The sequence below is a fragment of the Antribacter gilvus genome, assembly GCF_003946865.1.
Classification (GTDB): Bacteria; Actinomycetota; Actinomycetes; order Actinomycetales; family Cellulomonadaceae; genus Antribacter; species Antribacter gilvus.
The window spans coordinates 57,672-281,987 of sequence record NZ_QXTH01000007.1 but is presented as its reverse complement, the minus strand read 5'-3'; the positions used below and the strand labels follow the sequence as shown (position 1 = coordinate 281,987).

Sequence of the window (224,316 nt, the reverse complement as noted above, 5' to 3'; positions counted from 1 at the left end):
CGCCGGTACCGTGACGCTCGACGGCGCGGACCTCCTCGCGATGACCGTCGACGAGCGCGCCCGTGCGGGCCTCTTCCTCGCCATGCAGTACCCGGTCGAGGTGCCCGGCGTGTCCGTGGCCAACTTCCTCCGCACCGCCAAGACCGCGATCTCCGGCGAGGCCCCCGCCCTGCGCACGTGGGGCAAGGAGGTCAAGGGAGCGATGGAGAACCTGCGCATGGACACGGCGTTCGCCGAGCGCTCCGTGAACGAGGGCTTCTCCGGCGGCGAGAAGAAGCGCCACGAGATCCTCCAGATGGAGCTCTTCAAGCCCCACTTCGCGATCCTCGACGAGACCGACTCCGGCCTCGACGTCGACGCGCTGCGCGTCGTCTCCGAGGGCGTCAACCGTGCCAAGGAGACCACCGACGTGGGCGTGCTGCTGATCACGCACTACACGCGCATCCTCCGCTACATCAAGCCGGACTTCGTGCACGTGTTCGTCGACGGCCGGATCGCCGAGGAGGGTGGCTCCGAGCTGGCCGACCGCCTCGAGAACGAGGGCTACGACCGGTTCCTCGCCGCCAAGACGGCCTGAGACCACTGACGAGGGGACGACCATGACCATCGCGACCGCGCTCAGCGCGACCGAGCTCGCCGCCGTGCGGGCGGACTTCCCGCTGCTCGCGCGCACGGTCCGCGGCGGTCGTCCCCTCGTCTACCTCGACTCCGCGGCGACCTCGCAGAAGCCGCAGGTCGTGCTGGACGCCGAGGTGGACTTCTACGAGCAGCGCAACGCCGCGGTCCACCGCGGCGCGCACCAGCTCGCCGAGGAGGCCACCGAGGCGTTCGAGGACGCCCGCGCGGCCGTGGCCGGGTTCGTCGGGGCCGACGTCGGCGAGATCGTCTGGACCTCCGGTGCCACGGCGGCGATCAACCTCGTCAGCGCCGCGATGCTCGGCTCGACGCTCGACGCCGCCCTGGGCCGCGGGTCCGACGCCTCGCGCCGGTTCGTGCTCGGCCCCGGCGACGAGATCGTCGTCACCGAGGCGGAGCACCACGCCAACCTCGTCCCGTGGCAGGAGCTCAGCGCCCGGACGGGCGCCACGCTGCGCTGGCTGCGGGTGTCCGACGACGGCCGCCTGGACCTCTCGGACCTCGACGAGGTCGTGAACGAGCGCACCAAGGTGCTGGCGTTCGCGCACGTCTCGAACGTGACGGGGGCCGTGGCTCCGGTGGCGACGCTCGTGGCCGCCGCCCGTCGCGTGGGTGCGCTGACCGTGCTCGACGCGTGCCAGTCCGTGCCGCACCTGCCGGTGGACCTGCACGCGCTGGACGTCGACTTCGCCGTGTTCTCCGGGCACAAGATGCTCGGACCCACCGGCGTGGGCGCGCTGTACGGGCGGCGCGAGCTGCTCGAGGCCATGCCGCCCGCCACCACCGGCGGTTCGATGGTCGAGATCGTCACGATGGAGCGCACCACGTTCTCCCCGCCGCCGCAGCGGTTCGAGGCCGGCACGCAGATGGTGGCGCAGGCCGTCGGCATGGGCGTGGCCGCGCAGTGGCTCGGCGAGCTCGGCATGCAGGCCGTCGCGGCCCACGAGGCCGAGCTGGCCGCCGAGATGCTGAAGATCGCGGACATCCCGGGCGTCCGGGTGATCGGGCCTTCTACTGTGGGTGTGGGGCCGGACGGGCTGCCCGACCGGGTCGCCGCCGTGTCGTTCGTGGTGGACGGCGTCCACGCGCACGACGTGGGCCAGGTGCTGGACGACGCCGGGATCGCCGTGCGCGTGGGCCACCACTGCGCGCAGCCGCTGCACCGCCGGTTCGGCGTGGCCGCGACGGCTCGCGCGTCGGCCTCCGTGTACACGACGGTCGAGGAGATCGTCGCCTTCCGGGAAGCGCTGACGGGGGTCCGCGCGTTCTTCTCTGTGGACTGACCCTTTGTGAAAGGCACGACGTGAGCTCGCTCGAGCAGATGTACCAGCAGGTGATCCTGGACCACGCGAAGCACCCCGTGGGCCGGGGCCTCGTCGACGCGCCTGCCGGGCACCTGGCGGGGGAGTCGCACCAGATCAACCCCACCTGCGGCGACGAGGTCACCCTCCGCGTCGCGGTGCGCCCCGACGGCCACGTCGACACCGTCACCTGGGAAGGCCAGGGCTGCTCCATCTCGCAGGCGTCCGTCTCGGTGATGACGTCGCTCGTCACCGACGCCTCGATGGCCGAGGTGGCGCGGCTCGACGCCCTGTTCCACGACCTCATGGGCTCGCGGGGCAAGGGCCTCGGGTCCGACGACGCCGAGGACGCCCTGGGCGACGCGACCGCCTTCACCGGCGTGTCGCAGTACCCCGCCCGTATCAAGTGCGCGCTGCTCGGCTGGGCAGCGCTCAAGGACTCGCTCGCGCGCAGCGGCGCCCTCGCGGCCGCGCAGGGCAGCCCGCCCCAGACCAAGGAGGAAGCATGACCGAGGCGACCACCGGCACCACGCCCACGACCGCCGCCGACGTCGAGGAAGCCATGCGCGACGTCATCGACCCCGAGCTGGGGATCAACGTCGTCGACCTGGGCCTCGTCTACGGCCTCACCGTGGACCAGAACAACCACGCGACCATCGACATGACGCTCACGTCCGCCGCCTGCCCGCTGACGGACGTCATCGAGGACCAGACCGCCGGCGCCCTCGAGGGCATCGTGGACGGCTTCCGGATCAACTGGGTCTGGATGCCGCCGTGGGGTCCGGAGAAGATCACGGACGACGGCAAGGAGCAGCTGCGGATGTTGGGGTTCAACGTCTGAGGATTGGCTGATCGAGGTCGGACGGCATCTCCCCTGAACAGGGGAGATGCCGTCCGATCTGCCGGTTCTCTGTTGGGTCCGTAGGACAGGTGTGGACTCGCATGAGGGCCGCTGAACTGGGCCGGAAGGTGGAAGTGTGACGTTCGAGGTCGTCAACGCGGCTGTTTCCGAGGGTGGCGCGTCCTGGTCCGAGTGGATCGCCGTCGTGATCGCCCTCGTCGCCGTGGCGACGTCCGTGTGGTCGGCGTGGTTCACGGTGAAGAAGACACGCGAGACGTCGCACGAGGCGATCGTCGCCGCAGAGGAGTCGGCACGTTCCGCGAACTACACGCGCATCCACGAGATCCTCGTAGAGCCTGTAGCCGCGTCGGGCCGGCGACAGCTCTTCCTGGCTGCCGCATCGGGGACGTTCCCGGGTCGCGGGGACGACACGTGGGACCAGATCAACTACTCGCTCGCGCTCTACGACACCCTCGGTGCCTACGTGATCGAGGGACTCGTCGACCCGGACCTCGTCCTGCGCGCCTGGCACCACCCGCTGACGAACATCGCCGGCCCCGTGCGGGCGTTCATGCAGCACCGCGCGAGCGAGGGGATCAGCCAGCCCTGGAGCTTCCTGATCGACCTGCTCGACCGGGCGGAGCAGTATCCATGCACGTGCCCGCGCACAAACCTTGCCGGAACGCCCGCCCCGACGGATCGCGCGGCTGCGACACCCGAGCCGCCCATGTCCGCCACCCCGGCGGATGCCGTCTCGGCGAGGTAGCCAGGGTCTGACCTGTTGCGGCATTCCAAGACCACTTCGGCGCGATTCGCCCGGCTCAGGTCGCGGTCCTGAAGCTCGTACCCTGACAGCTTGAGCCGGTCGAAGGAAGCCGAAACCCTGGCTGAGTGCCACCCTGTCCCCATGCCTAAACACATCGAGAAGGAAGACTTCAAGGAAGCCACCATCACCCGCTCTACCTTCGCCGGCGCGACGATCCGGTTCTCGGACCTCACCGGAGCGAAGCTGCGAGGGGTGGACGTCGGCGGGCTCGACATCGACAGCCACGACCTGTTCTTCGGGAGCCTGATCGTCAACGGCGTGGACGTGGTGCCCTACGTCGAGGCTGAGCTCAACCGGCTCTTCCCGGGTCGTGAGCTGCAGAAGGCGGAGACCCCTGAGGGCCTGCGCGAGGGGTGGTCAGCGGTGCAGGCCGCCTGGGCGGAGACGGTCACGCAGACGCCGCCCGAGCTCGTCGACGCCCACGTCACCGACGAGTGGTCGCTGTCCCAGACGCTGCGCCACCTTGTCCTCGCCACCGACACCTGGCTGCGTGGCGCGATCCAAGGGATCGAGCAGCCGTTCCACCCGTTCGGGCAGATCTTCACCGGCGCGGAGCGGATGGGCTTCGACATGTCGATCTTCGTCGCCGAGCCGCCGTCGTACGACCAGATCCTGGCCGTCCGCGCCGAGCGTCAGCAGCTCGTCACCGACTTCCTCGCCACGGCCACGCCCGAGCTGCTCGCCGAAGAACGCAACGACCCGTGGGGCGGCCCTGCCAGCGACTGGCACCCGACCGTCGGTGACTGCGTTCGCGTGATCCTCGAGGAAGAGTGGGCCCACCTGCGCTACATCCGCCGCGACCTGGCCCTGCTCACGGCCCCGTAGGCCGCCAGAGCGGCCGGTAGGACGCTATCGCGCCTGGTAGGAGAGTGGGAGGATGCGCCCGTGAACTCTCCCCACCAGCACAGCATCGACGCCGCGTGGGCGGTACGAGACCTCTTCCTGCGGGCGGTGCGCGGCATCGCGGAGCCGGAGCCTGCCGACGGTGAGGTGACGCAGGCGCACCTCGAGGAGATGGCAGGCCGCCCGCTCGAGGAGACGACGGCGGCCGAGATCGTCGAGCGGCTCCAGGGCGACCCGCCGGGCGCCGCGCTGGTGGTCGGGTTCGACCGTCCGCAGGGGCCGAGGCACTGGGTCATCGGCTACAACGACGGCGGAACCGCCGTGACGATCGACCCGCTGGTGAACGGGAAGCAGCCGTTCCCTCCGCCGGGGTCGGAGGACGCGGTGCGCTGGTTCGCCGACGGTCCGCCGGTCCGTCCGTTCGGCGTCGCACCGGGGTCGGACCAGGTGACCGTCGGCGCCGCGGTCCTCGGCATCGACGCAGACACAGCACGCACCTGCTCCCGACCGGCCGAGGACGGGCTGCTGCACGTGTGGACTCCGGGACGGGGCGGCGCGCACGCCGTCGTCGCGCCGGACGGGCAGGCCCTGGCGGGCGAGTCGGCCATCACGCTCGCCGAACTGCTCGCCGCGTTCCGTGCCGGACGCCGTCGGGCGTCGACGCACGCGGTCAACCACGCGGCGTCGGCCGTGTCCGCCACGATCGACTGGCTGCGCGGCGGCGAGCTGCGCACCGCCGGGCGCACGGGACCGGACCAGGCCGCGCTGGAGGCGCAGGTCGGCGGGAGGCTGCAGGAGACCACGGCTGACGAGATCGCCGAGCGCCTCGCGGCCCGGCCCAGCGGGTCGTTCCTCCTCGTCGGTGTCGACCGGGCCCAGGGGCCAGGGCACTGGTACGTCGCGATGCAGACCGGGGAGGAGATCGCCGCGCTCGACCCGATCGCGAACGGGCGGCACGACTGGCCGCCGCCGAACGCGGACGCCGTCCGCTGGTGGGCCGACGGCGAGCCCCTGCGCCCGGTGCCGGCGCCCGTCCCGGCAACAACGTCGGAACCGGTCGAGGTCGAGGCACGCAGCAGCGCGGGGCTGCGCGTGTGGGCCCGTGTCGCGCCCGCCTACCAGGAGCTCGGCGCGGTCCTCCTGCGCGACGCCGCAGCGCTCGACGCGCAGTGGCACAAGCACGGCCAGCCGTTCTTCTCCGGCTTCTGGCAGTATTCCTTCCACGACGACGGGAACGGCGGCCTGCGCCTGGCCGCCTGGAACCTGGTGGCCGACCGCTCCGAGTGGGACCTCGAGCCCGCGCTCGACGTGCTCTTCCAGGAGCGCAAGGTCCTCGGCTTCACGAGGGCCGCGCGCTCCAGCGTGCGGTTCACCCGCACGTTCACCGTCGAGCGAGGGGCGCTCGAGGCCGACGTCGTCCACCTGGTCCGGGGCGAGCAGACCGGCGAGGAGGACTCCGGCTGGTACGTCGGCACCACCCCGGAGCGGGCGGTCGACGTCGAGACGCTGACCGGCAAGGACCTCCACCGGCGCAACCCCGACCTCGCCCGGTTCCTCGCCCTGCCGTCCGGGTGGCACGCGTCGTGGGATGTCGGCAAGGGCCGCATCGGCCTGCTGGTGGATCCGGACGGGAAGACCGTCTGGGACGCGGCGGGCTGAGCGCACGGAGGGACGTCGTCGTCCGGGATGATTCTGGGGATCGGCTTCCGTCTTGATGCCTGGCATCGTTCGCCGCCCGTATCCTGGACCTGTGTGGGGAAGTCTCCCCGCGCAACGGCGACGACTCCTGCCCGGAGCTGATGCCGAGTCCGCCGGCTTCAGCCGGTGGCCACGACTCAATGAGCTCGCAGGTGAACCATGGCCGCCGAGGCGTCGCTCAACGACGAGCGGACCCTTGTCGATCGTGGTGAGAAGGGGCAGCACCGAATTCTTGGTGCGCAGGTAGCGAAGGAGGAGATGTGGCCCGACCAGGCCAACAGCGGTCCGGTCGCGGGCGGGCGGGGGCCGTCGCCCAGCGGCGCCGCGCTCCGCGGCCCGCGGAGCAAGGGATCATCCCTGTGCTCGCACAGGTTGCCCGGGAGGTCGACGGCGCCGTGCAGCGACCGCCGACGCGCCAGGCGTTGCGCACGAAGTTCCAGGTCGTCGCGCTGCTCATGCGGGAGGAGCGGGCCCGGCTGAGGGCCGACGGCGCCCTGACCGAGTCGCAGCGGACCCAGCAGCTCAAGCGGCTCGACGCCGTGGCGACCCTGCTGGCGAGGATCGCGGCCCGGGACACGTCGCTGCTCGAGCTGCTCGCCGAGGACGCCCGGGTGTCCGACGCTGCGCGCGCCTACAAGGCGACCATGATGCGCGCCGGTGGTCTGGAGCCGCCCGACGAGCCCCCGCCCGCCGCGCCCGCCCCGCCGGTGCCCGGTGCCGAGAAGCAGGTGGTGCCCCGCTCGGTGATCTCGCGCCAGCTGGCGAACCCGTTCCTCGCCCCCAACTTCGAGGCCGCGGCCGAGCGGCAGGCCCCGCGGGCCCGCCGGCTGGCCGGCTGGGAGCTGCTCGAGCCGCTCTTCCGGTCCTTCGAGCACGCCGGCCCCGGCGCACCCGCCTGCATGCCGCTGCCCGAACCACGCTCGGTGTCTGCCCCGAACGGCCGGAAGCTGATGTCGCACCAGGCCCAGGTCGTCGAGGCCACGGCCCGCGGGCACCGCACCTTCCTGCTCGCCGACGAGCCCGGTCTCGGCAAGACCGCCCAGGCACTGCTCGCCGCCCAGGCGGCCGACGCCTACCCGCTGCTCGTCGTGGCGCCCAACGTGGTGAAGACGAACTGGGCGCACGAGGTCGGGATGTGGACGCCGCAACGCCGGTCGACAGTGGTCCATGGCGACGGCGACCGGATCGACGGGTTCGCTGACGTCGTGATCGTGAACTACGAGCTCCTGGACCGGCACATCGGCTGGCTCGGCGACCTCGGCTTCCGCGGCATGATCGTCGACGAGGCGCACTTCATCAAGAACAAGGGCTCCCAGCGGTCCCAGCACGTGCTCGCCATCTCGGAGCGGATCCGCGCCCGCACCGCCCGGCCGCTCCTGATGGCGCTCACCGGCACCCCGCTGATCAACGACATCGAGGACTTCCGGGCAATCTGGCAGTTCCTCGGCTGGATCGACGACACCAAGCCGCGCGCCGCCCTGCTGTCCGCCCTTGAGGACACCGGCCTCACCCCGGCGGACCTGGGGTTCTACTCCGCCGCCAGGACCAGCGTGATCGACATGGGCATCGTGCGCCGCCGCAAGGCCGACGTGGTCGCCGACATCCCCGCCCGCCGGGTGGCGGACCTGCCGGTCGAGCTCGAGGGCGCAGTGGGCCGCTCGATCCGTGCCGCCGAGGCCGCGCTCGCCCAGCGCCTGGTCGGTCGCTACCGGTCCGCCGTGGAGGCCCGCGGTGGCGACGGAGCCGTCGACGGGGTCGACCTCGACCTCGCGCGCCGGGTGGCGGCGTCGGAGCTGAAGGACTCGAGCTCGCGGGCCCGAGGCGAGAACGTGTTCACCATGGTCCGCCGGATCGGCCAGGCCAAGGCCGGACTGGCCGCCGACTACGCCGCGCAGCTGGCCCGCAACGTCGGCAAGGTGGTGTTCTTCGCCAAGCACGTCGACGTGATGGACCAGGCCGAGCAGACCTTCGCCGATCGCGGCATCGGCTACGCCTCGATCCGCGGCGACCAGACGCCCAAGGCGCGCGAGAAGAACCTCGCGGCGTTCGTCAACGATCCCGACGTGTCGATCGTGGTCTGCTCCCTGACAGCCGCTGGAGTGGGGCTGAACCTCCAGGTGGCCTCCAACCTGGTGCTGGCCGAGCTCTCCTGGACCTACGCCGAGCAGACCCAGGCCATCGACCGGATCCACCGGATCGGCCAGGCTGAGCCCGTCACCGCCTGGCGGATCATCGCCGCCCAGACCATCGACTCCAAGATCGCCGCCTTGATCGACAGCAAGTCCGGGCTGGCCGCGAGGGCGCTCGACGGCGCGGGCGACGAGGACGTCGCGTCGTCCACGGACGTTCAGCTCGAAGCCCTCGTCGCGCTGCTCACGGACGCGCTCGACGCTGAAGACATCGCCTGACGCGCAGGACACGGAGCACTGCTGGGCAGAACCCCTCAGCGGAACGCGTCGGCGTTCGCTGAGGCCCACCGCTCGAACGTCGTGGCGGGCACGCCCGTCACGTCCGCGATGGTGGTCGTGGCGACCTGCGGGCTGTCGACCATCCAGGCGAACCCCTCCAGGTACCAGCGCGCGTACTCGCCCATCGCCGGTTCCAGGACGGTCGCGGCCTCGTCCAGCGAGACCTCGACGAACGCCAGGTCGCGGCCGAGCACCGTGCCGAGCCGGAGCAGCCGCTCGCACCGCGTCATCGTCTCCGGCCCCGTCAGGGTGTGCACGGCGCCCTCGTGACCCTCGCCCAGCAGCACCGCGGCGGCGACCCGGGCGATGTCGTCCATGGCGACCGGCGCGTTGGCAGCGTCCGGGTAGGGCTCCCGCACCTCGCCGGTGGTGCGGACCTGGTCGGCCCAGACGGTCGTGTTCTCGACGAACTCCCCGGCGTACAGGTGCGCCCAGGCCACGCCTGACGCCTCGACCGCCTTCGCGATCGGCTGCCAGTCGGTCGTCTCGTCGCCCGACAGGTCGACGATGTGCCGGACGCCCGCCTCCTGGGCGAGCCGGACGACGTCGGTCACGGTGTCGAGGACCGGGGCGAGGTAGAGCCGGTCGACTCCCTCCAGGGCGGCAGGCAGGGTCTCGAGGGTGCGCAGGTAGCCGACGGCGACCTCGACGCCGTCGGGCAGGTGTGCCTTGGCGGGGTTGGTGGTGAGGGCTCGGACGTCGTCAGCGCCGCCCGCGAGCAGGTGGTCCACGACCATCCGGCCGATGTTTCCTGTGGCGCCGGTGACGAGGATCTTCATCCCACCACCGTACGGGCTGCTCCTCCCATGTGGCGGGCGTCGCGGATCAGCCTTCCGGTCCCAGCCAGTGCTGCCGCTGCAGGATCCACCCGGGATGGTTGGTCGCAGCCCGGACGGCGGCGTCCGCGTCCCGGCCGAGGTCGACCGGGAGGTGCGGCGACCGGGAGCTGAGCCGGTAGTCCAGCGCTCGGTAGACGGTCACCACCGTGTCCACGAGATCGGCGAGCATCGCCTCGGCGGGGCGCCGGTCGGGGGTGGTCCAGTCGAAGAACTCCTTGTCCGGCCAGACGAAGTCCCCGGCGCCGTGTCGTGCTGTCAGGAGTGCGCCGATCAGGTAGTCGTCGTCACCGGTTCCCGCGCACATCACCGGGAACAGCTCGTCGCCGAACGACACCCACCACGTCGAGGACAAGAACCTCCGCTCGACGCCGAACGACAGGTGCTCGGCCAGGACCTCGCGCGGGGTGTCCCAGTCGTAGAGCCCGTCCAGGGCCGGGAACACTTCCGGAGCACGATCGAGCGCCGCGCTCACCAGGGGGTGCCGCCAGAGTGCCTCGGCCGCTGCCTTCTTCATGCCCGACAGAGAACCAGCCGCCACTGACGCTCCGTGACCTGCCCTCAGCGCGGGTCCTCGCCGGCGAGGTACGGCTCCACGCTCCACTCGGGGTGCAGGCCCTTCTTGTCACGGTAGAACGCACGGATCACCGCCATGTCGGCGTGGAGGTCGTCGGTGACCTCGATGGTGGGTCCCAGGCCCACGGTCCGCGTGACGCTGTCCAGGAAGCCCAGCACCACGGGGATGCCGGTCTCGCGTGCGATCCGGTGGAAGCCCGACTTCCACGGGACCGGGCGCCGGGTGCCTTCGGGGGCGATGACCAGGTAGAACCGCTCGCCGGCGCGGATGCGTCCGACGAGCTCGGCAACCAGGCCGTTCCGGTTGGCGCGGTCGACGGGGATGCCGCCCAGGGCGCGCATGACCGGCCCGAGCGGACCGCGGAAGAACCGGTCCGCCCCGAGGAAGCGCACCCGCAGCCGCAGGGTCCAGAGGGCGGCGAGGAAGAACGCGAAGTCCCAGTACGACGTGTGCGGGCCACCGACGACGACGGCCGGCGGGTCGGGGAACGGCTCCGCCACGACGCGGTAGCGGGTCACCCGCAGGAAGAGGGCGGCGAGGGCGCGGCGGATCATGGCGACCCCGCGGTGCAGGTCAGGTACAGGGGGGAGGACACCGTTGTCATGGAGCCATTGTCGCCCGACGCGCGCTCCACAGCGTGGCTCCCTCCGAGTCGTCGTCCGGCACCTCAACCGATCACGAATCGAGAAGCGGTCCCAGGACCGTCGCCTCTAGCGTGGAGGTCACACGACCACCACGACGACAGAGGGGCGCGACGATGGCCAAGAACACGGAAACCACAGGAGGGTTCTCCGCGCAGGAGCGCGCCGCGATGAAGGAACGCGCAGCGGAGCTCAGGGCGGAGGCCAAGCGGTCGAAGAGCGCCGACAAGGCCGCCGCAGAGGAGGCGAAGGTGCTCGAGAAGATCGCGCACATGCCCGACGGCGATCGTCAGCTGGCGGAGCATGTTCACGCGATCGTCACGTCCGAAGCGCCGGGCCTCGCTCCGAAGCTGTACTACGGCCAGCCCGGCTACGCGAAGGGCGGCAACGTCGTGGTGTTCTTCCGCAGCGGGCAGATGGACAAGGAGCGCTACTCGACGTTCGGGGTGAGCACGCACGCCACCCTCGACGAGAAGAGCGGGTTCTGGCCCACCTCGTACGCGCTCGTCGAACCGTCCGAGCAGGCGTGGGAGCAGCTCGGCGACGTCGTCCGACGCGCGACGGGTGGGGAGGAGTCGAGAGCCGGCTGAGACGCCGGAGCCGGCGTAGCAGGCGAGTCGGGCGTCGCCCGAGCAGGGCATCGCATTGCGGGCATACGGCTGCCTACTTACCATCGCTCGGTGAGCAGCCGCCTCCGGACCAGAGGGGACGACACATGCCTGGCAACCGGTACGTCGAAGCCTTCCATCAGCTGACGACCGAGGCGAACGACGCCGGCCTGATGCGCCGTCGCTACGGGTTCTACTGGACGATGATGCTGCTCTGGACGCTGGTCGCGGCGGCGATCCTGGTCGGCGTGGTCGCGCTCGGCGACACCTGGTGGCAGCTCGTCCTGGCGGCTCTGCTGGGCGTGGCGATGGCACAGCTGGCCTTCATCGGGCACGAGGCGGCGCACCAGCAGATCTTCGCGTCCAGGGCGTGGAACGAATGGACGGCCCGAGTCATCTCGGGCCTCTTCACCGGTCTTAGCTACGGCTGGTGGGTGGACAAGCACGGCCGCCATCACGCGAACCCCAACAAGGAGCGGGAAGACCCCGACGTCCAGTCCCGCGTGCTGTCCTTCACGCCGGACGCCACCGACCGGCGCACGGGGCTGGCTGCGAGGCTCGCACGGCGTCAGGGCTACTACTTCCTGCCGCTGCTGTTCTTCGAGGGGTTCTCCCTGCACGTCAGCTCGGTCAGGAACATCTTCACCGGCAGGGAGGTCGCGCACCGCTGGACCGAGATCCTCTTCGTCGGGCTCCGGGTGCTCGGCTATCTCGCGTTCCTGCTGGTCGTGCTCCCGTTCGGGATGGTGGTCGCCTTCGTCGTCGTGCAGGTCGCGGTGTTCGGGTTCCTGCTGGGCGGCGCGTTCTCCCCGAACCACATCGGGATGCCGACCGTCCCGCACGACGCCGACATCGACTTCCTCCGCCGGCAGATCTACATGTCGCGCAACGTCCGCGGCGGAGCGCTGGTGCACTTCCTCATGGGCGGCCTGGAGTACCAGGTGGAGCACCACCTGTTCCCGATGGCGCCCCGCCCGAACCTCCCTGAGCTGCAGAAGGTCGTGCGCGCGTACTGCGCGCAGAACGACATCCCGTACACGGAGACGTCGCTCGTCGGAGCGTTCCGGACGATCATCGCCTACCTGAACCAGGTCGGGCTGAAGCACCGCGACCCGTACACCTGCCCGCTGGTCCGCCGGTACCGCGGCTGAGCCTGGAGGACGCACCCCGATGAAGGTCACCGTCAACCCGACCACCTGTATCGCGTCCGGCAACTGCAGCCGTACGGCACCGCGGGTGTTCGCGAACCTCGAGGAGGACGGCGGATTCGTCAGCGTCCTCGACGAGGCCCCGCCCGCGTCGGAGTGGGCGGCCGTCCGCGAGGCGGAGGACCTGTGCCCGTCGGCGACGATCCAGGTCGAGGACGATCCGGGGACGACCTAGGGCCTCGCCCGACGCCGGTGGCGCACCTCTGCGGGGAGGCGAGCCACCGGCGTCGGGCCAGACTGGTCAGCCGGGGTCAGCAGACGGTGACCCTCGCGTTGCCTGTGATGTTCCAGGTGGTGTTGACGCCGCAGGGCGACTCGCGCACCGTGGTGTTGTCGACCCGCAGGGTGATGTTGGTGTCGCGGGTGTTCGCGAACTCGGTCCGGGCGGAGATCCGGACCTCGCCGCCGCCGTTGACCGTGCCGCTGTCGATCCGGACGCCGTAGCAGTTCTCGATGAGGATCGCGTTGCTGCCGTTGCTCGCCAGGTCGATGTTCTTGATCTGCACGCCGCCGGACTCCGAGACGCAGAAGATGCCGCGGCCGCCGCCGCGGGAGACCACACGGTCGACGATGACGTTCGTCGGGTAGGAGCCGTCGGCGAGGCGGCCGTTCCGGTTGGCCATGCGGAGGGTCGCGTAGCCGGTGCCCCCGCCGACGTTGTTGCCGTCGACGGTGCCGATCCGGGCGTTGGTGGTTCCCTGCAGCAGCAGGCCGGACTCGCCGACGTTCCGGGCCGTCACGGTCCCGACCGTCAGCCCGTTGATGTGCCACGTCTCGACCGCGTGGCTGCTCGCCCCGGACACGTAGATGGAGTCCATGACGACGTTGCGGCTGCCGGGGAAGTCGCGCTCGAACCGGATGCCCATGCCGCTGCTGAGGTTGAGGTTGATCCGGCCGAGGTGGAGCCCGTTCATGCCGTAGAAGCGCAGCCCGAAGTACGGGTTGCCGGTCATGTTGAGGTCCCAGATGGTCACGTTGCTGGCGTTGAGCGCCTCGATCGCGCCGCGGCCGGAGCGGTACGCCACGTTCATGGTGCCGCAGATCGAGATCGACGTGTGGCTCGGCAGCGAGATGGTGCTCGCGCCGATCGACCCGCTGGCCGGGACGGCGACGTGCTGCTGCGACGTGCGGCCGGCGGTGAGCGAGTTGACGCCCGCCTGGATCGCCGCGCGGTAGTCGGAGCCCGTGTAGACGGTCCGAGTCCCGTTGCGGGTGGTGTAGCCGCCGGGCGCGCCGGTCACCATCGCGTTCCCGGTGCTGCAGTCGGCGGCAGCGGCGGGGGCGGCCACGGACACCAGCCCGCCGACGGCGACGAGCGCTGCCGCCGCCACCACCCCGATCGCGTGCCGAACATGCTTGAGATACATCGGTCCTCCTGGAGATCGTCGTTGATCCTGCCGGGCGGGGGAGTCCCCGTGCTGGCGGTCGCCGCTCAGCGCGGCGGAGGTGCTGTCCTTCGTAGGGGACAGTAAAGGTTGTATACGGCGATCGGAAGCGCTTTCCGGCAACTTGAAACGTTTCAGATTTCCCTCGTCAGCCGTCCTGAGCGGCCGTGACCAGCGCCATGAGGCGAGGCAGGCGGGCGGCGACGGCCTCGGTGTCGTCGAAGTCGTCGTCGAAGACCAGTTCCACGGCAGGCTCGCCGTCGTCTTCCGGCTCGGGCGGGCAGTCCTCTCCGGTGACCTGCTCCCACGCCTCCCACGCCGCGTAGACCATCGACTCGCCTGACAGGTCCTCACCGTTTTCCACGGCGGAGCGCACCACGGGCAGGTCCGCCAGGGCGTCCGGATCGGCCGCCACGCGCTCGAACGCAGCGCGTCCCTGCGCGACGAGCCATCCACGGAAGTCCACGAAGCCGTCGTCCGAGCAGCCGCCGTTGATCGCGTAGGCAGCCGCCCAGAGGTCGACCGTGTTCACCCGGTCCACCAGCGCATCAAGGATCCGCTCCGCGTGCCTGATCTCCTCCTGCGGCAGCGCCACGAGCAGGCTCACGAGCTCTTCGGCCACGGACTCCGCGTCGCCGTCGTCAGCCTGCGATCGGGCGCGGTCGACCAGTGCCCAGAACTCTTCTGTCGTCATGGCGGTCAGAGTAGGGGCGGTGTCTGACATGAACGGGGCGAGGCGGGGGTCCCTGCTGTCTATAGCATCCGCTCATGAGCACGACCGACCAGACCGCCGCGGCGGCTGCTTATGCAACGCGGTGGACGCAGTGGGTCGCCAGGACCAGCCTCCTCAACAACCCGTTGCTGGACGAGACCGGCGACGACGCCGGGCGCAAGCAGCCCGGCGATGTGTGGTTTCTCGGCGGCACCATGGGCGGGAGTGCCCGCCGCGACTTCAGGGTGCCGGCGGGTATCCCCCTGTTCGGTCCCGCGTTCTGCATGTGGTGCCCCGGTCCGGTGACGGTGGGCCACATCGAGGGGGCGCACGGCTCCGTCCGCCTCGACGGGCAGGAGGTCCCCCTGGTTCGGGCGGCGACAGACGCTGTCATGATCCGTGGCGCCCTGCTCAACCCCGTGACCCGGACGTTCTGGCCGGTGCGACGGTGGCTGGTCGGCATCTGGGCGACGATCGAACCGCTCGACCCCGGAACCCACACCATCGAGATCCATGGCGGCGACGGGTTCGGGTTCGAGGTCAACGTCGAGGCGACTGTCCACGCGACCTGACGAGCGCCTCACGCCCCCTGGTACTCGAACGAGCCGACGGACACGGCGCCCCGCTCTGCCGAGAGGCCGACCATGCGGCCGGTGAAGCCGCCCGCGACCTCCGTGGACAGGTAGCGGCCGTCGAGTCGGCCAACCTCCACGAGGCCGTCGGGGGTGGCGATGGACGCGACGAGCTCGTCCGGACCGCGACGGTGGCTGTACTGCGGGTGGGGCGGGTCGACGGACTCCAGGACGAGGTCGCCGCCCGACGCGGCCTCGCCGAGCACTTTGACGATCCCGCCGATGCGCGCCAGGGCCCGCACCACCGGTCCGTCGACCTCCAGCGTGAGGGCGTGCAGGGGGTCGATGCGGACCTCCAGCCCACCGACGCCGTCGGCCGCCTCGACGCGGGCGCGGGCCGTGAACCGTGTGTGCTCCTGCCGACGCCCTACGAACGTGCGGGGATCGGGCGCGGCAAGTGTCCAGCCCGCCGCCGCGGGCCGGAGCACCTCGTCCGGGAAGCGCCCGGCGCCGACCCAGTCGTGCCCGAGCGGCGCCTCGAGGACGGTACGGGCAGGCGGCACGACGTCGGGCTGGATCGGCTCCCCGAGGACCGGCCAGCCGTCCTCCCAGCGGAGCTCCGCGGCGAACGTCTCGCGGCCGAGCACGTGCCACGACGGGAAGTAGCCCGCCGGGCGGACGCCGAGGAAGACCATGGCCCAGGTGCCGTCGGGTCGCTGGACGAGGTCCGCGTGCCCGGTGTTCTGCACTGCCGACGCGGTGCCCCGGGCGGTGACGACCGGGTTGCTCGGGTTCGCCTCCCAGGGACCCTGCGGCGACGGGCCGCGCGCGACGGAGACGGCGTGCCCGGCCGCGGTGCCGCCCTCGGCGACCAGCAGGTACCACGTGCCGCTCACCTGGTACAGGTGCGGGGCCTCGACGTCCTTGCCACCCGTGCCGCTCCACAGGGTGACGGGCTCACTGAGCAGGGCTCCGGTGCCCGGGTCGAGGACGGCCTGCCGGATCGCGCCGTCGGACCAGGTGAGGTAGCAGGTCCCGGCGTCGTCCCAGGCGATGTCCGGGTCGATGCCCCCCACGAGCGCGATGCGGACCGGGTCCGACCATGGCCCCGCCGGGTCGGACGCCGTCACCAGGAGGTGGCCGCCGTCGGAGACGTTGGTCGTGACCAGCCAGAACCGGCCGTCGTGGTGGCGCAGGGTGGGCGCGTAGACCCCGCCCGACGGCGCTGCGTCGCGCAACCGCAGCTGCTCCGCGCGGTGCAGCGCGTGCCCGACGGCGGTCCAGGTCACCAGGTCCTCCGACCGGAAGACCGGGACCCCGGGTGCGTACTCGAACGACGAGCACGCGAGGTAGTAGGTGTCGCCGACGCGGCAGATCGACGGGTCTGGGTGGAAGCCGGCGACGACAGGGAGCTCAGGCAACGACATGGGGGGAGTTTGCCAGATGGGACAAATCGATTTAGGTGCCTTGGTCGCCCACGTCGAACACGCGGTGGTAGAGCTCCTCCGCCTCGGTGACCACCGTCCGGTCCAGGAGGGCCACGGCGGTGACGTCCACGAGCAACGGCTCGCAGTCGGGTCCGCGGCCCGCCATCGTGCCGGTGAGCAGCCACGGGAAGCGGTCCTCGGTCATCAGGTGCGCGTACTGGCACAGCTGGCGCGCGACCCAGTGGTCGACCGGCCGGTCCCACCACGGCTCGGCCGTCAGCGGGTTCACGCTGAGGCCCGGGAGGAGGCACCCGCTCTCGTGGTCGCGGCTGACGACCTCACGGTCGGCGTCGGGCCCGCCGCTGAACCGCACATACAGGGGTACGACGGCGGTCGCGAGCTCGGCCACCTCGGACAGCGACCGCAACGTGGGGGCGTCGTCGGACACTGGACCTCCTCGGGGACTCGCGGTGGCGCGGGCGGGGCTCCTCCCGCGCACTCGCCGGACGTTGTGCCAGCCTCCGGCGGCGCGACGGCGCTCGCATCCGGGCGCGTGCCCGGGCGTCGGGCGACGATCGGGATGTCAGTGACGGGCAGTACCGTCCGGCCCATGAACGTCGAGCAGCTCGCGGACCATCTCGGGTCGTCACCGTACGAGGTCATGGAGCGCGCCGGAGCCGCCGCAGACTCAGGTCACGACCCCGTGCCCGCCCTGTTGGCGATTCTGGCTGACGCCTCGACCGAGGTCGATCCCGCAACGATCAGCATGGTGATCGGGAGCTTCTGCGGGGATGGGGGATTCGAGCTGCTGCTGGAGGCGGCGCGGACGGCGCCGCAGCCGGTGATGCCCCGGCACCGCAACGCTCTCCGTTGGTATCGGGGCGCTGACTCGCGACTGTACGTCGGCGCCCTGAACCACCCCGTTCCAGGCGTTCGTGCTGACGCAGCCCGGAGATTGGCGTTCTCCATCGAACATGCGAGGGGCGCAGACGACGACCTCGACGTGCTGCTCCCAGCTCTCGGAGCCTTGCTGGAGGATCTCGAGCCCGAGGTGCTCTGGACCGCGGTCGACGCTCTCGTCCGCATCGGCCGCACCGCCGACCATGTCGTGGACGACGTTGTCCTCCGTGGTCAGCAGGGAAGAGCTGCGGCCCTGGCGGTCCGGGCGGAAGTGCACGGTCCTGACGCGATGCCCCTCTCCGAGCGGAGGGAACTCCAGGCGTGGCTCACCGAACAGGCCCGTGACGACGAGCTGGGGCCCTACGAGGAACCGGACGGGATCTGGTACGCGCTGCGCACCGAGGACCAGGCCGCGGTACTCGGCGCCTTCGGCGCGTCCGTACCCGTACCGGCCACGATGCTCCGCGGGCTGGACGTCTGGTACGCCGAGCAGCGTCAGGTGAGAGACACGGACGCACGTCTGACGCTCCCGGACCCCGCCGCTGCGGGCAGGGTCTTCCTGACCCCCGTGCTGGACGGGTGGATCCTCGTGTTCGGCGCCGGACGCGAGTTCACCACCGCTGATCTGGCGGGGCTGAGCGCCAGGTTCGGAGAGGCGCACCGCTATGGCTTCGACAGCTACCACGGCAACGGTTCCTGGGAGTTCGCGCTCGACGGTCGGGTCGTGCGGTCGTACGACTCGTACTCCGAGGTCCGCCAGCACGGGCAGCCGCATCCGGCCGAGGACGGGATGCCTCACCTGGACCCGCCGGACGAGTACGGAGCACCTGGGTTCACGGAGACCACCCGGATCGCGGGGCGCGCGTCTGTCGACCCCAGCTCCCTCGGACCGCACAACCGCAAGGAGGGCATCGGCGTCGTCGCGCAGGTCTTTCATAGTGGTGGTCGGCCTCGGCGTCCCGGGGGCCGGTAGGCTCCCGAGCGTGATCGTCACCGCCGTCGACGGGCTGCCGGTCCGGCTCCGCGCACTGCACGACCTGTCGTTCACGGCCCGGTGGGGGACGGTGTTCGCCGTCCTGGACGACCAGGACTCGGGCAACCTCTGCTTCGGTGTCGGGGGCCCGGCCGGCAGGGTGTTCCTCAAGTACGCGGGCGCGCCGACGGCCCGGTTCGACGGCGCCGTCGCGGACGCGGTCACCAGGGCGCGGGCCGCTGCCGAGGTCTACCGGGCGCTCGCACACCCGTCGCTGGTAAACCTGCGGGAGGCGCTCGACGTCGGCGAGGGCTATGCCCTCGTGTTCGACTGGACCGACGCGACGCCGATCGGCAAGCAGTACGACCGCGGGCACGTCCTGAAGTCCCTCACCGTCCCGGCGCGGGTCGACGCGGTGCAGCAGGTCTACGACTTCCACGTGCACTCGGCAGCGCTCGGGTGGGTCGCCGTGGACCTCTACGACGGCTCGCTCCTGATCGACCCGGCCACCGGGCGGGTCACCCTCTGCGACCTCGACTTCTACCAGGTCGCACCGCTCGTCAACCGCATGGGGCGCATGTGGGGCTCCACGAGGTTCATGTCGCCGGAGGAGTACCGGCTCGGCGCGCCGATCGACGAGATCACCACGGTCCACACGCTCGGCGCCCTCGCCCACACCTTCCTGGGCGACGACGCCACGCGGTCGCCCGCGGCGTGGGTCGGCTCGGAAGAGCAGCTCGCCGTCGCGACGCGAGCGACCCAGGAGGACCGCGGCGTGCGCTGGTCCTCGGTCGCGGCGCTTGCCGAGGCGTGGAGGTCGGCGCCACTCCCGCGGACGCACCGGCTCGCGTGACGCTCTACCTGGTCCGGCACGGCCAGCCGGTCATGGACCCCGCGGCTCCCGCCTCGACCTGGCACCTGGATTCCGCGCACGAGGCTGACGTTCTCGAGCTCGCCACGCGGGCGCCCTGGGCTGACGACGCGGTGTGGTTCACCTCGCCCGAGCCGAAGGTGGCCCGCACGGCGTTCCTCCTGGCAGGCCGGGGGGTGGAGGTCGTGGACGACCTGCGCGAGCACGACCGCGGCACCACGACGTGGCTTCCCGACTTTCCCGAGGTGATGGCGGCGTCGTTCGCCCGGCCGGGCGCCCCGGCCCGGCCCGGATGGGAGTCGCTGGACGAGACCCGCGCGCGGGTCGCTCGGGCAGCCCGCGGCATCCTCGCCGCGCACCCCGGCCGCGACGTCGTCCTGGCGGGCCACGGCACGGCGTGGACGCTCCTGGCGGCGGAGCTCACTGGCACTGCCCCGGACGTGGAGCGGTGGCGCACCCTGCCGATGCCGGCAGTGATTCGCCTGGACCTGGCGGGCGACGTCTGATCGGGCAGGCCGTCACTCGGGCCGGCGGGCGATGGCCTCGAACACGTGCCAGTGCTTCGGCCCGGAGGCGGACATGCCGTCGTCGTCCTCCTCGGTGAGGTCGACGACGTCGAGCCCGGCCAGCAGCTGCTCGACCTCCCCGCGGCTGTGGAAGGTGAGTCGTCCCGGGGCGATCGACGGGTCGGTGGCCCACGTGTCGTGCGGGCCGAACAGGGTCACGGCGAGGAAGCCACCCGGGAGCAGCGCGTCCCGGATCGCCGCCCAGACGTGGTCGAAGTCCGTGACCGGGACGTACGGCAGCGTGTAGGAGGCGTGCACCAGGTGCGCGTGGGGGAGCGGGAGGGCGTCCTGCGCGAAGGCGGGACGATGGACCAGGGCGGGGCGGACGTCGTCGGGCACCGCGGTCAGGGCCGAGCCGGAAGCCGGCTCGATCGCTGTGACGTGCCAGCCCGCGGCGAGCATCGCCGCGGTCTCGATACCCGCCCCGGCGCCGAGGTCGACGGCGGCGCGTCCCTCGCCGTCCCCGGCGAGGGCCAGGACGCGGCGGCACAGGTCGCGCACGGGCCGGGCGCCCTGGTTCGCGTTGTACTCCTCCCAGTGGCGGAGCTCGAAGCGGGGCATGGAGGCGGTCATCGGACGGCACCGCCCGTGGCCGGCGGCTCGGCGTAGAGCAGGCGTTCCTCGTGCGCGAAGCCGTTGCGGGCGTACATCGCGACGGAGTCGGGCGAGGTGTGCACGGTGACGTGCTCGACCCCTCGGTCGGCAGCGGTGTCGAGCACGGCGCGGACCAGCACGCCGCCGATGCCGCTCCGGCGGTGCTCGGGAAGCACGTAGCACGACTGCAGGTCACCGGACAGGCGGAGGATCGCCCCGACCTTCGGTACGCGGACCGAGAGCGCGAGCCACGCCATCCCGACGACCGCACCGTCGAGGACAGCCACGTGTGCGAGGTGGGAGTCCTGGTGCGCCCGCGCCCACTCGGCGGCGGCGGGCACGTAGTCCTCCGCGGCGCCTGCGGCGTCGGGGCCCTCGCGTTCCCCGGTCCACAGCCACCGCAGCCGCACGACGTCGGCCAGCTCCTCCTCGCGCGCCAGGCGTACCACGAGCCGTTCGTCCGTGCCGGTCGTCATGGGCGCGAGCCTAATGGCGTGACGTCATCGTGAACTCTGTCGGCAGGCCCAGGTAGCCGCGAAGACGCTGGGCGTAGGGGACTCGGTCCTCCGGCGGCACGAAGGCGCCGTCGGGGTAACGGAGGTAGAGGTCGTCGCCCTCGTGGCGCGGGAAGACGTGGACGTGCAGGTGCCAGACGTCCTGGTACCCGGCGGGCTCGTTGTGCTGACGGGTGGAGACGCCGGCGCAGTCGTAGGTCTCCCGGACCGCGACGGCGACCCGCTGCGTCAGGTCCCATACGGCATGGCCGACGTCCTGCGGCAGGTCGTAGAGATTCTCGTGGTGGTCCCGGGGGATCACCAGGAGCCCGCCCGGGTTGCCCGGCCACCACACCGGCGCGACCCGGGCGAACGCCAGGTCGGTGACGGCGACGACGTCGTCCTGTGTGTTGAGGTCGTCGTAGTCGCCACGCTGGATGCGGCAGAACGGGCAGTCGTAACCGGGAGGCTCATGGCGGGGAGGCACGCGAGGAAGGGTACTGGGCAGGCACCGCGTGGTTACGCCAGCGTCGCGAGCGCCTGGGCCATCGCCTCGTTGAACTGCTCCGGCGGGAGCGCGAGCCGTGACTTGATGTCACGGCTCCACTGGTCGGCCAGCACCTCGGCCTTGCCCTGCTCCACGCCGTCGAGCACGGCGTCCGCGAGCACGGAGGGCGCGAGCTTCTCCACGTCCCAGCCGGCCGACATGTCGGTGTCCGCGAGGCCCAGGTGCACCGCGGTCACGAGGGTGCCCTGCTCCGCGAGCTCGAGGCGGACGCCGTTGGTCATGGCCCAGGCGGCCGCCTTGGTCACGTGGTACGAGTTCGCCCCGTCAACCCCGAACCACGACATGGCCGAGAGCACGTTGACGATCGCACCCCCGCCGTTGGCTGCGAGCGCCGGCGCGAACGCCCTGGTCATCGACAGGTGGCCGAACAGGTTGGTCTCCAGCTCGTGGCGCAGCGCGTCGAGCGAGCCGGAGACCAGGTTGGTACCGGTCTGGATGCCCGCGTTGTTGATGAGCAGGGAGACGTCGGGTGCGGCCTCTGCGACGGCCTTGACGGCCTGGGGGTCGGTGATGTCGAGGGCGAGCACCTCCACGCCGGGGAGGTCCACGGAGTCTGGTCGCCGGGCGGTGGCGTAGACCTTCCGTGCACCTCGTTCCAGGAGGCTCTGGGCGAAGGCGCGGCCGAGGCCGCGGTTGGCTCCGGTGACGAGGGCGACTGAGTCGGTGAGGTTCACGCTCGGTACGCTAAGACCTGACGTTGACGTCAGAGGCAAGTCGTGGTCCGGACGAAGGGGGTTCGAGTGGTCGAGGTCGGGCAGGTACCGCTGGTCCGCATCGGCGATCTCGCACGGAGTGCGGGCGTGTCCGTGCGCGCGGTTCGCTACTACGAGCAGCAAGGGCTGCTCTCCGCGCAGCGCAGCGCCAGCGGGCAGCGCCTCTACCCGCCGGAGGCCGCCGAGCGGGTGCGGTTCTTCCAGGACATGTTCGCCGCCGGGCTCAGCAGCCGCCGGATCGCCGAGCTGCTGCCGTGTATCGACCTGGGGCACACGGACGCCGAGCAGCGTCACATGCTCCAGGCCGAGCGTGAGCGGATCCGCGAGAGGGTGACCGAGCTGCAGAGCGCGCTCCGGCGCCTGGACCAGATCATCGAGGTCACGGCGACGCACCCCTAGACCGGCGGCGCTCCACGGACGCACGAGGACAGACGTACGGGGCAGACGCACGGGAGGGGTGGCAGCGATCGCTGCCACCCCTCCCGCGTGCTCCCGCTCAGACCGCCGTCGTCACCTCCGCCAGCCGCGGCGGGTTCGCCCCCGAGCGCCCGACGGTGATGGCGGCGACCCGGGCGGCGAAGCCCAGGATCGTCGTGACTGCCGGGTCGGTGATCGCGTGGAGGTCCGCGCGACGACCTGCCCCTGTGTAGCCGTGCTCGTACAGCGCCGCGAGCAGCCCGCTCATGTAGGCGTCGCCGGCCCCGACGGTGTCGACGACCGGGACCCGCTGCGGCGGGACGTCGACGCGCCGCCCGCCGGACAGCACCGCCGTCGACCCGTCCGCGCCACGGGTCACGACCGCGAGGGCGCACCCGAGGTCGGTGACCCACCGGGACGCGACGCCGAGGGGGTCCGCGCCGGGCTGCAGCCAGGCGAGGTCCTCCTCGCTCACCTTCACGACGTCCGCGGCGGCGACCAGGGCCTCCACCCGGGGCCGCACGGCCCCGACGTCTCGCATGATCGAGGGACGCAGGTTCGGGTCGTAGGTGATCGTCGCCGTACGCCGGGCCTCGTGGACCAGGTCCAGGAGGGCGCCGGGCGGCTCGGTCTCCGCGACGGCGGCGATCGAACCCGTGTGGAGCACCGACACGTCCTGCGTGGGCGTGCAGCCCGCGAGGCTCCATTCGAGGTCGAACTCGTAGGTCGCGCCCCCGTCGCGATCGAGGCGAGCCAGGGCCGTGGACGTCCGCGCTGCCTCCATCGACCCGGGCAGCACAGTCACCCCGGACGCCGTGAGGTGGTCGACGACGGCGCTGCCGCGCGGGTCCTGCCCGAGCCACGTGAGGAGCTCGGCGGAGCGACCCAGGCGTGCGAGCCCGAGGGCGACGTTCGCCGGGCTGCCCCCGGGGACCTCGGACCTCGCGCCGCCGAGGTCCTCCACGATGTCGACGAGCGCCTCGCCGACCACCAGGAACTCGCTCATCCGGCGTCACCTGCCGGTGGCCCGTCGAGGGCGACCGGGACGTTGACGTCATCGACGCTCAGGTGCCCGAACCCGCCCGTCGCCAGGTCCACGATCTCGAGGTACAGCTCGTCGCCCACATGCGCGGACCCGTCGATCGTGCGCCGCTTGTACTGGGCGCGCAGGGCCTCGTGCTCGTTGCCGGTGACCTTGGCCAGGACCTCGCCGTCCGAGGCCCGGACGAGGGCGACGTACAGCTTTTCCGGGTCGTGCCCGCCGGCGGTGAGGAGGTCGATCTGCCCGTCCCCGCCGAGCGTGAACGTCTCGGACTGCAGCCGGCCGGTGGCGCCGTCGCCCACGGCTCCGTTGAACCCCCACAGGTGGCAGCGGTCCTCGCTGTCCCAGGCGTTCGCCTGGCGGAACGCGCCGCCCCAGCCCCAGTCGTTCACGTCGGTGACGTTGGCGTCGCTGTAGGCAGTGCCGTCGACGACGGTCCAGCCCGTGAGGTCGCACGTGGCGAAGTCGCCGTTGGCGAGCTCGCCCGGGGCCTGGGCCCTGGGCTCCTCGTGGTGGGCAGGGACGACCGGCCCGTACGCGCCGTCCAGGTTCCACACGTCGAGCGACTTGACCTTGACGTTGGAGCCTCCCACCACGTGCAGCCCGACGGCGTCCGCGAGGGTCGGGTAGACCCGCGTGGTCATCGACTTCTCGCCGTCCACGAACGCCTCCACGACCGACCGGTCCACATAGACGTGCATGGAGACCTTGCCGTTCTCGTCGATCTCGAAGGCCCCCTGGTGGACGCCCTTGCGGGTGTCGGGGTCGAGGCTGGAGCGGTTCCGGTCGAGCCGCAGCAGGTCGGTGTCCTGGTCGACGGTGAGGACGGTCCGCTCGGTGCCGTCACCGCTGCGCCGCAGCTCGAGCCCGGCGCTGGTGCCGGCCCCTGGCTCCGTGCTCGGCGTGATCTGCAGCTCCACCTGGACCTCGAGGAGGTCGGTGAACCTGTCGTGGGCCCGGTCGAGCCGGGCGTTGGTGCGCTCGACCGACTCGTTCTTGAGCGACAGCACCTTCTCGGAGCGCAGGCTCTGCAGCTCCTCGACCGGCTCGAGCCCGGCGTCGCCGTCCTCGGTCAGGGTCAGCTCCACGGGCAGCCCCATCGAGTGGGCCCAGCCCGCGTCGTAGTGGTCCTGCTCGCTGCGCCCGTCCTGCGTGATGGTGAACAGCAGCGACCTGCCCGAGGGGTCGACCATGCCCGAGGGGCCGGTGAAGTGCTCGGCGTAGTCGAAGAGGCGAGGCTCCTCGTGGTCGGGCACGAACGAGTGCGTCTCCCGGTCCCAGGTGCCCACCCAGTAGTAGGTGTTCTTCGCGGTGTTCTCGTTGTAGCCGTCGAACCACGGGTTCACGACGAGCACGTGCTTCTCGGCGCCGTCCTGCTCGCCGAGCGGGAGCATCACCGGCAGCTCCCAGACCTGGCCGGTCTTCGGGTAGGTCGCCGCGTCGCCGATGAACAAGGGGTTCTGGTACTCCCAGCTCACCAGGTCCCGCGAGGTGTAGACGAGGGCCGTACCGCCGACCTTGCGGTCGCCGTCGACGATGCCGGAGCCGACAAGCTGGTACCAGATCGGCTTGCCGTCCTCCGCAGTCTCCTTCCAGACGAACGGGTCGCGGAACTGGCCGAACCAGGGCGTGCCGACCGGCGAGTCCAGGTCGGGCTCCTGCACCGTGACGGGCTCCGGCTCCAGCCTCCACTCGGCGAGCGGGCTCTCCGGCGCTCCGGGCACCGGCCACGCCAGGCCGGTCGCCTGGTTGGGCACCGCGGCGTCGTTCCCCGCGGTGTAGAACAGGACGGGGTTGCCGTCGGCGTCGTAGGTGGCGCTGCCGGACCACACCCCGTCCGGGGTGACCGGCTCGGACGGCGCGATCGCGACCGGCAGGTCCTCCCAGTGCACCAGGTCGGTGCTCACCGCGTGACCCCAGTGGATCTGGTGCCAGTACGGACCCTGCGGGTTGTGCTGGTAGAAGATGTGGTACTTGCCGTCGAACCAGATCGGCGCGTGCGGCTCGTTCATCCAGTGCTCCGGCGGCAGGAAGTGGTACTGCGGCCGGTAGCGGTCGCCGTCGAAGCGGGCCCGGTCGGGCCGCAGACCGGCGGTCGACGCCTCCCCGCCCTGCGCGGCTGCCTCGGCGATCCGCTCCGCGCCGAAGAGCTCGTCGGTCACCGTGAGCTCGTCGATGGCGCCGTTCCACGAGTTCGCGTGGAACGTGCCGTTGATGACCGCCGCCTGGTTGTGGCGGCCGACCATGAGCGGCTGGTTCGCCGCGGCGAGGATGCGGGTGCCGGCGCCGACGTCCTTGGTCGCCACCTCCTCGCCGTTGAGGTACAGGCGCATCATGCCCGTGGCGCCGTCGTACGTGGCGGCGACATGGCTCCACTCGTACGTGGGCAGGACGGCGTCCTGGGGCGCTCGCAGCGTGTGCCACGCGATCCCGTCGCCGAGCTCCAGCCCCCACGCCCCGTGGCGGTACATGCCCAGCAGGTAGCCGGTGCGGGCTCCGGCGTCGTGCTGGTTGACGATCGCCGAGGCCTGGCCGAGGTCACCCCACTCGTACGAGCGCGGCGCCACCCAGGCCTCGATGCTCAGGGTGCTGCTGGGTGTGAGGGCGGAGGACCCGTCCCGCTGAAGGTAGGTGGAGTACCCGTCGAACAGCAGCGACCCGGCCTGGACGCCCTCGCTCCACAGCGGGTCCGAGTCGGGCTTGTCCGCGGCGTCGTTGAAGACGTAGGCGACGTCGTCGGCGACGCCCGAGCCGCTGTCCTGGGCCGTGCGGCCCGTCGTCTCGTCGAACGACCAGTACATCGGGTCGTTGACCAGGGTCCGCACGTGGTCCACGTTGAGGTGCCCGGTCGGCGACTCGTCCACGAGGCGCAGGTAGACCACCTCCCCGCGGTGGGCGTCCAGGCCGAGCACGGCCTCCTGGTACGCCTCGCGCGTCGCGTCGACCCCGACGCGGGCGAGCTCCCGGTTGTCTGCGGCCGAGTGCGCCGCGACGTAGACGCCGGGGTCGTTCGTCCCGCCCAGCAGGAACCGCACCTCGCCGCGCCCGCCGACGACGAACCGGGGCGAGGTCGCGCTGCCGGTCAGGCTCTCGTCGCCCTGCGCCGCGCCCCAGAGGTGGTACGTGCCCTGCGCGCCGAAGGGCTCGCCGCCAGGCGTGGTCGTCGCGGAGCTGACGTTCGCCTGCGTGAACGCCTCGCCCTGCACGGTCCAACCGCTCAGGTTCCCGGCCTCGAAGCCGGCGTTGTCGAACTCGTGGCCGAGCACGTCGACGGTGGTGTCGAAGGCGTCCACGTTGAGGTGTCCCCAGCCGCCGGTCGCGTTGTCGACGATCCGGAAGTAGAGCTCCTCGCCCAGGTGGTTCGTCGCGTCCCACCGCACCCGGCTGTACTTCTCCGAGTCGGCGAAGGCCGTGTTCGTGGCCCGGAGGAGCTCGGCGTCGTCCGAGGCCCGGTGCAGCGCCACGTACAGGTTGTCGCGGTCGTTGCCGCCGCCGATCAGGAACTCGATCGCGCCCGTGCCGGCGAGGGTGAACGTGGACGACGTGAGGGTTCCCGTCGCCGCGTCGGGGACGTCCTTGGCGCCCCAGAGGTGGAACTGACCGTCCTGCCCGAACGGGCCGCCCCACCCCCAGTCCGTGGCGTCGGTGACCTGGGCCGCGGAGAACGCGTCCCCGGTGGCGGTCCAGCCGGTCAGGTCGCCGGTCTCGAACCCGCCGTTGACCACCTCGGTGATCGACTGCTCGGTGTAGGTGCGCACGTCGTCGAGGTTGAGGTGGCCCCAGCCGCCCGAGGCCTTGTCGACCGCCTCGAGGTAGAGCTCCTCACCGAGGTACGCCGCCGCGTCCCACACGACCCGGTCGAGCTTCTCGGAGTCGGCGAAGGACGTGTTGGTGGCGCGCAGCAGCTCGGCGCCGTCGGAGGCCCGGTGCAGCGCGACGTACACGTTCTCGAGGTCGTTGCCCCCGCCGAGGAGAAAGCTGATCTCGCCGATGCCACCGAGGGTGAAGGTCGAGGACCGCAGGCGTCCGGTCGGGGCGTCCCCACCGGCGGCGGCTCCCCAGAGGTGGTAGGTGCCGTCCGGGTTGAAGCAGCAGCCCCAGCCCCAGTCCTGGGCGTCGGAGACAGCGGCGTCGGTGAACGCCTGGCCCTCGACGGCGGTCCACCCGGTCAGGTCCCCGGTCTCGAAGCTCGGGTTCTCGACGGTGGGCGGAGCGGTGGTCTCCGCGGCCTGAGCCGCGGCCAGAGCCCCGGTCAGGGCGAGCACCGCCGCCATGAGCGCCGCGGGGATCAGTCGCCCCCGGCGTGGCGGTGCGGACGTTAACATTCTCATTGCATCTCCTTCAGTGTCTGTCATGAGGTGTGCAGGGCCGGCGGCCGGCCCGGCATGGCCGGCCGCCGGTATATCTCGCGAGGTCAGGACGGCGTGGACGGGCCGGCGGCCTGGAGCTGCCAGACGTCCACCTGGGTGAAGCGGGTCGTGCCGCCCTCGGAGTACAGGCGCAGGCCCGTGCTCGCGGACCGGCCGTCGGCGCCCCGGGTCGTGGGGTAGATCCGGTTCGAGAACGCCGCCGCGTCGTTGATGAACACGTCGATCACCGAGTGGTCCACGAAGACGTGGAACTTCCGCGGCTTCCCGAACGCGGCCTCGTCGTAGGCGCCGCGCAGCAGCACGGCCTCCTCGTTGTCGAAGTTGCGGCTGGAGCGGGACTTGTCGATGACGATGTGGCCGCCCTCGTAGTAGAGGCGGGTGATCTCGCCGCCGTCGGGCGAGACGCCGAGGCACAGGCCGTACCGCGTGCCGGTGGCGGCCGGGTCCACCTGGGCGACGATCTCCACCTGGTTGCCGGCCGCCGCGAGCCGGTGCTCGCCGGTCACGGCGACCCCGGACTCGGTCTGCGGCGTTCCGGCTCGCAGCGTCGTGAGCTGCGCCAGGGGCCGCTGCCCCAGCGTCCGGCCGTCGGCGAGCAGGAACCACTCGCGCGGCGCGCTGAACGTGTGCGCCCAGCCCAGGTCGAGCTGCATCTGGGAGCTGGACCGCTCGTCGACGATGCCGATGGCCACGGGGGTGCCGTCCGGGCCGCGGGCGACCGTGGGGGAGAGGTGCCCGTGGATCAGGTCGAGCATCTTCGGCTGCGCGTAGTCCGGGGCGAACTGGCTGCCGTTCCACGTGCCCGTCCAGTAGACGGAGCGCGTGTACGGCGGGGCCAGCTTGGACACCGACCGGCCGATCGGGCTCACGACCAGGACGTACTTGTCCTGGCCCTGGTGGACGCCGATCTTCTCGAAGACCGGCATCTCCCAGATGGCCGAGCCGATGTCCATCGACGTGAACGGGATGGTGCAGAACGGGCTGCTCGCCCGCGTCCACTGCCCCTGGATGTCCTGCGTGGTGTAGTGCTCGAGCGCGCCGCCCCCGCCCGTGGCCGCGCCGATGATCATGTGCCAGGTGCTGCCCTCCTGCCAGAGGTACGGGTCGCGGAAGTCGGCGACGTGCGCGGGCGCGTTCTTGTCGATGACCCCGGTACGTGCCTTGGTCCAGGTCACCAGGTCCGCGTCCGAGCTGGACGCGCGCGTGATGCCCGGGTCGTAGGGGCCGCCGAAGTTCACCGTCGTGAAGAACGCGTGCGCGGTGCCGTCCACCGACACCACGTCGCCCGACCAGATCCCCTTGGAGCCCTGCCCCGTCAGGCCGCCCCCGGCGACCGCCCCCATCCGCGCCTCCCGGTCGTTCGGCTCCGGGTAGAGCGCGTCGGGGAGGTTCGTCCAGTGCACCAGGTCCGTGCTGGTCAGGTGGCCCCAGTGCATCTGCCACTTGAAGGGGCCGTTCGGCGTGCGCTGGTAGAACATGTGGTACTTGCAGTCGTGCAGCACCAGACCGTGCGGCTCGTTGGTCCAGTTGGCCGGCGGCATCGCGTGGTACCGCGGCCGGAGGATGTCGTCCGCGAACCGCAGGTCCGTCACCTGGAGGGCGACGTCGTGCGCCGGGCTGGCCCCGGCGATCCCGGCGGCATACTCGGACGTGAGGAGGTTCGCGCCGCGCGCCACGTCGTAGATCCGCGTGTCGTCGTACGCCGCGTTCAGCGCGTTGACGAGGAAGACGCCCGTCGTGAGGTCCTGGCGCCCCTTGCCGATCACCAGCGGTGCGCCGGCTGCCTGCCGGAACCGTGCCCCGGCCGGGACCGCGACCCGGGCGACCTTCGGCCCCCGGGCGTCGTCCAGGTGCAGCCGCAGCTCGCCGGCCGCGCCGTCGACCACCGCGGACACCTGGACCCACTCGTACAGCGGGAACAGCCACGGCGCCTTGACCGTGTGCCACTGCCCGCCCACGTGCGCGGTGAACCACCACTCGCCGAACGTGTTGATCGCGAGGTCGAACCCGGAGTCGTCGGTGCGCTGGTGCATGATCGACGACGGCGTCAGGCTCGTGTACGGCTGCTCGGCGTCTGACGGGTAGCTCTCCAGCGCGACCCAGGTCTGGACCGTCATCTGTGACGTGAGCGGCGTGGTGAACTGCCCCGTCGCCCACGTCGAGAAGCCGTCCGTGCGGAACGCGCTGCCGCGCACGCCGGGCACTCGCTCGGCCGGGTTGTTCACGGTGCGGACGGTGAAATTGGTCCTGCTGACCTCTTCGAGGATGGCGGCCGAGCCGTTCGGCTGGTCGTACGACAGGCGCAGCACCGGGTCGCCGGTGGCGCTCGCCGCGGGGCGGAAGAGCGCGCCCGTGGTGATGACCGCCGCGGAGACCGCGGCGCCCTGGAGGAAGACGCGCCGGTCGAGCCGGGGCAGGCGGGGGATCGTCGGGGTGTCTCGGTGTTCCGTCATTGGAACGACCTTTCGTGTCGATGAGGTGCGAGGTGGCGGCGGGGGCCGCCGTCAGACCGTCAGCAGGAGCCGCTCGCCGCGTCGGCGGACGTCGCCGCCGGGAACCACGCCGCGTTCTCGATGACGAGGGCGGGGGCTGCGGCGGCGGTGCCCGGCGCGGTCGCGCCGTCGGCCAGGGTCCGGACGTGGTCCACGTTGAGGTGCCCGGTCGGCGAGCTGTCGACGAGCCGGAGGCGGACCGTCTGCCCGGCGTGGCCCGCGAGGTTCAGGACGGCCTCCTGGTACGTCTCGCGCGTGGCGCCGACGCCGACCCGGGCGAGCTCCTGGTTGTCCGCGGCAGAGAGCACCGCGACGTAGACGCGGGGGTCCGCGGTGCCGCCGAGCAGCAGCCGCACCTCGCCGTGGTCGCCGACGACGAACTGGGGCGAGGTCAGCGTTCCGGTCAGGCACTCGCCCAGGGCACCGCCCCAGAGGTGGTACGTCCCGTGCGCGCCGAACGGCTCGCCGACGGGCGTGTTCGTCGCCGAGCTGACCGTCGCCTCGGAGAGCGCCTCACCGTCGGCGGCCCAGCCCTGGAGCGTGCCGGTCTCGAAGCCGGCGTTGTCGAACTCGGGCTGGGGCTCCGGGGTCGGCGTGGGGCTCGGGCTCGGGGTGGGAGTGGGGCTCGTGCCCGGGCTGGGGCTGGTGCTCGGGCTCGGGCTGGGGCTCGGCTCGACGGCCCCGCTCGGCACCTGGAACGCGTCGACGTTGATGTGCCCCCAGCCGCCCGTGGCGTCGTCCACGACGCGGAGGTAGAGCTCCTCGCCCAGGTGGTCCGCGGCGTTCCACCGCACCCGGCTGTACTTCTCCGAGTCGGCGAAGGCGGTGTTCGTGGCGCGCATCAGCTCCGTGCCGTCGGACGCGCGGTGCAGTGCGACGTACAGGTCCTCGAGGTTGTTGCCGCCACCGATCAGGAACTCGATGACCCCGGTCCCACCGAGGGTGAAGGTCGACGACCGGAGGGTGCCGGTCTCGTTGTCGGTGCCGTTGTTGGCGCCCCAGAGGTGGTAGACGCCGTCGTGCCCGAACGGGCCGCCCCATCCCCACTCGGTCCGGTTCGTGACGTGCGCGGGGGTGAAGGCCCGCCCGGTGGCCGTCCAGCCGGTCAGGTCACCGGTCTCGAAGCCGGGGTTGACGATCTGCGCGATCGGGCGCTCGGTGAACGTGCGCACGTCGTCGAGGTTGACGTGGCCCCAGCCGCCCGTGGCGCGGTCGACCACCTCGAGGTAGAGCTCCTGCCCCAGGAAGGCCGAGGCGTTCCACACCACGCGGGTGAGCTTCTCCGAGTCGGCGAAGGCGGTGTTCGTGGCCCGCATCAGCTCGGTGTGGTCGGACGCGCGGCGCAGCGCGACGTACAGGTTCTGGCGGTCGTTGCCCCCGCCCAGGAGGAAGCTGATCTCGCCGGTCCCCTCCAGGGTGAAGGTGGAGGAGCGCATCCGGCCGGTCGGGGTGTCACCGCCCGGGGCGGCCGCTCCCCAAAGGTGGTAGGACCCCTCGGGGTTGAAGCAGCAGCCCCAGCCCCACCCGGTGGCGTTGCTGACCGTGGCGTTCGTGAACGCCTGCCCCTCGAGCACGGTCCACCCGTTCAGGTTGCCCGTCTCGAAGCTGGGGTTCTCGATCGCTAAGGGGGCGGCGGCCTCCACCGGCTGCGCCGCGACGAATGCTCCGGTCAGGGCGAGGGTTACCGCCAGCAGCGCTGCGGGCAGCAGGCGCCCGCGATGCGGGCGCGCGAAAGTCGATCTCATCGAGCATCTCCTTCGATGTCTGTCATGAGAGGTGCAGGTAGACCGGCGGGCGGCCCGGCATGGCCGCCCGCCGGCGTGTCAGACGAGGTGGTCGAAGCGCCCGTCGGTCACGTGAAGGCGTCTGTCCGGTGCCCACCCGACGGGCAGGGGGTCGGACAGGGCGCCCACGAACGCTCCGGTCTCGTCGATGTTGTGGAACGCGAAGAGCCACCAGGAGCCTTCGCGGTCCTGGACCAGCCGACCCGCGTACAGGCTCTCGTCCGTGAGGCGGGTGGCCTTCTCCACGTCGAACGGCCCGGTCGGCGAGGCCACGGGCACTGCCCAGACCCCCCCGCGTTCCCCGGCCGCCCGGCGCTCCTCGCTCAGCTCGCCGTGGAGGCAGCTGAAGATCAGGACGTCGCGCCCGTCGACCGAGGCGACCTGGGGCACCTCGAGCTGCCCGAACCCGGCGCCGGGCTCGGACAGGGCTGGGCCCACGGTCCAGTCCCGCAGGTCGGGCGAGGTCGCGTGCCCGACGACGCCCCGCCCGTCCGGGCTCCCGTGGTTGGCACGCGCGGTGACGAGCATGTGCCAGCCGGCGCCGTCCGGGTCGGCGAAGACCCAAGGGTCGCGCCACGCCTCGTCGAACCATGCGACGCCGTCGTACTTCTCGTACCAGGTCGCGTCCGCCTCGCAGAGCGCCTGGGGGGAGACCTTCTCCCAGGTGTAGAGGTCGTCGGACGTCGCGACGCCCACGCGCTGCACCAGGCCGCTCTCGGCCCGGCTCGTCCCGGTGTAGAAGAGGTGCCACCTACCGTCCGGGCCACGTACGACCGAGCCTGTCCAGGTGGTGTAGTCGTCGAAGGCAGGGGCGTCGGACGCGATCAGCGCGTCCTGCACCTCCCGCCAGTCCCGCAGGTCGGGGGACACGGCATGGCCGACGGTGACGTTGAAGTGGCGGCGGTCCGGGTTGCCCAGAGCGCGCGACGCCTTGAGGTAGAAGACGTGGTACTCGTGGCCGTCGTCGACGAACCACATGTCCCAGGTCCAGGTGTCAGGAAGAACGTGAGGCATCAGCCCTTGACCCCCGAGGATGCGATCGAGTTGATGAAGGAGCGCTGGAACGCCAGGAAGAGCGCCACGACGGGGATCGTGATCAGGGACGAGTAGGCCATCACCTGACCCCACGAGGTGTTCAGCTGGAAGAAGTACTGCAGGCCGATCATCACCGGCCGCAGCTCCTCGCTCTGGACCACCATGAGTGGCCACAGGTAGGAGTTCCACGCGGGAAGGAAGGTCAGGATCGCGACGGTCGCGATCGCCGGCCCGGAGAGCGGCATGATCACCGTGCGGTAGATCGCGAACCAGCCCGCGCCGTCCATCCGGGCCGCCTCGTCCAGCTCCCGCGGGATCGAGGCGAAGTACTGGTAGAAGAGGTACATCGAGAAGGCGTTCGCGATGAACGGGATGATCTGCACCTGGTAGGTGTCCAGCCATCCCTGCTTGAAGGCGAGGGAGAACCCGTCCGCCTCGAACGAGGGCAGCTTGTTGACCCACCACAGCAGCGGCAGGGCCAGCGTCTCGAACGGGACGATGAGGGTGGCGAGGACGAGCCCGAGGACGAGCCCTCGCCCGCGCCAGCGCAGCCTGGCCAGCGCGAACGCCGCCATGCTGTTGACGAGGATCCCCAGGGCGATCGTCACCCCGGAGATCAGCACCGAGTTCAGGATGAACCGCGCGAACGGCACCCGGTCGAACACCCCGGTGTAGTTCGCGAACGAGACGTCGCCGACGGGCAGGAAGGCCCGCCACGAGCCGAGGTCGGCGAAGATCTGCAGGTCGGGCTTGAGCGACGACACCAGCATGAAGACGATCGGGAAGGCGAAGAACACCACCAGCACCGATCGCAGGACGGTGACGACGACGGACCGCTTGGTCGGGGTCGCGATGGACGTGACGGACATGTCAGCCCCGCTCTCGGGTCAGGTGGCGCTGGACCAGCGAGACGGTCAGCACCAGCACGAAGAAGACCAGCGAGATCGCCGAGCCGTAGCCGGTCTGCAGCTGCTGGTAGCCGCTGCGCACGGCCTGATAGACGACGGTCGTGGTGCTGTCCAGGGGGCCGCCCTGCGTCATCACGTTGATCTGGGTGAAGAGCGAGAACGCGGCGATGGTGATCGTCACGAGGATGAAGGTCCGCGTCTGCAGCAGCCCCGGCCAGGTGATGTACCGGAACTGGTGCCAGGTCCCCGCGCCGTCGAGCTCCGCTGCCTCGTAGAGCTCCCCGGGGATGGTCTGCAGGCCGGCGAGCCAGATGATCATCGTGAAGCCGACGCCCTGCCACACCGACATGAGCATGATCGCGGGCATTGCCCACGCCGGGTCGTTGAGCCAGTCGACGGGGGTGAACCGGTCGAACGTGACGGACTGGAGCGCCTTGTTGATCAGGCCGTCCTGCTGGTACATGAACCGCCAGAGCAGGGAGACCACGACCATCGAGGTGACCACCGGCAGGAAGTACACGGTGCGGAAGAACCGGGTGCCCCGGACCTTGGCGTTCACCAGGACCGCCAGCAGGAGTGCGAGCCCGGCCTGGACCGGGACCACGACCACCGCGAAGTAGAAGGTGTTGCGGACGGAGGCCCAGAAGACCGGGTCCGTGAAGAGCAGGGCGAAGTTGTCGAGCCCGATGAACTCGGGCGGGCGAGGGGAGATCAGCCGGGCGTTGGTGAACGCCAGCGCGAACGCCAGGACGATCGGCACGATCAGGAACAGGACGAACAGGGCGAGCGCCGGCGTGATCATCAGCGCGGCGGCCCCGGCCTCCCCGCGGCGCGCACGGGCGCTCCGCGGGGAGGCCGTCGGGGGCGACAGCGAGGGGGACGGCGTCGGGCTCTGCTGGGTGATGGCCATGAGCTGGGCCTCCTTCATGGAGGGTGGCGGCTGCGGGCGCGACGGAGCGATCCGCAGCCACCACCGGGGGACGACGGTCCTGACCGTCAGGTCAGGACGTGTACCCGCCGTTCTGCTGGATGTCGCGGTCGATGTCGGCGGCAGCCCTGTCGAGGATCGACTTGGCGTCGCCGCCCGCGAGGATGTCCTTCGTCGCCTTCTGGAAGACGGAGGAGATGAACGGGTAGGCCGGCGTCTCGGGTCGCACCACGGCGAACTGGTCGGCCATCTCGAGGTAGATCCGGTTCTCGCCGCCCTCGGCGTACGCGGGGATCTCGGCGGCGGCGTCGAGCGTGGCCGGGATCAGGCCCACGGCGTTGCCGTACTCCACGAAGTACTTCGTGTCGTGCGCGAAGTCGAGGTACGCGCGAGCAGCCTCGACGTCCTCGCAGCCCTCCGCCATGGCCCACTGCCACGACCCGGCGCCGATCTTGGGCCCGGCGCCGAGGTCCGGCGGCGGCAGGACGACGGCGTCGTCGAACGCCTCCTTGACGGTCGTGTCCGCCCAGTTGCCGGTGTAGAGCAGGCCGCTCTTGCCGTTGACGAAGTCGGCGGTCGCGTCCTCGCCGGAGGTCTGCGCCATGTGCCCGGACTCGACCAGGCCGCGGAACCACGCCGCCCACTCGAGGGCCTCGGGGCCGTTGATCGCGCCCTCGGCGCTCTGGAAGTCCGACCGGTCGATCAGGTCGCCACCGAAGCTCTGCAGGAACGGGGAGTAGGCGTACGGGATCCACTCGCCCCCGCCGCCGGTGCCCAGGTCGAGGGGGTGCTCGAACTGGCCCAGGCCGTCGATCTTGGCCAGGGCGTCCATGAACTCGTCCTTGGTCCAGGGCTCGGCGACGGTCGGGACGCGCACGCCCGCCTCGTCGAGGACGGACTGCCGGCTGAACATGGCGAGCGCGACGTCGAAGTACCCGTAGGCGTAGACCTCGCCGTCGATCTTGCCCAGGGTGCCGGCGAGCTGGCCCTCGAAGGTCTCGTCCGGCAGGCCGAGCGGCTGGATGTAGCCCGCCCACGCCCAGTTGGCGACGTTCGGGCCGTCGACGTCGACGATGCACGGCAGGTTGTCCGAGGAGGCCGCGGCCACGACGGCGTCGTTGTACGCGTCCTGGGGAAAGTCCTGGACGTTGACCGTGTACTGGTCCTGGCTGGCGTTGAAGTCCTCGACGATGGTGTTGATCACCCCGAGCTCGGCCTCGTTGCCCCCGGCGTGGGTCCACAGGTCGATCGTCGCCGGCCCGTCGGAGCTCGCGCTGGAGCCTGTGCTGCAGGCGGCTGTCCCCGCGACTGCCAGGGCGGTTAGGCTGGCCGCGACGATGCGGCGGTTTCTGCGAGACAAGGTGCCCTCCTAGGTCACTTGTTCGTGCGGATGGTTGGTGCTGCGCCGTCAGACCCGGCGTTGCCGCGCCGGTCCGAAGGTTCGCGTCGCTCTCCTGGGTCCTGGACCCAGGGGGGCGACGCAACCGAGTCCCGGTGGATCACCGGGCCGCGGAGTCTGGTGGTCGGAGCGGGTCCCGCCTTGCGCGGTCCGCCCTCGATGCGGTCGAAGAGCTGTTCGGTCGCCCACACGCCCATGTCGTAGTGCGGCAGCTCGATCGTCGTCAGGCCGGGGAAGACGCCGTCGGCGACGAACTCCTGGTTGTCGAAGCCCACGATCGACAGGTCGTGCGGGATCCGCAGTCCGAGCTCGGTCGCGGCGCGGTAGACGCCCATCGCCAGGCGATCGTTGAAGCAGAAGATCGCCGTGGGGCGGTTGTCGCTCTCCAGCAGCTGGCGGGCGGCGGCGTAGCCGCCTGCGGGATCGGTCTCGGCCGTGACGACCTGGAGGTCGTCGTCGCGCAGCCCGGCCTGCGCGGCCCGACGCCGGAAACCCTCCTCGCGACCGAACGCCGCGGGGATCTCGTCGACGTCGTTGATGAAGGCCAGCCGGCGATGGCCTGCTCCGAGCAGGACGTCGGCGGCGTCCTCGCCGCCGGCGACCTCGTCCGGCACCACCCACGGGATCCCGTCGGTGGTGCACGAGGCGTTGATGAGGACCGTCGGCACGGAGGCGAGCTGAGGGGGCAGCTCGACGGCCCGGTGGTACATCGAGGCGTACAGGATCCCGTCGACCTGACGACGCAGCAGCTCCTCGATCTCCCGGTTCTCGACCTCGCGCTGGTAGCCGGTCGACACCACGAACACGACGGCGTCCCGCGAGAGGGCGACGTCCTGGGCGCCGAGGATCATCTTTCCCGCGAAGGGAGTGGTGGCGACCTCGTCGCCGATGAACCCGATGGTGTTCGAGCGTTGCGTGCGCAGGCTCTGCGCCAGCGAGTTGGGCAGGTAGCCCAGGCGCGCCGCTGCCTCCCGCACCCGGTCCTTCGTGTCCGGGTGCACGCGCTTGCCCGGCACGTCGTTGAGGACGTGGGACACGGTGGTGATCGAGACGCCGGCTTCGGCGGCGACCTGCTTGATCGTGACTCTTCGTTGCGTCATCTTCTCTGCCCAATCGTTTTGGCAGCCCAAGAGTGACCCGAGTCCTGCGGTCCCGTCAAGCCGTCCGGGCAACGGCGGTCAGGATCGTCACCGGTCTGTGACCCGGGGGAGACGGTCAGGGGCTGAGCCCTGGTCGACAGCCCCGCCCTGCCAGGCTCGATCAAACATCAGATGTCTCTGCTACCGTGGGCGCCGCCAGCGCGGCCCAGGCCGCAGTGACGACCCAGGGAGTGACATGAGATTCGCCAGGTTCGGGGCGCCGGGTGCGGAGATCCCCGCGGTCCTCGTCGGGGACGCCGTGTTCGACCTGCGTCCCGTGACATCGGATGTCCACGGCGCATTTCTGGCGGACGATCCCGTCGGCCGCACGCAGGCAGCGCTCGACGCCGGGACGCTCGCCCCGCTCGACGGGGCCCACGAGCTACGGCGCGGAGCCCCGATCACCCGTCCGGGCGCGGTGATCTGCATCGGGCTGAACTACGCGGCGCACGCCGCCGAGTCCGGGGCCGCCCCGCCCGCCGAGCCGGTGATGTTCCTGAAGACCCCCAACACGGTCGTGGGTCCCGACGACGACGTCGAGATCCCGCGCGGCAGTGTGAAGACCGACTGGGAGGTGGAGCTCGGGGTCGTGATCGGCCGCGCGGCGTCGTACCTCGACGCGCCCGAGGACGCGCGCGCCCACATCGCCGGCTACGTGGTGGCCAACGACGTGTCCGAGCGGACCTTCCAGCTGGAGCAGTCCGGCGGCCAGTGGTCCAAGGGCAAGTGCGCGCCCGGGTTCAATCCCACGGGCCCGTGGCTGGTCACCCCCGACGAGGTCGATCCCGGCGACCTGCGCCTCCGCAGCCGGGTCAACGGCGAGCCGCGGCAGGACTCGTCCACCCGCGACCTCATCTTCGACGTCGAGACGATCGTGTGGCACCTGAGCCAGTACCTCACGCTCGAGCCGGGCGACCTGGTGCTCACCGGCACCCCCGAGGGCGTCGCGCTCTCGGGCCGGTTCCCCTACCTGAGCCCCGGCGACGTCGTCGAGGTCGAGATCGACGGCCTGGGCACGCAGCGTCAGACCTTCACGGCGTGGGGAGGTCCCCGTGGCTGACACCAGCCTCGACGGGCTCGCGGCGCTCGTGACCGGCGGCGCGTCCGGCCTCGGTGCGGCGGTCGCGCAGCGCCTGCGCGAGGCGGGCGCGCACGTCGGCGTGCTCGACCTGGACCCCGACGCCGCGGACCCGGCGTTCGAGCGTCGTGCGGCGGACGTGTCGGACCGGGCGAGCGTTGTCGCCGCCGTGGAGGGCATCGCCGAGACGTTCGGCCGCCTCGACATCGTCGTGAACAACGCGGGCATCGGCGCGGTGGGCGACGTCGCCGCGAACGACGACGACGAGTGGGCCCGCGTGCTGTCGGTCAACGTCACCGGCATCGCCCGGGTGGCCGCCGCCGCGCTGCCGTGGCTCCGTCGTTCGCCCGCCGCAGCGGTGTGCAACACGTCGTCGATCGCGGCGACCGTCGGCCTCCCGCAGCGCGCCCTCTACAGCGCCTCGAAGGGTGCGGTGCTCTCGCTGACGCGCGCGATGGCCGCCGACCATCTGCGCGAGGGCATCCGCGTCAACGCGGTCAACCCCGGCACCGCCGACACCCCGTGGGTGCAGCGTCTGCTGGCGCAGGCCGACGACCCGGGGGCCGAGCGCGCCGCGCTCGAGGCGCGGCAGCCGCACGGCCGGCTGGTGTCGGCCCGCGAGGTCGCCGAGGCGGTGCTGTACCTCGTCGGGCCGCAGTCGGGCTCGACCACCGGCACGTACATCGAGGTCGACGGCGGCATGGCGGCCCTGCGCCTGCGGCCGGCCTGACCCGAGCGACGGAGGAACGGGACTTGAGAACCACGTTGCCCTTCGGGCGACTGGGGTACGGCGCGGCCAACGTCGGCAACCTCTACCGCGAGCTGACCGATGAGCAGAGCCACGCGATCCTGGACGCCGCGTGGGAGGCGGGCATCCGCTACTTCGACACCGCGCCGCACTACGGCCTCGGCCTGTCCGAGCGGCGGCTGGGCGCGTTCCTGCGCACCAAGCCGCGCGACGAGTACCTGCTCTCCACCAAGGTGGGCCGCCTGCTGCGGCCCCACCCGGAGGGCGCGGGCACGCTCGACACGGACAACGACTTCCACGTGCCCGCCACGACCCGGCGCGTCTGGGACGCCTCCGCCGACGGCGTGCGGCGCAGCGTCGACGAGTCGCTGGAGCGCCTCGGGCTCGACCGGATCGACGTGCTCTACCTGCACGACCCCGAGCGGTACGGCCTCGACGGCGCGCTCGCCACGGCCGTCCCCGCGCTTGCCGGGCTCCGCGAGGAGGGGGTGGTGTGCGCCGTCGGCGTCGGGTCGATGTCCACGGACGCGCTCCTCGCCTCGGCCGAGACCGGCGCGATCGACCTGCTGATGGTGGCCGGGCGCTACACGCTCGTCGAGCAGCAGGTGCGCCCGCACGTGCTCGACGCCTGCGCGCGGCACGGGGTGCGGATCGTCAACGCCTCGATCTTCGCCTCGGGCCTGCTCGCGCGGGCCGAGGTGGCCGCCGACGCCCGGTACGAGTACGGCCCCGTGCCCCCCGACGTGCTGGAGCGGGCGCGGGCGATCGCCGCCGAGTGCGTGCGGTTCGGCACCACGCTCCCGGCCGCGGCGCTGCAGTACACGCTCCGGGACCCGCTCGTGTGCACGGTCGTGGTGGGCGCGAGCCGCCCCGAGCAGGTACGCCAGAGCGTCGACCGCGCCGCTGAGCCCATCCCCGACGACCTGTGGGCCGCCCTCCACGAGCGCGGTCTGGTCCCGGCGCCGTGAGCGGCTCCGACGGCGCCGTCGACGCGCACCTCCACCTGTGGCGGCTGGCCGACGGCGGCTACGGCTGGCTCACACCCGACCTCACCGGCCTCTACCGCGACTTCACGGCGGCCGACGCCGGGGCCGAGCTGTCCCGCGCAGGCGTCTCCGCGGCGATCCTCGTGCAGGCCGACGACACGATCGCGGACACCTGGGCGATGCTCGACGTCGCCGCCCGGCACCCGTGGGTCGCCGGAGTGGTCGGCTGGGTGCGGCTCGACGACCCTCCGACCGCGAGACGGCAGCTCGAGGAGCACGCGGCCACGGGGCTCGTCGTCGGCCTCCGGCATCTCGCGCACGTCGACCCGCGGCCCGACCTGCTGCGGCTGCCGGCCGTGCGGGCGTCGCTCGCCGAGGTGGCGCGGGCCGGGCTCGCGTTCGACGTGCCCGACGCCTGGCCGCGGCTGTTCCCGCACGTCATCGAGCTCGCCGATGCGCTCCCGGACCTCACGATCGTGCTCGACCACCTCGGCAAGCCGCCGCGCGGGGGAGGAGACCTCCCCGCCTGGCGGGCGGCGTTCACCGACCTCGCCCGGCGCCCGAACGTCGTCGCCAAGGTCTCCGGCCTGCGCAGGCCCGGGGCGCCGTACGACCGCGAGGCGCTCGCCGAGGTGTGGTACGACGCGCTCGCAGCCTTCGGCCCCGAGCGCCTGATGTGGGGCAGCGACTGGCCCATGAACGTCCCCGAGGGCGGGTACGCCCCCACCGTGACCGTGCTGCGCGAGCTGATCGCCGGGCTGTCGCCCGACGAGCGCGTCGCGGTCGAGGGCGGCACGGCGTGCCGCGTCTACCGCCTGCCCCAGTGACCCGCCTGCCCCGCCCGGGCGACAGGGTCCTCCCCGAAGGAGATCGATGAGCACCATCACCGAGGTCGACGTCCGAGACGTCCGGTTCCCCACGTCGCTGGAGCTCGACGGGTCCGACGCCATGAACCCCGACCCCGACTACTCCGCCGCCTACCTCACGATCCGCACCGACGCCGGTGACGAGGGCGACGGCTTCGTCTTCACCATCGGCCGGGGCAACGACGTCGAGGCCGCCGCCGTCGCCCTCGTCGCGGGCACCCTTGTCGGGTCCGACGTCGAGCCGCTGCTCGACGACCTGGGAGCCACCTGGCGCGGCTTCGTGCACGACTCCCAGCTGCGCTGGCTCGGCCCGGAGAAGGGCGTGATGCACATGGCGATCGGCGCGGTGGTGAACGCGCTGTGGGACCTCAAGGCGAAGCGCGCGGGTCTCCCGCTGTGGAAGCTGCTCGCGAGCCTCACGCCCGAGCAGATCGTGGACCTGATCGACTTCCGCTACCTGACCGACGCCCTCACCCGCGACGAGGCGCTCGAGATCCTGCGGCGTGCCGAGGACGGCCGGGCCGACCGCGTCGCCGAGCTCGAGCGCTCCGGCTACCCCGCGTACACGACGTCGCCGGGCTGGCTCGGCTACGACGACGCCAAGCTCGCCAGGCTGTGCCGCGAGGCGGTGGCGGACGGCTTCACCCAGATCAAGCTCAAGGTCGGCGCCGACCTCGCCGACGACCGCCGTCGTCTCGGGCTGGCGCGGGAAGCCGTGGGCCCCGACGTCCGCATCGCCGTCGACGCGAACCAGCGCTGGGACGTCGACGACGCGGTGACCTGGATCGAGGCGCTCGCGCCCTACGACCTGGCCTGGGTCGAGGAGCCCACCAGCCCCGACGACATCCTCGGCCACGCGGAGATCGCCCGCCGCGTGCGCCCCGTGCCGATCGCGACCGGCGAGCACGTCGCCAACCGCGTCGTCTTCAAGCAGCTGCTGCAGGCGCGCGCCCTCGACGTGCTCCAGCTCGACGCCACGCGCGTCGCAGGCGTCAACGAGAACGTCGCGATCCTGCTGCTCGCCGCCAAGTTCGGCGTGCGCGTGTGCCCCCACGCGGGCGGGGTGGGCCTGTGCGAGGCCGTGCAGCACATCTCGATGTTCGACTTCGTCGCGGTCTCCGGCACGATGGAGGACCGCATGGTGGAGTACGTCGACCACCTGCACGAGCACTTCGTCACGCGGGTGGAGCTCCGCGACGGCCGGTACGTCGCGCCGCTCGCCCCCGGCGCCGGGGCGACCATGCTCGAGTCGTCGCTGACCGAGTTCGCCTACCCCGGCGGGGACGCCTGGCGGGCCGTCAGCTGACGCGGCGCAACCACCGCTCGACGCCATGGACGTGCACGGTGACGAGGGCGCGGACGAGGTCCGGGTCCCGCTGCTCCAGGGCGTCGACGATGGCATGGTGCTCGTCGAGGGTGCGCTGAACGGAGCCGCTCTCGGTGAGGCCGCGCCAGATCCGGGCCCGCACGGTGCGGCTGCTCAGGGCGTCGATCATTCCTCGCAGGTAGGAGTTGCCGCAGGCCGCGGTGATGCGTGCGTGGAACGCGAGGTCGTGGGCTACCAGCGCGTCGATCGCGGTGTCCTCGCCGACGTCGTCGACGATCCCGCGGAGCGCCCGGAGGTCCTCCTCGCTCATCCGCACAGCGGCGAGCCCCGCCGCCTGCGGCTCCAGGAGGCGCCGGGCCTCGAAGAGCTCCAGCAGGGACGCGTCCTGGTGCAGGTCGACGACGAACGACACGGCTTCCAGGAGCAGGTCCGGTTCCAGCGTGGTGACGTACGTGCCGTCGCCGCGGCGTACGTCGAGCACGCGGATGAGCTCGAGGGCCTTGACCGCCTCGCGCAGCGAGCTGCGGGAGAGGCCCAGCGCGTCGCTGAGCTCCTTCTCCGGCGGCAGGCGCTGCCCGGGCTTGAGCTCACCGGACACGATCATGTCCCGGATCTTCGCGATCGCGTCGTCCGTGAGCGCCACGCGCGCCCCTTCTGCTGGGAGGTGTTGGGCTCAGACATCATCCTCTACCACCTGGCGCGTCAAGACCTCCCCGACGAGAAGACGTGTAGTCGTCGTACGCGGCGGAGGGATGTCAGCACGAGGTTGCCTAAGCCGCAGTCGCAGAGATGATCCCGTCGGCAGCTGAGAACAACCCTGTGCAGGCAACTGGCCCTGGTTGCCTGCACAGTGTTGTTCTCGGCGGGGCCGGGCCCGCGATGGCGGCCTCGGTGTCCTCGGTGATCCCGGTCATGATGGTGTTCCTGGTCTTCCAGAGGCAGTTCATCGCGGCCCTGGCCAACAGCGGGCTCAAGTAGCGGGCGCCCCGGCGCGCCGACCTTGCCACCAGGGAGTACATCGGGCAGAGTCGGGTGTGACCTGCCTCACGCCGGTGTGAGGTGCGTCGCCGAGGAGGTGCTGAGTGACCACCACCGAGTTCGAGACGCTCCGCCGCTCGATCGACCAGCTGCGGCACAGCGTCGCCGAGGTGCGCAACGCCTTCGGCGAGACGCCCGAGGTCCGTCGGCTCGCGAACGATCTGGCGCGGCTGGAGATCGACGCGAGCGAGCTGGCGAACGCCCGGCTCGCCCGGCAGGGGAGCGCCGCCGGGGTGCCCGAGCACGTCGTCGTGCCCGACACCCCGCTGGACGAGGCGATGTTCAGCGACGCCGACGACGAGGGTGTCGGCGGCTACCACGGCGACCGGTCGTGACGGCGGGTCCCTCGCGGGTCGACCACGGGGTCGACGCCCCGGGGCGTGCCCGGGTCGGGGCACGGACGCTGCGGACGGACCGGTGGTGGCTGCCCCCCGCGGCCACCACCGTCGGCATCCTGATCTTCCTCGTCTACGGCGGGGTGCGGGCGTTCCAGCAGCAGTACTTCTTCGCCGACGAGCGGTACCTGACGCCGTTCTACTCGCCCTGCGTGTCGCTCGGCTGCGCGTCCGAGCCCGGCGCGGCGCACTTCGGGATGTTCCTCCCGGACCACCCGCTGATCCCGTACGCGGCGCTCAGCCTGCCCTTCCTGCTGCTGTTCCGGCTGACCTGCTACTACTACCGCAAGGCGTACTACCGGTCGTTCGCGTTCGCGCCCGTGGCGTGCGCGGTCCCGGAGCCGCACGGGCAGCAGCTGGGCGAGACGCGCTTCCCGCTGATCCTGCAGAACTCCCACCGGTACTTCTTCTACCTCGCGATCATCATCTCGATCATCAACACCTATGACGCGATTGTCGCGTTCCACCATCCGGGGGACGGGTTCGTCGTCGGCGTGGGCAACCTGGTGCTGCTCGCGAACGTGACGCTGCTGTGGTGCTACACGGCGTCGTGCCACTCGTGCCGGCACGTGATGGGCGGCCGCCTCACGCACTTCTCGAAGCACCCGGTGCGGTACTGGCTCTGGACCAAGGTCTCCGCACTGAACACCCGGCACCAGATGTTCGCCTGGATCACGCTCGGCACCCTCATCCTCACCGACCTGTACGTCGCGCTCGTCGCGAGCGGGACCATCACCGACCTGCGCCTCATCGGCTAGCTCAGCGAAACTCATCGAGAAGGAGCCCGGCCTTGGCCGAGACCGAACTGCACGAGTACGACGTCCTCGTCATCGGTGCGGGGGGCGCCGGGCTGCGCGCCGCGATCGAGGCGCGCGAACGCGGGCTGCGGACGGCGATCGTCTGCAAGTCCCTGTTCGGCAAGGCGCACACCGTGATGGCCGAGGGCGGCTGCGCCGCGTCCATGGGCAACGTCAACGAGAACGACTCCTGGCAGGTGCACTTCCGGGACACGATGCGCGGCGGCAAGTTCGTCAACAACTGGCGCATGGCGGAGCTGCACGCGAAGGAGGCACCCGACCGCGTCTGGGAGCTCGAGACGTACGGCGCCCTGTTCGACCGCACGCCGGACGGCCGGATCAGCCAGCGGAACTTCGGCGGGCACACCTACCCGCGGCTCGCGCACGTGGGCGACCGGACGGGCCTCGAGCTCATCCGCACCATGCAGCAGCGCATCGTGGCGCTGCAGCAGGCCGACCACGCCGAGCTCGGCGACTACGAGGCCCGGCTGCGCGTGTTCGCCGAGTGCACCGTCACGGAGCTCCTGACCGACGACGACGGCGCGGTCGCCGGGGCGTTCGGGTACTGGCGGGAGTCGGGCCGGCTGGTGCGGTTCGATGCGCCCGCCGTCGTGCTGGCCACGGGCGGGATCGGCAAGTCGTACCAGGTCACCTCGAACTCGTGGGAGTACACGGGCGACGGCCACGCCCTCGCCCTGCGGGCGGGCGCGACCCTCATCGACATGGAGTTCGTCCAGTTCCACCCGACGGGCATGGTGTGGCCGCCCAGCGTCAAGGGCATCCTCGTGACCGAGGGCGTGCGGGGCGACGGCGGCGTCCTCAAGAACGCGGACGGCGACCGGTTCATGTTCGGCTACGTGCCGGACGTGTTCAAGGGCCAGTACGCCGACACCGAGGACGAGGCCGACCGCTGGTACCTCGACCAGGAGAACAACCGCCGCACCCCTGACCTGCTGCCTCGGGACGAGGTGGCCCGGGCCATCAACACCGAGGTCAAGGAGGGCCGCGGCTCGCCGCACGGCGGCGTCTACCTCGACATCGCGAGCCGCATGCCCGCCGAGGAGATCAAGCGGCGCCTGCCGTCGATGTACCACCAGTTCAAGGAGCTGGCCGACGTCGACATCACCGCCGAGGCCATGGAGGTCGGCCCCACGTGCCACTACGTGATGGGCGGCATCGAGGTGGACCCGGACACCGGGCAGTCCCGCGTGCCGGGGCTGTTCGCGGCCGGGGAGTGCGCCGGCGGGATGCACGGCTCGAACCGGCTCGGGGGCAACTCGCTGTCCGACCTCCTGGTGTTCGGCCGCCGGGCGGGGCTCGGGGCGGCGTCGTACGTCGAGGGCCTGGAGCGCCGTCCCGTCGTCCGCGACCAGGACGTCGAGGCGGCGGCCCGGATGACGCTCGCGCCGTTCGACCCGCACCCGGGCGGGACGGGCGAGAACCCGTACACGCTGCACGCCGAGCTCCAGAAGGCGATGAACGACCTGGTCGGCATCATCCGCACCGAGGCCGAGATGACCGAGGCGCTGGAGCGCCTGGACGCGCTGCGGACGCGGGTGCGCGACGTCGTCGTCGAGGGAAACCGGCAGTACAACCCCGGCTGGCACCTGGCCCTGGACCTGCGGAACATGCTCATGGTGGGCGAGGCCGTGGCGTCGTCGGCCCTCCTGCGCACCGAGAGCCGCGGCGGCCACACCCGGGAGGACCACCCGGGGCTGGACCCGGAGTGGCGCCGCAGGATGCTGGTCACCCGCTGCGCCGGCGGGCCTGACGACGATCCCGTGGTGCCCCGGGTCGTCGTCGAACCGGCCGGGCGCGAGCCGATGCGCCAGGACCTGCTCGCGCTGTTCGACCTCGCGGAGCTCGAGAAGTACCACACGGCGGCCGAGCTGACCGCGTACCCCGAAGGAGCGAGCGCATGAGCTACGCGGGCCGGTTCCGGGTGTGGCGCGGGGACGACGCCGGTGGCGAGCTGGTCGACTTCGAGGTGGAGGTCAACGAGGGCGAGGTGGTGCTCGACGTCCTGCACCGGCTGCAGGCCACGCAGACGCCCGACCTCGCGATCCGGTGGAACTGCAAGGCGGGCAAGTGCGGGTCGTGCTCGGCCGAGATCAACGGGCGCCCCCGGCTGCTGTGCATGACCCGGATGTCGGTGTTCGAGCCCGGCGAGGTGGTGACCGTGACGCCCATGCGGACGTTCCCGGTGATCCGGGACCTCGTGACGGACGTGTCCTACAACTACGCGAAGGCGCGCGAGGTCACGCCGTTCACGCCTCCGCCCGGCCTGGCGCCGGGGGAGTACCGGATGTCGCAGGCCGACGTGGGGCGCTCGCAGGAGTTCCGCAAGTGCATCGAGTGCTTCCTGTGCCAGGACACGTGCCACGTGGTGCGCGACCACGAGGAGAACAAGGACGCGTTCGCCGGCCCGCGGTTCCTGATGCGGGTCGCGGAGCTCGAGATGCACCCGCTCGACGTCGCGGACCGGGTGACCGCCGCCCAGGAGCAGCACGGGCTGGGCCGGTGCAACATCACGAAGTGCTGCACCGACGTCTGCCCGGAGGGCATCAAGATCACCGACAACGCCCTCATCCCGATGAAGGAGCGCGTCGCCGACCGGCGCTACGACCCGCTCGTCTGGCTGGGCAGGACCATCACCCGGCGCCGCGGCTGAGGGCACAGCCGCGAGCGGGACGCCTCGGCGCGCAGGGGCGCGCCTGAGGATGCGCTGCTGCGCGCCGCTGCGCGCCGCGCCCGCGCCCGCGCGTGAGCGCCTGCATCGTCACCGTTTCGTGACCGAACGTCTCTTGCGCCAATTTCATCGATGGTTAGATTTAAGCCCGTTGCAACCTGTGGCGCCGGCGACGAGGCCGGTGCCCGACCGCAGAGAGGCGGAGGACATGTACACGAAGGCGCAGAAGCGGACCCGGCTGGGACTCGCGGCGACGGCGATCCTGGGCATGGCGGCACTGACGGCGTGCGGGGCCGACGGTGGGGGCGGTGGCGAGGAGGCCGACGGAGTCGCGAACCTGACGATGACCGTGTGGGGCGGCGACAACGACAAGAAGACGTACCAGGACCGCATCGACCTCCTGGAGGCCGCGCACCCCGAGATCAAGGTCGACCTCCAGCTGATCCCGGGCGACCAGTACGACCAGAAGGTCCAGACGATGATCGCGGGCGGCGACGGACCGGACATCATGCAGGTGGCCGAGGGCGTGAACGTCTACTCGTCGAAGAACCAGCTCCTGCCGCTCGACGAGCTCGTCGCCGAGGCGGACCTGGACCTCGAGGGCCGCTTCGGCCCCGTCGGGACGCTGTACTCGTACGAGGACAAGGTCTACGCGATCCCGGACCGCTCCGGCGCCATGATCGTGTACTACAACAAGGACCTCTTCGACGCCGCGGGCCTCGAGTACCCGAACGCCGACTGGACCTGGGAGGACGCCCAGGCCGCGATGGAGAAGATCACCAACCCCGCCGACGGCGTGTGGGGCTACGGCGGTGCCGGCTGGTGGGCGCAGTGGTGGAGCTTCGCGTACCAGAACGGCGGCCAGATCATCGACGACGCCGGGAAGCCGGCCGCGAACTCGCCCGAGGTCGTCGAGGCGCTGCAGTGGGCGAACGACCTCACGCACAAGCACCACGTCGTCCCCACGGCGGAGGAGTACGCCGACATGGGTCCCGACATGGGCGGCGACCCCGCCTTCGCGGCGGGCAGGCTCGGCATGAACACGACGGGCTTCTGGGCCATCGGCGGACTGCTCGAGGCGGACTTCAACTGGGACATCGCCCCGATGTGGGGCGGCGAGGAGCAGGCCGTGTCGGCCTTCGGCTCCGGCCTGGCGATCTCGCGCGACTCCGAGAACCCGGACGCGGCGTTCACGGCGATCGACTTCCTCACCGACGTCGAGGCGCAGGGGCTCATCATCGAGAACGCGCAGGACGTGCCCGCCAACATCGAGGTGCAGAAGTCCGACGCGTTCCTGAAGCCGACGTGGGCGGGCACCACGGAGATCAACATGGCGGCGTTCGGCGAGTCCTCGGACTTCGTCTTCACCTCGCCGCTGATCCCCGAGTGGACCGAGATGCAGGCGGCGTTCAGCGACAACCTCGGGACGTTCTGGAACGAGGGCGGCGACGCGAAGACGCAGCTCGACGTGATCCAGGCCAAGCTCGAGTCCGTCGTCGAGTAAGGCCGATGACCGCCGACACCGGCGAGGTCCTCGGCGCGGTGCGGGCGACGAGCCCGCACCGCGCCGAGGACGCACCGACTCGCCGCACGCCCCTGCGCCCGAGGCTGACCCGGCGCGGCAGGATCGAGGCCGGATACTTCTGGCTCTTCATCTCGCCGTGGCTCATCGGCTTCGTCGGGTTCCTCCTGGGACCCATGATCTCCTCGGTCTACATCTCGCTCACCGAGTGGGACTCCTTCACCGACCCCGTGTTCGTCGGCCTCGACAACTACACCGAGGCCCTGACCGGCGACCCGGTGTTCTGGAAGGCGCTGTGGAACACCTTCTTCTACGCCGCCGTCTCGGTCCCGGTCGGCCTGGCCATCGGCGTCTGGCTGGCGAACCTGCTCAACAAGAAGGTGCGCGGCCGCAAGTTCTTCCGCACCCTCATCTACCTGCCGACCCTTGTGCCGCTCGTCGCGACGGCGATGGTCTTCAAGATGGTGCTCGCCCCGTCCGGCCCGCTCAACGACCTGCTCGGCCTGTTCGGCGTGGACGGCCCCAACTGGCTGCTGGACCCCACCTGGGTCAAGCCGGGGCTCATCGTCCTGTCCACGTGGGGCGCGGGCGCCGCGACGGTGCTGCTGCTCAGCGCCATGAACGGCATCCCGCGGGAGTTCTACGAGGCGGCCGAGATCGACGGCGCCGGCCCGATCCGGCAGTTCTGGTCCATCACCTTCCCGATGATCACCCCGATCATCTTCTTCAACCTGATCATGGGGCTCATCGGCGCGTTCCAGATCTTCTCGCAGGTCTACATCCTGACCGACGGCGGTCCGGACAACGCCAGCCTCACCGTGGTGCCGCTGCTCTTCCGTGAGGCGTTCGGCTTCTACCACCTGGGATACGCGTCAGCGGTGGCCTGGCTGCTGTTCGTCGTGATCATCGGCTTCACGATCCTCGCCTTCCGCACCGCGCGGGGCTGGGTCTTCTACGAGACGGAGGTGCGGTGATGGTCGTCGCGACCCAGGCCCCCGCTCTCGGGGCGGTCGGCCGCCCCGAGGGCCACGGCGGAGCCAGCGCACGGACGCTCAAGGCGTTCCAGGCCTCGCCGGCCACCTACGCGGTGCTGCTGATCGTCTCGGCGATCTTCTTCGTGCCGTTCCTCCTGATGATCTCGATCGCGCTCGCGAGCGACCGGACCAGCGCGCAGAACGCCTTCACGATCATCCCGGGCGAGCTCGTGTGGTCGAACTTCTCCCACGTCTTCACGGCCACCGGCCTGCCCGTGGGCACCTTCGTCATCAACTCGGTGATCATCGCGACGCTGTCCGCCGTCGGCCAGGTGATCTCGTCCTCGCTCGTGGGCTACGCCTTCGCCCGCCTGCGGGCGCCCGGCAAGGGCGTGATGTTCATGGTCGTGCTCGCCACCATGATGATCCCGGCGCAGATCACGATGATCCCGCAGTTCCTGCTGTTCAAGGAGCTCGGCTGGGTCAACACCTACCTGCCGCTGATCGTGCCGAACTTCTTCTCGAACGCGTTCAACGTGTTCCTCGTGCGGCAGTTCGTGTCCCGTCTGCCCAGCGAGCTCGACGAGGCGGCACAGGTGGACGGGCTCGGCTACTTCGGTATCTACCGCCGCATCATCCTGCCGATGATGTGGCCGATCCTGACGGCCATCGCGATCTTCACGCTCACGGCCACCTGGGGCGACTTCATGGGCCCGCTCATCTACCTCAACAAGGAGGAGATGATGCCCCTCGCGCTCGGCCTGCAGTACATGACGTCGACGAGCAACGCGATGCAGCTCCCGCCCTGGAACCTCGTCATGGTGGGCTCGATCCTGCTCACCCTCCCGATGATCGCCATCTACTACCTCGGGCAGAAGTACCTGTACGAGATGAACGTCTCCGTGGGAAGCGCAGGTGTCAAGTGACGGCAACGACCGGTCGCGCCGTGGGGCTCGGACCCTCCGGCCTCGTGCTCGACGGCGGTGAGCAGGTCCGGCTGTGCGCCTCCCTGTTCTACTTCCGCATCCCGCGCGAGTCGTGGGCGTCGCGCCTCGCCGCGGTGCGCGCCTCGGGGTACGACCTCGTGGACGTGTACCTCCCGTGGAACTTCCACGAGGTGGCGCCCGGCCGGTGGGACTTCACCGGCCGGCGCGACGTCGGGGCGTTCCTCGACCTCGCCCGCGACGCGGGCCTCGGCGTGATCGCGAGGCCCGGGCCGTACATCTGCTCCGAGTGGGACGGCGGAGGCCTGCCCGCGTGGCTCGGGCTCGACGACGGCCTGCGCGTGCGCCAGGCCGAGCCGCGCTACCTAGCGCAGGTGGAGGCCTGGTTCGACCGGGCGCTGCCGGTCCTCGCCGAACGGCAGCACGACCGCGGCGGCGCCGTGGTGGCCGTCCAGCTCGAGAACGAGCTGGACTTCTTCGACACCGCTGACCGGGCCGGGTACGTGGGGCGGCTCCGGGACGCGGCGCTGCGCCACGGCGTCGCCGTGCCGCTGATCGCGTGCGCGGGCCAGGGCGACGGGCAGGGCGCGACAGGCGGCGTCGACGGCGTGGCGCCCGCCTTCAACTTCTACCCGGACGACCGGTCGCCGTTCGTGGAGCCGGAGGTCCGCCGGTACGCGGACCTGGTCGCCGGGCAGGACCTGCCCCTGCTCGTCACGGAGACCAACCGTCGCCACGCCACGCTGCGGCGGCTGCTCGTCAGCGGGGCGAAGGTGATCGCGCCCTACCTGCAGGCGTCGGGCTTCGACTTCGGGTACACGCCGTCGGTGGGCAACTGGGGAGACCCGGGCGGCTTCATGTCGCACGACTACGACTTCGGCGGGTACCTCGACCCGGTCGGCGGGGCACGGCCCGAGCACGCCGAGGCGCGGGTCCTCGCGGCGCTGGTGCGCACGCTCGGCCCGGCGCTCGCGCGGGCCACCACCGAGGACGCGACCGGTGCGTACCGGACGGACGTCGCCACGAGCGCCGCCCCGTCCCGGCTCCTGCTCGACGGCGGTGGTGAGCTCCTCGGCGTCCCGAACCTCACCGACGAGCCGGGGACGGTCACCCTCCCGGCGTCCGGCGGCCTGGACGAGGTCACCGTCCCGCTGCCGCCGGCGTCCTGCCTCCTCGTCCTGCGCGACCTGCCCCTCGCGGCCCACGGGCTGCCCGGCACGGCGCGGCTGGCGACGGCCGACCTCGTGGGCGCCGGGCCGGACGGCCTGGAGCTGTCGGCACGCGGCGCGAGCGTGCTCGTCCTCGAGCCCGCGAAGGGCGTGCCCGTCCGGACCGATCTCCCGGCACCCGCTCCCGGCGCGCCGGTCCGGGTCCGGGTCGGGACCGCGGGGGCCGGGTGGGACGTCGTCGTACGCCACCCCGACGACGTCGGCTCGGTGCCGGCGGTCCCGGCCGCCGAGGGCGGGACCGCGGTGATCGACGCCGTGGCCCGGCTGGACCTCCGCACGCGAGACGGGGCCACCGTCCGCCACGACCTGCCGCCGTGGTCCGAGGAGGTGGGCGTCTTCCGCGGCCGGACGCACTACTCCACCCGGGTCGACGGCGCCGCCGAGCTCCTCGTCCAGGGCGCGTCCGACATCGTCGACCTCACGCTCGACGGCGAGGCCCTGCCGACCGTCGCCGGGTTCGGGGCGTCGTTCCTCGTGCCGGTGGCGGGCGCCCAGCGGCTCTCGGCCACGGTGGAGACCTGGGGCCACGCCAACTTCGACGACGTCCGGCTACCGGCCCTGCGTCTTGGCTCCCTGCGCGGGCTGGGACGGGTGTGGTCGGTCGTCGGGCGGGAGGACGTCTCCGCCCTCTGGGAGGCGAGCGGCGACGGCACGTGGTCCGGTGACCCGGCGCCGGTGCGCTCCCTCGCGGGCTGGAGCAGCACCCGGGTGGGGGAGGCGGTCACCTACCGCCGCCGCCTCCCCGTCGACGGGCGGTCGCACCACGTGCTGCACCTGGACGGCGTCGCGGGCTCGGTGCGGCTGACGGTCGACGGCGTCGCGCGCGTCGTGACGCAGGAGGACCCCTGGGCCTACCTCGGCCCCGGAGAGGGGCGCGAGGCCGCGGTCACCGTGCCGCACCTGCCCGGGTCCGGGCTGCGTGCCGAGCTGCTCCGGCTCGACGTCGTGCACGGCTGGGACGTGGAGGCGCAGCCCGACGACGCCCTGCTCGCGCTCTCCGCGGCGAGCGCGCCCGGGACCGCCGTCGGGCTGCCGCTGGAGCCGGCGCCCGGGGAGGAGGCCTGGTTCGAGGCGGAGGTGCCTCCCGGCGGGCTGTCCCTGCGGTTCGAGGGACGTCAGGTGCGGGTGAGTGTCTTCGCGGCGGGCGAGCTCCTGGGGCGCGTGTGGCTCGACGACCCGCGGCGGCCCCGCTTCACCGGAGGCGATCCTGGTCGGCTCTGGCTGCCCGCACCGTGGAATACTGGGTCGATCCGATTCATGGTCCGCGCGACCCGGGGGGAGGAGTCCCCGCTGCTCGGGCGCGTGCACGTCACCGCGGTCCAGGAGTGAACATGGCTGTCCCGAGACGGACGTCCCGCGACATCCGCAGCGAGTCCCGGCTCGACGTGCTCCACGCGGTGCTGTCGGCCGGCGAGACCACCCGCAACGAGATCACGCGGTCGACGGGCCTGAGCCCGGCGACCGTGGCGACGGTGGTGGGCGAGCTGATCAGCGAAGGCATCGTCGCGGAGACGAAGCTGACCGCGGGCCGGGTCGGGCGCCCCACCGCCACCCTGGTCATGAACGCCGCCCGGGGCCGGGTCGTCGGGATCGACGTCGCGGAGACGTACGTGCGGGCCGTCATGTTCGACGCCGCGCTCAACCAGGTGGCCTCCGCCGAGGAGCCGCGCGACGAGCACGACCTCGACCCCGCCTCGGTCGTGGAGAGCATCGGGCGCGTGCTGGACAACGTGCTGGCCGAGGGCGGCGTCACCCGCGACGCCGTCCTCGGCGTGGGTGTGGCCCTCCCCGGGCTCGTGCAGGGAGCGTCCGGCGTCTCCGTGGTCGTGCCGCACTGGACCTGGCACAAGGTGGACCTCGAGCGGCTGCGCGAGCGGGTAGGCCTGCCCCTGAGCATCGACAACCCGCTCAAGGTGATCGCCACGGCCGAGCTGTGGCTGGGCCGTGGCCGCTACTTCTCGAGCATGGTCACCATCAACCTGGGCACCGGCGTGGGCGCCGGGATCGTCCTGGAGGGCCGCATCCTGCGCGGCGCGACCAACTCCGCGGGGGAGTGGGGGCACTCGCTGCTCGTCCTGGACGGCCGGGAGTGCCGCTGCGGGCGGCACGGCTGCGTCGAGGCGTACGTGGGCGCACCCGGCATCCAGCAGACTCTGCGCGAGATCGAGCCCGACCACCCGCTCGCCGACCTGGCCCTGCAGCGTGACTTCATCCTCTCCATGGCGGAGGCGGCCGACGGGCCGGAGCCGGACCCGGCGGTCCAGGAGACGATCGCCCGGACCGCGCGCTACCTCGGCTCCGCGCTGGCCGACCTCGTCGCCGTCATCAACCCGGAGCTGGTGACGCTCACCGGCTGGACCACCTGGGCGCTCGGGGAGCACCTTCTCGCCGCCGCGCGCGAGCGGCTGGTGGAGCAGGCTCCCGGTCGCTCGGCCCACGACCTGCGGCTCGAGGTCTCGACGGTCCGCGGCAACTCCGTGGCCACGGGGGTCGCGATCATCGCGCTCGAGCGGTTCCTCAGCGACGCCGGCCTCCTGACCAGCAGGGTGCCGATCGCGCTCTGAGGCCCCGCTACCCGTCCATCGACGCGCCGACCAGCCAGCCGGTGATCAGGACGATCGCGACCATCAGGACGGTCTCCGGCGTGGCGCTGCGGCGCAGGGCGTCGCCGGAGGACCGGCCGTGCCGGCGACCGGTGGTCGCCCCGGTCAGGAGCGGCACCGTGTGGAAGTGGTTGTAGGCGCCGAGGAGCGCGACGACGGCCACGACGGCGACCTTGGCGAGCAGGGCCAGCCCCCACTCGGTCTCCCAGAGCTGGGCCGGGCGGTCGAGCATCGCGACGGCGAGCAGCGTGCCCGCGAGGCCGACGACCGCCAGCGAGCCCGCGGCGATCACGGAGAACCGCGTCCCCATCAGGGCGGCGTCGAGGTCGCGCCCGTCCCGGCGTCGGCGGCGGAGGACGAATGCCAGCGTCACCACCCCGCCGAGCCAGGTGGCGGCGGCGGCCAGGTGGGCGACGTCCGCCGCCAGCACCACCCAGCGGGGCTCCATCGTGTTGCTGTGCCCGTCGAGGACGAACCCTGCCCCGGCGAGCGCCACGCCGGCCATCGCGGCCACGGACCCGCGCACGCTGCGTCCGGTACCGAGCAGCACGGCGAGCGCCCCGGCGGCCTGCAGCCCGACCACCAGGCCCGTCGTCCCGGCGAGGGCGTCGACCAGGTCCGGCGGCGAGACCGCCGCCGCGAGATCTCCGTGCGCCAGGGTGACCGATCGTGCGACGAGCCGGAGCAGCAGACCGCCGAGGATCAGCGCTCCGGTCCAGCGGAGGGCGGCGAGAGCCGCCGGGACGTCGTGGCGGTCGCGTCCCCGTAGCGCCAGCGCCGTGAAGACGAGACCTCCGGCGGCCACGAGCCATCCCCACAGCGTCGTGGCGTTGCCGAGCCGTCCGACCGCGACGACGACCGGCGACGGCTCGTGCCGCATCGATCCCATCGAGTGCCCCGAGTGGGAGGTGGGCGGTGCGGCGGCCTCCGCGCCGACGCTGAACTGGAGGGCTCCGGTGAGCGGGTGCCCGTCCTGCGCCGCGACGGTCCAGGTCACCTCGTAGTGGCCCTCCGGCAGGGGAGCGGCGGGCGTGGCGACGACGACGGCGCCGTCGTCCGCCTGGGTGATCACGGTGCCGACCGGTCCCTCGGGGCCGTCGATCACGACCGTGTCGCCGACGGGGGTCACCGGGAGGGTGAAGGTCAGGGTGACGGCGGTGACGGCGTCGTCGGACGTCGACCCGTCCGCGGGGTCGGACGAGGCGAGCTTGGTGTGGGCCGAGGCGGGCGCCGCGCAGCAGATCGTCAGGACGATCGCCGCGAGCAGGGCGCACGCCGTCCTGGGCGCGAGAGTGCTTCGCATGGTCGGGGTCTTCCGTCTCGTAGTGGTGTGCACACGGCTGTCCGCCTGCGGAGAGGTCCCGCAGGGGGTGACGGTGTGCGTTGCTACGTCCGGGAGATGCCGAGGGCGTGCAGGGACGGCTGGTCCGTGGTGCGACGGTCTGCGGCGACCAGGGGCCCCCACTGGACCGGCGACGTCGTCGGCCCGTTGAGGGTCGCCGGGGGTGCGGCCAGGATCGGCAGGCCGGCCAGCACCATGAGGCACATGGCGGCGGTGCCGGGGCACTCGCAGCCGTCCTCGTGATGGTGCTCGTGGTGCCCGCTCGCCGCGCCGTGCGCCCCTGCGGCCTTGCCGCCGGACTCGTCCGAGGTCTCGTCCGCGGTCTCGCCCGCGTGGTGGGCTGCGTGGGCGGCGGTCGCCGACGTGGCCGGGGCGGTGGCGCCCGGGGAGCCGCAGAGGCTGTGCATCGACACGACGCCCGCGATCACGACGGCGATCAGGAGCGCGGAGAGCGTCCCTCGCCGCAGCGCGGGGAGGAACGAACGAAGCGGGGTGATCACCAGCATGACCGGTGCAGCGTAACCGCTGCGGTGACTGTGGCAAGGGTCCGGCGTCACGGCTTGGTGCCTCGCGGTGACCTGGTTACCATCACGTGGCGACGACAGGCCGGATGAAAGTGGGACGGGTGAGGATCGAACGAGCGCGTGCCCAGGGGCTGCTGCCCCTGGTCGCTGGGTGGTGGGTCCGCCGTGCCGGTCTCGTCGCGCTCGTCGCGAGCCTGGTGCTCGGCGTCGTCGTCATGCACGCGATGAACGGTCCCTCGCACCACGCCGCCGGGGGCCGGTCCGCGCTCGTCGTGGTCGCCACCGCGAGTCACAGCTCGGGCTCCCCGTCCGGGTCCGGCGAGGTCCAGGCCCAGCCCGCTCCCGACCACGGGTCGTGCCACGACGGCTGCGGCTCGGAGACGGCGCTCTCCGCGATGTGCCTGATGATCCTGGTGTCGGTCGTCGGCGCGGCCCGCCCCCGCCGCCGGGCGCTCCCCTGGGGTCTGCCCACGCTCGCCGTGGGCGCGCTCGCGCCTCCGCTCGCTCCCCGGCTCGCGCCCGTCGCCGCGCCGTCGCTCATCGCTCTCGGGATCAGCAGGACGTAGGAGCACGCCGTTCGCCGGTGACCCTCAGGAGCACCGGCGTCAGCAGCGTGCCCACCGCATGATCGGTGACCTACGACGTACTACCGAGAGGCAATTCCATGAAGCGCACCCTTGCGACCCTGGCCGCACTCACCACCGTGCTCGGGCTGACCGCCTGCGGCGCGTCGGGTGAGACCGGCGAGTTCAACGATGCGGACGTGATGTTCGCGCAGATGATGATCCCGCACCACGAGCAGGCCGTGGAGATGTCCGACCTGGTGGCTGACAAGCCGGGGCTCGACCCGGAGATCGCAGCCCTCGCGGGCCAGATCAAGGCCGCTCAGGCGCCCGAGATCGACCAGCTGAACACGTGGCTCGAGGAGTGGGGCGCCGACGCCGGGGACATGGCTGACATGGGCCACGGCATGGACGGCATGATGAGCGAGGACGACCTGAAGGCCCTCGCCGACGCCGACGGCGCCACGGCAGGCGACCTGTTCCTCGAGCAGATGATCGCCCACCACGAGGGCGCGGTGGCCATGGCCGAGACGGAGGTCGCCGACGGCGCCGACGCCGAGGCGATCGCCATGGCGGAGTCGATCATCGAGAGCCAGACGGCCGAGATCGAGACCATGGAGAACCTCCTGGCCGAGTGACCGGGTCCCGAGCGTGACGACCAGGTAGCCGTTCCCCCTCCGAGTGTCAGACGGGGAGCAGCTACCTGGTCGCCGCCAGCCCCGTCGGCGGGTGTTGCGCCAGGATTCGAACAACAGTTCCACAACGTTCGCGGCCCACGATGTCGTATCCGGCTGCGGCGCTCTAGGCTGGCACCATGATGCCGCAGACCCACGAGCACGCTGCATTGTTCGCGCTGTTGCGTCGCGGAGGCGAACCGTGGGCACGGATCGCCGCAGGGGTTGCCTTTGAAGGTAGTGCAATGGCGATCTGGAACGCCTCGCAGGCCGACGAGGCGCTTTTCGACCTTCCGGGGAGCGACTCCGGGCTGGAGGCTGCCTCGGCCGAGATTTCGGCGTGGGAGGCTCGGCGTCTTTCGTTTACCACAGTTCTTGACTCGACATACCCTCGTCGACTGCTGGACGTGCACGAGACCCCACCGTTCCTGTTCTACGAGGGGGACCTTCGTAGTGTTGACGACGGGATGTCGGTCGTCGGATCGAGGAGTGCATCAGTCGAGGGGCAGCGCCTCGCGGCCGACGTCGCACGCTTTCTGGTTGAGGAGGGGCTGACTGTCATCAGTGGTCTGGCTGCTGGGATCGACGCAGCAGCTCATCGTGCGGCGCTTGAAGCGGGCGGGCGAACCGTCGCGTTCATCGGCACAGGGATTGCCCGGTCGTACCCGGCTGCCAATGCGGGGTTGCAGAGAGAGATTGCCGAGCGCGGTCTGGTGCTTTCGCAGTTCCTCCCGGATGCGCCACCGTCGAAGCAGTCCTTTCCCATGCGGAATGCGTCGATGTCGGGGTACGGCCTGGCGACCATCGTGATCGAGGCTGGTGAGCACAGCGGAACGCGCAATCAGGTGCGACGGGCGGGTGACCATGGCCGGCCGGTCATCCTGACCGAGCGAGTTGCCTCGTCAACCTCATGGGGCTCAGCCCTTCGTGGCTCGCCCGGCGTGCACGTTGTGGGATCCATGTCCGACCTGGGGCATGCTGTGTCGGAGATTCGCGAGCGACCGCGTCTCGCCGAGGAAGCGCTCGCCGCGCTGGCGGGCGCGTGACGAGTCAGCTTCCGGCGAACGTGCAGGCGGTCGCGGACTATCTCACCGCGTTTCACAGCGGGTACCTGCACAACGTCGCGTTTTCGCCTGGTATCACGTGTGCCGTCTGCGGGACTCCCGTCAACCATGCGCTCGACAGCAGGTGTCCACCGTGCCGGGGACACCTGGCAGAGTCGACGTCGATCGCTGACCGGGTGGGACTGATGGTCTACGCCGAGCAGTATGACGCGCAGGCGTACCGACTCGTGCAGCAGTACAAGGGCGACTTTCCTGGGCCTGAGCACATTCTCGTGATGCGTTCGCTTCTCGCCCTGGGGCTGCGGTCTCACGTGGCGTGCGACCTGAAACTGGCTGGTATCGACTATTCGAACATGGGCTGGGCTGTCGTACCGTCATCGAAGGGTCGCGACGTGCTGACGAAGCTTGTCAAGGGATTGGCGCGTCGTCCGGAGGCACAGGTACCTCTGGTCGCCGTCGGCGACGGGTTCGTCAAGCACTCGTTCCGGCCGGAGAACTTCCTTGTTCCGCACGGTGTCGAGGTGCCGGAGCACGTCCTTCTGATCGACGACTCGTGGGTCAGCGGATCCAATGCGCAGTCCTCCGCAGCGGCCCTGAAGCGAGCCGGCGCGCGCGACGTCTCGGTCTTCGCGGTGGCCAGGGTGCTGAAGCCGACCTACGAGCCCACAAAGCGCTTCCTCGCCGACAGGGGACACCCGGACTTCGATCCGGCCAGGTGTCCGTGGACCGGCAAAGACTGCCCCTGATCTACGAGCTGTCCTACCGGCTCGGGCCGGCTCCGTGGCGCAGGCCGTCGACCAGCAGGTCGACCATGCGTCTGCCGTGGCCGGCCTCCTCGTCGCCCAGGGGCAGGGAGAGCTTGGAGACGGCGTAGAGGAGGTCCTGCGGGCTCACGAGGGCGCGGATCTCCCGGGCCTCGACGGCGGCCTCCAGGAGCGAGTCGAGAGCAGGCCCGAGGCGCTCCATGAAGTAGCAGGGCAGGGCGTCGAACGCCGGGTCGCCCGAGTGAAGGGCCGAGGCGAGCCCACGCTTGGTGGCGAGGAACTCGGTGTAGCGGTGCAGCCACTTCTCGAGCGCGACGCCCGGCTCGTTCTCGTCGGCGAGAGCGGGGGCAGCGGCCGCGCAGGCGTCGACCTCGTGCTGGAAGACGGCCGTGACCAGGTCCGAGCGCTTGGGGAAGTGCCGGTACAGCGTCCCGACGCCGACCCCCGCGAGGTCGGCGATCTCCTTGGCGGGCGCATCGACGCCTGACGTCCGGAAGACCGTCTTGGCGGCCTCCAGCAGCGCGTCGATGTTGCGCTGCGCGTCGGCGCGCAGTGGTCGCGACGCTGTGTCCTGGGTCACTTCCCTCCGATCCCTTGCTAACCGGAACGCCTTTCCATATAGTTCTGGAAGAGCGTTCCGCTTAGTTGAGAGTACGGCATCGCGGCACCGCTCACCAGACCTGAGGAGGAGCCATGCAGTACCGCAACCTCGGCCGGACCGGCATCAAGGTCAGCCCCTACGCGCTCGGCGCGATGATGTTCGGCGCGGTCGGCAACCCGGACCACGACGACTCGATCAAGATCATCCACAAGGCCCTCGACGCCGGCATCAACTTCATCGACACCGCCGACGCGTACTCCGACGGCGAGTCCGAGGAGATCGTGGGCAAGGCGCTCAAGGGGCGCCGTGACGACGTCGTCCTCGCCACCAAGGTGCACCTGCCGATGGGAGACGACCCGAACCGCCGCGGCAACTCCCGCCGCTGGGTCATCGCGGAGGTCGAGAACTCGCTGCGCCGCCTGCAGACGGACTACCTGGACCTGTACCAGATCCACCGGCCGGACCCGGACACCGACATCGAGGACACCCTCGCGGCCATGACGTACCTGGTCCGTTCGGGCAAGGTACGGGCCATCGGATCGTCCACCATGCCCGCGGCCGAGATGGTCGAGGCCCAGTGGGTCGCGGAGCGTCGCGGTCTGGAGCGCTTCCGGGTGGAGCAGCCGCCCTACTCGATCCTTGATCGCGGCATCGAGCGGGACGTCCTGCCTGTGGCGCAGCAGTACGGGATGGGCACCCTCGTGTGGAGCCCGCTGGCCGGCGGGCTCCTCACCGGCCGCTACCGCAAGGGCCAGGACAACGACACGCACCGGACGCGGTTCGGGTTCCGGCACATGCGCGACGAGCGCCGTCTGGACGCCGTGGAGCAGCTCCTCCCGATCGCTCAGGACGCGGGGATCCCGCTGAACCACCTCGCGCTGGCGTTCGCCGTCTCCCACCCGGGCGTCACGTCGGCGATCATCGGCCCGCGCACGATGGAGCACCTCGACAGCGCCCTCGCCGGCGCCGACGTTGTCCTCAGCGACGAGGTCCTCGACAGGATCGACGCTGTCGTGCCGCCCGGCGTTGACGTCAGCCGCCTCGATGTGGCCTACGACCCGCCCGCCATCCAGCAGGCGGCCCTGCGTCGTCGGCCGGAAGTGCAGCGCGCAGCCGCCTGAGCCTGGTCTCGGCATGCCACGAGGGGCCCCCGCCGGACGGCGGGGGCCCCTCGTGCGTGCTGTGCTGGGATCAGCCGACGCGGATGAACGTCGGGCTGTCCTGCCAGACCGAGCTGTAGCGCACGGTCTCGCCGGGCACGGGGGCTTCGATCTGCATGCCGTCGCCCGCGTAGATCGCGATGTGGCCGGGGCTCCAGATGAGGTCGCCCGGCTGGGCCTCGGCACGCGACACGACGGTGCCGGCGTAGCGCTGCTCCGACGACGTGCGCGGCAGGTTGATGCCGACCTGGGCGTACACGTACGAGGTGAAGCCCGAGCAGTCGAACCCGGCGGGGGTCGAGCCGCCCCAGAGGTACGGAACGCCGAGGTACTGCATCCCGATGGAGACCACGCTGGAGTTGGCGGCTGACGCGGGGGCGACGACCTCCTCCTCGGGCTCCTCGACGGTGGCGACGGCGGCGCGCACCTCGGTACGGGAGACGGGCTCGGGCTCCGGCTCCGGCTCGGGCTCCGGCTCGGGTGCCGGGGTCACGGCGATCGTGCCGGTCTCCACGGTGAACTCGGTGTCGGCGGCGACGGTCACCGCGGGTGACGCGGCCAGCGCCTGGTTGGCCTGGGCGGTCAGGGCCTCGAGGTCGACCGACGAGACGGCGTGGTCGGACTTCGGTGCCGCGTTGGCGGGGGCGCTGAACATCCCCACGATGAGGCCGGAGCCGGCGGCGACGACCGCTCCCCGGCGGGCGGCGGCGCCCAGGCCGCGGGCAGCGGCTCGAGAGAGAGGGGTCAGCGGGGTGATGGGGCTACGGGCAGCGCGATGGCGCCCGGGCGTGCATGAGGTCACGTCGGTTCTCCTGCCGCCTGCGAGGTGAGCTGTCGGGTTCGGATCGGAGACTGACCCGGCCGCACACGTGCGGCTTCACCCCAAGGACACCGGTGGTGCCCACTTGCATGGGTCCCCCGTCCCTGTCATCTGGTCGTACGAACCTCGGGACGGTGACAGGGCTCGGCGTCCGCCTCGGGTGCTCACGGAGGTGCCGCGAGCGGATTGACGGTAACCCAAGATCACGGAGAAGTCACAATCGAGTCACGACCGGCGCGTGGCGCTATGTCGTCCTTGACCGAAGTGTTCGATCTGCGATAAAGGGCTTCACCGGCATGACCAGGGACTTCAGTCCTGCGACTCGGCCGAACGATTGATGACGAGAGGGCGCAGCTCGGCGGGTAGCTCCGCGACACCGGGCCCGCCGGTCGCCAGCCACTCCCGGAGGCGGGTCGTCGGCTCGTCACCCGCCAGGCGTTCGAACCAGACCGGCCGGCCGGCGACCTCCCGGCCTGCGGAGCTCGGGCGAGCGACGACGACGTCGCCCCGCTCGCACTCGTCGAGGCACTCGGCGAGGGCGAGCCGCGCTACGCCGTCGGACTCCAGGGCGCGAAGGCGCGCCAGCTGACCGCCGGGGAGCGGGTCGCAGGAGCCGAGGGTCTCCCCGGCGCAGAGGCTGCAGGCGGTGAGCCCAGGGGTCGTTGCGCGGGGCTGCGCGGCACGGTCGGTTGTCTCGGGCACCGCACGAGGATACCCCGGTCGGGTATCGGCCGACCGGTGGCGTGATGGTGACGGCCATCACTGCGAACCCGCTTCGCAGGTATACCCCTCCGGGGTATCTGGTGGTAGGTTCGCGCTGGTCAGATACCCCAGATGGGTATCCGACTGTCCACGTGGTACGGGCACGACAGAGAAGGAGATGAGGCAGATGTCTCAGCAGGAACCGCCGGTAGCCTCGCGGCGCCGGCTCGGTCTGGCGGTCATCGCGGCCGCCCAGTTCATGGTCATCATGGACACGTCGATCATCGGGGTGGCACTCCCCGAGATGCAGGCCGACCTCGGGTTCTCGCCCGAGGACCTCTCGTGGGTCTTCAACGCCTACGTCGTCGCGTTCGGCGGGCTCCTCCTCCTGGGCGGCAAGCTCTCCGACGTCCTCGGCGCCCGCCGGGTGTTCAGCGCCGGATGGGTCGTCCTGGCAGCGGGCTCGCTGCTCGCGGGCCTGGCCTCGGGGCCGGGCGCCGAGCTGGCCGGACGGGCGCTGCAGGGGGCGGGGTCCGCACTGATCGCGCCGTCGGCCCTGGCTCTCCTGTTCATGCTCTTCGGCGCCGACCCGAAGCAGCTCACCAAGGCGCTCGCCCTCTACGGCGCGGCAGCACCCGCAGGCGGCACCGCCGGAGTCTTCCTCGGCGGGATCATCACCGAGTACGTCAGCTGGCCCTGGGTGTTCTTCATCAACGTCCCGATCGCGCTGGTGATCCTGACGCTCGTGCCCCGGGTCATGCCCTCCGGCGGGCCGGCCCGGCGGGCGCGCATCGACCTCGTCGGTGCGGTGACGGTCACCGGCGGGCTCGCGGCAGCCGTCTACGCCGTGGTCAAGGCACCCGAGGTGGGCTGGGGGGCGGGGAGCACGTGGCTGGTCCTGGGCATCGCCGTCGTCCTGCTGGCGACCTTCGTCGCGACGCAGGCCAAGGGGCGCTACCCGCTCGTCCGGCTGGGGATCTTCCGGGCCCCCGACCTGGCGGCGGCGAACCTCGCCCAGATCCTCCTCGGCGCGGCGTGGATCCCCATGTGGTTCTTCCTCAACCTCTACCTGCAGCAGGTGCTCGGCTACTCCGCCTTCCCGTCCGGTGCGGCGCTCCTGCCGATGACCGCGCTGATCATGCTCGGCATGGTCGTCGTGGCCCCGCGCGTGATCGGGACCTTCGGGCCCAAGAAGGTCACCGTCGCCGGTCTTCTCCTGCTGGCGGCAGGCATGTTCTGGCTCTCGTTCGTCGACCCGGCCGGCTCGTTCGTCGTCGACGTCCTGCCGGCCTCCCTGGTGGCCTCCCTCGGGATGTCGCTGGCCTTCATCCCCACGCTCGGCACCGCCATCGCGGCTGCTCGGCCGGAGGAGGGCGGCCTGGCCTCGGGCATCGTCAACACCAGCTACCAGGTCGGCTCCGCGCTCGGGCTGGCCGTGATGACGGCGGTCGCGGCCGCCAACGGCGCAGACCGGATCGGTGACCCCGCCGCCCTGACCGACGGCTACTCCGCGGCGTTCCTGGGCTCGGCCGTGGTGGCGCTGCTGGGCGCGGCTGCCGCCGCGGCCTTCCTCGGGCGCTCCGCCCAGGCGGCTCCTGAGGACGCCGCTCCCGTCGACCAGCTGGCCTGACCGGCACGCGGTCGCCGTCGGCGGGCTCAGGGCCGCCGACGGCGACCGCGGGTAGCGGCGGGTGCGCCACGGCTCCAGACTCGTCCCATGGGCCCGCGCGCCTCCCGATGGGTGCTGCACGTCGACCTCGACCAGTTCCTCGTGGCGGTCGAGATCCTGCGGCGCCCGGAGCTCGCCGGCAAGCCGGTGATCGTGGGCGGGCGCGGCGACCCGACCGAGCGGGCCGTGGTCTCCACCGCGTCCTACGAGGCGCGGGCGTTCGGCGTCGGCTCGGGCATGCCGCTGCGGATCGCCGCACGCAAGGTCCCGGACGCGATCATCCTGCCCGTCGACCGCGAGGAGTACCTCGCGGCGTCCGCGCACGTGATGGACACGCTCCGTGGCCTCGGACTGGTGGTCGAGGTGCTCGGCTGGGACGAGGCGTTCGTGGGGGTCGACGCCGAGGAGCCCGAGCCTGTTGCCCATCGGGTGCAGCAGGCGGTCCTCGGCGCCACCGCGCTGCACTGCTCGGTCGGCATCGGCGACAACAAGATCCGCGCGAAGATCGCCACCGGGTTCGGCAAGCCCGCCGGCGTCTACCGCCTCACCGCCGAGAGCTGGTTCGAGGTGATGGGGGAGCGGCCGACGATCGACCTGTGGGGCGTCGGCGCCAAGGTGTCCAAGCGGCTTGCCGCGCACGGCATCCGCACGGTCGCCGAGCTCGCGGCGGCCGACCTCGACGTGCTGGTCGCCGAGTTCGGCCCGCGCATGGGCGCCTGGTACGGCGACCTGGGGCACGGCCGGGGCTCCGCCGTGGTCGACGACACGCCCTGGGTGGCGCGCGGGCACAGCCGGGAGACCACCTACCAGCGGAACCTCACGACCCCGCAGGAGGTGGAGGCCGCGTTGCGGGACCTGGTGGCGCAGGTGCTCGCCGACGTCGAGGCGGAGGACCGGCCGGTCTTCCGGGTGGGGCTCAAGGTGCGCTACGCCCCGTTCTTCACGCAGAACCGGTCCAAGAAGCTGGCCGCCCCGACGCGGTCGCTCGACGACCTGACCTCGGCGGTCCTCACCCTCGCGGCAACCATGGAGCCCGGCCGGGAGGTGCGCCTGCTCGGGGTCCGTGCCGAGATGGTGATGCCCGACGGCGGCGACCCTCTCGAGCGCACGCCGGCCCGCGGGCGGATCTGACGTCTCGGTCGGCGTCCCCGCGTACGGTTGCCTCGTGCAGACGACGAACCCGTACCCCGCCGACCCGCCCGCGACCCCGGAGTACCTGTCCCTCGGGCCGGCACCCCGTCCGGCCTCGGGTGCAGAACTCACCGAGCGGCTGCTCGGCGTGCTCCGTGCCCAGGTGGGCCCCGAGGTGATCGGCCTCGACCGCGTGCGGATCGACGCGACCATGGTCGGCACCGGGCCGGACGTGGCGACGCTGGACGTCGACCTCTCCGGGGTGACGGTCCCGCTCACGGGCGTGCCCGAGGGCGGCGGCCCCCCGGACGACGACGACTGGACGCCCCAGGTCGTGTCCCGGGAGACCGGCCGGGTCGGGCGGCTGCGGCTCGACGCGCACCCGGTGACCGTCGTCGACCTGCCCGTCGACCTCGGCGTGGAGCTGGACGGCCTGCCGTTCGCCTGGGTCGAGGGAGCCGACGGGAACGTCGGGGTCGAGGCGGTCGAGCCGACGTCGGACACCCCGGTCACCGGGCACGCGCGGCTCGCCGTGCCGAAGGACGGCCTGGTCGCCACGGCGCGCGGCGTGCTGACGGTGGTGCTCGCACAGCAGGGCATCACGTTGACCGACCTGGACCTCGACGTCGTGTCGGAGGGTCCCCGGGCCGTCCGCCTCCGCGCCAAGGCTGCCGTGAAGAAGGGGATGTTCCTCGCGGCCGGCGTCACCGCCACGGCGTCGGCAGCGGTGGACGAGGATCTCGTGCTCGTGATCGGCGACGTGTCGCTCAGCAGCGGCAACCCGCTCGTCGCCGCCCTCCTGACGGTGGTCCGCAGCCGGGTGGAAGCGGTGTCGAACCAGCGGATCGACCTCGCCGAGCACCTCCCTGCCGGGGTGCGCGTGGCGGACGTCCGGCTCGACGTCGGGCGCGACCTGGTGCTGACCGCGCGGCTGGCATAGGGCCCCCGAGGTGGGGGCCGGTCGTCACCGGCCGGCGGGGTCGGCCTGGAGCGTCGCCGCGACGTCGGGGGAGTGGACGCCCGCCGGGCGGAAGCCGACGAGGTCGGACAGGCCCGCCAGGTCGGCCAGCAGCCACACGATCGCGAGCCACATCTCCGTGCCCTGCAGGCCCGGCTCCGCGTCCGCCACGGTGGCCGACGACGGGTGCGGGGCCCGGAAGCCGAGACCTCGGCCGTCGACCCAGCGGCCGAGGACGTCGGACAGGAGGCGGCGCGCGAGCCGCACCACCTCCTCGCGGCGGTGACCGGTCTGCCGCCCGCTCAGCCACAGCGGGTGCGCGACGTCGAGGACGTTGCACGCGTTCTGCCGGTCCGGCGCGAAGTACCGGGCGTCGGCGGCGTGCGCCAGCACCGTGTCGATCGTGCGCTCCGGGTACGGCAGCGGCAGGCCGAGCTGGGCGTACGTGCCGCGGGTGAGGCGGTAGAAGCCGTTCACCGGCTGCAGCCATCCGTCGGACGGGCTCGGCCGGCCCCACAGTCCCGTCGCCGGGTCGTGGTGCGCACCGAGCCAGCCGAGCAGGGCCTCGGTGGCGCCGGGCCGGCCCCGGCGCCCCTGCCGCAGGTTCCAGGTGATCGCGGTGCCCAGCAGATCGACGTAGTGGCCGGCAGTCCACGCCTCGGTGTCCCACGGCAGCGACTCGAGCAGCCCGACGACGGTCGCGGCGTCCGCCTCCTCGACCACCCGCACAGGCACGGGGAAGGAGCTGCCCAGCAGGTCGAGCGCGTACCCCACGCACAGCACGTGATAGGCGGACTCCGGCCACAGCACGCGGTCGACGGCGGAGGGTGGCCCCGCGACGTCGTCGTACAGGCGGCGCTGGCTCCCGCCGGCGTCGATCGGCGCGACGAGGCCCGTCTCCCGGTCCTGCCAGGACCGCAGCCGCCCGACCTGCTCGGCCGCCGGAAGCTGGACGGGCGCGGCGCCCGTGAGGTAGCGGGCGACCTCGACGGCGTCGCATTGCGCGCGGACGGTGACCGGACGGCCCGGGCGGTCGGTGAACAGACCCAGGTCGCGGTCGAAGCTCCGCTCGAGGACGTCGCCTGCTTGTTCGCGGGCGCGGTGGAGGAAGGTGAGGAGGCGCTCGCCGAGATCGTCGGGTGGGGGCGCGGGCGCCGGTGTGGCGGGGGCGGGCGCCGTTGCGGCGGGCGTGGCCGCCGTCGGGCCCGCTGCCCGCGCGAGCGAGGGGACCCGCCACTTGAGCACCTTCGCGGGGTTCCCCGCGACGATCGCACCGGCTGGGACGTCCTTCGTGACGACCGCCCCGGCGGCGAGGACCGCCTTGTCGCCCACGGTGACGCCGTCGAGCACCACCACGTGCGAGCCGATCCACACGTCGTCGCCGACGGCGATGCCGCGGCTCGTCAGGGGCTGACGGAAGACCTCGACGTCGGGCTCCATGCTGTGGTTGAAGCCGAGGATCGACGTGTGGGCGCCCACGCGCACGGCGTCCCCGAGCGTGACCCGGCCCCGCACCACGGCGAACGCGTTGACCGAGCAGTCCCGGCCGGCGCGGAGCTCACCCGAGGTGTAGACGTGGGCCGCGAGATAGGTCCGGTCACCGAGCTCCAGCACGTCGTTCTGCACGGCGGCGAGGCCGGAGACGAAGCAGCTCTCGCCGAACCGGACTTGGGCGCCGGAGGTCTGGACGGAGCGCTGCAGCGCCCGCTGCCGTTCCTGCTCGGCGGCGTCCGCGCGCTGCCAGAAGTCCCAGGGCGAGTAGTCGAAGTGGTGGCGGTCGGCGGGGGCTGCCGGTGACGACATGCGGGCACTCTCCTCGGTCGGGCCCTCGCAGGGTAGCCCTGGCCGGGGGCGCGCGGAAAGCGCCTACCGGGTGCCCGTCAAGCCTCTGCCGTTTCTTCCCGGAGGTGCCGCTGCCGTAGATTTCTCCGACGTGACCTCGACGAGCACGCTCCCCGAGACCGGCCCCCCGTCCGGGACGACGGCGAAGGACCGGCGCGAGGCGAAGCTCCGCCGTCGGCGGACCCTGCGAGTCGCGGCCCTGGTCAGCGTCCTGCTCATGGTGCTGGGGGGTGGCGGCGGGGCCACCTGGTACGTCCTGTCCGAGCGTGAGGCGCTCGCCGAGACCACGGTCGAGGTCGAGGCGTTGCTGCAGGAGTCCGACGGCAAGGTGGCCGATCCCGCCACCCGCGATGCCCTGTCCCGGGAGGTCGGCGAGGCGGACCGCGTCCTGGCCGAGCGGTTCCCCGTCGGGCTCGTCCTCGGCGGCACCGCCGAGCGCCGGGAGAGCCTGCTGACGACGTCGGCCACGGTGCGCGCGTCGATGGTCGACCTGGCCAGGGCCGAGGTCGAGACGGTGCGCGCGGGGCTGGCCGCCGTCGTGCCGGACGCCGAGGCTGTCCTCGCGGCGACCGACGGGATGGGCGCCGACGAGGCGCGCGCCGGGCTGCGTACCGCGCTGGACGCCGCCGTCGCCACGGAGGCCGAGGCCACCCAGGCGCTCGCCGGGACGGACGTCGCCGCGCTGGAGCAGGTCGAGGCCGACCTCGCCGCGCAGCGGGACGGTGTCGTGGTGGCGAGCGAGTCGCTGTACGACGCGCAGGACGCCATCACCTGCCCCGCGCCGGACCAGGAGTGGTCCCCGCGGAGCGGCCACCTCGACCCCGCCGAGTTGGCCGAGATCCCGTGGGCCCCGGGCTACGCCCTCCGGGCGGACCTGCTGCCCACCCTGGTCGCGTTGGACACGGCCTACCAGCAGGCCTTCGGCGTGCACCTGACGATCAACTCCGCCTACCGCACGTACGACGACCAGCTCGGGGTCTACGAGCCGTCGTCCCCGATCGCCGCGCCGCCCGGCTGCTCGACGCACGGCCTCGGTGTGGCGGCCGACTTCGGCGGGGGCGTCCAGACGTTCGGAACCCCGCAGTACCAGTGGCTGAAGGCGAACTCCGCGGCGCACGGCTGGGAGCACCCGTCCTGGGCCGAGCCGGGCGGCCGGGTCCCGGAGCCGTGGCACTGGCAGTCGGTGCAGGCGCCCGCGGCGAGCCGCTGACCGGGTAGGCTTGGTCACATGATCAGCGCATTCGTCACGACGACGCCGGAACCCTCCGGCGCCCGCTGATCGCTGCCACAGCACAGGCCCCGGAGCTCGCTCCGGGGCCTTCGTCGTGCCCACGGGCGGCTCCCTCTTTCGGAGGAGCAACCATGAACCACCCTGACCACCGCGACCTCGGCCGGGACATGCGGATCTTCGCGACCAGCGCGCTCGTCGGCCCGGGGCTGCCGCTCTGGCTCCCGGCCGGCGCCGCCGTCCGGCGCGAGCTCGAGCAGTTGGCCCGCGAGGTCGCGGACGCGGACGGCTGCGAGCCCGTCTACACCCCCGTCCTCGGCAAGCGGTCGCTCTACGAGCGCTCCGGCCACTGGGCCAAGTTCGCGGACGACATGTTCCCGCCGCTCGGGGAGACCCTCCCGGGCGCCGAGGGCCCCGACGCGGCCCCTGCTGACGACCCCCTCGTCCTGCGCCCGGCCAACTGCCCGCACCACGCCCAGGTGTACGCGTCGGAGCCCCGCAGCCACCGGGACCTGCCCCTGCGGTTCAACGAGCTGGGCGCGATGTTCCGCGCGGAGAGGTCGGGCGTGCTCTCCGGCTTGAGCCGCGTGCGTCAGATCAGCCTCGACGACACCCACGTGTTCGCGCGCCCCGACCAGGTGGCCGACGAGGTGGGCCGCGCCCTCCGTTCGGTCCTGCGGGTCCTCGAGGTCCTCGGGATCGAGGCGGACTACGTGCGTCTCTCCGGCCGCGACGGCTCGGACCGCTGGCTCGGCGCACCGGAGCAGTGGGCCGCGGCGGAAGAGCAGCTTGCCGCCGTGCTGCGCGAGGTGGCGGATCCGGCCGGGGTCGCGTGGCGGCCCGTCGCGGGGGAGGCCGCGTTCTACGGCCCCAAGCTCGACGTCCAGGTCCGGGACCCCCGGGGCCACGAGGAGACCCTCGCCACCGTCCAGCTGGACTTCACCCAGCCTGAGCGGTTCGACCTGGCCTACACCGCCCCGGACGGGAGCAGGCAGCGCCCGGTGATGATCCACCGCGGCACCGTGGGCGCCATGGAGCGCATGGTCGCCTTCCTCCTGGAGCAGCATGACGGTCGCCTCCCCTTCTGGCTGGCCCCGGTCCAGGTGTGCCTGCTCCCGGTGTCCGACGGCGATCCCGTGGTTGCCGGGGCGGTCGGCGCCGCCGTCGATTCCGCGCGGCAGCAGCTGCGGGACGCGGGCCTGCGGGTCCGTGCGGAGCACGACGGCTCCCTGGGGAACAGGGTCCGGCTCGCGCGGGGACGGCGGGACGCGCTGCTCGCCGTCGTCGGCCCGCGGGAGGCCGCCGACGGGCTGGTCGCCGTGCAGGACCCGGCCACCGGGGCGCGGGCGACCCTCGGTGTGGGCCAGCTCGCCGCGCGAGCGGCGAAGGCCGCGGGCGCCCGGGCGCACCGGCTCGCCCTCTGACCTGTCATCCGCGCACCTGCCGATCCGCTGTGGGTACACGTATGGTCGCCTCCCGGGCGTGAGAGGCGACCATACGTGTACCCACGGCGTGGCCGGGTCAGGCGAGCGCTACCAGCTCCGCGTAGCTCTCGTTCCAGAGGTCCTCGTCGCCGTCCGGCAGCAGGAGCACGCGCTCCGGCTCGAGCGCGTCGACGGCGCCGTCGTCGTGGGTCACCATGACCACCGCGCCCTCGTACGTCTTGAGCGCGCCCAGGATCTCGGCGCGCGACGCCGGGTCCAGGTTGTTCGTCGGCTCGTCGAGGAGCAGCACGTTGGCACCCGAGACCACGATCGTCGCCAGCGCGAGCCGCGTCTTCTCGCCACCGGAGAGCACGTTCGTGGGCTTCTCGGCGTCGTCCCCGCTGAAGAGGAACGAGCCCAGGACCGACCGCACCTGCGTGTCCGTCAGGTCGGGCGCGGCGTGCCGCAGGTTCTCCACCACCGAGGCGTCCATGTCGAGCGTGTCGTGCTCCTGGGCGTAGTAGCCCAGCTTGAGCCCGTGCCCGGGGTGCACCTCGCCCGTGTCGGCCTTCTCGACGCCCGCGAGGATCCGCAGCAGCGTCGTCTTGCCGGCGCCGTTGAGCCCGAGGATGACCACGCGCGAGCCGCGGTCGATCGCCAGGTCCACCCCGGCGAAGACTTCCTGCGACCCGTACGCCTTCGACAGTCCGCTCGCGGTGAGCGGGGTGCGGCCGCACGGCGCGGGCGTCGGGAACCGCAGCTTCGCCACGCGGTCCTTGACGCGCTCGCCCTCCAGCCCGGACAGCATGCGCTCGGCGCGCTTCATCATGTTCTGGGCGGCGGTGGCCTTGGTGGCCTTCGCGCGCATCTTCTCGGCCTGCGCCACCAGCGTGCCGGCCTTCTTCTCGGCGTTGGCGCGCTCGCGGCGGCGGCGGCGCTCGTCCGTCTCCCGCTGCTCCATGTACGAGTCCCAGCCCAGGTTGTACTGGTCCAGCTCGCCGCGGTTGGCGTCCAGGTGGAACACCTTGTTCACGGTGGCGCGCAGCAGGTCGACGTCGTGGGAGATCACGATGAAGCCGCCGTTGTAGTTCTTCAGGTAGTCGCGCAGCCAGAGGATCGAGTCGGCGTCGAGGTGGTTCGTCGGCTCGTCGAGGAGCAGCGTCTCGACGCCTGAGAACAGGATCCGCGCCAGCTCGATGCGGCGGCGCTGACCGCCCGACAGCGTGCCCAGGGGCTGAGCCAGCACCCGGTCGTCGAGACCCAGGTTGGACGTGATGCGGTGCGCCTCGCTCTCGGCCGCGTACCCGCCGGCGGCCATGAAGCGCGCCTCCAGCTTGGGGTAGCGCTCGAGCGCCTCGGACATGGTGTCCGGGTCCGCCGACGCCATCTCGCCCTCGGCCAGGCGCATCTGCCTCACCACGTGGTCGAGCCCGCGCGCGGACAGCACACGGTCCATCGCCATGGTCTCGAGGTCGCCCGTGCGCGGGTCCTGCGGCAGGTAGCCGATGTCGCCCGTGCGCACGATCTGCCCGCCCGTGGGCAGGGTGTCGCCCGCGAGGGTCTTGGTGAGCGTGGTCTTCCCGGCACCGTTGCGCCCCACCAGGCCGATCCGGTCGCCAGAGGCGACGCGGAACGTCGCCTCGCTCAGCAGGACGCGCGCGCCGACACGTAGCTCGACGGCATGGGCAGTGATCACACAGTTTCCTTCGGTGGGGTTCGGCCCCGGGAGCACACACGGGCCGGGCGCCCCCATCCTAGTTGCCCGACGCCGTATCCCGACCTGGGATTTTCGCCACACCTGGGCGTCGGACCCGCGCGCGACGCGTCTCACGCGCGGGTACCGTGTCCGCTGTGACGTTCAACGAGGGCGGGCAGTTCGAGGGCGGCCGTGTCCGCCGCGGCGGGGGCGGCCGCGGGGTGGCGGTCGCCGGCGGCGGCATAGGGGCGCTGCTCATCACGCTGGTGGTCGTGTTCCTGGGCGGCGGCAACCTCGACCTGGAGCAGATCCTCGGGAACACGGGTGCCTCGGACACGTCGGTCGGAGAGGGTCAGGAGCAGTTCGTCGAGGACTGCACCGCCCAGCAGGCCAACACCGACCGTGAGTGCCGGCTGTCGGGTACCGCGCAGTCCCTGGACGCGTTCTGGGAAGAAGTGCTGCCGCAGCAGGCGGGCGTCCAGTACCAGATCCCGGGCGTCGTCAGCTTCCAGGGCTCCGTGAACACGGCCTGTGGCGGCGCCACGAGCGCGACCGGGCCGTTCTACTGTCCGCCGGACCAGACGGTCTACATGGACGTCGCCTTCTTCGACGACCTGCGCGACCGCTTCGGCTCCACCGGCGGGCCGCTCGCCGAGGAGTACGTGATCGCGCACGAGTTCGGGCACCACATCGAGCAGCTCGTCGGCGTCATGGACTCCGCCGACCGGACCGGCACAGGGCCGGAGTCGGACTCGGTGCGGATCGAGCTCATGGCCGACTGCCTAGCGGGCATGTGGGTCGCCGATGCCTCCACGCGGCCCGACCCGGACACCGGCGTGCCGTTCCTCGAGCCCATCACCGATGCACAGCTCCGCGACGCCCTCTCCGCCGCGGCCGCCGTGGGCGACGACCGCATCCAGGAGGCCACGACAGGCGAGGTGCACCCCGAGGGGTTCACGCACGGCACGTCGGAGCAGCGGGTGCGCTGGTTCTCGATCGGCTACAACGGCGGGACCATGCAGGACTGCAACGCGATGGACGCACCGACGCTCTGAGCGCCGGACCCCGCAGAGCGTCAGTCCCGCAGCTGCGCCTCGATGAGCGCGTCCTCCTCGTCGTCCTGCGGGTTGCGCCGCGACCGGCGGCCGGTCGGCAGCGGACCAGGCAGCGGACCAGGCAGGGGAGCGGGCGCCTCGTCCCGCCGAGCCCGTGACCTCGGTCCGCCCGTGGCCTCGTCCACGTCCGGCGCGGCGGCGAGCAGGTCGCCCGCGCTGACGCTGTGGCCGCGTGCGGCCTGCCGCTCCCGCCGCCACAGCAGGACGTAGCCGGAGACCGCGCCGATCGCGAACACGCACCACTGGAACGCATAGGACAGGTGAGACCCCGGGTTCGTGTCCGGCTTCGGCAGCGCCACGAGCGACCGCGCGGGCGCCGGGTCCTCGGACCGCAGGGCGCCGTACGCCCCCACGGTGCGGCCCTCTGCCCAGCCAGCGCCCGTCGGCGCCGCGGCGAGCACCTGCTCCGTGGAGATCGCCTGCACCTGTCCGGCGGCCACCCCGCGGGACGACGGCGGCTCGTCGGCCCGGAGGCTGACGGTCACCCGGACATCTCCGGAGGGCGGCTCGGGGAGGTCGGGGACCTGGCTCCCGTCGGCGCCCATCGGCACGAACCCGCGGTCCACCACCATCACGATCTCGCCCGTGTCGAACGGCACGAGCACGTGGTAGCCGGGCGTCCCGCCGACCGGCCGGTTGCGCAGCAGCACCGTCGACTCCGGCACGTAGCGGCCCTCGAGCGTGACGGGCTGCCAGACCTCGTCGCCCGGCAGCGTGGTGCCCGGCGCGGGCAGCAGGTCCTCGACGGGGACGGGGTCCGCAGACCAGTTCGCGTCGATGATGTTGATCTGCGCCTCGCGCGCCTCGTACCGGTCCCACTGCCAGCGGCCGGCCAGCAGGCACAGGGCGGCCAGCAGCACGGCGGCGACGCCGAGCACCAGCCACTGCCGTACGGTCCGCGGTTCGTCGGCCTCGACGTCGGGCCGCGGACCGCCGTCGGGCGCCACCGGCCGAACCTCGGTCACGCGGTGGCCTCCGGGCGGCGCTCCAGCTCGTCGACGGGCACGGTCCGCTTCCAGAACCCGCGCGCGGAGAGGAACTGCTCCAGGTGCTCGCGGTGCGCGTCGCACGCCAGCCAGACCTTGCGCCGCTCGGGGGTGTGCAGCTTGGGGTTGTTCCACAGCAGGCCCCAGGTCGCGGTCTCGCGGCAGCCCTTCGCGCTGCAGACCAGGTCGTCGCCGACGGGGTCGGCCAGGCCCAGGACGTCCATCAGCGCTCGCCCGCCTGCGGGGTGGCGGCGTCGGTGCCGGCGTCGTCCGCCGCGTCGTCCTGGTGCTCGATCACGCGTCCGGGAAGGGGGGTGCCGTCCTCGGCGACGGTCTTGCCCGAGGCGACCACCTCGTCGTCGTCCACCTGGGCGGACACCGTGGCGGGGAGCGCAGCGGGCGCGCGCTCGGTCACGAGGTCCGCGTCGAAGTCGCGCCGGTCGGAGCCCGCGTTGGCGAAGATGACCGCCGTGTAGGGAAGCACCACCGCGGCGGCGACGAGCACCCAGCGGAGCCAGCCCTCGACCGCGACGGCGGCGACGAAGCAGACCACGCGGATGACCATCTGGATGAAGTAGATGCGCGTGCGGCGTGACTGCTCGTCGGCCGGGGCCTCCTGGACGGTGCTGATCGAGTGGACCTCGTCGGCGGGGCGGCTGGCCTTGCGGCCACCGCTCCAGGACGCGCGGGAGGTGCTCATCTCCCCAGTCTACGGGCGGCGCGGGCGTGCTCGCGGGGCCGGTCCGACAGCCTCGGCGGCTGTGACGACGTTGTAGGAAACCGACAAGTCCCGGGCTGCCGCTGTGGCTCGCCACGCGCGCCGCTGCTCCGGCAGGCGGGGTAGCGTCGCAGCGTTATCGTCCGCCCCTTTGCCTCCAGGAGTCCACCGGTGTCGAACACCCCTGACAACCCCGGCCGTGTCGTCGTCGTCACCGGTGCCGCGCGCGGCATCGGTCGCGCCATCGCCGAGCGATTTGTCGCCGACGGTGACCGGGTCGCCACCCTGTACCGCGGCGGCGACCTGCCCGAGGGCGTCACCGGCTACGTGGCGGACGTCACGGACACGGCCGCCGTGGACGCAGCCTTCTCCCAGATCGAGGCCGACCTCGGCCCGGTCGAGGTGCTCGTGGCCAACGCGGGCGTCACGCGGGACCAGCTCCTCATGCGCATGTCGGACGAGGACTTCGAGACGGTCATCGACGTCAACCTGACGGGCACCTTCCGCTGCGTCCGTCGCGCGTCGAAGGGCATGATCCGCCTGCGGCGCGGCCGCATCGTCCTGGTGGGCTCGGTGATCGGCCAGATGGGCGGGCCCGGCCAGGTCAACTACGCCGCGTCGAAGGCCGCCCTCGTCGGCATGGCGAGGTCCATCTCCCGCGAGCTCGGCGGGCGCGGGATCACCGCGAACGTCGTGGCGCCCGGCTTCGTCGAGACTGACATGACGGCGGCGCTCCCCGAGACCACCGCGAAGGGCTACCTGGCCTCGATCCCGGCCGGGCGCTTCGCGACGCCGGAGGAGGTCGCGGCCCTCGTCGCGTTCCTCGGGTCGGACATCGCGGGCTATATCACCGGCACCGTCGTGCACATCGACGGCGGTCTCGGGATGGGCCACTGACCGACCCTTCAGGATCGGGTAAAAACGGACACAATCTACAAACGATGCGTCGGGGAGTTTCCCCGGGCGCCACAATCCCTACTACGCTCGCACCCAGCACGGTGCGAGCGCCAGGCGCGCCTGCGCCCGACTGGAAGGACAACATGGGTCTCCTCGAAGGCAAGAAGCTGCTCGTCACGGGCGTCCTCACGGACAGCTCCATCGCATTCCACGTGGCCCGGCTGGCCCAGGAAGAGGGGGCCGAGGTGGTCCTCACCTCCTTCGGCCGCCAGATGAAGATCACGCAGCTCATCGCCAGGCGCCTCCCCGTCGAGGCGCCGGTCCTCGAGCTCGACGCCACCTCCGAGGAGGACCTCGCGTCCCTCGCGGACCGGGTGCGCGAGCACGTCGACCACCTCGACGGCGTGGTGCACTCCATCGGGTTCGCGCCGCAGTCCGTCATGGGGGGCAACTTCCTCACGGGCGAGTGGGAGGACGTCGCCACGGCGATCCACGTCTCCACCTACTCGTACAAGTCGCTCGCCGTGGCGGCCAAGCCGCTCATGACGAACGGCGGCTCCGTGGTGGGCCTCACGTTCGACGCGCAGTTCGCCTGGCCGGTCTACGACTGGATGGGCGTGGCCAAGGCCGGCCTCGAGGCCGCCAACCGGTACCTCGCGCGCGACCTCGGCCCCGACAACATCCGGTGCAACCTGATCTCCGCCGGGCCCATCCGTACCACCGCCGCCAAGTCCATCCCGGGCTTCGCGACGATGGAGGACGCGTGGCCCAAACGGGCGCCCCTCGGCTGGGACCAGAGCACGGCGGAGCCGGCGGCTCGCGGCGTCGTCGCCCTCCTGTCCGACTGGTTCCCCGCGACCACCGGAGAGATCGTCCACGTCGACGGCGGCGTGCACGCCATGGGCCAGTAGCCCCCGGCACACCGGTCCCGCCCGCCCGGGCACGGACCAGCAGGACCAACAGCAGCGGCACCCTGGCTGCGGCACGGCACGACGGAGCACGGACATCACTCACGACACCACCACCGCGCAGGAAAACGATGGGAACGGGACGGAGGAGACCGTGGTCAGCTGGGGTTCAGGAGCCTCGCCCACGTCGGGTGAGGCTGCGACAGGCCCGGACGGGAGGGTAGAGCCCGTGCGTCGGCTCGTCCTCCTGCGCCATGCCAAGGCGGAGCCGGTGTCGGCCGCGGACGACGCTCTGCGGCCGCTCGCGCTGCGTGGCCGGGAGCAGTCAGCCCGGCTGGGTGAGGCGCTGTCCGAGGGCGGGCTCCTGCCCGACCTGGTGATCGTGTCCACCGCGCTGCGCACCCGGCAGACGTGGGACCTCGCGTCGGGCGCTCTCGGCCACGGGCCGCGCGGCAACGGCCGGGACGTCGCCGTGACGTTCTCCGAGGAGCTCTACCAGGCGAACGTGCGCGACGTCCTGGCGCTCCTGCACGAGCTCGACGACTCCGTCCGGACGGTGCTCGTGGTGGGCCACGAGCCCACCATGGCGGCGACGGCCTCGTTCCTCGCCGGGCCGGGGTCCGACGACGCGGCGCTCGCCCAGGTGCGCGTCGGCGTGCCGACGGGCACGTACTCGGTGCTCGAGTCCCCGGCGGAGACGCCGTGGACCGGGTGGAACCGGTCGACGGCGACGCTGACCAAGGTGACGCGCCCGAGCTGAGGTCAGCCGTCCAGGCGGTCGAGCAGCTCCAGCACCCCGTCCAGCCGGTCCTCCAGGCTGTACGGGGCCTGCTCGCGCACCACGGGCTTCGCGTTGAACGCCACGCCCACACCGGCCGCGCGGATCATGTCGAGGTCGTTCGCGCCGTCGCCGACCGCGACGGTGCGCGACATCGGGATCCCCAGCTTGGCGGCCCACTCGCGCAGCGTCGTCTCCTTGACGGCGCGGTCCACGATCGGGCCCTCCGTGCGACCGGTGAGCCGCCCGTCGATCACCTCGAGGCGGTTCGCGCGCCACAGCCCGATGCCGAGGGAGTCGGCGAGCGGTGCGACGATCTCGCCGAAGCCGCCCGACACCAGGCCGAACGTCCAGCCACGCGCCCGCACGGCGGCGACGAGCTCGCGGGCACCCGGGGTCAGCTCGACGGCGGCCAGCACGTGGGCGAGCGCCGAGACGGGCACGTCCTTGAGGGTCGCCACCCGCTCGGCCAGCGAGTCGGCGAAGTCGATCTCGCCGCGCATGGCCCGCTCCGTTACCTCCTGCACCAGGTCGCGGGTGCCCGCGTGGTCGGCGAGGAGCTCGACGACCTCCTGGCGGATGAACGTCGAGTCAACATCGGTCACGATCAGTCGGCTCACGCCGACCAGTGTGCCGGACGACGGGCGGGCGGCGACCCGGGTGCTCGCACCGTGGTCGCCGCCCGCCCGCACGCTGGGCACCTCAGTGCACGACGGAGCCCTTCGGCACCACCGTGAGGCCGGACTCGGTGACCGTGAAGCCGCGGGCGCGGTCCTCGTCGTGGTCGACGCCGATCCGGGCCCGCTCGTGGACCACGACGTTCTTGTCGATGATCGCGCTGTGCACCTGGGCATACCGGTGGACCTGGACGTCGTCCATCAGGACCGAGTTGGTCACCGACGACCAGGAGTGCAGGTACACGCCCGGCGACAGGACCGAGCCCACCGCGGTGGCCCCGGAGATCAGCACGCCGGGGGAGACGATCGACTCCGCCGCGTGCCCCATCCGGCCCGGGCCGGCGTGCACGAACTTGGCCGGCGGCAGGCCCGTGTACCCCGTGAAGAGGGGCCACTCGTAGTTGTAGAGGTTGAACACCGGCTGGACGGCGATCAGGTCCGTGTTCGCCGCGTAGTACGAGTCGAGGGTGCCGACGTCGCGCCAGTAGTCGCGGTCGCGGTCGGTGGAGCCCGGCACGTCGTTCCGGATGAAGTCGTAGACGCCGGCGGTGCCCTCGGCGACGAACGCGGGGATGATGTCGCCGCCCATGTCGTGCCGCGAGCCCGGGTCCGCGGCGTCCTTGGTGACGGCCTCGACGAGGGCGTCCGCGTCGAAGACATAGTTGCCCATCGAGGCCAGCACCTGGTCCGGGGCGTCCGCCAGTCCGATCGGGTTCGAGGGCTTCTCGAGGAACTCCCGGATCTTCGTGGGGTCCTGCGGGTCCACGTCGATGACGCCGAACTGGTCGGCCTCGGCGATCGGCTGGCGGATCGCGGCGACCGTCGCGCGGGCACCGGACTCGATGTGGGCGTCCACCATCTGGGAGAAGTCCATGCGGTAGACGTGGTCCGCACCGACCACGACCACGATGTCGGGCCGCTCGTCCTCGAGGATGTTGAGGCACTGGTAGATCGCGTCGGCGCTGCCGAGGTACCAGTGCTTGCCGACGCGCTGCTGCGCGGGAACGCTGGACACGAAGTTTCCGAGCAGCGGCGACATGCGCCACGTCTTGGAGATGTGCCGGTCGAGGGAGTGGGACTTGTACTGCGTCAGCACGATGACGCGCAGATAGTGCGAGTTGACGACGTTCGAGAGAGCGAAGTCCACGAGGCGGTAGATGCCGCCGAACGGGACGGCCGGCTTGGCGCGGGCGGCGGTGAGGGGCATGAGCCGCTTGCCCTCACCTCCGGCGAGGACGATGGCGAGTACGCGTGGTGCCGAGACCATGGCACTGACCCTAGAGCCTGCGGCGTGTCTTCGACAGCGCTCGCGCCGGGCGCGTCGGCGGAGGGTGGCGCTAGGTTGTGAGCGTGAACCGTCTGCGCGTCGATCTCCTCACGCGGGAGTACCCGCCCCACGTCTACGGAGGGGCGGGCGTCCACGCCGCCGAGCTCTCCGCCGTGCTCGCCCGGCACGCCGAGGTGCGGGTCCACTGCTTCGACGGGCCCCGCGACCCGGCCGCCCCCGGGCTGCCCGACGACGTCGTGGTCACCGGGTACCCCGCCCTCGCCGGCCTGTCGGGCGCCAACGCGGCCCTCGGCACCTTCGGCGTGGACCTCGCGATGGCCGACGGCGTCGCCGGGGCCGACCTGCTCCACTCCCACACCTGGTACGCCAACCTGGCGGGACACCTCGGCGGGCTCCTGCACGGCGTGCCGCACGTCGTGACGGCGCACTCGCTCGAGCCGCTGCGGCCGTGGAAGGCCGAGCAGCTCGGCGGCGGGTACGCGCTGTCGTCGTGGGCCGAGCGCACCGCGTACGCGGGCGCTGCGGGCGTGATCGCGGTGTCGGCGGGCATGCGGGCCGACATCTTGCGCGTCTACCCGGAGCTCGACCCCGACCGCGTGCACGTGGTGCACAACGGGATCGACCTGTCCGGCTGGCGCCGCCCGGGCGTCGACGCGGAGGGAGCGCCCCTGCCCGCCGACGAGGCCGCGGCGGAGGCCGCGCACGCCGAGCAGGTGGTGCGGCACCACGGCATCGACCCGGAGCGGCCGTCGATCGTCTTCGTCGGGCGGATCACCCGGCAGAAGGGGCTGCCCTACCTGCTGCGGGCGGCGGCGGCGCTGCCGCCCGAGGTGCAGCTCGTGCTGTGCGCCGGCGCTCCGGACACCCCGGAGATCCTGGCGGAGGTCAAGGCGCTCGTGGGAGAGCTGCGCGACGCACGCCGGGGGGCAGCGACGTCGTCGGGCGACGCGGGGATCGTCTGGATCGAGGAGATGCTGCCGCGGCCCGACCTCATCGCCGTGCTCGCCGCGGGCACCGCGTTCGTGTGCCCGTCGGTGTACGAGCCGCTCGGCATCGTCAACCTGGAGGCCATGGCCGTGGGCCTGCCGGTGGTCGGGACCGCGACGGGCGGCATCCCCGAGGTGGTGGCCGACGGCGAGACCGGTGTGCTCGTGCCGATCGACCAGGCCACCGACGGGACGGGCACGCCCCTCGACCCCGACCGCTACGTGGCCGACCTCGCCGACGCGATGCTGCGGGTCGTGAGCGACCCGGAGGGCGCGGCGCGGATGGGGGCGGCGGGCCGTCGTCGGGCGGAGGAGAACTTCGCGTGGGCGGCGATCGCGGAGCGGACCATGGCGGTCTACGAGGCGGTCCTGGCGACCTGACCGCGGCTTCCGCTCGCATGATCGGTAGTTCGTCGCATGATCGGCAGTTCGAGCTGCCGATCATGCGACGAACTACCGATCACGCGCGGCGCGTCCGGCGTGGGAACAGCCGGGTCAGGGGATCTCACCCAGGGTTGCCGCCGACATCGCGTGGCGCGCCGTCCGGTCCACCTCACGCAGAGCGGTGGACCGCTGGTCGGCCTGCCAGAGGTTGACGGCGCCGCCGTCGTCCACCGCGCCCAGCGCCACGATGGCCCGGAGCCGGGCGGCCAGCTCCAGCACCCGGGCCCGCCGCCCGTCCAGCTGCGGCACGGGCCAGGTGCCCGTGTGGGTCTGGCGCAGGCGCTCGATGGCGTCCGCGGCGTCGTCCCGCCAGCGCGCCACGTCGAGGGAGTCGAGGGCGTCGGTGGCGCGGACGAGGCTCGTGCGGAGGTCGCGTTCGGCGTCCGAGAGCGAGCCGATCGCGCCGAGCAGGAGGGTGGACCACTCCGGCACCGCGATCAGGTCCCAGCGGACCAGGTGCCCACGCTCCAGGTGGCTGCCGAAGGCGGTGACTGCCGGCACCGCCGCCCAGCTCCCCGCGGGTGTGGTGATCACCACGCACTCGCCGGCGTCCGTGGCCGCGAGGTTGGCGACAGCGGGCACGCCCGCGGCGTCGCCCGGGGCGGGCAGGAGCGCGCAGACGGTGCGCGGGCCGAGGGTCCAGGTCGTCACGAGGGTGTCGAGGTCCGTGCCGTCCGGGAACCCCGGCAGGCCGACCACCTCGTGCGGCTCGTCGTCGCCCTGGACCGACTTCACGGCGGCGGACGTGTCGCCCACGCCCTGCAGCCACAGGGCGAGGACGACACTACGGGGGAGCCCGTCGTCGCGGGTCGCATCGATGTCCACGACGCCACTGTAATAAGCCGTACGACGGCGCGAGGACCTGGCCCCGGCTCGGGTAGTGTCGGGGTCCATGAGCTCGGTTCTCGACCTTTCGGGCGTCACCGTCCGACGTGGCACCACGACCATCCTCGACGCTGTGGACTGGCAGGTGAACGAGGGGGAGCGCTGGATCGTGCTGGGCCCCAACGGGGCCGGCAAGACGACGCTGCTGCAGATCGTCTCCGCGCGCATGCATCCCACCACGGGCACCGCGAACCTCCTGGGAGAGACCCTCGGCAGGGTCGACGTGTTCGAGCTCCGTCCGCGCATCGGGTTCGCCAGCGCGGCGCTCGCGGAGCGCATCCCGGGTCACGAGAGCGTGCGCGACGTGGTGCTCACCGCCGCCTACGGCGTGACCGGCCGCTGGCAGGAGGAGTACGAGGAGCTGGACGAGCAGCGCGCCAAGGACCTGCTCGCGGCGTTCGACGTGGACCACCTCGTGGACCGCACCTACGGCACGCTGAGCGAGGGCGAGCGCAAGCGCGTCCAGATCGCCCGCGCGCTGATGACGGACCCCGAGCTGCTCCTCCTGGACGAGCCGGCCGCCGGCCTCGACCTGGGCGGCCGCGAGGAGCTCGTGGGTGCCCTGTCGGAGCTCGCCGCCGACCCCTCCTCGCCCGCGCTGGTCCTCGTCACGCACCACGTCGAGGAGATCCCGCCCGGCTTCACGCACCTGCTCCTGCTGGGCCACGGCACCATCCAGGCCGCCGGCCCGCTCGAGGAGACCCTGACGGCCGACAACCTCTCCGCCGCCTTCGGTGTCCCGCTCGTCGTGGCGCACGGCGGCGGTCGCTGGCTGGCCCGCGCGGCACGCTGACGCGCCCGGCGCGGACTGGCCGGAAGACACGCCACCCAGACCTCCCGCAGCGACCGGAACCTTGGTAAAGTTCCTGCAAAGGCGCAGGTGAGGCCCAAGACGTGGGCCACCTCGGAGGGAGCACGATGGAGTGGTTGTGGTGGGTCGGCGCGGCACTCTTGCTCGCCCTGATCGAGATCCTGTCTCTCGACTTCGTCTTCATCATGTTCGCGGGCGGCGCGCTCGCGGGCGCCGCCGCCAACGCGGCGGGCGCCCCGCTGTGGGTGCAGATCGTCATCTTCGCGGTCACCTCCGTGGTCCTGCTGCTGACGCTGCGTCCCGTCCTGGTGCGCAAGGTGCACCCGCCGCACACGGAGACCAACACGTCCGCGCACGTGGGCCGCACGGGGTCCGTCGTCCAGGACGTCACGGCCTCGTCGGGCCTCATCAAGCTGATGGGCGAGGTGTGGTCGGCTCGCGCGGCCGACGGGTCGCCGGTCCTGCCTGAGGGCTCTACGGTGCGAGTGGTCCAGATCGAGGGCGCCACCGCTGTGGTCGAGGCCGCCTGAGCACCCTGCACCACCGACCGACTGCACCATCCGAGAGAGCGGGCGCGACCCGCACAGAGGAGAGAGAGCCTTCGTGGGAGATTTCGGGAGCGTCCTGCTCTACCTGATCCTGGCGCTGCTGGTGATCGTCGTCGTCACCGCCCTGCTCCGGGCGGTGCGGATCGTGCCGCAGGCCGTGGCGCTCATCATCGAGCGCCTGGGCCGGTACTCCCGCACCCTCGATCCCGGCCTGCACATCCTCGTCCCGTTCATCGACCGGGTCCGCGCCGGCGTCGACCTGCGTGAGCAGGTCGTGTCCTTCCCGCCGCAGCCGGTGATCACCTCGGACAACCTGGTGGTCGAGATCGACACGGTCATCTACTTCCAGGTGACGGACGCCAAGTCCGCGGTGTACGAGATCGCGAACTACATCACCGCCATCGAGCAGCTCACGGTCACCACCATCCGTAACGTCATCGGTGCGATGGACCTCGAGCAGACGCTGACCTCGCGTGACCAGATCAACGGCCAGCTCCGTGGGGTGCTCGACGAGGCGACCGGCCGCTGGGGCATCCGCGTCAACCGCGTGGAGCTCAAGTCGATCGAGCCGCCGCCCTCGGTGCAGGGTGCCATGGAGCAGCAGATGCGCGCCGAGCGTGACCGGCGTGCGGCGATCCTCCAGGCAGAGGGCATCAAGCAGTCGGCGATCCTGACCGCCGAGGGTGAGAAGCAGTCGGCGATCCTCAAGGCCGAGGGTGACGCCCAGGCGCAGATCCTCCGGGCCGAGGGTGAGTCCCGCGCGATCGTCCAGGTCTTCGACGCGATCCACCGCGGCGACGCCGACCCCAAGCTCCTGGCGTACCAGTACCTGCAGATGCTCCCGCAGATCGCGAACGGCAAGTCGTCGACGATGTGGGTGGTCCCCACCGAGTTCACGGCAGCCCTGGGCAGCATCGCCCAGGGCTTCGGCGGCGGCGGCGGTGGCCTGCCGGGCCCGGCACGTCCGGCGCCCGACGGCGACCGGCCGACCCCGCCCGCTCCCGCCGGCGGCAGCCTGCTGGGCGAGACGAGCCTGCCCGACCCGGCGGAGGCCCTCCGTGAGGCGCAGCGCCAGGCCGAGGCGGCCGTGGCGGACGCGACGAGCGCGGGAACCCGCTCCGGTGCGCCGTTCGACCCGTCGACCGAGGTGGGGCAGCGCCCGCCCGGCCCGGCGACGGCCCCGCTGCCGCCCACGCCTCGCCCGCGCCCAGTCGACGGGGACGAGTTCCCGCCCCCGCCGCCGCCCGCTCCGCCGGCGTACTGACCCGCCGGCGCACTGACCCGGCGAGCACTCTGACGAAGCCCTCCAGCCGATCGGCTGGAGGGCTTCGTCGTGCCCGGAAACGCCGACAGCGTAAAACCTTTGCGAGTGAGCGCTCACTCATTTAGGGTCGACGCTCATGACCACCGACCAGCGCGACGCCGTCCCGGGGGAGCCTGCCGGCCCGGCGAGCGAGCCTGCCGGCCCGGCGAGCGACCGCCGTCGGGCCGCGCCCATGGCGCCCGACGACCGGCGCGCTGCCATCGTCGAGGCCGTCATGCCGCTCGTCGCGGAGCGCGGCCATGCGCTCACCACCAAGGAGCTGGCCGCCGCCGCGGGCGTCGCCGAGGGCACGCTGTTCCGCGTCTTCCCGGACAAGCTCGGGCTCGTCGGCGAGGTTGCCATCACCGGGCTGCGCAGGGCGTCCGACTCCGGGCGCACTCGCGACGAGCTCGCGTCCGTCGACCGTTCCCTGCCGCTCGTCCAGCGCATCACGCGCGTGATCGAGCTGGGCCGGGCCCGGATGTCCGACGCGATCCGGTGGATGACGGTGCTGCGGGGGCTCGCGATGGTCTGCTCGCCCGACCACGGCGACGAGCGGGCCGCCACCCTTCGCACGGAGCTCGCCGTGCAGCGGGAGCTGCAGCGCGCCGTGACCGTCGAGGGCCTCACGGCGGTGCTCGCCCCCGACGCGGACCGCCTCCGGGTGCCCATCTCCGTGGCGGTGGCGATCCTCGAGGCGGCCATCGCCGGGACGCACGCGCGCGTCGACCACCTGCTGCCCGCCCTGCCGCCGGACGTCCTTGCGGACGCCCTGGTGCACGGCCTCCTCCTTCCCGACCCCCGAACCGAGGAGCACTGATGCTTGTCCAGCTCGTCGGGCGATATGTACGCCCGTACCGAGGGGCGGTGGCGCTGCTCCTCCTGCTGCAGCTGCTGCAGACCCTCGCCTCGCTGTACCTGCCCACGCTGAACGCCGACATCATCGACGGCGGCGTGGTGAAGGGTGACATCGGCTATATCTGGACCACGGGCGGCTGGATGCTCGCCGTGTCCCTCGGCCAGGTCGTCGCGTCGGTGGTCGCCGTCTACCTGGGCGCGCAGGTCGCCACCCGGTTCGGGCGTGACCTGCGGCGCGACCTGTTCGGCACCGTGCAGACCTACTCGGCCCGCGAGATGGCCCAGATCGGTGCGCCGTCGCTCATCACCCGCACCACGAACGACGTGCAGCAGGTGCAGATGACGGTGCTGATGACCTTCACCATCATGGTGATGGCGCCGATCATGCTGGTCGGCGGGGTCATCATGGCGCTGCAGGAGAACGTGGAGCTCTCCGGGCTCCTGCTCGTGATCGTCCCGGTCCTCGGCATCGCGGTGGGCCTGGTCCTGTGGCGCATGGTGCCGCACTTCCGCGTCATGCAGAAGCAGATCGACGCCATCAACGAGGTCCTGCGGGAGCAGATCACGGGCTTGCGCGTGATCCGCGCGTTCGTGCGCGAGGAGCGGGAGACGCAGCGGTTCGCCGGCGTCAACGACGCCCTGTTCGACACGTCCCTGCGTGCCGGCCGCCTCATGGCGCTGGCGTTCCCCATCGTCATGCTCGTCATGAACGGGTCGAGCGTGGCGGTCCTCTGGTTCGGCGCGGGGCAGATCGAGTCGGGTGCCATGCAGATCGGCTCGCTCACGGCGTTCCTGGCCTACCTGATGTACATCCTCATGGCCGTGATGATGTCCACGATGATGGTGATGATGGTGCCGCGCGCCTCCGTCGCCGGGGAGCGCATCCACGAGGTTCTCAGCACGGAGTCCTCGGTGGTGGAGCCCACGTCGCCCGTCCGCCTCGAGCGGGCCGACGACGGACGGGTCGCCTCGCGCGGCGAGGTCACCTTCGACGGGGTGTCGTTCGGGTATCCCGGCGCCGAGGCGCCGGTGCTCCACGACCTGTCGCTCGTGGCGGAGCCCGGGCGGACGACGGCGATCATCGGCTCGACCGGCTCCGGCAAGACGACCCTGCTCAACCTCGTGCCGCGGCTGTTCGACGCGACCGCCGGCGCCGTCCGGGTGGACGGGGTCGACGTGCGGGACCTGTCGCAGAAGGACCTGGGGTCGCTCATCGGACTGGTGCCGCAGAAGGCGTTCCTCTTCTCCGGCACGGTCGCGAGCAACCTCCGCTACGGCAAGCCGGACGCCACCGAGGCCGAGATGTGGGCGGCGCTCGAGGTCGCACAGGCCAGGGACTTCGTCGAGGCGCTGCCCGAGGGTCTCGAGGCGCCCGTGGCGCAGGGCGGAACCACGTTCTCCGGAGGCCAGCGTCAGCGGCTCGCCATCGCCCGGGCGGTGATCCGCGACCCGCGCATCTATCTCTTCGACGACTGCTTCTCCGCCCTCGACTACGCCACGGACGCCGCGCTGCGCGCCGCCCTGGCGCCGCGCACCGGCGAGTCCACGGTGATCGTGGTGGCCCAGCGGGTGGCCACCATCCGCGACGCGGACCAGATCCTCGTGCTGGAGCACGGCCGGATCGTCGGCCGCGGCACGCACGCGGAGCTGCTCGCCGACAACCCGACCTACCAGGAGATCGTGACGTCCCAGATGACGCTCGAGGAGGCGGCATGAGCGACCATGGCGGAGCCGCGATCATGCCGGCCGACCGGGTGCGGGTGTCCCGCAAGGCACAGGAGGAGGCGGCATGAGCGCCGACGAGAAGACCCCCGAGGCCGAGCCCGTGGTGCCCATGCGACCGCCTCGCGGCGGACCCGGTCCGATGGGCAGCATGGGCATGCCGGCGGAGAAGCCCATGGACTTCCGCGGCTCGCTGCGACGGTTCGCCGGGACGCTGCGTCCGGAGCGCGCCGGCGTGGTGCTCCTGACCGTGGCGGGCGTGGTGTCCGTGGCACTGACCGTCCTCGGGCCGTGGCTGCTGGGCCGGGCCACCAACGTCATCTTCGAGGGCGTGGTGGGCGCCATGATCGGGCGTACGGCGCCCGGCGCCTCGAAGGAGCAGGCGATCGTGGCGCTGCGCGAGCAGGGGCAGACGCAGGTGGCCGACATGCTCGCGGCGATGGAGAACGTGGTGCCAGGGCAGGGCATCGACTTCGACCGCCTCGGTACCACGCTCGGCTGGGTGGCCCTGGTCTACGCGGGCGCCTTCCTCTTCGGCTGGCTCCAGGCCCGCATCACCACGGGCGTGGTGCAGCGGACCATGCGGAGCCTGCGGGCCGAGGTGGAGGCGAAGCTGCACCGGATCCCGCTGTCGTACGTGGACTCCCACAAACGCGGCGAGATCCTGTCTCGCGTCACCAACGACATCGACAACGTGGCCCAGACCACGAACCAGACCCTGTCCCAGCTCGTGACGTCGCTGCTCACGGTCGTCGGCGTGCTGGCGATGATGTTCTGGATCTCGCCGCTGCTGGCCCTCGTGGCGCTGGTGACGGTGCCGCTCTCGGTGGTGCTCACCATGCAGATCGCGAAGCGGAGCCAGCCGCAGTTCATCGCGCAGTGGGCGGCGACCGGGCGGCTCAACGCTCACATCGAGGAGTCGTTCACCGGCCACACGCTCGTCAAGGTGTACGGGCACCAGGAGGCGGCCGAGGCGAAGTTCGCGACGGAGAACGAGGCGCTGTACGGGTCGTCGTTCAAGGCGCAGTTCGTCTCCGGCATCATCCAGCCGGCGATGGGCTTCTTGTCGAACCTCAACTACGTGGTGGTGGCCGTGGTGGGCGGGCTGCGTGTCGCGTCCGGGTCGCTGTCGCTCGGTGACGTCCAGGCGTTCATCCAGTACTCGCGCCAGTTCACGCAGCCGCTGATGCAGGTGGCGTCCATGATGAACCTGCTCCAGTCCGGGATCGCGTCGGCCGAGCGGGTGTACGCGCTCCTCGACGCGCCGGAGCAGACGGCCGACCCGGCGCCGGGCGCTCTGCCCCAGCCGGTGCGCGGGCGGGTCGTGTTCGAGGACGTCCAGTTCTCCTACACGCCCGACGCGCCGCTGATCAGCGGGCTGTCCCTGACCGCCGAGCCGGGGCAGACCATCGCGATCGTGGGCCCCACGGGCGCGGGCAAGACCACGCTCGTGAACCTGCTCATGCGGTTCTACGAGGTGGACGGCGGGCGGATCCTGCTCGACGGCGTGGACACCCAGCAGATGACGCGGTCCGAGCTGCGGTCGTCCGTCGGCATGGTGCTCCAGGACACCTGGCTGTTCAAGGGTGCCATCGAGGAGAACCTGCGGTACGGGGCGCGGGGCGAGGTGTCGGAGACGGAGCTCGTCGCGGCCGCACAGGCTACCCACGTGGACCCGTTCGTGCGCACCCTGCCCGACGGGTACGACACGGTGGTGGACGAGGAGGGGGCGTCGGTCAGCGCGGGGGAGAAGCAGCTCCTCACGCTCGCCCGGGCGTTCCTCGCCGACCCGGCCATCCTCGTGCTCGACGAGGCCACCTCCTCCGTGGACACCCGCACCGAGGTGCTGGTCCAGGAGGCGATGTCGCGGCTCCGCCAGGGCCGCACGTCGTTCGTGATCGCGCACCGGCTGTCGACCATCCGGGACGCCGACGTGATCCTCGTGATGGAGCACGGCGACATCGTGGAGCAAGGCTCGCACACCGAGCTCCTGGAGCAGGGCGGCGCGTACGCACGGCTGTACGCGAGCCAGTTCGCGGCGGCCGCACAATAGGCGCATGTCCCTCGACGCCTACCGGGGCGTGCTGCGCCTGCGGCCTGCCCGCCACCTCCTGCTCCTGATGATGGTGGCGCGGGTGCCGCATACTGCGGCAGCGATCGTGCTCGTGCTGCACGTGGTCGAGACGCTCGGCCGCTCGTACGGCGAGGCGGGCCTCGTGGGCGCGGTGCTGACGGTGGGCATCGCGGTGGGCTCGCCGTGGCGCGGCAGGCTGCTCGACCGGATCGGGCTGCGTCGCACGCTGGTGCCGTCGATCCTGGTGCAGGCGGTGGCGTGGCCGGTCATGGGCCTCGTGGACTACTACTGGCTCTTCCCCGTCGTCCTGGTGGCGGGGCTCATGGAGCCGCCTGTCTTCGCGCTCGCGCGGACGTCGCTGACGGTCCTGGTGCCCGTGGACAAGCGCCGCTCCGCCTTCGCCCTGGACGCGATCCTCACCGACCTCGTCTACATGGTGGGCCCGGCCACGGCCACGTGGGCCGCCATCACGGTGGGCACCTCGGAGGTGCTGCTCGCGGTCGGTCTCGCCACCACGGCGGCGTGCGTGCTCATCTGGTTCGCCGACCCGCCGGTGAAGGCCCCCGCCGAGGACGTCCCGGCCCTGGCCGACCTCCCGGCGGAGGCCCCGGTGCCCGTCGCCGCCGTGCCGCGCACCCGGCGGCCCGTCTGGGCCGAGCCGGGGCTGTTCCTGCTCCTGGTAGCGTCAGGCGTCGCCATGATCGCGCTCCAGGGCACGGACCTCGGCGTGCTCGCCGCCCTGCGTGAGACGGGCAACCTCATGTCGCTGGGCCTCGTCTACTTCTGGTGGTGCCTCGGCTCCGTCGTGGGCGGGCTCGTGTACGGGGCGTGGCACCGGTCGCTCGACCCGATGTGGCTGCTCGTCCTGCTCGGCGTCGTGACGATCCCCGTCGCACTCGGCACGGAGGTGTGGTCGCTGGCCGCGCTCGTGACCCTGGCGGGCCTCGCCTGCTCGCCGGTCCTCACCGCGCTCACCGAGGCGATCAGCCACCGCGTTCCCGAGGCGCGACGCGGCGAGGTCATGGGCTTCCAGGGCTCCGCGTACACGATCGGCACGGCGGCGGGAGCGCCGCTGTGCGGGTTCGTCATCGACCACGTGGGTGCGTGGGGATCGTTCGCCGTCACCGGGGTGGTGGCGGTCGTGCTGGGGCTGGTGGGCGTCGTCGTGCTGCGGCGGTTCCAGGCGGGGGTGGCGGCGGCCGAGGCCGCGGCCGCCGTCGCCGCCACGGAGGGGGTCGCCGAGCCCGACACGTCCACCGACCAGGACGGGCTCGAATCGGTTCGAGATTCTGTGGCAGGCTGATCGCCTCGCCGCGTTCGCGCGGGTCATCGCCGACCAGAGGAGCGCCATGTCATCGCTGTTCACCCCTCCCGCCGAGGGCCGCACGCCCGACCCGAGCCTGGCCCACCGGCGCGCCGACGCGGTGGTGACCCTCCGTGGTGCGGACGGTGCGCCGCTGGCCAGCCGGGACGTCGTCGTGCAGCAGACGCGGCACGCGTTCCTGTTCGGCTGCATCGGCTTCGACCTGGTCGACCTGGCGAACGGCTACGAGACGTCCCGGTACGGGTCCGACCACCTCGCCGAGGCGAAGGCCGAGCGGGACCGCGAGTACGACCAGCGCCTCGCTGACGCCTGGTTCGGCGTCTTCAACCAGACGACCCTCCCGTTCTACTGGGGGTCGTTCGAGCCGGAGCGCGGCAAGCCCGCCACCGAGCCCCTGCGCCGGGCCGCCGAGTGGTTCGTGGAACGCGGCGCCGTGGTCAAGGGTCACCCGCTCGTGTGGCACACCGTCCAGCCGAGATGGCTGCTCGACGTCGCGACGGGGCCGGGCGGCGTCGACGAGGTGGAGCGGCTGCAGCGCGAGCGCGTCCGGCGCGACGTCGGCGACATGGCGGGCGTGATCGATACCTGGGACGCGATCAACGAGGTCGTGATCATGCCCGTGTTCACCGCGGAGGACAACGCGATCACGCGGCTCGCGCACGTCAAGGGCCGCGTCGAGATGATCCGCCTGGCGTTCGAGGAGGCGCGGGCGGTGAACCCGTCGGCGACGCTGCTCCTCAACGACTTCGACATGTCGACCGCGTACGAGTGCCTGATCGAGGCCGTGCTCGAGGCGGGGATCCGCATCGACGTGCTCGGCCTCCAGTCGCACATGCACCAGGGCTACTGGGGCGAGGAGAAGACGCTCGGGATCCTCGAGCGGTTCTCCCGCTACAACCTGCCCATCCACTTCACGGAGACCACGCTGCTGAGCGGCGACATCATGCCCGCGCACATCGAGGACCTGAACGACTGGCAGGTCGACTCCTGGCCCTCCACGCCCGAGGGCGAGGAGCGGCAGGCCGACGAGCTGGAGCGGCACTACCGGACGCTGCTGTCGCACCCGTCGGTCGAGGCGATGACGTACTGGGGGCTCTCCGACCGCGGCATGTGGCTCAACGCGCCCGGCGGGCTCCTGCGCGCCGACGGCTCGCCGAAGCCTGGCTACTCACGCCTGCACGACCTGATCAAGGGCGAGTGGTGGCTCTCGCCCACCACGCTGCGCACGGACGCCTCGGGCACGGTCCGGTTCAGCGGCTTCCTCGGTGACTACGAGCTGGTGGCCGACGGTGGTTCGGCCGCGGTCTCGTTGGGCTCGCCGGGGCGGCTGGAGCTGGACGCGACACTGGCCTGAGCCGGCGCGCGCGATCGCCCGCGTGATCGGTAGTTCGTCGCATGATCGGCAGTTCGAACTGCCGATCACGCGACGAACTACCGATCGCGACGAGACGGGGTGGGCCGGCAGCGGTATAGCGCGATGTGTAGTAGCGTGCACCGCACCAGTCCGGTGACGAGGGTTACTCTTCACGGATATTTGCCACGAATCGTTCAAAGCTCGCCAAGAGTGTCGAACGCCGCGAGGAGGTACCGTGCAGAACGCCGTCGGCTGGTCGCCGCACCGTCGGGCGAGGTCCGTCACCTGGGGGACCGTCAGCGTGCTCGTCGTCGCCGCCGTGGTCCAGGTCGACTTCTGGCCGCTCACCGCATACCGGCTCTTCAGCACCATCCGGACGGACGAGCGGACGGTGACCCGGCTGATCGCTGTGGTCGACGGCGAGGACCGGTCCGTCACCCCCCGCGGCCCGCTGATCAGTACCACCACGAGGTTCGTCGCGAGCCTCCCGGAGGCCGACGACGCCGCGCGGGCCACGATGCTCGCCACGTGGCTGCCCCACCTGGGGCTCGACCCGGCCGACGTCACGTCCCTGCGCCTGGAGTCGGTGCACCAGGTGCTGGACCCCGAGACGCTCCTCTGGTCCGACGGCACCACCGAGGTCAGCTGGCAGGAGGACCTGTGACCGCCCAGGTTGTCGCCGCCCGCCCTCGCCCGATGCTCTCTCTCGCGCGTCGGCTCGACCAGGCGCTGCTCGCCCCGGCCACGCCGCACGCGCTCGTGCGGCTGCGCACGCTCCTGGCCCTGGTCATGGGGCTCCAGCTCGCGACGACCGACTGGGCCCCGATCGCCGCCCGGCCCGCTGAGCTCACCTACCGGCTGTGGGTGCTGGGCTGGCTCCCGGCTCCGGTGCCGGAGCCGGTCCTGCTCCTGCTGGAGGTCGCCGGTCTCGCGGGCGTCGCGCTCGTTCTCGCACGCCGGTGGCCCCGGGCCGGCTTCGCGCTCGCCTGGGCCTGCTATCTCGTGCTCGCGGGGCTGTGGGGCGCCTCGGGGAAGTTCATGCACAATGACCTTCTCCCGCTGACGGTCGCGTTCCCGCTCCTCTTCGCCCCCGCCGTGCCCGAGGGCGCCGGGCGCGACACCCGCTGGGGCTGGCCTCCGCGAGCGGCACTGATCGTGCTGGCGACCGTCTATTTCCTCACCGGCGCGCAGAAGCTCCGGCACAGCGGGCTCGAATGGGCGTTCGGCGAGAACATGGCGTGGGTGCTGCGGCAGGGGCGGTCGCCGTTCGGGCCTGGGCTGACGCACTTCCTCGCGGACACCCCGCTCCTTCCCCAGCTCCTGGCGAGCGGCGCGCTCGCTCTGGAGCTCGGCGCGCTGGTGCTGCTCGCGCTGCGGCGGACCCGCGTGCCGTTCGCCGTCGCCGCCACGGCGATGCACCTCAGCATCTGGGCCTGCCTGGGGCTCGACTACTCGCCGTGGTGGCTCACCGCCTGGGCTGTAGCCCTGGCGACAGGGCCGGTCCTGCAGCAAGGAGGGAAACCGGGCGGGTGGCGTCGTCGGGCGGCGGACGTCCCGGCGGGCGGCGCCGCCTGGGCGGGCGCCCCGGCGGCCCCGGGCGCCCCGGGCGGCGCAGCGTGAGCGGCCCCGACGTCGTCGTGGTCGGTGCAGGTCCGAACGGCCTCGCCGCGGCTGTGACCCTGGCGCGTTCCGGTCTCGCCGTGACGGTGCTCGAGGAGCAGACGACGGCGGGCGGTGGCGCGCGGACGCTCGGCCTGGGCCTGGCTCCCGGGATCGTGCACGACGTGTGCTCCGCGGTGCACGCGATGGCCTGGGCCTCGCCGTTCTTCCGGGCCTTCGATCTCGAGGCGCACGGCGTCGAGCTCCTCACCCCGAGGGTGTCCTACGGGCAGCCCATCGAGGGCGCGCGGGCGGCGGTGGCGTACCACGACCTCGCCACCACGGTGGCCGCGCTGGGACCGGACGGAGGTGCCTGGGAGGGCCTGCTGGGCCCGGTGGTCCGCGGGTGGCGCGCCGTCGCCGACGCGGGGATGGGGGACCCCGCCGGGCTGGCGGGCAGGGTCCCGGACCTCGTGCGGACGGGCGGCATCCGGCCGCTCGTCGCTCTCGCCCTGCGGGTGCTGGAGCAGGGGACCCCGGCGTGGGGACTCCGCTTCCGGGGGGACGAAGCTCCTGCGCTGCTGTCCGGTGTGGCGGCGCACGCGATCTCCCGGGTGCCGTCGCTGCCGTCGGCCGCCGTGGCCCTGCTCCTGGCGGCGCTGGCCCACGCGTGTGCCGGCTGGGCGGTGCCCCGCGGGGGGTCGCAGGCGATCGTCGACGCGCTGCTCGCCGACCTGGCTGCGCACGGCGGGGTCGTCGTCACGGGGCACCCGGTGCAGTCGGCCGCAGACCTGCCGCCCGCACGCGGCTACGTGTTCGACACCACGCCACGGGTCGTGGCGCAGGTGCTGGGCGACCGGCTGCCGACCCGGGTACGGCGGCGGCTCACGGGGTTCCGGCACGGGCCCGGGGCCGCGAAGGTGGACTTCGTGCTGGCCGGGCCGGTGCCGTGGGCCGCGCCCGGGCTGCGTGAGGCCGGGACGGTGCACCTGGGGGGAACCCGAGGCGAGATCGCCGCGGCGGAGGCGGCGGTGGTCGCAGGGCGGCACGTGGCTCGTCCGGTGTGCCTCGTGTCCGACCCTGCGGTGACTGATCCCACGCGGGAAGCGGGCGGCCTCCGTCCCTTGTGGTCGTACGCGCACGTGCCCGCCGGGTCGACCGCCGACGTGACCGAGGCGGTGACCGCGCAGATCGAGCGGTTCGCGCCCGGGTTCCGTGACGTCGTGGTGGCGTCGAGGTGCGTGCCGGCCGCGCGCATGGCGGACCACGACAGCAACCTCGTCGGCGGCGACATCCTCGGCGGTGCTCTGGGTCTGGGTCGGATCATCACGGGACCCGCGGGGCTCCATCCCTATGGGGTGGGCGTGCCGGGCGTGGTGCTGTGCTCGTCGTCGACGCCACCAGGCCCGGGTGTCCACGGGGCAGGCGGGTACAACGCGGCACTGCACCTGCTGCGGACCCGGTTCGGCGCCGAGGGTGTGGTCCCCTTCACCTGAGCCGTCGATCGACGTTGACGACGCCGAGGAGAGCGAGGACGGCGTTCTCGGCACGCAGGCCGACGCGTACCTCCACCAGGGACCGTCTCGGCGAGCACCGCCGACGACGTGGCTGGGACGACGAGGAGGACGAGGTCGTGCGGTTCGGGCTGGCCGTCCTCGCGGCGGCGGCGCCGTCAGCGGCGGCCGAGGCCGGAGGAGCTCCGGCGGTTCGCGGAGACCCCGTTGGTGCCCGCCGCCCACGAGCGGCTCGTCCGAATGGCGGCGGCCGATCACACGGCAGCGTTGAGCGCCGCCACCACCTGGTCGTAGTCACCGCGCGCCTCGCCGAAGCGGAGGAACTTCACGCGCTCCACCAGGACCTGGTGCGCGTCGGGCCGGGACTCGAGGAGCGCCATCGCCTCGTCGGCGTAGGCGTCGAGCGGCATGGCGTGCTCGTCCGACTCGTGGCCCGGCATGAGTGCGGTCTGGACGGACGGCGGCACCAGCTCCACGACCTCCACCGAGGTGCCGGCGTACTGGAGGCGCAGCGACTCGCTCAGCTGGTGGATCGCGGCCTTGGTCGCGTTGTAGGTGGGCGTGAACCGCAGCGGCGCGTACGCCAGGCCGGACGAGACGGTCATGATCGTCGCGGCCGGGCGGGAGTGCAGGTGCTCGGTCAGCGCGGCGACGAGGCGGATCGGGCCGAGCAGGTTCGTCACGACCATCTCCTCGGCGTCGGCGAGGAAGGCGGGGGAGAGCCAGTCCTCGGCCCGCATGATGCCCGCCATCGCGATGAGGACGTTGAGCTCGGGGTACCGCGCGACGACGTCGGCCGTCGCCGTGGTGATGGACCGCGCGTCCGACGTGTCGATGCGGACGGTGCCGAACCCGTGCTCGGCGGCAAGCTGGTCCAGGAGACCGGTGCGGCGGCCGCCCACGACCACCGTGTTGCCCTTCGCCTGCAGGCGGAGCGCCAGAGCCAGGCCGATGCCGCTCGTCGCGCCGGGGATGAAGATGGTGTTTCCGGAGATGTTCATGCCGTAACCCTGCGGCCGACCGGCCGACGGCGGGAGAGACCCGGTGAACCAGGGACCCGCGATCCCTGGCTCGCGCCGCGCCACGCGCGCAGGATGGTGCCCATGGACCGCGCCGCCCTCGCTGACTTCCTCCGCCGCCGCCGGGAGGCGCTGCAGCCCTCCGACGTGGGCCTCGTCCCGGGGCCGCGCCGTCGGGCACCAGGCCTGCGGCGCGACGACGTCGCGGCGCTCGCGGGCATGTCGGTGGACTACTACGCGCGGCTGGAGCAGCAGCGGGGCCCTCAGCCGTCCGAGCAGATGCTCGCTGCGCTCACCCGGGCCCTGCGCCTCACCGTGGAGGAGCGTGACTACCTGTTCCGTCTCGCCGGGCACGGCGTGCCGCGGCGCGTCCCGCTCGACGCGCACGTGGCGCCCGCGCTCCTCCGGGTCTTCGACCGGCTGGAGGGCACCCCTGCCATGATCCTGTCGAGCCTGGGGGAGCCGCTCGTGCAGAACCGTCTGGCGGCGGCCCTCTTCGGGGACGCGTCGCAGTACTCGGGGTTTGAGCGCAGCGGCATCTACCGGTGGTTCACGGACCCTTCGTCGCGGGCCGTGTACCCGCAGGAGGACCACGAACGTCAGGGCCGGAACCAGGTCGCCTCGCTGCGAGCCGCCTACGGTGCCGCCGAGGGCGGGGCCGGGTCCCGCGCCGGGCGGCTCGTCGCCGTCCTCCTCGAGCGGAGCACCGAGTTCCGCACGCTGTGGGGGCTGCACGAGGTGGCGCGCCGGTTCGAGCAGCACAAGACCCTGGTGCACCCCGAGCTGGGCCGGATCGACGTGGACTGCCAGGCGCTGTTCACCGAGGACCAGTCGCAGGCCCTCCTCGTGCTGACACCCTCGCCGGGGAGCGAGGGGGAGGAGAAGCTGCGGCTCCTCGCCGTGCTGGGCGCCGAGACGTTCGCCTGACCGGTGGTGCGCGGCTTCATTCGAACGGGTTGAAGACCTGCGCGCCAGTGCCCGCGAAGTCCTTGTCGTTGCGAGTCGCGACGGTGAGTCCGTGCTCGATTGCTGTCGCGGCGAGCAGTGAGTCGATCGCCGGGAGCGGTCTTGCCGCATTGATTGCCGCCCACCGCACGGCGACGGCGTGGGTGACTGGGAGCAGCCGGTCTTGATACGCCTGCTCAAGACCTGTCACCCACGTGTCGAGTGCCTCAGCCCTGGCCATGTCACGACGCCCAAGTCGGGCGATGCCTGTACGGAGCTCACCGATCGTCAGGACCGACACTGCGATCTGCTCCGTGCGCAGGCCGCCGATCCACGTGGCTACCCGCGGCGACGGTTCCCGGCGGCGGAGCTCAGACACGACATTCGTGTCGAGGAGAAATCTCATACCAGTTCGTCCAGATCCACGTCTCGGACGAGGCTCTGGTTGCGTGTGATCTCCAGGTCGTCGGCATCAGGACCATGCAGGAGATAGTCGGACAGCTCCAGCCGTGGGCTCGCAAGCTGATGGTACAGATCGATGCTCAACACGACGGCGACCTCTTCACCGTGCCGCGTAATCACCTGCGGCCCGTCCGTGGCTGCCTCCCGGAGCACCTCGCTGAATCGTTGTTTTGCGTCCTGGACCTGCCATGCGTTCATGATGGACCTCCCGTCTGGACAGTCTAGACAGATATACGGACGGCCGCGATAGGTTCCATCGAACAGGTGAGGACGGGAGAACCGCATGGAGCTGCAGGCCGGTGCGCCGGAGGCGTACCTGGGGGCGGACGACGTCGTGGAGGCCAGCGCCCCGGAGGTCGTGGAGCTCGCGGCCCGGCTGCGGGCCGAGCACCCGGGAGACACCGCGTTCGCGCGCGCCGCGTTCGAGTGGGTGCGCGACGAGGTGGCGCACTCGGTCGACGCCCAGGACCCGCGCATCACCGTGACCGCCACCGAGGTGCTGGAGCGCCGGGTGGGGCTCTGCTTCGCGAAGTCGCACCTCCTGGCGGCGGTGCTCCGCGCGGGCCGGGTGCCCGCGGGCCTCTGCTACCAGCGGTTCGGCGACGGAGACGCCGCCATGCTCCACGGCCTGGTCGCCGTCCATCTGGACGGCGCCTGGAGCCGCCAGGACCCACGGGGCAACAAGCCCGGCGTCGACGCGCAGTTCTCGCTCGGCGCCGAGCGCCTGGCCTGGCCCGCAGACCCGGCGGCAGGCGACCTCGACTACCCGCAGGTGCTGGCCGCGCCCGCCCCGGTGGTGCTCGCTGCGCTCCGAGGGTCCGACGACGCCCTGGCCCTCTGCGCCGGAGGCCTCCCCGGCGCGCTCTGACGATCTCCGCACCCCGACCTACCATCGCAGCATGGGTAGGGTGGCGCGCTGATGGGCGCGGGGCACACGCACGACCATCTCGGTGGCGCGATCGGCGCGCCCGACCACCGCGGTCGGCTCGCGGTGGCGTTCGGCATCACCGTCGCGATCCTCGTCGCGCAGGCCGTCGGCGCCGTCATCACCGGCAGCCTCGCCCTGCTGGTCGACACGGCCCACCTGCTCACCGACGCCGTCGGGCTCGGCATCGCGCTCGGCGCGGCCTGGCTCGTGCGACGCCCGGCCTCCGGCCGGCGCACCTGGGGCTTCCGCCGCGCGGAGGTGCTCGCCGCCCTCGGCCAGGCGGCAGTGCTCCTCGCCGTGTCCGTGTACGTGCTGGTCGAAGGCGTGCAGAGACTGTTCGGGCCGCCCGAGGTGCCCGCCACCGAGCTGCTCGTGTTCGGCGTCATCGGCCTCGCCGGGAACGTCGTGGCGCTCGCGGTCCTCGCCGGCGGGCGACGCGAGAGCCTGAACCTGCGCGCCGCCTTCCTCGAGGTCGTGGGCGACGCGCTGGGCTCGGTCGGCGTGATCGCCGCCGCCGTCGTCATCGCGGCCACCGGATGGCAGCAGGCCGACGCCGTGGCGGGCCTGCTCATCGGCGCGCTGATCGTGCCGCGGGCCCTCGTGCTGCTGCGTGACGCCACGAGCGTCCTCCTCGAGTCCACGCCGCCCGGCCTCGACCTGGACGACGTCCGCGCCCACCTCCTTGCGCTCGACCATGTCGAGTCGGTGCACGACCTCCACTCCTCCCTGATCGCCACGGGCCTGCCCGTGCTCACGGCGCACGTCGTGATCACCGACGGGTGCTTCCGCGACGGTCACGCGCCGCGGATCCTGGACGACCTCCAGCAGTGCGTCGCCGAGCACTTCGACGTCGCGGTGGAGCACTCCACGTTCCAGCTCGAGCCGGCCGGTCACGTGGGCCACGAGCGGCCCTGTCACGACTGAGGTGCGCAAACACCGGTCAGTCCCACCACAGCCGCCACCACTCGACGGGCTCGGGACCGTCGTGGGCCTCCGGTCCGTGGACGGTCCCCGGCAGGTGGCCGTGCCACGGCGTGATCTCGTCGGGCCTGCCGAGCGCGTCGTCGACCCCGAGCGTGGCGAGGTGCTCGATCAGCTGGTCGCACGCGCACCCGTCGTCGTGCCTGCGGGTGATCTCGAGCGCGTCCGGGACGCCCACGATGACGCCCTCGACGGTCACGCGCTCGTCGCAACGGGCCGGTCCCACCACGTAGCCGTGCGCCACGAGCTGCCCGGGGTGGGCGGCGACCGCGCGGAGCACGTTGCCGAGCGTGGGCCCGTCGTTCTGCCGGTCCGCCAGGTCGTCCTCCTCCAGGACGTCGAGCAGTGCCGCCGCGGCGGGTGCGTCGAGGTTGTCGAACCGGAGCAGCTCGGAGCCGCACGGGCCACCGGTCAGGTCCGGCAGGTCGGCGAACATCGGGGCGAGCGCGCGGTCTGCCCCGAGCTGGAGCAGGCGCCCGTGGACGTGCTCCGGCCAGCCGGTCCAGCAGTCCCGCAGCTCGACTGCGGTCTGCCGCGCCCAGTCGGCTGCCAGGTCGATCGTGCTGGTGCTGAGCGGGTACATGATCGGGCTCTCGGCCCGGCGGCGCTCGGTCGGCGGCATCGGCTCTCCTCGGTCGGGCCGGCCCCGATGGGCCGGCTCCAACCACCCTGGCTCGGCGGCCTGCCCGGCGCCGGGCGCTGGAGCCCTCGCCTGTGGACAGCCGAATGTGGTCGGCCTCGGACCGTTGAAAACCCGTGCGTCCGTACCGTGAGAACTTCCGCCTTCGCCATGGCTCTCGCGAAATGTGCGCGCTAACATTTCGCTTTGTCCGTTTGCTCCGCACTGGAACGAACGGGTGGTCGTCCGCAGTCCCGGCAGCGCCGCCAGGCCCGGACGACCTGCTGCGAGGCGTGCCGGGCACAGCCGCCCGGCGCGCTCCACCCTCGAGCTCCAGGAGTCCCTGTGCACAGAAGAACCTCACGGCTGCGCGCCGCCCTGGCGGGAGCAGCCGCCACCGTCCTGGTCGCGGTCGGCCTCACCGCGCTGCCCGCGGTCACGGCCTCGGCCGCGCCGAGCATCGGCCAGTGGTACGTCATCACGAGCGCCCACTCAGGCATGGCGATGCAGATCGCCGGCGGCTCCACCGCGACGGGCGCAGAGCTGGTCCAGCAGCCCCGCACGAACGCCACGAGCCAGCAGTTCCGGCTCGTCGACTCCGGCGGCGGCTACTACCGCCTCCAGGCGCGCCACTCCAACCAGGTGCTCGACGTCTACGGCTGGGACGCCGCGGACGGCGCCACGATCGCTCAGTACACGGACCTCAACGGCACCAACCAGCAGTGGTCGATCACCGAGCAGAGCGACGGCACCTACAGCTTCGTCAACCGGTTCTCCGGCAAGGCCCTGGACCTGTGGAACTTCTCCACGACGGCGGGGTCCCGCATCTCGCAGTACACCCCTAACGGCCTGGCCGTGCAGCGGTGGATCCTGAACCCGGTCACCACGACCGCGCTGACCAACCCGATCCGGTCCAACGGCGCCGACCCGTGGATCGAGTTCTGGGACGGCTACTACTACCTGTCGACCACCACGTGGGACTCCACGGTGATCATGCGCCGCGCCACCACTCTGGCCGGCCTGAAGACCGCCACGGACACCGTCGTGTGGGACGACTCCGGCGTCGCCAGCCGCTGCTGCAGCCACTGGGCGCCCGAGTTCCACCGGATCAACGGCACGTGGTACCTCATGTACACGTCAGGCAACTCGCAGACGAACCTCGACGGCCAGAAGCTGCGCGTGCTCCGTTCCACGAGCAGCACGCCCATGGGCCCGTACGAGTTCATGGGCACGCCGCTGCCCAACCAGTGGAACATCGACGGCAGCTACCTCGAGCTCAACGGGAGCCTCTACCTGCTGTGGTCGGAGTGGGTGGGGTCCAACCAGTCCATCCGGATCGCGTCCATGTCGAACCCGTGGACGGTGTCGGGCAACCACTACACGATCTCCCAGCCGAGCTACTCCTGGGAGACGGTGGGCGCACGCGTGAACGAGGCGCCGGCCATCCTGCAGCGCAACGGCCGCACGTTCATGACCTTCTCGGCCTCGTCGTGCAACACCCCGGACTACAAGCTCGGCCTGCTCGAGCTGACCGGCAGCAACCCGTTGCAGGCGGCGTCGTGGACCAAGAAGTCGACGCCCGTCTTCCAGCAGGGCAACGGCGTGTACGGGCCGGCGCACAACGGGTTCTTCTCGTCGCCCGACGGTACCGAGCAGTGGCTCGTCTACCACGGCAACACGTCGTCCAGCCAGGGCTGCGGCTCCACGCGGCAGACCCGCGTGCAGAAGATCAGCTGGAACGCGGACGGCACCCCGAACTTCGGGACGCCCGTGTCGAGCGGCGTGACCCTCACGCCCCCGTCGGGGGAGTAGCCCCAGGCGGCCCGACGCCGGTGGGTCACCTTCCGTACGGAAGCCGACCGACCGGCGTCGGGCACCACGGCCTGAGAACATCTCCTCGTGGACGACTCCCAGCGCTGCCCCTGCAACTCCGGTGACACCTACGGCGACTGCTGCGGCCGCCTGCACCGCGGGGGTGCCGCGGCCACCGCGGAGGCGTTGATGCGCTCGCGCTACAGCGCCTTCGTGGTGCGCGACGCCGACTACCTGCTGGCGACCTGGCACCCCAGCACCCGACCGGACCCGCTGGACCTCACCGACGACCCGCAGTGGCGGCGGCTCGAGATCCTCGCCACCGAGGCCGGCGGGCCGTTCGACGCCACGGGCGTGGTCGAGTTCTCCGCGCGCTACCGGTCGGGCCCGGAACGGGGAGAGCTGCACGAGGTCAGCCGCTTCGTCCGCGAGGGCGGCCGCTGGTTCTACCTGGACGGCACGTACCGCTGATCCGGGCTGCACTCCCCACGAGCGCCGAAGGCGTCGTCGCCGTCGGCGCCCGTGGGGCGCGCCCGGGCCCGGGGCCGTGGTGGTGTCGTCGTTGACCTCACCTGGTCCCGGGCCCGGTGGTGCGCGCGCCGGGAAGGGCGCGCCCTCGGGGGAGCTGGGTCCTGCGGCCGTGCCGCGGGGATCGTCTTCCGCCGTCGTGCGCCCCATCGCGCGCCGGCGGGTCCTGCTACGCCATCACGCTGCCTGCCGGCTCGAAGACCTGGCGCATGTGAGCGAGGGCGCCCTCGAGGATCTGCGACACCCGTTCGCGCGTGACGCCGAGCCGACGGCTGATCTCGTCGAGCGACCGGGACATGCCGTCCACGAGGCCGAAGCGGAGCTCGAGGACCCTGGCCTCGAGCGCGTCGAGGTGGCTGAGGGCCTGGCGGATGCGGCCCAGGGCGACGGGCGTGCCGAGCGGCGCCTCAGGAGCCCAGGTCGAGGCGGCGGTGCCGCTGGCGGCGACCGCGCGGGCGACGGAGCGGCGGACCCACCGGCGGGCGTACCCGCTGAACGAGCCGCGCTCAGGGCTGTAGGACTCGACGGCGCGGACGAGGCCGAGGCTGCCCTCCTGGACCAGGTCCGCGTAGGGCAGGTGACCCACCCAGCTCTTGGCGACAGCCGGGACGAGGTGCAGGTTGGCGAGGACGAGCCGCTCCTTCGCGGCGCGGGCGTCCGCGACGTCCGCCTCCAGGCGGGCGCGGAGGGCAGGGGTGACCGCGACCGCGGCGAGCGTGCGAGCGGCGGCGGTGCCGGTCGTGACGCGGGCCAGGAGGAGCGACTCCTCGGCGGAGGTCAGGGGCGGGGTGTGCGCGATGGCCGTGGCGTACTCGCGGGGTAGCGCAGGCAAAGGACTGGAATGACTGCCGCGTGGTGAGCGGGGTGCGCGGGTAGATCTCATGGGATTCTCCTCGTGCGGGGCCCGCCCGGTGATGGCGAGCGCTTGCCTTGGAGAATATTCACCTTAGGTACGGTCTGGGAAGAGTCAAGTTTTCGCTGTGAGAGATCGCGGGTCGGTCACGACCCGTCCGGGGCACGGATAATCGACCGGTGACAGACCTCAACGTGGTCCGGGTCGAGGACCCCGCCGACGCGCGCCTCGCCGACTACACCAACCTCACAGACGTGGCCCTGCGGGCCAAGCACGAGCCTGCCAAAGGCCTCTACATCGCGGAGAGCTCGACGGTGATCCGTCGCGCGCTGGCCGCCGGGCACCGGCCACGGTCGTTCCTGATGGCCGAGAAGTGGCTCGCCTCGATGTCCGACGCCGTCCCGGAGGGCGTCCCCGTCTTCGTCGCCGCCGACCCGGTGCTGGAGGCCGTGACGGGCTTCCACCTGCACCGCGGGGCCCTGGCCGCGATGCACCGCCCGCCGCTCGTCCCGGTGCACGAGCTGCTCGCCGCTGCCCGGGGCGGGGCCGGGGCGCGCCGGGTCGCTGTGCTCGAAGACCTCGTGGACCACACCAACGTGGGCGCAGTCTTCCGCAGCGCCGCCGCTCTGGGGGTCGACGCGGTGCTCGTGTCGCCCCGGTGCGCCGACCCCCTGTACCGCCGCTCGGTGCGCGTCTCCATGGGCACCGTGTTCCAGGTGCCGTGGACCCGGCTGGAGACCTGGCCCGGCGGCCTGACCGCACTGCAGGACGACGGCTACACGGTGGCGGCGCTCGCCCTGTCCGACGACTCCGTGTCCCTCGACGAGCTCGTCGCCGACCTGCCCGAGCGGCTCGCGCTCGTGCTGGGCGCCGAGGGCGACGGCCTCTCGAGAGGCGCCGTCGAGGCCGCCGACCTCGTCGTCCGCATCCCCATGGCGGGCGGCGTGGACTCGCTCAACGTCGCGGCCGCGTCAGCGGTGGCGTTCTGGGCGACGCGGTAGCGCGTGTCGTGCAAGGGGGGAAGGCGAACGGGCGGTCGCTAGGTGTTGTGGGTCTCACCCCTGAACGCTGTTGCGTTTTTCGCAACCGTGCGGAATGGTTTACCCATGGACACTAATCTCCCTACCCGTGTCCGCGAAGCGATCGCCGAGACCGGTCTGACCCACGCGGAGTTCGCTGCACGTGTGCGGATGACTGCCGATAAGCTCTCGAAGTCCCTGAATGGAAGTCGACGCTTCACCACGCTTGAGTTGGCGCTCATCGCTGACGCCTCAGGGACGACTGTCGATTGGCTCATCAACGGGACCGTCGTCGAGCAGCCCGCGATGGCTGCGCGCACCGTGCTGAAAAGTGGACAGAGCAAGCAGGAAATCGAGTCGTTCGTCGAGCACTTCATGACTGCCGACCGGCAACTCCAGAAGCTTCGCGGGCGTCGTGAACTCACGCCTTTGCCTGTCGGTCCGCCGCCGGAGGGGGCGGAGGCATACGTTCCGCAGGTTCTCGCGACCTACGCTGCGGACCGCCTTGCGGCGCTTGACCGCAATGTCGATGGTCTAACAACTGCGGACCTAATTGAGGCGATCCGCCAGGCTTTCGATGTTGACACGGTTGTCGATACCCTTCCTGGTGGACTCGACGGGTTTGCCTGGCAGACGTCGACGCTGCGCATCCTGGGTGTCCGCCGCACGCCCTACTGGGCGAGGCAGCGGTTCACTCTCGCTCACGAGTTGGGCCACATTTTGATGCACCAGGCCAAGGACCTGCTCGCCGAGAACGAGACGAACGGTCAGAAGCCGCCGGGAGAGCGGGCAGCTGACCAGTTCGCCGCGCACTTCCTCATGCCTGAGAGGGCCCTGCGTGATGCTGCGTCGTCGGGGCACCTCGAACGGCACACCGCCATCGATCTCATCAACCGCTTGCTCGTCTCGCCTGCTGCGTTCAGCTGGCGCGCGTACAACCTCGGGCTGATCTCAGCCAGCGAGCGGGAGGAGCTGGCCGTTCTCACAGCTGAGATCTGTGCGGTTCTTGGGGACCGCGCTGACCTTGTCTACCAGGCGCGGACTGCATCTGAGGCACAGCGACTGCCTCGGCGGCTCGTCGTTGGACACATCTCGGCCTATCAGGAGGGCGAGACGTCCGCCCGCCCGCTCGCGAACCTGCTGGGCGTGCCAGTCCAAGAGGTCGTCAATCTCTTCGGCGGAGGGGACCAGGAAGGTTGAGCCATCTCTGGTTCCCGGACAACTCGGTCCTCTGCAACTTCGCCGCGGTCCAGAGCATCGGTCTCCTGAAGAGTGATCTCCAAGCTCGGGGCCGGTGGTCGGCCGCTGTCGCGTACGAGACGGAGAACTCATCGGCGTTCTTGCCGAATCTGCGCGAGCTGATCGACGGGGACTGGCTCAGCGACCCCATTGAGACCACCGAAGGCGAAGCAGAGGTGATCGACCGGATCCGTGTCGCGGCCTTTGGCGGGAACGATCAGAAGCCGCTTCAGCACCTCGGAGAGGCCGAGACCTGCCACATCTTGCGGACTCGCCCAGAGTTCGCTGGGTCCGTGTGGATTACCGATGACATTGCCGCTCTGGACTTCGGGCGCCGGGGCGGTCTGACGACGTGGTCGACTCGGACGATTGTCGAGCATCTCATCGCCAACGGCGAACTGTCTGAGGACGGAGGATTCGCCCTGCTCCGCGCGATGGAGGCAGCGGACCGCTTCGTCTTCAACATGCCGACCGCTGTACGCGATCTCCATTGAAGCTCGCTCCGACCGGCAACCTGCGTGCCCCTCCGTAGGTGCTCAACCCGCGTGAGTTCCACACGATCGTTCACCACTTGACGTGGTTGAGGCCTCCCGCGTCGGACACCAGTACGGTGGGCCGGTGCGATCCACGGCCTACACCTGGAAGGTCACCAAGTACGACCCTGCAGACTTCGATGGGCACTATGTCGGCACTCTCTCGTCGTTCACCGACCACGGCCCGGTCGAGGCCTCGTACCTGGATGCAGTCTTGGCCTTCGCCCGTGCGTCCGGCACCGAGACGCTCACGGTCCGCGAGCCGCAAGTAGCACCGCTCACCCGGTCCTGGCCGGACAGGGTCCCCGCGGGGCATGTTCTGTACCGGATCCTGGGCGACGACCTGAGTGCGTTCCACGACGGGGCCGAGGTCTCGCTCGAGGCGGCCGTCGAGCTCGTCCGGGAGATGCTCGGCGGCGACGACGGTGTGTGGTGCCGGCTCGAGCACGAGGACCAGTTCTTCGTCCACATCGGCTGGGACATGTACATGTACATCGGCAGCGACGACCCCTGCGAGGACGCGGTCCGGTCGAGCCGCGACGCGGGACTGTTCCCGGTGGAGATCGAGTGCTCGCCGCACGCCTTCGACCAGGACGATCACGACGACGTCGTCGACCGCCCGGGTGACGATGAGTTCTGGCGGGCCGTTGCCTCGATCCTCCAGGACGAGGACCACTTGCTGCTTGAGGAGAGCTCGGTGCAGAACGCGTCCCGATGGCACCGGATCACCCGGCACAACGTTGGTGAGGTGCGGGCGATGCTTCAGCCGCGGGCGATGGTGACGATCCTGCCTGGGATGACCGACGACGCCGCCTCCGTGGTCACGCACGTGGAAGCGAACCTGGACGACAGCGGCTTCGACGTCGTCTGGTCGGACGAGACCGGCACCGTCCGAGGCGTCCTCGTCATGGACGCCGAAGACCTCGACGGATGCCGCGACGGGCTTCGCGCGGCGCGGGCCGCAGCGTCCTTCCCCTTCACGGTCGACGACCGGCCCAGGCTCTGTACTGCCACCATGCCCGACGCGGACGGCGTGCTCCGCGCACGCTGGCGACCAGACCCCGCACCGGCAGACCGCGACTGGGCCGCCCGCGTCGAGCCCTAGACCAGGACCTCGCCCCCGCGCACCACGACCCGCCCCCCGGCCACGACGAGCTCACGGGCCGGCGCGCGGACGACCGCGTCCTCGGGGTTCTCCGCGTCCAGCAGCACGATGTCCGCGCGGGCGCCGACGACGAGGTCGTGGTCGGTGCGCCCGACGAAGGCCGCCGCGTCGCTCGTCGCGATCCGGGCCGTGCGCACGAGGTCCTCGTCATGGCGGAAGCGTGCGAGCTGCGCCAGGCGGGTGGTGAGCGCGAGCAGGTCGCCGGTGCCGTAGGGCGACCACAGGTCGCGGATGCCGTCGGTGCCCAGCCCCACGCGCACCCCGTGCTCGCGCAGCAGGTCCAGGGGCAGTGGCGTCGCGCCGATCGGGGCGACCGTCGTCATGCTGATCCCGGCCTCGCCCATCGCGGAGACCAGGTCGGCCGTCCGGTGCGCGGGCAGCTGACCGACGGCGAACCCGTGCGCCACGTTCACCCGGCCCTGGAGGCCGGCACGGACCGTGCGCTCGATCATGAGCTCGATCTGGAAGGCGCCGAGCTCGCCGCCGTCGTGCAGGTGGACGTCGATCCCGACACCGCGACGCTCGGCGATCTCGAACAGCCCGTCGAGCTGGCCCACGGGGTCGCGGTCGATGGAGGCGGGGTCGAGCCCGCCGATGTGCTCGGCCCCCGCGGCGGCGGCGTCGTCGAGCAGCTCGAGCACGCCCGGCCGGCGCAGGACGCCGTCCTGTGGGAACGCGACGATCTGGGCCTCGACCGCGCCGCCGAGCGCGGCGAGCGACTCGCGGACGACGTCGATCCCGCGCAGGCCGAGCCCCAGGTCGACGTCCACGTGGGTGCGGACGGCCGTGGTGCCGTGGCGGAGGAGCTCCCGCAGCACCGTCGTCGTCACGTCGACCCCGGGGATGCCGAGCTCGTCGCGGTGCGCGCGCTCGTGCGCGATGCGCCCCTGCGTGGTGGCTTCGCCGCCGTAGCTCACCCACGGCTTGCCCCACCAGCTCTTGTCGACGTGCGCGTGCGCGTTGACGAACCCCGGCAGGGCCAGCAGCCCGCGCCCGTCGACCTCGCCCGCGGCGAGGCCGACATGGCCCGACGGCGCCGCGCCGGTCGAGTCAGAAGGTGTCACCTGACTGATGCGTCCGTCCGCGACGTGGAGATCGACGGCCGGACCGCCCCACGGGCGGACGTTGCGCAGCACGGAGACCACCTGGGGCGCGCTCGGGAGCGGGTTCATGGGGAGTTCCTTCCTCGGGCTGGGATCGTCAAACGGTATACCATTTGCGATCAACACTTGGCGGGAGGATGTCGCCATGACCTCAGAGCAGTCGTTCGAGCCCGAGGCGGACAGGGTCGCCCGGATCGTTCGCGAGCAGATCATCGAGGGGGAGCGAGCCCCGGGGGACAGGCTCGTCGAACGCGACCTCGCGACCGAGCTCGGGGTGAGTCGCGTCCCCGTGCGCGAGGCGCTCAGGATGCTCGTCGCCGAGGGTCTCGTGACCCCCCGTCCCCGGACCTGGGCCGTGGTGCGCACCTTCACGGACGCCGACGTCGACGACCTGATCGAGGTCCGTTCCGCGATCGAGACGCTCACGTTCCGCCTCGCCGCCGAACGTCGCAGCCCTGAGCGGCTCACCGAGCTCGAGGCTGTCCTGGACCGCGAGGCGCAGGCGGCTCGCGCCCAGGACCCGACGGCCGCACACCGGGCCGGCGCCGACTTCCACGAGCTCGTCGCGGCCACGGCCGCGAGCCCGCTCCTGGACGAGATCGGTGCGATCACCGCGAGCCGGCTGCGCTGGCTCCTCGGGCAGCACCTCGATCTGCAGGAGATGGTCGACGAGCACCTCGGACTCCTGGGCGCGATCCGCGCAGGCGACGGTCAGGAGGCGGCACGACTCGCCGTCGAGCACCTGCGGACCAGCCGCGACGCCGCACGCCGGCTGCGTGCCGAGCAGGCGGCATCCCGCCACTGAGCCCGGCTCCTGTCGGGGGTGCCCCCGCTCAGGCGGCCGCGGTGCTCCGGTCCGCCGCGTGGTCGGCGGGCTCGTCGCCCGTCAGCTGCCCGCGCAGGCGGAGGGCGGCCTGCGCGCTGACCAGGGCGGCCTCCGCGACGTCGTCGTCCTCGGCGGTGTCGGCCGTGGCGAGGTGGTGGGCGAGGCGTGCGTCGAGCGCGGAGAGCGTCTCGTCCGGCTGCTGGGCGAAGTCGGTCGCGACCGCTTCGAGGTCGTCGTCACCGAACCGGAAGTGCGGCACCTCGGCCAGGTCGGTGACGAGGTGCAGGTCGCTACGGACGGCGCGCGCCAGGGCGGTGTCGATGCGCTCGAGGGTGCTCACGTGCGGAAACGTAATCCCCCGAATAGCCTCGAATCACCGAAAACGGCTGGTTTCACCCGCCCATTGTGACCTGTCCCACTCCGTCGAAGCGTTGCGAAGGTCCCCCAAAGTTAGGTTAGGCTCACCAGCGTGACGACTCAGGCGGGCAGCGACCAGGCTGCCCAGACCACCGCTCAGCCGTGGCGCATGTTCGACGTCGAGGTGACGCGCGTGACGCGGCTCTGCCCGTCGTTCGTGCGCATCACCTTCACCGGCGCGGACCTCGACCAGTTCGCGGACAACGGCCGCGACCAGCGCATCAAGCTGCTGCTGCCCGCCCCGTGCGGCAGCGGCTGGGCCGACCTGCGCCGTGACGACCCGGACTGGTACTCCGCCTGGCGGGCGCTGCCCGACGAGCGTCGCAACCCGCTCCGCACCTACACCGTCCGCACGGTGCGCAACGACCGCCGCGAGGTCGACGTCGACATGGTCCTCCACGGAGACTCCGGCCCGGCCTCGCGCTGGGCGCTCTGCGCCGAGCCGGGCGCGCCGCTCGTCATCATGGGCCCCAACGCCGCGTACACGGACGGCACGCACGGCGGCGTGGAGTTCGCGCCGCCGTCGCGCAGCCACGCACTGCTCCTCGCGGGCGACGAGACCGCTGTGCCGGCGATCGCCGCGATCTGCGAGTCGCTGCCCGACGACGCGGTGGGCGAGGTCTTCCTCGAGGTGCCGCACCCCGAGGACGGCTGGGACCTCGGCGCCCCCGCGGGTGTCCGCGTGCACTGGCTGGCTCGTGACGGCCGCGACCACGGCGACGTGCTCGTCCCGGCCGTGCAGGCCGCGGCGGACCGGCTCCTCGCGATGGGCGTCCGTCCGTCGGCGACGACCACCGTGTCGGCGCCGGTGACGCTCACGGCCGCCGGCATCGACCTGTCGGGCGAGCCGGAGGACGTGGACATCGACAACGGCATCCTGTGGGAGGTGCCCGTCGACATGACCGGTGCTCCGCTGGTGCAGGACACCGTGCTCTACGCGTGGTTCGCCGGTGAGGCGGGGATGATCAAGACGCTCCGCCGGTTCCTGGTGTCCGAGCGCGGCGTGGACCGCAAGGCGGTCGCGTTCATGGGCTACTGGCGCAAGGGCCGCTCCGAGATCTGACGGCAGGGAGCGACGCGGCCCGGGGTGGGCGACCGCCCCGGGCCTCTTGCGCTCCGTAGGCTAATGCTATTAGCCTACGGGCTATGACAACTCACCACCTCGACCGGCCGGACGGCCGCCTCGCCTACGACCTGACCGGCCCCGACGGCGCGCCGCTCGCGGTGACCGTGCACGGCATGGGGGCCAACCGGAAGGCTTTCCGCCTGCTCGCGCCGGCGCTGGTCGACGCGGGCTTCCGGGTCGCGAGCCTCGATGTGCGGGGGCACGGCGAGTCCACGGCGGTCTGGCCGGCCTACGACGCCGAGCAGGTGGCCGACGACGTCCTCGCGCTCGTGCGCCACCTCGACGGCGGTCCGGCCGTGCTCGTCGGCAGCTCCGTCGGCAGCGCTGCCGTGACGTTCGCGGCGGCGCGCGCTCCGCAGGACGTGGCCGGGATCGTGCTCGTGGGCGCGACGACCGTGCAGCGCGCGCTGAACCCCGTGCTGCGGCTGGCGCTCTGGGCGGTGACGCACAACGTCACCCTGTGGGGAGCCTTCTACCGCAGCCTGTTCAAGGCGGGGACGCCCGCCGACCACGCCGACGACACGGCCCGCCTCCTGGCCCAGCTCCGTGAGCCCGGCCGGCTGCACGCCGTCGGCGCGGTGCTCGACCCCACCTCCGTCTGGTGGGCGGACGGCCCCGCGGCCGAGGTGGCCTGCCCGGTCCTCGTCGTCATGGGCACCCTCGACCCCGACTTCCCGGACGCGCCCGCCGAGGCGCGGGCCGCCGTCGGCTCCTTCACGGCCACCACGGCCGAGCTGCTCCTGGTCGACGAGGCCGGCCACTACCCGTTCCTCGAGATCCCGGACCGGGTGAACCCGGCGATCGCGCGGTTCGCGGCCGAGGCGCGGAGCCGGGCCCGTGGCTAGGGCGGGCCTGTCGCCGCGGGCTGTGGTCGACGCCGCGGTCGCCGTCGTGGACGCCGACGGCCCGGCGGCGCTCACGCTCGCCGCCGTGGCCGCTCGGACGGGGGTGGCGACCCCCTCGCTGTACAAGCACGTGGGCGGGCTGGGGGAGCTGCGCACCCTCGTGTCCCTCCGGTTCCTGGAGGAGCTGGGTGACGTCGTCACCGCCGCGGGGCTGGGCCGCTCGGGGGACGACGCGGTCTCCGCCCTGCTGCACGGCTGGCGGCGGTACGTCCTCGACCACCCGCACCGGTACGCGTTCGTGCCGCTCGCCCCGCTCACGGACCCGGTCCTGGAGGCGGCAGGGAAGCGCGTGCTGGACGTCTTCGCGGCGGTGCTGGCCGGCTACGGGCTGTCCGGCGCCGAGGCGGTCCACGCCATGCGCCGCGCCCGCGCCGTCGTGCACGGGTTCGCCTCCCTGGAGGCCGCGGGAGGGTTCGCGATGGCGGAGGACGTCGACGCCAGCTTCGAGGGGGTCGTGGCGATGGTGGTGGCGAGCCTGCGGTGACCCGGGGCCGCGGTGACCGGGCCGCGGCGGCCCGCCCTACGGTGGGCGTTAGGGGGCTTTTGTGGAGTGTGTCACCTCTCGGCTAGAGTCGCGCTGATTCCTCATCCGGTCACCGCTGACCTCGGAGGGCGACAATGGCACAGCGCAAAGCCCTCCCGGGTGACAGTCCCGTCCGGTTCGCGGCCGCCGCCGCCGTGATCATGGCGATCGGTACGGTGGCCAGCCTCCTGGCAGAGCTGTTCGACGGCCGCGCCAAGCAGATCCTCGTCATCGGCGCCGCGGCCTTCGTCCTGGCCGGGACCTGGGCGGCGATCCGCGCTCTGGGCATGCCTCGGATGCCTCGCTGGGCGCAGGTCGTCGTCGTCGCGATGTCGGCGGTGGGCCTCGGCGTGGTCGGCTTCCTCCTGGTCCGGGACGCGCTCCTGCCCGACCGCTGCCCGGCCGCAGTCGAGCTGACGGTGCTCATGCCCCAGGACGGGCACGCCGAGCTGGCGGCTCTCGTCAACGACTTCGCGGACGACTACGTGGACGACACCGGCTGCCCCCGGGCGCACGTCACGGCCTTCGAGACCGACTGGCACGGCGCGCGCGCCGCCATGACAGCCGGCTGGGGCGAGGACCAGCTGCGCGACGTCGGCCCCCGGCCCGACGTCTGGATCACCGAGTCGGCGGCGCAGGTGCGCGCGGTGGCCGGTGGTGCGGTCATCGCCGAGGCGTCGGACGACGTCGAGGCGGGCGCGACCGCGCCCGATGGAGCGACCGCGGGCGAGCCCGCGGCCGAGCCCGGCGCCGAGGCCTCGACGCCGCCGCACCTGACGCCCGTCGTGCCGGAGTTCGGGCGGCAGGCCACGGTGGGCAGCACGCCCCTGGTCCTCGCGGTCCCGCGCGCGCTGCCGGGGGTCGAGCGCACCGGTGTGCCGGCCGCCGACCTGATCGAAGCCGTCGCCGCCGCCGGCGTCCCTGTGGTGCGGGCGGCTCCCGACACGTCGTTCACCGCCCTGCGCCAGGCCGAGGCCATCTACGACGACGTCGAGCCGGACGGGATCCGCCGCGTGGAGCAGCGGGTCGCCCTCGGGCTGGCGGCGACCGGCCTGCCCGTGAGCAGCGACGGCGCACTGATGTGCCGGCTCCTGGAGGCCAGCGGTGACAGCTCCGCCCCCGCGGCCGTGCTGACGACGGAGCGCGCCATGGTGGCGTACAACCTCGGACGGTCCTGCCCGTCGGGCGCCGACCCGGGCGACGGCCTGATCGCGTACTACCCGGACGGCGCGGGCTCCGTCACGTACCAGGCGACGACGGTGCGGTGGCCGGGCACGCCGCCGTCGGACGAGGCCGTGGACGTCCGGACCGAGCGACGCCGGGCGTCCGTCGCGCTCCTCGCCTGGCTGGCCGACGACGCCCAGGCGACCCTGCCCGAACGTCTCGGCCTGCGCCGGGCCGACGGGACGGTGCAGGCACCGCTCGACGCCAGTCGCGGCGTCCTCGACAACGTGGAGCTCGATCTGGAGGCCCCTGCCTGGCAGACGCTGGAGAACGCCCTCACCGCCTACGGCCTGGCGCGCCGGCCCACCCATGTGCTCGTCCTCGTGGACGCGTCCGGCTCGATGCGCGAGCAGGTGGGTGCGAGCGGGGCGACCCGGTTCGCCATCGCGTCGCTGCGCGTGCGGGAGGCGTTCAACTATCTCGGCCCGAGCGACGGGTTCGGCCTGTCCTTCTTCTCCGGCTCGGCGGCCACGAGCCCGGTGACCGAGCTGTCGATCAGTGCCGGCCGGACCGAGGGCGAGGTGGCCGCGGCCCTCGCGGAGCACGCGCCCGACGGCTCCGGCCCGGTCCTGGACACGCCGCTCTACGACGCCGTGGTCGACGGGCTGGCCGAGCTCGACGCCCGCGCCGCCGCCGACCCGGCCTCCCTGTACGCGATGGTGGTCCTGACGGACGGCCGTGACGAGTCCGACCTGCCGGTCGCGCTCGCGGACGTGGAGGCACGTGCGGACGGGTCGGCCGCGCGGGCGTACGTCGTCGCGGTGGGTGGGACGAGCTGCGAGGAGACAGGCCTCGGCAACGTCGCGGCGGTGACCGGCGGCCAGTGCGCCACGTCCGGCTTCGACGACCTCGACGACGTGCTCACCGCCTTCTACCTCCAGCTCTGGGGCAGTCATGCTCCCAAAGAATGAGACGCGCGGCGTCACCCGGCGAGACGTCCTCGGGGTCGCGGCGGGGCTCGGCGCCGGTGCCGTGCTCGGGGTGCTCGGGTCGGGCGCGATCGGCGTGGGCCCGTGGTGGCCGGGGCGCGAGCGGGAGCCGGAACAGCTCCCGGCGGGCGAACGGCTGACGGTGCTCAGCGGGCGGGACGAGACCACGAACCACCAGCGACGGCTGCTGGTCGAGACCTGGAACGCCCTGCACCCGGACCGGCCGGCGCAGATGGTGGAGCTGTCGGGCAACGCCGACCTCGCCTGGGCGACGCTGCACACAGCGGCGCAGGAGCGTGACCCCCGCTACGACGTCTACAACCTCGACATCCCGTGGATCCCGCAGTTCGCGGCGCTCGGCTACCTGCGGCCCCTGGACGACGTCGACACGGACGGCTTCGTCGTCGGCCCGCGCGAGGCGGGGCGCTGGGACGGGCGGCTGTGGGCCCTGCCCTTCAACACGGACGTGGGACTGCTGTACTACCGTCCCAGCCTGCTGGAGCGGGCGGGCGTGCCGCTCGCCGACCAGGCCGCTGCGATCACGACCTGGGACGACCTGCTGGACGTGGCCAGGGGCGTGCGCGAGCTGGGCCTCGCCGCCGGCGGCATCGCCCTGCAGCTCGCGGACTACGAGGGGTTCACGGTCCACGTGCTGGAGCTGCTCCTCGGCTCGGGTGCGCGCCCCGTCACGGCCGACGGCGACCCCCGCGTCGCCGAGGACAGCCGCACCCGGCGGGTGCTGGAGCTGCTGGGGAACCGGCTCAGCGACGACACGGTCCTCAGCGACTCGCTGACCTTCGACGAGAGCGCCTCCCTCGACGCGTTCGTCGCGGGCCGCACGGCGTTCCTGCGCCACTGGCCGGTCGCGCACCGGACCCTCTCGGGCGTGTCCGGCCTCGACGTGGCGGTGGCGCCGCTGCCGGGCGGCGGTCTCCTGGGCGGCCAGAGCCTGGCCGTGTCGGCCTGGTCGCGCTACCCCGTCGCCGCGCAGGAGCTCGCGGAGTTCCTCACGGGGGAGCGCAGCCAGCAGATCCTGCGCGAGCGGGGTGGCTTCGCGGCCGCACGCCCGGAGCCGTACTACGACCGGGTGGGCGCCACGCCGGACCCGCAGGCCGCGACGCTCCTCGCCGCGCTCCAGGATGCGCACCGCCGGCCGGCGCTCGTGCACTGGTCGCGGTTCAGCGACGCGTTCCACGGCTTCCTGCACCGCGCCTACGACTCGGGCCAGGCGCCCGACCTGGATGCGCTCCAGGAGCGCCTGGACACGGCGGTCTCGGGCCGGACGCGCACGTAGAGGCTGTCGGACTGCCGGGCGGACCCCGGGTCAGCGCTCGATGCCCAGGTCCTCGATCACCTCGACGCCCGGCATCGTCGCGAGCAGCGGGCCCGGCATGAGCAGCTTGGACTGCCGCACGCCGCTGCCCATGAGGGCGAGCGTCCCCAGGTCGGAGAGGCGTGAGTCCACCAGGACGCGCCATCCGGCCGGCAGGCCCACGGGCGTGATGCCGCCGTACTCCATCCCCGACTCCGCCACCGCCCGGTCCGTGGGCAGGAACGACGCCTTGCGGACGTCGAGGAGCTTGCGGACGCGGGTGTTGACGTCGGCGCGAGTGGCAGCGGTGACGACGACGGCGGCGATCCGCTCGTCCTCGCCACGGCGCCCGGCCACGAGGACGCAGTTGGCGGACGCCTCCGGTGGCAGCCCGTGCACCTCGTTGAGGGTGGCGGTGTCGGCGTGGTCGGGGTCGATCTCGGTCACGGCGACCTGGTCGCGCACCTGGGGGTTGGCGTCGGCCCAGGCGCGGAGCGCCGCCACGACGGGCGCGGCGAGGAGATCGGTGCGGTCGAGCGCGGGCTCCCAGGGGAGGTCGCCGAGCGTGGGAAGAGTCATGCGGTGATTCTGCCGGACGCACAGCGTGCCCGACGGCATGGCCCACGGATCAGGCGCTGTAGGTGACCATCAGCGTGGCGCGGCCCAGCGCGTGGAAGAAGACGTTGAACCCGACCTGGGCGTTCGTGGCCTCGGGGCTGAGGCCCAGCTCGGCGAGCGACGGCACGTCCAGCGCGTGGACGGCGAAGATGTAGCGGTGCGGGTGGTCTCCGGGTGGCGGGCCGGCGCCCTCGTAGCCCGGGTTGCGGCCGTCGCCGCGGACCTGGAACGCGCCCCCGGGCAGGTCGGACCCGTCGCCGGCGCCGGTGGGCAGGGACGTGACCCCTGCCGGGAGGTCCACGAGGTTCCAGTGCCAGTAGCCGGACGGCGTGGGCGCGTCGACGTCGTAGCAGCTCACCACGAACGACTGGGTCCCCTCGGGGAACCCGGACCACTCGAGGGCGGGGGAGACGTTCTCGTGCTGGACGGCGTGCCGGTCGGGCATGCGCTCGCCGTCGACGAGGTCGGTGCTCGTCAGGCGGAACGTGGCCGCGACGGGCAGCAGCGAGTAAGGGTCGGGCGGGTACGGGCGCTCGAAGTCCATAGGTCTACTCTGCCCGGTTCGTACGCCCCTCGCCAGGGACGCGCTCGCCGCCTCCGTGGTACGGTTCTCACCAAACCGACCGGACGGTACGTTGCCCGACGACAACCACGCCCGGCGCGACGACGAGGTCGACGACACGATGGGGTGAGCGGGTGCGCAGGTTCGAGGACAGGGTCGCCGTGGTGACCGGAGGAAGCCGGGGGATCGGTCTGGCGATCGCGCGCCGGATCGTCGCCGAGGGCGGCAAGGTGGTCATCACGGGCCGTGACCCGGAGTCGTTGCAGCAGGCGGTGGACGAGATCGGTACGGACGACGCGGTCTTCGTGCGCGGCCGGGCCGACGACGCCGACCATCAGGTCGCCACGATCGCGCATGCCGTGGAGCGGTTCGGCAGGCTCGACCACCTGGTCAACAACACGGGCATCAACCCGTCGTGGGGTCCGCTGCGCGAGCTGGACCTTGTGGCGGCGCGCAAGATCATGGAGGTCAACGTGATCGGCTCGCTCCAGTGGACGCGGGCCGCCCTGGATGCGGGGCTGAGCCGGTCCATCGTGAACGTGGCGTCGCTCGCAGGCATCTCGGCCAGCCCCAACATCGCCTTCTACGGCGCCTCCAAGGCGGCGTTGATCAACCTCACCTCGCAGCTCGCCGACGAGCTGGCTCCCGCGATCCGTGTCAACGCCGTCGCGCCCGCCGTCGTCCGCACCAAGTTCGCCGACGCGCTCTTCGCGGGCCGCGAGGACGAGGCCGCCGCGGCCTACCCGCTGGCCCGCCTCGGCGAGCCGGACGACGTCGCCGGGCCGGTCGCGTTCCTCCTGTCCGACGATGCCGCCTGGGTCACCGGGCAGACCCTCAAGATCGACGGCGGCGTGAGCATCGGGTCGGTGGGGTAGAGGATGGTTGCCATGAGGACCACGAGCGTCGCCGACCAGGTGACCCGCGCCGCGCTTGAGCTGTTCGCCACGCAGGGTTACGCCACCACGAGCGTGCAGCAGATCGTCGAGGCAGCGGGCGTCACCAAGGGCGCCATGTACCACTACTTCCAGTCCAAGGACGACCTGCTCTTCGCGATCTACGAGCGCATGCTCTCGCTGCAGAAGTCGCGCCTGGACGAGATCATGGCGCGCGGCGGGGCCGTCGAGGAGGTGCTGCGGACCGTGTGCGTCGACGTCATCGAGACGTCGATCGACTTCCTGCCCGAGGGCACCGTCTTCTTCCGCAGCATGCACATGCTCACCGCGCCGCGGCGCCAGGAGGTGGTGCGCCGACGACGGGAGTACCACGACCAGTTCGCGACCCTGATCGAGCGCGGCCAGGCCGAGGGCGTCTTCCGCACGGACGTGCCCCGCTCCGTGCTCATCGCCCACTTCTTCAGCGACGTGCACTACCTGTCGCACTGGTACTCGCCGGAGGGCCCCGAGGACAAGACCGAGGTGGCCCAGCAGATCACGGACCTGTTCCTGCGGAGCATCCGCGCGAACGGAGGAGGAGCAACAGATGGGTGATCCCACGACGATGCGGGCCTGGCAGGTGGTGCGCCACGGCGAGCCGAAGGACGTCCTGGAACAGGTGGAGCTGCCGGTGCCCGAGCCGGGCCCGGGGGAGCTGCTCGTCCGGGTGCGCGCGGTCGCCGTGAACTTCCCCGACGTGCTGCTCGCCCGCGGGCAGTACCAGGTGCGGCCGGAGCTGCCGTTCGTGCCGGGCATCGAGCTGTGCGGCGACGTGGTGTCGGCCGGGGCGGACGTCGACGGCTTCACGCCGGGCGACCGCGTGGTCGGGTCCCGGATCGGGGTGCTGTCCGAGTACGCGATCCTCGACGCCTCCGCCGCGCACCGCGCGCCGGGTTCGCTCGACGACGCCCAGGCTGCGTCCCTCACGATCGCGTACCAGACCGCGTGGTTCGGCCTGCACCGCCGGGCTGCGCTGCAGCGGGGCGAGCGGCTGCTCGTCCACGCTGCCGCGGGCGGCGTCGGCACCGCCGCCGCCCAGCTCGGGGCGGCGGCCGGGGCGCACGTGATCGGCGTGGTCGGCAGCGACGAGAAGGTGGCGGTGGCCCGCGACGCCGGGTGCGAGCACGTGCTCGTCCGCGGCGACGGCCTCGATCTCGCGGCCGCCGTCAAGGAGCTGACCGGCGGGCACGGCGCCGACGTGGTGTTCGACCCGGTGGGCGGCGACGCCTTCGACCAGTCGGCCCGTTGCGTCGCGTTCGAGGGCCGCATCGTGGTGGTCGGCTTCGCGAGCGGCCGGGTGCCGGAGGTCCGGGCCAACCACGCGCTCGTCAAGAACTACGGGGTGCTCGGCCTGCACTGGGGCCTCTACCCCGTGCAGCGGCCTGACCTCGTGCTGGAGGCGCACGCCGAGCTCACGCGGCTGGCCGACGCCGGCGTCGTGCGCCCCGTGGTGAGCGGCGTCGTGCCGTTCGACGAGGCGCCCGCCGCGGTCCAGCAGCTCGCGAGCGGCGCCACGACCGGCCGGCTCGTCGTGCGGGTCGGCGAGTGAGCGGCCCGGAAGGCTCGAGCGGTCTCGCCGGCCGTGGCGGCCCGGACGGGCTGGCCGGCCGCGTCGCCATCGTGACGGGCGGCGCCCGCGGCATCGGCGAGGCGTGCGTCCGCGCGCTCCACGGGGCGGGCGCGCACGTCGTCGTCGCGGACCTGCTCGACGACGTCGGCAAGGCCCTGGCCGCGGACCTGGGCGAGCGGGCCGTGTTCGAGCACCTCGACGTCACGGACGAGGACGACTGGTCGCGCGTGGTCGGCGCCACCACCGAGCGGCTCGGCGGCGTGGACGTGCTCGTGAACAACGCCGGGATCGGCGACGTCGGGCGGGTCACGAGCATCACCCGGGAGCGCTGGGACGCGGTGATCGCCGTGAACCTGACCGGGGTCTTCCTCGGCTGCCGCGCCGTGACCCCGGCGATGATCGCCGCGGGGCGCGGGTCGATCGTCAACATCTCGTCCGTCGAGGGTTTGCGAGGCAGCGCCGCCCTGCACGCGTACGTGGCGTCCAAGTTCGGCGTGCGAGGGCTGACGAAGTCCCTGGCCATGGAGCTGGGGCCGCGCGGCGTGCGGGTCAACTCGGTGCACCCGGGGTTCGTCATGACCGACATGACGGCGAGCATGGACCCGGAGTACGCGCACATCCCGCTGGGCCGGCCCGCGCAGCCGGACGACGTCGCCCGGCCCGTGCTGTTCCTCGCGGGCGACGGGTCCGCGTACCTGAGCGGCACGGAGGTCGTGGTGGACGGCGGCATGACGGCGGGCATCCAGCACGCCTGAACCCCCTCCCGCCCCTCGCTACGGGTACGCGTATGGCCGCCATCCCGCTGGGGATCGCGGCCATACGCGTACCTACAGCGAGGGGTTTGTCACGGGTGGGTGACACTGCCTCGAGGGGCATACCGTCCGGTCGGTTTATGCGGTACGGTGGCGCAGTCCGACACGAAGAGGTGCCGATGATGACCACCCGGTCTTCTGCTCCACCCGTCCCCGGCCCCACGCCCGGGACCCCCACCAGGCCGCCGTGCCTGGAGGTCGACCGCCTGACCGTGGCGTTCGGCGGGCTCACCGCGCTCGACGACGTCTCGTTCACCGTCGGCGCCGGCGAGACCGTCGCGCTGATCGGGCCCAACGGCGCCGGCAAGACCACCGTGTTCAACGCGGTGTGCGGCCTGGTCCGCCCGCGCGGCGGCAGCATCCGGCTCGGCGGCCGTCCGGCCCCCGGGTCGCCCACGCGCCTCGTCGCGGCCGGCGTGGCCCGCACGCTGCAGGGGCTCGGGCTCTTCAGCGGGATGACGGTGCTCGAGAACGTCATGGTCCCGCTCGCGACCGGCGCGGCCGGCACCCGGGGCACCCACGGGGACACCCCCGAGGACCCCGAGGCCGCCGCCCGCGCGACCCTCGACCGGCTCGGGCTGACCTCCCTCGTCCACCGCCCCGTCGACGCGCTGTCCTACCCGGACCGCAAGCAGGTCGCCCTCGCGCGGGCCCTCGTGACCCGGCCGAGCCTCCTGCTCCTCGACGAGCCGGCGGGCGGCCTGGGCCACGACGACATCGACCGTCTCGCTCAGACCGTCCGCGACGTCGCCGCCGACGGCTGCTCCGTCCTGCTCGTCGAGCACCACGTCGACTTCGTCATGGGGCTCGCCGACCGCGTCGTCGTCCTGGACTTCGGCAGGGTCATCGCGTGCGGCCCGCCCGACGAGGTCCGGGCGGACCCGGCGGTGGAGACGGCGTACCTGGGGGTCAGCGCCTCCCGCGAGGGTCGAGATGGCCTGGGCCCCGCGGTCGATGGGCAGAGCATCAGCGCCGAGGCCGCCTCGTGACCGCGCTCCTCACCATCGAGTCCCTCGCCGTCGGCTATGGCGGCGCGCCCGTCATCGCGAGCCTGGACCTGGCCGTCGAGGAGGGCACCGTCGTCGCGCTGCTCGGCGCCAACGGCGCGGGCAAGACCACGCTCCTGCGGACCGTGTCCGGCCTGATCACCCCCCGCGGGGGGCGCATCCTGCTCGACGGCGACGACCTCGCGGGCGTCGCCGTGGAGGACCGCGCCCGCTGCGGCCTCGCCCAGGTGCCGGAGGGCCGCAGCGTCGTCGCCGAGCTCACCGTCGAGGAGAACCTCCAGCTGGGCGCGCTGTGGCGGCACCGCCGCCGGGCCGAGCGCCGCGTGGCGGTGGACGAGATGTACGAGCTCTTCGAGCCCCTCGCGCGTCGCCGCTCCAGCGCCGGCCACCAGCTCTCCGGGGGCGAGCGCCAGATGCTCGCCCTCGCTCGGGCGCTGGTCGCCGAGCCGCGCGTGCTGCTGCTCGACGAGCCGTCGCTGGGCCTCGCCCCGCGCGTCGTCGCGCAGCTCCTCGCCGTGATCCGCGGCACCGTGGACCGCACCGGGCTCACCGTCCTGCTCGCCGAGCAGAACGTGACCAGCGCCCTCTCCGTCGCCGACCGCGGCGTCGTGCTCGGCCTCGGCGAGGTCGTCGCCGACGCGCCGGCCGCCGAGCTGGCCGCGGACCCTGCACTTCGACACGCCTACCTGGGGTTCTGATGGACAGACTCGTGTTCCTCCTGGCGACGGGCGTCGCGCGCGGCGCGGTGTTCGCCCTGTTCGCCCTCTCGCTCGTCATCGTGTGGCGCGCCGCCCGGGTGGTGAACTTCGCGCAGGGCGCCATGGCGGTCGTGGCCGTGTTCGTGGCGTTCGGCGTCACCGCCGCGACCGGTTCCTACTGGCTCGGCCTCGGCAGCGCGCTGCTCACGGGGGCGGTCCTCGGCGTCGTCGTCGAGCGGGGCGTCATGAACCACGTGCCGGCCGGCAACCCGCTGCCCGGCATGATCGTCGCGATCGGCCTCGTCATGGTGCTGCAGTCGGGCCTCGGGATGCTGTTCGGCCCGCAGCACCGGCCCATGGCGGCCCCGTTCGACGAGCGGCCGTTCCAGGTGGGCGGCGTGCCCGTCCTGTCGCCCTACGACGTGTTCGTGCTCGTGGTCGCCGTGGTCGTGATGGGCGTTCTCGCACTGCTCTTCACGCGCACGTCGCTCGGCCTGCAGCTGCGGGCCTCGGCGTTCGCCCCCGAGGTGTCCCGTCTGCTCGGGGTCCGCGTCCCGCGGATGCTCACGATCGGCTGGGTCCTGTCGAGCGCCGTCGCGGCGCTCGCCGCCCTGCTGCTCGTGCCCACCGAGCTGGGGCTCAACGCCCACTCCGCCGACATGCTGTTCGTGCACGCCTTCACCGTGGCGGTGGTCGGCGGGCTCGACTCGCCCGTCGGCGCCCTCCTGGGCGGCCTTGTCGTGGGCGTGCTCATGACGCTGGTCACCGGGTACCTCGGTGCCACCGTCGCCCCCGTCGCGGTGCTGGTCCTGCTCGCGACGGTCCTTCTGGTACGACCCGCCGGCATCTTCGCCGCGATCGAGGCGAGGCAGGCATGAACCGCGTCCTTCCCCAGGTGACGGGCACGCCCCGGATCCTTCTCGGCGGCCTGGCGCTCGCCTTCCTCGGCATCGCCGTCACGTTCGTCCTCGACCCGTACCGGAACTACCAGCTCGCGATCGTCGCCGCGTACTTCTGCGCCACGGCCGGGCTCTCGGTGCTCGTCGGCCTCACCGGCCAGCTCTCGCTGGGCCATGCCGCCCTGATGGCGGCAGGCGGATACGGCTACGCGCTCGCGGCGAGCCTCGTGGACGGAATGGCCGACGGCGGCCCGGGCACCTCGGGCGACGAAGGCACCTCCGTGGTGCGCGTCCTGGCAGGGCTGGCCGGAGCCGTCGTCGTCTCGGGGGTGCTCGGGCTCCTGCTCGGCCTGGCCGGGGCGCGGCTACGTGGCCCCTACCTGGCCGGACTCACCCTGGCCCTGGTCATCGCCCTGCCCGCGGTCACCGCCGTCCTGAGGGGCGTCCTCGGCGGCGACCAGGGCCTGCGCGCACCCTACGAGGACGTCCCGCCCGCGCTCGAGCGGCTCGTCGCCCTCGAGCAGTGGCACGCGTGGATCGCGATCCTCGCGGCCTCCGTGGCCGCCACCGGACTGGTCCTGCTCCGCCGCAGCCGGGCCGGCCTGCAGATGCGCGCCGTGCACGGCGACGAGACGGCCGCACGGCTCAGCGGCGTGCCCGCCGGCCGCGTCAAGGTCGTCGCGTTCGTCGCGAGCGCCGTCTCCGCCGGCCTCGGCGGCGCGGTGCTGTGCCTCGTCACCCAGTCGGTCAGCCCCGGCGCGTACTCGCTGGCGTTCTCCCTGCTCCTCGTCGTCGCCGCGGTCGTCGGCGGCCTCGGCAGTCTCGGGGGAGCGGCGGTCGGCTCCGCCGTCGTCGTGCTCCTGCCCTGGCTGATCGAGAGCGTCACCACGGCGCTCGACCTCCCCGCGGACCTTCAGCAGCGACTGTCGGGCAACCTCGCGGTCCTCGTGTTCGGCGCCCTCCTGGTCGTCGTGACCCTCGCCTGGCCGGGCGGTGCGGCGGGAGCTCTCGCCGCACGCCGCGCGGCCCGGTCCCAGCAACCCCCGCTCACAGAGAGGTGAACCCCATGTCCCACCACCGCACCAGCAGGTGCGTCGCGGCGGCCGCCACGGCGCTCGCCGTGGCAGCGCTCGCGGCCTGCAGCGTCCCGGAGCCGGAGGCCGAGGCAGCAGCTGCCCCCGGCGTCACCGACACCACCGTCACGGTCGGCACGCACCAGCCGCTGACGGGCCCGGCAGCGGCCGGCTACTCGTCCATCTCGGCGGCCACCAAGGCCTACTTCGACTACGTGAACGACAAGGGCGGCATCAACGGCCGCACCATCGAGTACGTCGTCAAGGACGACGGCTACAACCCGGCGACCACGCAGACCGTGGTGCGCGAGCTTGTCCAGGAGGACGAGGTCTTCGCGGTCCTCAACGGGCTCGGCACGCCGACGCACTCCTCGGTCCTCGACTTCCTGCACCAGAACGAGGTGCCGGACCTGTTCGTCGCGTCCGGCAGCACCGGCTGGAACGAGCCCGAGACATACCCGAACACGTTCGCGTTCAACGCGGACTACGTGACGGAGGGCGCCGCCCTGGGGCAGTACGCCGCCGACGAGCTCACCGGCAAGGCTGCCTGCGTGCTCGGCCAGGACGACGACTTCGGCACCGAGTTCCTCGAGGGCGTCGAGCTCGCGCTGGGCGCGGACGGCCTCACCGACGTGCAGACGTACTCGGTGTCCAACCAGGACGTGACGGCGCAGATCGGGGCCATGAAGGCCGCGGGCTGCGAGGTGGTCATGCTGGCGACGGTCAACGGCTTCACGGCGCTCGCCATCGGTACCGCGGCGCAGCTCGGCTGGTTCCCGCGCTGGCTCTCGTCGTCGTCGGGCGGTGACTACCCCACGCTCGTCGGCTTCCTCGGCGAGGAGAACGGGCCCAAGCTGCTCCAGGGCTTCGTGAGCACCAACTACCTGCCGATGGCCGACGACGAGTGGGTGGAGCTCTTCCGCCAGATCAACGACGACCACAACGGCGGCGCCCCGTTCGACGGCAACACGATCTACGGCATGAGCGTGGGCTACCTCTTCGCCGAGGCGCTCGCCATGGCCGGCGAGGACCCCACCCGCGAGAGCCTCGTCGAGGCGATCGAGTCGGGCAAGCTCGTGGGCAACGGCGTCGTGCCGCTGGCTTTCGGGCCGGACGACCACGCCGCCTTCCGCGGCGTGGGCATCACGATGGTGAACGAGGGCGTCCAGGACTTCGTCGGCACCACGTACAGCGTTGACGCCGAGACGGTCGAGGCCGTCGAGCCCCAGCCGGTCCCGCTGGAGAACGAGGGCGTCCCGGCGCCGTAGCGCTCTGCCCGACGCCGAAGCCCGCGTGGTCACCCAGGTGACCACGCGGGCTTCGGCGTCGGGCGGCGAGGGTCAGGCGCCGAACTGCTCCACCAGCTCGCGCTTGAGGATCTTGCCGCTCGGGCCGAGGGGCAGCTGCTCCATCACGTGCACGACCCGCGGGTACTTGTACGCCGCGACCTGCTCCTTCATGTAGCCCACGAGCTCGTCGGCGTCGACGGTCTCGCCGTCGTGCGCCAGGACGGCCGCGTGGACCTCCTGACCGTGGGCGTCGTCCGGCACGCCGAACACCGCGGCCATCGCGACCTTCGGGTGGCGCGCCATGACGGCCTCCACCTCCGTGGGGTACACGTTGTAGCCGTTGCGGATGATCATGTCCTTCTTGCGGTCCACGATCGTGATGACGCCCTCGGCGGTGACGGTGCCCAGGTCGCCCGTGCGGAACCAGCCGTCCACGATCGCCTCGGCCGTGGCGTCGGGCCGCCCGAGGTAGCCCTTCATGAGGTTGTGGCCCCGCACGACGATCTCGCCCAGCGCGCCCGGCTCCTCCAGGAGCTCGATGCGGCCCTCCACGTCCGCGTCGGCGATGGCCACGTCCACGCCCCAGATCGCCTTGCCCACCGTGCCCGGCCGGACCAGCTCGGTCAGCGGGTTCGTCGACACCGTCGGGGCGGTCTCCGTCAGGCCGTAGCCCTCGTGCACCTGGGCGCGGAACGTCTCCTCGAACGCCGACAGCACCGCGAGCGGCAGCGACGCGCCGCCCGAGACGGCGTACCGCAGGGTCGGACGGGCCTCGCTGCGCCGGCCGGCCTCGATCATGCCCATGAACATCGTCGGCACTGCCGTGAACACCGTCGCGTCGTGCTTCACCATGAGGGCCAGCGCGTCGTCCGGCTCGAACTTGGGCAGCAGGATGATCGCCGCGCCCACGCGGAAGCCCGTGTTCATCACCGACACCTGGCCGAACGCGTGGAACAGCGGAAGGCCGCCGAAGACGACGTCCGTGTGCCGCAGGTCGAAGGCGTCCACGAGCGAGCAGTGCACCTGCTCGACGACGGCCAGGTGCGAGCCCACGGCGCCCTTCGGTGTGCCCGTGGTCCCGCTCGTGTACAGGATCGTCGCCGCGGCGGTCGGCCGGACCGGCTCGTGCCGCACGATCGGCGTGGCCGCCGCAGCCTCCTCCTCGAGGCGGGGGAGCGCGGGGCCCCCGGCACCGGCGGGCGGGGCGAGGACGGTCAGGAGCGGCACGCCCGCGCGCTCCGCGGCCGGGATCGCCTCGCCGAGCAGCGGGGCGGCCACGACGACGACGTCGGCGCCGGAGTCGCGCAGCACGAACTCGATCTCGGCGGCCTTGAACAGCAGGTGGACCGGGACCACGACCGCGCCCAGGGAGAGCGCGGCGTAGTACACCCGGGGGAAGTCGGGCACGTTGGGCACGATCATCGCCACGCGGTCACCCGGACCGATCCCGCGGGCCCGCAGCGCGCCCGCATAGGCGCGGGTCTGGTCCCAGAGCTCGGCATACGTCGTGGTGGTGCCCATGAAGTGCAGGGCGGCGTTGCCGGGGCGGCGTCTGGCGGTCTCCGCGAGGATGCTCGCCGCGGAGAGCGTGCCGAAGCCGTCCCCGTCGATCGCCTCGTCGGGCTGGTGGGTCATGGTCGTTTCCTTTCCGTCGTCATCGTCGTCGAGCGGTGTGTCCGGGGTGTTCGTCAGGCCGGTTCTTCAGGGACGCCGCAGCTCGGCCTTGCCGAGCGCCGCGAGGTGGACCTCGTCCGGGCCGTCCGCGATCCGGAGGGACCGGGCGCCGGCGAACATCTCGGCGAGGGGCTGGTCGGACGTCATGCCGGCCGCGCCGAAGAGCTGGATCGACTGGTCGAGGATCCGCTGCACGGCCCGGGGCACGGCGATCTTGATGGACTGGATCTCCGTCATCGCCTCGCGGTTGCCGACGGTGTCCATGAGCCACGCCGTCTTGAGGACCAGGAGCCGGAGCGCCTCGATCTCGATGCGGGACTCGGCCACCCACGACCGCACCACGCCCTTCTCGGAGAGGGGACCACCGAACGCCGTACGGGTCCGCGCCCGCTCCCGCACCAGCGAGAGGGCGCGCTCAGCGGTGCCGAGGGCGCGCATGCAGTGGTGGATCCGGCCCGGGCCGAGCCGCGCCTGGGCGATGGCGAACCCGTCGCCCTCGCCGCCGAGGAGGTTCGCGGCGGGCACGCGAACGTCGTCGAACACGATCTCGGCGTGGCCGCCGTGGTCGCGGTCGTCGTAGCCGAGGACCGTCAGCGGCCGCACGAACGTGATCCCCGGGGTGTCCCGGGGGACCAGCACCATGGACTGCTGCCGGTGCCGGGCGGCCTCCGGGTCGGTCTTGCCCATGACGATCAGGAGGGCGGCGTCCGGGCTCATCGCGCCGGTGGCGAACCACTTGCGGCCCGAGACCACGTACTCGTCGCCCTCCCGCCGGATGCGGGTGGCGACCTGCGTCGCGTCCGACGACCCCACGTCCGGCTCCGTCATGCAGAACGCGCTGCGGATGGTCGCCTCGAGGAGCGGGGCGAGCCAGCGCTCCTGCTGCTCGGGCGTGCCGAAGTGGGCGAGGAGCTCCATGTTGCCCGTGTCGGGCGCGGCGCAGTTGAACGCCACCGGGGCCAGCCGGGGGCTCCAGCCCGTCAGCTCGGCCACGGCGGCGTACTGGAGGTTGGTCAGGCCGGCGCCGGCGCTGCCCGGGAGGAACAGGTTCCACAGGCCGAGCGCCCGCGCCTCCTTCTGGAGGTCGCGCACGACGGGGCGGAAGGTCCACTCGCCGGGCGTGGCCCCGACCTGCTCCGCCAGCACGGGCTCGGCGGGGATCACCCGGTCGTGGAGGAAGGCCGTCACCTCCTCGACGAGCGCGGCGGTGCGGGCGTCCTGGGCGAAGTCCATGTCAGTTCCTCCTCGGGGTGGCACGCGCGAGGCCGTCCTCGGCGAGCGGGGCGACCAGGTCGCCGATGGTGTCGAACCCCGTGCCGACGGTCTCGCCGGCACGGAAGCGGTAGTGGATGCCCTCGAGGATCACGGCGAGCTTGTACGACGCGAACGCGCGGTACCAGGCGAGGTCCGGCGTCGGCACGCCCGCCCGGGCGGCGTACGTGTCGACCACCTCGTCGAACTCGGCGTAGCCCGACCCGGGCACGACGGCGCTGGCAGCGGGCCCGGCATCCCCGGCGATCGAGGTGATGTCCCAGTACATGCCGAGCATCCCGAGGTCGACGAGCGGGTCGCCGAGCGTGGCCATCTCCCAGTCGAGGACGGCGGCGATCTCCGGGGCGTGGGGCGGGCCTGCGACGAGCGCGTTGTCGAGCCGGTAGTCGCCGTGCACGATCCCGGTGCGTCCGTCCTGGTCCGGGAGGAGGTCGCCGAGGCGGTCCTGGAGGGCGTCGAGGGCGGGCTGCTCGCGGGACCGCGACGCGTCGTACTGCCGGCGCCAGGTGGTGAGCTGGCGGGCGAGGTAGCCGTCCGGGCGGCCGAAGTCCGCCAGGCCCACCGCCGCCGGGTCCACCGTGTGCAGCTCGGCGAGGATCTCGGCGAGCTGGAGGCTCAGCCGTCGAAGGGCCTCCGGGGGGTAGGCGGCGTTGTGCTCGGGGCGGGAGAGGACGGTGCCGGCCACGTGCTCCATGACGAAGAAGACGGTCCCGGTGACCTCGTTCGTCGCCGTGTCGTCCACGACGTCGACGGTGGGCGGCACCGGGACCGGGCTGCCGTGCAGCGCCGAGATGACCCGGTGCTCGCGGCGCATGTCGTGGGCGCTGGACAGCACGTGGCCCAGCGGTGGACGGCGCACCACCAGCGGGGCCCGCGCGCCGTCCACGCGGTAGGTGAGGTTGCTCCGGCCGCCCGCGATCAGCGTCGCGGTCAGCGTCGCGGTCAGGTCGCCGCCCGCGACCCCCGGGTGCTCGCGCGCGAGCCATCGCGTCAATCCCGCGCAGTCCAGGCCCGGCACGTCGGTCATCCTCGACCCCTTCGTCGTCGTCCCCGGCCGCCCGGCCGGTGCCGAGCAGCATACCGCGCGGTCGGTATGCGTGGCGACCACCCGCGATGGGCGAGCCGGGCGCCCGGGGCTCCGCCCCGCCCGGCGCCCGCTCCGCCGTCGGCCCGTGACCTCAGCCCGTGATGTGCTCCGCCACCGCGCCGCGGACCGCGTCCGGGACCGGCACCGGGCGGCGCGTGACCGCGTCGACGAACACGTGGGTGAACGCGCCCAGCGCGATGGGCTCGTCCTGCTCGGGGCGGAGGATCCGCAGGTCCCAGGTGAGGCTCGTGGTGCCGACCTTCTTGACGCCGACCTCGACCTCGAGCTCCTCGGGGAACGACGCCGACTCCCGGAACACGCACGACGACGCCACGCACACCGCGATGGTGTCGCCCTCGGGGTCGAGCCCGGTGTGCTGCATCATCCACCGGTTCACGGCGGTGTCCATCGCCTCGTAGTAGACGGTGTTGTTGACGTGGCCGTACTGGTCGTTGTCGTTCCAGCGCAGCGGGAAGGGCTGGCGCACGGGGGGGCGGGACATGGGTCTCCTTCGACGTCGGTCGGTCCCGCGGTCAGGCGACGCGCAGGATGTGGCGGAACGCGGTGCGCGCCCGCTCGGTGCTGGGGGGCTCGCCGGTGATCAGGTCGGCGTAGGTGAACGACTCCGACACCCGCACCAGCAGGTAGGCGAGGGATGCCGGGTCGATGGCCCCGCCGAAGGGGGCGTCGCCGAGGTCGCGGCGCACGATCCAGTCGGTGGTGGCCAGGTACCGCCGCTGGATCTCGCTCTCCTTGGTGGTGAGCAGGCGCAGGGCGCGGGCGGGCTCGCGGCGCAGGAACGTGCGGAAGTACTCGGCGCGGATGAGGTCGTCGACGAAGCGCGTGAGCAGCGCGGCGACGCGCTCGGCGCCGGCGAGGTGCGCCGTCGCCTCGTCCGCCTGTACCAGCGTGGGCCCGGCCAGCGACCAGAGCACCTCCGACAGCAGCGTGTCCCGGTTGCCCACCCAGCGGAAGACGGTGGCGCGGTCGACGCCGAGCGTCGTCGCGAGCCCGCCCATGTCGATGCGGTGGCCGTCGATGAACGCGGCCCGGGCCAGGTCGAACGCCCGGCGGGCGTCCGGGTGCGTGCCGGTGGCCAGGCGCTCCGACAGCCACGAGGGCGCGGCGGCCAGCCCCACGGTGGCGACGGGGTGCCCGACGGCGCCGGGGTCGCCTGGCGTGCCCGGCTCGCCCGGGGCGGCCCCCGTGACCCCCGGGGTGCTCGGGGCGCCGGACGGGTCCGCGGCCAGGGCGGCGGTGCCCTCGGTTGCTGCCATGACCGCATGCTAACCCGCTCGACCTGGGAATGTGCAACATATCCGCAGATGATGCATACTGGTTCAGACCGACCGGTCGGACTGTTGGGCTGCCGCCCCGCAGACCGACCCTGATCGACGACGATCGGAGGATCGATGACGCTCGCCCCTGCATCACGACCGGCGTCCGCGGAGGGTTCTGCCCTGCTGGACGTCGACTTCTACTCCTTCCAGGACCTGCTCACCCCCGTCGAGCAGAAGGCCGCGCTGGCCGTCCGCGAGTTCATGGAGCGTGAGGTCCGCCCCATCGCCGACGACTACTGGGACCGGGCCGAGTGCCCGGTCCACCTGTTCCGCCCCTTCGCCGAGCTCGGCAGCATGGGCGCCGCCTGGGAGGAGACCCGGGCGTTCGAGAACTCGGCGGTGTTCCGCGGCTGGGTCGGCATGGAGCTGGCCCGCGTGGACTCGTCCTTCTGCACGTTCATCGGCGTGTCGAGCGGGCTCGCGATGAGCTCGATCGGCGTGGGAGGCTCGCCCGAGCAGCGCGCGCAGTGGCTCCCACCCATGGCGAGCGGCGAGCTCATCGGCGCGTTCGGTCTCACCGAGCCGCTGGCCGGCTCCGACACCGCCAAGGGCCTGCGCACCACGGCCACCCGGACCGGCGACACCTGGGTGCTGAACGGCGCCAAGCGCTGGATCGGCAACGCGACGTTCGCGGACGTCGTGGTGATCTGGGCCAAGGACACCGCCGACGACCAGGTGAAGGGCTTCCTCGTCCGCAAGGGCAGGCCCGGCTTCACCGCCACGAAGATCGAGCGCAAGCAGTCGCTGCGCATCGTGCAGAACGCCGACATCGTGCTCGACGGCGTCGAGGTGGCCGAGGCCGACCGCCTCCAGGCGATCGACAGCTTCCGCGACGTGGCCAAGGTGCTGCGGATCACCCGCGACGGCGTGGCCTGGCAGTCGCTCGGCACCGCGATCGGCGCCTACGAGGCGGCCGTCGCGTACGTGGCGCAGCGCGAGCAGTTCGGGCGGCCGATCGGCAGCTTCCAGCTCGTCCAGGACAAGCTCGCCACCGCGCTCGCGAACATCACCGCCAGCCTCGGCATGTGCGTACGCGTGTCGCAGATGCAGGACCTCGGCACCCAGCGCGACCAGCACGCCGCGATGGCCAAGGCGTTCGTCACCACCCGTATGCGCGAGACGGTCGCCCTGTGCCGCGAGGTCTGCGGCGGCAACGGCATCACCCTCGACCACGGCGTGGCGCGCTTCTTCGCCGACGCCGAGGCCGTCTACACGTTCGAGGGCACCAAGGACATGAACCAGCTCATCGTCGGCCGGTCCATCACGGGCCACGCGGCGTTCGTCTGAGAGGCGGCACACCACATGACCGAGGCTTACATCGTCGCGACCGCGCGCTCGCCCATCGGGCGGGCGTACAAGGGGTCGCTCAAGGACGTCCGCGCCGACGACCTCGCCACCCAGATGGTGCGCGCCGCCATCGAGAAGGTCCCGGGCCTGGACCCGGCCCGCGTGGAGGACCTGCTGCTCGGCTGCGGCCTGCCGGGCGGCAGGCAGGGCATGAACATGGCCCGCATCGTGGCCGTGCTGCTCGGGTGGGACACCGTGCCCGGCGCCACGGTGACGCGCTACTGCTCGTCCAGCCTGCAGACCACCCGCATGGCGTTCCACGCCATCAAGGCGGGGGAGGGCGACGTCTTCGTGTCCGCCGGCGTGGAGTCGGTGAGCGGGATGGCCGTCGGGTCCAGCGACTACATCGAGGGCGTCGACCTGAACAACCCGCGGTTCGCGGACGCCCTGGCGGCGACCGAGAAGCGCGCGGCGGGCGGCGCCGGGCCGTGGGTGGACCCCCGGGGGTCGGCCTCGCTGCCCGACCCGTACATCGCCATGGGCCAGACCGCCGAGAACGTCGCCGGGCTCTACGGCATCACCCGGGCGGACCAGGACGCGTTCGCGGCCCGCAGCCAGCAGCGCGCCGAGGCCGCGATCGCGAGCGGGTTCTGGGCCGGGGACATCACGCCCGTCACCCTCGCGGACGGCACGGTGGTAGCGGCCGACGACGGCCCCCGCCGCGGCACCACCGTCGAGACGCTCGGCACCCTGCAGCCGGTGTTCCGGCCCGACGGCACCGTCACCGCCGGCAACGCGTGCCCGCTCAACGACGGCGCGGCCGCGGTGGTCGTGGTGTCGGAGCGCATCGTCGAGGAGCTGGACCTGCAGCCGCTCGCCCGGATCGTGTCCACCGGCGTGAGCGGACTGTCGCCCGAGATCATGGGCCTCGGCCCGGTCGAGGCGAGCCGGCGGGCGCTCGCGCTCGCGGGGCTGTCGATCGGCGACATGGACCTCGTGGAGATCAACGAGGCCTTCGCCGCGCAGGTGATCCCGTCCGCGCGCGAGCTCGGGATCGACGAGGAGCGGCTGAACGTGCACGGCGGCGCGATCGCCGTCGGGCACCCGTTCGGGATGACCGGGGCGCGCATCACCTCCACGCTGATCAACGGCCTGACCGCCACCGGCGGCCGCTACGGGCTGGAGACCATGTGCGTGGGCGGCGGCCAGGGCATGGCGATGGTGATCGAGCGGGTCTGACGCCGTCCGGCCGCGGGAGCGGACGAAGGCACTACCTCGGCGGGAGACCCCCGCCGAGGTAGTGCCTTCGTCCGTCGAGGTGACTATCTCGGCGGGAGACCCCTGCCGAGATAGTGCCTTCGTCGGACGAAGGCACTACCTCGGCACGGTCGTCAGGCCGGGACGTACAGCGACAGCGTCTGCGCCACCAGCGCCGGCTTGTCGGCGCCCTCGATCTCGACCGTCACCGTCGAGCTGAGCCGCACGCCCATCGACGTCGGCTCCGCGCCGGTGATCTCCGTGCTCGCGCGGACCCGCGACCCGGCGGTCACCGGGTTCAGGAAGCGCACCTTGTCCAGGCCGTAGTTCATGGCCATGGCGATGCCGCCCACCTCGATGAGCGCCGACGCGAGGTGCGGCAGGAGGGAGAGGGTGAGGAAGCCGTGCGCGACCGTCGCGCCGAACGGGCCCTCCGCCGCCCGCGCGGGGTCGACGTGGATCCACTGGTGGTCCTCGGTGGCGTCGGCGAACGCGTCGATCCGGTCCTGGTCGACCGTGAACCACTCGCCGGTCGCGCGGGAACCCACGGCGTCGGCCAGCTCTGCGGGGCTCGAGACGTGGATCGTCATGCGCGGGGACCGCCCGCCACGTACAGGACCTGCCCGGACACGAAGCCCGCCTCCTCGGAGCAGAAGAACGAGATCGCCGCGGCGATGTCCTCCGGCTGCCCCACGCGCCCCACGGGCACCTCCTTGGCCATCCCGGCGAGGAAGTCCTCGAACGGCACGCCCACGCGCTCGGCGGTCTCGCGGATCATGTCGGTCTGGATCACGCCGGGCGCCACGGCGTTGGCGGTGATGCCGAACTTCCCGAGCTCGATCGCGAGCGTCTTGGTGAAGCCCTGCATGCCGGCCTTGGCGGCCGCATAGTTGGCCTGGCCGCGGTTGCCCAGCGCCGACGTGGACGACAGGTTCACGACCCGGCCCCACTTCGCCTCGACCATGTGGGCCTGGAGCGCGCGGGTCATGAGGAACGCGCCGCGCAGGTGCACGCTCATCACCGAGTCCCAGTCGTTCTCGGACATCTTGAACAGCAGGTTGTCGCGCAGGATCCCCGCGTTGTTCACGAGGATCGTGGGCGCGCCCAGCTCGTCGCGCACCCGGGCCACCGCGGCCTCGACAGCCGCGGCGTCGGCGACGTCGACGCCCACGGCGAGCGCGCGACCGCCGTCGGACACGATCCCGGCCGCGGTCTCGGCGGCCTGCTCCTCGAGGAGGTCGAGGACGGCGACGGCGTGGCCGTCGGCGGAGAGGCGACGGGCGGTCGCGGCACCGATGCCGCGGGCGCCGCCGGTGACGACGGCGACTCTGGTGGGGGAGGTCATGCGGGGGTCCTTTCGTCGAACGTGATGAGCTGGCGGAGCTCCTCGCCGGCGGCGAGGCGGTCGAGGGCGGCGGGCAGGTCGTCGAGGCCGATGCGGGTGGAGACGAGCCGCTCGAGCGGCAGGCGGCCCGCCCGCCACAGCTCGACATACCGCGGGATGTCGCGTTCCGGCACGGCGGACCCCAGGTAGGAGCCGACGACGGTGCGCGCCTGGGCGGTCAGCGTCAGCGGGGAGATGCTCGCCCGGGCGTCGGGGGAGGGCAGGCCCACGGTCACGGTGGTGCCGCCGGGGGCGGTGAGGGCGAACGCGGTCTCGAAGGCGCGGGCCGACCCGGCGGCCTCGACGACGACGGGGGCGGCGACCCCGGCGGCGACGGCGTCGTCGGGGGTGTATGCGGCGGTGGCGCCGAGGGAGCGGGCGAGGTCGAGCTTGGCCGGGACCATGTCGATGCCGACCACCTCGTGGCCGAGGGCGACGGCGACGAGGAGCGCGGCCATGCCGACCCCGCCGAGGCCCACGACGACGACGGGTTCGCCCGGGGCGGGGCGCCCGGCGTTGAGCACCGCGCCGCCGCCGGTCAGGACGGCGCAGCCGAGGAGCGCGGCGACGTCGGCGGGCACGTCGGCGTCGACCGGCACCACGGAGGTGCGGCTGACGACGGCGTGGGTGGCGAACGCGCTGACGCCGAGGTGGTGGTTCACGGTGACGCCGTCGCGGTGCAGGCGGAGCCCGCCGCCCACGAGGGTGCCGGCCGCGTTGGCCGCGCTGCCGGGGGAGCAGGGGAGGCGGCCGTCGGTGCCGCACTCGGTGCAGTCGCCGCAGCGGGGGAGGAACGTCATGACGACGCGCTGGCCGGGGGCGAGGCCGGCGCCGGGACCGGCCTCCTCCACGATCCCGGCGGCCTCGTGCCCGAGGAGCATGGGGGTGGGTCGCACACGGTTGCCGTCGACGACGCTGAGGTCGGAGTGGCACAGGCCGGCGGCCTCGATCCGTACCAGGAGCTCGCCGGGGCCGGGTGGGTCGAGGTGGACCCGCCCGACGGTCAGCGGGCGGGAGCTGGCGTAGGGCGCGGGGGCGCCGCAGCGTTCGAGCACGGCACCGGTGATCTCCATCGATCCGACCTCCTCGTCGTAGGTCCGGACAGCATACCGACTGTACGGTATGTTGCGGTACACCGGATGCCACGGCGGCGTGGCGGTCGCCGCAGGTGCGACGCGACGCGAGGCTACCTCCTTGCGGCGGGGGTGGTACCCGTGCTCTGTGTGGCGGCCTCGCGCTCCGCGCCGCGCTCCTCCCAGGTCTGCACCACCCAGAAGGCCAGGAAGCCGAGCAGGAGGACGAACTCGAGGTTCCAGAACCAGCGGGAGTCCTCCTCGACCCAGCCGAGGAGCCGCGCGCCGCCGGTCGCCACCAGGCCGACCAGGATGACGAGGAAGACAGCGACGTACGCCGCGGAGACCGCGACCCGTCGCGGGTCCGGCGTCGACTCCCCCTCGGCGTGGCGCCGCACCCCGGTGAGGCCGCCGATCGAACCGAGGCCGCTGAGCAGCGCGACCACGGCCATCGGGGCGAAGACGAGGACCGCGGCGGCGTCGTGGGCGTTCAGGAGGAAGGAGTTGTCCGGTACCGGACCGGCGTGCTCGGTGGTGAACCAGACGATCCAGCCGATCCAGACCGCCCAGGCGAGGCCCGCGCCGGCCAGCTCCTCGTTCCGGGTGGGCTCGCGGTCGCTCGCGTCGAGGACCCGCTCCCGGAACCACGACCACAGCGTCGAGCGCTTCGGGCTCGCGGCTGCCCGCGGGCGCGTCCAGATGTAGATCGTGGCGAGGACGAGGCCGATCGTGGCGATCGCGAGGTAGCAGGTGACGGTGAACTCGGCCCGCAGGACCCACTCCGTGCACGCCGCCGCGTCCCAGCCGGGCTCCGTGGGGCTCGGCGGCTGCTGCCCGGCGAGCGTGCCGGCCTCCTGCCCGAAGCAGCGCAGGCTCGCCGGGTCGTGGGTCGGCACGAACGCGACCACCGGCGCGAAGAGGCCCGCGAAGTTCAGCAGCGGCTCCTGGAGGCCCCGGCCCCGGATCGCGATCATCGCGGCGCCCACCGCCACCAGCACCCCCACGAAGATGCTCTGCACCGGCGTGTACCAGGAGGCGCTGATCGACCCGAGCGGGACGTCGTTCTGCGGCGAACGGTCCCAGGCGATCACCGCCCCTGCCAGGAGGACGATCATCAGGATGATGGCGACGCGCAGGTAGAGGTAGGTCGCGGCCGCATGGCTCGCGGTGGCGAGCGGCTCTGCCGGGGTCTCGGGGGTTGCGTCCACGACGGTCATCCTGCCAGCGCGGGCCCTGACCTGCGCGGTTGACACCCTGTCGGGCCAGGGGTGTACTGGTGTTCTATCGAACACTCGTTCGAGTCGGGCCGGGGGCAACGTGCCGGCCCGGACAGAGCTGGACCGGGTCACCACCGGCAGCACCATCGCTGGAGGGTCCATGACCGTCGTCGTCCCCGACCACCCGCCTGAAGGAACCGCCGCCCACCGGCACGACCAGGCACGCGCCGCCCTCCAGGCGGCGGAGCTGCGGACGGGAGTACGGCGCGGCGGCCGTCCCCGTCGCGGGGCGGCGGTGGTGCCGCTGCAGGTCCAGCGCCAGGTCGACGTGATCGGCGCGGACGTGGCCGGTCCGGACGTGGCCGGCGAGAGCCACCGCCTGCACCCCGTCCACCCCGACCTGGCCGCGCTCCTCCCCGACGGCGGCCTCCGGGAGGGCAGCACCGTCGTGGTGCGCAACTCCACCACCCTCCTCCTCGCCCTCCTCACGGAGGCGTCGAAGGCGGGGGCGTGGGTCGCGCTCGTGGGCCACCCCGCGGCAGGCCTGGCCGCCGCCGGCTGGGGGCTCGACCTCGACCGCACCGTCAGCGTCCCGGCTCCCGGCCCCGACGCTCCGGCAGTGGTGGCGGCGCTGCTCGACGGCCTGGACCTCGTCGTCGTCGGGCCGAGGACCCCGCTGCTGGAGAGCGACCGCCGTCGGCTCTCCGCCAGGGCACGCGAGCGCGGCAGCGTCCTGATCGCCGTGGACGAGCCGGGCGCGGCGGGTATGGCCGGCGCGGCGCGCCCGGCCTCGCCACGACCAGGCGATCGTGCACCAGAAACAGGCGTTCGCGGTGCACGATCGCCTGATCGCGGCGCCCACGTGGTGCTCGACGTCCGCGGCGGCTCCTGGTCCGGCTCCGACCACGGGGCGGGCTGGCTGCGCCGCCGCAGCCTGACCGTGCACCGCACGGGCCGGGGCGCCGCCGCGCGCCCCGTCGACCTGGAGGTCGTGGTGCCGCTGCGGGTGGAGGTCGTGGTGCCGGGGACGCGCGTCGGCCGGGTCGCGCACGTCGCCGCCCATGCGGCGCCCGTCCGGCTGCACGCGGTGCCCGACGTCGCGCCCACCGTCGGCGACCCCGACGAGAGGCTCGCCGGATGAGCACTGCGGACACGACGCGTACCGCCGTCCTCTGGGTGCCGGACTGGCCGGTCGTCGCCGGGCTCGCGGTCGCGGGCCTGGGCTCCCACGTGCCGGCCGCGGTGCTGGGCGGGTCGAGCAGCAGCGGCGCGGGGGCGGGCACGGGCCAGCGGCTGGTCGCGGTGTCGGCGGTGGCGCGCGCGGCCGGGGTGCGGCGTGGCATGCGGCGGCGCCAGGCGCAGGAGCGCTGCCCGGACCTCGTCCTCCTGCCCGTCGACGACGGCCGCGACGCCCGCGAGTTCGAGCCTGTCGCCGTCGCGGCGGAGACCGTCGTGGCGGGCCTCGAGATCGCCCGCCCGGGTCTCGTCCTCCTGCCCGCCGACGGCGCCGCGCGCTACCACGGCTCCGAGGAGGCGCTGGCGCAGGCGCTGGTGGAGCAGGTCGCCGACCGCACCGGCCACGAGTGCCAGGTGGGCGTCGCCGACGGCTTCCTCGCCGCCGTGCTCGCTGCCCGCGAGAGTCACGTGGTCCCGCCCGGCGGGTCGCGCGCATACCTCGCGCCCCGCCCCGTGGGGGAGCTGCTGCATGCGGCGGCGGTGCCGTCGTCGGGCGGGGGGACGGCCCGGGGGACGGGCGGCGCTGACGTCGGAGCCGTCGCGGAGCTGGCCGACCTGTGGCGGCGCCTCGGCCTGCACACGCTCGGCGACCTGGCGGCCCTGCCCGAGGCGAGCGTGCACGCCCGGTTCGGCGACGCCGGGACGTGGGCGCAGCGGCTGGCGCGCGGCGAGGACGTGCGCCCGCCCGCCCGACGCCGGATCGAGGGCGAGATCACCGCGGCCCAGGAGCTGGACCCGCCGGCGACGCGGGTGGACGTCGCCACGTTCGCGGCCCGCCGCCTCGCCGACGACCTGCACCACCAGCTCGGCTCCCGCGGCCTCGCGTGCGGGCGGCTGCGGATCACGGCCCGCGCCGTCGACCCTGTCACCGGCGACGCCCGCACCCTGGAGCGGCTCTGGCGGGTCGACGACGGCGCGCTCGGCGGGCTCACCGCCGCCCGGATCACCGACCGGGTGCGCTGGCAGCTGGAGGGCTGGCTCACGGCGTCGGCGGTGGCGCGAGGCCGTGGGGCCCGGGCGGCGCAGCGGCAGGCGAACGCGCCAGACCGCTTCCAGGATCGCGAAGGGGGAGTTAGGCGGACCTGGAAGCAGTCTGGCGCGCACCTCGAGGACGGCGCGGCCCCCGAGAGCGAGCCCGCCCTGGAGATCGCCCACCTCGCCCTCACTGCCGAGGAGGTCGCGCCCGCCGGAGTGCTGCAGCCGCGCCTGTGGGGCCCGAGCGCGGGCGAGGACCTCCGCGCTCGCCGCGCGCTCGAACGCGTCCAAGGCCTGCTCGGCGGCGACGCGGTGCTCACCCTCCAGGTGCAGGGCGGTCGCGACCCGCGCGACCGCGTCCACCTCGTCCCCTTCGGCGAGGAGGCGCCGCCCGCGCGCGACCCCGGCCGTCCCTGGCCGGGTGCCCTGCCCCAGCCCGGGCCGTCGCTCGTGCTGCCCGAGCCGGTCCCCGCCGCCGTCCTCGACGCCGACGGGCGCCCCGTCGTGATCGACGTCCGGCTCGCCCTCAGCGGCGCCCCCGCCCGGGTGCAGGTGGAGGCCACGCCCGGGGTGGCCCCGGCGTCGGCCCGGGACCTTGCCTGCACCGTCGTGGACTGGGCCGGGCCCTGGCCCGTCGCGGAGCGGTGGTGGTCGGTCGCGGCGCGCCGCCGCGTCTTCCTCCAGGTGGTGGCCGACGACGGCCGCGGCCTCCTCCTGTCCGCCACCGCGGGCGCCTGGTCGCTGGAGGCGTTGTATGACTGAGCCGAAGGTGCAGCGGAACGTGGGGCCGCAGCGAAGCCCGGGCCCGCGTGGAGCGGAACCGCAGGCTCAGGCATGGAGGGGCGATGCCTGAGTATGCCGAGCTGCACGCCCACTCCGCGTTCAGCTTCCTCGACGGCGCCTCCCACCCGGAGGAGCTCGCCGCCGAGGCCGCCCGCCTGGGGCTGCGCGCCCTCGCGATCACCGACCACGACGGCCTGTACGGCGTGGTGCGGTTCGCGCAGGCGGCCAAGGCCGTGGGCCTGCGGGCGGCGTTCGGCGCGGAGCTGCACCTGCCCGCCCCCGCCGACCCCCGGGCGCCCGAGGGCAGCCCCGGCAGCCGCCCCGTGCTCGACGAGCCCACCGGCATCCCCGACCCCCGCTCCACCCACCTGCTGGTCCTGTCCCGCGGGCCGGACGGCTACCGCCGCCTGTCCAGCGCGATCGCCACCGCGCACCTCGCCACCGGGGTCAAGGGCGCCGCCAGCTACCGGCTCGAGGAGCTGGGGGAGCACGCCCGCGGCGAGTGGCTGGTCCTCACCGGCTGCCGCAAGGGCGCGGTCCGGCGCACCCTCGTCACGCAGGGGTACGACGCCGCCCGGCGCGAGCTCGACGCCCTCGTCGCCGCGTTCGGCCGGGACAACGTCGCCGTCGAGGTCACCGCCACCGGCGACCCCCGCGACGCCGACCTGCACGCGGCGCTCGCGGACCTCGCCGACGACGCCCGCCTCCGGCTCGTCGCCACCACCGCCGCCCACTACGCGCGGCCCCGGGACGCGGACCTGGCCGGGGCGCTCGCGGCGATCCGCGCGCGGTCCTCGCTCGACGACCTGGACGGCTGGCTGCCGGGGGCGCCGACGGCGCACCTGCGGTCGGCCGACGAGATGCTCCGGCTGCACCGCCGGCACCCCCAGGCGGTCGGTACCGCGGCGGCGCTGGGCGAGGAGTGCGCGTTCGACCTGAAGCTCATCGCGCCCGAGCTGCCGCCGTACCCGGTCCCGCCGGGCCACGACGAGGCGTCCTGGCTGCGGGAGCTCGCCTACCGGGGGGCGGAGGAGCGGTACGGGCCCCGCGCCGGGAACGCACGCGCCTGGGGGCAGGTGGACCACGAGCTGCGCGTCATCGAGAAGCTGCACTTCCCCGGGTACTTCCTCGTGGTCTACGACCTGGTCGAGTTCTGCCGTATCCGCGGGATCCTCGCGCAGGGGCGGGGGAGCGCGGCGAACTCGGCGGTCTGCTACGCGCTCGGCATCACGGCCGTGGACGCCGTGCGGCACAACCTGCTGTTCGAGCGCTTCCTCGCGTCCGAGCGGGACGGGCCGCCCGACATCGACGTGGACATCGAGTCGGTGCGCCGCGAGGAGGTGATCCAGCACGTGTACGAACGGTTCGGGCGGACGCACGCCGCGCAGGTGGCGAACGTGATCTCGTACCGGCCCAAGTCCGCGGTGCGCGACGCCGCCCGCGCGCTCGGCCACGACGTGGGGCAGCAGGACGCGTGGTCCAAGTCGATCGAGCGGTGGGGGTCGCTGCGCGGACCGGACCCGTCGAGCCCGTCCGTCGACCGGAAGATCCGGGACGCGCGCGCCGTGAAGGGGTCGACGCCGGCGGGCCGGTTCGTCGACCCCGTCGCGGTCGCGGACGACCCGCTCCGCCGAGCCGACGACGCGCACGACGTGGTGCCGCACCACGCGCCGCCGTCGGCCGAGCAGGAGGGCGAGATCCCGTCGGACGTGCTCGACCTGGCCGACCGCCTGCTCCGCCTGCCTCGTCACCTCGGGATCCACTCGGGCGGCATGGTGATGTGCGACCGCCCCGTGATCGAGGTGTGCCCGGTGGAGTGGGCCCGCATGGAGGGCCGCACGGTGCTGCAGTGGGACAAGGAGGACTGCGCCGACGCCGGCCTGGTGAAGTTCGACCTGCTCGGCCTCGGCATGCTGACGGCGATCCGGTACGCGTTCGAGCTCGTCGAGGAGCACACCGGCGAGAGGCTCACCCTCCACGGGCTGCCCCCCGAGGACCCGCTCGTCTACGACCTGCTGTGCGCCGCCGACACCGTGGGCGTGTTCCAGGTGGAGTCGCGCGCGCAGATGGCGACGCTGCCCCGCCTGCAGCCGCGGACGTTCTACGACATCGTCATCGAGGTGGCGCTCATCCGCCCCGGGCCTATCCAGGGCGGGTCGGTGCACCCGTACATCGAGCGGGCCCGCGGGCGGCAGCCCGTGACCTTCCTGCACCCGCTGCTGGAGAACTCCCTGGGACGCACCCTCGGCGTGCCGCTGTTCCAGGAGCAGCTCATGCAGATGGCGATCGACGTGGCGGGGTTCAGCGGCGCCGAGGCGGACCAGCTGCGGCGCGCGATGGGGTCCAAGCGGTCGGTGGAGCGCATGGAGGCGCTGCGCGGGCGGCTGATGAAGGGCATGACGGAGCATGACGTCCCGCCCGACGTGCAGGAGCAGATCTACGACAAGCTCAAGGCGTTCGCCGACTTCGGCTTCCCCGAGTCGCACGCCTACTCCTTCGCGTACCTCGTGTACGCCAGCGCGTGGCTCAAGGTGCACCATCCCGCCGCGTTCTACGCCGGGCTGCTGGCGGCGCAGCCCATGGGGTTCTATTCGCCGCAGTCGCTCGTCGCGGACGCGCGCCGGCACGGCGTGACGGTCCTGCGCCCGGACGTGAACGCGTCGCGCGTCCTCGCGTGCGTGGAGCGGCTGCCCGACGCCGGCGGCCCGCCTCCCGGCACCACCGCACCCTGGTCGGGGCTCGTCCGGGCGGACCCGGAGCTCGCCGTCCGGATGGGGCTCGACAGCGTGCGCAGCATCGGTACGGACCTGGCGGAGAAGATCGTCGCGGCCGGGAGGTTCCGGGACCTGCGCGACCTCGTGCGGCGCGTAGACCTGAGCACCGCCCACCTCGAGGCGCTCGCCACGGCGGGCGCGCTGGAGAGCCTCGGCGTGGAGCGTCGCGAGGCGCTGTGGGCGGCGGGCGCGCTGGGTCAGGAGGGGCCGGGCACCTTGCCGGGCGTGTCGGTGGGCGTGGACGCGCCGACGCTGCCCGGGATGAGCGAGGTGGAGCTCGCCGTGGCGGACGTGTGGGCCACCGGGGTCACGCCCGACTCGTACCCGACGCAGCACGTGCGGCCCGGCCTCGCCGCCGCCGGGGTCGTCACGGTGGCGGAGGCCTGCGCGACCGAGCCGGGGCGGCGTATCGCCGTCGGCGGCGTCGTGACGCACCGGCAGCGGCCGGGCACCGCGGGGGGCGTGACGTTCCTGTCCCTGGAGGACGAGACCGGGCTGCTGAACGTCATCTGCACGGTCGGGCTGTGGCAGCGGTTCCGGCGGGTCGCGCGGTCGTCGCCGGCGCTGGTGGTGCGGGGGCGCATCGAGTCGGCCGACGGCGCGGTGAACCTCCTGGCCGAGCACCTGACGCCGCTGTCGTTGCGGGTGTCGGCGACGTCGAGAGACTTCCGCTGAGCGTGCTCGCCTGCGAGCGGTAGCGTGCCGGTATGACGGCAGAGCCGCTTTCCGTCACCGTCGTGCCCGCCACCGAGGACCGGTTCGACGACGTGACGGCGATGCTCAACCCGACCGGCCGCGAGCAGGCGTGCTGGTGCATGCACTGGCGTCTTCCCCCGCGCGAGGACGCCACCCGGCGCGGCGAGTACCTCCGCGACCTCACCGCGCGCGAGCCCGCCCCGGGGATGCTCGCCTACGCGGAGGTGGAGGGCGGCCCGGCCGGCCCGGGCGTGCCCGAGGGCCCGGGAGGCTCCGAGCCCGTCGGCTGGCTCGGGTTCGCGCCCCGGTCCCTGGCGGGGTCGCTGCAGCGCTCGCGGGTGCTGCCCCGGATCGAGCCCGAGGAGTGGCCCACCACGTGGGCGGTGATGTGCGTGACCGTGCGGCCGGGCTTCCGCCGCCGCGGCGTGGCGCGCGAGCTGTTGCGCCACGCCGTCGACTACGCCGCCGGGCACGGCGCCCGTGTCGTCGAGGGTTTCCCCGTGGACCCGGGCCCGGGCGCTCGCGTGCCGGTCAGCGCGGCGTTCGTCGGCACGGTGGGGCTGTTCGAGTCGGTGGGGTTCGACGTCGTGGCGCCCACCTTGTCGACGAGCGGCCGGCTGACCCGGTGGCACGTCCGCCGCGAGCTCTGAGTGGTGAACGCGCCAGACTGCTTCCAGGCCCGCCTACCGGTCCGTAGACGGACCTGGAAGCAGTCTGGCGCGCACCCCGTCCCCGCTCACGACCTCAGCGGGACGATCACGCAGACCTCGAACCCGTCCCGGCTCCGCCGCAGCAGGTAGCGCACCTCGTCGGCGGCGCCCTCGGCGGCGTTCTCGTCGCGGTAGCTCCAGCGCACGCCTGCCCACAGCAGCTCGTCCGTGACCTCTTCGACGGTGCGCAGCTCCGGCACCGCCGCCACGAGGTCGTCGGCACGGTAGGCGGCGAGGCGTTCGCGGTGGCTGTCGAGGACCGTCTCCGGGTCCGTCACCAGGACCGAGCGGTCCGCCGCGACCAGGAGGGAGGGGAAGCCGAACCGGTCCGCGACGCCGTCGAGGTCGCCCGCGCCGAGCGCGGCGCCGTAGTCGGCGAGGAAGCGGGTGAGGTCTTCGCGGTCGTAGACGTCGGCGGGGAGGACCATGCCTCTCACGGTATGCCCGGCGCCGCACCTCCGCCCGGCGCCGGCAGAAGCCCCGGCACAGCAAGAGGCCCCGGGACGCCGTCGTCCCGGGGCCTCTTGTCGCGGGTCAGACCCCGCGCATCTGCTTGAACATGGGGCAGTCGAAGGGGTCGCGTGCCGCAAGGCCGACCCGGTTGAGGTACTGCACCACGATCCCGTAGGACGCGATGAGGTTGGTCTCCGTGTACGGGAGGCCGAGGTTGGCGCAGTGCTCGCGAACGATCTCGCGCGCCCGGCCCAGGTGCGGACGGGGCATGTTCGGGAACAGGTGGTGCTCGATCTGGTAGTTGAGCCCGCCCATGAGGATGCTCATGGCCCAGCCGCCGGTGATGTTGCGCGACGTCAGGACCTGCTTCGACAGGAAGTCCAGCGTGGAGTCGGCGGGAAGGATCGCCATGCCCTTGTGGTTCGGGGCGAACGACGCACCCATGTACACGCCGAAGACGGCCATCTGCACGCCGATGAACGCGAACCCGAGCCCGATGGGCAGCACCAGGAAGATGGTGGTGACGTAGAGCGAGAGGCGCACGACGATGCTGACGAGCTCGCCGATCCGCGACCGCAGGGTCTCGGGGGTCCCCGTGAACAGCGAACGGATCGAGGTGTAGTGCAGGTTGATGCCCTCGAGGGTGAGGAGCGGGAAGAACAGCCAGCCCTGGTAGCGCGTGATGAGCGCCATGAAGCCGCGGTGCTCGCGCGCGCCCTCCTCGGTGAAGACGATCGTGTCGTTCGCGATGTCGGGGTCCTTGCCGACCCGGTTCGGGTTGCCGTGGTGACGGGTGTGCTTCGTCATCCACCAGGAGTAGCTGATGCCGACCACGCCGTTGGCGAGGAACTTGCCGAGGCGGTCGTTGGCGGGCCCGGAGGTCAGCACCTGCCGGTGCGACGCCTCATGAGCGATGAAGGCGAACTGCGTCAGGACCAGCCCGAGGCCGCCGGCCATCAGGAGCTGGAGCCAGGAGTCGCCGAGAAGGACGAAGCCGGTGACGAGACCGCCGAAGGCGAGCGTCAGGGTGGCGAGCGTCCAGAGGTAGTAACCGTGTGTGCGGTGCAGCAGCCCAGCCTCACGAACCGTCTGTGACAGCGCCGTGTAGGTGCTGGTCACGGGCTGTTCGCCCGCGCGGCGGGGTTGGGTCGGCCGGAATCCGGGTTGAACGGCGGCGGAGGAGGTCATGGGCGCCTCGCAGTGGTCGGTGTCGACTTCCCAGCCGTGGTCTTGGGCAGGTTCGCCCGGTGGTGCAGATACGCCGATCGTACGGGTACGCGAGAGGGTGCGGCGCGCACCGCGCGTGAACGCCTGGCGAAGGTTCCCGCGCGGTGCGCTTGAGGGGCGATTTTTACCAAGCCTGAGCAAGCAGGTCGGCGAAGAGCGCGTCCGGGTCATGATCGAGCCCGCGAGCGGTGAACCAGGTGCACATGGTCCGGCAGTCGCGCAGCAGGAACTCGGACGCGAACGGGTTGGCGGCCAGGTCGACGACCTGCGGGAGGTCGATGATCACGAGCCGTTCGCCGTGCGCCAGCACGTTGTACGGGGAGAGGTCGCCGTGCGCGTAGCCCAGCCGCGCGAGGACCGACATCCCGTCCACGAGCTGCTCCCAGTACGACTCCAGGAGCTCCCGGTCCGGCCTTGCCTGGTGGAGCCGGGGCGCCGCCACGACGCCGTCCGGCCCCTCGTCGCCGACGAACTCCATGAGCACCTCCGTCTCGTCCACCTGGACCGGGTACGGCACGGGGGCGCCCGCCTCCCAGGCGGCGCCGAGCGCCATGAACTCGGCGTCGGCCCACTGGGTGGCCGCGACGGCACGGCCCCAGGCGGACTTGCGGTCCTCGACGGCCCGCTGGTCGCGGGTGCGTCGGGCGGTGCGGCCCTCGGTGTACCCGGCGTCGCGGTGGAACAGCTTGTGCTCGGAGCCGCGGTAGCGCTTGGCGACGAGCAGCATGCGCTGCGCGGGGTCGTCGGGCACGGCACGCTCCAGCAGGTAGGCGTCGGCCTCCTTGCCGGTCTTGAGGATGCCGAGATCGGTGTCGACCGCGGCGTCGGACGTGACGAGCCAGTCGGGCCGGGGCTCGGGGCCGCGCTGGCCCTTGGCCACGAAGGTCCAGGTGGACCAGCGCTGGCCGGGCCCAGGCTGCCCGATCTCCCCGGGGTCCTCGCGAAGTTCCGCAGCGAAGCCAGGGCTTCGTGGGGTGGGGGCGGCGCCTGCGGCGGCCTGGTCGTCGCCCTCACCAGGGCCCGGCTCGCCAGGGCGTGGGGGAACCGTGAAGGCGGGGGAGTCGTCGGGGTGCGGGCCCTCGAGCTCGAGGCGTGCCGCCGCGCGGCGCGCGCGGAGGTACGGGGTGGACGGTGCTGCGGGAAAACGAGACACGATGTGCTCCTCGGGAGGTGAGGAGCGCGGCCGGCGGTGCCGGCGGGCCCGGCCGCGTCAGCGGCTGGCGGGCGTGGCGCTCCTCGGTACGGGGGAGAGGCTGTGTGCCGGGTCGGTGCTGACACGGCGCGGCGAGACAGTGACGTCAGTCATGGCTCGACCTCCCCTCCGTACGGCCTCCCGGAGCGTGCCGGGCAGGCGAATCTTGCCGGTCCCCCGTCGGGGACCGTGCGAGGAGCATGTCACGCGGCCCCAGGGCCGCTCAACGGATTTACGGGGCCCTGGTTCTCCCGTGAGCCGCCGCGTCGGTCCGTTGCTGCAACGCCGGGCGAGAGCCGGCGACGTTACTCGCCCCAGCCGCCGAACATGTTCCGCAGCGCCTCGTCGACGGTGCTCTGCACGGTGTCCGCGACGTCCTTCTTCGCGTCCTCGAGGCCCTGGTCGATCTCGTCCTGGACGTCGCTCTTGGCGTCCTCGATGCCCTGCTCGAACCCCTGCTCCACGTCCTGGCGCACCTGTGCGGCGAAGCCGACGGCGGCCTGGATCGCCACGAGGACCGACCAGACGACGAGGATCAGCACGTACGGCCAGATCTTGCGGCGGCTTCCGCCACGCAGCGACCCCACCGCGTTGACCAGGATCGAGAGCAGCAGGCCGACCACCGGGATTGCCATGTTGGACACGTACGGGGTCCAGGCGGGGCCCAGGCCGAACGTGGCCACCGCGAGGTCGCCGAGCGCTGTGAAGAGCGGGAACGTCGACGCGTCGGGCATGACGTCGCCCGGCAGCATCAGCCGTACCACCTGGTAGAGGGACAGCGTGAGCAGCAGGCGGGGGATCCAGGTGCCGAGGACCACGCCCACGAGCCGCCACCCGGTGTCCGGGTCGTCGCCCCGGCCGCGCTCGTCCCGCGAGTCTCGGCGCGGGTCGTCCCGACGCGGGTCGTCCCGACGCGGGTCGTCCGGGCGTCCGCCCTGCCCTCCCGCGCCACCGCCCGGGCCGCCGGGGTGCTGGGAGCCGGGCTGCGGCGTCGGGCCGCCGGGGGCACCCGCCTGGAGAGGGCGACCGTACTGGTCCACCTGGCCGGGCGCGGGGTAGCCCTGCGGGCCGTACCCGGTCTGCTGCGGCGCGTACGACGAGGCGACGCGCTGCACCGGCGAGACCGCGGGCTGCGGCGGCAGACGCGTCGTGGCGCCTGCCGCGCCGGTCGCGCCCATCCGGACGGTCGATGCCGGGTCCTGCGCCCCCCGGGGGTCGAAGCGCTGCGTCGGCATGGCGCCGTCGTGGGCCGCGGCGTTGAGACCGACGGAGCCCAGGGCGACGGCGCCCGCCGCGCCCAGGGCTCCGCGCGCCCCGGCGCCGCCCCGGCCGGCGGCCTCGCGGAACGCCGTCCAGCCGCGGTAGGAGTTCTCGTAGCCGGGCGGCGGCACGGCGGCGGTCCACCGCATGGCCGACCAGACGAAGTCCTTGATCTCGCCCGGCGTACGCCCTCCGGCACGTTGCAGGCCGACGGCGGCCACGTGGTCGGCCACGACCTGCTCCGCCGCGCCGTCGAAGCCGTCCCCGTGCAGCTCGTGCAGCCGCCGCATGAGCGCCTGGTCGTAGACGAGGTTGGTCATGGGCTCGCCCGGCTGGACGGGCGCCGAGACGATCGGCGCCGTCGCGACCGGGGCCGCCACGGCGCTCGCGGTGAGCACCTCGGTGACGAGCGACCGTTCGGCGCGCGTGGCCTCCGCGGCGTCGAGGAGGCCGGGGTCGGGCTCCTCCTGCCCCAGGAGCGCGAGCACCGTGCGGGCGATGTTGTGCAGCGGCGGCCGGTCCTCGGGCAGGTGCCGCGTCATAGCGAGCACCAGCGGCAGGAGCCGCTCGTCCACGGGACCCACGTCCTCGGCGGTGAGGTCGCGGCCCAGGAAGTTCACGCTGTCGGGCAGCGTGCCCGTGGCGAGGAACACGAGCAGCAGGCCCAGGCTGTACACGTCGGAGCGGGCGTGCGGCTTGCGCGAGAACAGCTCGGGCGCCATGTAGGCGATGGTCCCGGCCGCGTGCGTGGACGTGGTGGTGCCGTGGCCCTTGGCGATCCCGAGGTCGATGAGCACCGCCCGGCCCTCGCTCGCGATGATGTTGGCCGGCTTCACATCCCGGTGCAGGTAGTGCTCCTCCTGGAGCACGGCCAGGGCGCCGGTGACGTCGTCGGCGACGTGCAGGACGTCGCGCCGGGAGAGCGGGCCGTTCTGCTGCACGAGCTGCTGGAGCGTGGGGCCGGGCACCAGCTCCATGGCGAACCACGGAGTCTCGCCCTCGAGGTCGCCGCGCACGAACTGCGGGAAGCCCCGCCCACCGAGCCGAGCCAGCAGCGTTGCCTCGCTGACGAAGCGCTCCAGCGTGCCGTGCTCGGCGTTGGTCAGGACCTTGAGCGCGACCTCGCCGTCCTCGTCCGACGACGCCCGGTACACGTGTGCGAAACCGCCGTGGCCCAGCGACTCGTGCAGCGTGAAGCCGCCGAGGATCTCGCCGGTGGCAGGGATGCGGCTGCGCCCGTGGGGAGGCGCGGCGGGCTGGCCACCGGGAATGCGGACGGTCTCGTCGGACAAAAGGGGCTCCTCGGGCACGCACACCGGACCTAACCGGCAGATTTATCTGCAACCTATCAGGAACGAGGTGGCCTTCAGAGGCCTGCTCGAACCGCAGGTTCGGCGCGTTCCGGTCGACCGCGAGCCCACTTTGCCCCAGGCTGGCACGGGGTGACTCCCAGCACCCCGGACACCGACGGATCCACCAGGAGATGGCAATGAGCACCGACACCGTTCCGCTGTGGCCCCACGTCCAGGCGGTCGTGCGCGAGGACGGCACGGGGGAGGTCGTCGTCGACGGCACGCCGTACCCCGTCTTCGCCGCCGGTCTGGAGGAAGCGCGGGTCGAGGTGCTGCGCCGGGTCACGCTGACGGCGGCCCAGGTGGGTCGCGCCGTGCGGGCCACGGCGGAGGGGCCCGAAGGGGTGTGGGCGCTGATCGTGCACCCGGACGGGACGGTGGTGCCGCAGGAAGCCGCACCGCGGCCGGCGCCGGCCGAGGCGGCAGTCGCTGTCCCGTCGGCCGGAGCCCCGGCGCAGGCGCCGGACCCGGCCCTGCCCCTGGCCCCCGCCCCCGCCCCCGCTCAGGCGCACACGCCTGAGCCGGTCGCGGTCGCGGCGCCGGTCCCCGGGACCGTCCCCGTCCCGGCGCAGGTCGGCCCCGGGCCGACGTCTCCGCCGACCTTCGTGCAGACCCCGGCTCCCGACGGCATGCCCGACGGCATGCCCGTGGTCGACGGCGTGCCCCGCCCCGCGTTCCTCGAGGACGACCGCACGGAGATCGACGACGCCACGGTCCCGGGACTGGCGGCACCGGCCACGGCTGCACCGGCATCAGCACCAGCCGCACCAGCACCAGCGGCACCAGCGGCAGCGGCGCCCGGCGTCGCCGACTGGGTCCGCCACGGGGTCCCCGCAGCCCAGCCGGCACCCGCTCAGCCCGCACCCGCTCAGCCCGCGCCGGCCCAGCCCGGCTACCTGCCCCTGGCGGCCACGGTGCTCACCGTGTCCGAGACGCCCGAGGCGACCGAGACAACGTCGGGCAGCCCGCGGACCCGGCGCGAGGCGCGCCAGTCCTTCCTGCAGCGTGAGCTGGTGGAGGAGCCGGCCGCGCGCGGCGTGCGGGGCGCGCTCGCCCGCGTCGGCATCCGGCTCGGCCCGAGCGAGGCGGAGCGTGCCGAGCGCGACGACGAGCGCTCCGTCAGCCAGCACTGGCCCGGTCCGCGCACCGTGGCGGTCGTGAACGGCAAGGGCGGTGCCGGGAAGACGCCGTCGACGGTGCTCCTCGCCGCCGTGTTCGCCCGGTACGGCGGGGCGGGCGTGGTCACGTGGGACAACAACCAGACCCGCGGCACGCTCGGCTGGCGCACGGAGCAGGGCCCGCACGGCTCCACGCTGCTGGACCTGCTGCCGCAGACGGACCGGCTGCTCGGCACGTCGGCCCAGGCGGCGGACCTGGCGCGGTTCGTGCACCACCAGACCCGCGACAAGTTCGACGTGCTGCGCTCCAAGCCCATGGCGCTCGCGCACGAGCAGCGCGTGGAGCCGGAGGACGTCGACGCCATCCACTCCGTGCTGTCGAAGTACTACCGGATGATCTTCATCGACTCCGGGAACGACGAGTCCGACCCCATGTGGCTGCGCATGATCGACCTCACCGACCAGCTCGTGGTCGCCACCACCACCCGTGACGACCACGCGGAGGCCGGCGCGCTGCTGCTGGAGGCGCTCGCGGCCCGCGACGGCAGGTCGGCCTACCTGGCGCAGCAGGCCGTGACCGTCGTGTCGCAGGCGGACCCGAAGGCGAGCCCGGACGACGTGCGCCGCGTCGCCGACGGCTACAGCTCGCTGGCCCGCGACGTGGTCACGATCCCGTTCGACCCCGCCATGGTCGACGGCCACCTGCGGTTCGGCGCCCTGCGCCCGGCCACCCAGCGCGCCTGGCTCGGCGCGGGTGCGGCGGTGGCGGGGGGGCTCTAGCGAGCGGCTCACTGCCCGCCGAGACTAGTGACTTCGCCGGACGGACGCACTACCTCGGCGGGGAGGGTTTGCCGGGGTAGTGACCTTGTCCGACGGAGTGACTATCTCGGCGCGGGCGCGGGCGCGGGCGCCGTCGCCGTCGCCGGGGCCGTGGCGTCGCGTGGCCGCCCGGGGCGCTACCGTGCGTCCCGAGGACGTCCTGTTCGTCCCGTCTGTTCCGAGGAGTTCCGTGCCCGTTCCAGTGCCGGGGCCGGTCGCGCGGCTCGCTCGCGACCGGCTGCGCGTTGCCGCGATCGCCCTGCTGTCCGTCTCCACGCTCCTGGTCGCCGGCGTCCAGACGGGCGCCGTCCACAGGTTCGAGCGGACGCTGGACGCGGAGTGGCGCGGCGCCTACGACCTCCTCGTCACGGGGCCCATACCGGTCGCGGAACATGCGCCGGTCGCGGAGGCGGCACCCGGCGCCTCGCCCGGAGTCTCGCCCGGCGCCGCGGCCTCGCCCGCGGAGGCTCCCGCACGAGCGGCCGGGACGGTGGACCTCTTCCCGCCGAACACGCTCGGCGGCGCCGAGGGGCTGATGCTCGAGCAGGTCGCGGCCGTCCGGGCCGTTGCCGGGGTCGAGGTGGCCGCGCCGGTGGGGCAGGTGGCGTTCCCGCTCCTCGGGTCGAGCCCGCTCTACTTCGCGGTGCCCATCGACGAGGGCACCACGGAGCCGAACGTCCAGGCGTACCGCGCGACGGTGCGGTACGTCACCGACGACGGCCTGGGCGAGCGGCTGGTCGACGAGGTCACGGTGCAGGTCATGGTCGACGACGCGGACCTGCCGACGACGATCGTCACGCCGGTCGAGGACCTGCCGGACGACTGGGGTGGGTGCACCCTGCTGTCCGACGGGCAGGGGGAGAGGACGTACACCCTCGAGACCGCCCACGAGCCGGGGGCGCTCAGGTGCCGCTCCCGGGAGCGGACCGTCGCCGCGGTACACCAGAACGGTGGGACGTGGAGCAGCACCGACGTCCGCGACGGGTACGTGCTCTTCGAGGTGCAGAGGCCGCCGCAGGTCCTGAGCACGCTGACCCTGGTCGACCCGGTGGCCGAGGCGGCTCTGCTCGGCGAGGCCGGCGCCTTCCTGGCGCCGTTGACCGCGCTGCCGGCCGAGCCCACCACTCTGTCGCTCGCCGAGTGGGCCGCGACCGCGGGCGGCGGTCCGGCCGAGAAGCTGGCCGACCTGCTCCGGAAGAACGACGAGCTCGCCCGCCAGGGCTTCGAGGCGGCGGTCGGGGAGGGATTCATGGGCCCGGGCGCGACCTACGTGCCCGAGCCCTTGCCGGTGCTCCCGGTGGTCACGTCCACGTCGCCCGACGTCGAGCTCCGCGTGGAGGTGTCGGTCGAGTCACTCGGTGTGACGTTCGCCGGGACCGACGACAGACCCGGCGCAGGATCGCCTCACGACCTCATGCGGCCCCTCGACCTGCCCCCGGCGCTCGACGAGGCCACACCGGGCACCCCGCTCGGCACCGTGGAGCGGGACATCTCGTCGGTGTTCGTGCCGTTCGTGGAGGAGTCGATCGTCCTACCCTGGCCCGGTACCCCGGCCGGCCGCGACCTCCCGCAGCCCTCGCGGTGGAGCCTGTTCCCGCACGTGTTCGCGGGTGCGACGGTGCGTTCCCCGGAGTACGAGCGGACGGGCGAGGCGGAGGCCGTCCTCCATGCCGGCGAGTACGCCGCGACCGCCGTCGAACAGTTCAACGGGGTCTCCGGCAGCGCCGTCCCGATCGCGCGTGACGCCACCGAGCCTGGCGCCGAGGCGGCGTACGTGACGCTCCCGGAGCGCACCGGCCGCGGCTTTACCGTCGCCCCGCAGCTCGCCCCGGTCGGCGAGCTCGATCCCGCCGCCGTGCGGGCGGCGCTCGCCGGCCTCGCCGACGTCCCGCTCGGTGGCTACGACCCGGTGCGGTCCACGCTGGTCGCGGGCCCGGACGGCCGGGCCGTCGACCCGGTCGAGCTCCGCCCGTCGGTCAGCGGCCTGGGGCTCGTCAACCGCGCCACCACCATGGTGGGCTCGTTCGAGCACGCGGCGGGGCTCGCCGGGAAGGCGCCCGTGTCGGCCGTCCGCGTCCGCGTCGCCGGGATCGACGACTACTCGACGGCGAACCTGGAGAAGGTCCTCGCGGTCAAGGAGGCGATCGAGGCGCTCGGTCTCACCGCGACGCTCGTCGCCGGGTCCAGCCCGTCGCCGGTGGCTGTCACCGTCGAGGACTACGCCTTCGGCACGCTCGACTCGGAGGGCGCCCAGCACGTGGGCCGGCTCGGGATCGTGGAGCAGCAGTGGTCCGAGCTCGGCGCCGCCGCGCGAGTGGACGTAGCGGTCGGCGATGCCACCACGCTCACCCTCGTGGTGGGGCTCGGCGCGACGGCCCTCCTGGTCGGCGCGGCGCAGCTCGTGGGCGTCCCTCGGCGGCGGCGCGAGGCGGCGGTGCTGGCCCTTGTCGGGTGGCCGCGCGGCAGGATCGCGCGCTGGTTCGTCGCCGAGGACGCCGTCGGTGTCGCCGTGATCGCGGTCGCGGGCGCTGTCGCGGTGAGCCTCGCGGCGGACCGCCGGGTCACCGCGGCAGGCGTGTCGGCCGTCCTCGGGCTGGTTGTCGTGCTGGGCCTCGTGTCGGTCGCCGCGGCGGTCGCGCGGCCGGGTCGGTCGGCCCCAGCCCTGGCCGCCTCGGACCGAGCCGGCACGAACCCGGCCGGTACCCGGCGGAGGCGCACGACCCGGCCCCAGGCTCTGGTGCTGGAGCTGACCGACGGGACCGGTCCGGCGTCGGGCACCGGGACCTCCGAGATCGAGGTGGTGAGCCTCGGGGAGGGCGCTGCCCCGCCGCGGCCCCGGTCGGTGCCGCGGGCGCTCGGCGTCGCGCTCTTCGGGCTGCACCAGGCGCGGCAGCACCGGGCCTTCGCCGCGGCGGTGCTGCTGACGACGGTCATTGTCGGGCTGGGCATGACGGTGCTCGGCGTGGTGGTGCTCGACGAGCGCGAGCGGGCGGGCGAGAGCCTGCTCGCCACCGCGCTCGTCGACCAGGTGCTCGTCCTGAGGTGCGCCCTCGCGGTCGTCGCGCTGGCGGCCGGGGCCGTCCTCGCGGTCCTGAGCCGTCGGCTCGACCTGCGGCTCCGCGCCGCGCAGGAGCAGGTGCTGCGTGCCATGGGCTGGACCGGGCGGGACCGTCGGCGCGCCCACCGGGCGGAGGCGCTGGCGATCGTGCTGCCGTCGGTGCTGGTGACGGCCCTGGCGTGCCGGCTCCTGGCCGGCGCCTTCCGGCCCGACGACGTCCTGCTCCTCCTGGCGCTCGGCGCCGGATCGGCGCTGCTGACCGGCCTGCTGACCCTGCTCTCCCCGCGGAAGGACCTGGCATGACCATCGCACCCACGACGTCCGCACCCGAGACGTCGGCACCCGACGTCCTGCTCGAGCTCGACGACGTCACCATCAGCCACCCGCGCCCGGGGGAGGAGCCGCTCGAGATCGTGTCGGGCTACGACCTCGCCGTGCGCGGCGGGGAGCTGCACTGCGTCGCCGGGCGCAGCGGCTCCGGCAAGACCAGCGTCCTGCGGGTCGCGGCGGGGCTGGCGCGGCCGGCGTCGGGCACCGTGCGCTGGGCGGGCCAGGCGCTCGACGGGCTGAGCGACGACAAGGTCACCGCCCTGCGCCGTGCCCGGGTGGGATACCTGGACCAGGGTGGGGCGCTCGTGGACGGGATGACGGCGCTGGAGAACGTGCTGCTGCCCGCCGTGCCCGACCGGCGGGTCAGGGCCCTGCACGAGCGGGCGCGGTCGCTTCTCGACGAGCTCGGCGTCGGCGCGCGCGAGGGGTATCGCCCGGCGAGGTTGTCGGGCGGTGAGCGTCAGCGGGTCGCGCTCGCGCGGGCGCTGCTCCTCGAGCCGGGGACCGTCCTGGCCGACGAGCCGACGGCGAGCCTCGACCGGGTGACCGCCGACGAGGTGGTCGCCCTGCTGTGCGGTCTGGCGGAGCGGGGGATCGCTGTGCTCGTCGCGTCCCACGACCGGCACCTGATCGACGCGGCGGGCACGACGACGGAGCTGGCCTGACGACGACGACGGAGCCCTCCGAGGTAGTGACTTCGTCGGACGGGCGCACTACCTCGGTGGGAGGGTCTTGCCGAGGTAGTGACTTCGTCGGACGGACGCACTACCTCGGCGCGGGCGGCGCGGTCGGCGCGGTGGGCGCGGTGGGCGCGGGGGGTGACGGCGGCGCGGAGGGCGCCGGCTTCCGGCGGTACGACAGCGCGAACCGGACGGCCAGCCCGGCCGCCAGCGCCCAGAACGCCGCTCCCACGCCGAGGAAGGTGACGCCGCTCGCCGCCACGACGAAGGTGACGACGGCGGACTCGCGGCCGTCCGCCGGTCCGGCCGCGGCGGAGAGCGACGACCCGAGGGTCGCGAGCAGGGCGAGCCCCGCGACGGTCTCGACGATGCCGTCGGGCCCGCTGCTGACGAGGGTGGTGAGGGCCGCCGACAGCACCGCCAGCACGAGGTACGACCAGCCCGCCGTGTGCGCCGCCAGCCAGCGGCGGCGCGGGTCGGGGTGGGCGTCGGGACCGGCGGCGAGCGCGGCGGTGATCGCCGCCAGGTTGATCGCGTGCCCGCCGGCGGCGGCCCCGGCCGCGGTGCCGAGCCCGGTCACGACCATGGTCTCGCGCCAGGGGACCTTGTACCCGTAGGACGAGAGGACGGCGACGCCCGGCACGTTCTGCGACGCCATCGTCACCACGAACAGGGGCACCGCGATGCCGAGCGTCGACGCCCAGGTGAGCTCCGGCGTCGTCCACTCGAGGTGCGGGAGGAGCGGGCCCGTGACGCCTCCGCCCTGCCCGGCCGAGATCGCGATCACCACGAGCGCGACGGCGAAGGCCGCCGGTACCGCCCAGCGCGGCGCGAGGCGCAGCAGGACGAGCCAGGTCAGGACCACAGGGCCGACGAGCACCGGCTGCGCGGCGAACGCGCGCACCGGCTCCAGGCACAGCGAGACCAGCACGCCGGCGAGCATCGCCTGCGCGATCGGGGTGGGGATCGACGCGAGGACGTCGCCGAGGCGCGGCCAGGCAGCGGTGAGCAGGATGAGTGCCCCCACCAGGAGGAACGCGCCCACGGCGGCCGGCCAACCACCCGCGACCAGGCCGGTGCTCGCCAGGAGGGCGGCCCCGGGCGTGGACCACGCGAGGGTGATGGGGAGGCGGTGGCGCGTGGTCAGCCAGAGCATGCCGAGCGCCTGCGTGACGCACACGGCGAGCAGGCCAGATGCTGCCTGCCCCGGCGTGGCCCCCACGGCCCGCAGCCCGGCGAGCACCACCGCATACGAGCTGGTGAAGCCCACCAGGGCGGTGAGGAGGCCCGCCAGGACGGGCGTGGTGAGGCCTGGCATGAGTCGGACCTTAGCCCGCGAGGGCGGTCAGGCCCAGGTGGTGACCATGTCGCCGATGCTGCCCACCACGGCGTTCCAGACGCTCATCGTGTCGAAGCCCATCTGGTCGAGGGCCGCCCAGGCGACACCGACGATGGCGTACAGCGAGACCGGCGTCATGAGGATCCACTCGCGCTTGGACCCGGCCGAGCCGAGGATCGGGAAGGCGAAGTTGCCGCCGTAGCGCCACATGTCGTCGAAGGGCAGCTTCTTGTTGGCCCGGACCCAGCGGGGCGAGCGGATCCGGATCGGCCAGAGCAGCGGGACGCCCTGGGTGGTGATGAAGTCGCCGAGGATGTGCACCACACAGCCGAGAGCCACGGAGAACGGCATCCAGTACCACTCGCTCGGCGCGAAGATCGCGATGAGGACGGCCATGCTGATGGAGGCGGTCCACGGCAGGATCTTGGTGTCCCGGGTGATCTTGAGAGCCTTCAGCGCGAACGCGACGAGGAGGACGCAGACGATGCCGGGGCCGATCAGGATGGTCTTGAGGTCACCCTCGAGGCCCGTGTCGATCGCGAGCATCCCGACGAGCCACGCGATCACCGTGAACACGACCACACCGACGATCGAGTGGGTGCCCTTGCGGTGCCCGCCCGAGACGGTCTCCACCACCTTGACCACCGCGTCCGAGACGGGCGACAGCGAGTTCGCGATGGTGCCGCTGTGGTGGTCCGCGTCCGGCAGCAGGGCGGCGCCCGCGCACACGACGGCTCCCGTCATGATCCCCACGTCGGTGACGGGGTACCACCCGAAGGCGATCGGTGTGCTTGCGGTCACTGCGACCCAGGCCGCGGCTCCCGACGCGGCGTGGTGGCCTCCCATCATGGCGGTGTGCGCTCGCTTCCTTCGGGTGTCCCGAATGTTCATGTTCTCCCCGGTTGGTCCGGGGCGGGAGCCACCCTAGCGCGCGGTACCGGCACCTCCTGGCACCCTCGGTCCGGCGGGTCGCCACGCCGCACCACACGCGCCGCGCGGGCGGCTTGGCGTGCCCATGGGTCACGAATCGGGTAAACCTATAGACGGTGCCAAGGACGGGTGTGTACCTTTCTTCACACACGGCCTTGGCCGCCGCAGCATCGAGTGAGCCCGCAGGACCGATCAGCAGACCACATCAGCAGACCCGGCACGGAGAGGACGAGGAACCCATGGCACGCACGTCGCGCACGGACCAGGCAGTCAGCCTGCGTCGCGTCGGGTATGCCACCTCCTCGTCCTACCCCACCACCGCGAAGCACCTTCGGGACGGCCGTGAGGCCATCCGGGGCGCGATACGACCCTGACCCGGCACGCGCCGGACCAGTGCTCGTGAGCCGCCTCGGGATCTTTGTTCCCGGGCGGCTCTTGTCGTCCGGGGAGGTAGTACCGACAGTCCGGCACACGCACGACGACGACCAGTAAGGAGCAGGCCCGTGGCAGACGTCCTCATACTCAACGCCGGCTACGAGCCGCTGCACCGGGTCTCGGTGCGCCACGCGATCCACATGCTGGTGCGCGAGGTGGCCGTGGTGGAGGAGGCCGTCGACGGAGCGACGTTCGGTCCCTTCCCCTTACCCCGGGTGCTGCGGCTCGTCCGGTATGTCGCGATGCGCTGGCGCTACAAGGCCAACGGCGCGCCCACGTGCACCAAGCTGGGCGTGAAGCGCCGCGACGGTGAGTGCGCCTACTGCGGCGGGCCCGCGGAGACGGTCGACCACGTGCTGCCGCGCTCGCGCGGGGGCCCCTCCACCTGGCTCAACCTCGTCGCCGCGTGCTATCCGTGCAACTCGTTCAAGGCGGACCGCACGCCGGCCGAGGCCGGCCTGGTGCTCCAGCTGACGCCGTACGTGCCGCACAGCGAGTACGCCCGCGCGATCAGACGCGCGGCCACGGCGGCCTGAGAGCCCCGTTGCCCGACGCCGGACCGGTCGCCTTCCGCGGAAGGCGACCGGTCCGGCGCCTCCACCCCACGAAGTCCTGGCTTCGCTGCGGAACTCCGTGGGGACCCCGAGGACGGCTCCGCCGTCGGGCAGCGTTCCGTTGTACGTGGTTTACCTCATTGTGGGCTGTTTGAGAGAGTCGTACGGTCCCCAGGTCAGGTCATCTCACCTGGGAGGCATCATGCGTCGTCGGCACCATCTCGTCGCGGCCCTCGCGACCGCGCTCCTGCTCGCGAGCCCCGCCGTCCTTCCGTCGGCGGCTCTTCCGTCGGCGGGCGCGCCGCCCGCGCCCGCCGCGCCCGACCCGGGGCCCGTCGCCCAGGCCACGCCCCTGCAGGTCTTCGGCACGTGGCACTGCGGCGACGACTACTGCACGTGGTCGACCGTGCGGGACATGGCCGACTTCGACGCCAAGAACCACTGGATCGTGGACCGGGGCGACGGGCGCCCGTCGGTCAACCTGGTGGTGCTGAGCTTCGTGAACCCGCTCGACCTGCTGCAGGGGACGGACGACGCCGCGCACGTCGACGGCGTACCCGTCGGGATGAACCAGGCGGTGGTGGACTACTTCACGTCGCGGGGCATCCGGGTGCAGCTGTCGATCGGCGGCATCACCTACACCGACGACTGGAACGCCGCCCTCGCCGCCGACCCAGCCGGGCTGGGGCTGGCGGCCGCCGCGGCGGCGACCCGGCTCGGCGTCGGCATCGAGATCGACTACGAGGAGAACACCGGCCCCGACCTCGCCGGGCTCCAGGCCTTCATCGACGCGTACCGGTCCGTCCATCCCTACGACGCGACGGGCGCGGACCCGCGGGCCCGGCTCACCATCGACCTCGCCGCGGGCGACCGCTACCTCCAGGGGATCACCCGGAAGGCCACGGCGGACTGGCTCCGTACCGACCTGCCGGTGCTGGACTACGCCAACGCGATGGTGCCCGCACGCCAGCCCAGCCCGTCCACGGCGATCGCGAACTGGCAGGAGCACATCGACGGCAAGGCGCAGTACGCGCCGCCGATCCCGCCGCTGGCCCCCGCCAAGTTCACCGGGTCGCTCTACCTCACGGGGCGCAACGCGGTGGAGGCGGACTGCAACAGCTTCGCGTCGTCGGTCATGAAGGCGACGAGCCCGTGGGTCACCACGGCAGCCCCGAACGGCGCCGGGACCACGCCCGGGCTGCTCGGCTACATGTTCTGGGCGGCCGAGCGGCCGTCGGTGCGCGGGTCGTCCACGGTGCCGCCGACCTCGTGCGAGGGCGGCATGGGGGTGGGCGCTACGACGTTCGGCATCCCTCTCCCCATGCCGGCGCTGCGGCAGAGCTGAGTCCGGGCGGCGCGATCGGTAGTTCGGTGCATGATCGGCAGTTCGAACTGCCGATCATGCACCGGACTGCCGATCGCACGGGCGGGGGCCGCCGCGCGCGCCTACAACCTCGCGCGCATGCTCTCGCACACCCCGTGGACGCCCTTGAGCGCGTACGTGCGGCCACCGGCGCGGAGCGTGCCGTCGTACCGGCCGAACATCTGGAAGTAGTCGATCGCGAAGAGGCCGAGCTGGTGCACCACGTGCTTGCGCCCCTGCGGGGTGAAGGTGGCGTCGAGGCGGCCGTCGGCGGAGGTGATCCGCCACGGCGTGGTCTCCGGGTCGCCGGTCGGCGTGAACGTGACGTCGGCGAGCGGCTCCACGCCGTCGGCCGCCCAGATCCCTGACTCCTCCTCCTGGCCCGGCACCTCGGGCCGGTCGGCGAAGTTGGCGCCGACCGGCCCGTCCGGCATCGGGAACGCGAAGGTGCCCCAGATCCACCGCGTGCGGTAGGGGAGGAGGGAGCGGTGCTCGTCGAGGATGGCGAGGTCGCGCCGCGGGTCGAAGACGATCTCGCGGTCGCCCGTACGCAGGCTCCCGCTCACCGGGTACAGAGCCTTGTGCGTGTACAGCCGGTTGCGCCCGCCGGGCAGCACCGAGCTCACCGACAGCGGGGCGGACGCGCCCGCGTGGTGCAGCACCAGCTCACCCGTGAACGCGGGCGCCGTCGCGGTGGCGTCGATGTCGATGCGGACGACGTGCCGCGCGTCGGCCTCGGTCTCGGGCGTGTCGAGCTCGTACCGGATGCGGTAGCCGGGCCGGTCGAACGACATCTCGCGCCCGTAGAAGCCGGCGGGCAGGCGGAGCGAACCACCACGGGCGTTCGCCGCGTGCTCGAACCGGGTCCCGTCCGTCCGGTGAGCCACGTAGATCTCGGAGCTCGCGAGGTAGTGGGCGTCCTGGATGATCATCGACGAGGCCCACTCGGGATGGACGAGCGTGAAGCCCACCCACTCCTTGAGGCGCAGGCGGCGCAGCGGGCGGGCGAGAGGGCCGAACTCGGCCAGGGGGTCCACGCGCGCCGGCCGGGTGGTGAACCGGCCGTACAGGCGTGTCCGTCCGTCGACGACGTTGTCGGGAGCGTTCATGGCGACACAGTAGTCGCGGCGGGGCTTGCCCGCGGACACCCGGAGAGCCAGGGTCGAGATACCCTGCCGGGGTATCTGAGCGACCACCACCGACGCCGCGGGCGTCACGGCTCAGCGGGCGCGTCTCACGACGCTCGCAGGGCCCTGACGGTGAGGGTGGCGAGCGCGACGCCGAGCGCGGCAGCGCCCACCACCCACCACCGGTCGGCCACGAAGATCGAGGCGACGACCAGGCCGACGCCGAGGCCGCCGAGCACGCCCAGACCGAACAGCGACCGCGGACCGAGCCCGAGCCGCGGGAGCCGGACGATCAGGGCGACCTCGAGCCACGTGCCGCCGACGGCCAGCAGCGTCGCCCCGGCGGCGTCGAGCCAGGACAGCCCGTGCAGCGCGTTGATGGGGACGACCACCCCGCCCTCCCCGGAGGCAGGCATCCCGAGCAGCACGAACCCGGCGGCGATGAGCCCGAGGGGGACAAAGAGGATCATGTGCTCACGGTAGTGGGGCGTCCTCCGCTGTGGATATGACAGTGGCGACAACCCCGGGACGGGATTGTCGCCACTGTCATACCCACAGCTGAGCCGGCGAGCCGGCGGACCTGCCCGAGGGCAGGGAGCGTCAGCTCTGGTTGGAGGTCTGCTCCTGCATCTGAGCGTTCTTGGTCGCGTTGCGGCCGGCCTCGCGCAGCGACTCGGCGGCCTTCTTCAGCGCCGTCTTGTGCTGGCTGTTCCACTCGTTCTTGAAGCGCTCCGCGTCCGGGCCCTTCCAGGAGACCGACTCGACCTGCGCCGAGACCTGGTTCACGATCTGGTCCACCTCTTCCGCCTTCTGGGTCAGACGCTGACCCAGCTCGCGAACCTGCGAAACATTCAGACCCCACATGCCGCCATCAGCCATGATGTACTCCCTCAGTCAGGGCCGCCCCCTGCGGGCGACCGGCTTCCATGACCCGTACTCAACCAGACGGCGGGCAGAAGCGACATGGGGAGGACTACCCACCGAGCTCCTGGGCGAGGAGCTCGAGGGTCGCGACGCGGCCGGGGGTCGCGTCGAGCGGCTCGCCCTCTCGCGACCCGGCAGCCGGGACCAGCATGACCTCGCCGACGCCGTGCCGGGCGGCGAGCCGCCGCACCTCGGCGGCGGCGCCCGCGGGGTCGGCCACCAGCCAGCGGGCCCGCATGGCCTCGACCGCCTGGTCGATCATCGGGTCCGCGGGCGCGGCGAGCGCCTCCTCGACGGTCTCGAGCCGGCCGAGCGGCCGGCCGGAGCGCAGGCGAGCCATCTGCCGCAGCTGGGGCAGTGCGCGTTCCCGTGCCTCGGCCTCGGTGGCGGCGACCACCGTGTTGAGCGTCAGGAAGGTCTCGGGCGTGGGGTGTGCCTCGCTCGGCCGGTAGCGGTCGCGGTACAGGGCGAGGATCTGCTCGAGACCCTGGCCGGAGAAGTGGTTCGCGAAGACGTACGGCAGGCCCATCTCGGCCGCGAGGCGGGCGGAGAAGTCCGACGAGCCGAGGAGCCACACGGTCGGCACGGACCCGGCGGCGGGAGTGGCCCGCACCTCGTACAGGTCGCCGGTGCCGAGGCGGAGGGAGGCGCCGTCGGGCCCCAGGAGGGCGAGGATGTCGGTGACGTGCTGATCGAAGCGGTCCACGTCGGCCGTGGGGCCCGTGGCCCGCAGCAGGGCGGTGACCACCGGGTCGCTGCCGGGCGCACGCCCGAGCCCGAGGTCGATGCGGCCGGGCGCGAGCGCCTCGAGGGCGGCGAACTGCTCGGCGACGACGAGCGGCGCGTGGTTGGGCAGCATGACGCCGCCCGACCCGACGCGGATGCGCGAGGTCCGTGCCGCTGCGGCCGCGATCATGACGGGGGGCGTGGACGCGGCGACGGCGGCCATGTTGTGGTGCTCCGCGAACCAGTAGCGGGTGAGGCCCAGCCGGTCCGCGGCCTGGACCAGGTCGAGGGACGCGGCCAGCGCCTGGGCGCTGGTCTGGCCGGTGCGGACGGGAACGAGGTCGAGGACGGACAGGCGCGGGGCCGGCCCTGCAGGTGCGGTGCTCATCGTCTGGCTCAACCCCGCCGGGTGCCTCGCTGTTCCGCGTGGGCGGGTGAGGCCTGGACGGTAATCTTCATGGCATGGCGGCCCAGCGCATCACCTCTCGGAACGCCCGCTTCCAGCTGCTCCAGACGCTGCTGACGAACCGCACCAAGCGGGGTCGGGCGGGCGAGTTCATCGTGCAGGGCGTCCGCCCGATCACCCTCGCTCTGGAGCACGGCTGGACCGTGCGCACGGTCCTCTACGACGCCGACCGGCGCCTCTCGGGCTGGGCGCAGGACGTCCTGAGCGCGAGCCGGGCCGAGCGGATCGCCCTGTCGCACGACCTCCTGGCCGAGCTCGGCGAGAAGGACGACGGCGCCGTGGAGGTCCTCGTGGTCGTCGCGATGCCCGACGACGACCTGGCCCGCCTCCCCGTCCATGACGCCTTCTGCGGGGTCGTGTTCGACCGGCCGACGCAGCCCGGCAACATCGGCAGCATCGTGCGGTCGGCCGATGCGTTCGGCGCGGACGGGCTGATCGTCACGGGCCACGCGGCCGACCCCTACGACCCCCGGTCGGTGCGGGCGTCCACGGGTTCGCTCTTCGCCGTGCCGGTGGTGCGCTCGCCGTCGCACCGTGAGGTGCTGGACTGGCTGGCGACGGAGCGCGCGGCCGGGCGGCCCGTGACGGTCGTCGGCACGGACGAGGGCGGGGACGCGGACGTCTTCGACGCCGACCTCACGGGTCCGGTCCTCCTGCTGGTGGGGAACGAGACCGTGGGGCTCACCGCCGCCTGGCGGGAGGCCGCCGACGTCACGGTCAGCATCCCGATGACCGGCGCGGCGAGCTCCCTGAACGCGGCCAACGCGGCGTCCGTGGTGCTGTACGAGGTGCGCCGCCAGCGCCTGGCGGCGGCGCGCGGGGCCTGAACCGCCGCGGACGGGGCGACCGGCTGCCCGAGCGACGCCCTCCGTTCAGCCCGCGCTCGGGCTCCGTTCACGGACATCCGGGACTTTAGGTGCATGAAGCTCACACGCTCGCCGCGCACCGCCGCGCAGACCGTCGGTGCAGCCCTCGCAGCGACCCTCGTCCGCGGCCAGGACCCGCTGACGAGCGACGTCTGGAGCGACCGGGGCGCCTGCTGAGGGCGGCACGGGGAGGCGGGCGAACCCCGCCTCCCCGTGCGCCGCACCCGTGCGCCTGACGAACATCTGGTGAGAACGTGGCGACCGGGTGACTCTTCTTGACACATCGTGACACGGTCTCGTGCGACCGCCCCCGAACCTGCAATGATCCTTGGGTGTCTCTCGATGTGCGCCTTGCTTCTGAAACCGATGTCGACATCGTGGTCGGCCTCTTCCGGAACTACCTGAAGTTCTACGGACAGGACGTTCCCGACGGTCCTGTCCGCGAGTACGTCACCGCCCGCCGCGAGGCCTCGGACAGCGTGGTCCTGGTCGCCGAGCTGGACGGCGAGGTGGTCGGGTTCGCCCAGTCCTACCCGACGTGGTCGTCGGTCAGCCTCGGGCCCGTGTGGGTCCTCAACGACCTGTTCGTGGACCCGGCGATCCGGGGGTCGGGCGCCGGGCGGGCGCTGGTGCGCGAGACGTGCGCCCGCGCGACGGCCGCGGGCGCGGTCCGGGTCTCCCTCGCCACGGCGTGGGACAACATGGCCGCGCAGTCCCTGTACGAGTCGGAGGGCTTCGTCCGCGACGCGGACTTCATCCACTACGCGTACGTGACGGGCGCGTAGGAGCCGTCCGCCGTCGTGCACCTCGGGCTGCCGGTGACGCTCTCCTGCGGCAGAGTCGACACGGCACGAACCGACGGAAGGAGCACGCGTGGCGTACGACGACGCACCCTGGTGGACCCGATCGGTGGTGTACCAGGTCTATCCCCGGTCGTTCCAGGACTCGGACGGCGACGGCCTGGGCGACCTGCGAGGCGTCCTGCAGCGGGTGGACCACCTGGCCGAGCTGGGCGTGGACGTGCTGTGGCTGTCGCCGGTGTACCGCAGCCCGCAGGACGACAACGGCTACGACATCAGCGACTACCAGGACATCGACCCGGTCTTCGGCACGCTGGACGACTTCGACGCGCTCGTCGCGGCGCTCCACGAGCGCGGCATCCGCCTCGTCATGGACCTGGTGGTGAACCACACCAGCGACGAGCACGCGTGGTTCGCGGAGTCGCGGTCGAGCACCGACAACCCGAAGCGCGACTGGTACTGGTGGCGCCCCGCCCGCGACGGCATGGTCCCGGGCGCACCGGGCGCCGAGCCCACCAACTGGGGGAGCGCGTTCTCCGGACCGGCCTGGACCTTCGACGAGGTGACCGGCGAGTACTACCTCCACCTGTTCAGCCGCAAGCAGCCGGACCTCAACTGGGAGAACCCCGAGGTGCGCCAGGCGGTCTACGCCATGATGCGCTGGTGGCTCGACCGGGGCGTGGACGGGTTCCGGATGGACGTCATCAACCTCATCTCCAAACCGGTCGGCGAGGACGGGTCGCTGCCCGACGGGACGCCTGGGCCGTACGGTCTCGCGGGCCTGGGCGAGTCGGCGCACGGCCCCCGCCTGCACGAGTTCCTGCACGAGATGCACCACGAGGTCTTCGTCGGACGCGACCCGCGGCTGCTCACGGTGGGGGAGACGCCCGGCGCCACGGTCGAGGACGCGCGCCTGTTCACGGACCCGGCGCGGCAGGAGATCGACATGGTGTTCACGTTCGAGCACGTCGACCTCGACCACGGCCTGGGCGGCAAGTTCGACCCGCGGCCCCTTCGCCTGACCGACCTCAAGGCCGTGCTGGGCCGCTGGCAGGCCGGGCTCGCCGACGTCGGCTGGAACTCCCTCTACTGGTCCAACCACGACCAGCCGCGAGCAGTGTCGCGCTACGGCGACGACACGGTGTACCGGCGCGAGTCCGCGACGATGCTCGCCACGGTGCTGCACCTGCACCGCGGCACGCCCTACGTGTACCAGGGCGAAGAGATCGGCATGACGAACGGCGCGTTCACGTCGTTCGAGCACTACCGCGACATCGAGGTGCTCAACCACATCACCGACGTGCGGGACCGCGGCTACCAGGACGACGTTGAGCTGCTCGCGGCCCTCGCGCCGCTGAACCGGGACAACGCCCGCACACCGGTGCAGTGGGACGCGTCCGAGAACGCGGGCTTCACCACGGGCACGCCCTGGATCGCCGTCAACCCCAACAACCTCGAGATCAACGCCGAGGCCGACAAGGCCGACCCCCGGTCGATCTTCCGGCACTACCAGCGGCTCATCGAGCTGCGGCACAAGGAGCCGGCAGTCGCCCTGGGCGACTTCACGATGCTGCTCGCCGGCCACGAGCACGTCTACGCGTTCACCCGGGCGTTCGAGGGCACCGAGCTGCTCGTGCTCGGCAGCTTCTCGGGCGAGGAGCAGTCGGTCGAGGTCGGCGAGGAGTGGTCGGACGACGCCGGGGCCGAGGTCGTGCTCGGCAACTACGAGCCGCCCGCCTGGGTGGGCGGCGACGGCCGCATCACGCTGCGGCCGTGGGAGGCGGTGGTGCGGAGGCGCCGGGCTTAGGACCGGTCCCCCTCGATCATGGCGCCCCGCCACCAGGCCACGAGTGCGTCGGCCAGGGTGCGGTCGGCGTCTTCGTCCGGTGAGAGCCGGAAGTGGGACTCCCGCTCGTGCACTATCACGTCGCGAAGGAACCCTGCGTCTCTGCCGTCGTACAGGTGCCTGAGCAGAGGCCCGGCCATGCAGTCGTACTCGTCGTGCGAGATGTCTGCGACGCCGATGGCGTCCCACTCGAGGAGGAGCGCCCTGACTCCTGCGAACTGAGCGATGTGGTGGTCCATGCAGGTCATTCTTGTCGAACGCCAGTGAGCTCAACGTCCGGCGAGCGCTTGCACTGTCTCGATCGTGTCGGCCTCGGCGGGTGCTTTGTCGTCGCGGTAGCGCAGCACGCGCGCGAAGCGCAGGGCCAGGCCGCCCGGGTAACGGGTGGAGCGCTGGAGGCCGTCGAAGGCGATCTCGACCACCTGCTCGGGCCGGAGGTGCACCACGTGGCCCTCGCGGTGGGTCTCGAGCTCGAGGAACCGCCGTGTCTGCCACTCGAGCATCGCGTCCGTCATTCCCTTGAACGTCTTGCCCAGCATCACGAAGCCGCCGTCCGGGTCGCGCGCGCCCAGGTGGATGTTGGACAGCCAGCCCTGACGCCGGCCAGAGCCCCACTCGACGGCCAGCACCACCAGGTCCAGCGTCTGCCGCGGCTTCACCTTGACCCACCCGGCGCCGCGCCGGCCCGCCGCGTACGGGGCGTCGAGCGACTTGACCACCACCCCCTCCTGGCCCTCGCGCAGCGCTCCGGCGAAGAACTCCGCAGCCTCCGCCGGGTCCGACGTGAGGACCCGGCGGACCGTGCGGCCAGGCGCCACGCGGTCCAGCACGGCCAGGCGCTCGCCGAGCGGCGCGTCGAGGAGGTCCTCGCCGTCGGCGTGCAGCACGTCGAAGAAGAACGGGACCAGCTCCAGGCGGGCGGCGAGGTCCGCCTCGGCGGACGGGGATGGTGGGTCGGCGGAGGCCGCAGTGGCGGCGGCGCCGTCCGACGCCGAAGCCCGCGTGGCCGAGCGCGCTGCCGTCTCCTGGAAGGGACGCGGCACGCCGTCCGGGCCGAGCATGAGCGCCTCGCCGTCGAGGACCAGCGGGTCCGACGGGAGCGCCCGCACCGCGCCGACGATCTCGGGCGTCCGGTCGGTGATGTCGTCGAGGGACCGGGTGAACACACGCACGTCGTCGGCGCGGCGGTGCACCTGGATGCGGATGCCGTCGAGCTTGACGTCGATGCAGGCCTGCTCGGGCGAGACGGCGGCCGGGTCGATGCCGAGCTTCGTGAGGGCCGCGCCGACGTCGGGCGCGGACTGCGCGAGCATGGGGCGGACCGGGCGTCCGGGCTCGAGCCGGAACCCGGCGAGCGTCTCGGTCACGTCCCTGCCCCCGACGGCGGAACCGAGCGCCGCCCGCGCCACCGGCCCGGACGCTCCGCGCAGCATGACGGCGCGGCGGACGGCGTCGGCGGGGGCGCCCGCGGCGTCGGCCACCGCGTCCACGACCAGGGAGTCGAGCGCGCCCTGCCGCAGCTCACCAGCCACGAGCCCGCGGAGGAATGTCTGCTCGCGCTCGGTCGCGGCGCCGAACAGGCGCGCGGCCGCGGCGGCCCGGGCCGTGTCCGAGCCGGTGCCGGAGAGCCCGGCCATGGACTCGAACGCGGCGTCGACCTCGGCGACGGTGAGCGTCGGTTCGGCCGCGGGCTCGGGGAGGGCGCGGAGAGACGCCCAGCCGAGCCCGGTGCGCCGCTGGCGCAGCTCGCCGGACAGGTAGGCGACGACGATCTCGACGTCGTCGCCTACGGCCGCGCCGTCGCCGGCGTCCGCGCCCGCGGCCCCGCCCGTGCCGTCGCCGGCCGCCGCTTCGGCCGCCGCTTCGGCTGTGCGCCGCAGCAGGTCCGCGATCGCCGCCCGCTTGGCGAGGCGCGAGCGGGTGGCGGCGACGGCGTCGGACGTGGCGGCGACCTCGGCGAGGAGCATGCTCCCATCGTGGCGGCGGGGCGGCGCCCCCGCCAGAGCGCACGTGATCGGCAATTCGTAGCGTGATCGGCAGTTCGAACTGCCGATCACGCTACGAATTGCCGATCACGCGCCGCGGCGCGGGCGCGCGGGCGCGGCGCGTGATCGGACAGGTCCGTGCGCACGATCTCGTCGAAGCCGAACACCTCCGGCCCGGCGATCTCGACGGTCGCGGAGTCCGCGATCCGGCCCAGGAACTCCAGGAACTGCGTGGACCGCACGATCGACCAGGCGGCCCCGGAGGACCGGACCAGGTCCTCCTGCACGACCTTCGCCCGCATGTACCCGGAGTCGATGACGTCGGTGCCAACGATCGAGAGGACCACGTGGTGCTGCACGCCGGCCGCGGCTTCGGCGTCGAGCAGGTTCTTCGTCGACGTGCGGAAGAAGCGCGTGACGTCCTCCTCGGCGAACGACGGCGAGTTGCTGAGGTCCACGACCACCTGCGCACCCTCCAGGGCCTCGGCCACCCCGGCGCCCGTCACGGTGTCGACGCCGGTCTGGGGGGAAGCGGCGACGACGTCGTGCTCGTGCTCGAGGTTCTTGACCACCTGGCTGCCGATGAGGCCGGTCCCGCCGATGACGACGATCTTCATGGGGTGCTCCTTCGTTGCTCACGACGTGCCGGACGGCCCGTCGGAACTACGACCGGGAGCACCCCGGATCTGTGACGAACGCCCGCTACACCACGCCCGCGGTGCCCAGCAGGGAGCCGATCGCGAACGTGGCGCCGAGGGCCAGCGCGCCGCCCACCACGACCCGGAGAGTGGCCCGGAACCGCGGGCTGCCGCCGATCCAGGCGGCGGTGGCGCCGGTCGCGGCGAGCGCCGCCAGCACCACCACGAAGGTGACGAGCACCTTCGCGGGCTCGGGCACCACGAGGATCGCGACGAGGGGGAGGATCGCGCCGGCGGTGAACGCGACGGCGGAGGCGATCGCCGCGTGCCAGGGGCTCACCACGTCGTCGGCGTCGATGTTGAGCTCGGCGTCGAGGTGGGCGGCGAGCGCGTCGTGCGCGGTGAGCTCGGTGGCGACCTGGCGGGCGGTGGCGGAGGAGAGGCCCTTGGCCTCGTAGATCGCGGCGAGCTCGGCCAGCTCCTCCTCGGGCATCTCGGCGAGCTCGCGCCGCTCCTTGGCGATGAGCGCCTTCTCGCTGTCGCTCTGGCTGCTCACCGAGACGTACTCGCCGAGCGCCATGGAGATGGCGCCACCGACGAGGGCCGCGAGGCCCGCGGTGAGGATGGCGGCATGCTGCGACGTGGCTCCGGCGACGCCGACGACGACGGCCGCCACGGACACGATGCCGTCGTTCGCACCGAGCACCCCCGCGCGGAGCCAGTTGAGCCGCTGGGCGAGACCCGCCGCGTGGGGTTCCCCGGTGTGGAGCTGGGCGTCGGTCGACATGCCCCCAGCCAACCAGGGGTGACGGGCCTTTTCCAGCGAGGAGAGCCTTGCCTCAGCACCGTCGCCGGCGGGACGGTGGGTCCGGCGGCACGGTGGGTCCGGCCGGGCGGTGGGTCAGCCGGGCGCGCCCACCAGGGCGTCCGCCGTGGCCGTCCGGGCGTACAGGACCGAGCGCCCGGCGCGGTGCGCGCTCACCAGCCCGGCGTCCCGCATCGCCGTGAGGTGCTGCGAGGCGCCCGCCGCGGTGAGTCCCGCGCGCTCCGCGAGCTGGGTCGTGGAGGCGGGGGAGTCGAGCTCGGCGAGCAGCACGGCGCGGCTGCGGCCCAGCACCGCGGCGAGGGTGTCGAGCCGCCCGGCGCGCTGCGGCTCCCAGACGGTGCCCGCGCCGCGGGCGGGGTAGGCGAGCTGGGGCGGGTCGGGCGGCGTCGAGCGGGTGAGCACCCGGTCCCGGGCGAACACCGAGGGCACGAGGACGAGGCCGGGGCCGGAGCCCGCCTTGGTGACGCGGCAGCTGCGCTGTACGAGGTTCAGCGACCCCTCGTCCCAGCGCACGCTGTCGTGCAGCTCGTTGAGGACGTGCGCGGCCCCGAGCCCGGCCACGGAGCGGGCCCGCTGGAACACGTCGGCCTCGAGCACCGTCCGGATGCGCGACCACCACGGCGCGATCGCGAGCTCCCAGTAGCGCTCCACCTCGTCAGCGACCTGGTCGAGGGTGGCCGCGGGGTCGGCGAGCAGCGCAGCCCGGCGTCCGGCGGGGAGCCCGTGGTACTGCTCGAGCGTGTCGAGGTCGGCCTCCAGGTGCGCCGCTGGGGTGGCCCGCACCACGGCGAGCTCGTCGGCGAGGCTGGGGAACGCCGTCGCGGGCAGGGGGTTGAGCAGGTCGGCCAGGAAGCTGTCCGGCGGCACGAGGTCCGCGAGGCGGCCCGTGTCGAGCCCCGCAGACCGGACCAGCGGGCGCACCCGGGCGGCCCACCGGTCGTACGGCGCCGGGACGGCCGACAGCATCAGGAGCCGGAAGCTTGTGACGACCTCCCACATCGGGGACACGGCGAAGCGGGTGCGCGCGACGTCGTCGGCGGTGAACGGGACCTGGACGTCCATGGCTGCTCCGTGGGTTCTGGCGGGTCGCACGACGCGGGCCGCTCGGTTGGATTCAGTCATACCTTAATCATTCGGTCGGTGGGTGAGGCGCCTCCAGGCTCGGGGCATGCTCACCTCCTACCGCGGACTGCCGCCCGTCGTCTGGACCGTCTTCGCCGGGACGGTCATCAACCGTCTCGGGTACGTCGTGGTCCCGTTCCTCGTCTTCTTCCTCGGCGACCGGGGGATCGCCGACAGCAGCATCCCCGTCATCCTCGGTGCGCTGGGCGTCGGTGGGCTCGTCGGCCCCGTCGTCGGCGGCTACCTGGCCGACCGGCTCGGCCGCCGGGCCGCGCTCCTGGTCTCGCTCCTCGGCGCGGCCGCCGCGCTCGGCCTCCTCTACGTGGCCCCCGGCGCGTGGACCATGGCGGCGGCCGCGCTCCTCCTCGGGTCCGCGTCGTCGTCCGGCCTGCCCGCCGCCAGCTCGATCCTCGTGGACGCCACTCCCCCCGAGCTGCGCCAGCGCGCCTTCGCGCTGCAGTACTGGGGCGTGAACCTCGGCACGGCCGTCGCGGGCGTGCTCGGCGGCTACCTCGCCGAGCGCGGGTACGGGCTGCTCTTCGCCGTCGACGCCGTCACGTTCGTCGTCTTCGCGGTCATCGTGGCGGTGCGCCTGCCGGACCTGCCGCGACCGGCGGCCGACGGCGCCGGCGGGGGGCGTGCGGCGGGCGGCGTCGGCTACGGCGTGGTGCTCCGCGACCGGCTCCTGCTCGTGCTGCTCGTGGTCCTCGGCGCGCAGCTCTTCGTCTACTCGCTCACCGAGTCGGTGCTCCCGCTCGCCGTGCGCGACGCCGGCCTGCCGCCCAGCGTCTACGGCACCCTGGCCGCCGTGAACGCGGTGGTCGTGGTGCTGCTCCAGCCGTGGGCGGCCGCCCGGGTGGCGAACCTCCCGCAGCTGCCGACGCTCGCTGCGGCGGGCCTGCTGGTCGCCGTCGGCGTGGCGGCCACCGGCCTGGCCCGGACGCCGCTCGTCTTCGCGCTGACGGTGCTGGTGTGGTCGGTCGGGGAGGTGGTTGCCGGCGGGGTCGCCGCGTCGGTCGTGGCCAACCTCGCCCCGGCGCACGCCCGAGGCCGGTACCAGGGAGCGTTCCAGTGGACCTGGGGCGTGGGCCGGTTCGCCGCCCTCACGCTCGGCGTCGCGCTGCACACCAGCGGCGCGGCGGTGTGGTGGCTCAGCCTCGCCGTCGGGCTGCTCTCCTCGGTGGCGCTCCTGCTCCTGCGCGGCCGGATCGAGCGGCGGCTTGCGGCGCCCGACGACGCCCCGGTCCCGGCTCCCGCCGAGGTCCCGGCTTCCGCCGAGGCCTCCGCGACCAGGTAGCTGTTCCCTGTCTGCGCCCCGGACGGGGAACAGCCACCTGGTCGCCAGCCGGCGGCCCGGCCCTACCGGCCCAGCACCAGCATCTCGTCCGCGCCCCGCTGGAACTCGTACGGCACCCGGCGCACCTCGGCCGTGCGGCCCTCCGCGCGGAACCGGTCGAGGAGGCGCGGGAGGAACGGCACGGGCTCGCCGGCGCCCTGGAGCACGAGCGGGAACACCCGCACCTCGCGCGCCACGCGCAGCAGGTCGGTCAGGGCGGCGTGGTGCCAGGCCTCGTCGAACGTGTCGTCCGCCCAGGTGAAGAGCAGGTGGGAGCAGACGGCGAGGTCGAACGCGTCGTCGGCGAACGGCAGCGCGGGCAGGCCGCCCGGGACGTAGGTGCCCGGGTGGGCGGCGAGGTCCGCGAGGAACGCCTCGCGCGCCTCGTCGCGCAGCGCCTGGCGGCCCTCGGGGGAGCCGTACCAGTCCCAGGTGAACCGGTCGGCGTGGGCGTCGATGAGCGCGGCCCCGCCGGACAGCGAGCCCTCGACGGCGGCCCGCAGCGCGTCCAGGTCCGCGTACGCGGGGTCGACGGCGGTGACTGTCCCGCCGCCGGCGTTCACCGCCGCGGCGAAGCCCGACGCGCCTGCCGAGCAGTCCAGGACCCTGCCCCCGAGGTCCGCGTCCGTGAGGTCGAGGAAGGCGCGGTACTCGGCGAGGTGTCGTGAGGTGACCAGCATGGGGCCAAACTAGGGCAACCGGCTCACGTCTTGGGCGGCTGTCCCGGACCGTGGCACAACGTCGGCGAGCCGCCCGGCGAGGCTCCCGCCCAGCGGGGCTACCCCGCCCAGCGCGGCGAGGCGGCCGGCCAGGAAGACCCGTTCGGCCTCGTTCTGGGTCAGCTCGAGCGCCTGCCGGTACGCCGTGGCGGCTTCGTCGGCGCGGCCGAGCCGGCACAGCAGGTCGGCGCGAACCGCCGGCAGGTACGAATAGTGTGCCAAGCCGCCGTCGGTCCCGAGCTGGTCGACGAGCGGCAGGGCGGCCTCCGGCCCGGAGGCCATCGAGACAGCGACCGCGCGGTTCAGCGCCACCACCGGCGACGGCCAGGTCGCGAGCAGCCGGTCGTAGAGCGCGACGAGCTGGGGCCAGTCGGTCTCCTCGTACGTCGGCGCCTCGGCGTGGAGCGCGGCGATCGCCGCCTGAAGCAGGTAGCGGCCGGTGTGCCCTCCGCGCAGGCCAGGGACGATCAGGTCGTGCGCCTCCACGATGGCCGCGCGGTCCCACTGTGAGCGGTCCTGTTCCTCCAGCCGCAGGAGGCGCCCATCGGCGTCGGTCCTGGTTGCCCGACGGGCGTCGGTCACAAGGATCAGGGCGAGCAGGCCGAGCACCTCTGCCTCGTCCGGCATGAGGGCCCGGAGCATGCGGGTCAGGTGGAGGGCGCGGTCGACCAGGTCCCCGCGGACCAGCGACGCGCCCGTCGGCGCGGTGTGCCCGGTGGTGAACACGAGGTGGATCACCCCGAGCACTGCCCGCAGCCGGTCGGGCAGCTCGGCCGGGCGGGGGACCCGAAAGGGGATCCGGGCCACCGCGATCTTCTTCTTCGCCCGGGTGATCCGTGCTGCCGCCGTGGACTCCGGGACGAGCAGCAGCCGCGCGATGTCCGACGTCGGCAGCCCGCACACGAGCCGGAGCGTGAGGGCGAGCTGTGCCTCCTGGGAGAGGGCCGGGTGGCAGCACATGAAGATCAGCCGGAGCGGCTCGTCGGGCACCACGTCCTCAGGGTCCTCGCCGGGCGGGTTCCGAGGGGTGTCGATCACCATGTCCTCCACCCCCTTCTCGGGCTCGAGCAGCAGCGGCAGCTTGGCGCGGAGCGTCTGTTCGCGCCGTAGCGCGTCGATCGCCCGCCGTTTGGCCGTGGTGGTGAGCCAGGCGGCAGGGTTCTGCGGGACGCCGTCGTCGACCCAGCTCTCGAGCGCCGCGGCGTACGCGTCCTGCGTGCACTCCTCGGCGAGGTCGACGCTGCGCGCGACGCGCACCGTCGCGGCGAGGACCTGGGCCCACTCGCGACGGTGCGCGTCGGTGATGGCCGCCTCGACGGCCGCTCGATCAGGCATCGTGCGTGACCTCAGGCAGAAGGCGGGACGACGACCCCGCCTCTGACCGGGCGGACCTCGACAGAGCCCCCGTGCCGGGCGGCCGGGTTCTCGCGGGCGATCTTCAGGGCGGCGTCCAGGTCGGGGGCCTCGATGATGCAGAAGCCGGCGACGACCTCCTTGGCGTCCACGAACGGACCGTCGGTGATCGTGTCACGGCTGACAGTCGTCGCCATGGCGGACGGCTGCAGCCCGAAAGCCGCGACCATCGCCCCTGACCTCAGCAGGTCGTCGGCGTGCTCCTCGTGTTCGTCGGCTGTTCCCCTCGCTGCGGCCTCGTAGATCAGGATCGCGTACTGAGCCATGGTGGTTCCTCTCGTGATGGTCCGGTCCTGCCTGATACCTGTCCGTCGAACGGCCGGCCGGAAATCGACACCTGGCGTGGAAATCAGTGTGCGCGTGGGGGTGGTGTGCGGGCCACACTAGGCACGTGACGATCTCCGACCTCCCCGGCGGCCTCGTGCTGCGCACAGCCCGCGCTGCTGACCTCGACCAGATCGGGGCGCTGCTCGTCGACCGGGGCGAGGAGGGGGACGACGTCGACCACCGCCTCGTCGTGCAGGACGACGACGCGGGCTGGGAGAGCTGCGCCGTCGTCGTCGACGGCGACCGGGTGGTGTCCACCGCGACGCTCCTCGACGAGACGGTGCGCGTCGACGGCGTCGTGCTCCCGGCCGGTCAGGTCGAGCTCGTCGCCACCGCCACCGACCACGAGGGGCGTGGCCACGTCCGGGCGCTCATGGAGTGGGCCCACGAGCGCTCGCGGGCCCGCGGGCACGTGCTGCAGGTCATGATCGGGATCCCGTACTTCTACCGCCTGTTCGGCTACGAGTACGCGATCGACATCCCCCGCGCGCGCGACCTGGTGGACGCCCCTGGCCCGGCAGCCGGGCCGGCAGCCGGGCCGGCAGCCGGGCCGGCCGCCGCGACAGGCGACGCCCTCCGCCCGGCCACCCGCGCCGACCTCCCGCACCTCGCGCGGCTCCAGGACGCGGCGCAGGCGCCCTACGACGTCGCGGCGCCGCACCCTGAGCCGCGCCGTCGCTGGCTGCTCGACCACGGCGGCAGCACCACCTGGGTGCTCGACCGCGACGGCTCCCCGGTCGCGACGGCCCGGGCACGGGTCGACGACGACGCGGTGCTGGTCGCTGAGGCAGCGGCCGAGGACGACGACGGTGCGGACGCCCTGCTCGCGGGCCTGGTCGCCCGCTACCCGGGCCGGCCGCTGCGGGTCGTGCACCGGCCGCTGACCGTCCCCGGCCGCCGCTGGGAGCCGCGTCTGGGCCCTGCGGGCGAGGACGTCGAGCAGTACTACGTCCGCGTGCCGGACGAGGGCGCGCTGCTCGAGGCGCTGCGCCCGGTCCTGTCGGCGCGGCTGGCGGCCTCGGGGCTGGACCGCACGGGCGGCGACGTCGTGGTCTCGACGTTCCGGAGGCATCACCGCCTCGCCGTGACGGCCGACGGCCTCGGACCGGTCCGCACCGGCGGCGCTCTCCAGAGTCCCGGCGCCGCTGGCGGTTGCGGCGTGGCGCCCGACGCGCTCGGCCCGCTGCTGTTCGGCCCGCACGGCATCGAGGGCCTCACGCGCCGTCGCCCCGACGTCTATCCCGGTCCCGACAGCGAGCTCATGACGGCCCTCTTCCCACCCCGCACAGCTGACCTGCTCACCTACTACCTGCCCTGGTGAGCACTCCGGCTCCGGCGTGCCCGACCAGGAAGCTGTTCCCCTTCTGGGCCCGGGACGGGGAACAGCTACCTGGTGGTCCCGTCCTGGTGATCGCGTCAGGCTGCCGACCAGCCCCGCGAGGCGGCGGACAGTAGAGTCGTGCCATCACAAGGAGGAGAAATGGCGCATCTCGACTGGGCCGTCAAGGCCAGCCTGATCATGTACGTGGCGGGTGCCCCGGGTGGGCGCCTGGCCGTGGAGGGCGTAGGCGGCTCCGGGGCCGACTTCTACTTCCCGCTGGACACCGAGCGGGTGCCGGCGCCCACGGCCGATGACACCTGGTTCGCGTTCACCGGCATCGTCCGGTTCATCGGCCACTTCGGGTCGTACGTGGGTCAGATCGCGCAGGCCGAGGTGGACCAGCGCGGTGACGACTGGGAGCTCTCGATCGTGGACGAGGGCGCGGAGGAGCGGACCGCCGCCTTCCGGCTCGCCGGGGCGCCGGTCCGGGAGGGGACACGCCTCTCGTGGGACGTTGTGGAGCTGACGGCCGACGGCGCGAAGCTGTTCGGCGGCTCCTACCCGGAGGGCACGCGCTTCGAGCCGCTGGCGATCGAGCTGGGCGAGACGCCCGCCGCGTAAGCCCCTCGGTGGTGGGACGACTCAGGCCGGCGGCTGGATGAGGTCCCACGGCATGCCGTACAGGTCCTCGAAGACGGCGACCGTGCCGTACGCCTCGTGGCGCGGCTCCTCGCGGAAGCGCACGCCGCCCGCGAGCATGCGGGCGTGCTGTGCGGCGAAGTCGTCGGTCTCGAGGAAGAACGCGACGTCACCCCCGGCCTGGCGCCCCACGGCGGCGTCGTCCTCGGCGAGCGCCAGCACCAGGCCGGTCCCGCCCTCCGCCGGGCCGACGACGACGCGCCGCCACCCCGACTCGTACGTGTCGTCCTGCCGGACGGCGAAGCCCAGGACGTCGACGAAGAAGCGGAGCGCCTCGTCGTGGTCGCGGACGAGGTAGGTCACGTCGGAGAGTCGCAGCACCCGCTGATCCTAGGTGGCGCAGCGGTGGTGGTCAGCCGGTCGAACCTCGTAATGCCACTGCGGCAAGACGAGACCGTCGTGGGTGTCCGTCGAAAGATTGCCCTTCAGGCGATGCTGGCGATGGGTCGCTGGCTCGGGCAGGGATCGCCCTCGAGTGCGTCGAATGCCGCTCGCGTGTTCGCGGCGGGGGAGCGGCACGGTCACAGCGCTTGGCGCTCACCCGTCGATCGGCCGCGCGACGGGACCGAAGTCGCCGAGGGCTGTGCCCGCTTCAGCGGCGGCGATGAACTCATCGCTCATGGCATCCGCGTCCGACTTCGGAAGGAATCGCATCCAGGGGAGTGTTGCGGGAAGCGCCTCGCGAAGGACCTGCGGGTCTACCTGCGCGACGCGCGCGAGCAGGCGTGCAGTGAGGTGGATGACGACCGACTCGGACTCTGCGCGCTCTGCGGACATGAGGACCAGGTCGCCCGCGTCGCGACGACGCAGCGAGCATCCGCGACGTCGGCAGAGGGGAGGCTGCTCTGCATCTCGGCGTCCGGGCCGGGGACCTCACCGCCCGGGCCGACGCTAAGGTCCACACTCATGACGCGTGATCCCTTCTGGAACCACAACACGCACTTCCACCCCGAGATCCTGCGGCACGCCGCCGGGGCGGCGAGCGCTCTCGACGTCGGCTGTGGGGAGGGGCTGCTCACCCGCCGCCTCGCGGCGGCGGGCGTGGGTCGCGTGGTGGGGCTGGACCTCGATCCGGCGGAGGTCGCCCGCGCGGAGGCCCTGGCCGACGGCGACCCGCGACTCACCTACGTCGCAGCCGACGTCCTCACCGGCCACGACCCGGCCGGCCACGACCCGGCCGGCCACGACCCCGCCCGGCACGACGGCACCGCGCACGACCTCGGCACGTTCGACGTCGTCGCCTGCATCGCTACGCTCCACCATGTCGACCTCGCCAAGGGCCTCACCGCCCTGCGCGACCTGGTCGCTCCCGGCGGCGTCCTGATGGTCGTCGGGCTGTCCCGCCCCGGATCGGCCCTGGACCTCGCGTTCGACCTGGCGAGCGTGCCGGTCGCCGCCGTCGCCCGGCACGTACGTGGCGAGTGGGAGCACGGCTCGCCCGTGGCGGACCCGGCGGAGACGTTCGGCCAGGTGCGGCACGCGGCAGGCGACCTGATGCCGGGAGCCCGGGTCCGGCGTCGGCTCTACTGGCGGTACACGCTCGAGTGGCGCCGGCCCGCCTGACCGGCGCCCCTGAGCGGCCGGGCGCCCCGTGCCGGGGCGCCCCTCAGAGCTTCCGCACCCGCTCCAGCAGCGGCCCGGCCGCCTCGGCGAGGAAGCGGTCCTGGTTCTCGTCGCCCACCTGGACGAACGCCAGGTCGGTGAACCCGGCCTCGGCGAACGGCCGGGCGCTCTCGGCGAGCTTGTCGAGGTCGGGCCCGCACGCGATCGCGGACGCGACGTCCTCCGGCCGGACGAACTGCGACGCGGCGGCGAACCCGGCCGGCGTCGGCAGGTCGGCGTTGACCGCCCACCCGCCGCCGAACCAGCGGAACTCGCGGAAGGCCCGCTCCACAGCCGCCCGCTCGTCCGGGTCCCAGCACACCGGCACCTGCCCGATCACTCGGGACCCGCCCGGGTGCCTGTCCGTCCAGCCCTGCACGACGTCGGCGTCCGGCTGGACCTGGATCAGGTGGTCCGCGAGGGGTGCGAACCGCTCGACCCCCTTCGGACCGGAGACGGCGACGCCGAGCTGGACGGCGACGTCCGGCACGTCCCAGAGCCGCGCGGAGTCGACCCGGAAGTGCTGGCCCTCCCACGTGACGAGCTCGCCGGTCAGGAGCTCGCGGATGATGTGCACGGCCTCCTCGAGGAGGTCGTGCCGCACGTCGATGCTCGGCCATCCCTCGCCGATCACGTGCTCGTTGAGGTTCTCGCCCGCGCCGAGGCCGAGGGTGAAGCGGCCGTCGGCCAGGAGCTGGAGGGTCGCCGCCTGCTGGGCGACGACGGCCGGGTGGTACCGCATCGTGGGGCAGGTCACGTAGGTCATCAGCTCGACCCGGCTCGTGGCCTGCGCCACGGCGCCGAGGAGCACCCACGCGTTGGGCGAGTGCCCCTGCTCCGTCAGCCAGGGGCTGAAGTGGTCGCTCGAGACCTCGAAGTCGAACCCGGCCTCCTCGGCCGCCACGGCGTACCGCAGCAGCTCGCGCGGGCCGCTCTGCTCGGTCATCAGCGTGTATCCGACGTGCATGGCCGCTCCTCTCCCGTGGCGATCGCCGTGCTCCTCCGACGCTAGGCAGGACCCGGTGCCGCTCGCGCGGCGGGCCCCCGAGGTGGTTCGCTGGGGAGCGTGGACACCGTGCAGACCGATCGCCTGATCCTCCGCCGCGTCACCCCCGCCGACGCCGCCGCGTTCCTCACCTGGCGTGCACGGCCCGAGGTCGTCACGTACATGTACCAGCCGACGTGGACCGAGGCGGTCGCGCGGCAGAAGCTCGCGACCTGGGCGGAAGCCCCGTTCGAGCAGCCGGGCGACGCGCTCGTGCTGGCGGTCGAGCGTCAGTCCGAGCCGGGCGTGATCGGCGAGGCGCTGCTCAAGTGGGCACCGGGAGCGCGCCAGGCCGAGGTGGGCTGGGCGCTGCACCCGGACGTCCGGGGCGAGGGGTACGCGACCGAGGCCGCCCGCGCGCTGCTCGACCTCGCCTTCGGCACCTACAGGTTCCACCGCGCCTTCGCCCGGATCGACGAGGAGAACACGGCCTCGGTCCGGGTGTGCGAGCGCCTCGGCATGCGGCTCGAGGCCCGCCTCGTGGAGAACGACCTGCGCGACGGCGTCTGGGCCACCGAGGTGGACTTCGCGATCCTCGCCCGCGAGCACGGCGCGCCACTCAGTTGATCAGCGCATCCGGCGGCGGCAGGCGGGGCAGGCCGGCATGTCCTTGAGGCGATGGCGCTCGGCAGGCTTGGTCCGCACGCCGTCGGGCATCCTGGCCCCGCACAGGGCGGTGAAGGCGCGTTCGACGATGTGTGCCCATGAGCCGGGCCATCGGTAGGTGTACGCGAGGTGGGGCGGGACCAGGACGACGTCGCGGACGAACGGGCCCTGCCTGCGGGCGAGGGCCAGGTCGGTGGTCAGGTCCTTGCCCTCGTCGACGACCTGGCTACGGCCGAGGCGGCAACGGTGGCGGATCACGTACCCGGTGCGGTCCGCGACCCCCAGGACGGTGCTCTCGTGGATGGCCACGGCCGGGTCGCGCTGGAGGTACCAGCGTTCGACGGTCGCGTGGGTCCCGTCGGAGAACGCCTCCGGCTCGAAGGTGAGCCGATGCCCGGCCGGGGTCGGGAAGAACCAGACCTCGTTGCCGCAGCGTGAGCACTCCGCCATGTCAGGTCTCCTCGGTGGGCTGGCCCGTGATCGCCGGCCCCGGAGGAACTAGGGTGCCCAGCATGGACGACCCCGGCGTTCGCGCCCTCCGACAGGCTGGTGCCACCTGGGACGACGACGCCGAAGCGGGCGCCTGGCTCCGCGACCGGCTCACCGAGCTGAACGCGTCGGTGAGCGGTGCGGTGCCGGACGGGTACGAAGCGTACGCCGTCGTGCCGCTGTCGCCGCAGCTGGTGGACGGCGACGAGGAGTACGCCCCGCACGCCTGGCTCGACGCGCTGCTCGACGTGCTCGCGCCCGTCACCGGTGACCAGCCGGTGCACTGCGGCACGTGGGAAGGCTGGGGGGCCTTCTACGACGTCGGCGAGGACCCCGGTACGGCGCCGGGCATGGGCATCATGTTCGCGGGCGACGAGGACGCGACGCCGGAGGAGATCGAACGGGTGACGGCAGAGGGCCGGGCGCACCTCGCCCGGGTCCGGCCCCAGCGGCCCGACGCCGGTCCGCTCGCCCTCCCGGACCGCCGGTACTACCTCTGGACGGGCCCGCTCCGGTCCGTGGGCGCCCTGAACGAGCTGCTGTCCGACCCGCCGACGCTGGTCTGGCCCGAGGACCGGTCGTGGTTCCTCGGGGTGCCGATCTACACCCTGGAGGCGGCTCTCGGTGGCCCGAAAGGGCTCGTCGACGCGGTCCTCGCGGACCCGCGCCTGGGCGCCCGCCGTGCGGACCGCTCGACGGAGCTGGACATCGACGACTGATACGTCGTCAGCCCGCGGCCGCCACCTCGACCCGAGACCAGCCGTGCTCGATCGCGTCGACGATCCGGTCCGCCACCCCCGCGACGTCCTCGGGCAGGTCGGCGAGCACGAGTCCCGGAGTCCCGTCCGCGATGGCGCGGGCAAAGTCCTCGTACAGGTGGTGGGCCGCGCCAAGATCCGTGAACTCGTGCCCCTCGCGCGTGGACACCCGGTCGAGGCACGTCTCGAGCGGCGGCAGCAGGATCACGTAGTCGATCGACTGCAGGCCGGTGGCGCCCGCGAACCTGGGAAGGAACCAGGGGCCGACGACGCCGTCGTACACCACCGTCATCCCGCCCGCCGCGAACCGGCCGGCGGCGGCGCTCGCGGCGAGGACCGTCGTCTCGTTCTGGGCGTGCGACTCGGGGAGCCAGGGCGTGACCGCCCCTCGGCGGAGGAACCTGAAGAATGCGTCGCCCTCCACCAGGACGCTGGGATCCCAGCGGTCGGCGAGGGCGGCGGTCACCGTGGACTTCCCGGACCCGGGCGGCCCGGTGACGACGAGGAGCTGTGGCACGAGCCGATGCTGACAGGCCTGGTGGGTCGCGTCCACCGGATTCCCCGAAGTACTGGGACCGTGCACAGTGTGCCTAGGCTGGGGCCCAGCACCCCCGCCTGAAGGAGAGAGAATGGCCCCCGACGCAGCCCTGACGCACGCTGCCCGCACCGTCCGCGTCGTGCCCCCGGAGCCGGAGCGGCGCGGCCACCTCGCCGTCGGCGACCCGCAGGGAGCCACGAGCCGCATCGAGGTGACGAGCCGATGGCTGGAGCGCGACGGGCGGCCGTGGTTCCCGGTCACGGGCGAGATCCACTACTCGCGGATCCCGCGCGAGCGGTGGTCGGAGGTGCTGGGGCACGCAGCCTCGGGCGGGCTCACCTCGGTCGCGACGTACGTCTTCTGGCAGGCGCACGAACCCGAGCCGGGCGACTTCCGCTGGGACGACAACCTCGACCTCCGCGCCTTCGTGGAGCTGGCCGCCCACCACGGTCTCGACGTGGTGGCGAGGATCGGCCCGTGGGCCCACGGCGAGGCCCGCCACGGCGGCTTCCCCGGCTGGCTCGTCGAGAGCGGCCTGCCGACCCGCACGAACGACCCCGCCTACCTCGAGCGGGTCCGCCTCCTGTACGGGCGGATCGCCGCCCAGCTCGCGGGCCTCACGCACGCGGACGGCGGCCCTGTCGTCGGCGTCCAGATGGACAACGAGCTCTACGACCAGCCGCAGCACCTCGCGACCCTGCGCGAGATCGCGGAAGAGCTCGGGCTCCGGGTGCCCGTCTGGACCGCGACCGGCTGGGGCGGCGCGCAGGTGCCCGAGACCCTGCTCCCCGTGTACTCGGCCTACGCGGAGGGCTTCTGGGAGGAGTCCGACACCGAGTGGGCTCCGTTCGCCGCCTTCCACTTCCGGTACAGCGCCGTCCGCGACGACCTCACCGTCGGGGCCGACCTCCGCGAGGCGCTGGACGGCATCGTCCTCGACCCGGGCGCCGTGCCGCTCAAGGACGACTCCGCGGTCCCCTTCGCCATGTGCGAGCTCGGGGGCGGGATGCACGTGGCCTACCACCGGCGCCCGCTCGTCACGGGCCAGGACGTCGACGGCGTCGGCCTCGCCAAGATCGGCAGCGGCTCGGTGTGGCAGGGCTACTACATGTACGCGGGCGGCACGCAGCGCGTAGGCCCCACCGGTCCGGAGCAGGAGTCGCACGCCACCGGCTACCCCAACGACGTGCCGACCCTGACCTACGACTTCAACGCGCCCGTCGGCGAGCACGGCCAGGTCCGGCCCCACCACCACCTCCTGCGGCGACGCCATCTCTGGCTGCACGCCGAGGGTCACCGCCTCGCCACGATGGCGCCCCAGGTGGGCGGCGGCAGCGAGGACCCGGAGGAGCTGCGCTGGGCGATCCGGTCCGACGGCCGCAGCGGCTACCTCTTCCTCACCACCTACCAGCCCGCCCAGCGGCCGCTGCCCCCGCAGGAGGGGGTCCAGGTCACCGTCGCGTTCGACGACGGCGACGTGACCGTCCCCACCCAGGCTGTCGACCTCCCCGCCGGGCTCACCACCGTCTGGCCGCTGCGGTACGAGCTCGCGGACGGCCTCGTCCTGCGCAGCGCCACCGCGGAGGTGGTCACCCGCCTCACGGACCAGTCCGGCGAGATCGTGGTCCTCGCCGCGGCCGACGGCGTCCCGGTCGAGCTCGTGGTCGAGGGCCAGGTCCCGGTGGGCGGCTCGGGCCGCACCGCTGCGGGGTCCGACGACGGTGCCACCGTCGTCCGGCTCGCTGCCGAGCCGGGGCCCGCGTGCGTCGTCGAGCTGCGGGGCGTACGCGTCCTGGTGCTCGACGCCGCGAGCGCGAACCGCCTCTACCGGCTCGACGTGGCGGGCCGCGAGCGCCTCGTCCTCTCCGACGCCCCCGTGTACGCGGAGGACGGCGGCCTGGTGCTGCACACCTCCGAGCCGGTCTGCACGGTGGCGCTGCTGCCGGCACCGGCGACGCTCACCGCCGACGGCGCGCCCGTCCCCGGCGGCGCACAGGACGGCCCCTGGCGCCGGTGGACGCTGCCGGTCCCCGCCGCCGGCACCCGCACCCTCGTCTCGGGCCTGGCCCCCGTCGCCGCTGCTCCGCCCGAGCCGGTGCGCGGTGGCCCCATGGACCGCCTCAGCGCGCCGACGGACTTCTCCGGGGCGGCGGCGGTGGTCGTGGACGTCCCCGCCGAGGCGCTCGCCGGGGTGGACCGCACCCTGCTGCGGGTGCGCTGGACGGGCGACGTGGGCCGGGCGTTCGTGGGGGAGCGGCTGGTCGGCGACCACTTCTGGCACGGGCGCGACTGGGACGTGGACCTCACGCCGCACGCCGCTGCGGTCGCCCAGCACGGCGTGCGGCTCGAGCTGCTCCCGTGGCGGGCCGCGACCGGCGTGTGGGTGGACCCGACGGTCCGCCCGGTGTCGGACGGCCTGACCGTCGAGTCGGTGGACGTGGTGCGCGTGGCCCGCGTGCGCCTGGAGGCGACGGAGGGCTGAGCGCCGAGGGCCAGACCGACGGCTGGCTAGATGCCCGTCAGGCGCTCGGTCGGCTGGCCGGTGATCTTCGCGATGAGCTCGAAGTCCTTGTCCACGTGGAGGACGGTGAGGCCGGCGAGCTCCGCGGTCGCCGCGATCAGCAGGTCTGGGATCGACGGAGCGCGATGGAGGCCTTCGTCGGCAAGGCGCAGCTGGACCTCCAGCGCGCGAGCCTCCGTGGCAGGTGACAAGTACTCGACGGGCAACATCGAGAGTGGAGGATTCTCGAGCTCGGTCCTCGCCTCTCGGCCGCTTCGCGCCGAGAATCCCAGTTCGAGCAACGTGATGTTGGAGACTCGGACCAGGCCTCGGTCGATCCTTGTCACCCACTCCTCGGCTTGGCGCGATGCGCCGAGCCGAACGTACGCTGACTTGTCCACCAGCCAGTGGTTCACCGCCATGCGGCGTCCATGACGTCGGGGTCGAGGGCGTCAGCGAAGGCGTCTGCCGTTCGCCGGAGGTCGTCGACGCTGAGGCTGCCCCTCCCGCGCCGGACATCCTGGGCGAGGCGCCGCCGGAGGTACTCCGTGCGGGAGAGGCCAAGGTGGGAGGCCTGGGCGTCGATCGCCCGCACGACCTCGTCGGGCACGTCTCTGATCAGGATGTCACTCATGAGAACCGCCTTTCGCTCGCGCGTGGTGTTATCACATGATATCCCGGCAGGCGGCTTCTGTCAGGGGCACAGCCGGGCGGCGTCGCGCCGGTACATCGCGGCGTGCTCCAGGAGCTCGGGACGTCCGGTGGCGCGGGAGTGGTCCTCGGACCAGTCGGCGAGGTCGAGCAGCCGTCCGACGGCGGCGCGGAGCACGTCGGGGCTGCTGATCCCGGCGTCGGCCCCGTACGCCGCCAGGAGCAGGTCGAGCCGCGCGTGCGGGTCGAGCCCGGGAGGCGGCGGCGTGTCCTCGCCGAACGGGCAGATGCGGTATGCGAGGTAGCCGAGGTCCCGGACGCGCGGCCCCGGGGCGGCCATGTCCACGTCGATGAACCCGGCGAGCCGCCCGTCGGAGTAGACCATGTTGTACGGCGCCACGTCGTTCAGGCAGATCACCTCGGCCGGCTCCTGGGCGGGGAGCCGCCAGGTGGCGCCGTCGCGCGGGAAGCCGGCGCTCGCGTCGTGCCAGCGGCGCAGGAGCGTCGCGGCGTCGGCGAGGACCGTCTCGTCCCAGATCCAGTCCGGCTGCGGCCAGCCGCCCACCTCACCGGGGAGGTGCGAGAGCACCTCGCGACCGCGGCTGTCGATGCCGAGGGGCGCCGGGACGCCGTCGACCCCGTGCGCCCGGACCCAGGCGAGCAGGGCGTGCACGGTGGGGGTCCACGGGCCTGCGGCGCGCCGCACCGTCTCGCCGACCCGTACGACCGAGCTGACGTTGCCGCCGTCGAGCGCCTCTTCGTCCGGTCCCATGGACGGCCAGGGTACGTGCTGCTCAGCCGAGGCCGCGCAGCCCCACCGAGTTCTCGTTTCCCGACGTCACCAGGTGCCCGGCGGCGGCGAACGGCACGTCGGTACCGAGGTCGCCGGACCAGAGGACCTCGCCGGTCCGGACCCCTATGCCGAAGCCCGCGTAACCGGAGGCGTTGCCGACGGTCGCGCCCCGGGCGTACACGACCAGCGCGATCCTCCCGTCGCTGAACGCGCTCAGCGCCGTGCCCCCGGCGAGCACGACGGCGGAGCCGTCGGTGAGCCCCACCTCATGGGGGACGGCCCAGGTCCACAGGTTCTCGCCGCTGGTCAGGTCCACGGCACGGACCGTCCGCAGCTCCTGCTCCTCGAAGATGACGACTCCGTCGGCGACGATCAGCACCTGCGTGTTGGTCGCGGTGCTGAGCGGTAGCACCGTGCCGTCCGGGCGGTGGGCGTCCAGTCCTTCGATGGTCGTCGTGAACATCACGTCGCTGCTGCGGTCCGTGGCGAGGGGGAACACCGGATAGCCGGGAATCTTGTGGAGCACCGAACCGTCGGGCGCGAGGATCTCGGCTCGCGGGCTGGACTCGGCCTCGTCCCACCCGGGGTAGACCCGGAGGTGCGTCCCGTAGACCTCGTCGACGTACGAGCCGAAGGGCTGGTCCAGCTCCTGCCCGTCCGACGTGAACGCGGCGTCGATACCGCAACCGGTGATGCGGACCAGGCTCTGGCGCACCACGACCTCCAGGTCGTCGTGCACGAGGAGCGCCCGCGACGCCGACGGCCCCTCGAGGATGCTGCACCCGTGGATCGTGCCGCCGTGGTCCACCGGCGCCTCGAACGCGACCGTGTGCTCCCAGCGCAGCGCGCCGGTGGCGGCGTCCTCCAGGCGGACCACCACGTCGCGGCCGCGCAGCTCACCGCCGGTGGGGAGGCGGCACGTGCCGCTCCCGTCGCAGGTGACCTGGGGGGCGGGCACCCCGGGCCCCACCCGCTGGACGCGCAGGAGGCTCCCGTCGGGCCCTGGCCGCGGGGAGCCGGAGCGGTCGGTGAGCGGGCGGGTGGCCTCCAGGGCCCCGCCCGGGCGCACCACGAGCACGTCTCGCTCGTCCAGGCACACGAGCCGGTCGACGTCGGGGAGCCGGCTGAACCAGGACGTGGTGTCCCAGCAGCTGATGGTGGCTCCCGCTGCCAGGCTCCACCGCACCTCCCCGGTGGACGGGTCCACGCCGTCGAGGCCGTCGAGGTCGCGCGTCACGAGAAGCCCGTCGAGCACGGCCACAGGCTCCAGCACGTCGTCGATCCGCCAGCGCAGCTCGGGCAGCGTCTCGAGCGAGACCATCCCGCCAGGGGCCCGCGACATCGCCTCGCGGCGGTCGCGCTCCCGGGCCTCTCCCGCCCCCACGGCCGCGATCGCGGCGGCGACCCCGGCGGCCGCGACCGGCACGAGCACCTTGTGGTATCGCCTCATCCACCGGGTCACGCTGCCCGACGGCGCCACGACCGGCTCCGCGAGCGCCTCACTCTGCTCGCTCTCGTCGACGAGGTCGAAGGTGTAGGCGTCGTCGCCCGGGTGGTGGGCCATAGCGGGAGCGTAACCCGGGGCCGTTCCGCTCGGGAGCGGACCCGCCTCAGCCCGGCCCCGTCTACGCTCGGCACGTGAGAACCGGTGTGCGCAGCCTTGTCCTGGTCGTCCGGTTCCTGCTGGAGCTGGCCCTCGTGGCCGCAGTGGGCTGGTCGGCCTGGATGCTTTCCGACGGGGTCTGGCGGTGGGTCCTCGCGCTCGCCGTGCCGGCTCTCGTCGTCGTCCTCTGGGCGCGCTACCTCTCGCCCAAGGCCGCCGTGGAGCTGCCGCCGCAGGCCCGGTTCGCGCTGGAGCTGCTGCTCTTCGCTGTGGCCGCTGTGTTCCTCTCCTCCGCCGGGGCGAGCGCGGCCGCTGCCACGCTCGCCGCCGTGTGGGTGGTGCACCGCGTCGCCCTCGCCCTGACCGACGACGTGCGGAGCCCGCTGGAGGGCTGACCGCTACGGGGCGGGGACCGGCTCGCGCGGGGCGGCCGAGAGCAGGGCGATCGCCCCGAGGATCACGACCGTCCCGGCGATCCCGGCCACCGTCAGGCGCTCGCCGAGGACCAGCGCGGCCGCGATCGCGGCCGTCACCGGCTCGAGCAGCGTCGCCACGGCCGCCGCGCTGCCCGGCGTGGTGCGGAGACCGGCGTTGAACAGGGCGTACGCCAGGGCCATGGTGAAGACTCCGAGGTAGACCAGGCCCGCGGCGCCCGGGAGGGTCGTCGGCGCGGCGAGCATCCCGGCGAGGTCGACGGCGGCCACCAGGGGGACAGCGACCACGGCTCCGGCCGCGGTGGTCGCCGTGGTGACCAGGAGCGGGTCGCCCGAGCGCGCGAGCCGGCCGGCCACCGAGACCGTCACCGCGTAGACCGTGCCTGACGCCAGGGCGAGCCCGAGGCCCAGGAGGGGACGCGGGGCGGCCGGGCCGACGTCGGACGTGGCGACCAGCGCGAGCCCGAGCACGGCGAGCCCGACCGCCCAGAGCTGGGCGGCGCCGGGACGGGGACCTGACCGCCGCCCACGGACCGCCTCCGCCACGGTGAGGAGGACCGGGGCGACGCCGAGCGACACGACCGTCGCGACCGAGACGCCCGCCGAGACCACGGCGCCCAGGTAGAGCGCCTGGTACGCGGCGGTGCCCACGCCGACGACCACCACCGCGAAGGGGTGTGCCCGGGCGACGCGGACCGTGGCCGTCCAGCGGCGCGTCGCGGCCACCGCGACGACGAGGACGACGGCGGCGACCAGGGTGCGGTATGCGCTGATCGTGAGGACGGAGAGGGGGACGTGCTCGCGGACGAGCTGGACGGCGAGACCGCCGGTGCCCCAGAGGACACCAGCGGCACAGACCTGCAGGAGGCCCGCGCGGGCGGAGGTACGGGCGCCGGCGCTGGTACGGGCGCGGGCAGTGAAGTGGCGGGGCATGAGTGCTCCAGGAGTGAGACCAGGACGAGGACACCGTTCCGGGAGCACGCCAGGTCACGGCCGCGCCGCTGCGGCTGCTGCCGCGGGGGGCCGTACGACGCGCTCCGGTCAGACGACCGGAGGCGGCAGGACGAGGTGGCGGTGCGTCGGGCTCACGGGCCCAGGATGCCACGCGGGGCGGCCCGGCCGCGGGCTGAGCGCTGCCGCTGTGCACTAGCGTCGCGGTCATGAGAATCCTCCTGATCGGTGCCACGGGAACCCTCGGCTCCGCCGTCGGCTCGGCCCTGGCCCAGCGCGGCCACGACCTCGTCACCGTCGGCCGGACAGCCGGTGACCTGCGGTTCGACGTCGCCCGCCCGGACGACGTCGGCCGTCTGTACGAGGCCGCCGGAGCCGTGGACGCCGTCGTGTGCGCCGCGGGTGACGTGCCGTTCAAGCCGATCGAGGAGATGACGGCCGACGACTACCGCGCCGGCTTCGAGGGCAAGGTCCTCGCGCAGGTCGAGCTCGTCCGGCAGGGGCTGGCCCACGTGCCGGAGCGCGGCTCGTTCACGCTCATCACGGGAGTGCTGGCCCGCGAGCCGATCGTCTCCGGGACCGCGGCGTCGATGGCGAACGGCGCGGTCGAGGCGTTCGTGCGGGCGGCGGCGGTCGAGATCGCGCCGCGCCGCGTGAACGCGGTCAGCCCGTCCGTCTTCACCGAGTCCCTCGACGCGTACGGCGACGCCTTCTCCGGGTTCCCGCCTGTGGACCTGGCGGACGTGGCGCAGGCGTTCGTCCGCTCGGTCGAGGGGCCGGAGACGGGCCGGGTGTTCGTGCTGTAGGGCTGCCGGGTTCCCGGCGCCGGGTGATCGGTAGTTCGTTGCATGATCGGCAGTTCGAATTGCCGATCATGCGACGAACTACGGATCACACGGGCGGGCGGCGCGCGGCGGCGCGCCGGGCGCTGCGGCGATCAGTCCCGCGGCGTCAGCCGGATCACCGGCAGCCTCCGGTCGGTCTTCTCCTGGTAGTCGGCGAACTGCTTCGCCTCGGCGATGATCCGGCCCCAGGCTTCGTCGCGCTCGGCGCCCTGGAGCTCCTCGGCGACTGCGGCGACCTTGCGCCCGGCGAGCTCGACGGTCACCTGGTCGGGGTGCGCGGCGAGGTTGTGGTACCAGCCGGGGTTGGTGGCGGAGCCGCCCACCGAGGCGACGACCAGCCATCCGCCGGACGGGTCCGGGAACCAGGCGAGGGGCGACACCCTCTTCTCGCCGGACTTCCGGCCGACGGTCGTCAGCACGAGGATGTTCATGCCCATCATCGGCCTGCCGGACCGGCGCGCGCGGGGCGCGAGCAGCTTGTTTCCCCAGCGGAAGAGCCAGTTCGGGATGTGTGTCCCGTGGGTTCCCTTGGGGTGGCTGAAGCTCATGAGGCACCTTTCGTCTGAGACGCGCGCTCGGGGGATGGTCGCGCAGCACGACCGTAGCGCGTGGTCCCTGGGACAGGTCACCGGGACGGACGACACGTGTGTCGACCGAAAGGGGGGAGGCGCCGGTCACCGTGATGTCGAGAGCGCTGCCGCCTGGCTCACTCAACCCAGGGTGAGAGCCAGGCGAGCGCCCGCTCAGCATTGCCGTGGTGCTGCTCCGGGACGTTCTGCAGCCCGCGGGCGACCCGCTCTCGGTCCACGAGGCGCGCATCGAGGAGGGCAGCCACGAAGTTGCGGTCTTTCTCTCGCAGAGCGCAGAGCTTCGCGACGCAGACGTCCTCAGGTGACAGGCACCAGCCGGTGAACTGCGGCTCACCGGCCGGAGCGGCAGTGTTTCGGTTCTGGACCTTGACGAGGCGGTCGCGCCAGCCGCTCGGCAGAATGGCCGTCTCGAGGTCGACGCCGTCGATGCTGAAGCCGTGCAGTTCCTCGAAGGGCGACAGCTCACCGGCCACACCTTCGATCAGGTCGGCCAGCCGGCCGGTCTCGGCGTTGTCGACCGCGATCGGAAGCACGTCGATCTCGACTGACATGGTCGCTTCCAGCGGCAGTTCCTCCTCATTGAAGGTGCCGAGGATGGCTTGAGAGCCCACGACGATGACTTCGTCGTGCCCGATGATCTGGCACGCCGTGCGGATCGCGTGCTCCAGCTGGTCTCGGCGCATCAGCTCGCCTCCGCCAAAGCCCTGAGGCGATCGCTGTCGCCCAGGAGGCCGCTCATCGGCGAAACCTCGCGCATCTCGATGCTGTCGCGGTCGAGGCCCGTCAGTGCGCGGTGCAGACCGAGAATGTCTCCGTCGTTCAGGAGCTGTTGCCAGCGATCGAGGTTGCGCACGTGCGGCTGACCGGTGACACGGCCGCGGAGGCGCGCAAGGTTCCGCTCCATGAGAGGCCTCCACTCGGGCAGGGTCGACGGGTTGAGCTGACGGGAAAGCTCGCGGTGAAGGCGCCAAGAACGATCCTCAGAGCGCTGCAGGTCAGGTCGGACCGACCGTCGGACGACTTCAAGGCGGTAGCCCATACACGAGAGCAGACGGTCGAGCATCGTGTCGCTCAGGTCGGTTCGACCCGACAGGAACTGGCTGATGCTGGGCTGGCGAACTCCGCTCAGGCGCGAAAGGTCGGATTGTGTGGTCCCTGTCTTCAACATCACGTCTCGTAGCAGGTCTGCTCGTCCCATGAGGCTAGTATATAGCAACGAGTGCTATAGGCGCCGAGCCGCGAGTCGGTGGTCACGCCGGAAGGGCCCCCGTCCAGGTGGACTCTCGGCGGGCGTGGGCGTAGAGCGTGTCGACGTCGAACTCGCGGACCTCTCGTCCGGAGTGGTCTTGGAGCCAGGTGACGAGTCCCCGCGGCGTGAGGGCGGGGACCGGCGCGTCGGGGTCGGTCTCCTTGGCTGTGATGGACGCGGCTCCCACGAAGACCAGCATCGGCTGCGCTGCCACGTGGATCCCCGTGGCGTTCGTGAGCGTCGTGGACGCCCGCCGGGCCTCGGCGCGGGCGCGATCCACGATGGGACTCCCGGGGCCCGTCCCGCCGTGGGTCCTACCGACCCAGACTGCCTTTCCTCGGTGATGCTTGGTGTTGATCGTGAAGACGCCGTTCGGACCGATCACCAGATGGTCGATGTCCTTGTCGGGGTTGAATCGGTCGACGGGGTCGGGTACCGAGTGGAGGACCCGCCACCGCGGGTCCTTGCGGACGAGTCGGTCGAGCTCCTTGCCGACGACACGCTCGCCGACCAAGCCCAGGTACCAGGGGTCACGCCGCGAAGCGCCGGTCAGGTCGAGCAGAAGGCTCCACAGGCGGGACTGGCTTTGCCGGTCCTCGGCGATCTTGCGGACCAGGCTGTGCCCCGGCCGGTTCAGAGCGAGGTCGCGGCCGGTATGCCGCGTGGCAGGCTCGGTGGCGCTGACGAGAGCCTCCGCGGGCTCCGTGCTTGCGTCCCCGACGGGCTCCGTGCTTGCGTCCCCGACGGGCTCCGGTGCTTGCGTCCCCGACGGGCTCCGGTGCTTGTGCGGAATGCGGCACACGCTGGAGGATCCCCGCTTCCTTGGCGGCTCTCCAGGCCGCCGCCACCGCGGTGATGAGCGGTTCGTGCTCCGCCGAGCCGTGGGGCGGTACGGCCACGGGGCGATCCTCCACGAGGCACCAGTAGCCGAGCTGCGACCCGTCGGGCAGCCGGACGAAGAGGCGCGGGGTCTTTCCATAGCCGGGCCAATGGTTCACGTGCACGACTCGCCCGCCGACGGCGATCTCGTAGAGAACAGGGGTCATGCAGGGCACTCTAGGTGTGTGTCTTGATCTGCGCCCGGCGAAGCTGTGATGCTCCGCCGCGCTCCACGGCGAACGGAGCGGGCCCCCGGTCCGAGAACCGGGGGCCCGCTCCGTCGTCGTCGTGCCGTGCGTCAGCCGCAGTGCTCGAACGGGCTGGTGTAGCTGGAGCTGCCGACCGACCCGCCCCACCTGACGCAGGTGTTCGGTGCGGACCGCTTGACCGGGCCGGCGTAGTAGCCGTAGCTCCCGGAGTCGGTGGTGCGGGTCGAGCCCTGCGGCTCGAGGAAGGCCGACACCGCCGTCGGGTTCCCCAGGTTCGTGGACTTCAGTGTGACCACGCAGTTGTTGCCGTTGCTGGAGTTGTACATGAGGTAGACGCGACCGGCCGTGCCGAGCGCGGCCGAGTCGACCTGGGTGAAGCCGCTCCCGCAGACCTCGCCGGGCGTGTACGGGTTGGACGACCCGCACGCGTTCGTGCTCGTGACGGCCTTCTTCTGGCCGAGCGAGACGGTCACGCCGTCGACGGTGGGGCTGGCGTCCACGGTGCCGGAGGCGTTGCGCTGCTCGTAGTGGAGGTGCGGCGCGCTCGAGCCGCCCGTGGAGCCGACCGTCCCGATGACGGTGCCCTGGCTCACGGACATGCTGCCGCCGGCCCCGCGGACCATCGAGGCGAGGTGGGCGTAGCGGGTGCGGGTGCCGTCGCCGTGCACGACCTCGACCCACTTGCCGTAGCTGGTGCTGCCGGCGTCCCTGAAGTGGGCGGTGCCGCCGGCCGTGGCACGGACGGTCTCGCCGTTGATGGCGTCGCTGCCGTAGGTCTGCCAGTCGATCGAGCCGGACGGGTTGTGGCCGCCGCTCCAGTTGTTGGCGTAGAACGTCTTGCCGCAGTTGAACGGGGACTTGTGCCCAGCCAGCTGGACGCTGACGTCGGCCGAGGCCGGGGCAGGGGTCATGGCGAGCGTGAGGGCGACGGCGGCAAGTGCAGCGAGGAGCCAGCGCATCGAGATGGGCCTGACGAGCGAGGAGTTGGTGGTCAACGTGCTCTCCGTTCTATGGCGGTCCGGTACGAGGAGGCTATGGGTGAACGGTGAACATAACCATGGGCTGTTCTGACCATTGACCAAACATTTCTTGACTGTTTGGCTCGTGCGCCGCCGGTCCGGGCCTGCCGCCCAGCCGGACCAGGCCGTCCCGTCAGCGCGCCAGCCGTTCCACCACGGCGCCGTAGAGCCACGGTGCTCGTGACGCCGCGGGAACGATGACCCCACGGGCGGGGCTCGAGGCCCAGGCGAGCAGCCCCGACGTGAGTGCGCGGTAGTCCCGGGTGGCGGTGCGCCACGCGCGTTCGTACGCAGCGGCGTCGTCGAGGTGCCGGACGGCCGCCTCCGCCTGGGCGAGGCCCACGCGGACTCCCTCGCCCGTCAACGCGTCGACATAGCCCGACGCGTCGCCCACGAGCCGCACCCGGCCCGCCGACCGCCGCCGCGACCGACGGCGCAGCGGACCCGCGCCGAGCATCGGCCCGGCGGACGTCGCCGCGGCGAGCCGGGCGCTCAGCTCCGGGAACTGCGAGCGCAGGTATACGTCGAACCCCGCCCCCGCAGCCACCGCCGTCGCACGGGCCCCGAGCAGCGCGACACCGACCGTGTCGGCGGCGACGGGCGTGACGTAGGCCTCCGCGTGCGGCGCCCAGTGGACCTCGACCAGGTCTGTCCACGGCGCCACCTGGAAGTGCCGGCGCAGGCCGAACCGGTCGCGGGCCAACCCGTCGCGCGGGCCTGGGCCGACCTCGAGCCCCGCCAGCCGGCGCACCGTCGAGTGCAGGCCGTCGCACCCGAGCACCCAGCGGGCGCGCAGCGTGAGCGGAGCCCTCCCGCCGGTGCCGTCGGCTCCGCCCGTGCCGTCGGCATTTCCGGTCCCGTCGTCACCACGGCCGGGCACCACCTCGACGTCGACGCCCGTGGCGTCCTGCCACAGGGCGGTGAGCCTGCCGTGCAGGAACGTCGCGCCGACGTCGGCGGCGCGCTCCCGGAGGGCCGCGTGCAGCACGGTGCGCCGCACGCCTCTGCCCGGCCCGCCGGTGAACCGGTGGTCGGCGTGCCCGCCGGCCACCCGGTAGCTGATGCCGGCGAGCACGTGTCCCGGGGGATCGGTCCCGAGCGCCTGCACCGCCTGCAGGGCTCCGGGGAACAACCCCTCGCCGCAGGCCTTGTCGAGGGTGCCCGTCCGCCGGTCCACGACCAGCACGTCGAGCCCGGCGGCCCTCGCGTGCACCGCCGCCGCCAGGCCGACCGGCCCGGCACCTACCACCACGACGTCCGCGTCCACGGCGCCGCGCGTCACGCCGCTCCCCGTGTCCCGGTCGTGGCGAGCCGGAGCGCCCGCTCCTCGGCCGGGATGCGGAAGCGGGCGAGCAGCACCAGGTTCAGCACGGTGAACCCGACGGCCGTCACCCAGCAGGTGTGCACCAGCGGGAGGGCGACCCCCTCCGCCACCACGGCCACGTAGTTGGGATGGCGCATCCAGCGGTAGGGGCCGGCCGAGACGAGCGGCAGGCCCGGCACCACGATGATCCGGGTGTTCCAGCGGCGCCCCAGCGTCGTCACGCACCACCACCGCAGTGCCTGGCTCGCCACGACGAGGACGAGCATCGGCCAGCCGAGCCACGCCAGGAACGGCCGTCCGGCGAGCACCGCCTCGGCCACGCAGGCCACGAGCAGCCCGGTGTGCAGCGCCACCATGGCCGGGAAGTGCCCTCGCCCCGACTCGACACCGCCACGGGCGAACGACCACCGGGCGTTGCGGGCCGACACCACCAGCTCGGCCAGGCGCTCGACCGCCGTGGCGGCCACGAGGGCTATGTAGAGACCGAGCATCTCAGCGGCCCTCCAGCTGCAGCAGGACGAGCTCGCACGAGACGCCCGGGCCGAAGGCCATGAGCACGGCCGGAGAACCTGGCGGGGCGTCGGAGCGGGTGAGCGTCCGGGCGAGGACGTCGAGCACGGACGCCGACGAGAGGTTGCCCGCCTCGGCAAGGCTCGCACGGCTCTCCCGGACGGCGTCCTCGGACAGCCCCAGGGCGTCCCGCACCGCGTCGATCACGCGCGGTCCGCCTGCATGCACCACCCACGTGGGCACCTCGGCCGGTGTCAGGCCGTGCTCGGCGAGCAGGTCCTTGACGTCGGCGAGCAGGTGCGCGCGCAGCAGGTCGGGCAGGCCCGCGGAGAGGACGATCGCGAAGCCCGTGTCACGCACCTCCCAGCCGAGCGCCCCCGTGGTGCCCGGGTACAGCCGCGAGCGGGTGTCGAGCACCTTCGCTGTGCGCCGCAGACTGCTCGTTACCGGTCGCTCCCCGGGCGCCGACGTCGGCCGCGCCAGCGGGTGCATCGCACCCACCACGACGGCGGCCGCCGCGCCGTCACCGAACAGGCCGGACGCCACCAGGTTGGCAGTGGAGTCGTCACCATGCTGGAGGGTCAGCGAGCACAGCTCCACCGACACCAGGAGGGACACGTCGCGAGGGCGGCCGAGCAGGTGGTCGTGCACCCGCGCCAGCCCGCCGGCGCCGCCGGCACAGCCCAGGCCGAACGAGGGCGTGCGCCGCACGTCGCTGCGCAGGCCGAGCCGCTCGGCGAGCAGCACGTCCAGCGACGGCGCCGCGATCCCCGTCACCGACGTGGCGAACACGTGGTCGACGTCTGCGGCCACGAGTCCGGCGGCGGCAAGCGCCCGTCGGCACGCCCGCTCGGCGAGCAGCGTGCCCTCGCGGACGAAGACCGCGTTGGCCGCACCCAGCGACCCGAGACCCGCGTACTCCTCCAGCGGCAGCGCGAGATGACGCCGGTCCACGCCGGCGCTCGCGTGCAGGCGGCGCAGCACTGCGGTCCGTGCCGGGTCGGGCGCCACCAGCGGTCCCACGACCGCGGTGATCATCTCCTGGGCGTACACGTGCTCGGGCAGGATCGGCTCGACAGCCACGACACGCGACATCACAGCATCCTGGCGCAGGACCGGGCAACCCGCGCGGGGGACCCGCCGCAGTACCGTGACGGTCATGGTCTCCGGTACCGACGCACGCGACCTTGCCCGTGGGCTCGTGCTCGCCAGCCACGCCGCTCCGGCCGCGGTCGTGACCGGCCTCGCCGCCGCGCTCGCCGCCGCCCTGGGCTCCGGAGGGCCCGTCGTCGCGCTCGTCGCGCTGGCGGTGGGCACCGGCCAGCTCTCCGTCGGGTGGTCCAACGACTGGATCGACGCGCCGCGCGACGTCGTCGTCGGCCGTACCGACAAGCCGGTGGTGGCGGGGCTCGTCACGGCCCGGACCCTGCGCGCCGCCGCACTGGTGGCGCTCGCGGTGTGCGTCGTGGCCTCGCTCGCGCTCGGCGCCGTGGCCGGGGTCGCACATGTCGTGGCGGTCGCCGGCGCGTGGGCGTACAACGCCCTTCTCAAGACGACGGTGTGGTCCTGGCTGCCCTACGCGCTGTCCTTCGGGCTCCTGGCGGTCTTCGTCGTGCTGGCGGCCCCTGGCCCACGCGTCCCGGCAGGCTGGGCTGTCGCAGCGGCGGCGCTCCTGGGCGTGGGAGCGCACGTGGCCAACACGCTGCCCGACCTGGAGGACGACGCCGCGACGGGGGTGCGGGGGCTGCCGCACCGCCTCGGCCGCCGGGCGTCCGGCGTGCTCGCCCCGGGTCTGCTGGTGGTCGGTGCCGCCGTGGTGGTCGCCGGCCCTGTCGATGCCCCCAGCCCTGCCGCCTGGGTCGGCGGGGCGGTTGCCGTCGGCCTGGCTCTCGCCGCGGGCGTCGTGGCGGTCACCCGGCCGCGCAGCCGCGCGCCGTTCGGCCTCAGCATGGGGGTGGCCGTGGTGTGCGTGGTGCTTCTCGCCCTGGCCGCGCCGGACATGGCGGTGCTCCCGTGACTGTGGTTCCACGCCGTGCTGCCTCGTGCTGGGGTGCGCGCCAGACTGCTCCCACGACCGCCTACGGGCCGCTACGCGCACCTGGAAGCGGTCTGGCGCGCACACCTCACGCCCTCGTGACCGCCTACGGTGGGCGCGTGCCCGAGATCCATGTCGTCCAGCGCCGCGCCGAGCACCTCAAGTCCGCGGCGGAGGCGCTCCGCCTCGTCCATGAGCGGGACGGATACCCGATGGTCTGGCCTGAGGACCCTGTCGCCTGGCTCTCGCCAGGTCGTTCGCTCGACGGCTGGGTCGCGCTGCTCGACGGCGCGGTGGTGGGCCACGTGCTGCTGGTCGAGGGCGACGTCGTCGAGCACGCCGCGGAGGTCGCTGTGGCGGCGAGTGTCGCCGTCGCGCAGCTCGCGGGCGTGAGCCGCCTGTTCGTCGCCCCGGCAGCGCGAGGCGGGGGAGTCGCGGCCGCTCTGCTCGACCGGGCGCTGCGGGCGTCGGCCGAACGAGGCCGCCGCCTCGCCCTGGACGTCCTGGACGACGGCGGCCCGGCGGTCCGCCTCTACGAGCGGCTGGGCTGGGCCCGAGTCACCTCCGGCCCAGCAGGCTGGACCAGGCCCGACGGCGAGCGGCCACAGGCGGCGGCCTACCTGTCGCCGGGCTGACCGGGGGGCGCCGTCCGGCGGCATCAGGCCAGCTCCTGCTCCAGGAACGAGGTGTGCGGGTCATGGACCAGGCGGGCACGGGCGCCGTTGACGAGGATCAGGTGCGGCGGGACGTGGCCGCAGTCGACGTCGGCGATCACGGGGACGCCCAGAGGCCGGAGCGCGTCCAGCACTGCCTCGTCCTGCGTGAGGGTGGGGGAGCCGGGAGCTGTCGTGCGTCCCACCAGGACCGCGGCGGCTCCGTCGAAGAAGCCGCTGAGGCGCATGCCGTGCAGAGAGCGGCAGATCGAGAACGCGCTGTCCTCACAGGCCTCGACGTAGACGATGAGCGGCTCGCCGCCGCCGGTGCCCCGGAGGGACGCCGGGTCGGCGAAGCGGGTCCCGGCCAGGTGGTGGAGGGTCTCGATGCACCCGCCGATCAGACGACCCGAGACGTCGACGTCGCCGGTGCCGCCGTCGAGGCGCCGCCAGCCTCCCGTCCCGTTCCAGGTGTGCCGGGTGGGGGTCGGATCGTCCTCCCACCGGTCCCAGTCGTTCGCCCGGTGTATGCCGGGAGGCGCCTGCCGGAAGGTACTCACGGGCCCGCCTTCCTCGTCGTACCCGGAGACGAGGTCGAACCAGTGGAGCAGGCCGGCGGGCGGTTCGTACGGGGTCTCCATGAGGTTGTCGCCGTGCACGGTGGCCCAGCCGGACACCAGGGTCAGCGGCACCAGGAGCGTCGAGATGTCGGAGTAGCCCACCACCCATGTGGGCTCGGCGTCGCGCAGGGCGTCGAAGTCGAGGAGCGGGACCAGGTCGATGGCCGTCTCGCCGCCCCACGGCGGCACGACGGCCCGGATCGACGGGTCCAGGAGCATGCGCATCAGCTCGTCGGCGCGGGCCTCGGCCGGAGCGCTCACGTGCGAGGAGCCGTCCAGGCAGGCGCCGACCTCGACGTCGGCGCCGTGATCCCGCAGCCACGCGACGGCGACGTCGAGCCGACCACGGAGGTGGGCCGGAACTCCTGAGGAGGGTGACGTGACGCCGATCCGGTCACCGGGCTGGAGGAAGCGGGGATAGCGCACCATGGCCGGATCCTTCCACGGCGGGAACGGCGTCCGGGACTGTCGGTGGGTCGCCGTACGGTGGAGCCGTGAACCGTGACGCAGCACCTCTCGCGTACGTGGTGTTCCCGACGGTGATCGGGCCCTGTGCGCTGGTCTGGGACGAGACGGGAGCCGTCGTCGGCTCGACGCTGCCGCAGGGCGGCGAGGGTCAGGTACGGCAGGCTGTCCGGCGCTGGTACCCCGGGGCGGTGGAGGCTCCGCCTCCAGCCCCGATCGCCGACGCGGCTGCCCAGGTCGCGGAGCTGCTGGCCCAGGGCACGGGCGACGTCGCCGCGGTGCGCCTGGACATGAGCGCCGTCCCGGACTTCGATCGCCGGGTCTACGAGGTGGTGCTGGCGATCCCGCCCGGGGAGACGCTCACCTACGGGGAGGTCGCCGCGCGGCTCGGAGCGCCCGGTGCGGCGCAGGCCGTCGGGCAGGCACTGGGACGCAACCCGTTCCCGCCCATCGTGCCGTGCCACCGGGTGCTGGCCGCCGGGAAGAAGATCGGCGGCTTCTCCGCTCGGGGCGGGGCGCGCACGAAGCTGCGGATGCTCGAGACGGAGGGTGTCTACCTCGAGCAGCCGACGCTCTTCGACCTCTGACTGCTCAGGCGCAGTTGTCGCAGTTGCCCATGGCGGGCAGCTGCTGGAAGCAGCCGGGGCAGATGATGACGGGACGCTCCTGGACCACCTTGCGCTTGACGACCTCGCGCTTGACGGCCGCACGCTTGGCGGGTGCCTTGACGGTTCGGGCGGGCACTGCGGTGCCGGCCGGAAGGGCTGCCTTGGCGTCCAGGATCTCCGCGCGAACGTCGAAGCCGAGCGCCTCGAGGATCGGGGCCGTCCCCGTACGTCCGATACCGAACTCCTCGGAGTGTGCCGGGGTGCCGGTCGCGAACCCGTGGGCCACGCCGAGGATCGCCTTCGAGTCGTAGGAGCGGCCGTCGTGCCAGATCACGTACTCGCGGGAGGGGCCGAACCCGTGGTCTGACAGGAACTGTTCGGGGCCGACCTTGTCGTACTCAGTCAGGGCGGTCAGGACGTGGTCGCGGGTGACTGCACTGAACGTGGGCATGGTCCGACTGTACGCAACATCTGGAGGCCCAAGATCCAGCAGTTGGGCTCAGCAGGGTACGCGCGCGACGGTGCGTGGCGCCATCGGCCGCGTGGAGCGCCGCAACGCGGCAGGTCATCGCCGCATCCTCGGCCGCGTTCGCTGCTCTCTATGCTCGTCGTGTGCCGTACGAAAGCGTCGTCCTCTACCGGAACATGAACCTCGGGCAGGCCCGGAGCCGCAGCCCGGGGCGGGCCGAGCTCGAGGCGGCGCTCGTGTCCGCGGGTGCGCGGTCGGCTCGGTCGTTCCAGTCCAACGGGACGGTCCTCCTCGACGCGGACGATCCGGGAGGCGTCGTCGAGGCGGCTGCGCCTTTCCTCATGGCGGCCTCGGGATACGACGACGCGGCGTTCGTCCGGTCCCTGGACGAGCTTGCCGACGCTGTGCAGGGCGACCCCTTCGCCCCCTTCCCGGACGATGGTTCTGAGCGGGTCGAGACGGTCACCGTGTTCGACGACGGGCCGCTCCCGGTCAACCTGCCATGGACCAACGCCGCGACCACCGTGAACCTGCTCGCCGAGCGGCACGGGATCGTCGTCGGCCTGGCGCAGGTCACGCGGGCGGGGACGGGGAGCCCGACCGTTGAGGTCGAGCGGATGACCGCCGGCGCGGCGACGACCCGCACGATGGGCACGATCCGCAGGCTCCTCGCGGCCGCGGAACGGGAGTGACCCGGCTCTGGCGGTTCGTCTAGATTGCCCGCATGTCCACCGAGCACCTGAGCGCCGTCGTCGCGAGCTTCGACCAGCGGGCCGCCACCTACGACGAGAGCGAGATGCATCGAGGGCTCGCCGAGGCCGTCGCTGGGTTCGTGGACCTCGACGCTCGGGTGCGGGTCGTGCTCGACGTCGCCACGGGGACCGGCCTGCTGCTCCGGGCGCTGGGCGCGCGGGTCACGCCGGACGTGCGGCTGATCGGCGTGGACGTGTCGCCGGGGATGCTCGCCGTCGCACAGGAGCACCTGCCCCACGCGACTCTCGTGGTGGGCGACACGACCGCCCTCGGGCTGCCTGACACGTCGGTCGACCTGGTCACCTGTGTCACCGCGCTGCACCTCTTCGAGGACCCGGCGGCCGTGTTCGCGGAGTGGGCGCGGGTGCTCACGCCGGGCGGTCGGGTCGTGACGGCGACGTTCGCGGCACAGCCCGGTACGCAGCGCGGTCCTCGTGTCGTGAACCCACGTCCGTACCGGTCCAACCACGCCGCGTTCGAGTCGCACGAGCTCGTGGCCGACGCCGCGGCCTCGGCAGGCTTCAGACTGTCGCGTCGGGGGACCTGGTCGGGCACGAGGGACAGGTGCGTGCTGGCGGAGCTGACCCTGGAGGGCCCGCCCAGCTGAGCGACCCTCGTACGGGCGCTCAGTCCCGGGGCGGGAACCCGCCGACCCGCACGAGGTTGCCGTGCGGGTCGATGACGTGGAACTCCACGGCTCCCCAGGGCTCTGCCCGCGGCTCGCTCAGGACGGCGGGCGCCGGGACGACGACGTCCGCCCAGGCCGCGTGCGCAGTCCGCGCCTCGTCCGGGGTGCCGAACCGGACGTAGCAGGCGACGTCGTTGGTCGACCGGTCCACGTCCTCGTCCTGGCGGAAGTGGAGCTCGACGCTGTGGCCCTCGTGGCGGAGGACGAGGTAGTCACCGGGCCACCGCCTGATCTCGGCGAAGCCGAAGCCCGACCAGAACTCGGCGGTGACGTCGAAGTCGGCGCTCGGCAGGATGGGGATCGTGATGGCGGCCATGCGCTTCAGTGTTGCCCTAGTTTGCCCGGGTGTCACGGACCTCCACCGGGCCGAACGACACCCGGGCTCCCTCTGCCGGCGAGAGCCCGCCCAGGGGCCCCGCGAACAGCCCCACCTCCGCGCCGATCCAGTGGCCCTGGACCGCCGGGAACCGCACGGGAACCTCGGTCCAGGCGTCCTCCGGCCCGCGTCGCCACGCGAACGTGATCACGCCCTCAGCGTCGCTGGTCGCGCCCAGGTCCACGGCGGGCGCCACGAGGTCCAGGTCCACCGGCTCCATGAGGTCGGCCTCGGGGACGCGAAGGTTGTCCTCGGCCCGGCGCCGGGAGACCACGCGCACCTGCCCGTCGCGCGCCTCCAGCCCCACCCAGGCGTAGGTGCGGCCGAGCACGAGCAGGCCGGCCCGCACGCCGTCGTGCCCGGTCAGGTCCACCCGCGTGGTGACGCGGCACGGGTAGCCCGGCAGCTGCTGGCCGATCACGCCGGCGACGTCGCGCAGGTTGCCCAGGTCGTCGGGCGCGACGGCGAGGCGCAGCGACCCGCCGTCGGCCACCGCCGTCCCGTCCGGGACGTTGGCCTGGAAGTGCCACTGCGGGCCGGGAGCCGGGCCGTCGAACGGGTCGCTCCGCGCCGGCTCGGCTTGAGCAGCCGGTCCGGCCTGAGCTGCCGGCCCGACCTCGCCGGGCCGGTCCGCGGCGGCCGGCGCCCGGTATTCCAGGACCGGCTGCCCGCACCCCGGTTCGTCGGCGAGCGGCTCGCCGATGAGCGGCCACCCGTCCGTGCCCCAGGTGAGCGGCTGCAGGTGGACCACCCGCCCGAACACCCCACGGTCCTGGAAGTGCAGGAACCAGTCCTCGCCGCCCGGGGTCGTGACCCAGGCGCCCTGGTGCGGCCCGTTGACGGGGGTGTCGCCCTGCCGCATCACCACCCGGTGCTCGTACGGGCCGAACGGGGACCGCGCCCGGAACGCCGACTGCCAGCCCGTCGACACGCCGCCCGCCGGCGCGAAGACCCAGTAGACGCCGTCGCGCTTGTAGAGCTTGGGGCCCTCGAGCGTGGTGCAGCCGTCGATCAGGTCGCCGTCCACGATCGTCTCGCGGCGCCCCACCACCCGGGTCAGGGCGTCGTCCACCTCGACCAGGGTGAGCAGGTTCTTCTGCCCCGACCGGCTGGCGGCCCAGCCGTGCACGAGGTACGTCGCGCCGTCGTCGTCCCAGAGGGGGCACGGGTCGATGAGGCCGCGGCCCGGGAGCAGGAGGCGCGGCGGGGACCAGGTCCCGAAGGGGTCGCGCGTGGTGGTGACGAAGATCCCGTGGTCGGGGTCGGGAAAGACGACGTAGAAGACGCCGTCGTGGTGGCGGATGCTCGGCGCCCAGATGCCGGAGCCGTGCCGCGGGCGGGTGTAGTGCTCGGCCGGGACCAGCTGCGCGGCCGCGTGGCTCGCGATCGTCCACCGGAGCAGGTCCGTGGAGTGCAGCACGGGCAGGCCGGGGCTGCGGTTGAACGAGCTGGCGACCAGGAAGTAGTCGTCGCCGACCCGGATCGCGTCCGGATCCGGCCAGTCGGCGTCCAGCACGGGGTTGCGGAAGGTGAGCATCGTCCGAGCGTCCTCGTCTTCGGGGTGCGGGGGCGGCGAACCGGCTCCCCACCGCGGGTGGGAAACCGGTTACCCTGGCTCCAGCCTATCCGCCGCCGGACACGTGAAGGGCCTGCTCATGGACGTGCTGGACCACCTGGACCGCGAGGCGAAGGCCCTCGGTATCGCGCTGCACAGCGTCGAGCTGACGGTCGACCGCGAGCCCGTGATCAGCGCCGGCGCCTCCCCGCTCGGGGTGCACACCCCGCACCGGATGTACTCGGTCGCCAAGACCCTGACCGGTCTTGCCGTGGGCCTGCTGGCCGACGAGGGCGGCCTCACGCTCGACGACCGCGTCACCGCCCACTTCCCCGAGCACGGGCACGGGCACCACCCCTGGCTCGAGCAGGCCACCGTCAGGCACCTGCTGGCGATGCTCGGGCCGCACGCCACCACCACGTACCAGCGGTCCGAGAACGACTGGCTCGCCTCGTGGTTCCGCGTGCCTCCGGCGTTCCCGCCCGGGGCGGTGTTCACCTACGACACGAGCGGCTCCTACGTCCTGTCGGCGCTCGTGGAGCGCGTCGCCGGGACCACGCTGGCCGGGTACCTGCGCCACCACCTCGCCCCGCTCGGCCTCGCCGACGACTTCCGTATCTTCTCCGGGCCCGACGGCGTCAGCCACGGCGGCTCCGGCCTCGTGTGCCGCCCGCGCGACCTCCTCCGCCTGGCCCACCTCCTGCTCGACGGCGGCCTGCACGACGGCGAGGCGCTGCTCCCCGCCGGCTACCTGCGCGAGGCCACCACCGTGCAGGCCGACACGGCCGCCCTGACCTGGGGGTCGGCGTTCCGCGGCTACGGTTACCAGCTGTGGCTGCCGGAGCGCGGCGGATACCTCATGTTCGGGCTCGGCGGCCAGATCGTGTACTGCGAGCCGGACCACAGGCTCGCCCTGGTCGTCACCGCGGACACGCTGACCTGCCCGAGCGGCGACCAGCGGCTGGCCGGCCTGGTCTTCCGGCACCTGGTGGACCCGGTGGTGGGAAAGTCCGCACCTCCGGCCGACGACGACGGCCCCCGCGGCCCGGCCACCCGCGCCCTCACCTGGCCGACGCCCCGGCACCTGCCCGAGCACGCCCTGCCAGTGCGAGGGCGCTACCTGCCGCGCGGGCCGATCGCGTGGACGGACGACCTCGACGTCGACCTCTCGGCGGACGGGGGAGTCGTGGCTTCGTCGTCGGGCGAGTGGCGGCTGGAGCTGCGCCTGGGCGCGCCCCATGCCCAGCCCTTCGGGCCGAAGGCCCGGCCCGCCGTGGTGGCCGCGGGATGGGCGGCGCCGCGCACGCTCGACGTCGAGGTCCGGTTCGTCGACGACGAGCCCGAGGTGATCCGCCTCCGCCTGCACGCCGGGCCCGACGGGACGCTGACGGTCCGCGGCCAGGGGTCCGGCGAGCGGGCCGACCCGCGGTGGACGTTCGCGGGTGCCTTCAGCCCTTCACCGAGCCCACCAGCGCGCCCTTGACGAAGTACTTCTGGATGAACGGGTAGAGGATCAGCATCGGCAGGGTCGCCACCACGATCACCGCCATCTTGATCGACTGCGCGGGCGGCACCACGTCGACGGCGTTGGCGTCGGCGTTCAGGCCTGTCGCGACGATGACGATCTGGCGCAGCAGGATCTGGACGGGCCACTTCTCCGACGAGTTGATGTACAGGATCGCGCTCTGGTACGTGTTCCAGTACGACACCGCATAGAACAGGCCGATCGTCGCGATCGACGCCAGCGACAGCGGCAGCACGATGCGGACGAACACGCCGAGGTCGGAGCAGCCGTCGATGCGGGCGGCCTCCTCCAGGCTGTCCGGGATCGCCTGGAAGAACGAGCGCATGATCACCAGGTTGAACGCGTTGATCGCCACCGGGAGGATCAGCGACCACAACGAGTCGATCAGCCCGAGCTCCTTGACCACGATGAACGTGGGGATCATGCCGCCGCTGAACAGCATGGTGAAGACCACGAGGAAGTTGATCGTGCGGCGCCCCCGCAGGTACCTCTTCGACAGGCCGTAGGCCATGAGCGAGGTCAGCAGCAGGCTGACGAACGTGCCCACGATCGTCACGAACGCGGAAACGCCCATGGCGCGGGCCACCGTCGGCGTCGACAGGACGTACCGGTAGGCGTCCAGGGTGAACGTCTCCGGGATGATCACGAACGCCCGGCGCGTCAGCTCTCCCGGCGTGGCCAGCGAGCTGCCGATGATGTTGAGGAACGGGATCAGGCAGATCAGCGCGAAGCCGCCGAGCACGACGACGTTGATCACCTGGAAGGCGCGGCGCCCGGGGCTCGGCCGGCGCCCGCGCCCGGGCCGAGGCTCCCGGCTCGGCCGGCGCGTCGCGGTGGTGGTGCTCATGGTCGTTCTCCCGTTGTCGGTTGCCTCAGCCATCGTGGCGCTCACCGTTGATCGTCACGTCCGTCAGCCCCAGGCCGGGGGTCTGCTCCACCTGGAAGCCGGGTCCCTCGCAGCCGGTGACCCGCACGCGGCTCATCCGGAGGTCGCCGCCGAACCCGACGAGGAAGCCGGCCCGCGCCTCCTCCTCGACCCCGGTCGCCATGGCGGGGTACCCGGGTACGGCGTCGTCAGCGAACGAGATCGAGACGTCGTCGAGCGTGACGTCCTCGAGCGGGCGCTCGGGCAGGCCGTAGAGGTAGCCCGCCGCCGCGTGCACGTTGCGGGCGGTGATGTGCGCCAGGTGGATGCGGCGGAAGAGCGGGGTGCCGTCGTCGACCGGCTGCGGGGTGCGGTCGTGGACCACGGGGTCCTTCCCGCCAGGGCCGCAGAAGTAGTACTCGTTGAGCACGAACGGGCAGATCACGTCGTCCATGACCACGTTGGTCACCCGCACGTCCTCGACCACGCCGCCGCGTCCGCGCCGCGACTTGACCCGGATGCCCCGGTCGGTGCCCTGGAACACGCAGTTGCTGATGACGACGTTGCGGACGCCGCCGCTCATCTCGGACCCGATGACCACGCCGCCGTGGCCGTGCACCATCGTGCAGTTCGTGATGGTGATGTTCTCGCACGGGACCCGCTCCTGCGTGGCCTGCGTGCCCGCCTTGATGGCGATGCAGTCGTCGCCCACGTCGATGTGGCAGTCGCTGATCCGCACGTTCCGGCAGGACTCGGGGTCGATGCCGTCGGTGTTGGGGGAGTCCGCGGGGTTGAGGATGCGGACGTTCTGGATGGTGACGTCGTCGCACAGCAGCGGGTGCAGCGTCCAGCTCGGCGAGTTCTGCAGCGTGACGTCCCGGATCGTCACCCGCCGGCACTCGTGCAGTCCCACCAGGGTGGGACGCGGGTGGGCGAGCGACTCCCGGTCGTTCCGGAAGACGTCCCACCAGGGCTGACCCTCGCCGTCGATCACGCCGAACCCGGTGATCGCGACGTCGGTCTCGCCGTGCGCGTAGAGGCAGGGCGCGTAGATGCTGGCAGGGGCGCCCTCCCAGCGGGCGTCGACCACCGGGTACAGGCCGGGGTCGGCGACGAACTGCAGGCGCGCACCCATCTCCAGGTGGAGCTCGACGTACGAGCGGAGCCGCAGCGAGCCCACCCGGTGGGTGCCGGGCGGGACCACGACGGTTCCGCCGCCGGCGTCGTACGCCGCGTCGATCGCGGCCTGGATGGCGTCGGTCGCGAGAGCGTCCGGGGCCTGCGGTGCCTGGATCGCGATGGTGGGCACGTGCTGTCTCCTGTCGGTCGGGGCCGGCCGTGGTGCCGGGTGCGGGAGGGCGCCGTCGGACGCCCTCCCGCAGGTGGTGCTGGGTGTCAGCCGTTCGCCTTCTCGTACGACTCGGTGAACTCGGCGATGACCTGGTCCAGGCCCTGGCCGCGCAGGCCCTCGACGACGGCCTCGAAGTCCGCCATCTCGATCTGCCCCACCATGTACTGGTTGTAGGCGTCGTTGACCTGCTGCTGGATCGTCGACCACTGGGTGTCGTACGTCTTCGACGTCAGCGACTGCGCCGGGTTGACCACGACGTAGTCAGCGTTCTGGGCCATGAGCTCGTTGGCGAGGTTGGTGTACTCGTTCGACGTCTTGAACACCGTGACCCGCTCGGACGGGCGGGAGGAGCCGAAGGGCTGGACCTCCTGCTCCCACGTGCTGTTGTCCAGCATGGAGACGACGCCGTCCGCGTCCAGCTCGTAGTGCACGCCCTCGATGCCGTTGGTCATGAGGTCGAAGGGCTCCTCGTCCATCAGCTTGTCGATGAAGCCGAGGACCACGCGCAGGTCCGCCTCGGTGGTGATCTGCGAGCGAGGGACGGCGAGCCAGCCGCCCATGCCGCCGTTGGTGTCGGTGAGGATGCGGCGGTCGACGTCGTCGTACGTCATGTCGTTGATGAGCGCCCAGGCCATCGGGCTGGCGGGGTCGGCCGCGAGGGCTGCCTCATGGAAGTTCTTCGCCTCGAACAGGCCGCTGACGACGATGCCGCCCTTGCCCTGGGCGATGCCGTCCTTCTGGTTCTGCTTCTGGACGGTCACGAACTCCTCGTTCATCCACCCCTTCTCGTGGATGCCGCGGTACCACTCCATGGCCTCCTTGAACGACTCGGTCGTGAAGGAGGGGACCACCTCGCCGTCGTCGTTCACCTCGAAGTGCTGGCCGGCGCCGAAGTACCCGGCGAGCGACCGGAAGCCCACGAGGAAGCTCTCGGAACGGTCGTAGAAGCCGACCGTGTCGTCCTGCCCGTTGCCGTCGGGGTCGTCCTCGGAGAACGCCCGGGCGACCTCGGTCAGGTCCTCGATCGTGTGCGGCACCTCGAGCCCGAGGTTGTCGAGCCAGTCCTGGCGGACCAGCACGCCGTAGCGGGCGACCGGCTTCTGGTAGGGGACGCCGTAGAGGCCGCCGTCGATCTTCGCCGACTCCAGGGTGGCCTCGGGGATCTTCGAGAGGTTCGGGTAGTCCGCGAGGTACGGCTGCACGTCCCAGAACTGCCCGGACGCCATCGCCTGGCGCACCGTGGTGTTGGTGATGTTGGTCAGGGAGACCAGGTCGGGGAGCGAGTCGGACGCCAGGGCGGCGTTGATCTTCTCGTCCTTCGAGGCGTCGGGGACCCACTGCATCTCGATGCCGAGGCCCGTGTACTTCTCGAGCTCGGCCTCGATGCCGGCGTCCGCCTCGGGCGTGGTGGCGGTGTGCAGCATCGTCATCCAGGTGATGCTGTCCTTGGTGCTCACCTCCCCGGACCCGTCGGCCTCGTCGCCGCCTCCGCACGCGGTGAGCGTCAGGGCGATCGCCGCAGTCGCTGCGACGACCGGGCCGGCCTTGGTCATCCTCATGGTGTGACTCCTATCGTGACGCCGCGGGAAGGCCCGCGTGCGGTTCGTGGCTCGCGGCGGCACGGGTCGTGCCCGCCGCCACGGCGCCTGGCTCCGTCGCCAGGGCTTGGTCCGGGACCTGCGCCAGGTCCCGGTAGACGTACCGCGTGACGGCGCCGACGGCCGCCGCGGGGATGCCGACGCCGAACAGCGCCAGCAGGGGGAGGGCGTAGCCGTAGAGCACGCTGACGACCAGGCCGACGACGAGGGCGCCGAGCACCGTCAGGTGCAGCGAGCCGAAGCCGATCATCAGCGAGGCGGCCACGCGCCCCCGGATCGTGGGCAGGTCGAGCGCCGCCATGACCGAGTACACGTACGACAGCGACACGGCCAGCACGGCGAGCGCCCCCAGGTTGAGGACGCGCACCGCCCAGCTCTCGGTGCCCACGATGTTGACGACGACGACGGCGCCCGCGGCCAGGTAGATCCAGCTGGTCAGCACGGACGGCCAGAAGCGGCCGAGGGCCGCGGCGAAGAACGTCCGCGCCACGGGCGGCTCCAGCCCGAGCCGGAACCATCCGTCCACGTAAGCGGCCAGCGCATAGGACGCCGGGCCGACGCCGAACAGCCCCAGTCCCAGCACCGTCGTCACCACCCACAGGAGGTTCAGGTAGGCGAGGCGGTATGCGCCCGCCAGGACGGTGTTGACCCGGACGAAGGTCTGGAACGAGAACATGCTGCACCCCCTTGCCGGGCTCGGTCAGTAGACGCCTTCCTCGCCGAACTTCTTGGCGAGGCGGTTGGCGAGCATGACGAGGACGAGCCCGACGAGGCCCTTGAAGAGGCCGACGGCGCTGGCGTAGCTGAGCTGGCCGTTCTGGATGCCGGCCGTGTACACGTAGGTGTCGAAGATCTCGGCGACCTCGCGGTTGAGCGAGTTCATCACCAGGAACATGTGCTCGAAGCCGAGCTCCATGATGTCGCCGATGCTGAGGATCAGCATGATGATGATGGCCGGCCGGATAGCGGGCAGCGTGATGTGCCACGTCTGCCGCAGGCGCCCGGCGCCGTCGAGCTCGGCGGCCTCGTAGAGCTGCTCGTCGACGGACGTGATGGCGGCCAGGTAGACGATCGTCCCCCAGCCCGTGGCGCGCCAGATCTCCTGGAACACGTACATCGGCCGGAGCCAGTCGGGGTCGGTGAGGAAGCGGACCGGCTCGCCGCCCGCGGCCACGATGAGGTTGTTGATGCTGCCGCCGTCGATCGAGAGCATCACGTAGAAGATCGAGACGATGATGACCCACGACATGAAGTGGGGCAGGTACACGATGGTCTGCACGGTCTTCTTCAGGACCTTGGTGCGCACCTCGTTGAGCAGCAGCGCCAGGACGATCGGCATCGGGAACGCGAAGAGCAGCATCAGCGCCGAGATGACGAGGGTGTTGCGCAGCAGGAGGAAGAACGTGTCCTCGCTGAACAGGCGCACGAAGTGATCGAGCCCTACCCACTCGCTGCCCGTGAAGCCCAGGAACGGCAGGTAGTTCTGGAAGGCGATGACCAGGCCGCCCATGGGCAGGTACTTGAAGACCAGGAAGTACGCGATCCCCGGCAGGATCATCAGGTAGAGCGCGCGGTGCTTCCAGAGGGGGTTGGCCGAGCCCTTCCTGCGCTGGTCCAGGTCCTTTGCCAGGCCGGGCGGAACGGCGTCCGCGGGCCCTGCAGCCGGGACGGCCGAGGCGCTCGAGGGCGCGCTCGGGGTCAGCATCGGCATCGTCGCCTCCTCGTGACGGGCACCCAGGTCGCCGCGTCGTCGCGGTCGGGAAACCGGTTTCCCGCGAGGGAACCTAGCACGGGGTGCGTGGGGGCCACAACCGATTTGGGATGCGCTTTCCATCCCGATGTTTCACCCGCGCCCGGTGCGTCCCGCGCCTGCGGCTGGGGCATCGCCGCGCCCACTAGGCTCCGCCCATGCAGCACGTGTGGTGCGCCCCGCGCCCGGGGCGGTTCCTGGCCCTGGTGTGGGCCGTCGCGAAGCCCGGCTCGGTCCTCAAGATGAACTGGGAGGCCGAGGCCGGAGCGGCTCTCGACCGGCTCCGACGCAGCGGGGAAGCCGTTGACCGCGATCCTCGCGGTCCAAGGCGTACGAGCTCGCGGTGGTGACGGCGGGCACGATGCTCCAGGAGTTCGACTGGATGCGCGAGACACGGAACAGCACCGAGTACCCGGATTTCCAGCGACCGACGGCGACAGCCGAGGACGTGACGGAGGGCATCCCGGCGGCGACTCGCATCGTGGAGCTTGCTGAGAGGTGTGGCTACCCGCGAGGGGTGACGGCCACCGGGTCAGTGTGGGAACGCTCGCGGCCTGCGTGGTTCGATCTCCTCGCGGAACGCCTCCGTCCGTGAAGCCACCTGGCGGCACCCCACGGTGTTCTCCAGGCGGTCGAGGTAGAGGTTGCGGGCGGCGACCTGGCCGAGCCGGAACGTGAAGTACATGGCCATGAGCGGGTTGACGAACAGCTCGTTCCCGCTGGTGCGGGTGGTGAACCGGACGTCCCCGTGGCGACCTTCCAGGGCGGCGGCGATCTGGCCGTTGACGATGCTCGGCCGAAGCCGCGTCAGCTCCGCCGCGTGCGCGACCGCGTCGCGGTACAGCTCCGCCTCCCGAGAGCCTGACGGGATCGTGAACGCGCCGAGGTAGCCGCCCGCCGCGTCGAGCTCGGCGATGTTCTCCAGGACCTGCACGTGGTTGACCCCGTGATGGGAGTCGATCCCGAACCCGAGGCACGCCACGATCCTCACCGGAACCTCGTCGAGCCCGGCGACCGCGGCAAGGCTCGTCATGTCTTCCACGGGGGTGCCGAGCCCTGACTCGTCGCCGCGCAGGAGGATGTCGGTGCCGCCGTCGACCAGGATGACGGCGTCCAGCGGCCCGACCTGCTCGGCGAGCGCGCGGTACGCCTCCCTGAGCGGCTGGACCCCGGTCAGCGGGAACGCGTAGACGGGCGACGGGAACCCGTGGACGGCGAGCCAGACGGCGAGCGCCCGCTCGGGGAAGTAGTCGTCGCAGCCGGAGGTCGCCGGGGTGACCCGTGCGAGGTCGGGCGCTACCCAGACGTCGTCGGCAAGCAGGTGCAGCTGCGTGAACGAGAGGTTGGCGAGGTGGACCCGGCGCCCCTGGGCTCGCAGCGCGAGGGCGAGCGGGAGGCCGGCGTAGACGTCGAACCCGCCGCCGGCGCCCGCTATCAGGACGTTCTGTGCGTCTCCCAGCTCGGTCAGGAGCCCGGGCGTGAACAGGTCGGGCCTTCGCGGAGGACGCACAGCGGACGACGGTACAGGCTTGGCCCCACCACCTACCCTTGTCCCATGCCCGCCACGATGCGTGATGTCGCCGCACTCGCAGGCGTCTCCCTCAAGACCGTCTCGCGCGTGGTCAACCTCCAGCCCCACACCAGGCCCGAGGTGGTGCAGCGGGTCCGCGCCGCCATCGCCGAGCTGGATTGGGTGCCCAACGCGAGCGCACGCGCCCTGCGCACGGGCCGGACGGGGGTCGTCGGGGTCGCGGTCCCCGCGCTGCGCCCTCCCTACGCCGCGATCCTGGTGGAGGCGGTCGTGTCGGAGACGACCCGGCGAGGCCTGCAGGCCGCCGTCGAGCCGACGCTGGACGACCACGCCCGCACACGCTCCCTCCTCGGCTCGGTCGGGACGGCCGTGGACGGCGTGATCCTCATCGGCCCGTACAGCGACGAGGTCTTCGACGGCCTGCAGCCCAGCGACCCGGTCGTCACCCTGTACGCGGGCGGTGGCCGGCCGGTCGACTCGGTCGACCCGGACCTCGTCGAGGCCGCCTCGCTGCTCGCGAGGCACCTGGTCGTGATGGGCCGTTCGCGGCCCGTGCTCGTCGGCTTCGACCGCTTCGCGGGAGGCGAGGACGTCATGGTCGCGGCGCTCACGGGGGCGGGGGTGCGTCCGGCGGTGCCGTCGATCCGCGGGGCGCGGGACCGCGCGGACGGGGTGACCGCCGCCGGCCGGCTGCTGTCAGGACCCCCCGTGGACGCGATCGTCTGCGGGAGCGACGAGGTCGCGATGGGCGTGCTGTCGGCGCTCGCGTCCGCGGGCACCCGCATCCCCGACGACGTCGTGGTCACCGGGATGGACAACATCGAGGACGGGGTCTTCGCCACGCCGTCCCTGACGACGATCGACCCCCTCCCGCGTCGCCTCGCCCGCGCGGTGATCGACCTGCTGGCCGACCGGCTGGGTTCGAACGCCCCCGCGGAGGCCCGCCACGTCCTCGCTCCGGTGGAGCTCGTCCGCCGTGAGTCGACCCTGGGGATGGGCCTCGCATGAGCACGTGGCCCGACGACGCGGCAGCGTCCAGGACGGGGCCGGGCCGCGCCGCCGTCGTCCGGACCGCTCGGCCGACCCTGGCCGACGTCGCCGTGGCCGCCGGCGTCTCGGCCAAGACGGTCTCCAACGTCCTGCTCGGGCGTGCCGGGGTGTCCGACGAGACCCGGAGCCGGGTCCTGGCGGTCGTCGAGCAGGTCGGCTACCGCGTGAACCGGGCGGGACGCGGGCTCTCCTCGGGCCGGACCGGGCGGGTGGCGATCGTCGTTCCCATGCTCTACCAGCCCTATTTCTCGGAGCTCGCCGAGCGGCTGATCCTCGCGCTCGCGGAGCACGGGCTCAGCACGACCCTGCGGCTCGCGCCCGGGCGGGACGACGAGCGCGACGCGGTGGTGGGCGCCACGACGCCGGACGTCGACGGCGTGATCATCTGCCCGCACAGCTTCATCGACTCCATGCTCGACGGTGTGGAGCTCACCCGGCCGGTGGTCCAGCTCGGCGGCAGCCAGGCCACTCGCGTCGACTGCGTCGTCATGGGCGAGCACGAGGGGATGTACGCGGCGACCGCGCACCTGCTGCGGTCCGGCAGGCGCAGGATCGCCCTGGTGTGGAACGCGGTGGGCGGTGGGCGGCTGGAGGGCGACCGCTACGACGGCTACGTGGAGGCGCTCCAGGAGCGCGGCCTCGACGTCGACGAGGCCCTCGTGACGATGGGGTCCGACTGGGACCGGCGCATGTCGGGCTACGAGGCGATGGTGTCGCTGCTGCGCTCGGGAGTGCGTTTCGACGCCGCCGTGTGCGTCAACGACGCGATCGCCGTCGGGGTGCTGCGCGCGCTCCGGTCGCACGGCCGGCGCGTGCCGGAGGACATCGCGCTCGTGGGCTTCGACGACACCGCCGAGGGCCGGTTCACCGTCCCGCCGCTCACGTCCGTCAACCCGCGCAAGGAGCAGATGGTGGGCCACGCGGTCCGCATGCTCGTCGACCGGCTGAACGGGTACGACGGCGCGCCACGGCTCGTCCGGACCGGCGCCGACCTCATGGTCCGGGCCTCGTCGGGCCCGGCGCGGGACGAGTAGCAGCCCTCACGGCGGTTCGGGGACAGTTCTTGGCTCGCTATTGACAACGCTGAATCACCCGCACCACACTCGTGCCGTGCCACGCGGGTGAGCTCTGCACGACCCGGCTCCGTGCACGCCTCGCAACGCAGTCTCAAGGAGGAGACATGTCACACGCCGCACGAGACCAGCGCCCTCGCACCACGCGAAGGATCGCCGCAATCACCTCGGCCGTCGCGGCCCTGAGCCTCACGCTCGGCGCGTGCACGGGTGGTGCCGACGCCGACGACGACGGCACACCGACGATCTCGGTCATGGTCATCAAGCACCCGCTCACCAAGCCGATGACCGAGATGGCCTGGGTCGCGCAGCTGGAGGAGGAGGCAGGCGTCGAGATCACGTGGGAGGAGGTGTCGGCCGACTGGGACCAGAAGAAGAACCCGATGCTCGCCGCCGGTGACATCCCGGATCTCATCATCGGCGGGAACGCCATCAACGATGCCGACCTCGCCACGTTCGGGTCGCTGTTCGAGGACCTGTCCGACGACATGGCCGCGTTGCCGAACGTCCAGGAGATGTTCGACGACGTCGACGGCGCCGAGCTGCTCGCGACGTCGACGGACGGCAAGGTGCAGGCGCTGCCGTCGTTCAAGAACTTCTGGCCGACGGCGATCAGCCACCAGTACATCAACCAGCAGTGGCTGGACGAGCTCGGGCTCGAGGCGCCGACCACCTGGGACGAGCTGTACGACGTTCTCGTCGCGTTCAAGGAGGGAGACCCGAACGGCAACGGGGAGGCGGACGAGATCCCGATGGACTTCTCACCGGTGGGCACCGGTGGGTTCGGCTACTTCCAGCCGATGATGCTGCTCGGCAGCACCGGCATGCAGATCGTCGGTGGTGGCGGCCAGGGGTACTTCCTCGAGGACGGAGAGGTGAAGAACTTCTTCGTCGACGAGCGCTACCGCGACGTCGTCGAGTTCCTCAACCGCTGCTGGGCCGCCGGGCTCATCAGCCCCGACGCCTTCACCCAGGACTACTCCACCTACCAGTCGGTGGCCCGCGGCACCGGTGACACCGCCCGCGTCGGCTTCTCGTGGGGCTGGTCCGGGTCCGACCGGTTCGGTCCGGGCGTGTACCAGCAGTACACGGCGATGGCGCCGCTGCTCCAGGAGGAGGGCCAGTCCGAGCCCGTGCGCTGGTCGTACGACTTCGAGACCCTCACGCGGAACCACGTCGCGATGTCCGCCGCCTCGGAGAACAAGGACGCCGTCCTGCGGGTGATCGACGCGTTCTACAGCCCCGACATCTCGGTCCAGGTGCTGTTCGGCGACCTCGGCACCAACGTGGAGAAGACCGGCGACGCGTACGCCGTGCTGCCGCCGGCGGACGCGAACCTCGACCCGTCGACCTGGAAGTGGACGTCGTCGCTCGCCGACAACGGCCCGATCTACCTCCGCGAGGACATGCAGGTCGAGCTTCCGACCGACCTGGCGGAAGCGGTCGAGGACGCGGTGCCGCTGCAGGACGCGTACGCGGACCTCGACGTCGACGCGGACGTCTTCCCGTCCCTGTTCCTGAAGATGACTCCCGAGGACATCAACAGCACGAACCTCAACAACACGGCGATGCTCGGGGTCACCATGCCGAAGTTCGCCGAGTGGGTGACCGCCGGTGGGGCCGGCGACGGCTGGGACGACTACGTGACCCAGGTGGAGCAGCTGGGGCTCGAGCAGAACCTCGAGGTCATGCAGCGCTACTACGACGAGTACATCGCGGCGAAGGGCTAGTGGTGGTAGCCGCACCGACGACGGAGAGGCTCGAGACGAGCCGGCCTGCCCCTGCGGGGCCGCGGTCCCGCGGGGGCAGGTTCCGGACGGGCCTGGTACGACCCTGGCGCCTCTGGGTGATGCTGCTGCCCGCGATCACGTTCACCGCGCTGTTCGCCTACGGCCCGATGTACGGCATCCAGCTGGCCTTCCGTGAGTTCGACTTCGCGGCGGGCCTGACGGGTGGCGACTGGGTCGGCCTCAAGTACTTCGTGCAGTTCTTCGAGTCGCCCCAGTTCTGGTCGCTGATGCGCAACACCGTGTACATCAGCCTGACGACCCTCGTCTTCGGCTTCCTGGCGCCGATCGGGCTGGCGATCCTGATCAACCAGGTGATCGGGCTCCGGCGCAAGCGTTTCACCCAGACCGCGACCTATCTGCCGCACTTCATCTCGATCGTCGTGATCGTCGGCATGCTGCAGGTCTTCCTGTCACCTTCGACGGGGCTGATCACCCGGTTCCTCGAATTCTTCGGGGTGACCGGCGTGAACTTCCTCGGCAGCACGACGGCGTTCGTCCCGGTGTACGTGCTGTCCGAGGTCTGGCAGCACTGCGGGTGGAACAGCATCATCTATCTCGCCGCCCTCTCGAACGTGGATCCGCAGCTGTACGAGGCGGCGAAGATCGACGGGGCGAACAAGCTGCAGATCATCCGCCACGTCGACATTCCTGCCCTCGTGCCGACGATGGTCATCCTGTTCATCCTCACGATGGGCGGAGTGCTGAACACGGGCTTCGAGAAGATCTTCCTGATGCAGAACACCCTGAACCTGCCGATCTCCGAGGTGATCTCGACCTACGTCTACAAGATCGGCATCGTGGGCAACCAGTTCAGCTACTCGACGGCGATCGGTCTGTTCAACACGGTCATCAACTTCGCGTTCCTGGTGATCGCCAACCAGATTGCCAAGCGCGTGTCCAACACGAGCCTGTGGTGAAGGGGAGGACCGACATGCTGAGCACCCTTGCGCGCCACCGGTACCGCACACCCGGCGACGTCGCCTTCTCCGCCCTCGTCGCGATCACGCTCGCCCTGGTCGTGTTCGTGACCCTCTACCCGATCTACTTCGTCGTGATCGCGTCGATGAGCTCGCCCCAGCTCGTGCAGTCCGGCGCGGTGTGGTTCCTGCCGCAGGGGATCAGCTGGTTCGGGTACGAGCAGATCCTCTCGGACCAGCGCATCTGGACCGGGTACCGGAACACCCTCCTGTACACCGTGGTCGGCACGGCGGTGAACATGCTCGTCACCATCCCCGCCGCCTATGCGCTGTCACGGCGCGAGTTCGTGGCGCGCAAGCCGCTGATGTTCTTCTTCGCGTTCACGATGTTCTTCAACGGCGGGCTCATCCCGACCTACCTCCTGTACAAGGAGATCGGGCTCCTGAACAACATGTGGGTGTTCATCCTGCCGACGGCCCTGAACGTCTACAACCTCATCATCGCCAGGGCCTTCTACGAGAACTCGATCCCGGAGGAGCTGCACGAGGCGGCCCGGCTCGACGGGGCGAACGACTTCCAGTTCTTCGCCCTGGTCGCGCTGCCGCTGTCCAAGGCGATCCTGTCGGTGATCATGCTGTACTACCTGGTCCAGCACTGGAACGACTTCTTCACCGGCCTGGTATTCATCCGTGACTACGACAAGCAGCCGCTGCAGATCGTGCTGCGCGACATCCTGATCTCGAACTCCGCCTTCGCCGGAGGCGCCGGCGGGGCCGGGGGCACGGGAGGCGGATACGGTCAGCAGTACGCGGACCAGATCAAGTACGGCGTGATCGTCGTGTCGACCCTGCCCGTCGTGATCCTCTACCCCTTCCTGCAGAAGTACTTCGAGAAGGGCGTCATGATCGGGTCGGTGAAGGGATGAGCCGGCTCCTGGGGTGGCACACCCGGGCCGGCGAGGTCGGCCTGCGGCTCGCCCTGCTGCAGGGCCTGTGGATCGTGCACACCCTGCTCGGCGGGGTCGTGCTCGGCGCCTTCCCGGCGACCGCGGCCGTGGTCTCGGTGCTGCGCCGCGACGCCATGGTCGCGTCCGGGTGGGCGGACGACGCCGGGCGGGAGCCGCTGTGGCGTGAGTTCCACGCCGTGTGGCGGCGGGAGCTCGGGCCGGCGAACGTCGTCGGCGCGGTGCTCGCCGCGGCGTGGCTGGTCGTGGTCGTGGACCACAGGCTCCTGCGCTCCGTCGAGATCGCCGCGGCGCCGGTGCTGGAGGTGCTGCTGTGGGCGGTCACCCTCGGCCTCGTGGCAGTCACGGCGACCGTGCTCGTGCTCCACGCGCACTTCGACGACGGGCCGCTCGCGGTGCTGCGGCGGTCGCTCGTCCTGACCGTCGCCCGGCCGGGGATCTCCGCGATGTGCGCAGCGCTGCTCGTCGCGGCAGTGTGCCTGTACTACGTGCTGCCCGGCCTGGCGGTCGTCTTCGGGGTCGCGGTCCCGGCTGCGGCGCTCGTCGGGTACGTGTGGCGGACCGGGCTGCTGCCCGGCCCGCCGGTGGCCCCCGCACAGGGCCAGGCCCGACCGGCCGCCCAGCCCGCTTCCTGACCGGATCCTGAGGAGGACCACAGTGCTCACCCCTTTCACCGTCGACGGCCACCGCCTGATCTGGCGCGGCGACGGGGAGACCCTCGTCGTCGAACCGTGGGGCACCGACTCCGTGCGGGTCCGTGCGACCCCGTCCGGGGGGATCCGGGACCACGACTGGGCCCTGCTCGCCCCGCAGCCCGGGACCGAGGCGGCGGCCTCCGTCCAGGTCGACGGTCAGGCCGCGTCCGTCACCAACGGGCAGCTGCGCGTCGTGGCCACGAGCCGCGAGTTCCACGACTACCAGGCCGGCTACGTCCGATCGCGCTGCCACCTGGCTTTCTACCGGGGCGACATGCTGCTGTTCGCCGAGGAGGACGACGGCGGGGCCCTGAAGCGGCGGGCGCGCCACTTCGAGGCTCGCGGCACGTCGCACCGCGCGACGGTCGCGTTCGCCGCGCCCCGGGACGAGAAGCTCTACGGGATGGGGCAGTACCAGCAGGACATCCTCGACATCAAGGGGTGCACGTTCGAGCTCGCGCACCGGAACTCGCAGGTGAGCGTCCCCTTCGTCATGTCGAGCGCCGGCTACGGCTTCCTGTGGCACAACCCCGCGCTGGGGCGAGCCACGTTCGGGGTCAACCGGACCGAGTGGGTCGCGGAGACCACCGGCCAGATCGACTACTGGGTGACGGCGGGGCGCGACCCGCGGGAGATCGCCCGCCACTACGCGGACGCCACGGGCCACGCGCCGATGATGCCCGAGCACGGGCTGGGCTTCTGGCAGTCGAAGCTCCGGTACGCCACGCAGGACGAGCTCCTCGACGTCGCGCGCGAGCACACGCGCCGCGGCCTGCCGCTCGACGTGATCGTCGCCGACTTCTTCCACTGGCCGAAGATGGGCGACTTTCGCTTCGAGGACGAGTTCTGGCCCGACCCGGAGGCGATGGTCGCCGAGCTCGCGGACCTGGGCGTCGAGCTCATGGTCTCGGTGTGGCCCCAGGTGTCCCTCGAGTCCGAGAACTTTGCCGAGCTCACCCGCAAGGGCTACCTGGTCCGGTCCGATCGGGGGGTCGACGTGCAGATGTCCTTCGAGGGGCCGTCGCGCTTCCTCGACGTGACCAACCCGGAGGCGCGGGAGTGGCTGTGGGACAGGCTGCGCGCCGGCTACCCCGGCGTGAAGACCTTCTGGCTCGACGAGGCGGAGCCCGAGTACGCCCTCTACGACTTCGAGGCCTACCGGTACCACGCGGGGGCGGCGACGGAGGTGGGCAACCTCTACCCCCAGCTGTTCTCCCGCGCCCTGTACGAAGGGCAGACGGCGGACGACGGGCAGACGGCGGACCGCGCCGCCGACGAACCGGGCAGCGTGGTCAACCTGGTGCGGTGCGCCTGGGCCGGGTCCCAGCGGTACGGGGCGCTCGTCTGGTCGGGCGACATCCACTCCTCGTTCGACTCCATGCGCCGGCAGGTGACGGCCGGGATCCACATGGGCGTCGCAGGCATCCCGTGGTTCACGACCGACATCGGCGGATTCGGCGGGGGGCGGGCCGACGACCCGGCGTTCCACGAGCTGCTGGTGCGCTGGTTCCAGATGGGCACGTTCCTGCCGGTCATGCGGATCCACGGCGACCGCGGCCCCCAGCACGAGATCCGTGCCGCGGACGGCTCCCGTCGCAGCCCGTCGGGAGCCGGCAACGAGCTGTGGAGCTTCGGCGACGAGGTCTACGAGATCCTCGCGCCCTACCTGCACCTGCGGGAGCAGCTGCGCGGCTACACCCGCGCGGCGATGCGCGAGGCCCACCTGGACGGCCAGCCCGTGATGCGCGGCCTCTTCCACGAGTTCCCCGACGACCCCGACGCGTGGGACGTGGGCGACCAGTTCCTGTTCGGGCCGGACCTGCTCGTCGCTCCGGTCCTGGAGCCGGGCGCTCGCGTACGGCGGGTCTATCTGCCGCGCGGGGCGACCTGGACCTCCGTCAGCACGGGCGAGAGGCACGGTGGCGGCTGGATCGAGGAGGACGCGCCCCTCGACTCGATGCCCCTGTTCGTCCGGGACGCTGCGCTGGCCGACGTGATCGAGCGAAGCCGGTAGACCCGGCACAGCCCGATGAGTTCTGCGGCCACCGCTCGTCTGCCACTCGGGAAGCACACCGAGCGACGAGGAGCGGACGATGCCGGACACCGAGGTGCTGGACCCCCAGATCCTGCGACCAGGGGACGCGGGGTACGACGAGGCCCGCCGGGTCTGGAACGCGATGGTGGACCGTCGCCCCGCGCTGATCGTCCGCTGCCGCAGCACGGACGACGTCGTGGCGGCGCTGGCGCTGGCCCGGCGTGAGGGCCTGGAGGTCGGGGTGCGGTGCGGGGGGCACAGCGTCGTCGGGCACGGGGTGCCGGACGGCGGACTGATGATCGACCTGACCCCCATGGGCGCGGTCGAGGTGGACCCGGGCCGCCGCCTCGCGCGCGTCCAGGGCGGCGCCCTCCTGGGCGCGCTGGACCGGGCCGCCCAGGCGCACGGGCTCGCCACCACGGCCGGCAACGTCTCGCACACCGGGGTGGGCGGGCTGACGCTGGGCGGCGGGATGGGCTGGCTCGCTCGCCGGTGCGGCCTGGCGTGCGACAACGTGGAGTCGTTCGAGGTGGTCACGGCCGATGGGGAGGTGGTGCGGGCGTCCGCCGCCGAGAACCCCGAGCTGTACTGGGGTCTGCGTGGGGGTGGCGGCAACTTCGGCGTCGTCACCGAGTTCGTGTTCCGGCTGCACCCCGTAGGCACGCAGGCGTTGAGCGTCGAGCTGGACTTCCCGGCCGCCGATGCCCGCACGGCGCTCACCCGTTGGCGCGACCTGGCGCTCCAGGCGCCCCGGGAGGCCGTCTACACGGCGTTCGTGTCCGGCGGCGTCGCCATCCTCGGCTTCGTGTGGGTGGGCGACCCCGAGGCCGGTCGCGAGCACGCGCGCGTGCTCGACGCCCTGGGTGAGCCGGTCGAGCGGCGCCTGGAGGACCTGACGTACCTGGACCTGCAGGCGCGCGACGACACCCCGCAGGGCCACGCGCTGCGCCGCTACTGGAAGGGCCACTATTTCCGCACCCTGCCGGACGCGGCGATCGAGCGGCTCGCCGGCTCCGACCCGACGGTGGCGGCGAGCCTCCAGGCGTACGGGGGTGCGATCGCCGACGTGCCCGACGACGCGACGGCGTTCAGCCACCGCGACGCGGCCTTCGAGCTCGTCGTCGCCGTCCGCTGGAGCGAGCCCGCCGACGACGACGCCCGGGTCGCCGCCGCGCGTGCGGTCGCCGCCGCGCTCGAACCCTTCGCGAGCGGCGCCTACGTCAACACGCTCGGGGACGACGGCGCCGCGGGGGTCAGCCGTGCCTACCCGCCCGCCAAGCTGGCCAGGCTCACGGCCCTGAAGGACGCCGTCGACCCCGGGAACGTGTTCCACCTGAACCAGAACATCCGGCCGAGCGGTGTGGTCTGAAGGTCGCCGCGCCGCCGCGCGCATCACCCGATCCCGAGCGAGCGGCACCGACGTGCCGCAGCATGACGACACAGCACGGCGTCGAGAGGGTGGCGCCCCCCGCAGGACCGGGAGGCCCCATGACGACCACCACGCCGCAGACCGACCAGCCGACGCCGCCCGCTCCGGCGTCGCACCGGATGCCGGTGCCCCAGCCGCGAGGGCCCGTCAGCGACGCGCTCCTCCGCGTCCTGCGCGCCGGCCCGCCCGGCCCGCCCGGCCCGGCCACCGCGGACGACACGAGGCTCGCGCCGGTCACCGCCGCGCTCGACGAGGCGGGCGTCGAGCGCCCCGCGGTCGTCCTGTCCGACGACGTCCAGCTCGCCCTCCTGGCGCTGTACGAGCTGCACTACCGCGGCCTGGAAGGCGTCGACGACGCGTGGGAGTGGCACCCCGGCCTGCTCGCCCTCCGGGCCCGGATCGAGGGCCCGTTCGAGGCCGCCCTGCGGGAGCGGGTCCCGACCCCCGCGTGCGAGGCCACCGACGCCGCGGGCGTCGCCGCCCGCCTGTTCCGCCTCGCCGCCGAGGACGACGGCCCGAGCCTCTCCCGCTACGTCGCGAAGAAGGCCGACGCTGAGCAGGTCCGAGAGCTGCTCGCCCTCAAGTCGGTCTACCAGCTCAAGGAGGCCGACCCGCACACCTGGGCGATCCCGCGCCTCGCCGGCGCGCCCAAGGCGGCGCTGGTCGAGATCCAGGCCGACGAGTACGGCGGCGGGCAGCCCGGCCGCATGCACGCGGAGCTGTTCGCCCGGGCGATGCGCGGCGTGGGCCTCGACGACACGTACGGCCGGTACGTCGACGCCGTCCCCGCAGTGTTGCTCGTCGCGGTCAACACCATGTCGCTGCTCGGGCTGCACCGGCGGCTGCGCGGCGCGATCGTGGGGCACCTCGCCGCGTTCGAGATGACGTCCTCCATCCCCTCCCGCCTCTACGGGAACGGGTTGCGCCGTCTCGGCCACGACGAACACACCACCTGGTACTTCGACGAGCACGTCGAGGCAGACGCCGTCCACGAGCAGATCGCCGCCCGGGATCTCGCCGGACGCCTCGCCGAGGACGAGCCCGGCCTGCGCGACGACATCC

219 protein-coding genes and 1 riboswitch (2 of these 220 running past the window's edge) are annotated in these 224,316 nt (G+C 72.5%); of the genes, 120 read left to right on the top strand and 99 right to left on the bottom strand.

Annotated features, from left to right (window positions below):
- The 8 genes from sufC to D1350_RS14105 all read left to right on the top strand — a co-directional run.
- Positions 1 to 577: the 3' portion of a Fe-S cluster assembly ATPase SufC gene (gene sufC, locus D1350_RS14140; protein WP_125776653.1), read on the top strand. It extends 185 nt beyond the left edge of the window; only the last 577 of its 762 coding nucleotides appear in the window; its start codon lies off the left edge, out of view; the stop codon is at positions 575 to 577.
- Between the two features lie 22 nt (positions 578 to 599).
- The gene (locus tag D1350_RS14135) at positions 600 to 1,919 is read left to right on the top strand and encodes a SufS family cysteine desulfurase (protein ID WP_125776652.1); all 1,320 of its coding nucleotides are present in this window, start codon (positions 600 to 602) and stop codon (positions 1,917 to 1,919) included.
- A gap of 20 nt (positions 1,920 to 1,939) precedes the next feature.
- Positions 1,940 to 2,446, top strand: a complete 507-nt coding sequence (gene sufU, locus D1350_RS14130) for a Fe-S cluster assembly sulfur transfer protein SufU (protein ID WP_125776651.1) — start codon at positions 1,940 to 1,942, stop codon at positions 2,444 to 2,446.
- Entirely contained in the window at positions 2,443 to 2,778 is a 336-nt protein-coding gene (locus D1350_RS14125) for a metal-sulfur cluster assembly factor (RefSeq protein WP_125776650.1), read from the top strand. The genes sufU and D1350_RS14125 overlap by 4 nt, the downstream gene beginning before the upstream one ends.
- 136 nt (positions 2,779 to 2,914) lie before the next feature.
- Positions 2,915 to 3,544, top strand: a complete 630-nt coding sequence (locus D1350_RS14120) for a hypothetical protein (RefSeq protein ID WP_125776649.1) — start codon at positions 2,915 to 2,917, stop codon at positions 3,542 to 3,544.
- 141 nt (positions 3,545 to 3,685) lie between these two features.
- Positions 3,686 to 4,429 carry a DinB family protein gene (locus tag D1350_RS14115; RefSeq protein WP_125776648.1) on the top strand — a complete coding sequence of 248 codons (744 nt, stop codon included), beginning with the start codon at positions 3,686 to 3,688 and terminating at the stop codon, positions 4,427 to 4,429.
- Between the two features lie 60 nt (positions 4,430 to 4,489).
- Positions 4,490 to 6,106 (top strand): immunity protein Imm33 domain-containing protein, encoded by a 1,617-nt coding sequence (locus D1350_RS14110; protein ID WP_125776647.1) that lies wholly within the window; start codon positions 4,490 to 4,492, stop codon positions 6,104 to 6,106.
- A gap of 299 nt (positions 6,107 to 6,405) precedes the next feature.
- Positions 6,406 to 8,553, top strand: a complete 2,148-nt coding sequence (locus D1350_RS14105) for a DEAD/DEAH box helicase (RefSeq protein ID WP_125776646.1) — start codon at positions 6,406 to 6,408, stop codon at positions 8,551 to 8,553.
- A gap of 35 nt (positions 8,554 to 8,588) precedes the next feature.
- On the opposite strand, the gene D1350_RS14100 is transcribed toward D1350_RS14105, so the two are convergent.
- Genes D1350_RS14100 through D1350_RS14090 form a run of 3 tightly spaced genes read right to left on the bottom strand, consistent with a single transcriptional unit; the run spans position 8,589 to position 10,580 of the window.
- The gene (locus tag D1350_RS14100) at positions 8,589 to 9,392 is read right to left on the bottom strand and encodes an NmrA family NAD(P)-binding protein (RefSeq protein WP_125776645.1); all 804 of its coding nucleotides are present in this window, start codon (positions 9,390 to 9,392) and stop codon (positions 8,589 to 8,591) included.
- A gap of 46 nt (positions 9,393 to 9,438) precedes the next feature.
- Positions 9,439 to 9,966, bottom strand: a complete 528-nt coding sequence (locus D1350_RS14095; RefSeq protein ID WP_125776644.1) for a hypothetical protein — start codon at positions 9,964 to 9,966, stop codon at positions 9,439 to 9,441.
- Between the two features lie 44 nt (positions 9,967 to 10,010).
- The gene (locus D1350_RS14090) at positions 10,011 to 10,580 is read right to left on the bottom strand and encodes a 1-acyl-sn-glycerol-3-phosphate acyltransferase (RefSeq protein ID WP_125776643.1); all 570 of its coding nucleotides are present in this window, start codon (positions 10,578 to 10,580) and stop codon (positions 10,011 to 10,013) included.
- A gap of 203 nt (positions 10,581 to 10,783) precedes the next feature.
- Here D1350_RS14090 and D1350_RS14085 point away from each other — a divergent pair, with 203 nt between their 5' ends.
- From D1350_RS14085 to D1350_RS14075, 3 genes are all read left to right on the top strand, one after another.
- A complete protein-coding gene (locus D1350_RS14085; protein WP_125776642.1) occupies positions 10,784 to 11,257 on the top strand; it encodes a DUF1801 domain-containing protein in 474 nt (157 codons plus the stop codon).
- Between the two features lie 125 nt (positions 11,258 to 11,382).
- The gene (locus D1350_RS14080; RefSeq protein ID WP_125776641.1) at positions 11,383 to 12,426 is read left to right on the top strand and encodes a fatty acid desaturase family protein; all 1,044 of its coding nucleotides are present in this window, start codon (positions 11,383 to 11,385) and stop codon (positions 12,424 to 12,426) included.
- A gap of 19 nt (positions 12,427 to 12,445) precedes the next feature.
- Positions 12,446 to 12,658 (top strand): ferredoxin, encoded by a 213-nt coding sequence (locus tag D1350_RS14075; protein WP_125776640.1) that lies wholly within the window; start codon positions 12,446 to 12,448, stop codon positions 12,656 to 12,658.
- A gap of 76 nt (positions 12,659 to 12,734) precedes the next feature.
- Here D1350_RS14075 and D1350_RS14070 read toward each other — a convergent pair whose 3' ends face one another.
- Entirely contained in the window at positions 12,735 to 13,850 is a 1,116-nt protein-coding gene (locus D1350_RS14070) for a hypothetical protein (RefSeq protein WP_206074538.1), read from the bottom strand.
- 166 nt (positions 13,851 to 14,016) lie between these two features.
- A complete protein-coding gene (locus D1350_RS14065) occupies positions 14,017 to 14,562 on the bottom strand; it encodes a DUF4240 domain-containing protein (protein ID WP_125776639.1) in 546 nt (181 codons plus the stop codon).
- Between the two features lie 74 nt (positions 14,563 to 14,636).
- Here D1350_RS14065 and D1350_RS14060 point away from each other — a divergent pair, with 74 nt between their 5' ends.
- Positions 14,637 to 15,152, top strand: coding sequence for a hypothetical protein (locus D1350_RS14060; RefSeq protein WP_125776638.1), 516 nt, complete (start codon positions 14,637 to 14,639; stop codon positions 15,150 to 15,152).
- A gap of 8 nt (positions 15,153 to 15,160) precedes the next feature.
- Here D1350_RS14060 and D1350_RS14055 read toward each other — a convergent pair whose 3' ends face one another.
- The 3 genes from D1350_RS14055 to D1350_RS14045 form a co-directional block, all read right to left on the bottom strand.
- Positions 15,161 to 16,579 carry a glycoside hydrolase family 43 protein gene (locus D1350_RS14055; RefSeq protein WP_125776637.1) on the bottom strand — a complete coding sequence of 473 codons (1,419 nt, stop codon included), beginning with the start codon at positions 16,577 to 16,579 and terminating at the stop codon, positions 15,161 to 15,163.
- A 31-nt stretch (positions 16,580 to 16,610) separates the two neighbouring features.
- Positions 16,611 to 17,027, bottom strand: coding sequence for a DUF6098 family protein (locus D1350_RS14050; protein ID WP_125776636.1), 417 nt, complete (start codon positions 17,025 to 17,027; stop codon positions 16,611 to 16,613).
- A gap of 240 nt (positions 17,028 to 17,267) precedes the next feature.
- Positions 17,268 to 17,756 (bottom strand): hypothetical protein, encoded by a 489-nt coding sequence (locus tag D1350_RS14045; protein ID WP_125776635.1) that lies wholly within the window; start codon positions 17,754 to 17,756, stop codon positions 17,268 to 17,270.
- Positions 17,757 to 17,768: 12 nt separating this feature from the next.
- On the opposite strand from D1350_RS14045, the gene D1350_RS14040 reads away from it, so the two are divergent.
- From D1350_RS14040 to D1350_RS14030, 3 genes are read left to right on the top strand one after another with little or no spacing between them, the layout of a single operon-like run.
- Positions 17,769 to 18,452 (top strand): hypothetical protein, encoded by a 684-nt coding sequence (locus D1350_RS14040; protein ID WP_125776634.1) that lies wholly within the window; start codon positions 17,769 to 17,771, stop codon positions 18,450 to 18,452.
- 10 nt (positions 18,453 to 18,462) lie between these two features.
- Positions 18,463 to 19,305: a serine/threonine protein kinase gene (locus D1350_RS14035; protein WP_125776633.1), complete on the top strand. Its 843-nt coding sequence runs from the start codon at positions 18,463 to 18,465 to the stop codon at positions 19,303 to 19,305.
- On the top strand, positions 19,302 to 19,829 hold the full coding sequence (locus tag D1350_RS14030; RefSeq protein ID WP_125776632.1) for a histidine phosphatase family protein: 528 nt from the start codon (positions 19,302 to 19,304) through the stop codon (positions 19,827 to 19,829). The genes D1350_RS14035 and D1350_RS14030 overlap by 4 nt, the downstream gene beginning before the upstream one ends.
- Before the next feature lie 12 nt (positions 19,830 to 19,841).
- On the opposite strand, the gene D1350_RS14025 is transcribed toward D1350_RS14030, so the two are convergent.
- From D1350_RS14025 to D1350_RS14010, 4 genes are read right to left on the bottom strand one after another with little or no spacing between them, the layout of a single operon-like run.
- Positions 19,842 to 20,462 (bottom strand): class I SAM-dependent methyltransferase, encoded by a 621-nt coding sequence (locus tag D1350_RS14025; RefSeq protein WP_240644098.1) that lies wholly within the window; start codon positions 20,460 to 20,462, stop codon positions 19,842 to 19,844.
- Positions 20,459 to 20,959 (bottom strand): GNAT family N-acetyltransferase, encoded by a 501-nt coding sequence (locus tag D1350_RS14020; RefSeq protein WP_125776631.1) that lies wholly within the window; start codon positions 20,957 to 20,959, stop codon positions 20,459 to 20,461. The genes D1350_RS14025 and D1350_RS14020 overlap by 4 nt, the downstream gene beginning before the upstream one ends.
- Before the next feature lie 10 nt (positions 20,960 to 20,969).
- Complete coding sequence (locus D1350_RS14015) at positions 20,970 to 21,464, bottom strand: HIT family protein (protein WP_125776630.1); 495 nt, start codon at positions 21,462 to 21,464, stop codon at positions 20,970 to 20,972.
- A gap of 32 nt (positions 21,465 to 21,496) precedes the next feature.
- Positions 21,497 to 22,219, bottom strand: coding sequence for an SDR family oxidoreductase (locus D1350_RS14010; RefSeq protein ID WP_125776629.1), 723 nt, complete (start codon positions 22,217 to 22,219; stop codon positions 21,497 to 21,499).
- A 66-nt stretch (positions 22,220 to 22,285) separates the two neighbouring features.
- Between D1350_RS14010 and D1350_RS14005 the strand changes: the two genes are divergently transcribed.
- On the top strand, positions 22,286 to 22,657 hold the full coding sequence (locus D1350_RS14005) for a MerR family transcriptional regulator (RefSeq protein ID WP_125776628.1): 372 nt from the start codon (positions 22,286 to 22,288) through the stop codon (positions 22,655 to 22,657).
- 97 nt (positions 22,658 to 22,754) lie between these two features.
- On the opposite strand, the gene D1350_RS14000 is transcribed toward D1350_RS14005, so the two are convergent.
- From D1350_RS14000 to D1350_RS13960, 9 genes are all read right to left on the bottom strand, one after another.
- Positions 22,755 to 23,681 (bottom strand): carbohydrate kinase family protein, encoded by a 927-nt coding sequence (locus tag D1350_RS14000; protein ID WP_125776627.1) that lies wholly within the window; start codon positions 23,679 to 23,681, stop codon positions 22,755 to 22,757.
- Positions 23,678 to 28,042 (bottom strand): GH32 C-terminal domain-containing protein, encoded by a 4,365-nt coding sequence (locus tag D1350_RS13995; protein ID WP_125776626.1) that lies wholly within the window; start codon positions 28,040 to 28,042, stop codon positions 23,678 to 23,680. Before D1350_RS13995 ends, D1350_RS14000 begins: the two co-directional genes overlap by 4 nt.
- Positions 28,043 to 28,131: 89 nt before the next feature.
- Complete coding sequence (locus D1350_RS13990; RefSeq protein ID WP_125776625.1) at positions 28,132 to 30,540, bottom strand: glycoside hydrolase family 32 protein; 2,409 nt, start codon at positions 30,538 to 30,540, stop codon at positions 28,132 to 28,134.
- Between the two features lie 59 nt (positions 30,541 to 30,599).
- Positions 30,600 to 32,324: a hypothetical protein gene (locus tag D1350_RS13985; protein ID WP_125776624.1), complete on the bottom strand. Its 1,725-nt coding sequence runs from the start codon at positions 32,322 to 32,324 to the stop codon at positions 30,600 to 30,602.
- 78 nt (positions 32,325 to 32,402) lie between these two features.
- The gene (locus D1350_RS13980; RefSeq protein ID WP_125776623.1) at positions 32,403 to 33,377 is read right to left on the bottom strand and encodes a glycoside hydrolase family protein; all 975 of its coding nucleotides are present in this window, start codon (positions 33,375 to 33,377) and stop codon (positions 32,403 to 32,405) included.
- A complete protein-coding gene (locus D1350_RS13975) occupies positions 33,377 to 34,168 on the bottom strand; it encodes a carbohydrate ABC transporter permease (RefSeq protein WP_240644106.1) in 792 nt (263 codons plus the stop codon). The genes D1350_RS13980 and D1350_RS13975 overlap by 1 nt, the downstream gene beginning before the upstream one ends.
- A gap of 100 nt (positions 34,169 to 34,268) precedes the next feature.
- The gene (locus tag D1350_RS13970; RefSeq protein WP_125776621.1) at positions 34,269 to 35,216 is read right to left on the bottom strand and encodes a carbohydrate ABC transporter permease; all 948 of its coding nucleotides are present in this window, start codon (positions 35,214 to 35,216) and stop codon (positions 34,269 to 34,271) included.
- Positions 35,217 to 35,307: 91 nt separating this feature from the next.
- Positions 35,308 to 36,594, bottom strand: coding sequence for an ABC transporter substrate-binding protein (locus D1350_RS13965; protein ID WP_125776620.1), 1,287 nt, complete (start codon positions 36,592 to 36,594; stop codon positions 35,308 to 35,310).
- Positions 36,595 to 36,608: 14 nt separating this feature from the next.
- Positions 36,609 to 37,733, bottom strand: coding sequence for a LacI family DNA-binding transcriptional regulator (locus D1350_RS13960; RefSeq protein WP_125776619.1), 1,125 nt, complete (start codon positions 37,731 to 37,733; stop codon positions 36,609 to 36,611).
- A 235-nt stretch (positions 37,734 to 37,968) separates the two neighbouring features.
- Here D1350_RS13960 and D1350_RS13955 point away from each other — a divergent pair, with 235 nt between their 5' ends.
- Genes D1350_RS13955 through D1350_RS13935 form a run of 5 tightly spaced genes read left to right on the top strand, consistent with a single transcriptional unit; the run spans position 37,969 to position 42,756 of the window.
- Entirely contained in the window at positions 37,969 to 38,832 is an 864-nt protein-coding gene (locus tag D1350_RS13955) for a fumarylacetoacetate hydrolase family protein (RefSeq protein ID WP_125776618.1), read from the top strand.
- On the top strand, positions 38,825 to 39,580 hold the full coding sequence (locus D1350_RS13950; protein ID WP_125776617.1) for an SDR family NAD(P)-dependent oxidoreductase: 756 nt from the start codon (positions 38,825 to 38,827) through the stop codon (positions 39,578 to 39,580). Before D1350_RS13955 ends, D1350_RS13950 begins: the two co-directional genes overlap by 8 nt.
- A 23-nt stretch (positions 39,581 to 39,603) precedes the next feature.
- Entirely contained in the window at positions 39,604 to 40,566 is a 963-nt protein-coding gene (locus tag D1350_RS13945) for an aldo/keto reductase (RefSeq protein ID WP_206074537.1), read from the top strand.
- Positions 40,563 to 41,411 carry an amidohydrolase family protein gene (locus D1350_RS13940; RefSeq protein ID WP_125776616.1) on the top strand — a complete coding sequence of 283 codons (849 nt, stop codon included), beginning with the start codon at positions 40,563 to 40,565 and terminating at the stop codon, positions 41,409 to 41,411. Before D1350_RS13945 ends, D1350_RS13940 begins: the two co-directional genes overlap by 4 nt.
- Positions 41,412 to 41,457: 46 nt before the next feature.
- Positions 41,458 to 42,756, top strand: coding sequence for an enolase C-terminal domain-like protein (locus D1350_RS13935; protein WP_125776615.1), 1,299 nt, complete (start codon positions 41,458 to 41,460; stop codon positions 42,754 to 42,756).
- Here the strand turns inward: D1350_RS13935 and D1350_RS13930 are convergent.
- A complete protein-coding gene (locus tag D1350_RS13930; protein ID WP_125776614.1) occupies positions 42,749 to 43,420 on the bottom strand; it encodes a FadR/GntR family transcriptional regulator in 672 nt (223 codons plus the stop codon). The genes D1350_RS13935 and D1350_RS13930 overlap by 8 nt on opposite strands.
- Positions 43,421 to 43,596: 176 nt before the next feature.
- On the opposite strand from D1350_RS13930, the gene D1350_RS13925 reads away from it, so the two are divergent.
- The 10 genes from D1350_RS13925 (at position 43,597) to D1350_RS13880 (ending at position 54,929) form a co-directional block, all read left to right on the top strand.
- Positions 43,597 to 43,755: a hypothetical protein gene (locus tag D1350_RS13925; RefSeq protein ID WP_206074536.1), complete on the top strand. Its 159-nt coding sequence runs from the start codon at positions 43,597 to 43,599 to the stop codon at positions 43,753 to 43,755.
- A gap of 104 nt (positions 43,756 to 43,859) precedes the next feature.
- The gene (locus D1350_RS13920; protein ID WP_125776613.1) at positions 43,860 to 44,150 is read left to right on the top strand and encodes a hypothetical protein; all 291 of its coding nucleotides are present in this window, start codon (positions 43,860 to 43,862) and stop codon (positions 44,148 to 44,150) included.
- Entirely contained in the window at positions 44,147 to 44,968 is an 822-nt protein-coding gene (locus tag D1350_RS13915) for a hypothetical protein (protein WP_125776612.1), read from the top strand. Before D1350_RS13920 ends, D1350_RS13915 begins: the two co-directional genes overlap by 4 nt.
- Positions 44,969 to 45,000: 32 nt before the next feature.
- A complete protein-coding gene (locus tag D1350_RS13910) occupies positions 45,001 to 46,929 on the top strand; it encodes a fumarate reductase/succinate dehydrogenase flavoprotein subunit (protein ID WP_125776611.1) in 1,929 nt (642 codons plus the stop codon).
- Positions 46,926 to 47,678, top strand: a complete 753-nt coding sequence (locus tag D1350_RS13905) for a succinate dehydrogenase/fumarate reductase iron-sulfur subunit (RefSeq protein WP_125776610.1) — start codon at positions 46,926 to 46,928, stop codon at positions 47,676 to 47,678. The genes D1350_RS13910 and D1350_RS13905 overlap by 4 nt, the downstream gene beginning before the upstream one ends.
- Positions 47,679 to 47,877: 199 nt before the next feature.
- On the top strand, positions 47,878 to 49,200 hold the full coding sequence (locus D1350_RS13900) for an ABC transporter substrate-binding protein (protein WP_240644097.1): 1,323 nt from the start codon (positions 47,878 to 47,880) through the stop codon (positions 49,198 to 49,200).
- A gap of 5 nt (positions 49,201 to 49,205) precedes the next feature.
- A complete protein-coding gene (locus D1350_RS13895) occupies positions 49,206 to 50,192 on the top strand; it encodes a carbohydrate ABC transporter permease (RefSeq protein WP_125776609.1) in 987 nt (328 codons plus the stop codon).
- Positions 50,192 to 51,118, top strand: a complete 927-nt coding sequence (locus D1350_RS13890; RefSeq protein ID WP_125776608.1) for a carbohydrate ABC transporter permease — start codon at positions 50,192 to 50,194, stop codon at positions 51,116 to 51,118. Before D1350_RS13895 ends, D1350_RS13890 begins: the two co-directional genes overlap by 1 nt.
- On the top strand, positions 51,115 to 53,694 hold the full coding sequence (locus D1350_RS13885) for a beta-galactosidase (protein WP_164545172.1): 2,580 nt from the start codon (positions 51,115 to 51,117) through the stop codon (positions 53,692 to 53,694). The genes D1350_RS13890 and D1350_RS13885 overlap by 4 nt, the downstream gene beginning before the upstream one ends.
- Positions 53,695 to 53,696: 2 nt before the next feature.
- The gene (locus D1350_RS13880) at positions 53,697 to 54,929 is read left to right on the top strand and encodes an ROK family transcriptional regulator (RefSeq protein WP_125776606.1); all 1,233 of its coding nucleotides are present in this window, start codon (positions 53,697 to 53,699) and stop codon (positions 54,927 to 54,929) included.
- 7 nt (positions 54,930 to 54,936) lie between these two features.
- On the opposite strand, the gene D1350_RS13875 is transcribed toward D1350_RS13880, so the two are convergent.
- Positions 54,937 to 56,271, bottom strand: a complete 1,335-nt coding sequence (locus D1350_RS13875) for a copper resistance CopC/CopD family protein (protein WP_125776605.1) — start codon at positions 56,269 to 56,271, stop codon at positions 54,937 to 54,939.
- A gap of 83 nt (positions 56,272 to 56,354) precedes the next feature.
- Complete coding sequence (locus D1350_RS13870) at positions 56,355 to 56,816, bottom strand: DUF6153 family protein (RefSeq protein ID WP_125776604.1); 462 nt, start codon at positions 56,814 to 56,816, stop codon at positions 56,355 to 56,357.
- A gap of 119 nt (positions 56,817 to 56,935) precedes the next feature.
- On the opposite strand from D1350_RS13870, the gene D1350_RS13865 reads away from it, so the two are divergent.
- The 4 genes from D1350_RS13865 (at position 56,936) to D1350_RS13850 (ending at position 59,881) form a co-directional block, all read left to right on the top strand.
- On the top strand, positions 56,936 to 57,400 hold the full coding sequence (locus D1350_RS13865) for a hypothetical protein (RefSeq protein ID WP_125776603.1): 465 nt from the start codon (positions 56,936 to 56,938) through the stop codon (positions 57,398 to 57,400).
- Between the two features lie 98 nt (positions 57,401 to 57,498).
- The gene (locus D1350_RS13860; protein ID WP_125776602.1) at positions 57,499 to 58,035 is read left to right on the top strand and encodes a DUF305 domain-containing protein; all 537 of its coding nucleotides are present in this window, start codon (positions 57,499 to 57,501) and stop codon (positions 58,033 to 58,035) included.
- 176 nt (positions 58,036 to 58,211) lie between these two features.
- Entirely contained in the window at positions 58,212 to 59,117 is a 906-nt protein-coding gene (locus D1350_RS13855) for a DNA-processing protein DprA (RefSeq protein WP_125776601.1), read from the top strand.
- Positions 59,114 to 59,881 (top strand): ComF family protein, encoded by a 768-nt coding sequence (locus D1350_RS13850; RefSeq protein WP_125776600.1) that lies wholly within the window; start codon positions 59,114 to 59,116, stop codon positions 59,879 to 59,881. Before D1350_RS13855 ends, D1350_RS13850 begins: the two co-directional genes overlap by 4 nt.
- Positions 59,882 to 59,894: 13 nt before the next feature.
- Here the strand turns inward: D1350_RS13850 and D1350_RS13845 are convergent, their stop codons facing one another.
- Positions 59,895 to 60,479, bottom strand: coding sequence for a TetR/AcrR family transcriptional regulator (locus D1350_RS13845; RefSeq protein WP_125776599.1), 585 nt, complete (start codon positions 60,477 to 60,479; stop codon positions 59,895 to 59,897).
- Between the two features lie 113 nt (positions 60,480 to 60,592).
- Between D1350_RS13845 and D1350_RS13840 the strand changes: the two genes are divergently transcribed.
- A complete protein-coding gene (locus tag D1350_RS13840) occupies positions 60,593 to 61,621 on the top strand; it encodes an aldo/keto reductase (RefSeq protein WP_125776598.1) in 1,029 nt (342 codons plus the stop codon).
- A 70-nt stretch (positions 61,622 to 61,691) separates the two neighbouring features.
- On the opposite strand, the gene D1350_RS13835 is transcribed toward D1350_RS13840, so the two are convergent.
- Both D1350_RS13835 and D1350_RS13830 read right to left on the bottom strand, forming a co-directional pair.
- Complete coding sequence (locus D1350_RS13835) at positions 61,692 to 62,462, bottom strand: C40 family peptidase (RefSeq protein ID WP_125776597.1); 771 nt, start codon at positions 62,460 to 62,462, stop codon at positions 61,692 to 61,694.
- Positions 62,461 to 62,612, bottom strand: a riboswitch (cyclic di-AMP (ydaO/yuaA leader). Its footprint overlaps the gene before it by 2 nt.
- Positions 62,613 to 62,789: 177 nt before the next feature.
- Positions 62,790 to 63,182: a hypothetical protein gene (locus D1350_RS13830; protein WP_125776596.1), complete on the bottom strand. Its 393-nt coding sequence runs from the start codon at positions 63,180 to 63,182 to the stop codon at positions 62,790 to 62,792.
- A gap of 187 nt (positions 63,183 to 63,369) precedes the next feature.
- Here D1350_RS13830 and D1350_RS13825 point away from each other — a divergent pair, with 187 nt between their 5' ends.
- The 3 genes from D1350_RS13825 to D1350_RS13815 all read left to right on the top strand — a co-directional run bounded on the left by D1350_RS13825 (position 63,370) and on the right by D1350_RS13815 (position 66,922).
- Positions 63,370 to 64,812 carry an MFS transporter gene (locus D1350_RS13825; protein WP_125776595.1) on the top strand — a complete coding sequence of 481 codons (1,443 nt, stop codon included), beginning with the start codon at positions 63,370 to 63,372 and terminating at the stop codon, positions 64,810 to 64,812.
- A gap of 87 nt (positions 64,813 to 64,899) precedes the next feature.
- Positions 64,900 to 65,982, top strand: coding sequence for a DNA polymerase IV (locus D1350_RS13820; RefSeq protein WP_206074535.1), 1,083 nt, complete (start codon positions 64,900 to 64,902; stop codon positions 65,980 to 65,982).
- A gap of 34 nt (positions 65,983 to 66,016) precedes the next feature.
- Positions 66,017 to 66,922, top strand: coding sequence for a hypothetical protein (locus tag D1350_RS13815; protein WP_125776594.1), 906 nt, complete (start codon positions 66,017 to 66,019; stop codon positions 66,920 to 66,922).
- Between the two features lie 24 nt (positions 66,923 to 66,946).
- Here the strand turns inward: D1350_RS13815 and D1350_RS13810 are convergent, their stop codons facing one another.
- A complete protein-coding gene (locus D1350_RS13810; RefSeq protein ID WP_125776593.1) occupies positions 66,947 to 68,743 on the bottom strand; it encodes an acyltransferase in 1,797 nt (598 codons plus the stop codon).
- 130 nt (positions 68,744 to 68,873) lie between these two features.
- Between D1350_RS13810 and D1350_RS13805 the strand changes: the two genes are divergently transcribed.
- Positions 68,874 to 69,992: a M15 family metallopeptidase gene (locus D1350_RS13805; protein WP_164545171.1), complete on the top strand. Its 1,119-nt coding sequence runs from the start codon at positions 68,874 to 68,876 to the stop codon at positions 69,990 to 69,992.
- Positions 69,993 to 70,144: 152 nt separating this feature from the next.
- Positions 70,145 to 71,434: a threonine--tRNA ligase gene (locus D1350_RS13800; RefSeq protein WP_125776591.1), complete on the top strand. Its 1,290-nt coding sequence runs from the start codon at positions 70,145 to 70,147 to the stop codon at positions 71,432 to 71,434.
- 97 nt (positions 71,435 to 71,531) lie between these two features.
- Here the strand turns inward: D1350_RS13800 and abc-f are convergent, their stop codons facing one another.
- Complete coding sequence (gene abc-f / locus D1350_RS13795) at positions 71,532 to 73,130, bottom strand: ribosomal protection-like ABC-F family protein (RefSeq protein WP_125776590.1); 1,599 nt, start codon at positions 73,128 to 73,130, stop codon at positions 71,532 to 71,534.
- Positions 73,131 to 73,285: 155 nt separating this feature from the next.
- Between abc-f and ypfJ the strand changes: the two genes are divergently transcribed.
- On the top strand, positions 73,286 to 74,185 hold the full coding sequence (gene ypfJ, locus D1350_RS13790; protein ID WP_125776589.1) for a KPN_02809 family neutral zinc metallopeptidase: 900 nt from the start codon (positions 73,286 to 73,288) through the stop codon (positions 74,183 to 74,185).
- A gap of 20 nt (positions 74,186 to 74,205) precedes the next feature.
- Here ypfJ and D1350_RS13785 read toward each other — a convergent pair whose 3' ends face one another.
- The 3 genes from D1350_RS13785 to D1350_RS13775 are packed head-to-tail and all read right to left on the bottom strand — an operon-like array spanning position 74,206 to position 75,931.
- Entirely contained in the window at positions 74,206 to 75,210 is a 1,005-nt protein-coding gene (locus tag D1350_RS13785; RefSeq protein WP_240644096.1) for an SURF1 family cytochrome oxidase biogenesis protein, read from the bottom strand.
- Complete coding sequence (locus D1350_RS13780; protein ID WP_125776588.1) at positions 75,207 to 75,455, bottom strand: hypothetical protein; 249 nt, start codon at positions 75,453 to 75,455, stop codon at positions 75,207 to 75,209. Before D1350_RS13780 ends, D1350_RS13785 begins: the two co-directional genes overlap by 4 nt.
- Positions 75,455 to 75,931 (bottom strand): DUF3099 domain-containing protein, encoded by a 477-nt coding sequence (locus D1350_RS13775; RefSeq protein WP_125776587.1) that lies wholly within the window; start codon positions 75,929 to 75,931, stop codon positions 75,455 to 75,457. The genes D1350_RS13780 and D1350_RS13775 overlap by 1 nt, the downstream gene beginning before the upstream one ends.
- A 189-nt stretch (positions 75,932 to 76,120) precedes the next feature.
- Between D1350_RS13775 and D1350_RS13770 the strand changes: the two genes are divergently transcribed.
- The 3 genes from D1350_RS13770 (at position 76,121) to D1350_RS13760 (ending at position 78,514) form a co-directional block, all read left to right on the top strand.
- On the top strand, positions 76,121 to 76,846 hold the full coding sequence (locus D1350_RS13770; protein WP_125776586.1) for a beta-ketoacyl-ACP reductase: 726 nt from the start codon (positions 76,121 to 76,123) through the stop codon (positions 76,844 to 76,846).
- Between the two features lie 143 nt (positions 76,847 to 76,989).
- A complete protein-coding gene (gene fabI, locus D1350_RS13765; protein ID WP_125776585.1) occupies positions 76,990 to 77,757 on the top strand; it encodes an enoyl-ACP reductase FabI in 768 nt (255 codons plus the stop codon).
- A 226-nt stretch (positions 77,758 to 77,983) separates the two neighbouring features.
- Entirely contained in the window at positions 77,984 to 78,514 is a 531-nt protein-coding gene (locus D1350_RS13760) for a SixA phosphatase family protein (protein WP_125776584.1), read from the top strand.
- Between the two features lie 2 nt (positions 78,515 to 78,516).
- Here the strand turns inward: D1350_RS13760 and serB are convergent, their stop codons facing one another.
- Positions 78,517 to 79,152 carry a phosphoserine phosphatase SerB gene (gene serB / locus D1350_RS13755; RefSeq protein ID WP_240644095.1) on the bottom strand — a complete coding sequence of 212 codons (636 nt, stop codon included), beginning with the start codon at positions 79,150 to 79,152 and terminating at the stop codon, positions 78,517 to 78,519.
- An 82-nt stretch (positions 79,153 to 79,234) separates the two neighbouring features.
- Positions 79,235 to 80,476 (bottom strand): glucose-1-phosphate adenylyltransferase, encoded by a 1,242-nt coding sequence (glgC, locus tag D1350_RS13750; protein WP_125776583.1) that lies wholly within the window; start codon positions 80,474 to 80,476, stop codon positions 79,235 to 79,237.
- A gap of 92 nt (positions 80,477 to 80,568) precedes the next feature.
- Between glgC and glgA the strand changes: the two genes are divergently transcribed.
- Positions 80,569 to 81,864 carry a glycogen synthase gene (glgA, locus tag D1350_RS13745; RefSeq protein WP_125776695.1) on the top strand — a complete coding sequence of 432 codons (1,296 nt, stop codon included), beginning with the start codon at positions 80,569 to 80,571 and terminating at the stop codon, positions 81,862 to 81,864.
- Between the two features lie 114 nt (positions 81,865 to 81,978).
- On the opposite strand, the gene D1350_RS13740 is transcribed toward glgA, so the two are convergent.
- Complete coding sequence (locus tag D1350_RS13740) at positions 81,979 to 82,752, bottom strand: hypothetical protein (RefSeq protein WP_338068174.1); 774 nt, start codon at positions 82,750 to 82,752, stop codon at positions 81,979 to 81,981.
- Between the two features lie 67 nt (positions 82,753 to 82,819).
- Between D1350_RS13740 and D1350_RS13735 the strand changes: the two genes are divergently transcribed.
- From D1350_RS13735 to D1350_RS13685, 11 genes are all read left to right on the top strand, one after another.
- The gene (locus tag D1350_RS13735) at positions 82,820 to 83,605 is read left to right on the top strand and encodes an ABC transporter ATP-binding protein (RefSeq protein ID WP_125776582.1); all 786 of its coding nucleotides are present in this window, start codon (positions 82,820 to 82,822) and stop codon (positions 83,603 to 83,605) included.
- Between the two features lie 101 nt (positions 83,606 to 83,706).
- Positions 83,707 to 84,153, top strand: a complete 447-nt coding sequence (locus tag D1350_RS13730; RefSeq protein WP_338068173.1) for an NfeD family protein — start codon at positions 83,707 to 83,709, stop codon at positions 84,151 to 84,153.
- Positions 84,154 to 84,226: 73 nt separating this feature from the next.
- Positions 84,227 to 85,435 (top strand): SPFH domain-containing protein, encoded by a 1,209-nt coding sequence (locus D1350_RS13725; RefSeq protein ID WP_125776581.1) that lies wholly within the window; start codon positions 84,227 to 84,229, stop codon positions 85,433 to 85,435.
- A gap of 136 nt (positions 85,436 to 85,571) precedes the next feature.
- Entirely contained in the window at positions 85,572 to 86,294 is a 723-nt protein-coding gene (locus D1350_RS13720; RefSeq protein ID WP_125776580.1) for a TetR/AcrR family transcriptional regulator, read from the top strand.
- Positions 86,294 to 88,048 (top strand): ABC transporter ATP-binding protein, encoded by a 1,755-nt coding sequence (locus D1350_RS13715; protein ID WP_125776579.1) that lies wholly within the window; start codon positions 86,294 to 86,296, stop codon positions 88,046 to 88,048. Before D1350_RS13720 ends, D1350_RS13715 begins: the two co-directional genes overlap by 1 nt.
- 73 nt (positions 88,049 to 88,121) lie before the next feature.
- A complete protein-coding gene (locus tag D1350_RS13710; RefSeq protein WP_125776578.1) occupies positions 88,122 to 90,107 on the top strand; it encodes an ABC transporter ATP-binding protein in 1,986 nt (661 codons plus the stop codon).
- Between the two features lie 4 nt (positions 90,108 to 90,111).
- Positions 90,112 to 91,431, top strand: a complete 1,320-nt coding sequence (locus D1350_RS13705; RefSeq protein WP_125776577.1) for an MFS transporter — start codon at positions 90,112 to 90,114, stop codon at positions 91,429 to 91,431.
- Positions 91,432 to 91,477: 46 nt separating this feature from the next.
- Positions 91,478 to 92,806, top strand: coding sequence for an endo-1,4-beta-xylanase (locus D1350_RS13700; RefSeq protein ID WP_125776576.1), 1,329 nt, complete (start codon positions 91,478 to 91,480; stop codon positions 92,804 to 92,806).
- Between the two features lie 235 nt (positions 92,807 to 93,041).
- Positions 93,042 to 93,470 (top strand): hypothetical protein, encoded by a 429-nt coding sequence (locus D1350_RS13695; protein WP_125776575.1) that lies wholly within the window; start codon positions 93,042 to 93,044, stop codon positions 93,468 to 93,470.
- The gene (locus D1350_RS13690; protein ID WP_125776574.1) at positions 93,467 to 94,426 is read left to right on the top strand and encodes a hypothetical protein; all 960 of its coding nucleotides are present in this window, start codon (positions 93,467 to 93,469) and stop codon (positions 94,424 to 94,426) included. The genes D1350_RS13695 and D1350_RS13690 overlap by 4 nt, the downstream gene beginning before the upstream one ends.
- On the top strand, positions 94,423 to 95,901 hold the full coding sequence (locus D1350_RS13685; RefSeq protein WP_125776573.1) for a phytoene desaturase family protein: 1,479 nt from the start codon (positions 94,423 to 94,425) through the stop codon (positions 95,899 to 95,901). Before D1350_RS13690 ends, D1350_RS13685 begins: the two co-directional genes overlap by 4 nt.
- Before the next feature lie 272 nt (positions 95,902 to 96,173).
- Here D1350_RS13685 and D1350_RS13680 read toward each other — a convergent pair whose 3' ends face one another.
- The gene (locus D1350_RS13680; RefSeq protein ID WP_125776572.1) at positions 96,174 to 96,920 is read right to left on the bottom strand and encodes an SDR family oxidoreductase; all 747 of its coding nucleotides are present in this window, start codon (positions 96,918 to 96,920) and stop codon (positions 96,174 to 96,176) included.
- A gap of 102 nt (positions 96,921 to 97,022) precedes the next feature.
- Here D1350_RS13680 and D1350_RS13675 point away from each other — a divergent pair, with 102 nt between their 5' ends.
- Positions 97,023 to 97,865, top strand: a complete 843-nt coding sequence (locus tag D1350_RS13675; RefSeq protein WP_125776571.1) for a helix-turn-helix transcriptional regulator — start codon at positions 97,023 to 97,025, stop codon at positions 97,863 to 97,865.
- Between the two features lie 16 nt (positions 97,866 to 97,881).
- Here D1350_RS13675 and D1350_RS13670 read toward each other — a convergent pair whose 3' ends face one another.
- A complete protein-coding gene (locus tag D1350_RS13670; protein ID WP_125776570.1) occupies positions 97,882 to 98,289 on the bottom strand; it encodes a type II toxin-antitoxin system VapC family toxin in 408 nt (135 codons plus the stop codon).
- Positions 98,286 to 98,543: a type II toxin-antitoxin system Phd/YefM family antitoxin gene (locus D1350_RS13665; protein WP_125776569.1), complete on the bottom strand. Its 258-nt coding sequence runs from the start codon at positions 98,541 to 98,543 to the stop codon at positions 98,286 to 98,288. The genes D1350_RS13670 and D1350_RS13665 overlap by 4 nt, the downstream gene beginning before the upstream one ends.
- A gap of 85 nt (positions 98,544 to 98,628) precedes the next feature.
- Between D1350_RS13665 and D1350_RS13660 the strand changes: the two genes are divergently transcribed.
- Entirely contained in the window at positions 98,629 to 99,213 is a 585-nt protein-coding gene (locus D1350_RS13660) for a transglutaminase-like domain-containing protein (protein WP_125776568.1), read from the top strand.
- 51 nt (positions 99,214 to 99,264) lie between these two features.
- Positions 99,265 to 100,197 (top strand): cation diffusion facilitator family transporter, encoded by a 933-nt coding sequence (locus D1350_RS13655; RefSeq protein WP_125776567.1) that lies wholly within the window; start codon positions 99,265 to 99,267, stop codon positions 100,195 to 100,197.
- A gap of 16 nt (positions 100,198 to 100,213) precedes the next feature.
- On the opposite strand, the gene D1350_RS13650 is transcribed toward D1350_RS13655, so the two are convergent.
- Complete coding sequence (locus tag D1350_RS13650) at positions 100,214 to 100,876, bottom strand: hypothetical protein (RefSeq protein WP_125776566.1); 663 nt, start codon at positions 100,874 to 100,876, stop codon at positions 100,214 to 100,216.
- A gap of 342 nt (positions 100,877 to 101,218) precedes the next feature.
- Here D1350_RS13650 and D1350_RS13645 point away from each other — a divergent pair, with 342 nt between their 5' ends.
- Together D1350_RS13645 and D1350_RS13640 are read left to right on the top strand one after the other, a co-directional pair.
- The gene (locus D1350_RS13645) at positions 101,219 to 102,685 is read left to right on the top strand and encodes a family 43 glycosylhydrolase (RefSeq protein ID WP_125776565.1); all 1,467 of its coding nucleotides are present in this window, start codon (positions 101,219 to 101,221) and stop codon (positions 102,683 to 102,685) included.
- 87 nt (positions 102,686 to 102,772) lie between these two features.
- Positions 102,773 to 103,156, top strand: a complete 384-nt coding sequence (locus D1350_RS13640; RefSeq protein WP_125776564.1) for a YchJ family protein — start codon at positions 102,773 to 102,775, stop codon at positions 103,154 to 103,156.
- 226 nt (positions 103,157 to 103,382) lie between these two features.
- Here D1350_RS13640 and D1350_RS13635 read toward each other — a convergent pair whose 3' ends face one another.
- A complete protein-coding gene (locus tag D1350_RS13635) occupies positions 103,383 to 104,045 on the bottom strand; it encodes a sigma-70 family RNA polymerase sigma factor (protein WP_164545170.1) in 663 nt (220 codons plus the stop codon).
- Positions 104,046 to 104,245: 200 nt separating this feature from the next.
- On the opposite strand from D1350_RS13635, the gene D1350_RS13630 reads away from it, so the two are divergent.
- The 4 genes from D1350_RS13630 to D1350_RS13615 all read left to right on the top strand — a co-directional run bounded on the left by D1350_RS13630 (position 104,246) and on the right by D1350_RS13615 (position 107,962).
- On the top strand, positions 104,246 to 105,067 hold the full coding sequence (locus D1350_RS13630) for a TrmH family RNA methyltransferase (RefSeq protein ID WP_125776562.1): 822 nt from the start codon (positions 104,246 to 104,248) through the stop codon (positions 105,065 to 105,067).
- A 105-nt stretch (positions 105,068 to 105,172) separates the two neighbouring features.
- Positions 105,173 to 106,285, top strand: a complete 1,113-nt coding sequence (locus tag D1350_RS13625) for an XRE family transcriptional regulator (RefSeq protein WP_125776561.1) — start codon at positions 105,173 to 105,175, stop codon at positions 106,283 to 106,285.
- Entirely contained in the window at positions 106,282 to 106,818 is a 537-nt protein-coding gene (locus tag D1350_RS13620; RefSeq protein ID WP_125776560.1) for a hypothetical protein, read from the top strand. Before D1350_RS13625 ends, D1350_RS13620 begins: the two co-directional genes overlap by 4 nt.
- A 124-nt stretch (positions 106,819 to 106,942) precedes the next feature.
- Positions 106,943 to 107,962: an RNA-binding protein gene (locus D1350_RS13615; protein ID WP_125776559.1), complete on the top strand. Its 1,020-nt coding sequence runs from the start codon at positions 106,943 to 106,945 to the stop codon at positions 107,960 to 107,962.
- Here D1350_RS13615 and D1350_RS13610 read toward each other — a convergent pair.
- Positions 107,959 to 109,194, bottom strand: coding sequence for an amidohydrolase (locus D1350_RS13610; RefSeq protein ID WP_125776558.1), 1,236 nt, complete (start codon positions 109,192 to 109,194; stop codon positions 107,959 to 107,961). The two genes, D1350_RS13615 and D1350_RS13610, sit on opposite strands and share 4 nt — an antisense overlap.
- A gap of 76 nt (positions 109,195 to 109,270) precedes the next feature.
- Between D1350_RS13610 and D1350_RS13605 the strand changes: the two genes are divergently transcribed.
- Complete coding sequence (locus D1350_RS13605) at positions 109,271 to 109,930, top strand: GntR family transcriptional regulator (protein ID WP_125776557.1); 660 nt, start codon at positions 109,271 to 109,273, stop codon at positions 109,928 to 109,930.
- A gap of 28 nt (positions 109,931 to 109,958) precedes the next feature.
- On the opposite strand, the gene D1350_RS13600 is transcribed toward D1350_RS13605, so the two are convergent.
- Positions 109,959 to 110,291: a hypothetical protein gene (locus D1350_RS13600; protein WP_125776556.1), complete on the bottom strand. Its 333-nt coding sequence runs from the start codon at positions 110,289 to 110,291 to the stop codon at positions 109,959 to 109,961.
- Positions 110,292 to 110,420: 129 nt separating this feature from the next.
- Here D1350_RS13600 and D1350_RS13595 point away from each other — a divergent pair, with 129 nt between their 5' ends.
- The 5 genes from D1350_RS13595 (at position 110,421) to D1350_RS13575 (ending at position 116,369) form a co-directional block, all read left to right on the top strand.
- A complete protein-coding gene (locus tag D1350_RS13595) occupies positions 110,421 to 111,431 on the top strand; it encodes a siderophore-interacting protein (protein WP_420807811.1) in 1,011 nt (336 codons plus the stop codon).
- Positions 111,432 to 111,514: 83 nt separating this feature from the next.
- Positions 111,515 to 112,339 (top strand): alpha/beta fold hydrolase, encoded by an 825-nt coding sequence (locus D1350_RS13590; protein WP_125776555.1) that lies wholly within the window; start codon positions 111,515 to 111,517, stop codon positions 112,337 to 112,339.
- Positions 112,332 to 112,883: a TetR-like C-terminal domain-containing protein gene (locus D1350_RS13585; protein ID WP_125776554.1), complete on the top strand. Its 552-nt coding sequence runs from the start codon at positions 112,332 to 112,334 to the stop codon at positions 112,881 to 112,883. Before D1350_RS13590 ends, D1350_RS13585 begins: the two co-directional genes overlap by 8 nt.
- Positions 112,884 to 113,017: 134 nt before the next feature.
- Positions 113,018 to 115,057 (top strand): vWA domain-containing protein, encoded by a 2,040-nt coding sequence (locus D1350_RS13580; RefSeq protein WP_125776553.1) that lies wholly within the window; start codon positions 113,018 to 113,020, stop codon positions 115,055 to 115,057.
- Positions 115,041 to 116,369, top strand: coding sequence for an extracellular solute-binding protein (locus tag D1350_RS13575; protein ID WP_125776552.1), 1,329 nt, complete (start codon positions 115,041 to 115,043; stop codon positions 116,367 to 116,369). Before D1350_RS13580 ends, D1350_RS13575 begins: the two co-directional genes overlap by 17 nt.
- A gap of 30 nt (positions 116,370 to 116,399) precedes the next feature.
- Here D1350_RS13575 and D1350_RS13570 read toward each other — a convergent pair whose 3' ends face one another.
- Positions 116,400 to 116,966: a YbaK/EbsC family protein gene (locus D1350_RS13570; protein ID WP_125776551.1), complete on the bottom strand. Its 567-nt coding sequence runs from the start codon at positions 116,964 to 116,966 to the stop codon at positions 116,400 to 116,402.
- Positions 116,967 to 117,015: 49 nt separating this feature from the next.
- The gene (locus tag D1350_RS13565; protein WP_125776550.1) at positions 117,016 to 117,549 is read right to left on the bottom strand and encodes a YbhB/YbcL family Raf kinase inhibitor-like protein; all 534 of its coding nucleotides are present in this window, start codon (positions 117,547 to 117,549) and stop codon (positions 117,016 to 117,018) included.
- A gap of 182 nt (positions 117,550 to 117,731) precedes the next feature.
- Between D1350_RS13565 and D1350_RS13560 the strand changes: the two genes are divergently transcribed.
- The 9 genes from D1350_RS13560 to D1350_RS13520 all read left to right on the top strand — a co-directional run bounded on the left by D1350_RS13560 (position 117,732) and on the right by D1350_RS13520 (position 125,826).
- Positions 117,732 to 118,442 (top strand): SDR family oxidoreductase, encoded by a 711-nt coding sequence (locus D1350_RS13560; RefSeq protein WP_240644093.1) that lies wholly within the window; start codon positions 117,732 to 117,734, stop codon positions 118,440 to 118,442.
- 12 nt (positions 118,443 to 118,454) lie between these two features.
- Entirely contained in the window at positions 118,455 to 119,054 is a 600-nt protein-coding gene (locus D1350_RS13555; RefSeq protein ID WP_206074534.1) for a TetR/AcrR family transcriptional regulator, read from the top strand.
- Entirely contained in the window at positions 119,047 to 120,048 is a 1,002-nt protein-coding gene (locus tag D1350_RS13550; protein WP_240644092.1) for an NADPH:quinone oxidoreductase family protein, read from the top strand. Before D1350_RS13555 ends, D1350_RS13550 begins: the two co-directional genes overlap by 8 nt.
- Positions 120,045 to 120,824 (top strand): SDR family NAD(P)-dependent oxidoreductase, encoded by a 780-nt coding sequence (locus tag D1350_RS13545; RefSeq protein WP_240644091.1) that lies wholly within the window; start codon positions 120,045 to 120,047, stop codon positions 120,822 to 120,824. The genes D1350_RS13550 and D1350_RS13545 overlap by 4 nt, the downstream gene beginning before the upstream one ends.
- Before the next feature lie 176 nt (positions 120,825 to 121,000).
- Complete coding sequence (locus tag D1350_RS13540) at positions 121,001 to 121,870, top strand: ABC transporter ATP-binding protein (RefSeq protein ID WP_240644090.1); 870 nt, start codon at positions 121,001 to 121,003, stop codon at positions 121,868 to 121,870.
- A complete protein-coding gene (locus D1350_RS13535) occupies positions 121,867 to 122,586 on the top strand; it encodes an ABC transporter ATP-binding protein (RefSeq protein ID WP_125776547.1) in 720 nt (239 codons plus the stop codon). The genes D1350_RS13540 and D1350_RS13535 overlap by 4 nt, the downstream gene beginning before the upstream one ends.
- Positions 122,586 to 123,464, top strand: coding sequence for a branched-chain amino acid ABC transporter permease (locus tag D1350_RS13530; RefSeq protein WP_125776546.1), 879 nt, complete (start codon positions 122,586 to 122,588; stop codon positions 123,462 to 123,464). Before D1350_RS13535 ends, D1350_RS13530 begins: the two co-directional genes overlap by 1 nt.
- Entirely contained in the window at positions 123,461 to 124,546 is a 1,086-nt protein-coding gene (locus tag D1350_RS13525) for a branched-chain amino acid ABC transporter permease (protein ID WP_125776545.1), read from the top strand. Before D1350_RS13530 ends, D1350_RS13525 begins: the two co-directional genes overlap by 4 nt.
- Before the next feature lie 5 nt (positions 124,547 to 124,551).
- Positions 124,552 to 125,826, top strand: a complete 1,275-nt coding sequence (locus D1350_RS13520; protein ID WP_125776544.1) for an ABC transporter substrate-binding protein — start codon at positions 124,552 to 124,554, stop codon at positions 125,824 to 125,826.
- 72 nt (positions 125,827 to 125,898) lie between these two features.
- Here the strand turns inward: D1350_RS13520 and D1350_RS13515 are convergent, their stop codons facing one another.
- The 5 genes from D1350_RS13515 to D1350_RS13495 form a co-directional block, all read right to left on the bottom strand.
- Positions 125,899 to 127,482 carry a long-chain-fatty-acid--CoA ligase gene (locus D1350_RS13515; protein WP_125776543.1) on the bottom strand — a complete coding sequence of 528 codons (1,584 nt, stop codon included), beginning with the start codon at positions 127,480 to 127,482 and terminating at the stop codon, positions 125,899 to 125,901.
- A gap of 66 nt (positions 127,483 to 127,548) precedes the next feature.
- On the bottom strand, positions 127,549 to 128,754 hold the full coding sequence (locus D1350_RS13510; RefSeq protein ID WP_125776542.1) for an acyl-CoA dehydrogenase family protein: 1,206 nt from the start codon (positions 128,752 to 128,754) through the stop codon (positions 127,549 to 127,551).
- Position 128,755: 1 nt separating this feature from the next.
- On the bottom strand, positions 128,756 to 129,820 hold the full coding sequence (locus D1350_RS13505; protein ID WP_125776541.1) for a phosphotransferase family protein: 1,065 nt from the start codon (positions 129,818 to 129,820) through the stop codon (positions 128,756 to 128,758).
- A gap of 151 nt (positions 129,821 to 129,971) precedes the next feature.
- Positions 129,972 to 130,382 carry an acyl-CoA thioesterase gene (locus D1350_RS13500; RefSeq protein ID WP_125776540.1) on the bottom strand — a complete coding sequence of 137 codons (411 nt, stop codon included), beginning with the start codon at positions 130,380 to 130,382 and terminating at the stop codon, positions 129,972 to 129,974.
- Positions 130,383 to 130,413: 31 nt separating this feature from the next.
- Entirely contained in the window at positions 130,414 to 131,157 is a 744-nt protein-coding gene (locus D1350_RS13495) for a QsdR family transcriptional regulator (protein WP_164545169.1), read from the bottom strand.
- 135 nt (positions 131,158 to 131,292) lie between these two features.
- Here D1350_RS13495 and D1350_RS13490 point away from each other — a divergent pair, with 135 nt between their 5' ends.
- Positions 131,293 to 132,507, top strand: a complete 1,215-nt coding sequence (locus D1350_RS13490) for an acyl-CoA dehydrogenase family protein (protein WP_125776539.1) — start codon at positions 131,293 to 131,295, stop codon at positions 132,505 to 132,507.
- Positions 132,508 to 132,522: 15 nt separating this feature from the next.
- On the top strand, positions 132,523 to 133,746 hold the full coding sequence (locus D1350_RS13485; protein ID WP_125776538.1) for an acetyl-CoA C-acetyltransferase: 1,224 nt from the start codon (positions 132,523 to 132,525) through the stop codon (positions 133,744 to 133,746).
- Between the two features lie 152 nt (positions 133,747 to 133,898).
- Here D1350_RS13485 and D1350_RS13480 read toward each other — a convergent pair whose 3' ends face one another.
- The 4 genes from D1350_RS13480 to D1350_RS13465 all read right to left on the bottom strand — a co-directional run bounded on the left by D1350_RS13480 (position 133,899) and on the right by D1350_RS13465 (position 137,429).
- The gene (locus tag D1350_RS13480; protein ID WP_125776537.1) at positions 133,899 to 134,354 is read right to left on the bottom strand and encodes a MaoC family dehydratase; all 456 of its coding nucleotides are present in this window, start codon (positions 134,352 to 134,354) and stop codon (positions 133,899 to 133,901) included.
- The gene (fabG, locus tag D1350_RS13475; RefSeq protein WP_125776536.1) at positions 134,351 to 135,109 is read right to left on the bottom strand and encodes a 3-oxoacyl-ACP reductase FabG; all 759 of its coding nucleotides are present in this window, start codon (positions 135,107 to 135,109) and stop codon (positions 134,351 to 134,353) included. Before fabG ends, D1350_RS13480 begins: the two co-directional genes overlap by 4 nt.
- On the bottom strand, positions 135,106 to 136,221 hold the full coding sequence (locus tag D1350_RS13470; RefSeq protein ID WP_125776535.1) for a zinc-binding dehydrogenase: 1,116 nt from the start codon (positions 136,219 to 136,221) through the stop codon (positions 135,106 to 135,108). The genes fabG and D1350_RS13470 overlap by 4 nt, the downstream gene beginning before the upstream one ends.
- 113 nt (positions 136,222 to 136,334) lie before the next feature.
- Positions 136,335 to 137,429 (bottom strand): hypothetical protein, encoded by a 1,095-nt coding sequence (locus D1350_RS13465; RefSeq protein ID WP_125776534.1) that lies wholly within the window; start codon positions 137,427 to 137,429, stop codon positions 136,335 to 136,337.
- A gap of 169 nt (positions 137,430 to 137,598) precedes the next feature.
- Here D1350_RS13465 and D1350_RS13460 point away from each other — a divergent pair, with 169 nt between their 5' ends.
- The 4 genes from D1350_RS13460 to D1350_RS13445 all read left to right on the top strand — a co-directional run bounded on the left by D1350_RS13460 (position 137,599) and on the right by D1350_RS13445 (position 144,552).
- Complete coding sequence (locus D1350_RS13460) at positions 137,599 to 138,579, top strand: hypothetical protein (RefSeq protein WP_125776533.1); 981 nt, start codon at positions 137,599 to 137,601, stop codon at positions 138,577 to 138,579.
- Positions 138,576 to 140,411, top strand: a complete 1,836-nt coding sequence (locus D1350_RS13455) for a Y-family DNA polymerase (RefSeq protein ID WP_125776532.1) — start codon at positions 138,576 to 138,578, stop codon at positions 140,409 to 140,411. Before D1350_RS13460 ends, D1350_RS13455 begins: the two co-directional genes overlap by 4 nt.
- A gap of 83 nt (positions 140,412 to 140,494) precedes the next feature.
- The gene (locus tag D1350_RS13450; protein ID WP_125776531.1) at positions 140,495 to 143,881 is read left to right on the top strand and encodes an error-prone DNA polymerase; all 3,387 of its coding nucleotides are present in this window, start codon (positions 140,495 to 140,497) and stop codon (positions 143,879 to 143,881) included.
- Positions 143,882 to 143,913: 32 nt separating this feature from the next.
- Complete coding sequence (locus D1350_RS13445) at positions 143,914 to 144,552, top strand: GNAT family N-acetyltransferase (protein ID WP_125776530.1); 639 nt, start codon at positions 143,914 to 143,916, stop codon at positions 144,550 to 144,552.
- Between the two features lie 86 nt (positions 144,553 to 144,638).
- Here the strand turns inward: D1350_RS13445 and D1350_RS13440 are convergent, their stop codons facing one another.
- The 4 genes from D1350_RS13440 to D1350_RS13425 form a co-directional block, all read right to left on the bottom strand.
- On the bottom strand, positions 144,639 to 145,040 hold the full coding sequence (locus D1350_RS13440; protein ID WP_125776529.1) for a hypothetical protein: 402 nt from the start codon (positions 145,038 to 145,040) through the stop codon (positions 144,639 to 144,641).
- A 106-nt stretch (positions 145,041 to 145,146) separates the two neighbouring features.
- Positions 145,147 to 146,184 carry a fatty acid desaturase family protein gene (locus D1350_RS13435; RefSeq protein ID WP_240644089.1) on the bottom strand — a complete coding sequence of 346 codons (1,038 nt, stop codon included), beginning with the start codon at positions 146,182 to 146,184 and terminating at the stop codon, positions 145,147 to 145,149.
- A 232-nt stretch (positions 146,185 to 146,416) separates the two neighbouring features.
- Complete coding sequence (locus D1350_RS13430) at positions 146,417 to 147,445, bottom strand: serine protein kinase RIO (protein ID WP_240644088.1); 1,029 nt, start codon at positions 147,443 to 147,445, stop codon at positions 146,417 to 146,419.
- A 344-nt stretch (positions 147,446 to 147,789) separates the two neighbouring features.
- On the bottom strand, positions 147,790 to 150,036 hold the full coding sequence (locus D1350_RS13425) for a serine/threonine protein kinase (RefSeq protein WP_125776527.1): 2,247 nt from the start codon (positions 150,034 to 150,036) through the stop codon (positions 147,790 to 147,792).
- Between the two features lie 197 nt (positions 150,037 to 150,233).
- Between D1350_RS13425 and D1350_RS24485 the strand changes: the two genes are divergently transcribed.
- From D1350_RS24485 to D1350_RS13410, 3 genes are all read left to right on the top strand, one after another.
- Complete coding sequence (locus D1350_RS24485; RefSeq protein WP_240644087.1) at positions 150,234 to 151,994, top strand: ATPase; 1,761 nt, start codon at positions 150,234 to 150,236, stop codon at positions 151,992 to 151,994.
- Positions 151,995 to 152,223: 229 nt separating this feature from the next.
- The gene (locus D1350_RS13415; protein WP_125776526.1) at positions 152,224 to 155,394 is read left to right on the top strand and encodes a hypothetical protein; all 3,171 of its coding nucleotides are present in this window, start codon (positions 152,224 to 152,226) and stop codon (positions 155,392 to 155,394) included.
- Positions 155,391 to 156,086 carry an ABC transporter ATP-binding protein gene (locus D1350_RS13410; RefSeq protein ID WP_125776525.1) on the top strand — a complete coding sequence of 232 codons (696 nt, stop codon included), beginning with the start codon at positions 155,391 to 155,393 and terminating at the stop codon, positions 156,084 to 156,086. The genes D1350_RS13415 and D1350_RS13410 overlap by 4 nt, the downstream gene beginning before the upstream one ends.
- 100 nt (positions 156,087 to 156,186) lie before the next feature.
- Here the strand turns inward: D1350_RS13410 and D1350_RS13405 are convergent, their stop codons facing one another.
- Both D1350_RS13405 and D1350_RS13400 read right to left on the bottom strand, forming a co-directional pair.
- A complete protein-coding gene (locus D1350_RS13405) occupies positions 156,187 to 157,419 on the bottom strand; it encodes a benzoate/H(+) symporter BenE family transporter (RefSeq protein ID WP_125776524.1) in 1,233 nt (410 codons plus the stop codon).
- 27 nt (positions 157,420 to 157,446) lie between these two features.
- Positions 157,447 to 158,286, bottom strand: a complete 840-nt coding sequence (locus D1350_RS13400) for a metal-dependent hydrolase (protein ID WP_276313747.1) — start codon at positions 158,284 to 158,286, stop codon at positions 157,447 to 157,449.
- Positions 158,287 to 158,873: 587 nt separating this feature from the next.
- Here D1350_RS13400 and D1350_RS13395 point away from each other — a divergent pair.
- On the top strand, positions 158,874 to 159,341 hold the full coding sequence (locus D1350_RS13395; RefSeq protein WP_125776522.1) for an HNH endonuclease: 468 nt from the start codon (positions 158,874 to 158,876) through the stop codon (positions 159,339 to 159,341).
- Between the two features lie 220 nt (positions 159,342 to 159,561).
- The gene (locus D1350_RS13390) at positions 159,562 to 160,704 is read left to right on the top strand and encodes a hypothetical protein (RefSeq protein WP_206074533.1); all 1,143 of its coding nucleotides are present in this window, start codon (positions 159,562 to 159,564) and stop codon (positions 160,702 to 160,704) included.
- Positions 160,705 to 160,805: 101 nt separating this feature from the next.
- Here D1350_RS13390 and D1350_RS13385 read toward each other — a convergent pair whose 3' ends face one another.
- From D1350_RS13385 to D1350_RS13370, 4 genes are all read right to left on the bottom strand, one after another.
- On the bottom strand, positions 160,806 to 161,831 hold the full coding sequence (locus tag D1350_RS13385) for a DUF2804 domain-containing protein (protein WP_125776521.1): 1,026 nt from the start codon (positions 161,829 to 161,831) through the stop codon (positions 160,806 to 160,808).
- A gap of 125 nt (positions 161,832 to 161,956) precedes the next feature.
- Positions 161,957 to 162,319, bottom strand: coding sequence for a hypothetical protein (locus tag D1350_RS23775; RefSeq protein WP_164545168.1), 363 nt, complete (start codon positions 162,317 to 162,319; stop codon positions 161,957 to 161,959).
- 130 nt (positions 162,320 to 162,449) lie between these two features.
- Positions 162,450 to 162,728, bottom strand: coding sequence for a WXG100 family type VII secretion target (locus D1350_RS13375; protein ID WP_125773494.1), 279 nt, complete (start codon positions 162,726 to 162,728; stop codon positions 162,450 to 162,452).
- A gap of 94 nt (positions 162,729 to 162,822) precedes the next feature.
- Complete coding sequence (locus D1350_RS13370; protein WP_125776519.1) at positions 162,823 to 163,887, bottom strand: LLM class flavin-dependent oxidoreductase; 1,065 nt, start codon at positions 163,885 to 163,887, stop codon at positions 162,823 to 162,825.
- Between the two features lie 74 nt (positions 163,888 to 163,961).
- Between D1350_RS13370 and D1350_RS13365 the strand changes: the two genes are divergently transcribed.
- The 4 genes from D1350_RS13365 to D1350_RS13355 all read left to right on the top strand — a co-directional run bounded on the left by D1350_RS13365 (position 163,962) and on the right by D1350_RS13355 (position 167,438).
- A complete protein-coding gene (locus tag D1350_RS13365) occupies positions 163,962 to 164,792 on the top strand; it encodes an RNA methyltransferase (protein ID WP_125776518.1) in 831 nt (276 codons plus the stop codon).
- A gap of 93 nt (positions 164,793 to 164,885) precedes the next feature.
- A complete protein-coding gene (locus D1350_RS24760; protein ID WP_276313740.1) occupies positions 164,886 to 165,008 on the top strand; it encodes a hypothetical protein in 123 nt (40 codons plus the stop codon).
- A gap of 155 nt (positions 165,009 to 165,163) precedes the next feature.
- The gene (locus tag D1350_RS13360) at positions 165,164 to 165,616 is read left to right on the top strand and encodes a GNAT family N-acetyltransferase (RefSeq protein ID WP_240644085.1); all 453 of its coding nucleotides are present in this window, start codon (positions 165,164 to 165,166) and stop codon (positions 165,614 to 165,616) included.
- Positions 165,617 to 165,704: 88 nt separating this feature from the next.
- Positions 165,705 to 167,438 carry a glycoside hydrolase family 13 protein gene (locus tag D1350_RS13355; RefSeq protein WP_125776517.1) on the top strand — a complete coding sequence of 578 codons (1,734 nt, stop codon included), beginning with the start codon at positions 165,705 to 165,707 and terminating at the stop codon, positions 167,436 to 167,438.
- Here the strand turns inward: D1350_RS13355 and D1350_RS13350 are convergent.
- The 5 genes from D1350_RS13350 to D1350_RS13330 all read right to left on the bottom strand — a co-directional run bounded on the left by D1350_RS13350 (position 167,435) and on the right by D1350_RS13330 (position 172,048).
- Entirely contained in the window at positions 167,435 to 167,716 is a 282-nt protein-coding gene (locus tag D1350_RS13350) for a hypothetical protein (protein WP_125776516.1), read from the bottom strand. The two genes, D1350_RS13355 and D1350_RS13350, sit on opposite strands and share 4 nt — an antisense overlap.
- A gap of 30 nt (positions 167,717 to 167,746) precedes the next feature.
- Positions 167,747 to 169,444, bottom strand: a complete 1,698-nt coding sequence (locus D1350_RS13345; protein WP_125776515.1) for an ATP-dependent DNA ligase — start codon at positions 169,442 to 169,444, stop codon at positions 167,747 to 167,749.
- 86 nt (positions 169,445 to 169,530) lie between these two features.
- Positions 169,531 to 170,079, bottom strand: coding sequence for an SDR family oxidoreductase (locus D1350_RS13340; protein ID WP_125776514.1), 549 nt, complete (start codon positions 170,077 to 170,079; stop codon positions 169,531 to 169,533).
- An 85-nt stretch (positions 170,080 to 170,164) separates the two neighbouring features.
- Positions 170,165 to 170,887 carry a VIT1/CCC1 transporter family protein gene (locus D1350_RS13335; protein ID WP_125776513.1) on the bottom strand — a complete coding sequence of 241 codons (723 nt, stop codon included), beginning with the start codon at positions 170,885 to 170,887 and terminating at the stop codon, positions 170,165 to 170,167.
- Positions 170,888 to 171,001: 114 nt separating this feature from the next.
- Entirely contained in the window at positions 171,002 to 172,048 is a 1,047-nt protein-coding gene (locus D1350_RS13330; protein ID WP_206074532.1) for an ArsR/SmtB family transcription factor, read from the bottom strand.
- A 46-nt stretch (positions 172,049 to 172,094) separates the two neighbouring features.
- Between D1350_RS13330 and D1350_RS13325 the strand changes: the two genes are divergently transcribed.
- On the top strand, positions 172,095 to 173,345 hold the full coding sequence (locus tag D1350_RS13325) for an MFS transporter (RefSeq protein WP_125776512.1): 1,251 nt from the start codon (positions 172,095 to 172,097) through the stop codon (positions 173,343 to 173,345).
- A 62-nt stretch (positions 173,346 to 173,407) separates the two neighbouring features.
- Here D1350_RS13325 and D1350_RS13320 read toward each other — a convergent pair whose 3' ends face one another.
- The 3 genes from D1350_RS13320 to D1350_RS13310 are packed head-to-tail and all read right to left on the bottom strand — an operon-like array spanning position 173,408 to position 175,782.
- Positions 173,408 to 174,064 (bottom strand): hypothetical protein, encoded by a 657-nt coding sequence (locus D1350_RS13320; RefSeq protein ID WP_125776511.1) that lies wholly within the window; start codon positions 174,062 to 174,064, stop codon positions 173,408 to 173,410.
- Positions 174,065 to 174,073: 9 nt separating this feature from the next.
- On the bottom strand, positions 174,074 to 175,438 hold the full coding sequence (locus D1350_RS13315; protein ID WP_125776510.1) for an RNA polymerase sigma factor: 1,365 nt from the start codon (positions 175,436 to 175,438) through the stop codon (positions 174,074 to 174,076).
- An 11-nt stretch (positions 175,439 to 175,449) separates the two neighbouring features.
- Complete coding sequence (locus D1350_RS13310) at positions 175,450 to 175,782, bottom strand: YciI family protein (protein WP_125776509.1); 333 nt, start codon at positions 175,780 to 175,782, stop codon at positions 175,450 to 175,452.
- A 125-nt stretch (positions 175,783 to 175,907) separates the two neighbouring features.
- Here D1350_RS13310 and D1350_RS13305 point away from each other — a divergent pair, with 125 nt between their 5' ends.
- Together D1350_RS13305 and D1350_RS13300 are read left to right on the top strand one after the other, a co-directional pair.
- Positions 175,908 to 177,164, top strand: a complete 1,257-nt coding sequence (locus D1350_RS13305) for a GNAT family N-acetyltransferase (RefSeq protein ID WP_206074531.1) — start codon at positions 175,908 to 175,910, stop codon at positions 177,162 to 177,164.
- A 159-nt stretch (positions 177,165 to 177,323) separates the two neighbouring features.
- Positions 177,324 to 177,785 carry an HtaA domain-containing protein gene (locus tag D1350_RS13300; RefSeq protein WP_125776508.1) on the top strand — a complete coding sequence of 154 codons (462 nt, stop codon included), beginning with the start codon at positions 177,324 to 177,326 and terminating at the stop codon, positions 177,783 to 177,785.
- Positions 177,786 to 177,806: 21 nt separating this feature from the next.
- On the opposite strand, the gene D1350_RS13295 is transcribed toward D1350_RS13300, so the two are convergent.
- Together D1350_RS13295 and D1350_RS13290 are read right to left on the bottom strand one after the other, a co-directional pair.
- Positions 177,807 to 178,184, bottom strand: coding sequence for a VOC family protein (locus D1350_RS13295; protein ID WP_125776507.1), 378 nt, complete (start codon positions 178,182 to 178,184; stop codon positions 177,807 to 177,809).
- Between the two features lie 216 nt (positions 178,185 to 178,400).
- The gene (locus D1350_RS13290) at positions 178,401 to 178,640 is read right to left on the bottom strand and encodes a hypothetical protein (protein WP_125776506.1); all 240 of its coding nucleotides are present in this window, start codon (positions 178,638 to 178,640) and stop codon (positions 178,401 to 178,403) included.
- A gap of 129 nt (positions 178,641 to 178,769) precedes the next feature.
- Here D1350_RS13290 and D1350_RS13285 point away from each other — a divergent pair, with 129 nt between their 5' ends.
- Entirely contained in the window at positions 178,770 to 179,426 is a 657-nt protein-coding gene (locus D1350_RS13285; RefSeq protein WP_125776505.1) for a class I SAM-dependent methyltransferase, read from the top strand.
- A 43-nt stretch (positions 179,427 to 179,469) separates the two neighbouring features.
- Here the strand turns inward: D1350_RS13285 and D1350_RS13280 are convergent, their stop codons facing one another.
- Entirely contained in the window at positions 179,470 to 180,432 is a 963-nt protein-coding gene (locus tag D1350_RS13280) for an LLM class F420-dependent oxidoreductase (protein WP_125776504.1), read from the bottom strand.
- A 108-nt stretch (positions 180,433 to 180,540) separates the two neighbouring features.
- Here D1350_RS13280 and D1350_RS13275 point away from each other — a divergent pair, with 108 nt between their 5' ends.
- Positions 180,541 to 181,077: a GNAT family N-acetyltransferase gene (locus D1350_RS13275; RefSeq protein WP_240644084.1), complete on the top strand. Its 537-nt coding sequence runs from the start codon at positions 180,541 to 180,543 to the stop codon at positions 181,075 to 181,077.
- Here the strand turns inward: D1350_RS13275 and D1350_RS13270 are convergent, their stop codons facing one another.
- Positions 181,078 to 181,566: a hypothetical protein gene (locus D1350_RS13270; RefSeq protein ID WP_125776502.1), complete on the bottom strand. Its 489-nt coding sequence runs from the start codon at positions 181,564 to 181,566 to the stop codon at positions 181,078 to 181,080.
- A gap of 62 nt (positions 181,567 to 181,628) precedes the next feature.
- Here D1350_RS13270 and D1350_RS13265 point away from each other — a divergent pair, with 62 nt between their 5' ends.
- Complete coding sequence (locus D1350_RS13265; RefSeq protein WP_125776501.1) at positions 181,629 to 182,324, top strand: hypothetical protein; 696 nt, start codon at positions 181,629 to 181,631, stop codon at positions 182,322 to 182,324.
- Between the two features lie 7 nt (positions 182,325 to 182,331).
- On the opposite strand, the gene D1350_RS13260 is transcribed toward D1350_RS13265, so the two are convergent.
- Positions 182,332 to 182,880 carry an AAA family ATPase gene (locus D1350_RS13260; RefSeq protein ID WP_164545167.1) on the bottom strand — a complete coding sequence of 183 codons (549 nt, stop codon included), beginning with the start codon at positions 182,878 to 182,880 and terminating at the stop codon, positions 182,332 to 182,334.
- 112 nt (positions 182,881 to 182,992) lie between these two features.
- Here D1350_RS13260 and D1350_RS13255 point away from each other — a divergent pair, with 112 nt between their 5' ends.
- Positions 182,993 to 185,383, top strand: a complete 2,391-nt coding sequence (locus D1350_RS13255) for a beta-galactosidase (protein WP_125776499.1) — start codon at positions 182,993 to 182,995, stop codon at positions 185,381 to 185,383.
- A 26-nt stretch (positions 185,384 to 185,409) separates the two neighbouring features.
- Here the strand turns inward: D1350_RS13255 and D1350_RS13250 are convergent, their stop codons facing one another.
- From D1350_RS13250 to D1350_RS13235, 4 genes are read right to left on the bottom strand one after another with little or no spacing between them, the layout of a single operon-like run.
- A complete protein-coding gene (locus D1350_RS13250) occupies positions 185,410 to 185,823 on the bottom strand; it encodes a PIN domain nuclease (protein WP_125776498.1) in 414 nt (137 codons plus the stop codon).
- Positions 185,814 to 186,035 (bottom strand): type II toxin-antitoxin system VapB family antitoxin, encoded by a 222-nt coding sequence (gene vapB / locus D1350_RS13245; RefSeq protein ID WP_125776497.1) that lies wholly within the window; start codon positions 186,033 to 186,035, stop codon positions 185,814 to 185,816. The genes D1350_RS13250 and vapB overlap by 10 nt, the downstream gene beginning before the upstream one ends.
- Positions 186,036 to 186,095: 60 nt before the next feature.
- Entirely contained in the window at positions 186,096 to 186,824 is a 729-nt protein-coding gene (locus D1350_RS13240) for a phosphotransferase (RefSeq protein ID WP_125776496.1), read from the bottom strand.
- 22 nt (positions 186,825 to 186,846) lie between these two features.
- On the bottom strand, positions 186,847 to 188,409 hold the full coding sequence (locus D1350_RS13235; RefSeq protein ID WP_125776495.1) for a PQQ-binding-like beta-propeller repeat protein: 1,563 nt from the start codon (positions 188,407 to 188,409) through the stop codon (positions 186,847 to 186,849).
- 74 nt (positions 188,410 to 188,483) lie between these two features.
- Here D1350_RS13235 and D1350_RS13230 point away from each other — a divergent pair, with 74 nt between their 5' ends.
- The gene (locus D1350_RS13230) at positions 188,484 to 188,843 is read left to right on the top strand and encodes a YrdB family protein (RefSeq protein WP_125776494.1); all 360 of its coding nucleotides are present in this window, start codon (positions 188,484 to 188,486) and stop codon (positions 188,841 to 188,843) included.
- 3 nt (positions 188,844 to 188,846) lie between these two features.
- On the opposite strand, the gene D1350_RS13225 is transcribed toward D1350_RS13230, so the two are convergent.
- On the bottom strand, positions 188,847 to 189,815 hold the full coding sequence (locus D1350_RS13225; RefSeq protein WP_125776493.1) for a DMT family transporter: 969 nt from the start codon (positions 189,813 to 189,815) through the stop codon (positions 188,847 to 188,849).
- A 227-nt stretch (positions 189,816 to 190,042) separates the two neighbouring features.
- On the opposite strand from D1350_RS13225, the gene D1350_RS13220 reads away from it, so the two are divergent.
- A complete protein-coding gene (locus tag D1350_RS13220) occupies positions 190,043 to 190,639 on the top strand; it encodes a short chain dehydrogenase (RefSeq protein ID WP_125776492.1) in 597 nt (198 codons plus the stop codon).
- Positions 190,640 to 190,770: 131 nt separating this feature from the next.
- Here D1350_RS13220 and D1350_RS13215 read toward each other — a convergent pair whose 3' ends face one another.
- The 8 genes from D1350_RS13215 to D1350_RS13180 all read right to left on the bottom strand — a co-directional run bounded on the left by D1350_RS13215 (position 190,771) and on the right by D1350_RS13180 (position 197,553).
- The gene (locus D1350_RS13215) at positions 190,771 to 191,226 is read right to left on the bottom strand and encodes a nitroreductase/quinone reductase family protein (RefSeq protein WP_125776491.1); all 456 of its coding nucleotides are present in this window, start codon (positions 191,224 to 191,226) and stop codon (positions 190,771 to 190,773) included.
- Between the two features lie 158 nt (positions 191,227 to 191,384).
- Entirely contained in the window at positions 191,385 to 191,951 is a 567-nt protein-coding gene (locus tag D1350_RS13210) for a DUF6036 family nucleotidyltransferase (RefSeq protein ID WP_125776490.1), read from the bottom strand.
- Positions 191,951 to 192,466 carry a helix-turn-helix domain-containing protein gene (locus tag D1350_RS13205; RefSeq protein ID WP_240644083.1) on the bottom strand — a complete coding sequence of 172 codons (516 nt, stop codon included), beginning with the start codon at positions 192,464 to 192,466 and terminating at the stop codon, positions 191,951 to 191,953. The genes D1350_RS13210 and D1350_RS13205 overlap by 1 nt, the downstream gene beginning before the upstream one ends.
- 52 nt (positions 192,467 to 192,518) lie before the next feature.
- Positions 192,519 to 193,319 (bottom strand): nuclease-related domain-containing protein, encoded by an 801-nt coding sequence (locus D1350_RS24140; protein ID WP_206074530.1) that lies wholly within the window; start codon positions 193,317 to 193,319, stop codon positions 192,519 to 192,521.
- 375 nt (positions 193,320 to 193,694) lie between these two features.
- Positions 193,695 to 194,600 carry a M23 family metallopeptidase gene (locus tag D1350_RS13195; protein ID WP_240644082.1) on the bottom strand — a complete coding sequence of 302 codons (906 nt, stop codon included), beginning with the start codon at positions 194,598 to 194,600 and terminating at the stop codon, positions 193,695 to 193,697.
- A 157-nt stretch (positions 194,601 to 194,757) separates the two neighbouring features.
- Positions 194,758 to 195,906, bottom strand: a complete 1,149-nt coding sequence (locus D1350_RS13190; RefSeq protein WP_240644081.1) for an NAD(P)/FAD-dependent oxidoreductase — start codon at positions 195,904 to 195,906, stop codon at positions 194,758 to 194,760.
- Positions 195,903 to 196,439 carry an isoprenylcysteine carboxyl methyltransferase family protein gene (locus tag D1350_RS13185; RefSeq protein WP_125776489.1) on the bottom strand — a complete coding sequence of 179 codons (537 nt, stop codon included), beginning with the start codon at positions 196,437 to 196,439 and terminating at the stop codon, positions 195,903 to 195,905. Before D1350_RS13185 ends, D1350_RS13190 begins: the two co-directional genes overlap by 4 nt.
- A 1-nt stretch (position 196,440) precedes the next feature.
- Positions 196,441 to 197,553: a type III polyketide synthase gene (locus D1350_RS13180; protein WP_125776488.1), complete on the bottom strand. Its 1,113-nt coding sequence runs from the start codon at positions 197,551 to 197,553 to the stop codon at positions 196,441 to 196,443.
- A 64-nt stretch (positions 197,554 to 197,617) separates the two neighbouring features.
- Between D1350_RS13180 and D1350_RS13175 the strand changes: the two genes are divergently transcribed.
- Both D1350_RS13175 and D1350_RS13170 read left to right on the top strand, forming a co-directional pair.
- Complete coding sequence (locus tag D1350_RS13175; protein WP_125776487.1) at positions 197,618 to 198,475, top strand: UbiA family prenyltransferase; 858 nt, start codon at positions 197,618 to 197,620, stop codon at positions 198,473 to 198,475.
- A gap of 137 nt (positions 198,476 to 198,612) precedes the next feature.
- A complete protein-coding gene (locus D1350_RS13170; RefSeq protein WP_206074529.1) occupies positions 198,613 to 199,128 on the top strand; it encodes a GNAT family N-acetyltransferase in 516 nt (171 codons plus the stop codon).
- A 23-nt stretch (positions 199,129 to 199,151) separates the two neighbouring features.
- Here D1350_RS13170 and D1350_RS13165 read toward each other — a convergent pair whose 3' ends face one another.
- The gene (locus D1350_RS13165; protein WP_125776486.1) at positions 199,152 to 200,195 is read right to left on the bottom strand and encodes a S66 family peptidase; all 1,044 of its coding nucleotides are present in this window, start codon (positions 200,193 to 200,195) and stop codon (positions 199,152 to 199,154) included.
- A gap of 65 nt (positions 200,196 to 200,260) precedes the next feature.
- Here D1350_RS13165 and D1350_RS13160 point away from each other — a divergent pair, with 65 nt between their 5' ends.
- Complete coding sequence (locus tag D1350_RS13160) at positions 200,261 to 200,818, top strand: methylated-DNA--[protein]-cysteine S-methyltransferase (RefSeq protein WP_125776485.1); 558 nt, start codon at positions 200,261 to 200,263, stop codon at positions 200,816 to 200,818.
- A gap of 4 nt (positions 200,819 to 200,822) precedes the next feature.
- On the opposite strand, the gene D1350_RS13155 is transcribed toward D1350_RS13160, so the two are convergent.
- Complete coding sequence (locus D1350_RS13155) at positions 200,823 to 201,290, bottom strand: ScoMcrA-related endonuclease (protein WP_125776484.1); 468 nt, start codon at positions 201,288 to 201,290, stop codon at positions 200,823 to 200,825.
- A 161-nt stretch (positions 201,291 to 201,451) separates the two neighbouring features.
- On the opposite strand from D1350_RS13155, the gene D1350_RS13150 reads away from it, so the two are divergent.
- Together D1350_RS13150 and D1350_RS13145 are read left to right on the top strand one after the other, a co-directional pair.
- Positions 201,452 to 202,000, top strand: coding sequence for a DUF1697 domain-containing protein (locus D1350_RS13150; protein WP_125776483.1), 549 nt, complete (start codon positions 201,452 to 201,454; stop codon positions 201,998 to 202,000).
- Positions 202,001 to 202,032: 32 nt separating this feature from the next.
- A complete protein-coding gene (locus tag D1350_RS13145; RefSeq protein ID WP_125776482.1) occupies positions 202,033 to 202,668 on the top strand; it encodes a class I SAM-dependent methyltransferase in 636 nt (211 codons plus the stop codon).
- Positions 202,669 to 202,687: 19 nt separating this feature from the next.
- On the opposite strand, the gene D1350_RS13140 is transcribed toward D1350_RS13145, so the two are convergent.
- Together D1350_RS13140 and D1350_RS13135 are read right to left on the bottom strand one after the other, a co-directional pair.
- Positions 202,688 to 203,065 carry a VOC family protein gene (locus tag D1350_RS13140; RefSeq protein ID WP_125776481.1) on the bottom strand — a complete coding sequence of 126 codons (378 nt, stop codon included), beginning with the start codon at positions 203,063 to 203,065 and terminating at the stop codon, positions 202,688 to 202,690.
- Positions 203,066 to 203,081: 16 nt separating this feature from the next.
- Positions 203,082 to 204,662: a glycoside hydrolase family 43 protein gene (locus D1350_RS13135; protein WP_125776480.1), complete on the bottom strand. Its 1,581-nt coding sequence runs from the start codon at positions 204,660 to 204,662 to the stop codon at positions 203,082 to 203,084.
- Positions 204,663 to 204,780: 118 nt separating this feature from the next.
- Between D1350_RS13135 and D1350_RS13130 the strand changes: the two genes are divergently transcribed.
- Complete coding sequence (locus D1350_RS13130) at positions 204,781 to 206,163, top strand: serine hydrolase domain-containing protein (RefSeq protein WP_125776479.1); 1,383 nt, start codon at positions 204,781 to 204,783, stop codon at positions 206,161 to 206,163.
- Here D1350_RS13130 and D1350_RS13125 read toward each other — a convergent pair.
- The 6 genes from D1350_RS13125 to D1350_RS13100 form a co-directional block, all read right to left on the bottom strand.
- On the bottom strand, positions 206,129 to 207,052 hold the full coding sequence (locus D1350_RS13125; RefSeq protein ID WP_125776478.1) for a carbohydrate ABC transporter permease: 924 nt from the start codon (positions 207,050 to 207,052) through the stop codon (positions 206,129 to 206,131). The two genes, D1350_RS13130 and D1350_RS13125, sit on opposite strands and share 35 nt — an antisense overlap.
- 25 nt (positions 207,053 to 207,077) lie before the next feature.
- On the bottom strand, positions 207,078 to 208,379 hold the full coding sequence (locus D1350_RS13120; RefSeq protein ID WP_125776477.1) for a glycoside hydrolase family 28 protein: 1,302 nt from the start codon (positions 208,377 to 208,379) through the stop codon (positions 207,078 to 207,080).
- 86 nt (positions 208,380 to 208,465) lie between these two features.
- Positions 208,466 to 209,980 (bottom strand): extracellular solute-binding protein, encoded by a 1,515-nt coding sequence (locus tag D1350_RS13115; RefSeq protein ID WP_206074528.1) that lies wholly within the window; start codon positions 209,978 to 209,980, stop codon positions 208,466 to 208,468.
- 10 nt (positions 209,981 to 209,990) lie between these two features.
- Complete coding sequence (locus D1350_RS13110; protein ID WP_125776476.1) at positions 209,991 to 210,695, bottom strand: YesL family protein; 705 nt, start codon at positions 210,693 to 210,695, stop codon at positions 209,991 to 209,993.
- Positions 210,696 to 210,719: 24 nt separating this feature from the next.
- Entirely contained in the window at positions 210,720 to 211,730 is a 1,011-nt protein-coding gene (locus tag D1350_RS13105; protein WP_276313738.1) for an ABC transporter permease, read from the bottom strand.
- A gap of 571 nt (positions 211,731 to 212,301) precedes the next feature.
- On the bottom strand, positions 212,302 to 213,279 hold the full coding sequence (locus D1350_RS13100; protein WP_206074527.1) for a DUF1152 domain-containing protein: 978 nt from the start codon (positions 213,277 to 213,279) through the stop codon (positions 212,302 to 212,304).
- A 45-nt stretch (positions 213,280 to 213,324) separates the two neighbouring features.
- Between D1350_RS13100 and D1350_RS13095 the strand changes: the two genes are divergently transcribed.
- The 9 genes from D1350_RS13095 to D1350_RS13055 all read left to right on the top strand — a co-directional run.
- Entirely contained in the window at positions 213,325 to 214,308 is a 984-nt protein-coding gene (locus tag D1350_RS13095) for a LacI family DNA-binding transcriptional regulator (protein ID WP_240644080.1), read from the top strand.
- On the top strand, positions 214,305 to 215,384 hold the full coding sequence (locus D1350_RS13090; protein WP_125776475.1) for a LacI family DNA-binding transcriptional regulator: 1,080 nt from the start codon (positions 214,305 to 214,307) through the stop codon (positions 215,382 to 215,384). The genes D1350_RS13095 and D1350_RS13090 overlap by 4 nt, the downstream gene beginning before the upstream one ends.
- 146 nt (positions 215,385 to 215,530) lie before the next feature.
- Complete coding sequence (locus D1350_RS13085) at positions 215,531 to 217,153, top strand: extracellular solute-binding protein (RefSeq protein ID WP_125776474.1); 1,623 nt, start codon at positions 215,531 to 215,533, stop codon at positions 217,151 to 217,153.
- Between the two features lie 119 nt (positions 217,154 to 217,272).
- Positions 217,273 to 218,130 (top strand): ABC transporter permease, encoded by an 858-nt coding sequence (locus tag D1350_RS13080; RefSeq protein ID WP_125776674.1) that lies wholly within the window; start codon positions 217,273 to 217,275, stop codon positions 218,128 to 218,130.
- Between the two features lie 14 nt (positions 218,131 to 218,144).
- Positions 218,145 to 219,056: a carbohydrate ABC transporter permease gene (locus D1350_RS13075; protein WP_125776473.1), complete on the top strand. Its 912-nt coding sequence runs from the start codon at positions 218,145 to 218,147 to the stop codon at positions 219,054 to 219,056.
- The gene (locus D1350_RS13070; RefSeq protein WP_125776472.1) at positions 219,053 to 219,730 is read left to right on the top strand and encodes a YesL family protein; all 678 of its coding nucleotides are present in this window, start codon (positions 219,053 to 219,055) and stop codon (positions 219,728 to 219,730) included. Before D1350_RS13075 ends, D1350_RS13070 begins: the two co-directional genes overlap by 4 nt.
- A gap of 22 nt (positions 219,731 to 219,752) precedes the next feature.
- On the top strand, positions 219,753 to 221,804 hold the full coding sequence (locus D1350_RS13065; protein ID WP_125776471.1) for a glycoside hydrolase family 31 protein: 2,052 nt from the start codon (positions 219,753 to 219,755) through the stop codon (positions 221,802 to 221,804).
- 79 nt (positions 221,805 to 221,883) lie between these two features.
- Positions 221,884 to 223,194, top strand: coding sequence for an FAD-binding oxidoreductase (locus tag D1350_RS13060; RefSeq protein ID WP_125776470.1), 1,311 nt, complete (start codon positions 221,884 to 221,886; stop codon positions 223,192 to 223,194).
- A 119-nt stretch (positions 223,195 to 223,313) separates the two neighbouring features.
- A protein-coding gene (locus D1350_RS13055) for an iron-containing redox enzyme family protein (RefSeq protein WP_240644079.1) crosses the window boundary here: on the top strand, positions 223,314 to 224,316 show its 5' portion. It continues 137 nt past the right edge of the window; the window shows 1,003 of its 1,140 coding nt (coding positions 1-1,003); the start codon lies at positions 223,314 to 223,316; its stop codon lies off the right edge, out of view.

Coding starts and splice junctions, on each gene's coding strand:
- D1350_RS14135 (WP_125776652.1), top strand. CDS start 600: ATGACCATCGCGACCGCGCTCAGCGCGACCGAGCTCGCCGCCGTGCGG.
- D1350_RS14125 (WP_125776650.1), top strand. CDS start 2,443: ATGACCGAGGCGACCACCGGCACCACGCCCACGACCGCCGCCGACGTC.
- D1350_RS14115 (WP_125776648.1), top strand. CDS start 3,686: ATGCCTAAACACATCGAGAAGGAAGACTTCAAGGAAGCCACCATCACC.
- D1350_RS14100 (WP_125776645.1), bottom strand. CDS start 9,392: ATGAAGATCCTCGTCACCGGCGCCACAGGAAACATCGGCCGGATGGTC.
- D1350_RS14095 (WP_125776644.1), bottom strand. CDS start 9,966: ATGAAGAAGGCAGCGGCCGAGGCACTCTGGCGGCACCCCCTGGTGAGC.
- D1350_RS14090 (WP_125776643.1), bottom strand. CDS start 10,580: ATGATCCGCCGCGCCCTCGCCGCCCTCTTCCTGCGGGTGACCCGCTAC.
- D1350_RS14085 (WP_125776642.1), top strand. CDS start 10,784: ATGGCCAAGAACACGGAAACCACAGGAGGGTTCTCCGCGCAGGAGCGC.
- D1350_RS14080 (WP_125776641.1), top strand. CDS start 11,383: ATGCCTGGCAACCGGTACGTCGAAGCCTTCCATCAGCTGACGACCGAG.
- D1350_RS14075 (WP_125776640.1), top strand. CDS start 12,446: ATGAAGGTCACCGTCAACCCGACCACCTGTATCGCGTCCGGCAACTGC.
- D1350_RS14070 (WP_206074538.1), bottom strand. CDS start 13,850: ATGTATCTCAAGCATGTTCGGCACGCGATCGGGGTGGTGGCGGCGGCA.
- D1350_RS14065 (WP_125776639.1), bottom strand. CDS start 14,562: ATGACGACAGAAGAGTTCTGGGCACTGGTCGACCGCGCCCGATCGCAG.
- D1350_RS14060 (WP_125776638.1), top strand. CDS start 14,637: ATGAGCACGACCGACCAGACCGCCGCGGCGGCTGCTTATGCAACGCGG.
- D1350_RS14055 (WP_125776637.1), bottom strand. CDS start 16,579: ATGTCGTTGCCTGAGCTCCCTGTCGTCGCCGGCTTCCACCCAGACCCG.
- D1350_RS14040 (WP_125776634.1), top strand. CDS start 17,769: ATGCCCCTCTCCGAGCGGAGGGAACTCCAGGCGTGGCTCACCGAACAG.
- D1350_RS14025 (WP_240644098.1), bottom strand. CDS start 20,462: ATGACCGCCTCCATGCCCCGCTTCGAGCTCCGCCACTGGGAGGAGTAC.
- D1350_RS14020 (WP_125776631.1), bottom strand. CDS start 20,959: ATGACGACCGGCACGGACGAACGGCTCGTGGTACGCCTGGCGCGCGAG.
- D1350_RS14000 (WP_125776627.1), bottom strand. CDS start 23,681: ATGAGCGAGTTCCTGGTGGTCGGCGAGGCGCTCGTCGACATCGTGGAG.
- D1350_RS13995 (WP_125776626.1), bottom strand. CDS start 28,042: ATGTTAACGTCCGCACCGCCACGCCGGGGGCGACTGATCCCCGCGGCG.
- D1350_RS13990 (WP_125776625.1), bottom strand. CDS start 30,540: ATGACGGAACACCGAGACACCCCGACGATCCCCCGCCTGCCCCGGCTC.
- D1350_RS13985 (WP_125776624.1), bottom strand. CDS start 32,324: ATGAGATCGACTTTCGCGCGCCCGCATCGCGGGCGCCTGCTGCCCGCA.
- D1350_RS13980 (WP_125776623.1), bottom strand. CDS start 33,377: ATGCCTCACGTTCTTCCTGACACCTGGACCTGGGACATGTGGTTCGTC.
- D1350_RS13975 (WP_240644106.1), bottom strand. CDS start 34,168: ATGCTGGTGTCGTCGCTCAAGCCCGACCTGCAGATCTTCGCCGACCTC.
- D1350_RS13970 (WP_125776621.1), bottom strand. CDS start 35,216: ATGGCCATCACCCAGCAGAGCCCGACGCCGTCCCCCTCGCTGTCGCCC.
- D1350_RS13960 (WP_125776619.1), bottom strand. CDS start 37,733: ATGACGCAACGAAGAGTCACGATCAAGCAGGTCGCCGCCGAAGCCGGC.
- D1350_RS13955 (WP_125776618.1), top strand. CDS start 37,969: ATGAGATTCGCCAGGTTCGGGGCGCCGGGTGCGGAGATCCCCGCGGTC.
- D1350_RS13935 (WP_125776615.1), top strand. CDS start 41,458: ATGAGCACCATCACCGAGGTCGACGTCCGAGACGTCCGGTTCCCCACG.
- D1350_RS13905 (WP_125776610.1), top strand. CDS start 46,926: ATGAGCTACGCGGGCCGGTTCCGGGTGTGGCGCGGGGACGACGCCGGT.
- D1350_RS13895 (WP_125776609.1), top strand. CDS start 49,206: ATGACCGCCGACACCGGCGAGGTCCTCGGCGCGGTGCGGGCGACGAGC.
- D1350_RS13890 (WP_125776608.1), top strand. CDS start 50,192: ATGGTCGTCGCGACCCAGGCCCCCGCTCTCGGGGCGGTCGGCCGCCCC.
- D1350_RS13880 (WP_125776606.1), top strand. CDS start 53,697: ATGGCTGTCCCGAGACGGACGTCCCGCGACATCCGCAGCGAGTCCCGG.
- D1350_RS13875 (WP_125776605.1), bottom strand. CDS start 56,271: ATGCGAAGCACTCTCGCGCCCAGGACGGCGTGCGCCCTGCTCGCGGCG.
- D1350_RS13870 (WP_125776604.1), bottom strand. CDS start 56,816: ATGCTGGTGATCACCCCGCTTCGTTCGTTCCTCCCCGCGCTGCGGCGA.
- D1350_RS13860 (WP_125776602.1), top strand. CDS start 57,499: ATGAAGCGCACCCTTGCGACCCTGGCCGCACTCACCACCGTGCTCGGG.
- D1350_RS13855 (WP_125776601.1), top strand. CDS start 58,212: ATGATGCCGCAGACCCACGAGCACGCTGCATTGTTCGCGCTGTTGCGT.
- D1350_RS13840 (WP_125776598.1), top strand. CDS start 60,593: ATGCAGTACCGCAACCTCGGCCGGACCGGCATCAAGGTCAGCCCCTAC.
- D1350_RS13825 (WP_125776595.1), top strand. CDS start 63,370: ATGTCTCAGCAGGAACCGCCGGTAGCCTCGCGGCGCCGGCTCGGTCTG.
- D1350_RS13820 (WP_206074535.1), top strand. CDS start 64,900: ATGGGCCCGCGCGCCTCCCGATGGGTGCTGCACGTCGACCTCGACCAG.
- D1350_RS13810 (WP_125776593.1), bottom strand. CDS start 68,743: ATGTCGTCACCGGCAGCCCCCGCCGACCGCCACCACTTCGACTACTCG.
- D1350_RS13800 (WP_125776591.1), top strand. CDS start 70,145: ATGAACCACCCTGACCACCGCGACCTCGGCCGGGACATGCGGATCTTC.
- D1350_RS13780 (WP_125776588.1), bottom strand. CDS start 75,455: ATGGACGTCCTGGGCCTGGCCGACCCCGTCGGCGACGACCTGGTCTGC.
- D1350_RS13775 (WP_125776587.1), bottom strand. CDS start 75,931: ATGAGCACCTCCCGCGCGTCCTGGAGCGGTGGCCGCAAGGCCAGCCGC.
- fabI (WP_125776585.1), top strand. CDS start 76,990: ATGGGTCTCCTCGAAGGCAAGAAGCTGCTCGTCACGGGCGTCCTCACG.
- glgC (WP_125776583.1), bottom strand. CDS start 80,476: ATGGTCTCGGCACCACGCGTACTCGCCATCGTCCTCGCCGGAGGTGAG.
- D1350_RS13735 (WP_125776582.1), top strand. CDS start 82,820: ATGAGCTCGGTTCTCGACCTTTCGGGCGTCACCGTCCGACGTGGCACC.
- D1350_RS13720 (WP_125776580.1), top strand. CDS start 85,572: ATGACCACCGACCAGCGCGACGCCGTCCCGGGGGAGCCTGCCGGCCCG.
- D1350_RS13715 (WP_125776579.1), top strand. CDS start 86,294: ATGCTTGTCCAGCTCGTCGGGCGATATGTACGCCCGTACCGAGGGGCG.
- D1350_RS13710 (WP_125776578.1), top strand. CDS start 88,122: ATGAGCGCCGACGAGAAGACCCCCGAGGCCGAGCCCGTGGTGCCCATG.
- D1350_RS13705 (WP_125776577.1), top strand. CDS start 90,112: ATGTCCCTCGACGCCTACCGGGGCGTGCTGCGCCTGCGGCCTGCCCGC.
- D1350_RS13700 (WP_125776576.1), top strand. CDS start 91,478: ATGTCATCGCTGTTCACCCCTCCCGCCGAGGGCCGCACGCCCGACCCG.
- D1350_RS13680 (WP_125776572.1), bottom strand. CDS start 96,920: ATGAACATCTCCGGAAACACCATCTTCATCCCCGGCGCGACGAGCGGC.
- D1350_RS13675 (WP_125776571.1), top strand. CDS start 97,023: ATGGACCGCGCCGCCCTCGCTGACTTCCTCCGCCGCCGCCGGGAGGCG.
- D1350_RS13670 (WP_125776570.1), bottom strand. CDS start 98,289: ATGAGATTTCTCCTCGACACGAATGTCGTGTCTGAGCTCCGCCGCCGG.
- D1350_RS13665 (WP_125776569.1), bottom strand. CDS start 98,543: ATGAACGCATGGCAGGTCCAGGACGCAAAACAACGATTCAGCGAGGTG.
- D1350_RS13660 (WP_125776568.1), top strand. CDS start 98,629: ATGGAGCTGCAGGCCGGTGCGCCGGAGGCGTACCTGGGGGCGGACGAC.
- D1350_RS13655 (WP_125776567.1), top strand. CDS start 99,265: ATGGGCGCGGGGCACACGCACGACCATCTCGGTGGCGCGATCGGCGCG.
- D1350_RS13650 (WP_125776566.1), bottom strand. CDS start 100,876: ATGCCGCCGACCGAGCGCCGCCGGGCCGAGAGCCCGATCATGTACCCG.
- D1350_RS13625 (WP_125776561.1), top strand. CDS start 105,173: ATGGACACTAATCTCCCTACCCGTGTCCGCGAAGCGATCGCCGAGACC.
- D1350_RS13610 (WP_125776558.1), bottom strand. CDS start 109,194: ATGAACCCGCTCCCGAGCGCGCCCCAGGTGGTCTCCGTGCTGCGCAAC.
- D1350_RS13605 (WP_125776557.1), top strand. CDS start 109,271: ATGACCTCAGAGCAGTCGTTCGAGCCCGAGGCGGACAGGGTCGCCCGG.
- D1350_RS13590 (WP_125776555.1), top strand. CDS start 111,515: ATGACAACTCACCACCTCGACCGGCCGGACGGCCGCCTCGCCTACGAC.
- D1350_RS13580 (WP_125776553.1), top strand. CDS start 113,018: ATGGCACAGCGCAAAGCCCTCCCGGGTGACAGTCCCGTCCGGTTCGCG.
- D1350_RS13575 (WP_125776552.1), top strand. CDS start 115,041: ATGCTCCCAAAGAATGAGACGCGCGGCGTCACCCGGCGAGACGTCCTC.
- D1350_RS13570 (WP_125776551.1), bottom strand. CDS start 116,966: ATGACTCTTCCCACGCTCGGCGACCTCCCCTGGGAGCCCGCGCTCGAC.
- D1350_RS13565 (WP_125776550.1), bottom strand. CDS start 117,549: ATGGACTTCGAGCGCCCGTACCCGCCCGACCCTTACTCGCTGCTGCCC.
- D1350_RS13555 (WP_206074534.1), top strand. CDS start 118,455: ATGAGGACCACGAGCGTCGCCGACCAGGTGACCCGCGCCGCGCTTGAG.
- D1350_RS13550 (WP_240644092.1), top strand. CDS start 119,047: ATGGGTGATCCCACGACGATGCGGGCCTGGCAGGTGGTGCGCCACGGC.
- D1350_RS13540 (WP_240644090.1), top strand. CDS start 121,001: ATGATGACCACCCGGTCTTCTGCTCCACCCGTCCCCGGCCCCACGCCC.
- D1350_RS13530 (WP_125776546.1), top strand. CDS start 122,586: ATGGACAGACTCGTGTTCCTCCTGGCGACGGGCGTCGCGCGCGGCGCG.
- D1350_RS13525 (WP_125776545.1), top strand. CDS start 123,461: ATGAACCGCGTCCTTCCCCAGGTGACGGGCACGCCCCGGATCCTTCTC.
- D1350_RS13520 (WP_125776544.1), top strand. CDS start 124,552: ATGTCCCACCACCGCACCAGCAGGTGCGTCGCGGCGGCCGCCACGGCG.
- D1350_RS13515 (WP_125776543.1), bottom strand. CDS start 127,482: ATGACCCACCAGCCCGACGAGGCGATCGACGGGGACGGCTTCGGCACG.
- D1350_RS13510 (WP_125776542.1), bottom strand. CDS start 128,754: ATGGACTTCGCCCAGGACGCCCGCACCGCCGCGCTCGTCGAGGAGGTG.
- D1350_RS13505 (WP_125776541.1), bottom strand. CDS start 129,820: ATGACCGACGTGCCGGGCCTGGACTGCGCGGGATTGACGCGATGGCTC.
- D1350_RS13500 (WP_125776540.1), bottom strand. CDS start 130,382: ATGTCCCGCCCCCCCGTGCGCCAGCCCTTCCCGCTGCGCTGGAACGAC.
- D1350_RS13495 (WP_164545169.1), bottom strand. CDS start 131,157: ATGGCAGCAACCGAGGGCACCGCCGCCCTGGCCGCGGACCCGTCCGGC.
- D1350_RS13490 (WP_125776539.1), top strand. CDS start 131,293: ATGACGCTCGCCCCTGCATCACGACCGGCGTCCGCGGAGGGTTCTGCC.
- D1350_RS13485 (WP_125776538.1), top strand. CDS start 132,523: ATGACCGAGGCTTACATCGTCGCGACCGCGCGCTCGCCCATCGGGCGG.
- D1350_RS13480 (WP_125776537.1), bottom strand. CDS start 134,354: ATGACGATCCACGTCTCGAGCCCCGCAGAGCTGGCCGACGCCGTGGGT.
- fabG (WP_125776536.1), bottom strand. CDS start 135,109: ATGACCTCCCCCACCAGAGTCGCCGTCGTCACCGGCGGCGCCCGCGGC.
- D1350_RS13470 (WP_125776535.1), bottom strand. CDS start 136,221: ATGGAGATCACCGGTGCCGTGCTCGAACGCTGCGGCGCCCCCGCGCCC.
- D1350_RS13460 (WP_125776533.1), top strand. CDS start 137,599: ATGACCGTCGTCGTCCCCGACCACCCGCCTGAAGGAACCGCCGCCCAC.
- D1350_RS13455 (WP_125776532.1), top strand. CDS start 138,576: ATGAGCACTGCGGACACGACGCGTACCGCCGTCCTCTGGGTGCCGGAC.
- D1350_RS13450 (WP_125776531.1), top strand. CDS start 140,495: ATGCCTGAGTATGCCGAGCTGCACGCCCACTCCGCGTTCAGCTTCCTC.
- D1350_RS13445 (WP_125776530.1), top strand. CDS start 143,914: ATGACGGCAGAGCCGCTTTCCGTCACCGTCGTGCCCGCCACCGAGGAC.
- D1350_RS13440 (WP_125776529.1), bottom strand. CDS start 145,040: ATGGTCCTCCCCGCCGACGTCTACGACCGCGAAGACCTCACCCGCTTC.
- D1350_RS24485 (WP_240644087.1), top strand. CDS start 150,234: ATGAGCACCGACACCGTTCCGCTGTGGCCCCACGTCCAGGCGGTCGTG.
- D1350_RS13410 (WP_125776525.1), top strand. CDS start 155,391: ATGACCATCGCACCCACGACGTCCGCACCCGAGACGTCGGCACCCGAC.
- D1350_RS13405 (WP_125776524.1), bottom strand. CDS start 157,419: ATGCCAGGCCTCACCACGCCCGTCCTGGCGGGCCTCCTCACCGCCCTG.
- D1350_RS13400 (WP_276313747.1), bottom strand. CDS start 158,286: ATGGGAGGCCACCACGCCGCGTCGGGAGCCGCGGCCTGGGTCGCAGTG.
- D1350_RS13390 (WP_206074533.1), top strand. CDS start 159,562: ATGCGTCGTCGGCACCATCTCGTCGCGGCCCTCGCGACCGCGCTCCTG.
- D1350_RS13385 (WP_125776521.1), bottom strand. CDS start 161,831: ATGAACGCTCCCGACAACGTCGTCGACGGACGGACACGCCTGTACGGC.
- D1350_RS23775 (WP_164545168.1), bottom strand. CDS start 162,319: ATGATCCTCTTTGTCCCCCTCGGGCTCATCGCCGCCGGGTTCGTGCTG.
- D1350_RS13375 (WP_125773494.1), bottom strand. CDS start 162,728: ATGGCTGATGGCGGCATGTGGGGTCTGAATGTTTCGCAGGTTCGCGAG.
- D1350_RS13370 (WP_125776519.1), bottom strand. CDS start 163,887: ATGAGCACCGCACCTGCAGGGCCGGCCCCGCGCCTGTCCGTCCTCGAC.
- D1350_RS13365 (WP_125776518.1), top strand. CDS start 163,962: ATGGCGGCCCAGCGCATCACCTCTCGGAACGCCCGCTTCCAGCTGCTC.
- D1350_RS24760 (WP_276313740.1), top strand. CDS start 164,886: ATGAAGCTCACACGCTCGCCGCGCACCGCCGCGCAGACCGTCGGTGCA.
- D1350_RS13350 (WP_125776516.1), bottom strand. CDS start 167,716: ATGGACCACCACATCGCTCAGTTCGCAGGAGTCAGGGCGCTCCTCCTC.
- D1350_RS13345 (WP_125776515.1), bottom strand. CDS start 169,444: ATGCTCCTCGCCGAGGTCGCCGCCACGTCCGACGCCGTCGCCGCCACC.
- D1350_RS13340 (WP_125776514.1), bottom strand. CDS start 170,079: ATGAAGATCGTCGTCATCGGCGGGACCGGCCTCATCGGCAGCCAGGTG.
- D1350_RS13335 (WP_125776513.1), bottom strand. CDS start 170,887: ATGTCGACCGACGCCCAGCTCCACACCGGGGAACCCCACGCGGCGGGT.
- D1350_RS13330 (WP_206074532.1), bottom strand. CDS start 172,048: ATGACTGAATCCAACCGAGCGGCCCGCGTCGTGCGACCCGCCAGAACC.
- D1350_RS13325 (WP_125776512.1), top strand. CDS start 172,095: ATGCTCACCTCCTACCGCGGACTGCCGCCCGTCGTCTGGACCGTCTTC.
- D1350_RS13320 (WP_125776511.1), bottom strand. CDS start 174,064: ATGCTGGTCACCTCACGACACCTCGCCGAGTACCGCGCCTTCCTCGAC.
- D1350_RS13315 (WP_125776510.1), bottom strand. CDS start 175,438: ATGCCTGATCGAGCGGCCGTCGAGGCGGCCATCACCGACGCGCACCGT.
- D1350_RS13310 (WP_125776509.1), bottom strand. CDS start 175,782: ATGGCTCAGTACGCGATCCTGATCTACGAGGCCGCAGCGAGGGGAACA.
- D1350_RS13300 (WP_125776508.1), top strand. CDS start 177,324: ATGGCGCATCTCGACTGGGCCGTCAAGGCCAGCCTGATCATGTACGTG.
- D1350_RS13290 (WP_125776506.1), bottom strand. CDS start 178,640: ATGTCCGCAGAGCGCGCAGAGTCCGAGTCGGTCGTCATCCACCTCACT.
- D1350_RS13285 (WP_125776505.1), top strand. CDS start 178,770: ATGACGCGTGATCCCTTCTGGAACCACAACACGCACTTCCACCCCGAG.
- D1350_RS13280 (WP_125776504.1), bottom strand. CDS start 180,432: ATGCACGTCGGATACACGCTGATGACCGAGCAGAGCGGCCCGCGCGAG.
- D1350_RS13270 (WP_125776502.1), bottom strand. CDS start 181,566: ATGGCGGAGTGCTCACGCTGCGGCAACGAGGTCTGGTTCTTCCCGACC.
- D1350_RS13265 (WP_125776501.1), top strand. CDS start 181,629: ATGGACGACCCCGGCGTTCGCGCCCTCCGACAGGCTGGTGCCACCTGG.
- D1350_RS13255 (WP_125776499.1), top strand. CDS start 182,993: ATGGCCCCCGACGCAGCCCTGACGCACGCTGCCCGCACCGTCCGCGTC.
- D1350_RS13250 (WP_125776498.1), bottom strand. CDS start 185,823: ATGGCGGTGAACCACTGGCTGGTGGACAAGTCAGCGTACGTTCGGCTC.
- vapB (WP_125776497.1), bottom strand. CDS start 186,035: ATGAGTGACATCCTGATCAGAGACGTGCCCGACGAGGTCGTGCGGGCG.
- D1350_RS13240 (WP_125776496.1), bottom strand. CDS start 186,824: ATGGGACCGGACGAAGAGGCGCTCGACGGCGGCAACGTCAGCTCGGTC.
- D1350_RS13235 (WP_125776495.1), bottom strand. CDS start 188,409: ATGGCCCACCACCCGGGCGACGACGCCTACACCTTCGACCTCGTCGAC.
- D1350_RS13225 (WP_125776493.1), bottom strand. CDS start 189,815: ATGCCCCGCCACTTCACTGCCCGCGCCCGTACCAGCGCCGGCGCCCGT.
- D1350_RS13220 (WP_125776492.1), top strand. CDS start 190,043: ATGAGAATCCTCCTGATCGGTGCCACGGGAACCCTCGGCTCCGCCGTC.
- D1350_RS13215 (WP_125776491.1), bottom strand. CDS start 191,226: ATGAGCTTCAGCCACCCCAAGGGAACCCACGGGACACACATCCCGAAC.
- D1350_RS13210 (WP_125776490.1), bottom strand. CDS start 191,951: ATGCGCCGAGACCAGCTGGAGCACGCGATCCGCACGGCGTGCCAGATC.
- D1350_RS13205 (WP_240644083.1), bottom strand. CDS start 192,466: ATGGGACGAGCAGACCTGCTACGAGACGTGATGTTGAAGACAGGGACC.
- D1350_RS13185 (WP_125776489.1), bottom strand. CDS start 196,439: ATGCTCGGTCTCTACATAGCCCTCGTGGCCGCCACGGCGGTCGAGCGC.
- D1350_RS13180 (WP_125776488.1), bottom strand. CDS start 197,553: ATGTCGCGTGTCGTGGCTGTCGAGCCGATCCTGCCCGAGCACGTGTAC.
- D1350_RS13175 (WP_125776487.1), top strand. CDS start 197,618: ATGGTCTCCGGTACCGACGCACGCGACCTTGCCCGTGGGCTCGTGCTC.
- D1350_RS13165 (WP_125776486.1), bottom strand. CDS start 200,195: ATGGTGCGCTATCCCCGCTTCCTCCAGCCCGGTGACCGGATCGGCGTC.
- D1350_RS13155 (WP_125776484.1), bottom strand. CDS start 201,290: ATGCCCACGTTCAGTGCAGTCACCCGCGACCACGTCCTGACCGCCCTG.
- D1350_RS13145 (WP_125776482.1), top strand. CDS start 202,033: ATGTCCACCGAGCACCTGAGCGCCGTCGTCGCGAGCTTCGACCAGCGG.
- D1350_RS13140 (WP_125776481.1), bottom strand. CDS start 203,065: ATGGCCGCCATCACGATCCCCATCCTGCCGAGCGCCGACTTCGACGTC.
- D1350_RS13135 (WP_125776480.1), bottom strand. CDS start 204,662: ATGCTCACCTTCCGCAACCCCGTGCTGGACGCCGACTGGCCGGATCCG.
- D1350_RS13130 (WP_125776479.1), top strand. CDS start 204,781: ATGGACGTGCTGGACCACCTGGACCGCGAGGCGAAGGCCCTCGGTATC.
- D1350_RS13125 (WP_125776478.1), bottom strand. CDS start 207,052: ATGAGCACCACCACCGCGACGCGCCGGCCGAGCCGGGAGCCTCGGCCC.
- D1350_RS13115 (WP_206074528.1), bottom strand. CDS start 209,980: ATGAGGATGACCAAGGCCGGCCCGGTCGTCGCAGCGACTGCGGCGATC.
- D1350_RS13110 (WP_125776476.1), bottom strand. CDS start 210,695: ATGTTCTCGTTCCAGACCTTCGTCCGGGTCAACACCGTCCTGGCGGGC.
- D1350_RS13105 (WP_276313738.1), bottom strand. CDS start 211,730: ATGCCGATGCTGACCCCGAGCGCGCCCTCGAGCGCCTCGGCCGTCCCG.
- D1350_RS13095 (WP_240644080.1), top strand. CDS start 213,325: ATGCCCGCCACGATGCGTGATGTCGCCGCACTCGCAGGCGTCTCCCTC.
- D1350_RS13090 (WP_125776475.1), top strand. CDS start 214,305: ATGAGCACGTGGCCCGACGACGCGGCAGCGTCCAGGACGGGGCCGGGC.
- D1350_RS13085 (WP_125776474.1), top strand. CDS start 215,531: ATGTCACACGCCGCACGAGACCAGCGCCCTCGCACCACGCGAAGGATC.
- D1350_RS13080 (WP_125776674.1), top strand. CDS start 217,273: ATGCTGCTGCCCGCGATCACGTTCACCGCGCTGTTCGCCTACGGCCCG.
- D1350_RS13075 (WP_125776473.1), top strand. CDS start 218,145: ATGCTGAGCACCCTTGCGCGCCACCGGTACCGCACACCCGGCGACGTC.
- D1350_RS13070 (WP_125776472.1), top strand. CDS start 219,053: ATGAGCCGGCTCCTGGGGTGGCACACCCGGGCCGGCGAGGTCGGCCTG.
- D1350_RS13060 (WP_125776470.1), top strand. CDS start 221,884: ATGCCGGACACCGAGGTGCTGGACCCCCAGATCCTGCGACCAGGGGAC.